Consider the following 188,992-nt stretch of genomic DNA (forward strand, 5'->3'; position numbering starts at 1 on the left):
CTTGACCATATTCCGCAGCAGATCCGGCTCACACGCCCCGATCTGCTCGGCGAACCAGCCCGCGGGGTCCACACTGTCACTGACGGCCATCGCGTCGGTCTCCTTCGATCTTGACTTCGCATCTCGAAGGATCACGCGATGGCCGTCTCAGTTCACGACGCCACGCCTCTGATCAGCGGAAACTCGTACACCACGTCCCTGGACGCAACCCCACGGCGGGGTACCGGGGCGCAGCGTCGGTGTATGACTCGTTTCCAGGAACAGACGCCGGAAGTGGCCGGCGTCACGTCCGCTGGGCCGCTGCGGTTGGCCGCTGCGGCCTACCTGGCCCGCTACAAGGGCACCTCACGGATGCACACTGAGTCCGACCTTCGGATCTACCTGAGCTGGTGTGCCGACCACGACCTGAACCCGTTGGAGGCCCGAAGGGCCCACGTCGAGTTGTACGTGCGCTGGTCTCAGGAGATGCGCCGGTTCCGTCCGTCCACTGTCTCGCGTCGGCTGTCCGTGGTCGCCGGGTTTTACCACACGTGCGTGATCGACGGGCTGTTGGAGCACTCGCCCGCCGACCACGTCCGCCGTCCGCATGTACCGGCGGACTCGCCGACGCTGGGCCTGTCGCATCTGCAGTTCGAAGCGCTGCTGACCGCCGCGCGACAGTCACCGAACATCTACGACTTCGCGCTGGTCGCCATGCTCGGCCTACTGGGGTTGCGGGTTTTCGAGGCGACCGGCAGTGACATCGCCGACCTCGGCGAAGAACACGGCCACCGCGTTCTGCGCGTGCTGGGCAAAGGGGACCGGGTCACCCTCGTGCCGCTGCCGCCGGCGGTCGGGCGTGCGATCGACCGTGCCATCGCGGACCGGATGAGCGGGCCGATCCTGCTCAACGGCCGCGGAGCGCGGATGGACCGGCATGCGGCGACCCGCCGGCTTTGCCGGCTCGCCGAGGCCGCGGTCATAAAAATGCCGAGACTGCATCCACACATGCTGCGTCACACGTTCGTCACCACGATGCTGGACGCCGGTGTCGATCTCCGAGATGTACAGATCGCCGCCCGGCATGCCGACCCGCGCACGACGATGCGTTATGACCGAGCACGCAACAACCTCGACCGCCATCCCAACTACATCCTCGCCGCCTATATGGCCTCCGGGACCTGACCCGGCGAACACGCTCGTCTGCCGAATTGAGGATGCCCACGCCCAAGACCGCAGGGTAGGTCCCACGCATGTCCTCCCGTCTCAGCCATGGCACATCGGGGGCGATTCGTCGCTTTGCTGGATGGGTCGCCCGTGGCTCAGTCGGTCATCCGATCCTGGAAGGGATCAGCTACTGGGACGAGCTGAAGGACTCGCCTTCCCAGATGGAGACGTGCTTCGCCATCTTCGCTAACGTCTTGGAGCTTGACGACGAGGGGAACCCCCATCAACGAGAAGTACGCTGAGCGCCGCGCCGCCATGTGGCTTACCGATACTGCATGGGAGAACTCCCTCCTGGAGAAGCAGACCTTGAGCCCTGGGAGTGCGCGGTGTACTGACCCGCGCGCCCGACTACAGCCAAGGCGCCGTCAGGCACAACGCAGCTGCCGCCGCTCCACCCGGGACGGGCAGACTTACCTACGCGCAGTCGTGTGTGACCGGGTATGAGCTACGGGTAGCGGAAGCCGCCTCCCCAGTTGAAGCGCGCCCACCAGCCCAAGATCGACACGGGGCGTGGAGGTGCGCGCGGACTTGGGAGAACAGAAAAGTTCCACGTCACGAGGAATTTGCGCGAGGCGGTCGAGACGTGCGTTGCGGCGCCCCACGCCTGCCTCGCCGATCCTGAGCTGTGGCGGACGTCGGGCCAGACGGCGAGCACTAGCCCTCGGCGTCAGTGGCGCTGTTCGATGTCGCCGGATACGGGCCCGTCCCGCAGCAGGTGCGGGCCTGAGTGCCACTACTTGTAAGCGTCGGGAACGCGACGCCTGTGCACGCGCTGTGTGACAAAGGGCGTGGGAATCTCGGCCATCGCCGAGCCACGCAGGGGTTGGTCCGCAAGTCGTGCTCCAGGGCTCCCGGAGGGAGGGCGAGCTCTTTTTGTCACTGCCTCCTGGCATGCTTCCGACATCCATCCTCGTTAACGCCGGAGCGAAGGAGTCGGAATACGTGCGACGGCACCATCCCCCGCTGCAATCGGTATTGACGGATCGGTCGATTCGGCCTATCGCCAATCTCACCCGACCTGAACGAGGTATGCAGGTCAGCGCCGGCGTAGCCGATCGGTTTAGATGGCAATGCCTATCCTGTTTCGGAGCCTGGACGGCCAGCGCGTACCGTGTCGCCGTGTGTGGAAGTGGCTGCCCACATTGTGTAGGGCGCCAGCAGCCTAAGCTGGCCGAGATCATCGACGACCTCGGCCTGCGGATGATCGCGAACCAATCCCATCCCTATCGCACAGTAGCGACCACAAGCTACCGCTCGCGAGACGTGTGCGAGTGGGAGTGCATCACATGTCAGCGCCGATGGCGCACTCGGGTCTCGCGGGCGGTCGATAACGGTTGCCGCCAGTGCACGCGCAATGCAAGAGTGCCTACTGCTAGCGTCGCCTCTTCCCACCCTGACCTCGTGGAGGAATTTCGCGCGAACATCACAACCGGGCGCGACCTTTGGCACGTGACCTTCGGAAGCAATGATCGTTGCCGCTGGGAATGCAGGGCTTGTGCTCACCGGTGGGAGGCTTCGATCGCCAACCGGGCCCGTCTTGGCTCTGGTTGTCCCCAATGCGCTAATCGTCAGGTTGGCCGGAAACTGATGACCCCGTTGAGCGTTGCATTGCCTTCCTTGACGCGCGAGTTTCGCCGAAATCTAACCGACCCTGCACGGACGGCGGAGACCACGCCTTCCTGCAGCACTGATCGAGTTGAGTGGCAATGCATGCTCGGACATCGATGGGAATGCAGCGTCGGGCAGCGCTATAAGCAGGGAAGCGGCTGTCCGCAGTGTAGCGCTGCGCAGCGGCGCAGCCGATTCGAACTCGAGGTGGGCTACTTGCTTTCTGCGGCCACCGGCCTTTTGGTTGTCTACGACCACCCAGTGCAATGTCCGGGTGCTAGAGGCGGTACTGTTCGGGTGGATCTCTACCTGCCAGAGTGCGATCTATTGGTTGATCTGGATCCAATCCGCTGGCACGGGACCCAACGCGACCTGCGTAGGGACACAGTGAAGGCCAAGAGACTGGCGAATCGAAACTTCGTTCGGATGCGTCCTCGACGCCTGCCAGCGCTGCCGGCGGAGACTATACAAGTCGACGATGACGGCACTGACCCGCGACGATGGTTCGCTGCGCTCGGCAAGTACCTCGCCGAAGACGGTGTGGCCGTGCGGTCGCTAACCGACGCCGACGCGAAATCCGCTCTCGCCGCAGCAGCCCTAGCCTGGCTGGCTGTCGTCGGTTCGCTGCCATCGCCGTCGTTGGCCTCGGCGCACCCAGCCATTGCACTTGAGTTCACTACGAATCTAGACCGCCCGGGATTGACTCCTGCACTGATGGTGCCGGGCAGTAACGACCGATGCAACTGGCGCTGCGCCCAATGTGGGAACGAATGGGTCACCCGGCCGGCAGCCCGGACAAGTGGCGGCACAGGGTGCCCACGCTGCGCGGTACGGAAACGAGGCCGTAAGAAAGCGACCCCCGATGAAGCCGAGTGTTTGGCGACGATGTACCCCGACGTGGCTCGCCTGTTCGTCGCCAACCTCACTAATCCGGGTGTCGGACCTCAGCAACTCTACGCCACCAGCGGAGACAGATGCCGGTGGACCTGCCCGAACTGCTGTGAGGAACGCATTGCACGAGTGGCCGACGCGGTAAGGAGGTCCACTTGTCGCACGTGTGGACGGCAGCGGATGGGGGCTGCCCGCGTCGAGACGGCCGTTCGCAAGGGCAGGGTTCTCGCAGTTACTCACCCCGAACTGGCTCAGCAAGTAGACGTCGACCGGACAGGGCGCTCACCTGACCGAATCCCCTCCGGGGGTCGAAGACCTGTGTGGTGGCGGTGCACTGTAATAGCTGATCACCTTTGGAGTGCCCCGCCATACAGCCGCACAAGCCCTTCTTCCCCTACTGGCTGTCCAATCTGTGCTGGAAAACGACCATCACAATGAACTTTCACCGTCGACGATGAGTAAGGACTGGCTTTGGACCACACTTGAACACCGACACCGGTTAGCGATCTCGGTAGGAAGTCGGCGTTGTGCAGTCCCCTTCCCATGCCCCGGAAGAACCACCGGGATCCAAGAGCCAGCGGACTGTATCTCAATATGATGTCGACAAAACGATCAAATGCGAGAAATTCCCACTGCCTGTTCGGATGGACACCTAAAATAGAAATAGGGAAGCATTCCAAACATAGCGAGCGCTGGGGCGGGCTGATCAACCAGACCGGAGAATCGGCCGCCCTCAAGAGGTGCCATCCGCCCCGCGACCACCTGTGTCATCCACACGCGGACACGCGCGATCCACGCGAGTGCAGTGGCCAGCGGCCGATCGCTTCCCACCGGTATCCCACTGGCAGGCGATATTGCCGCACGCCCGCTCATGCCGCTGGCCGGAAGTCGGCGATCCGTGTGTGACCGTGGGACCCGTCGCAGTAACTAGACCAACTCTAGGAGGACGCCGTCTTCGGACCCGTTACCACCTGGGCCGTGGTCGCGGATGATTTCGACGATCTCGTCGAACAGGGTCGGACCCTCGCTGCGCCGCGCGCTGCTGATCCTGGCCTCGATCTTCGAACGGTTCGACGGATGGCAGGTGAGGAGAAGCCGCTCCAGCCGTCGAGTTGTCGCCTCGTAGCCGAGCGCGGCCCGCGACGATTCAGAGTTGAGCCACCTCAGCACCCATCCGTTCTCGGGCGTCCCGAACCCGCCTCGGAGCAGGTCGTTGAAGGCATCCAGATTTCCACGCCACCTGTAGTTGCAGAGCAGCCGCGAGAACTCGTGGGCAAAGCCGTCGAAGTCGGAGAAGTCTGCTCCGTCGATGACCAGCACGGGAAGGTCATCGCTCTTGTTGGTCATTACCTAAGTATGGGCGCCACTCCGGCCATCCGCTTCTGCCGCGGGTAGCGTGGCCGGGCTGAGCACTGCCGAACCGAGGAGCGACGCTGTCAGGTCTGCTCGCCGGTAGCCATCTCGGTAACCCGAATCTGGTTGTCGGCCGAGCGTGAGCCAAATACTTGTGCTCGTATCAATCATCGAACTCGAAGCCGCCGGCCTCGGCTGAGGCGATGAGCTTCCGCATGCGATCACCATCTGCGGCGACGGCGCTCATCAGCGCGGCCAGCTCTTGGAGTGCGGTTCGGTCCTCACCGTACGCGCAGAACATACCCCCTTCCGGGTCATACGAGAATCGCCCTGCGAGCGTCGGGGCCTCCGTGTCCACGAGGAATTGCGCGACGCCTTCCCAGAAGTACCCGTTCGGCTCGTGACCGAGCTGCTCAACGAGTCCATCTACTTGCGTCGTCCCAGCGTCCAGCAACAATGTGAACTCACCGGGCGTGGTTTCGATCAACCTCATCGGACTCATCGGCGAAGCGTGGCACTCCCGCAGTAAGACGGCAACCTTCTGGGCGAGTGAAACAGCAGCATGTGGCGGTACGCGGCTCAGCTTGCCGCGACGTGTCGCTGCCGGGTGATGTGACTGTCGACACGGAAGATCGTGACCAGCGCGGATACCGAACAGGACCCAGACACCCGCTCATGCCGCGATGAGTCGGCGACATCCGACGTACACGCTCGTTGCCGAGAGGAGTGCGTTGTGCGTACGTAGCCGTTGCACGAGCGACATGGTGCGTGGATGCTTTGGGCATCCTGCAATGGAGGCGCCTGTCTGGAGGCTGCGTGACGACGATGTCAGGCAAGACTTGCCTGGTGACCGGCGCGACCAGTGGCATCGGCAAGGAGACCGCGGTCCGGTTGGTGATACGTGCCGACGCCGCACACCGGCGGCCCGGACATCGTGCAGCCTGCCGGTAGATACTGAGGCAACGACTCTTCTAACAGCGTCCTTGATATCTAGCTGTCCGACTCGTTTCTGTTCGACTAGCACATGGACCACAGACTCCAAGTTCACCCAGCGACGCATCCCACTACCACGCAGTACCGCGCCTACGCCTTCATGGGCTCGAGGTTAGAAGTAGATCACCCGGACAGACCACTTTCGTAATTGTCCATGGGTTTCGCGCGGAATGTCTCTAACGTCCCGCTCGGAGCGTCGGTCGGCGCCCCCTTGACAATGTCTTGCGCATACACGAGCATCATTTAGGCCCCCCTGTTATGGGAAATGCACATCGGGAGATGGGGGGGTTGCGGTGACGAAACCAGCCGGGGGCGCCGAGGGTTCGGTCGAGCCTGGGGGTTATCGACAGCAGGTGAACGGGACTCCCGGTCCCTCGCGGGAAGGCTGTTCCTCCTGGCCGGCTTGTGTTCAACCGCGAGGCGCACGAGCCCCAGCCCTGAGGCGCAAGCGTCGTCACGCATTGACGAGCGGTAGCCGTCTGACTGCGGTGACAGGAACGTGCCGCTCATGACCACGGGCAAGAGCCTGCCGGCTCAGCTCACCGGCCGGGTCATCCACCCCGACAGCCCTGCCTACACCAAGGCTCGCACCGACTGGGACGGGCTCTACCGTTCCTATCCGTTGGTGATCGTCTTCGCCAACACGACGGAGGACGTCGTCAACGCGATCACCTGGGCACGCCAGAACGACGTCGCGCTGCGGGCGCGCAGCGGCCGCCACAGCCTCGCGGGCTGGTCGAATGTGTCCGATGGGATCGTCATCGACGTCAGTGAGATGAAGTCCGCTCGGCTCGACCCGGCGTCTCGTACTGTGACCGTCGGGGCAGGCCTCACCCAGGGTGAGGCCGTGACGGCGCTCGGCGAGGAGGGCTTTGCCGTGGCGACCGGAGGGGAGGCGACCGTCGGGCTCGCTGGTGCGACGCTCGGCGGCGGCTTGGGCTTCCTCACCCGCAACTTTGGCATGGCCTGCGACAACTTGATGGCGGCCGAGGTTGTCGTCCCCTCGGGCGACGACGGCGCCAAGGCGATCATGGCCGACGAGCACAACAACTCGGACCTGCTGTGGGCCCTGCGGGGCGCCGGCAACGGCAACTTCGGAATCGTGACCTCCTTCACCTACAGGATGCACCCGCTCAAGCAGGTCAGCTTGCTCGAGGCGCGGTGGAATGGCTTCGAGGACCTGCGGGGTGTCTTCGACGCGTGGCAGCGGCAGGCCCCGGCGACCGACTCGCGCCTCAGCAGCGTGCTCGACATCGGTCCGGACGGAATCGACCTCTTGGCGGTGCTGCAATCGGGGTCGCCGGCCGAGGTCAAGGAGTTGCTAGCGCCGGTGCTGTCGGTGGGCAAGCCCGACGTCTCCATCCAGGCCGGGAGCTGGGCCGACACCTTTGCCCGGCTCCAACCGCCGTCGAAGAGTGCGGTTGAGAAAGCAAAGAACTGGAAGTTCTTCTCGCAGTTCGTCACCGAACCGTACCCGGCGGAGGCGATCGATATCGTCGGCAAGTTCATGAAGAACGCGCCCTCGGAGGTGAGCGATTACTTCTGCTCGAGCCTCGGCGGCGCGGTTAAGAAGGCGCCGCCGGGGGGCTCCGCGTTCGCGCACCGCGACGCGCTCTTCTACGCCGAGCCGGGCGCGGGCTGGAGTGGCGACGCGATCACGCCCAGGGCACAGGCCTGGGTCGCCGAGTTCAGCCAGGCGCTGCGACCATACGTCAACGGCGCGTACGTCAACGTGCCGAACCCGGGCATGGTCGGTTGGGAGACCGCCTACTGGGGTGACCATTACCCCCGTTTGCGCGAGATCAAGGCCAAGTACGACCCTGACAACGTCTTCCAGTACGAGCAGAGCATCCCGCCGGCCTGACCATGCTCACCATCCTGATATACGTCCTCATTCTTTGGGGCTTCATCGCGCTCGGATGGCTTGTGGCGTGGTGGCTCAAGCGGCGCGGGGCGGCCATGTCCGGGCAGTTCACCAACGTCGTCCTGTTCGTCGGGTTCTTGTTCGGGTTCCTGCTCACCACGCTCCAGGTATTCGCGACCAACCACTACTCTGACGCCCGTTCTCAGGCCCAGTCCGAGCCGGCGAGCCTGGTGGCGGTGTACGACGACCTAGGCGTATTTCCGCCGCAGGTGCGCACAGCGGCGCGTCGCGAGGTCATCTGTTATATGTGGTCGGTCGCCGAGCGTGACTGGAAGGCGCAAGAGCGGGGGAGCACTCAGGAGGCGCCCGACACGGTCGTGCGGGGTGACCGCCTGCGTAACCTCAGGACCACGCTTCCGAAGGACTCACCTGCAACCCAGGCCGCATCTCAACAGGTCAGCACGGACCTGAGCGACGCGGGCAAGGCGCGCCAGCAGCTCCTGTTCCTGGCCCAACCCCGAATACCGGCAATCCTGTGGGCTGTCGTGCTCCTCAGTAGCGGCCTGCTGATTTTCTTGCTGGTCGGCGACTCTCAATCGCAACCAAAGATCATCAGGCGCATAGTGTTCGCTGCAGTGGCCGTGCTGGTGACCGTCGAAGTCGCTTCCCTCGCTGTCCTCGACCGCCCGTTCTCTCCCATCGCTCAGGTTCAGCCCAACGCGATGACAGACGCCATCGCACTGCTGGAGGCCGGCCGCACCGGGCAACCTACCCCGCACGACTGTGGTCTGTAGCCGACGCTCAACTCGGACCGTCTCAGGACCCACGCCGGTTCGCCGTCGGGGACGGCCGACTGCAGCAATCCGCAGGGGAGCAGAACCAGCAGGGGCAGGGCTCGCCCGCCGGTCACCGGCATCACGCCTCTGCATGAGCGCCCGCCGCAGGGCCGTCCGGGGGCGGGTGCGCGATGATGGTCGATCCGATCGTTGGAGTGAGCTCCGCCGCCGTAGTGAAAGCTTTCATCTGTCGCCGCAGGTCACCGACTGGGAGTGGGCTCGTCGTTGACGGCATCGGATCGAAAATCGAACAATGACGCCGCTCCTGCCCACGGTGGTGAGAGTTCGGGCTGCGAAGGGATTCCCCATGGACGTCGCACGTCGCTCCCGTTGGCGGCTTCCCAGCAGGGACGGGCGGGGTCGATCGCACAGTAGGCGTGGTCGGGGCGCGCTCGCCGCGGCCGCCTCGGTCTTGACGGCCGCAGCCGCCGCGCTCGTGGCCCTCACCGTCTCCGCGACCCCGGCCGCGGCGGCGGGTACCGGCACCGGCTATCTGCACACCAGCGGCAACAAGATCGTCGACAGTGCCGGCGCGACCGTACGGCTGACCGGCCTGAACTGGTTCGGCATGGAGACCGACAACCACACCTTCCACGGGCTGTGGGCCGGCCGGAACGCCACCTGGCGTATGCAGATCGACCACATGGCACAACTCGGCTTCAACACGATCCGGGTGCCGTTCACCGGCGACTCGCTGCGCTCTGGGGCGCAGGCGACCAGCATCAACACCGACAGCAATCCGGACCTGATCGGGTTGAGCCCGCTGCAGATCCTCGACAAGGTCGTCGCCTACGCCGGGCAGAAGGGGATGCGCATCATCCTTGACCGGCACCGCCCGTCGGCGGCCGGCCAGACCGCCCTGTGGTACACCTCGAGCGTCTCCGAGGCCAGCGAGATCTCCGACTGGCAGATGCTGGCCCAGCACTACGCGAACAACCCGACCGTCATCGGCGCCGATCTGTTCAACGAGCCACACGCCGAGGGCACCGAACCGAACGGCACCGGCGCCTGTTGGGGCTGCGGCGACACCGCCCGCGACTGGCGGCTGGCCGCGCAGCGCATCGGCAACGCGGTGCTCCAGGCCAACTCGAACTGGCTGATCTTTGTCGAGGGAGTCAGCTGCCCATCAGGCGGTACGCCGAACCAGTGGGACAACGTCCCCGATGACCCGATGGAATGCGACTGGTGGGGCGGCAACCTCGCAGCCGCGGCCCAGTTCCCGGTACAGCTGAGCGTGGCCAACCGGCTCGTGTACTCGGCGCACGACTATGGCATCTCGGTCTACGATCGGCAGCCGTGGTTCAAAGACGCGAACTTCCCGAACAACCTGCCGGACGTCTGGGACCACTTCTGGGGCTACCTGTTCAAGAACAACACCGCGCCGATCCTGGTCGGCGAGTTCGGCAGCACGCTGGCCAATCCGCTGGACACGCAGTGGATGGCCAAGCTGATGACCTATATGGGCTCGGGTACGAACGGCATGTCGTTCACGTACTGGTCCTGGAACCCCGACTCCGGCGACACCGGCGGAATCGTCCAGGACGACTGGGTCACGGCGAACCAGAACAAGATGAACATCATCGGGCCGTCCCTGATCCCGCCGGTGGACAGTACACCGACCGCCACACCGCCCACGTCGCCCGGCACGTCGAGCCCGCCGACGGGAGTCTCGTGCGCAACGACCTACGCCCTGACCAACGTCTGGCAGGGCGGCTTCCAGGCGGCGCTGACGGTCACCAACTCGGGCACGTCGGCCTGGAACAATTGGACCGTCACCTGGACCATGCCGTCCGGCGTGACTCTCGGCAGTGGGTGGAACGCGACCGTCACCGCGAACGCCACCACGTGGACGGCCAAGGCACCGAGTCAATCGCCCACCCTCGCACCCAACGCGTCAATGACGATCGGCTTCACGGCCAACGGCCCGTCCAGCCCGGGAGCGACGAACATCCGATGCTCTTAAGCCGACGAGCCACCCGGACAGGTCAGGACCAGAAGACCGAACGCACTCATCTGCCGCGTACAGTGCTTCGGTCATCTCCCTGTCCACGTCGGACGCGTGAGCAGCGCGTAGACGATGCAAAGAGCCGGCGTGAGTGTCGGCCTGTCGGGGCAGACGAGCCAGGGGACGCGCGGTCCAAGCGCGACGCTGTTTGCTCGTCGTTTGCTCGGATGTCGCGGCACGGTCCGGCAGCACCCGGTACGGCCTCGGCTGATCCGCCGGAGGTGGGAGGGCGAACGCGGACCAACCGGCACGTACCGGCAGTGCGGAACACGGCCCGGTATCGCCATTTTGGCAGAGCTGTGGACTTTTAATCCATAGGTTCTGGGTTCGAGTCCCAGGCGCCCTACCACTCATCTGGCCGTTGACCTGCGGTTTCTTGCCGCGTTCGGCCATCAAGGTGATCGTTTCGGGCCGATGTCGGCTCCATGTTTGCTCGTTTGTCGCGATCTTGTCGGGATCGCTTCTCCACGGTGTGGATGCCAAGGGGCTACGGGAGCGATTCCGCCGCGAGCGTGTTGTCGCTGGCCTGTAGCTGTAGTGCCCGCTGTCCTTGTAGAGCGACTCCCGTCGTCGGTGATGCCAGAACCATCCCCGCAGGCACGGGACCCGACGATGTTGGTCATGGCGCGCCGTGGTGACGTGGAGAAGCATCCCCGCGGGCGCGGGGCCGAGTGCGCACACTGTCCGGACTGGCCGGGGCGGGCGGAACCATCCCCGCGGGCGGGGCCGACACACTGCGGATCGATCAGACGTCTGATCGCCTATCGGACCATCCACCGCGGGTGCGGGGCCGACTCCCGGATCCGGTCGACCACGGTGTAGGCGTAGGGACCATCCCCGCAAGCGCGGGGCCGACTCGCGGGCCGAGCCGGGCAAGGGGCAGGCTCAAGAACCATCCCCGCGGGCGCGGGGCTGACCGCTCCATAATCCACTGATAGACGGTGCGCATGGAATCATCCCCGCAGGCGTAGGGCCGCCTGGGACGACGGCTGGGATTGCCAGTAGGCGGGTGAACTATCCCCGCAGGCGCGGGGCCGACGGGAACAGGCGCGGACCGGACATCACGACGAGGGAACCATCCCCGGGGGCGCGGGGCCGACTACCCCGACTGCCGGCTGGGCCCATTCCCGCAGGCGCGGGGCCGACCAGATGAAGCCCGTGCCCGGGGACGAGGCGCGGGGACCATCCCCGCGGGCGCGGGGCCGACGCGTACGGCGGGTACCGCGTCATCAAAGCCGTGGAACCATCCCCCAGGCACAGGGCCGACCTGTCGAAATCCATCCCGAGATCGCGTCAAAGGGAACCATCCCCGTAGGCGCGGGGCCGACGCACGGCGTTCGACCAGGTCGGTCTGACTTACTCCGCCAAATTTCGTTCGGAATTATTCTGCAGGCCTTCTCGATATCTCGGCGGGTGGGAAGGCGTCCAGTTCCGGCCGGTTCAGGCAGCCGGGCGTGTCAGTGGCAGCGGGCATCCTGAGCGTATGAGTGGGCGGCGCGCACGGGCGGAACGCAAAGCGGGCAAGTCGACCGCGACGGGCACCAACAAGACGCCGGGCAGGGAGTGGACGCTGACCGGCGGCGCCCTGGAAGCCCGCAAGGCGAGAATCGCAACCGTAGAGCATCTGAGAACCGCTCCGATCGCACGGCTGCTCCAGCTCGACAGGCTGCAGCATGCATGCGAGCTACACGCCGCCCACGCCGGTGACCGGCGCGCCGCAACAGCACTCGTGTTCGGCGGGATCGGGTACCGGCCACCGTTCCCAACAGATCTGGGGCGGGCGGCCGACATGGTGGTCAGAGACGAAGCCCGTTACCTGGCCAGTGCCGACCTGTACGTCCTGACCCCACAGATGTGCGATGTCGTGGTCGCAGCCGCCCAGACGCTCGACAGGCAGGACCTGGAACTGCTGGAGGAGGACGATCTGCCGAGCATGTCCGGTCTGGTCATGCTCCCGCACCCGATCATCGTGAAGACCGTCGGCGGCGCCTTGGGCGACACGCGGGCCATCACCTGGCACACTCCCTCACAAATCCAGCAGCCCTCCAAGGACATGACCCGACTGGAAGACCGGCCGGCAGCGCGGGTATCGGTCTACAACGACACCCACGGCCCGGTCCGCCCCGATTCCTTCCTCCAACTCGCCGCCCAGGCCCGCGCCGTGGGAACACCGCTGCCGCCGCTGCTGCTGGACGCCATCCGATGTGTCCCGTTCCGCCACCACGCCACTACCGAGCAACTCGAAGCGCTCCATAGCTTCAGCGAATTGGTACGCGAAACTGGGGAAGCTGAACACGAAGCCACCGCCACGCACGGCCTGAACGAGGACCGGGTGATCGGCGAATACACCCCTGGCGGCCAGATCGACGACGTCGACGACAGCTTCGCCCTGCGCTTCTTGTACGCGTTCTGGCGACTGTGCGAGCAGCGCATTGCCGCCGTCGACCAGGTCCAGACCGGCCCGACCGCGCAGAGGCAGGCTGAACGGGTCGGCGTGCCCCCCGAGGTGCGGGTCGTGCAACTGCGGCGCACCGACAAACGCGGTAACCAGGAGTCGCCTGGGAGGGACTGGCAGCACCGCTGGGTGGTACGGATGCATAAAGTCCGCCAGTGGTACCCGAGCCTGAAACGTCACAAGGTGATCTACCGCGGCCCCTACATCAAGGGTCCCGACGACAAGCCGCTGCTGGGCGGAGAAACCATCCGCGGGCTCGTCCGGTAACGACGCACAGCATCTGCGCCGTCTGAGACCTCGGAGCCATCCCCGGATGCGGCGACGACCATCTGACTGGCTCAGTGCGCCCATGAACCATCCCCGCAGGCGCGGGTCGACGCGCCGGCGCCGACCCCCGGCAGAGCCACAGAGGAACCATTCCCGTGGGCGCGTGGCCGACGCTGCCTGACCGTGCGCGGTCTTGAGGAATTGGGAGCCGCAGGGCCGACCATGACAACCCCCCTCAACGTCCTAGAACCATCCGCGCAGGCGCGGGACCGACGATCATCCTCGGCGCCATGAAGGGAATAGACCATAATTATCCCCGCAGGCGGGCGTGGGCTGACCAATGGAACAACAACCTGAGCCAGCCGTACACGGAGCCATCTCCGCGGATGCGGGGCCGACCGGTGTAGACCGTGCTGGCGGCCGTCCATCCGGGGACCATTCCCGCTGACGCGGGGCCGACGTCAGGGTCGGGTACAGCGCGGTGCCGTTCAGGGAACCATCTCCGCGGGCGCGGGGCCGACGCCTCGACGTTCCGGTACGAGCCGACCAGCCCGGAACCATCCCCGCGGGCGCGGGCCAACACCATGCTCGGGTCGGCGACCGCGTACCAGTCGGAAGCATCCCCGCAGGGGCGGGGCCGACACGGCGTGTCGCAGGAAAACTACACCGGTGAAGGAAGCATCCCCGCAGGCGCGGGGCCGACGGCGGCGGTCACGTCCAGCGGAGTCGGCGCGTCAATCAGCCCGGACAGCACACGTCCCCGCAGAAACCGGGTCGACAAGCTTCGCCACTACAGGGTAAGTGGTACCAGGAAGCACCCCGCAGGCGCGAGGCCGACCCACTGCCGGTACGGCCGCCTCGCAGCCCGGCTGAACCATCCCTGCGGGCGCGGAGCCAACTGGAGCTCACCGCGAATCTCGCCCTCGCGGAGGGAACCATCCCCAGCGGGCGCGGGGCCGACGACGTACGAGACCGCGTCATCGAAGTCGGTAAGGAACCGTCCCCGCGGGCGCGGGGCCGACAGGTCACACGCCAGGTACAGGCCCGTGGTGAGGGAACCATCCCCGCGGGCGCGGGGCCGGCGACAACGGGTCCGGCCGTGTCCACCTGTCCACGGAACCATCCCCGCGGGCGCGGGACCGACATCCTGCGGCGCGACCCGTACGCGTACTGGCCAGAACCATCCCCGCGAGCGCGGGGCCGACGGTGCGTGGTGAGCTACATGCCGGGCTCCTCGCGAACGATCCCCGCGAGCGCGGGGCCGACCGGCTCCTGGGCGAGGACGGCGACGCCACGGTGGAACCATCCCCGCGAGCGCGGGACCGATCACACGGCGGCCAGGTCGAGCGTCGGCGACGGGGAACCATCCCCGCGGGCGCGGGGCCGACTGGGCGCTCCCTCCAGGGACCTCCCACGCCACGGAACCATCCCCGCGGGCGCAGGGCCGACCGGCTGTACTACGACGTGACCCGGGCGGACGAGGAACCATCCCCGCGGGCGCGGGGCCGACGAGCCGTTGGAGTCGACCAGCTTGAAGATGATGGAACCATCCCCGCGAGCGCGGGGCCGACCAGTGGACGCCCAGGCTCGGCCTGCTCGTGCCAGAACCATCCCCGCGAGCGCGGGGCCGACCTGATCGCGCTGGCCACCGAGGCCGCGCTGTGGGAACCATCCCCGCGAGCGCGGGGCCGACCTCTACTTGCTCAACAAGTGGGGCGGCTACGCGGAACCATCCCCGCGAGCGCGGGGCCGACGTTGACCAGCGGCTGGCCGGCGTTCTGCTTCTGCGAACCATCCCCGCGAGCGCGGGGCCGACCTGCCGTTCGCTTGGCCGGACTCTTCGAACGACGAACCATCCCCGCGAGCGCGGGGGCCGACACGTGGGCGGAGGTCGTCGACTGTACGGACGCGGAACCATCCCCGCGAGCGCGGGGCCGACGGGATCGCCCGGGACGGCCGGACGCTGATCGCAGAACCATCCCCGCGAGCGCGGGGCCGACGATTACGCGATCGTTCCCTACGATCACGAGCCAGAACCATCCCCGCGAGCGCGGGGCCGACTAGGGTCTGTCCGGTGGATCACGTGGTGATCCACAGCAGGGCGGAGACCAGGGTGATCGCCGCCCGGTAGTGACGGGCGAGCTTGTCGTATCGGGTGGCGGTGCCACGCCATTGCTTGAGGCGGTTGAAGCAGCGTTCGACGACGTTACGCAGCCGGTAGAGGCTCGGGTCGAAGCCGCAGCGGCGGTGCCCGCGCCGGGTGCGGGCGGCGAGTTGGTCAGATCGTTCGGGGATGGTGTGAGTGATCCGGCGCTTGCGCAGGTAGGTGCGGATCTTGCCGGTTGAATAGCCCTTGTCGGCGATCAGGTGTGCAGGGCGTGTGCGGGGCCGGCCTCGGCCGGGCCCGGGACGAGCGATGCGGATGGATTCGAGGACCTGGACCAGACGGGTGCAGTCGTTGACGTTGCCCGGCGTGATCACGAACGACAGCGGCAGGCCACGCCCGTCCACCGCCAGGTGGACCTTGGTGGTCAGCCCGCCTCGGGACCGCCCGAGCGCCTGACATGACCGGTTCGTCCCCGCATCGTCCCCTTTTTGCGGGCGCCGGTGGCATGCTGATGGGCCCGCACGATGGTGGAGTCGATGCTGACGGTCCAATTCAGCCGGCCCACCGCATCATCGTGAACCTGCAGATGAGCCAGTATCCGATCGAACGTGCCGTCGGCGGCCCACCGCCGGTACCGCTCATAGACGGTCTTCCAGTTCCCATACCGCTCAGGCAGATCCCGCCAGGGCGCTCCAGTGGCCAGCTTCCACAACATCCCGTTCAACACGGTCCGATGATCCAGCCACTGCCCACCCCGCACCGGCTGAGCAGGCAGCAACGGCTCGATCCGCTGCCAGGCCACATCGGTTAACTCATGTCGCCGCACCATGACCACCATCAAAGCCCGCCACAAGATCGACCTCAGCCAAACACCAAGATCTACCGGACACGCCCTAGCCCTGGTCGGACCACATGACGATGAACAAGGAACCATCCCCGCGAGCGCGGGGCCGACAAGAAGCCGGCGCTGTCGGCGGCGGGTGCCGCGGAACCATCCCCGCGAGCGCGGGGCCGACGAGAGCCGCGACCAGGACATGCACCGCCGCGGCGAACCATCCCCGCGAGCGCGGGGCCGACTTCACCTTGAAGTCCTTAGAGAACCCGAGCCACGAACCATCCCCGCGAGCGCGGGGCCGACTCCGGCGCCGAGGACGTGTACCAGAGTTGCGGCGAACCATCCCCGCGAGCGCGGGGCCGACGTGACGTGGCCCGTCTCGGCGCAGCGCGGGCAGGAACCATCCCCGCGAGCGCGGGGCCGACCAGGCCTCGACCACGGCACCCGCCCCACCCCCGGAACCATCCCCGCGAGCGCGGGGCCGACGAAACTGACCTGCCCGAACGCCGCCCGAACCAGGAACCATCCCCGCGAGCGCGGGGCCGACGGACACGTCGGCGTTCCGCTGCGGGTACGCGAGGAACCATCCCCGCGAGCGCGGGGCCGACTCCTGCGGCCCGGCCGTACGGATGCCGGCCGAAGAACCATCCCCGCGAGCGCGGGGCCGACGAGCTGCTGCGGGCGACGTTCGGGAACGTCTCGGAACCATCCCCGCGAGCGCGGGGCCGACCGCAACAAGCAGGAGTTCACCGACAACGCCAAGGAACCATCCCCGCGAGCGCGGGGCCGACTCGTCGCTAAGAGCCCACGCGCTGGCGCAGCGAGAACCATCCCCGCGAGCGCGGGGCCGACGAGGACCTCGCGAACAGCGTGATCGATGCTGGGGAACCATCCCCGCGAGCGCGGGGCCGACGCGTACGGCGGCTACAAGGTGATCCGCGCGCTGGAACCATCCCCGCGAGCGCGGGGCCGACTCGGATCCGCCGATGACGCGGACGCGGATGACGGAACCATCCCCGCGAGCGCGGGGCCGACTCCACAACCTCCTTCAGCTGCTGCATCTGGAAGGAACCATCCCCGCGAGCGCGGGCCGACCCGAGGGCCCGCCGAATGGACTCGGCGAAATGGGAACCATCCCCGCGAGCGCGGGGCCGACCCCGCTGAGATAGGGCGGACGGTGGCCAGGCCGGAACCATCCCCGCGAGCGCGGGGCCGACGCGCTGCCAGACGTCGAACGCGCCGGTGAGCTGGAACCATCCCCGCGAGCGCGGGGCCGACACAGCAATAGCCTTGCGGAGTAGGTTCGCGCGGGAACCATCCCCGCGAGCGCGGGGCCGACCGGCCCGTCCAAGTCCACGGGTCCGAGGAGCGGGAACCATCCCCGCGAGCGCGGGGCCGACCGTTTGTGCGTGTTCCCCACTCACTCCTCCATAGAACCATCCCCGCGAGCGCGGGGCCGACACTTTCTCACCTGGTGGTTTGGCGGAAAGGGGAGTTGTTCTTGTTCGGTTGATGAGTCGCGGATCGGTCTGCTGGCGGACGGTTCTTCATCCTCGGCCTGGAGGCGAGTGGGTCGGTGGTGGAGGTGTTTTGTCGGTGGGGGTGTCTAGGGTGCGTGCTGTTGGTGATCGAGGCTAGCCGGATGGTAGCGGGGGTGTGTGGTGTACGGGCTGGGGCCGGATACGGAGCGGCAGTTAGGTGTGTTGTGGGGGAAGTCGGCGCGGCGGGCCGGGGGAACGAAGAATCTGCTGTTGGCGCATCTGCTGGATACGGCGGCGGTCGCGGAGCTGATCTGGGATCGGTATCTGGCGGTGTCGGTGAAGCGGATGCTAGACGAGGTCGCCGGTGGTCCGGGGTTGGGCCGGCGGTTCTTCGCGTGGTTGTGCGGGGTGCATGACTGCGGGAAAGCGACGCCGGCGTTTCAGCATGTGGATGAGGATGCGGCCGATGCGGTCTGGCGGGCCGGACTGACCTGGGATCGGTATGTCGTTGGGAAGGCTCGCCGGCGGCATGACAAGGCGGGTGGTGAGCTGATCCGCTGGGCGCTCGCCCAGGCGGGTTGGGATGAGGATCAGATCGGGTGGGTGTGGCCGCTGGTGGCGGGCCACCATGGTGCTTTCCCGTCGCTGGGACAGCTCCGGGATCGGACGCGGGGGCACCTTCAGGGCAAGGGTCAGGCATGGACGCAGGCGCAGTCCGCGTTGGTGACGGTGTTCACCAAGGAACTCGGTTTCGCTGATCTGGCGCGGGTGCGGCCGAAGATCATCCCGAGTCGCGCGGCTCAGCTGCAGCTGAGTGGGTTCGTGGTGATGGCGGATTGGATCGCCAGCGATGAGCGGTTCTTCGTCGGCGTGGATGAGCTGGAGAAGGTGAGCATGCCGGCCGCGCGGGAGCGTGCGGTCGCGGCGTGGGAGCAGTTGGGCCTGCGCGGGGGCTGGGGGACGCTCGCGTCTCCGGGCGCAGGGTTGTTCGGTAAGCGTTTCGGGTGTGAGCCGCGCCCGTCGCAGGTGCAGGCGTTGGAGGTGGCCCGGCGGATGGGCGCGCCGGGGCTGGTGGTCCTGGAGGCGCCGATGGGGGAGGGGAAGACGAACACGGCGCTGGCGGTGGTGGAGGTGCTGGCGGCCAGGTTCGGTGCGGACGGATTGTTCGTCGGGATGCCGACCCAGGCGACGAGCGATCCGATGTTCACCAAGGTTCGTGACTGGGTGGCGAAGGTTAGTCCAGGGCTGGGGAGCCAGGTGGCGCTGCTGCATGGCAAGCGCCGGTTCAACAGTGAGTGGCGTGAGCTGCTTGCGGCGGCGGGTGAGGATCCGGCTGGTCACCACGGCGGGGTTCAAGAAGACGAGTACGGCCTGGAGGCCGAGGACTGGTGGGGTGAGCCGGGCTGTTGTGAGGAACGGAAGGTCCCGGCGGAATGGTTCTTGGGCCGGATGCGGGGGTTGTTGAGCCCGTTCGTGGTCGGCACCATCGATCAGTTGCTGTTCGCCGCCACCCGGACTCGGCATGTGATGCTTCGGATGGCCGGCCTGGCCGGCAAGGTCGTGGTGCTCGATGAGGTGCATGCGGCCGATGTCTACATGTCGCAGTTCCTGATGGAAGGGCTGCGATGGCTCGGTCAGGCCGGGGTCCCGGTCGTGCTGTTGTCGGCCACCCTTTCACCGGCGCAGCGGCGTGATTTTGTGGCCGCCTACCTGGCTGGTGCGGCATCGCTCGAGGAGGCCGATGTCTCGGGTCTGCCGGAGCCGACCGGGTATCCGAATGTGACCGCGGCCTGGATGGGCGCGGACGGCCCGCAGTTCCTGGTGGAACACACCACCTCCTGGCGCAAAGACCTGGACGTGCGCATCCAGGTCCTTCCTGAACCATCGGCTGGCAGGCCGGTCACCGGGAGGGACGGGGTTTCAGCGGTGTCGGCGGGCGATCGGGCGGTGACCGGTTTGCTGGAGGACCGGCTGCGGGACGGCGGGTGTGTCTTGGTGATCCGTAACACCGTGCAGCGAGCCCAGGACACCTACACCGCTCTGCGCGCACGGTTCGGGGATGACGTGCGGTTGCTGCATGGCCGGCTTCATGCCGAGCATCGGGCTGAGCGCACCGAGGAATGTTTGAGGTTGCTCGGTCCGCCGGGACGGGACCGTCCGCCGCGCCCAGGCCGGTTGATCGTGGTGGCGACGCAACTGGCTGAGCAGTCCTTCGACGTGGATGCAGATTTGCTGGTCACCGACTTGGCGCCGATCGATCTGCTGCTGCAGCGCATCGGTCGTCTGCACCGCCACCGCGACACCGTACGGCCGGCTCTTCTGAAGAGCCCTCAGGTCATCGTCACCGGATTCAACCCGCGCCGAAGCGATCCTCCGGAGATCCTGCCGGCCAGTAAGGGAATTTACGGCTCCTACCTTCTGCTGCGGACGGCCGCTTTGGTGCTGACCGCAGCCGCCGAGGAATGGTCGGTTCCCGGCCAGGTACCGGACCTGGTCCGGCGGGTGTACGCCGACGAGCAGCCGGTGGTGCCGGCCCGGTGGGCCGACATCGAGCACACCGCCTACCAGGAGTGGGCCGACACTCGACGACTGCGTGCGGAACGCGCGGCGCCATTCTTGCTCACCCGCATCGGTGAGCATGCGAACACGACGCTGGATGGCCTGCATTACGGCGGTTCACCGGCGAGCCTGCAGGAAGAGCAGTTCCAGGCTCTGGTCCGTGACGGGGAGCCCAGCATCGAGGTCATTCTGGTACGCCGGAATGCCTCCGGCTTTTCGACGTTGAAAGGCCGGTCGCTCGGCGTTAACGGGGATGCGTCGGCGGACCTGGTCGAGGAGGTCTTGGCCGCCACCGTGCGGTTGCCATCGAAACTGACCGCTGCAGCGGAGGCTGATCTGAGGCCGCTGGAGGGCTGGCGCGACGATCCGTGGCTCCGCTACAGCCGTGCGCTGGTTCTCGATGAGTCCGGCGGTGCGGTGATCGGCGGTCACACGGTGCGTTACGACAATGAACTCGGGTTGGTCGTCGACGCCTCACCGTAAACGGGCGGGCCCGCGTGGCGGTGACCACGCGGGCCCTGTCCTCCCCGCTGGTGCGGGGCCGATCACTGCTCGCCAAAACGCAACCGATAGCCGCCGAAGAACAGCTACGGGCCATCCCCGGCAGAAGTGGCCGTCACCGGCCACATGCGGGGCCGAAGGAATCAGAGCATTTCCCGGGCGAACACGGCGCTGGTTTGAGACTCTACTCACCGAACCTCCAGCTAAGTCGTCGCCTAAGAAGAGCTACTTGAGGTGTTGTATGCCCAGCTTCAGTCTCATCCACGAGCCCTGGCTCTGGGTGCGCCTTCACGGAGGAGAACGCGAACTCCTCAGCCTCATCGAGGTGCTCTGGCGCTCTGATGAGATCGACGACCTCATCGTGGAGTTGCCGACGCATAAGCCCGCGATTTTGCGGCAGGTGCTGCTACCGGTCTTGGCGGGCGCCCTCGGGCTCCCCGCCGACCACAAACAGTGGGACCGACGGTTCACCGCCGGCCGGTTCACCGACGCCGAACGCGACCAGGTCCACCGCTACCTCGACGAACGCCAGGAACGCTTCGACCTGTTCCATTCGCAGACGCCCTTCGCTCAAGTCGCCGACCTGCGTTCGGCCAAGGGGGAGACCAAAGGCACTGCGCTGATCGTGGCCACCGCAGCACAGGGCAACAACGTGCCGTTGTTCGCCTCGCGCACCGAAGGCGACCCGCTCCCGCTCACCCCCGCCCAAGCCGCGCGCTGGCTGGTTCACACCCACTGCTGGGATACCGCCGCGATCAAGACCGGGGTAGTTGGTGACCCGCAGGTCAAGTCCGGCAAGACCGTCGGAAACCCGACCGGCCCGTTGGGGCAGCTCGGTGTGGTTACCCCGGTCGGGCGCACCCTGTACGAGACGCTCCTGCTGAACACCCCGATCGGGGCAGCGGCCATCGCAGGGAGCGCGCACTGGGAACGCCCCCCGACCGGCCCGACCTGGCAGATGCGCGCCCCGGACGGTCTGCTGGACCTGTGGACCTGGCAGGCCCGCCGCATCCGGCTCTTCCCGGAAGAAACGCCGGAGGGAATGCGCGTCAGTCGTGTCCTGGTCGCCGCAGGGGATCGTCTCGCCGGATTTGAGGACCTGGAGTGGCACACCGCCTGGACCTACCCCAAGGCACGCCGCACCGGCACGGTCCGCCGCCCCCGCCGCCACGTCCCGGGCAAAGCGATCTGGCGGGGCTTGGACGCCCTGCTCACCCTCGAACCACCACCGCAGGATGAGGACGCCTACCAGACAAGCCGCCTGCTCATCCAGATCGCCGACCTTCAAGAACACGGGGCGATCACCGGGGACTACCCGCTGCAGCTCGAAACGTTCGGGATCGCGTACGGGACCCAGTCCGCGGTCATCGAAGACGTCCTGCACGACGCGATCCCGCTCCCGGTCGCCGCACTCCACACCGACAGTGACGCCTACCTCCTTCTGCTAGAGGCGAGCCAGCAAGCCGAGAACCTGGCGCGTGCCGTCAACGGCCTGTCCGCTGACCTGCGTCGGGCTAACGGAGCGGATCCGATTCCGTGGGACAAGGGGCAGCGGCCCGGCGAACTGGTCCTGCATGCCCTGGACCCGCTGATCCGCCGCCTGCTGGCCGGCGTACGCCGCGCGGGAGATGACGTCGTGGTACTCCAGCGTGGGCAACTTGCCTGGGAGAAGGCGGCCTACCGCGAAACGCGACAGGTCGCCGAGCGACTGTTCTCCGCCGTGCCGGCGAGCGCCTTCATCGGCCGCGAGGTCAAACAAGGCGGCAAGACCGTCACCTACAGCCTCGGCTCGGCCGAGCGTGACTTCCGCCGCCGGCTCAACCAGATCCTGCCCAGAGCCGCCGAAAACCGCACCGAAGTCAACCGACCTCAGGCGGCCGACCTGACATCCGGAGGATGAGGACCCCGCTATGCCCGAACAGACCAAGCCCCGCTACTGGAACCAGTACGTCGACCACGGCGGCCGATGGCGCAAAGACCCCCGGACCGGAAGGGCGATGCGCCCGCCGGGTGAAGACCTGGCCGCGCTGCGCGCCGGGCTCGGCCGAGATGCCGTGACCGTCCCGCAACTGTGGCCGTTCTACACCTGCCCGGTCGATGACCGGCTCGCCCGCAAGGGTCAGGTCAGCGAGGAACAGGAGGCCGAGCACGCGGCCCTGGCCCTATACGGGCTGCACCAACAAGGCCAGGACAATCCGATGCACCGCCGGGACGTCGGCCTCGGCAAGGCCCTGCGGGCGCTGCGCCACAGCGGCAAGTTCAGCGAAGAAGCCGTGGACGCCCGCGTCGCCGCCGCCGTGGCCGCCACCAGCGTCCCCGCCTTGCTGATGCGCCTACGCGGGCTGGTCACCCAGCTGCGCGTCGTCAACCAGCCGCTGGACTACGACGCCCTGATGGCCGACATTCACCGTTGGCACCGTGCCCCCTCCCGCCAGATCGTCCGCCGCGGCTGGGGCCTGGGCTACCACGCCTGGGCCCAACCACAACCCGACCCCGACACCCCCTCCGTCTGACCCACGCCCCCCGTGCACCGATCGAAGGAGACGACCATGAGCCCACGCACCTACATCGACGTTCATATCCTGCAGACCGTCCCACCCGCGAACCTCAACCGCGACGACCAGGGCAACCCCAAAGAGGCCTACTTCGGCGGCGTCCGCCGCGCCCGGGTCTCCTCCCAAGCCTGGAAACGCGCCACCCGCAAGGCATTCACCGAACACCTGCCGGAAGAAGACCTCGCCACCCGCACCAAACGCATCGCCGCCGAACTCACCAAACGCCTGGCCGCCCGCACCGGCCTGACCATCGAGCAGGCCGCCCGGATCGCCGGCGCACTTCTGGGACGGCTGGAGATCAAGGCCGGGAAGAAGGCAGGCGACACCGCCTACCTGCTGTTCTTCGGTCGACGCCAACTGGAGGCCATTGTCGACCTGGTCGAGGACCAGGCGGCCGAGCTCGCCGAACTGAGCGATGACGCCCTGACCACGGCGGTCAAAGACCTGCCCGTCAAGGAAACGTTCCAGACCGGACACCCCATCGACGTCGCGCTCTTCGGCCGGATGGTCGCCGATATCCCCGCCCTCAACGTCGACGCCGCCACCCAGGTCGCCCATGCCCTGTCCACCCACGCCGTGGAGCTGGAGTTCGACTACTACACCGCCGTCGACGATGAAAACGAAAAAGACGAAACCGGCGCCGGCATGATCGGCACCGTCGGGTTCAACTCCGCCACCCTCTACAGGTACGCCACCGTCGGCCTCCACCAGCTCACCGACAACCTCGGCGAAGCCGACGCCGCGATCGACGCCGTCACCACCTTCATCGACTCCTTCGCCCGCTCAGTCCCCACCGGCCACGCCAACTCCTTCGCCCACCGCACCCGCCCCAGCCTGGTCGCCGTCGTCGTCCGCCACGACCAGCCCGTCAACCTCATCTCCGCCTTCGAAAACCCCGTCCCACCCCACGAAGGCATCGCCGCGGCCTCCGCTTCCCGCCTCGCCCGCGAATACACCCGCGCCACCCGCCAATGGGGCGACACCCCCGCACACATCGCCGCCTGTCACACCTTCGAACCCGACACCACCAGCGGCAAAGAACTCACCGACGCATTCGGGCCCACCAAGACGTTCCCCGAACTGCTGACCGGACTACACGCCCACCTCACCCAGACCACCACGCAGGACTGACATGAACGCCAAGACCACCATCAGCGACAGGCAGCCGGTCCTGGTGCTGCGGCTGGCCGGGGCACTGCAGTCCTGGGGCGACCGCAGCAGCTTCAACCGCCGCGACACCCGACCCGAACCCACCAAATCCGGCGTCATCGGCCTGCTCGCCGCAGCCGCCGGCCGCCCCCGCGAACAACCACTGGATGACCTCCTGGACCTGCAGCTCGGCGTCCGCGTCGACCAACCCGGAACCCTGCTGCGGGACTACCACACCGTCAGCGACTACCGCGGCCGCCCACTCCCACAGGCCGGTGTATCAGCCAAAGGCATCCAAAAACCGACCTCCCCGGCCAAGCGCACCCACGTCACCCAGCGCTTCTACCTCCAAGACGCGATCTTCCTCGCCGCCATCGCCGGGCCACACGACCTCATCGGCACACTCGCCACCGCCGTCACCCGGCCGGCATTCCCCCTCGCTCTCGGGCGCCGCTCCTGCGTACCGACCCAGCCGATCTTCCTCGCCATACGCAACGGAACTCTGGAAGACGTCCTCCGCAACGAGCCATGGCAGGCCAGCGAACGGACCCGCGAAGCCTACGCACGGCGCGTCAAACACCGCCCCGAACACATCGACCTGTCCGCCACCCTCGATGACCCCGACGGCGAGGAAATCCTCAACGATGCCCCCCTGTCCTTCGACCCGCGCGACCGCCGCTTCACCACCCGCCGGATCCGCCACACCTGGGTCTCAGCGCCCACCGGCCTGACCCGCCCCGACCCACCCGACGTAACCCCCACCAGTGATGACCACGACCCGTTCGCACTGCTGGGCTGGTGACCCCCATGACCTACCTATCGCGAATCCGCATCAACCCGCTCCGCGCCGAATCCCGCAAACTCCTCGCCAACCCCAGAGCCATGCGCGGCGCCATCCTCGGCGGCATCCCCGACCAACCCACCCAAGAACGCCTGCTGTGGCGGCTGGACGCCGACAACCCCCGACGCCCGATGCTGTACGTCCTCACCGAATCCAAACCCGACTGGACCCACATCATCGAAAACGCCGGCTGGCCTGAAGCCGACGGCGACCACGCGTCCATCGCCGACTACACCCCCCTCCTCACCCGGATCGCCCTCGGACGCCAATTCGCCTTCCGACTCACCGCCAACCCCATTCAGAACACCACCACACCGACCAAACCCACCCCGATCCAAACCGAACGGACCGCACGCGGCGAACGACGCGGCCACCGCATCGGCCACCGCACCGCCGCCCACCAACTCGCCTGGTTCCTCGACCGCACCCAACGCTGGGGCTTCCAGATCCCCCCAGCCCGCACCGACCCACCCGCACCCGGCCTCCCCGAACCCACCACACCCCCTGAACCCGCACGCGACGTGCGCATCACCGCACGAGACCGGCGATCCTTCAACAAGAACGGCCGGGGCAAACCCGTCGTCATCCACACGGCCACCTTCGAAGGCCGCCTCCAGATCACCGACCCCGACCTGTTCACCGAACGCCTCCTGCGCGGAATCGGACCCGCCAAGGCGTATGGATGCGGGCTGCTGACCCTCGCACCCCTGCCCGGTAACGGGTGATGGCCGACATCTGGTGGAAAGCCCACCCCCACGACCTGCACCGCCTCAGCGACCGCGTCTCCAGCGTCTACGTCGAACGCAGCCACATCGACCGCGACGAAAACGCCGTCGTCATCATCAACAAACGCGACACCGTACGCGTACCCGCCGCCATGGTCGCCGTCATCCTCCTGGGCCCAGGCACCCGCATCACCCACGGAGCGGCCTGCCTGCTCGCCGACTCCGGCACCGCAATGTGCTGGGTCGGCCAGCAAGGCGTCCGCATGTACGCCGCCGGTCTAGGACCCAGCCGCGGCGCCGGCCTGCTCCACCGCCAGGCATGGCTGGTCACCCGCACCAAAGAACGCTTGGCCGTCGCACGCGCCATGTACGGCATGCGCTTCCCCGGCGAAGACGTCTCGACCATGACCATGCAACAACTCCGCGGCCGCGAAGGAGCCCGCGTCCGCAAGATCTATCAAGCACACGCGAAAAGAACCGGCATCACCTGGAGCGGCCGCGAATACCGAGCCGGCGACCCGTTCGCCGCTGGCGACGACCTTAACCGCCTGCTGTCGGCGGCCAACGCCGCGCTGTACGGCATCTGCCACGCCGTGATCGTCGGCCTCGGAGCCAGCCCCGGCCTCGGCTTCGTACACACCGGCGCCGCGACATCATTCGTCCTCGACATCGCCGACCTCTACAAAGCCGACTACACCATCCCCCTCGCATTCGACCTGACCGCCAAGGGACTCACCAGCGAACGCGACGCACGCCTTGGCATGCGCGACCGTATCGCCGAAGACAAACTCCTCGGCCGCATCGTCAGGGACATCAAAACCCTGCTCACACCAGAAGACGCCGATATCCCTGACGAAGAGACCAACGAACTCTGGGACGACAAGGTCGGTACCGTCCCCGGCGGTGTCAACTGGGCAGATGCCACGGACCTTTTCCGGCCGACGCTCGGAGACAGTCACGTCGCCATCATCGGTCCCGAATTCGATGACCCCGGACCCGAGCCGCAATGACCGTCATCGTGCTCATCGCAGCCCCCGAAGGACTACGCGGTCATCTCACCAGATGGATGGTCGAAGTCAACGCCGGTGTCTTCGTGGGCAACCCCAGCCGCCGCATCCGAGACCGTCTCTGGACGCTCCTCGCCGACCGCATCGGAGACGGCCAAGCCCTCCTCGTAGAACCCGCTAACAACGAACAAGGCTGGGCCATCCGCACCGCAGGCCGAGACCGCTGGCGCCCCGTCGACTACGACGGACTGATCCTGTCCGCCCGCTCTCGCCGATAACATCCCAGCTCAGCAAGTGTCGGCCCCGCGCACGCGGGGATGGCCCCATCGTCGGCGACTCCCCGACGCCGGCGTTCGTGTCGGCCCCGCGCACGCGGGGATGGCCCCGCCTGTTCCAGCGCGGCCACCTGTGCCGCGTGGTCGGCCCCGCGCACGCGGGGATGGCCCCACCATCGGGACGGATTTCACCGACCAGAACACGTCGGCCCCGCGCACGCGGGGATGGCCCCGGGAAAGGCCCGGGCTTGCGCACCCGGGCCCCGTCGGCCCCGCGCACGCGGGGATGGCCCCGGGGCCCACTTGCGGGAGATCTCCCAATACCCGTCGGCCCCGCGCACGCGGGGATGGCCCCCTACACCACCACCCGTGATGCGCCAGCGGTGCGTCGGCCCCGCGCACGCGGGGATGGCCCGTGCGAGGCGCGCCCGTAGGTCGTCCATCTGGGGTCGGCCCCGCGCACGCGGGGATGGCCCCGTCCGCGACCAGGCGTTCGTCTCGGACGCGGAGTCGGCCCCGCGCACGCGGGGATGGCCCCCACTCCTGCACGGGGTGGCGGCACCGGGAGTAGTCGGCCCCGCGCACGCGGGGATGGCCCCGTCCGCGACCAGGCGTTCGTCTCGGACGCGGAGTCGGCCCCGCGCACGCGGGGATGGCCCCCGCCTCAAGGGCTGGGCAACCGCGACCAGCACGTCGGCCCCGCGCACGCGGGGATGGCCCCTGAGCAAGATCGAGTTCGACGGCGCCCGGTCGGTCGGCCCCGCGCACGCGGGGATGGCCCCGCGAAGGGCGCGCATCCGCTGGTCACCGTGGAGTCGGCCACGCGCACGCGGGGATGGCCCCGCCGTGTCGCCCGTGCCGGCCAGCGAGGTGGTGGTCGGCCCCGAGCACGCGGGGATGGCCCCTGAGCAAGATCGAGTTCGACGGCGCCCGGTCGGTCGGCCCCGCGCACGCGGGGATGGCCCCCCGACTCAGACCCTCATGATCGGCGGATCGCTGTCGGCGCCGCGGACGCGGGGGTAATCCCACGCCTCCGACATCGACCGGCTGCGCGGCGAAGTCGGCCCCGTGCATGGGGGGATGGTCCCGGATTCATCGTGTGGATGGACGGTGGTGACGTGTCGGCCCCGCGCATGCGGGAATGGTCCCCGATCACCGGGCCCCTCACAACGCTACGGAGGGTCGGCTCCGCGCCTGCGGAGATGGCCCTGTCTCCTATGCGCCAACCGGGTACAACGGGCGGTCGGCCCTGCGTCGCGGGGACGGCTCCCGGCAGGCGGTCGACGACCGTCTGCACCAGGCGAGAGAGCCTTCCGGTTGGGAGCACTAGTGAGCGGCTTGGCAGGGTAGGCGATGTCCGGCTACGCCTGCGGGCGGGACCGGTCGGTTGGTTACCTCCCGACCTCAGGCAGCGTTGTCTGTGATCCGGCTGCCGGTTCGCTGATGGGGCCGCTGGCCGCAGTGGCGCGTCCCGTTTCGGCGGTGCCCGCAAGGCGGATAGACCACAATCCGGCATGCGAGCAACCACGGAGCAACCACGGTCGCCAAACCGCCCCAAAACAGACACTGGGCGCTCCCGGTGGAACCGAGAACGCCCAGGTCAGGACGGGTGCGCCGCCAGGGACTTGAACCCCGAACCCGCGGATTAAGAGTCCGCTAGCTCGGCGTGACTGCTTGAGGCGCGAGCGTGCTCATCAGCCTGTCGCTCACCTTGCCCAAGGGCGTGCCTACGCGTCAGGTGGCGTGCCCAACCCTGTGCCTGGGTGCGTGCCTAAGATCATTGTCCTTGGCGCGAGGTCTGCCCAAGGCCGTGCCTAAGCGTGTGCCTAAGAAGTGCCTACGGGGACGGGTTGGCTTGGTTGGGTGCCGTTCGGGACGGATGGATGCGCAGAAGCCGTCGTCATGTCGAACACCCACGATCGCTCCCAGCAAAACCACCGAGGCGAGGCGCCTCGGGCTGTCTCCGATCGTCGGTCAGCCGACGAGCGAGGGCCGTTGGGCACGCCCTCGCAACACCGGCAGGCTCCTGGAGGAGTGCGCCACTCCACGGCGTCCGCCGACGCCCGCCCCGGGAGACCGGAGCCTGCGATCGCATCGTCTGGTCTTCGGGACGAGCCGCTGGTGTACACGCCGGAAGAGGCTGCGCGGTTGCTCGGTGTGAAGCCGTCGTGGCTGCGCCGCAAAGCTGCCGCCCGGGCGATTCCGTGCACGTTCTTGGGCAAGCACCTGCGGTTCTCCCGTGCCGACTTGGAGGCGATCGTCGCCGCCGGCCGGCAGGCCCCGCGCTCCCGCCGCCGATAGCCGGATTCGCCTGGGGGAGCGGGGCGTGACTTGAGCGCCCGCCCCGAGTCGAGCGGTGATGACCCCGACCCGCGCCGCCCCCGCCAGCGGCGCGATCCCGATCCACGCATGCGTGAAAGGAGCTCATGATGGCCTGGGCAGAAAAACGCGGACCCTGGTTCCGGGTCCGCTACCGCGACGCCGACGGCGTCGTCCGCACCACACCGGACAAGTACCGGACCAAGACCGAAGCCCTCGAGGCGGCCGAGGATCTGGATAGCGACCAGCGTCGCGGAACGTTCATCGACCCCAACGATTCGCGCACCAGCCTGGCCGAGTGGGCGAGCCAATGGCGGAAAACCCACCTGGTCGCCGCCAGCACTCAAGCCAAGTACGACCACTATCTCGACCAGCACATCGTGCCCGCCTTCGGGCACCTGTCCCTTGATCAGATCCGCCGTAGCGCGGTCAAGCAATGGGCGATCGGCCTGCGCGCCCGCTACAGCCTGGCCAGCGTCCGCGGCATCGTCACCCTCATGTCGCTGCTGCTGACCGCGGCGGTCGAGGAACGCATGATCGCCATCAACCCGATCCAGGGCCTGCGCATGGCCGAACCCCGCACCCACCACCAACCCGACGTCGACCTGCGGCAGACCACCAAACGACCCATCCCCACCAGCGACCAGGTCCTGGCCATCACCGACCGTATCCGCCTCCTAGGCGGACGCCCCGCGCAGGTGATGGTGATCACAGCCGCGTTCACCGGGATGCGGTGGGGTGAGATCACCGGTTTGGCCAAGACCAACTGCCATCTCGACCAGGGTTATCTGCGAGTCGACCCGGACAACGGCTCGCTGCATGAGGTCGGAGCGCGCCTATGGCTCGGCCCGCCCAAGACCGACGCCGCCACCCGCCGCATCGACCTGCCACCCTTCCTGACCGACCTCCTCCAAGAGGTCATCGATAGCCATGACCATCCGCAGGTGTTCATCACCCCGGACGGGCACTGGCACCGACGATCCAACTTCGCCCGCCGCCTATGGCGCCCCGCCTGCGACGGCGACACCGCCCGCAAATGGCCGCCCATCCTGCCCGGGGCGGTCTTCCACGGCCTGCGCCATCACCACAAGACCGTCCTGGACGAACTCGGCATCGAAGACGCCCTCAAGTACGAGCGGATGGGACACCGGATGCCCGGCATCGCCGGCGTCTACAGCCACGTCACCGACCCCATGCGGGAAAACCTGGTTAACCGGCTCCAACAACGCTGGACCAACCTCACCGCTCGCCAGGCGCAATCATCGTGACCTCGACCCATCTCATGCCGAGAGGGAGCACGGCCGGGAGCATTACCGGGAGCACTGCTCCCGATGACCCCGACCCACGCAAAGTACCGACCCCGACCTACCGAATGGGTAGTCCCGATCACCCGTGGAGCACCCTGCTCCCGATCTGCTCCCGATTCCGGCCGGTCGTTAGCATCAGAAACCAAAATGCAGGTCAGGCGCATGGCCTGACCTGCATTAATGTGGTGGGCGATACTGGGATTGAACCAGTGACCTCTACCGTGTCAAGGTAGCGCTCTCCCACTGAGCTAATCGCCCTCGCGAAGCAGAGTGTGCTTCAGAGGTGGAGACGGGATTTGAACCCGTGTACACGGCTTTGCAGGCCGTTGCCTCGCCTCTCGGCCACTCCACCGTGAGGCCTTGGGAAGACCTCTCCGAGCGGACGACGGGATTCGAACCCGCGACCCTCACCTTGGCAAGGTGATGCTCTACCAGTCTGAGCCACGTCCGCGTGTCTCGGGGGCGTCCCCCCTCGGCAACGGGGTAAACACTAGCGGATACTCGGCCCCACCCCCAACTCGATTGATCTGGCCCGCGTCGCGGGCCGATCTTTCGACGCTCGTCTAAGCGTGCGCGGCGTACGGTCGAACCATGCGAGCACCGTATGACTCGGACATCGCGCCGGTGGCGGCGCTGCTGGCGGACCGTACGCGCGCGTCGATGCTGACGGCCCTCCTCGACGGGCGTCCGCTCGCCGCGGGAGAACTGGCCAGGACGGCCGGGGTCAGTGCGGCGACGGCCAGCTCTCATCTGGCCAAGTTGCTGGACGGGGATCTCGTGACCGTCGTGCGGCAGGGGCGGCACCGCTACTACCGCCTGAAGGGCGCGGAGGTGGCCGCCGTGATCGAGGCGATCAGCCGGATCAGCCCGGACGTCGAGGTCCGCAGCCTCCGCCAGTCCCGGCAGGCGCACGCGCTGCAGGAGGCGCGCACCTGTTACGACCACCTGGCGGGCCGCGCCGGCGCCGCGCTGTTCGAGGCGATGCTCAGCCGGGATCTGCTCGAGACCCTCGATTCGTCGTTCGACGATCCCGCGGCGTCCGCGTACGAGGTGACGGACAAGGGGGAGCGGCAGTTGTCCTCGGTCGGCGTCGACGTCGCCGGGCTGCGCCGGGGACGCCGGAGGTTCGCCGGGCACTGTCTGGACTGGACGGAGCGCCGCCCGCATCTCAACGGAGCGCTCGGCGCGGCGCTCACGGCCCGGATGATCGAGGACGGCTGGTTCGAGCGCGGGTCGGCGCGGCGGGCGCTGCTCGTGACCGAGAAGGGCCGGGGCCGGCTGGCCGACGTCTTCGGCTGCGTCCTCGCCTGAGCGGCCGATTCCGTGGCCGTCCGGCCTTTTCCGCTTCCCATCGAACCGTCAGCCACGCCGCTGTGTCCGATATGCGGCAGGTTGCCGCGTCCAATATCTCTCACTCAGGAGGTTTGAGAGGCTTGGACACATTAAGGTGTCGCGTGCGTCGCAGCGACGTTCCGGCGCGGAGAGGTGACGAGATCGGTGAGCGGGGAGCGTAGGTTCTTCCGTCGTGATCGGCTGACCGGGCTGATCGCGATCGGAGCGGTCGGGGTGTTGTGCGTGGCCGCCGTCGTCTTCGGCGTCGGAATGGCGAGCGCGAAGTACCACCTCGCCGATGTCGGCGGCTGGCTGACGTCATCCAAGAAGGGCGAACTCGTCCACGTCAACGGCCTGTCGGGCAAGGTCGACGGCAAGGTGACCCTGTCCGGTACCGCCGGCCACAAGATGCGGGTGATCCAGCAGAACGGTGTCGTCCTCATCGTGGACGAGACGACCGGCGTGGTCAGCCGCGTCGACCCGGCCCACCTCAACGTCGTCCAGGGCGTCTCCTACCGCGGCGCGGCCGGCATGCAGGTCGTGTCCGGCTCCGGCGCCGCGTACGCGCTCGACCAGGTCAAGGGCAGCGTGCAGCGCCTGGACCCGATGACCCTGGCCACGCAGGGCGACCCGATCAGCCTCACCGGGCCGCTCGGTTCGGCCGCCATCGACGGCAACGCGACGCTCTGGGTGCCGGTGCCCGCCAACGGGCAGGCGGCGTCCGTGCAGAACGGCCGTACGGGACAGCCGATCGGGGTCGGACGGGCCGGCGACGACCTCTCCCTGACGATCGCGGCCGGGTCCGCGGTCGTCACCGACTTCACCACGGCGGAGAGCCTCGTCCTCGGCGACGGCGGCGTACGGGTGAAGATCAAGCTGCCGTCCATCGTCGCTCAGCTCGGCAAGGGCAAGGTGACCGCGCCGCCCACGACCACGGAAGGGCAGCTCGTTCCCCTGCTGGCCGGCAAGTCGCTGATCGTGGTGAACTCGGGCAGCGGCTCGGTGAGCAGCGTTTCGCTCCAGCTGCCGCAGCACCAGCTCACGACCCCGCAGGTGCTCGGACAGCGGGTCTACATCCCGGACCAGACCTCGGGCAGCCTCCTGGTGTACGACTCGGCGACGAACCGGATGGCCCCGCAGGTCCCGGTCACCGGAAAGCCCGGCCCGCTGGAGGCGTTCGTCAAGGACGGCCTGCTCTGGGTGAACAACCCCGACAGCCCCAAGGGCGTCGTGGTCGACGGGTCCGGCGCGCACAAGCCGGTGCAGAAGTACACCGGGAAGGTGCCCGGCGGAGCCGAGAACCCGATCCCGAAGGGGACCGACGACGGTCAGGACAACACCGGGCAGGACAACGGGAACAACGGGGACAACGGCAACGCGGGACAGGACAACGGCGGGAACGACAACGGGGGGAAGGACAAGGGAGGCCACGGCAGGCTGCCGACGCCCCGGCTCCCGATCCACCCGACGCTCCCGAGGCCGACGATCAAGCTGCCGAGCAAGTCGCCGAGGCCGTCGATCACGCCGCCGAAGACGCCGACCGCGCACCCGACGGACACGCCGAAGGTCACGCCGCCGAACAAGCCGACCAACCTGCGGGCGGCGGCGCAGCCGGACGGGAGCATCAAGGTCGACTTCCAGCCCGGTGGCGGCGGGAAGGCGACCGGCTACAAGCTCATCACGCCGAGCGGCCTGACCGCCACGCCCGCCAAGATCGCCGCGGACGGTCCGGACTACACGTTCACCGCGAAGGGCGGAACCTGCGGCACCGAGTACGTGTTCGCGGTCGCGGCGACGTACCAGAACGGAAACCACGAGTCGGACGTCGAGTCGGACCAGTCCGACCCGACCCTGTCCTGCACGCAGCCGGACGCGCCGAGCGGCGTCACGGGCACCGGGACCACGCAGGGCGCGAAGATCAGCTGGCAGGCCCCGCCGAACGCCAAGGGCGTGACCTACAGGCTCCAGGTGAGCGGCCCGAAGAGCTACACCCAGAGCAACTTCTCCGGCACGTCGGTGACGATCCCGAGCATCTGGAAGAACGGCTCGTACAGCATCCGGGTGACCGCCTCCAACGGCGCCGGCGGCAAGACCGCCAGCGTGACCAGGACGCTGACCGGCCCCTCGCACACCTACGGCATCCACAACGGCGGCAACCCGAACGACATCAGCTACATGTGGGCGCAGGCGAGCTCCGGGAGCGCCCTCGTCGAAAAGATCAAGAACGCCAACAGCCAGACGGTCGTGGTGGACTGCCAGAAGATCGGGACTCAGTACAACCACCCGAACGGCAAGGCGGCGTTCAGCGGCAAGCTCTACGACCACCTCAACCACAACGGTCACATCGGATACATGATCGGCTACCTGCCGAACACGCCGCACTCTCCGTGGCAGGAGCTCGCCGGGCCGACCATCTGGGAGTGTGCCGGCTGATGACGGCCGAGATGCACCGGGCGTCCGACACGGACGCCCTCGCAGGACGCTTCGCGCAGTTGTTCGGCGCGCTGGCGGGCAACATCGAGCGGGTCATCCGCGGGAAGCGGGAGAACGTCGAGCTGGCGCTGTTGTGCCTGCTCAGTGAGGGGCATCTGCTGCTGGAGGACGTGCCGGGGGTCGGCAAGACCACCCTGGCCCGTACGATCGCGGCGAGCGTCGACGCGCGCTGGACGCGGATCCAGTTCACGCCCGACCTGCTGCCGTCCGACGTCACCGGCGTGTCGATCTTCAACCAGTCGAACAACCAGTTCGAGTTCCACCCCGGCCCGATCTTCGCCAACATCGTCGTCGCCGATGAGATCAACCGCGGTTCGCCCAAGACCCAGTCGGCGTTGCTGGAGGTCATGGAGGAGCGGCGCGTCACCGTGGACGGGCAGCCGAATCCGGTGCCCCGCCCGTTCATGGTGATCGCGACGCAGAACCCCGTCGACATGGACGGCACGTACCCGCTGCCGGAGGCGCAGCTCGACCGGTTCCTCATGAAGATCTCGATGGGGTACCCCGACCATGCCTCGGAGGTCGCCGTGCTGGCCGGCACGCCGACGGGGCCGCTGATCGACCAGCTCTCGAAGGTGGCCGGCCGGGACGACATCAAGAACATGATCGACTTCGCGAGCCGGATCCATGTCGCGCCGCCGTTGTACGACTACCTCGTGCAGGTCGTCGCGACGACGCGTCAGCACTCCGACATCCGCCTGGGCGCGAGTCCCCGCGCGAGTCTCGCGCTGCTGCGCGCCGTACGCGTGCGGGCCGCGGCCGCCGGCCGGTCGTTCGTCGTCCCCGAGGACGTGAAGTCCCTCGCGGGGCACGTCATCGCGCACCGGCTCATGCTGACGCCGGAGGCGGAGCTGCGCGGCCGTACCGCCCCGGAGCTCGTCGCCGAGGCCCTGTCCCGGGTGCCGGTGCCGCAGTCGACCGGGGCCTGAGGTGCTCACGCCCGTCGGCTGGGGGGTCGCCGTGGCCTCCGCGGTGCTGTACGCCGTCGGCGCCGTCCTCGGCTACCCCGAACCGGTGGCCCTCGCGGTCGGCGGATTCCTCGCCGTCGTGACGGCGGTGCTGTGGACGCTGCCGCAGCCCAGCCTCACCGTCGTACGGGAGGTCACGCCGGACCGGGTGGCGCGCGGCGAGCCGGCCACCGGCGTGCTGCACGTCACCAACACCGGCCGGGTGCGCCGGGCGGGGATGCGGGCGTACGACGCGTGCGGCGGCGGGCGGATCGACGTCCGGGTGCCCGTGCTGCGCCCGGGAAGGGCCGAGACGATCCGCTACGCGCTGCCGACCGACCGGCGCGGGGAGATCCCGGTGGGACCGCTGCGGCTGGTCCGCGCCGACCCGTTCGGGCTGGCCCGGCGGGTCCGGGAGTACGGCGAGCCCCGCACCCTCCTGGTCCGCCCGCACACGGTGGCCCTGCCGCTCCTGCCCTCCGGGCGCAACCACCACCTGGAGGGGCCGACGTCGGACACCGCGCCGGCGGGCACGGTCACGTTCCACGCGCTGCGCGAGTACGTCATGGGCGACGACCTGCGCCACATCCACTGGCGGTCGAGCGCGCGCACCGGCACGCTCATGGTCCGCCAGCTCGTCGACGCGAGCATGCCGCAGACGACGGTCGTCGTGGACACCGACGCCGGCGTCTACGCCGACGCGGACGACTTCGAGCTGGCGGTGGACGCGGCGGCGTCCATCGCGGCCGGCGCGGCGCGCATGAACTTCCCGGTCCGCGTCCTCACCGCGGACGGGCCGCTCGTGGAGACCCGCGGCGGTGCCCACGACGTCGAGGAGCTCCTCGACCGGCTGGCCGGCCTGTCCCGTACGGACGGCGCGCACGGCGCGGTCGAGGTCGCCCGGCGCGTACGGGCGGGCGGGGCGCTGGTCCTCCTCACCGGCGGGCGCGGGGAGGTCTCCCGGACCGGGGCGCTGCGCCGGCGGTTCGACCGCGTGGTGTGCGTACGCGTCCGGCCCGAAGCGCCCGGACCGAGCATGCCCGGCGTCACGCTGATCGAGATCTCCGACCTGGCGGAGCTGCGCGCGGCGTGGAAGGGCGCCACGCGATGACGACGACGGCGGCCCCCACGGAGCGGGGCACCGACGCGCCGCCCGCGCCCCGCCGGATCCTGCGGGTACGGCTGATCACCGCGCTCGTCATCGTCACCGCGCTGGCCGGCGCCGGCGGCGCGGCGTTCCACCGGGTGTTCACGCTCGGCGACCTGGTGCCCGTGGTGACGGTCGCGGCGGTCAGCCCGGTGCTGCTCGTGGCGCTGCTGTCCTGGCCACGGCGCCGGACCTGGCCGCTGTGGATCTCCGTCCTGGTCACCGTGGTGGCCTGGACGCTCGTCGCCGCGCTGACGCTGTTCCACGGCGACTTCACGGTGGTGGGCGGGGCGCTGCGCGACTCCTTGAAGGGCACACTGACCTCGCTGCTGCCCGCCCCCGGCCGGCCCGAACTGCTCGTCCTGCCGCACGCGCTCGTCTGGCTCGCGGCGTTCGCGGGCGCCGAGCTGAGCCTGCGCACCAGGATGAAGGCGACACCGGCGCTGCCCGCGGTGGCCGTCTTCTGCGTCGCCCTGCTGCTCGGCGTGCACGGCCCCGGTTCGAATCTCCCCGTCGCCGCCGGGCTCGTCGGACTCGTCGGCGCCCTCATGATCGTACGGAGCGGCGGGCGGCCGCTGTGGCTGCTCGCCGGCGTCCCGGCCGCGGCCGCCATCGGGCTGCTGGCCGCGGCCGTCGGGCCGTACCTGCCGATCAAGAACGATGCGTACGACCCGCGTACGACGGTCAAGGCCCCGCCGCCGCAGCAGCGGGACAGCATCAGCCCGCTCGACCGGGTGTCGGCCTGGCTGCAGACCCCCGACCAGCAGATGTTCATCGTTCACGCCGACGCGCCCGAGGACTGGCGGATCGCCGTCCTGGACCGTTTCGACGGCGTCACGTGGACCTCCGCCGCGCGGTTCGTCCCGGCCGGCAACCGCATCCCCGACGGCGTCACCGTCGGCCGTACGAGGGTCGTCCAGCGCTTCACCATCCAGGACCTGCCCGGCGTGTGGGTGCCGGCCGCCGACCGGCCCCGGACCATCGAGGGCCTGGCGGTGGCGGCCGACCCCGGCAGCGGCGTACTCGCCACGGCGGAGCCGCTGCACTCCGGCCAGGCGTACACGGTCACCTCGATGGTGCCCGACTACGATCCCGGCCGGCTCGCGGCCGCCCAACCCGCGCGGGACGCCGAGGCCCAGGCCGCCACCGCCCTCCCGGAGACCCCGGGTACCACCGCGAAGACCGCCGAGGTCCCCCCGTTCCGCCGGCTCGCCCAGCAGATCACCAAGGACCAGGACACGGCGTTCGGGCGCGCCGCGAAGCTCGCGGACTACCTCCGTCGCGCGGCCAAGTACGACGTGTCCGGCCTGCCCGGCCACACGTACGCGCAGTTGCGCTACTTCCTCGGCAGTTCCAAGCGCGGCACCTCGGAGCAGTTCGCCACGGCCTACGCCGTCATGGCGCGCTCGCTGGGACTGCCGACACGGATCGTCGTCGGCTTCCGGCCGGGCGTCGGAGGGAACGGCGCCTGGCAGGTCCGCTCCGGCGACGTGCTGGTCTGGCCCGAGGTCGACTTCGCCGGGCTCGGGTGGGTGCCGTTCTTCCCCACCCCCGAACAGGCCGGCGCCTCGGGCAAGTCGGACTCGGTACCGGCGGGGGAGACGCAGCAGAAGCTGGAGGCGGCGCAGAAGAGCGCGGCTGCGGCCCGCACGAAGGACACCGGATCCGGCCAGAAGGGCACGCCGCCGCCCAAGACCCCGATCCGGCGGCCGCACAAGACGTCATCGACGCCGCCGTGGCTGTACGGCCTGGCCGCGGTCCCGGCCCTGCCGGCGGTCTACCTCCTCGGCGTACTGATCGTTCCCGTCCTGCGGCGACGGCGCAGGCGCGGCGGCGCCACACCGGCCGAACGCATCACCGGGGCCTGGGCACAGACCCGCGAGGCGCTGGGCGCGGTCGGCCTGCCCGCCGAGACCGCCCTGACCGCCCATGAGGTGGCCGGTTTCGGCGCCCAGCGGATCTCCGGGGCCGAGTCGCACCTGCGCCCCCTCGCCGACCTCGTCAACCGGTCGCAGTACGCCGCGACACCGCCCGGACCGGACACGGCCGAGGCCGCGTGGCGGCACACCGACGAGATCGACCGGCTCGTCCGGCGGACCGTCGGCCCGCTGCGACGCCTGATCCGCCGCCTGCACCCCGGTTCCCTGCGCCTGCGCTGATCACCGGGGCGGCCGGGCGGTCACTGGGCCGTGGCGCCCCGGATGCACTTCGGCTTGGACCACGCGACCGCCGCGGACTGCCCGTCGCTCTGCCCGATGGCGACCAGCGCGCCGACCGCGAAGCAGTACCCTCGCCGGGCGTCCAGACCGGAGAGGTTCACGGTCGTCGAACGCGGCGCCAGCGGCTGCGGGGGCGTCTGCTCTCCCGATCCGTCGGACTGCTGCACCCAGATCGGGTAGTTGTTGTTCTTGGCGATCTTCCAGCGCAGGACCACGATCTGCCCCTTGTCGACCGCGCGCAGGTCCCAGGGGGTCGCGGCGATCATCACCTGTGACGGGACCGCCACCGGAGTGGGCGAAGCGGAGGTCCGTGACGCGGTCGGCGTCGGCTTCGTCGTCGGCGAGTCCTTCGTGCCGCCGCCGACCTTCCCGAGCACCAGGAAGCCGCCGATGCCGAGGGCCGCTCCGCCCACCAGGACGGCGAGCACGGTGGCCATGATGGCGCCCGGACCGCCCTTCCGGTCGTTCGCCGGCGTGCCGGCCGCATCGGCGCGCCCGGCGGTCGTCGGCTGCGTCTGCGGCGCGGTCTCAGGGGGACGCTGCGCGGACACCGGCTCCGCACCGAACGGGCGGGACATCGGGTCGTGATCGGGCCAGGCGCTCGGCGTCTGCGGGAGCCCGGGCATCGGCGCGTGCGCGAGCCCGGCGTTCGGCACACCGGGCGGAGCGGCGATCGGGGGGGCCGCGGGCGGGGGGACCGCGGGCGGCGGGACCGGCCGCGGTCCGGACACGTCCGGATGCTCCGCCGGCAGGTGCGGTGGGGCGTACTGCTGGGCCAGCAGGTCGAAACCGGGGCCGGTGAGCCCCGAGTGGTCCGGCTCCGCGACCTTCGGGGTCGACGTGGGCGCCGGTGTGATCGAGTCGCTGCCCGCCAGCTCCGTCATCGGAAGCCCGAGCTCGATCTGCAGCTCCTGCAGCCGGTGGGCGAACTCCACCGCGCTGGGGTACCGCTCGGCAGGCGTCTTCGCCATCGCCTTGGCGATGACCTCATGGACCTGGGGCGGGACGTCATGGCGCGGGATCGGCGGCGGCGGATCGTTGAGGATGCGCATCATCAGCGCGCTGATCCCGCTGTTCCCCGCCTTGAACGCCGGGCTGCCCGCCAGCAGCTGGTACAGGCTCGAGGCCAGCGAGTAGACGTCCGCGGTCACCCCCGGCGGCTCGCCGTTCACGACCTCCGGCGCCGCGTGGTGCGGCGTGAACGCGGTGGTGTGCGTGGCCTCCGACGAGCCGGTGAGCCGGGCGATGCCGAAGTCCGCGAGGGCCGGTTCGCCGTACTTGGAGACCAGGATGTTCTGCGGCTTGACGTCGCGGTGCAGCACCCCCGCCTCATGCGTGGCGGCCAGGGCGCCGGCGATCTTCACACCGGCCCGCAGGACGTCCTGCAACGGGAGCGGCCCCTCGCGCGACAGCCGGTCCCGCAGCGACCCCCGCTGGAAGTAGTCCATCGCGATGAACGGCCGCCCGTCGTTGGTCACGCCGGTGTCCAGCACGGTGACGACGTTCGGATGGCCGGTGAGCCGACCGGTGATCTGGCACTCCCGCTCGAACCGGCGCATCGTGTCGTCGTCGACGGCGTCGACGGACAGCACCTTCAGCGCGACGATGCGGTCCAGGCGCTGCTGCTCGGCGCGGTAGACGACACTGAACCCGCCCTCGCCCACCCGCTCCAGGATGCGGTAGCCGGGCACCTGGTCGATCATTCGGTCTCTTCTTCGTCGGAACGGCTGAGGCTGACGGGATGGATCGTGTCGATGGTAATGCCTGTTTCACGCTGTTCGCTGGGTTCGGAAAGGTTGATCCACAACGTCGTTCGACGCCGGAACGGCCCCCGGCGTTCCCGGTCGGCCAGGACCGTTGATCGGCGGCGGTCCGCCGCGCGTAATCGGCTCGAACCAGGTGCGTGCGGGTCGTAGTGTGGGGTTCGGCCGGGAGTCCAGCCCGGCGGAGCAGGGGAGGACCGGGCCAAAAGCGTCCGGAGTGGAGAGGTGGCTTTCGCAGTGGCCGAGCTCAGCTCCCAGACCGGGAACGTTCCGGTGTGGATCAATGGAGAACTGTACGCCCCGGAGAACGCCCGGGTGTCGGTGTTCGATCACGGCATCCTCGTCGGTGACGGCGTGTTCGAAACGGTGAAGGCCGTACGCGGGGAGGCCTTCGCCCTGACCCGCCATCTGCGGCGGCTCGCCGTCTCCGCGGCCGGCCTGGGACTGCCCGAGCCGGACCTGGACGCCATCCGCCGGGGCACGCTGGCCGTCCTCGCCGCCGCGCCGTCATGGGACCTCGCCCGGATCCGGATCACCTTTACCAGCGGTGTGGGCCCGCTCGGCTCCGACCGCGGCGCCGAGGGCGCCACGGCGATCGTCGCCGTCGCCGAGCAGACGCCGTTCCCGCCCACCGCCGACGTCTCCGTCGTGCCGTGGCCGCGCAACGAGCGCGGCGCCCTCTCCGGCCTCAAGACCACGTCGTACGGCGACAACGCCAAGGCCCTCGCCTACGCCCACGAGCGCGGCGGGGCAGAGGCGATCTTCGGGAACCTCGCCGGCAACCTCTGCGAGGGCACCGGCTCCAACGTCTTCATCGTCCGCGACGGGCGCCTGACCACGCCTCCGCTGTCCTCCGGCTGCCTCGCGGGCATCACCCGGGCGCTCGTGCTCGAGTGGGCCGGCGGCGAGGAGGAGGACCTGCCGCTGGAGGAGTTCGCCACCGCCGACGAGGCGTTCCTCACGTCCACGACCCGCGATATCCAGCCGATCCGCGCCGTCGACGGCAAGGTCTTCCCCACGGCACCCGGCCCGGTCACCCGCAAGGCGATCGAGGTCTTCGCCGAGCGCGGCGCCGCCGACCTCGACCCGTGACAGGCGTACGGCCCCGCACCATGGGTGTGGGCCAGCGCTGGGAGGCGCCTGGTGCGGGGCCGTACGGTCAGTGCGGGGGGTTCAGATGTGCCAGAGGAGGTCGTCGAGTTCCGCTTCGATGTCGATGAAGTCAGCTTCCCGGCCGGCAGGAACGATCGCATAGGTCCGGTCAAGGAAGTCCGTGAGAGGGGTCAGCGGTACCTCGAAGTGCGCCCGGCCGAACGGCGACGACAGCGTCAGGTTCAAGATCCGCTCGCCGCTCTTCTCCGCCGGCCACACCTGCACGTCACCCCTGCCGACCTTGCGCACAATGCCGACGGTCAGCAACTCACGAGCAAAGATCCACTCCACCGGTGCCTCGTTCCCGACATGGAACGCGACACGGATCGCATAAGGGTCATCAGCGGAGTAGTCCAACGTCGCAAGCAGCGGGATGATCGTACGATCCGGGACGATGAGCCGAAGGCCGACCTCGGCGGAGGCAGTGGTGCTGCTGCTGTTCATCGGTCATCCTTCAGGCGTCAGTCCCGCATCGCGGGTTTCTCGGTGAGGACTTCGCTCCCTCCAACGGGTGTCCCCCTGGCTCTGTGACGCGTAACTGTCAAAAGTCCTAAGAACATTCCGCCCCCCGTACGTCATGTGACCTACCTCACCGGGCTTGATACCCGCTCTGACCTGCGTGGAAGCGAAGTGACCTAGGGTCGATCGCATGAGGGAGACGTTGACCGACTGGCGCGAACGCATCCGCACCCGCCCCCTGCTGAACAACGTCTGGCGGCTTGCCGTGTTCAGCGTGGGCGTGACGGTACTCGCCGCCGGTGTCGCCATGCTCGTGCTGCCGGGCCCGGGATGGGCAGCGATCTTCGTAGGCTTTGCCATCCTGGCGACCGAGTTCGCCTGGGCCCAACGCGCCCTCACCTCCGCGAAGCAAACGGCGAGCAAAGCGAAGGAGAAGGCCCTCGACCCGCGCGTGCGACGCCGGAACCAGCTCCTGGCCATCTGCGCCGGCGTCATCGTCGCCGCCGCGATCGTGGCCTACCTCCAGGCCTTCGGGCTAAACCTTCCGTGGAGAGCCTGATCGCCGATGCGCGAAGAGGGCGGGGGATGCGCTAGTCTTTCTGGCGTCGGTTGATCCGCCTGGGGCGATTAGCTCAGTGGGAGAGCGCTTCGTTCACACCGAAGAGGTCACTGGTTCGAACCCAGTATCGCCCACCCAGTGTGAGAGCAGGTCAGAGAGGGTTCCGGAGTTCACTCCGGGGCCCTTTTTCGATCTTCAGGTCTGGTCGGGGAGCCAAACGGGGAGCCACCGTCACGCGGACTTGTGCTGACTGAAGATGGTGTTCATCGTTTCGGCACCCTTGGTGATGACGGGCCGGAGCTGGTGCCGGTACACCTTCTCGGTCACCGCGGTGCCTGCGTGCCCGACGAGATCGGCGATCGTCTCGATGGGCACACCGTTGTCACTCATGATCGAAACGAACGAGTGACGGAGTTCGCGGGGAGTCCACTTCTCCCCGATGCCTGCCTTCCTGGTGATCCCGCGGAACGCCCGCCGGACGTTGCCGGCGTCGAGCGGTGCTCCCGTGCGCGTGCAGAAGACGAGGCCGTGATCCTGCCAGTCCTTTCCTGCTTTGAGCCGCTGTGCCGCCTGGCGCTTGTGGTGCAGGCGCAGCGCTCGGGCGACCTCTTCGGGCAGTTCCAGCGTTCGGCGAGACTTCTCCGTCTTGGTGTCGCCGTGCGCCCGTACGGACCGCCACACGTAGATGGCGAACCGTTTGTGATCGAATCCGGCCTCGGTCACCGAACGCCAGCCGGTTCGGTCGTCGACCCACGCCACGACGTGATCCCAGCGGAGCGCCCGAGCCTCTTCGGTTCGGACGCCGGTCATGAGGCTGAGCACGACGTAGGCGTGGAGGGGAGAGGCTTCGGCCTTCTCCAGTACGGCCGTCGCCTGAGCGAGCGTCAGGGCCTTGCTCGGACGTCCGGCCCTGCCCTTGGGGGTGGTGACCAGTTCGGCGACGTTCCTCAGCACCTTGTCGCGAGCCTGAGCCTGCCGGATGGCCCGCTTGAGGATCGAGTGAACGCCCTGGAGGCTGCGTGTGGACAGCGTGTCCGTGAGGCCGTCGAGCCACTCGTCGACGTCGTCTGCGCGCAGGTCCTTGAGCTTGGCCTTGCCGATCAGCGGTATGACGTGCTTGTCGGCGAGGATGCGGTTGGTCGTGACCGTATTCGCGTCACGGCCCTTGAGTCCCTTGGACAGCCAGTCCTCGACAGCGTCTCGGACCGTGTAGTTGTCGGGGCTCTCGATACCGGACTCCAGATCACGGACCGCCTTGATGAGCTTGTCCTTGACTTCGGTCTTGGTCTTGCCCTTTCTCTTGAGGCGCTTGCGCCTGCCGTCGGGGGCGAAGCCGAGAGAGATGGCTCCGGTGTAGCCGCCTTCCTCGGGATAGATCGTCCCCTCGTACTTACCGATCAGGATCTTTGCCAAGGGATCCCTCCTCGTACTTGTCGAGGTACTCCTTGATCGCCTTCCTGATGACCCACGACACGTCGCGCTCCTGCGATGCGGCGTAGCGCGCGAGGCGTTCCTTGAACGCCGCATCGACCCGTACGGGCGGAAGCGTGGTCTTGTCGCTTGTCATGTAGAGCGTCCTCTCGTGTCGATCTCTGTTGGTGCGTAAGACCGGAGAGCGCGCTTGCGTCGATGTGGTTATCAAGAGGCGTGGCCTCGGGGCCTTCCCTGCCGGGGCGCACCCCGAGGTCTGTAGAGCAACGTAGCACGGTGTTCTACGCACGCGTCAGTCCTTTCGTCTCGGTCCGCTCGATGAACTCGGCAAGGTGCTGGTCGGTGATCCGGCGTAGCTTGCCAATCTTGATGCTGCGGAGTTGGCCGGTACGGAGCAGGAAATAGACCTTGTCGCGGCCGATGTGCAGCATCTCCGCCACTTGCTCGACTGTGTACGCCTGCAGGTGCCTCACCTCCTCTCCGCCTGGTCGCATCCATCGCTGTGTCGGTGCGTTGGATGGCCCGCTCCGGCTTGTCTCACGTCTCATCTCGTGCGCTTACGTGCAGGCGCGCGCGAGGGTGAGACGTTGAGACGAGTCATCCGCCGTCGTCGGATTCGGGACTCGCCGCGCGGTACCGCCCTCGGCGGACCTGGACGACTCGGCCGGCGTCGACATGTTCGGCGAGTCGCCGGTAGAGGGTGGGACGGCTCATCCCAGTGATCTTGATTAGCCTGGCGACGGAGATACCGCCCTCCGGAGCGTCGTGTAGGGCCTCCCACAGGCGCCCTTTAGACGTCGCCGGCTGCTCTGGCGTGGGTTCCGCCGGAGCGGTGCCGTTCGGCTTGTCCGGCGTCTGGTCGGGGTTGGGGTCGGGCGCCGGGTGGGGTGGATTCAGGACCGGGCGATGTACGGCGTAACGGTCCGCGGTGGCCGTGACGCCCTGGTCGGTGATGAGGTAGGCGCGCGCTCGCTTGGCGGTCGGGTGTTCGGGTGCGGAGATGAGGAACTTGCCGGGCGCGTCGAGTGTGTGGGCGTGCCAGCCCGCGTTGAACGCCCCTTGCCCGAGGATGAGATCGACGTCGCGGCGTTCCCGCACGCGCAGGCAGATTCGGACGTCCATCTGAGAGCGGGTCGCGCCATGTCCCATGGCCTTCTGTGTGGGGCGTTGGGTGGCGGCGAGCAGCGTGACGGCGACCGCACGCCCTCGGCGGGCGATCGAATCGGCGTAGGCGGTGGCGGCCTCGGGGAGTTCGGCGTACTCGTCGACCACGATCACCAGGGCGGGACGTCTGCGCGTCGGCTCCCACACGCGTGCGCCGTGATGGCCGGACTCCGTGGCACGCCGGTCCAACTCGGCAACCGCGTCGCGGAAGAGCCGTGTCGCCTGTTCTGGCGTGGTCGCCAGGCGATCGAGAGCGCGAACCCAGGGGCGGAGCTCCATGCCGCCCTTGAGATCGATGCCCCAGATCACCACGTCCTCGCAGGCGGTGAGGGCCGCGAGGATGACGTTGAGTACGCCGGACTTGCCAGAGCCGACGACTCCGCCGATCAGGGCGTGACGGCGCAGCAAGAGCACGGTTGCCGGGGAGGCGTCCTCGAACACTCCCAGCGGGATCGGCTGCGCGATGGAATGGATGTCGGGTGCTCGCCAGGGGACCGGGCGTGCGTGCGGGTCGGTGTGCAGCACGCGCATGAGGAAGTGGTCGGCCCGCGCGGCGTCGGGTTCGATGCGAACCGCTCCAGGACGGGTGCCCAGGGCCGATTCGATGGCGGAGAGCTTGCCGATTACGTCGGCGACCGTGTGCCCGCGGCGGAGCGCCATGCGGGCGGTCCAGCCCCAGGCGTCCACCACGGCGGACATCACGCGAGAGCCGTTGAGACCAACCGACTCAGCGATCTCGGGCCAGGCGGTGAGGGTGCGCTCAACGCGGACGCGTGCGCGCCTGCGCCTGTGCGCCCACCACGGGACCGACAGCAGTACGCCACCGACGAGCAGCGACTGGGGGAGTGGTCGGCTCGTGGGGCCGGCGCTGGTCGCGGTGGCCAGCCATCCGCCTGCGAAGACGGCGACGAGAGCCGCATACAGCCGTTCGGAACGTCTGACCAGACCCGCGCGGTGGCCGAAGCGCAGCAGCATGGCTGCAGTTACGACAGCGACGCCGACGAGTTCGGGCCACCAGCCCGGATGAGTCGTGTGGAGGAGCCATGCAGCGAGGCTGGTGAGGCAGGCCAGGTTGAGGGGCGCGAGTTCGGAGCGGTAGCGCCATACCCAGCGGGCGATCAGTACGCCGATCATGTCGGGTACCTGGCTGTCGGAGTTGATGACCATCATCGGCTGGATGCCGTGGCGGCTCATCTTGCGGGCCTGGCGTCGGAGCTGGCGTGTACTCATCGCGCGGCCCGCCTCTCCGCCTGGGCGTGCAGCTCGTCGCGGAGATAGGCCAGGTGATCGGCCTCGCCATCGGCATAGGCGGCGAGCGTGGCACGGGCGGCGGCAGTCAGGTTGGCGTGATCCAGACGGACCGCGGAGACGATCGCGGCGAGGGCCGCAATGTCGGAGAGAGACGTGTCGATGATGCGCCAGTGGACGGTGAGGGTGGGCAGGGCATCGGCGAATGCGGCGATGATGTGGCGAGCGGTGTCGTTGCGGGTGGTGGCCTCCTGCAGATCAAGCCTGGCGGTACGTGGATTGTTGGGCACTTAGGCATCGCCTCCTCAGGTTGGAGATGGGTGGTTCAGGCGCCGGTGAGCCATCGCACGATGGCGGTCACCAGACGCCGGATCTCGGGGGCGGCGTTGGTCGCGGCGAGGAAGAAGCCGAACAGCAGGCACAGCACGGCGTGCCAGACGCGCAGTCCCATGTAGCGCCAGGCGAGCCAGGCGGCTACGCCGAGGAGCACGACGAGCGGCACGGAGACGGTCATGGACGTCACCTCCTCTCAGAGCCAGTCGTTGCGGGCCTTGCGGCGCTGCCAGCGAGCGCGGCATCGGCACTTGCGGCAGGTGCGGTTGCCGATTTCGATGAGCGCGCCACAGGTGCAGCGGCGTCCGGTGAAGCCGTCGGGGAGTCGGCGCATGTGCATCACTTCCGTCCCTTGATCAGCTCGGCGATCTGGGTGTTCTCGGTGGCCCGGTCGTGGGTGTTCTTGCGGACGTAGACCCCCAGCACGGCGCGAGCGAAGCCGGCCAGCGGGGTGGGCGGCTGGTCTTCCAGCGCGGTCCAGGGCGCTTCGCGGCGCGCACCGACGAGGACGAGAAGGAGCAGGACGAGGGCCAGTGCGGTGACGGCCAGGGCGAGGAACGTTACGGCGATCATTCGGTCACCTCCCCGAGCAAGCCCGCGATCTCGTCGCTCCGCAGCACTTAGACAGGACTAGACGTGTATAGATGCGAGTAGCCAGTCGTTAGCGCTTTTCGGAGGGTGGGAAATCGAGGCTTCGGCTCGTAGTTATTCGGGGCTATTTCCTTACGCCCCCAACGATGCGCCGATCAGCCCGGACGAGCACCAGCATGACTGGACGTGTTCATGACGTCTTACTAGAGTCAATGAGTCCTGAGACGTCCCTCGATCTGGCTGGATAGATGACAAACGAAAGACTCCGAGCGGCGCTGCTGGAACGCGGCATGACCGTCGCATCTCTCGCCGAGGCCATCGGAGTCGACGAGAAGACCATCGAGCGCTGGATCAGCCAGGGCCGCACTCCGTACCGGCGCCACCGCTACGCTGCGGCAACGCATCTCGGCGTCGATGAGACCTACCTTTGGCCGGATGCGATCTCCCGCGAGCAGGTGGCCACAGCCTCAGAGAGCGAGATCGTCAACGTCTACCCTCACCGCTGGGCCATGCCCCGCGACATCTGGGGACGACTGTTCTCCCAAGCCGAACGAGAGATCGACATTCTCGTATACGTCGGGCTTTTCCTCGCCGAAGACACCGGCGTGCAACGCCTCTTCGCCGAGAAGGCAAGAGCCGGCGTACGCTTCCGGGTCCTCCTTGGACAACCTGACTGCCCCGCGGTCGCCCTGCGCGGCGAAGAGGAAGGCATCGGGGACGCCATCTCGGCCAAGGTCCGCAACGCCATCGTGCTGTACAAGCCACTCCGCCAGCTCGACGGCGTGGAGTTCCGCCTGCACGACACCGTCTTGTACAACTCGATCTATCGGGCTGACGACGACCTCCTCGTCAACACCCACGTCTACGGCAACGTGGCGTCCAACGCGCCCGTGCTCCACCTGCGTAGCGTCGCTGGCGGGGACATGGTGACCACCTACCGCGAGAGCTTCGAACGCATCTGGGACGACGCCAAGCCCTTGGCTGCGGAAGACTGACCGCATGGCCCGCCGGATCGACTACCACGACGACCCGAACGCTCCCAAGCCCAACAGCATGGTCCCCTCGGTCAACGTCGTGGTCACCAACGACGACGGCGACATCCTCATGATCTGCCGGACCGACAACGGCAACTGGGCGCTGCCTGGGGGAGCGATCGACCTCGGTGAGTCAGTGGCCCAGGCCGCGATACGTGAAACGCAGGAAGAGACCGGCGTCACTGTCGAGATCACCGGCCTGGTCGGTATCTATACCGACCCGCGGCACGTGATCCACTACACCAGCAACGACGAGGTACGGCAGGAGTTCTCCATCGTCCTGACCGGCTACCCGGTGAGCGGACAGCCGACCCCGAGCAGCGAATCGAGCGAGGTTCGCTGGGTGCCGGCTGCCGACATCGGCGGGTACGAGATGGATCGGGCGATGCGTAAGCGGATCGAGCGGTTCCTATCAGCGGACGATGCTCCGGAGATCACCTGACGCGCGCTTGAGCGTGTTGGATCGTTCGCACCGCTCCGATGAGATGGGAAGACGATCGCTGGATGAACCGGGTAACGAGGTGCCCATCACCGTAGCGAGTCTGGATCTCGCTGAGGCGATCCTCAACGGCTACCGGATGCCCGTCTGGCGTAGTCGTCATGTCGCAGTAGGTCAACGCATCCGTCAGGAGAGGACTCGCCGGCTGAAACTCTTCCGTGAGCTGAGCGGCAAGGCCGCGGCCTTCGGCTTCGTGCAGGGCACATGAGTGGTAAGCGACCAGACCGCAGAGGACAGCGTCGGCGTGCTCGACGTCGCGCAGGTATCGAGCGCCGTCGAGTGGGTGGAAGCCGGTCACGGCCAGGGTCGGCGAGTACCCGATGTCATGCAACCATGCGGCGCTCTCGACAAGACCGGCTTCGTCACCGAGCAGCGGAGCCAACGACCGTGCCTGCCGGGCAACACCTTGAACATGAGCCCAGCGGCGGGGCAACGGTCCTTCGAGCAGGGTACGGGCGACGTCGCGCGCCCAGTCAGGATGTGCCATGCCCCGAGGCTAGATCTTGAGACAGGGACGTCTACGGACGCGGGAGCGGTGTCTAAGGACGTCTCCGAACGAAACGTCCCTTGCCATGTTGGACCTCGATGAGACCGGCCGCTTCGAGATGGGCGAGCGCCTGCCGAGCAGTGCCACGCGCAACTCCGTACTGCGACATAAGCGCAGCCTCACTGGGCAGGGCATCCCCACAACTGAGCTCGCCGTTCTCGATCTGCTGGCGCAGCTCGGCGGCGATTCGGAGATAGGTGTACGGCGTCGTCACGTAGCCACAAACGACGCGGCCCTTGCCGGGGAAGGTCTGGATCAGCCCTTCCGCCTCAAGCAATCCGAGGGCGCGCCGAACCGTGTTGCGCGCGACAGAGAACTCCTGACACAAGGCGGCCTCGGATGGCAGCAGGGCTCCGGCGACGAGTTCACCCGTGACGATGCAGCCGCGTAGCGCATCGGCAATCTGCGCATACGCTCCCCAGGGAGTCGATCCGGAACTCACCGTCTACCTCGTGTCCCGCCCTCTTGATGCTCAGGTTGCCGCTACTGCCCGCAGCTTCCAGCGTCAGCACCGTCTTGGTCCAAGCCCGCCACGAAGTACCAAGCCTGCTCCGGGTACTTCGAGACCAACACCTTAAGGTGCTGAACCTCCACCACCTGTGACGCACCTGTGAAGCGCATCGAATCTAGCAGGGCGTAGAACTCCGCCAGTGATTGCTGAAGCTTCTCTTCTCGCGTGCTCATTCAGCCGCCTTCCCCCAGTGCTCCGGCGGGCGGGTGTAGCTGCCCTTGTGGGGGAGCGTCCACAGGTAGCCTCGCTCTCGAAGATTGGCGACCGCGCGATGTACGGTCCCTGGCGAAGCGTTAAGTTCCGCCGCAAGGCGCCGCTGCGAGGGAATCTGACGTCGGGGTTTCCATTCGCCAGACTCGATCCGCTCCTGAAGTAGCCTTGCGATTGCGTCTTCTCGTCTCGTCATGCTCCTACCCCGATGAGGTACTTGCACCATACGATCTTTCCACCGGACTGCAGTACGTTGCAGCCCCATTCCTTGGAGAGCGTTTCCACGAGCAACAGCCCGCGTCCGTCTTCGTCCTTGTCCAAGGAGGCTCTCTTCCTGGGAGTCTCTTCACTTACGTCCCAGACCTCGATATGTAGGGCGTCCGCCACTATGGAGAGGCAGAGATAGATCGGATTCACCTTGCCGGCCGGATTGCTTTGATCGGTCATGTCGCAGGGAACCCCGGTAGCGTTCACCGCATTGGTAACCAGCTCACTAACCAGCAGCTCGACCGTGTCCCTCTCGCCGTCGAGCCCCCACGCGCCGAGAACCCACCGCGTGTATGCACGCGCGCGGCCGACGGCAGATGGCAAGGCAACCGTGAGCATGCAGTTCGATCGTGGTTTCATGGTGCGCCTCGCAGCTTGTAGCCTCTCGTTCCCCGGAGCGCGGGCCCGCGCCCAAGAGCAGCCTTCAAGCAGGTAGCTCGACGCCGCTACCGGAACTCACGGACGTCTTGGGATTTCTCGGCGAGGCATGTAGACGTCCCAGGACGGCTGCATGACGTCCGGAGACGTCCCCAATCTATGTCCTAGCCTCGTTACGACCGCCCTACGCCGAAGCGGTTCAGACACTCGTGCCCAAATACAGGCGGAGAAGGAGTCGTGAACGCAAAACTATCCGCAGCTATTACTGCGTCTGGAATGGACGAGTCGGAGATAGCAAGACGCCTCGGTGTCGATCCTAAGACGGTCAAGCGTTGGATACGTGGCCGTCTGCCATATCCGCGCCACCGTCGCATCCTCGCCGAGACGCTCGGCGCCGAGGAAGAGGTGATCTGGCCGCATGCTGAACGAATGTCTGCGGCAGCGGCGGTGAAATCGGTGGACATCAAGTCTGCCTATGCGCACAGGTGGGCCGTGCCTCGCGAAGTATGGCTCACCTTATTCGCCTCTGCCGAGCATGAAATCGGGGTACTGGCATACGCTGCGCTCTTCCTCGCCGAAGACAACGGAATTATGCGCGTCTTGGCGGATAGGGCGCGCGCAGGCGTTCACGTTCGGATACTACTCGGCCGCCCAGAAGGTTCCCAAGTGTCAGCGCGCGGGAGTTGTGAAGGGATCAACAACACTATTGCGGCGAAGATACGCAACGCCATTACACTATACGGGCCCCTAGCCGAAATTGATGGCGTACAGCTTCGACTCCACGATACGGCACTTTATGCGTCTATCTATCGAGCCGATGACCACGCCCTGGTAAACACTCATATTTACGGAGCGCCTGCGTCGCATGCCCCAGTGTTTGAGATCCGACATACGGCTCCGAATGACATCGCAGAGACTTACTTCGAAAGCTTCAACCGTGTCTGGGCAGGCGCGATGGAATACGAATGAGATCCGTTTAGGAACGAGCAACCGTCCGGCCGGTCGCACGCAGCGCACTCGGGCCGTCGAACCGTGCTGCGTGGTCCTCGGTGCTGGGGGAAAACTTGCTTCACCAGCACTCGGCAAAGCGTCGCGGACTTCCTGAGCACGATTGTCACGCAGGTCATGAGACCTGACAACCCCAACGACGTCGCTCGATGAGAACTTTTCTTCACGTCTTCAAGGGCGCCCCGCTACGCGGGCCGCCGGCGGGCCGCCCGGCCCTCGGGCCGGGCCTGCGGCCCCTGCGGGCCGATCCCGGCCCGAACCGGCCGGCCGCCTTCACGCGCGGCCTTGGAGTCGTATGAGTCTTATCATCGCCGTGCGACCGGAAACACTTAGGGCGCTTACTGGGAGGACCAGCGACACCATGGCTGTCAATCGCCAGAGGCTTCGCGTGAAGCGCCTTCCGCTGATGAACCTTCGACTATGCCCAGATCTTCCCGCATTGCAGCCCGCATCGCGAAGATCGCAGAGATCACAACGTTTTCAATGTAGTCGCTAGCTTCATCAAGGTCGGATTCTTCTGCTGCTCTCGCTAGCATTCGGTAACCCCATCCGAGCTTACGGCTTACTTCTGCTGACAGTTCGAGAATTTCATCTGGGACGATCATTTGAGCTTGCGAGAAACATTCTGCAAAGGCGTTGCGTGCTCCATCTAGTTCAAGTCGTGTCCTGTCTGCCGTTCCCCTCACGCCAAGGAGCGCAGCTAGGTGTTCTAGTGCGGCACTACGGTAGTGGCGTGCACGTGCGTTCAGATCTGCATAGGTCTGCCGCCGCTGAGATATCAGCTCGCGGCGCCTCTCCTCGTTGAGGTCTTCAGCGCGGTCGGCCCGCTGGATCGCTGCTTCGACCTGTCTTGCCTTCAGCGCCGCTCGCTGGGCGAGAAGGGGCGACACCAGTGTTCCCGCAACGCCTAGAGCAGCGACGACTACCGCAGTCAAATCAGCACTCATCTTCTCTCCCGCAGGGTCGTACGCGGTCCCAGGTCACGTCGGCGCGCGGAGAGACCATCGGACCGCGTATCAGCAGAGTTACAGATATATCACTATAGACGTGCAGAATCTTGCACTACACTACTCTTTCTGGGTTGCCTAGATGAAAACCCTGGGGACCGCTGAACCTTGCCGTGAAGGGATATCGTGTCGGACTCTAAGCGATATCAAGTTTTCGTAAGCTCGACCTACCTTGATCTACAGGAAGAGAGGCAAGCCGTAACTTCCGCCTTGTTGCAACTGGATGCTTTTCCGGCAGGGATGGAGCTGTTCCCTGTGGCGGATGATGACGCGTGGACTCTCATTGAGCGCGTGATCGAAGATTGCGACTATTACCTGCTGGTCATAGGAGGTAAGTACGGCTCGACGGATTCTGACGAAGAGATTAGCTATACCGAAAGAGAGTATGATTTCGCAGTACTTAAGAAAAAGCCGGTGATGGCATTTTTGCATGCCGATCCTGATTCCATACCGGCTGGAAAAGTTGATAAAGATGCTAGGGCTCAAGCAAAGTTGGAAGCCTTCAGGAGAAAGGTTATGCGCAGTAAGCATGTAAAGTTCTGGACGTCGCCGAGCGATCTGGCTGGCAAGGTCGCTCTAAGTTTTGCTCAATTCACAAAGCAATACCCGGCAGTAGGTTGGGTGCGTGCAGATTTGCAAGCGAATACTGAAACGCTGCTAGAACTAAACGCGCTCAGAAAGCGAGTGCTTGAGCTCGAATATCAACTTGACTCAGCGCAGTCTTCGCCGCCGCCCGGCACGGAGTCGCTCGCTCAGGGGAGCGATGAAATAAGCGTAACAGCTAAGCTAAAAGGGACCTTTCGTCGCGCCAATCCGTATGGCATAAAAAAAGTATCCGGATGGTTCAAGCTTGACCCAACTTGGGATGGGCTGTTCGGTGCGGTCAGTGGAGTACTTCTGGATGAGTGTGAACAGTCGCAAATGCAAGAACGACTGGAAGAATGGTTGTTTACTGAATTCTGGGATACTCTCGACCCTGAGGCTACGTATGATCGGCTGCTGTCGGAAGCGGACCTAAATCCGGATGACTATGTGAACACGGAAGCCTCTATCGAGATGGGCAAAGAAGAATTCGAAACGATCCTTGTTCAATTCATGGCGCTAGGACTTATTGTTCGAGGAACGAAGCGGAGAAGTGTAAGTGATACTGGGATCTACTGGAAGTTGACGCCGTACGGCGAAAAGCGAACCATACAGCTTCGAGCTAGAGTGCGGCAGAATGGTGACTAGGTAGTGATATGGGATGCACCGTATCGGTGAACTCCGCTTCGTTGTTGAGAGACGTCGAGTAGCCGACAAAATGATTAAGCGAGCCCGAAGTGGGGGTCTCGCGACCCCCAACCCTTCGCGAGCCGGAGCACTCACCCGCGCGAAACCGTCTGTCACGCCACCTCGCCGTTCGCGCGGGCAAGCACTCCGGTCCGGCGCCACGATAGAGGTGAGCTGTCCGGTGCAGCCTATGTCGACTACGTACGACGGTCTTTTGTGTAGCTGAAGGATAAACAGCATCGGCTGCTAGATGTGACTAAGCTTGTGTGAGCGTGCCAACGGAAGCGGTGGCTGTCATAGGTGAAGGAAAGCGGAGCCCGCTGCGTCGCGTCCTAGGTGCTGGCTTCTAGCAGCCGGTGCCGGATCAGTAGGTCGGTGAAGAACGTGCGGAGCATGGCGTGAACGGCGGCTTGGTTGCCGGCTAGTTCCAGCCCGCCGAACCTGAAGACCTCGTATCCGTCGAGCCGCAGTCGGCGGTCCTCGGCAACCATGTCCGCGTAACGTTTGGTGGATGCTCTGCCGTCGTCGTCGGCGTAGTGATGTCTACCATCTACTTCGATCACAATTCGGATTCCGCGCGGGAGCAGCATCAGGAAGTCTATGCGTTCGCGCTCCAGCACGTCGCCTTTGTTGAGTTTGCGCCGGTGCCTCCGAGTCATCGGGTCATAGTGGAGCCACACCTGCGGGATCAATGCTGGTCGGGTCCCGCCCGCTTCCCCCACGAGAAAGTACTTGGTGTAAACGAACAACACGATCTTTTCGGCATCACTATCAAGTGATGCTGTTAGACGCTCGTAGAGGTCGCGGCCGACATTGGCATCATCGATGTTGTTGGGAAGCGATTTAATCTTCCGCCACCATCCCAACATGTCGTCCCATGTGATACCGGCCTTGCCGAACGGTTGGTCATAGAACAGAACCTTGTCTTCGTTTTCGACGATGTCGATCCGGTTGTTGATTGCGTCGCGCAGCACGATGCGAGGCTTTGGTCCACCGAAGATGATGTTCTTCATCTCGCCGTCTACCCCCCAGATCGCCCCGTCAGGCTCCTCCTCGCGCGCCTCCAACTGCGTCAGCAGGGGTCCGAACATTTTTTCGAGGTATGCATTCCGAGCCCTGATGTGCTGCGTAGTATTGCGGCTTCCGATTCCGGACCTGTCCCAATGATCCGCAAAGCCCTCGAAGTCGCGATAGGGCGGCTGGAAGCTGATCCCAATCCGCAGCATCACTGCCCGCAGCGCCCTTAGCGTCAGGGCAAACTCGTCGTGGGTCAGCCGTACCGTCCCGCCGTATCCGTATGACCGAAGTTCCTCCACCACCAGCCGCGTCAACGCATATGCGGCGTCTAGGTCGTCGACTTCATCAACACCAGACTTGCGGAGCCTGTCCACGAGCGCGGACCGGAAGACGGTCTCAAAACCAGAACTGGTGAAGAAGTCATTGGGGGTCACAACCCCGATTATCGCTGACGACGCCGACAGATGGCCCTAGGCGGCGTAGTCGCCGCGGGCCGACGTTGAAAGTTCCTCTGGACTGTTCCTACTCCGACACCAGCCGATACGACGATCCGTGGGCTGCTGACCTCGGCCGATGCGTCCGCTACCGAGGGAACGCCATCCCAAGCCGTCCTTGTCCTCGGTCGAGGCTGGCGCCAGCTCATGCACGTCTGCTTCCGCAACGGCACGCCCTATGACCCCGCCGGGATGCCACACCAGGCACGCCGCCACGACCGCTTGAGTGCTGCCGCGGCGCTTCCGGTCCTCGCTTCGCTGCGGTCCGGGTCACCTTGCCACCGAACTAGCTCGGCTTGGGAAGTCGGAAGACAAAGGGACGAACTTTTACCCCAGCCACCGCCTCACCGAACGAACGCCCGAATCATCCCGAAGCCGCAGCAACCCTGCTAAAGGGCATCGAACCACCCCAACTGCAACGGTCACATCGCTGGAAGCCTCGCAGATGGGGAAGTATCTGACGATTCGGCGGCCCGAGGGTTTTGGGTCATTCGCGGTAGCCGATCGGGTCCCCAGCCGGTCTGGCGCAGAGCTGCAGCGACGGCGCCAGTGCCTGCACCGATCACCTCAGGTGGCTGGAGCCGATAGGCCACGGGACGTCAGCCAACGGCCGCCGCGGGATATTCGCGGGATGGCTCACACCCAAATGTTCCGCTGCTCTCCCATCCATCGAGGTCAGCCGCGGCGCCGGGCCGGAAACGCCGACCCTCTGTAAATCCGTCGGCGTGTACCAGGATCAACTTCAGTCTCCTCAAGGATTGGCTACCACTGGGGCGGGCGGTCATCGTGGTAGCCGCAGCCGTAGTCACGAACGATCCAGCCACGGGCCTGGGCCGCAGCTACGACGTAGTCCATGAACTCCTGAATCTGTGGAAGAGTCTGATCATCTTCTAGGTCATCAGGGTTGGTGAAGATTTCGTCGACCCCTGGCAGGACAACATTGATCCAGTACGTAACCGGTGCCATAGCCATCGACCGTAGCCCCAGTCGGGCGGTAGGGCGCCGAGCTGGCGCACCGCGCGCTCTGGTCGCCAGGTGCATAGGCGTAAGGACCGAAGGCCATGATGTGGTCGTGACGTCGGGGAGTGCCGGCTACGGCGAGGACGCGGAAGCGCTGGTGCGGCAGTACGAGGCGCTGTCGTTCGAAGAAGTTCACGCAGAGGTCCTGCATCTCATTCCCCGCAGCCGTGGGCGTGTGCTGGATATAGGAGCAGGCAGTGGGCGGGACGCGGCAGCCTTGTCTCGTCTCGGCCATACCGTCTTTGCAGTCGAGCCGACGCCAGAGCTCCGGGAGCAGGCTCAGCGTCTCCACCCCGGTCCCTCCATCAGCTGGCTCGATGACGCCCTTCCTGATCTACTGACCTTGCAGGGGCAAGAGGCGTCGTTCGACTTCATTTTGTTGTCCGCGGTGTGGATGCATCTGGACGTCACCGAGCGGCCCCGTGCGATGCGACGCGTCGCCTCGTTGCTAGCACCATGGGGTCGGGCCGTCATCACGTTGCGCCATGGCCCCATCCCGCCGAACCGCAGGATGTTCGATGTCCCGTTGAACGAGACCATCACACTGGCGGAAGCCGCTGGTCTGTGCGTCGTCCACTGCAGCACAGGCGATGACCGGTTGAGGCGGCGGGACGTGCAGTGGGACTGCTTGGGCTTGGCTGTCGGACCCGAGGTCTAGCCTGCAGGACAGCGGTGGCGGCGGAACAACATGGCGGTGTATGTGAGCAAGGACTTTTACCAGGAAGACCCAACACCCCGAGCCTCCTGGCGACTGGCCGTGCTGATGGGGGCAAACTCCCGCACCTACAAATTCGCCCTTGGGGAGGCACTCCTTGAGCTGGCGGGCACCGGCCGCAGCGACGCTCCGCTTACCGAGTTGGCTCGCCCTTACGCGATGAGTTTGGTCCGCCACCTTGAGGAGGCGCCGCAGGCGCCGGCCGCACAAGAGCTGCGTGACACCGATTTCCTGGCCATCGCCCGGCGCGAAGCCACCGAGTCGCTCCGACTGGGGCAGCCGACCGAACCTCTCATCCGCGCTGCCGTGCAATCGATGCCTGCGATGGTCATGCAGAAGTTCACCAACCTCCCCGGTAGCACGACGCTGCCGCACCAGTTCTACGAACTGACCGGCACCCGTCGCGAACGCATCGTCCGGTTTACCCCTGAGATGCAACGCCTCGCGGTATCCGAACACGCGGAGGTCCTCCGCGGTGAACTCGGCGCACGGTGGGCCATCGTGGAGTCCTCCTTCAGTACCGGAGTCGGGGCTAGCCTTATGCGCGAGGGCGTGGCCGCTGACCTCCAGACCTTGACCCTCACTGACAAGCGCCGGCGCCGCGCCATCACGGGCGTCAAAGAGGCGACCATCGGTTTTCAGCACGGCCGCTGTTTGATCTGTAATGACCCGCTCGCTGCCGGAGATCCCTACGCTATCGATCACGTGTTCGCCTTTTCATTCATGGAGCGTATGGGCGGGCTGAGGGGGTGGCAGGGCCCTGATCTGGATGCTGTCTGGAACCTCGCCCCTGTCCACGAAGCTTGCAACGCCGCGAAGAGCAATCGACTCCCCACGCGAGACGAACAACACCGACTCGCTCAACGCAACGAAGCCATTCAGCAATCACCCCACCCGCTGAAGAGGACTCTCCAGCTCACCCTCAGTGCCTGGAAGTACGACAGCAGCCGCCCGGCAAACTGGTCTGCCTTCGTCGGTAACGTTTACCGGCTACTCACCACCTAACCTAAATACGGGCAGCCACACGATCCGGATACCTATGGCGGTGCGGGGCGAACGCTGCTAACAACAGCGCCGGATGGCTATGGATGACGATGGATGAGTCAACCGCGAACGAGTCAGATCCACGATCAGATCCAGACAACACTGGACAACCGTCGCCTGATTCGTGGCGAATGGGTCGATGTGGCAAGCCTGATAGATGGCGAAGGTGAAAAGGCCTTTCGATCAAGTTCTTTGTCATACTTATTAGCCCCGATACCCCCAGGAGACCCCTGATGGACGCTCAGATCCCCGACTCCGCGTTGGAACCTCGTCGCAGCGAGTGTGGTCAACCAACCCGGAATGGCATGCCCTGTCGTAATGCTCCACTGATTTGGTCCCCTCATTGGCCCGCGCAAGACGAACCCGGCCGTTGTGGACTCCATCTTACGAAAGCTGATAAGAGCACCGCAGCTCGCTGCAAAGCTCGCGACGAGGAGGCTGCTTCTGAGCTCTGGAACTCTGCCCAGCCAGCCTGCTGGATCTGGCCTGCGCCCGATTCCCTTTCTGTCTCGACGAGCGCTTGGGAAGCACTTCACCGCTGGCAAGACCAGCGGTGTGCTATCTGCGGTCGCTGGGGAGAGTTGGTTGTCGACCATGACCATGACAGTGGCCTCGTGCGCGGCCTGCTCTGTAGCTCATGTAATTCTCGGGAGCATGGAACCGGGCCATGGGCTCGGTATCGAGAAAGAACACCCACCCAGATCCTCGGCGTAAAGATACGATACCCAGATAAGAGGCTAGGAGGAGGTGCCCCTGACCTGAAAGAATTTCGCTCCAAGCTTGCCGGCCTGGCGGACGAACCGTGCCGCCGGTGCGCGAGCTCTAAAGGCGATCCGTGTGGGTGTCCTCCCTATTATCGGCTGAGTGCTTGGAGGATAGCTTCCCGTATCGGGAACGCTGTCCTAATCACTGCCCAGCTCGACGTAAACGACATCTCGCACGCGATCAGGACCTACTTCCGGGGCGAAGCTGACCTTGAAGGAGAATTCGTCAAAGATCTAATTCTCCTGCCCAGGCTCGACTACATCGCAGGTAAGTGGTTCGGTGGGGTTCTCGAAGCAAAACAGACTCCCATCGAATCTCGGACGCTGGGACCGAGCGATCCGTTCCCGCAACCTAGAGAAGACGCTTCGGAGACGAAGATTTCACTTGCCTTCGCTGGACGGCTCATAAGCGGGCTCGGGCTGGCCGGCCTGACTGGCCTCCACAACAGCGATCTACCCGTCCAAACGAGGTGCAACGGACTGGTTACGGCATTGGGTCTCCGACTCGCCAACGACGTGTCCGACACGCAAGTAGCCGTTGGGTTGGATGAATTGGAAGCGATCGAACACATCCTAAGCTGGGTCTCCCTACATCTGGCCAGCCACGGATGGGAAGCCGAGTCACCTGAGGAAGGTCCGATGCTAGTCGAGGCCTTTACCAGGGACGCAGAGGAAATCCGCGAAATTCGGAAGTCGACCCACCTGGGCTGACATTGTCAGTCATTGCCACCGCCTGCGTTCCTTCGAATCGCCTACGGTGTCGTCCGCCGTCGCATGCAGCCAAGCTCAGGCGCTCCTGCCATGACGGCAAGGCCCCTCTGGGGCCCTGCTCCATGATCCCCCTAGCTAGCGCCGCCGGATGCGGTAGGCGACGACTAAGTCTCGTCTCCGCGTCGAGGAGGATCTAGATCCCCAAAGGTGTCGCCAATGGTGAACTCGTCGGCATGAGGCTGCTTGAGTACCCCCAGATGGTTAGTTGACGCACCGTTTCCGGTTCTGAGGGAGTAGCGAGCCCGCCATGTGGTTCGGCGAGCGCCGGCCCGGCCGACGGCAACGCTGACGGCAACGACGGCAACCGCGGGCGACCAGCGGCATACGTCCAACCCCATTGACCTCGGTGGATGCTGTGTGAGCAGGGGCGTCCGTATTCCTTGTAAGCGGAAGGTCGACAGGAGCGAACCGTGCCCCGTCGTCGACTGCTGTACAGCACGGAAGTACAGCAACACCGCCGTACAGCACCTGTCGTGGTCGCGTGGCAACACACATCCGAGCAGGGCGAGCCAGCGCCGACCAGGAGACCACCGGTAGTTCGCATCGAGAGGATCGTGTCGGCGGGGGCGCTGCCCACGGTGCGTAGAGAGACGAGCCCTGCACCATGCCATGGTGCAGGGCATGTCCTCATGCCGTCTGATCGACGATCCGTTTGACCTTGCGACGATCGATCTTTAGCTCACGGGCTATAGCTCGTTGGCTGTCGCCGGCCTCATAGCGCGTCCGTACCACCTGCTCCAGCGTTGGCGCGCCCGATGGTGCAGGTGGTACGTCGAGTCCGATAGGTGACGGGGCCTGGCTCGCGGCTTGGTCCGTCGCCCTTTCGGTAGAGGGGCGGTGCTCGCTTCTGATGAGCATCATGAGCAGTTCATAGGAGCCGACGAGAGCCAGGGCGGGCCAGGCGCTGACCAGGGCACCTATTGGCCCGTGTCCCACGCCATGCGCCAGGTTGGCGCCAATCGTCGCAACGATGCCGGCTCCGAGGCTCCACAGTGCTAGTGGTGGTACAGCCTTGGCCCGCCGGTTGGCGTCGAATACCACCATGGAGGCTGCCCAGATGAGGCCATCCACGGTGAGCGGTACGAGCCGTGCGGTTGTGCCCGACTCGCCGTGGGAGCGAACCAGTTCGTAGGCGTGCCGGTAGGAGATGACGGCGGCGACGGCGGCCACGCCAATGACGGCGAGGGAGGTGGTGGCCCGGATGACGCGGTCAAGCACGGGCCAACTCCTCGCGCCAGGAGGCGACGAATGGATCGCCCTCGCCGTATCCGTAGGCGAGTCCTTCGGCCAAGGTCAGGGCCGTGATCGCCTGGTTGTAGGTGAGGGGGACCGGCCAGGTGGTGACGGTCCACTGATCTCCGGTCCGATTCGCCGTGGCGACCTCGCGGCCGTCGACCGTGAGGGACATGTGGTCTTCGTTGATCTCGATTGCCATAGGGGCTCCTCTCCCGTCCGGGAGGGGAGCCGCGGGAGCCAATTTCGGGAGCCAACGCCTTCAGGCACCCTCAGACTCGCCGCGACTCCACCGGACGTAGTCGCAGGTGAGAGGCGCCCCGCTTGGCTCCCTGCCGACCAGGGAGAAGACCGGCTGACCGAATCTGGTTCACACCGAAGAGGTCACTGGTTCGAACCCAGTATCGCCCACCAGATCAGAGGCCCTGTACCGCGACGGTACAGGGCCTCTGTCTACGCTCGGCCGCCTAACAGGCCGCCTATCGCCTCTGGCTAGGCCGACTTCGCTCCGAACGCCTTGCCGATGATCGCGGCTCCCTCCGTGATGACCGGACGTAGCTCGTGGCGGTACACCGCCTCTGTCACCGCCGTGGTCCTGTGGCCGACCAAGCGCGAGATCAGCTCGATCGACGCACCGTTGGCCGACATGAGCGAGACGAAGCTGTGCCGCAGCTCCCGAGGCGTCCACTCGACCGGCAGGCCCGCCATCCGGAGGGCGATGGCCAGCGTCCGCCGCACGGTCTGGGCGGTCAGAGGGCCGCCGTAGCGGTTACAGAACACGAGGTTGTTCTCTGTCCATCGGTTCTTCGCTAGCGCGCGGGCTCGGACCACCTGCTGCCTCTCTCGGTGGGCGATGAGCACCCGCACGACCTCCTCCGGGAGAGCTAGCGTCCGTCTGCTCTTCTTCGTCTTCGTATCTCCGCCTTTGCGCACGGACCGCCATACCTCGACGTGCGGCGGCAGGTCGCCCTCCTTCTCCAGGTGGACTCGATCCCACGTGAGAGCGCGTGCTTCCTCGGTCCGGACTCCGGTCAGGAGTGAGAGCACGAAGTAGGCGTGTAGCCGCGTTTTCTTGCTCGCCTCCATCACCGCTTGCGCCTGTTCCAGCCGCATTGCCTTGCTCGGCCGGCCGATTCTCCCCTCCGGGATGTCGACCAGTTCGGCGACGTTGCGGAGCACCTTGTTGCGCCTCTGGGCGTGCTGGATCGCTCGGCGGAGAACCGCATGCGTGTCCTTGAGGCTGCGCGTGGCGAGCACGTTCTTACGATCCGCCAACCAGTCGTCTACGTGGTCGGCGGTCAGTTCGCGCAGCTTGACCGCGCCCAGCAGCGGGATCACGTGCTTCTCAGCGAGAATGCGGTTCTTCTCGATGGTTCCGGCGTCCCTACCGACCAACCCCCGCACAAGCCAGTCACGGACGGCGTCCCCGACCGTGTACTTGGCCGACGCCTCCACACCGTTCTCCAGCTCGGCGCGGAGCCTCTTGAACTTGTCCTGCACGTCGGCGACGGTCGGCCCGTAGACGGTCTTTCGCCGTCGCTTGCCCGAGGGCGCGTATCCGAGCGAGATGTCCCCTCGGTAGCACTTCTTCTCCTCGTGCCAGAAGATGGTGCCTTCTCCTCGACGCCCGCGCTTCGCCTTGTCGGAAGGCTTGCGGCTCGCCATCAGGCCACCTCCTGAGCTTCCTCGATCAGCAGAGCGACGAATGCGGTGAGGCTCTGGGCTGGAACACGGCGGGCGCGGCCCACCTTCACGGACTGGATCCGACCTCGGCGGATCTCCTCAAAGATCTGCGTCTTGCTGAGACGTAGCAGGGTCATTACCTCCGGAATCGTGTGGAGGAGCGCGGCGGGAACGGCCGGGATCGTCGGCACCGACGAGAGGTGACGGCTGGTCACTTGCTCTGTCCTCCGTGGGCAGCGGTCCAGGGATACATTCGGCGGCCGGTGTATCCCGCGTTCTCCCTGATCAGCGAGCTAGGGATACAGGGGATACACGGGATACACCGGGTACTCATCAGGTGCCGTCCGGCAGGTCGTAGCGGCCTTTCCCGTCGGCGGTCAGTTGCCCGTCGGCGAGCATCCGGCGGCAGGTGGCCTTGACGTTCGGTTCACCGAGGCCGGTGGCTTGGGCGATGGCGCGCGGGCCGCTGCCGGGGTTGGCCCGCAGGCAGCGCAGGATCGCCGCGCGGGTGTCGGTGGTCTGGTGTTCCTCGGCCGGGCCGTCGAGCAGGGTCCAGACGCCGGACGCGGGGTTGAACGAGAGGGCGTATTCGTTCTCGTCCACGTCGCGGCCGGTGACGTGCAGCACGCCGTCGGCTTGGCCTCGGGCGCGTTTGAGGACGAGGGTGGCGTCTGCGGCTCCGGCGATGCCGTTGGTGCCGGATACCTCGGCGAGGAAGTCTTCGGAGCCTGCCTTGCGGACGTGGTGGACGAGTACGAACGGGACGGCGTAGGCGTCGGCGAGGCGCTTGATGGCGCCGACGGCGGCGTAGTCGGCTTCGTAGGCCGATGCGCCCATGGGGGCTGCGCCTCGGATCTTGGCGAACACGTCGATGACGACCATGCGCGCGTCGGGGTTGCGGTCGAGCCATCCGGCGATCGCCTCGTCTCCGCCCTGGCCGATCTGCGGGCACGCGGTGGCGAGTGTGAGCGCCGCGGGCGCGGGTTGGCCGCCGAGGATCTTGCCCATGCGGGACTGCAACCGGCGCGGGGTGTCTTCCAGCGCCAGGTAGAGGACCGGGCCGCCGTCGACGGGGATGGCGTCGAACGCCTGGGCGCCGGCCGCGACGGCCAGGCCGAGGCCGAGGGACGCCCACGACTTGCCGACCTTCGGCGGGCCACACAGCAGGTTGACGCCTTCGCAGATGATGCCGGGCACGGCCCATACGGGCGGCGTGAACTCCATCGCCATAAGTTCATCGGCGGTCCAGTGCGTCCGCAGATGCGCGGGCGGCGCGGCCTGGTCGGCCTCGTCGCGGACGGGCCGCAGGAACGGCGCGTCGGTCGGGTTGGTCGCGGGCATAGGCGTCTCCTGGTTGGCGTGGTGGCGGGTGGTCATGCGGCGAGCGTCCGAGGGCGCTTGGCTCCGGCGCGTAGGCCGGAAGCGATGGTGTTGCGGGCCTCGGCGGGCGTGTACGCGCGGGCGGAGAGGTGCCCTGCGGCTGCCTGTTCCAGCAGGTCTTGAACCTCGGCGGCGGTGAGCGCTCCTCCGGCGACGAGTTGGCCGAGGGCGACGGCGGCGGTGTAGAGAGCGGCGTTGCGGCTGCCCTCGGTCGCGCTGGTGACGCGTTCGACTTCGCGGGCCAGTGCGGCGCGTAGGTAGGCGGAGCGGCGGCCGGTGCCGGTGGTGATGGACACGGGTCCCTGTGGCGGTGGCGCGGGCCGGGAAAGGCGCTGGAACAGCCAGGCGGGCAGCGGCGCGGGCGGCCGGTCGCACTCGACCGCGTACGGCCGACCGGCAACGACCGATCCGGCGGCCAGGACGTAGCCGCCGTGGGCGCGGGTGTCGATCAGCCATCCGAGCTGTCCGGCGGTGTTGCCGAGCCGTACGCCCTCGGGGGTGGTGAAGTACAGGTGTCGGCCGCCCCTGCCCGTGATGACGCTGTAGGTGTCGAACAGCGGCCCGATCGGCTCACCGGCCCGCGCGGCCAGGACGGCCAGCACCTCGGCGCCGGTGCGCACGCCCTCGGCCCGCCATTCGGCCGGCGGCGTCTCCTCGCCCGGCTTGGGGACGTCGAGGTCAACCACGACGAGCCCGGCAGGGCCGCACGCTAGGCCGACGTTGTAGGGCGTGGTGGCCCAGCCGCGCCGGATACGGCCGGTGTCGGTGGTGGCGCGCGGCTCCCATCCCTGGTGACCGTTGCGGCAGCGCGGGTCACGGCCGACGCAGCGCGCGGCGGTGTGGTCCGGGAACGCCGGACGCTTCTCGCCGGGACGCACAGGGAAGACCGGCCAACCGCGCTCGGCGGCCTCCAGCGCGGCCGACAGCAGGGCGGCCGGGGTGGCGACCGGTTCGGGGGCGGGTATGTGCGGCTGGGCGCTCTGCGGGTCTGTGGTGGCCTTGCCGTCGCGGCGGGCGTAGGTGGCTTGGTTCCACTCGTGGATGAACGCGAGGGCTTGGGCGTCGGACATGGCGGGTGTGCTCTCGTCGGCGCGGTTCACTTGCTGGCCCGGTGGTGGATGGAGCGCAGGTGGTTGAGGACGTGGCGGCCGGGGCGGAGTTGGTGGCCGGTGCCGTCGCAGCGGGGGCAGTGGCGGAAGCCTCGGCCGACCAGGGCGCGGCTTTTGCCGGAGCCGGTGCAGCGGCGGCAGTTGACGAACGGCCAGATCCAGCACAGCGCCAGGTAGCCGACGGCCCACAGAACGGCGAGCAGCAGGAGGACGCCGAGGCCCGGCAGGTGGTGACTGTGGGTGGTGGCGGTGCGGGTTGCGGTCGCGGCAAGGTGAAGCACTGGGAAGCCTCCAGAGGGGGTTTTTGGGCGTGCGAGACCAGGGCCGCGACCCGCGACCAGCGGAAATACGGCCTGATCAGGTGTCTTAGGGAAGGTCGCGGGATGAGTCGCGTAGCCGCGACCAGTCGCGGGGCGGGCGCGACCTCACCCGCCCCGCACTCTGGTTACGCTCCGTTTATCTCGCGGCGAGCGATCGCCTTGTCAACCGCAGCGGCCTTCGCGCCCTTGAGGGCCTTGCCGTCCCGCCTGATGTCCACGCTCGGCACGCCGAGGGCGCGGCATTGGGCGGAGATGGCATCGGCGGTGATGTCGGCGTAGTGCTCGGGCATCCGCTCGGCGAGGCGGGCGGCGATGGTCGGCCACTGCATGCCGGTCTCGGCGTCCATGACCGCGCGCACGTCGGTCAGCACGTCGCGGGTGGCGCGCTTCATCTCTTCGCCTGCCGCCATGCCGGTCAGCGTGCCGAGGCGCTGGCGGTGCTCCCGTGCGGCGGTGAGGATGTTCTCGGCGTCGGTGTGGTCGGCGAGGAACGTGCGGACGGTGGGCGTCTCGTCCGTCATGCCGTACAGGTAGCCGACGCCTCGGTACTCGTCTCCGACGGGCAGGGAGGAGGCGTCGAACCCTTCGGCGTAGGCGTCGCCGCCGAGGACGGCTTCGGAGACGGTGCGGTTGCCGCACTTGAGGGCGAAGCGGACGGCGTGGTTGTCGCGGTAGCGGTTGAACAGCCGCCCCACGTCACCGGCGCCGACGCCGGACGGTTTCTGGGAGCTGGACAGGATGATGACGCCGGCGGACGGGCCGACGGCCTGAATCCGGGACAGCTTGGCGGCGATCTCCTTGTTGAGGTTCTGGTCTTCGGTCTCGAAGTAGACCTGGAACTCCTCCATGACCAGCATCACCACCCGCAGATCGGGGTAGCGCGGGTCACGCGCCAACTCCTCGGTCAGCTTGCCCTCGGGGCACACGGTGGCGGGCAGCTTGGCGAGCGCCTGGTTGACGCGCTCGATGTGCTCCAGGATCTCGTCGAGCGCTTCGAGCAGGTGCGCGATGGGGTCGGAGTCGTTCGGGCTGGGGTGCGTGCCGAACACCGTGCGGTGCGCCACGAGCCGGAACTTGGCCCAGTCGGGGGAGTTCTTCCCGTCGACCACGATGAGCTTCACGTAGGGGGCCAGCGCGGCGTACAGGGCCAGCAACCTTGCGGCGAACGTCTTGCCCTTGCGCGGCTGTGCGCCGATCAGGACCGAGATCCACATGAGTGCGATCTCGACCGATCGGCCGCGCTCGTCTTTGCCGAACCGCGCGGGCCGCCAGACGTTGCGCGGCTTGCAGTCCAGCATGTCCGTACGACCCACCGGCACGGCGAGCGGGTCACGGTCGGCTACGAACAGCGTGTGCCGACGGGTCGAGGACTTGTCCGGGGTGAGGAACACCTGATTGACGTGCACGTCCAGACCGGACGCGATCGCTTCCTTAGCCTTCAAGACGTCGGACCAACCCTTGCCGTACGGGAGGTCGATCACGACCTGAGAGCCGATGTTGCGGGCGTCGCGGGACATGGACGAGCCGAAGTGGATCTCATGGTCGGTCTTGTCGGCGCGGCCGAGACCGGCGGCGTAGTAGGCGCGCAGCACGATGTCGCTGTTGAGCTTGCGGAACCGAGGGGCGACCACGGCGGTGCCGATGATGGTGCGGCCCATCGGACGGCCGTGATGCGCCAGCGCCAGCACGCCGGCCGGGAGCGCCAGCAGGCACCAGCCCGGCGCGGTCGACCAGGCCACCGGCGCGCCGATGCCGACGGCCAGGACCTCACCGGCCAGGACGATCCCGCGCCAGGTGCGCGTGTTCTTGATCTCCCGGTGCAGCCGCGCCCACTCACGCGTGTCCTTGCTGTCGGCCGCGTGCTGCAACAGCGCGAACTGATTGCGGACCCACCACCAGCCGATCTGCTGACCGATCAGCCGGAACAGGCCACGGGCGGCGAACACGCCCACCTTGAACCCGTAGACCGGCAGCCGGACGGCGTGGAACCGGCCGTGGTAGAACCACACGCCGCAGGTGCGTCGGATCGTCGCGGGCAGGTTCTCCGGCAGCAGGTGGACAGGGATGATCGGCTGCCGCTCCCCCTCCGGGGCGGGCGGAGTGTCGACCGGGACGGGCACGCCCTCCAGCACGGGCGCCTCGTCCAGCTCGATCTCGTACGCGACATCGGACGTGGCGGGCCGGTCCGGGGTCGACACGTGCGAGGGCGACTCGGCCGGGGCGGGCGACGGGTTCTCGGCGGGGGCGCGCAGGGCGCGGCGGGCGTTCAGGTCGATCGGTTCGGGGATCGTGTGCTCGGTCATCGTCACGCCTCCGGGTGCGTGTCGTGGATGAGGTGAGCCAGGGCCGCGCCCATGCCGAGCACCGCGACCGGCAGACACGCCACGACGGTCGTGATCTGCCACGGCGCATGCGTGACATGAGCTGCGGAGAGCAGGTGGTAAGCGACCTGTCCGAGGGCGCCCAGGGTGAGTGATCCGATCGCGGACCACTTGGCGAACCGGCGCGCCCGGACCGGCAGGCCACCGGCCAGCCACGCGCGCAGGGCGTAGGCGGCGTAGGTCTCCACACCGACCGGGAGCGTGATCGCCGAGTTGATCGAGAAGTGGTCCGCGATGCCGGGCAGCGGGTGGACCACGCCGAACCCGGTGAGTTCACCGAGACCGACCCAGCCGGACCACACCGCGACGAACGCCGGGACGGCCAGCAGGATCAGCGGCCAGCGGGCCAGCGTCCGAGACGGCGTCTCGACCGGCGCGGCGGCCGGTGCCGTGTCCGGGTCTACGGCCGTGGTGTCCTGCGATGACACCTCGGCCGGCGCGGCGTCCGCAGCGGCGGGCGACTCCTCGGCAGGCTCGGTGGTCTGCTCGTCGGGGGCGGGGTCCGGGACGGCCCGCAAGACCGGCTCGACCGGCTCCGGCGCGGACTCGGCGGTCAGCTCCGCGAGGACCGCGCGGGCCTTGGCCGCACCGATCCGGAACTCACTCATGAGCCGGTTCCGTGACGGGACCGCCCCGAGCTCGCCCGCAAGCTTGCGGGCCTTGGGTACCAAATCGGCGACAGTGACGGGGTAAGCACTCCGGGCCGGGGAAGTCATCACGCCACCGCCTCGCCGGGCGTGATCGAGACACCCTCGGCGGCCAGCTCGCGACTGACCTCCAGTACGCGCCGTTCGGCCCGCCGTACCCGACGACGGTCAAGCTTGCTCGCGTGGCCCTCGGCGGACAGTGCCGTGATCTCCGCATCGAGCAGGTCAAGCTCGGCCGCGATCAGCGACCACTCGCATTCGATCTCCGCCAGCTCAGCGGCGGACGGTTCTGCGTCGTGCTCGTCCGTGATCCCCGGACCGAATCCGAGCGCACGAGTACGCTGGTCGTGCATCGAGACTCCTCAGCTCTGGATGCTCGGCCTCGGCGGCTGCCACCGCCGGGGCCTTCCTTGTGCACGGACACGAGTGGCCTGCCAACCACCCTTGTCCTCAAGTCCTCATTAGGACCTGATGACCGAAGGCAACCACAGCAGCGAAGAGCCCGTCAAGTCCTCATGAGGATAGGTACTCTTGAGTCCTGATAGGCGAGACGAGAAGGTGCAGGATGGCGGAGCCGAAGTATCACCGCGTAGCGAACGCTCTACGACGCGAGATCCAAGACGGGACCCTCGCACCAGGCGACCGGGTTCAGGCCGAGACCGATCTCGCGGAGCGCTTCCATGTCAGTCTTCCGACGATCCGTCAGGCGATGGGCGTGTTGCGCGCCGAGGGCCTTGTGGAGTCTCGCCAGGGCATCGGCACGTTCGTCAAGGAGCAACGGCGGCGGCAGCGCCGATCGAGAGATCGCTACGGCCGCGCCCGCAAAGATCAGAAGCTGCTTACCACCGATCTACGCCACGAGATCACCTTCGCAGGGTGTTCTCCGGCACCGGACCACATAGCCGAGCTGATGATGATTCCCCGAGGATCCGAAGTCGTAATTCGGCAAAGGGTCCTGTTCGACAAAAAGACCGGTCGGCCGGAGGAGATCGGCGCGAGCTATCTTCCCGCTACGTTCGCAAGGGACACCTTCCTCGGGGAACCAACGGTAGTACCCAAAGCCCTATTCCTCTGCGTTGAGGATCTCTCGGGTAAGCAATACGCGCATGCTAGAGATCAGTGGATCGTGCGTCCCGCATCGCTCCAGGAAAGCGAGACGTTGGAAATCCCGGCGAACAGCCCGGTACTCAACGTGGTTCACGTCGCTAGCGCCGGAGACGGACAGGTCCTAGAAGTCTCAGAATCGACCTGGCCCGCCGACCGGATCATGTTCGTCGATGAATACGACGTAGAGCAGGACGCCAAACAGCCGGAAGCACGATCCGATGTATGAGGTGACCCGTGTCCTTTGCTGACCTTCCTCCCGGCACGCACGCGGACCGAGTCCATGACCACTGGTGGTGGCGGCCCGGCTGGCGCGCCGGCCGCCAGTTCTTCGCGTGGCATCTCACGTTCGATGGCGCGAGCGAGCTGCATCGCCTGGTCGCCGAATACCAGCGGGCACTAGCTGAGATCGGCGGGGTACGCTTCATCCCGCCGCAATGGCTCCATCTCACGATGCAAGGCATCGGATTCGTAGACGAGGTTTCCTCCGAAGACCTCGATCAGATCCTGGATTCAGCGCGCCACCGCCTCGCCGAGGTCGAGCCGTTGAAATTGACGTTCCAAAAAGTCTTTGTCGCGGACGAAGCGATCGTGCTTCCACCCGCAGAAGAGGCGAGCGTCATTGAGATTCGGAGGGCCATCCGCCAGGCAATCGGATCGGTGCGGGGGTCCGCCAATATCCCGGAAGCGGCGGATAAGTTTCGTCCGCACGTGAGCCTCGGCTACTTCGAGAAAGATCGGACGGCGGCATCATATGTGGCGGCGGTCGAGTCGGTTAACCTCGAGCCTGTGCAGGTGACAGTACAAGAAGCATCATTGATCGCGCTCAATCGCGATCATCGCATGTACGAGTGGAGCACGCGCGCCGTAGCGCCGCTATCTCGCTCTTAGCCTAGCCGCCGAGCCACCAAGTATCTCCCGGTCTCGCCGGGGCTATCGATCGTCCAGGTCGGCGAGGAACCCTCGCGCCTCGTCGACGTACTTGCTGATCAGCCGCCGCAACTCGGCAAACTCCTGTTCCCGGCGCGGATCGCCAACGATCGGCAGCTCCAGCACCTCGCGCAGCTCGACCAGGGCGCGTTCGTACTCTGGCCCGCGTTCATGCTGACGCGGACCAGGGGTGTCCGGGCTCACCACTGGTCGGCCCACTTCGCGTGGATCTCGCAGGGCCGCCGCCCCGCCTGTGCGGCCTCGGCCTGGGCGCCGAGAAGGACGTCCAGGCGGGCCAGAGAGGCGTTCACCACGGTCTGATCGACCCCGGCGTCCGCCTCCATCCGAGACGCGACGTATTCCCCGCTACGCTCCTCGCCGACGTCTCCGGCTCGCCGGGCGCGCCAGATGCGCCAGCCTCCGGACCACTTCTCCCGCATGTTGATCAGCTCTGCGTCATCGACCATGTGACGATGGTAGCCAACTCGTATCGCTACGTATAGATACGTAGGACGTCATGCCTGCTCAGATAGCTTCGAGTCGTGGAGATCGAACCGGGAGAGCAACTCGACCCGACCGGGCCGACAGCGCCTTACATGCAGATCGCGGCTGTGCTGCGCCGCCGCATCGAGCGCGGCGACTTCCCGGCGAACACCCGCATCCCGACGGAGTCCGACCTGGTGGCCGTGTTCGAAGTGGCGCGTACGACCGCACGGCGCGCCATCGCGCTGCTGCGAGAGGAAGGCCTGGTCTACACCGTGCCGCAGCGCGGAACCTTCGTCGCCGAGCGCAAGCCTGGTGACGGCACCGACAAGTAGCGCTCTCAGTCCATACAGGGACGATCGACCGAAGCGTCTCCGGCGTCTCTCGCGTATCGGGTGTATCCTCGGCTCTCTGACGTGCTCAAACGCGGGATACATCGGGATAGACAGAGAATGCCTCCGGCGAGACGCCCAGGCTCTGGGGATGGCGTTGGTACCGCTCACCGGCCACCAGCGAGCGGTAGAGCTGACACCACATACGGGGTCGAGTTACCCGTGACCAGCAAAATCCGCCGTTGACCTCAGGAACGCCTCCGGCACTGTCCTTCATGAAGGGCGATCAGTCCTTTTGGCGTAGGACTCAAAGGAGATGGCAATGGACCAGCAAGCAGATGCCGCGCGTGCCCAACGTGGGCGGGAAGCAGATGCCGCGCGTGCCCAGCGTGGGCGGGAAGCAGATGCCGCGCGTGCCCAGCGTGGGCGGGAAGCAGATGCCGCGCGTGCCCAGCGGCGGCAGACGCTCTGAACTACCGAGGTCATGAGCAAGTGACCTCGATGCACCGGGCGGCCCCCTTCACGGGGGGCCGCTTTTCGTGCGCGCCAGTACTTGCGACACGGTCAACTGTTCCGAGAAGGTTGGGCGCCGCACGAGGCAGCATGACAACGCTCGGACGGTCAGTTCGGGCTCGGGCAAAGACGTACATCGGGTCACGGTCGGGCCTGCAGCTAAGCTGCAGCAGCCGATCGCGCCTTGACCCGACAAGAGGTGTCCCTGGTGTCCGCCTGTCGCGAGGTAGATGAGGACTGCCGCTCGCCAGATGTATCCCATGTATCTTATGTATCCGTAGTGCCGTGACCAGCGCAGACTTGGGATACACCCGGGATACAGTCACCCCCTATGTTCCAGCAATGGGACGCCAAGTGCGCTGGAACATAGGGGGCGACTGGGCCGTCTGTGGGCCGTCGAAGGGTGGCCGGGGGTGACCGGCAATGACCAATGACAACCGCTCGTGTGCAGGTCAGCGGCCGGTAGGCGCGCAGCGTCGCAGGTGGCGATCTCGGTTGATCAGTTCCTGCGCAACAAGCGCCAGGAGTACGGGCAGCCTAAAAGGCCGCCTAAGCCTGCGGTCCACTACGAACGTCCGCGATCTTCGGTGGGATGCTCAGCGCCGGTCACAGGAGGCGCACGCAGGTCGCGGGAGGCTCGGGATTCCTTCACACCGAAGAGGTCACTGGTTCGAACCCAGTATCGCCCACCCAGTGTGACAGCAGGTCAGAGAGGGTTCCGGAGATCACTCCGGGGCCCTTCTTCGATTCCCGAAGGCTTCATCGCCGTGCGCAGGGAGCTTCATCGCCGTGCGCAGGGACTCGAGGCCCGCGACGGCAGCTGCTTCTGCGGCCCAGGCGCCCCAGGGACTGTGCACAGCATCCGTGGCCGAATGGTGGAAGACGATCCGGTGCCGGTCGCCGGGGGCACGTACCGCGGCGACCGGCACCCGTGTCAGGACAAGCGCCAGGTCTGGCTTGCGGCACCGGTGCCTGTGAGCTGCTGGATGGCCGCGCCCTGGGAGGTCGACGAGTCGGCCACGCCGATCGTCAGGCCGTTGCCGATGTTCACCAGTGCGTAGTTGCTGCCGTTGTAGCTGCCGACCAGGTCGGCGGCCCACTGCTGGTTCGCGCCACCGTTACACGTCCACTGCTGCAGTTGCTGGCCGCTGGCGGTGGACTGGTTCGGCACGTCTAGGCAGAGGCCGCTGTTCACGCTGACGAGCGTGTAGACATTGTCGGCGAGCCGGGTCAGCCGCCACTGCTGGTTGGCTCCGCCGTTGGCCGGCCACTGGATGACGCTGCCGCCGTTCGCGGTGGAGGCACTGGAGACGTCCATCAGCATTCCGCTGTTCCCGTTGGCGAGGGTGTGCGTCGCGCTGGTGGGGAGCCCGGAGCCCGCCGACCAGGTGCCCGCGCTCGCGTCCAGGCTCCATGTCGGGTACTGGCCCAGGTTGACCGTCGTGTCGCGGATGGTGAGGGGGAGCCAGATCAACGGCGAGTCGGCCATGTCGCCGGTGTTCCACCGGTCGCCTGCGTAGATGTAAGTCGTCGCGGCGCTGCCCTGGACGGTGATGATGTTCGCGGTCTGGCTGTTGTACGTGTTCGTGCCCGGTGCCGCGAAATTTCGCCAGGAGGACCACGGTCCGCCGAGAGACGTCGCGGTGGCGTACACGTTGTCGTTCGTGCCCCAGCCGGTCAGGTGGGAGGCGAGCAGGTAGTAGGTCCCAGCGATCTTCACAATCGCGGGCGCCTCGAGGTCCGGCAGCACGGTCACCGTGGAGACCACCGACAGGTAGTCCTGTGACAGCCGGTAGACGCGCAGTCCGTGCCCGCCGTTCTCGCTCATCAGGTAGGCACTGCCGTCGGTGTCCTGGAACAGGCCGATGTCCCGGCTCTGGTTGCCGAGCGGCTGGAAGCTACCCCGGTAGGTGTACGGGCCGCAGGGCGTCGGGCTGGTCGCCACGCCGACCTTCATCTCCGAGTAGCTCATGTTGTCGATGTGTAGGTACATCACGTACATCTGGGTGGACGCGTTGTAGATGACCTTGGGCCGTTCGACGATGCGGTTTGGTCCGAGGTCGCCGCTGCCCTGCCGGGCCAGAGCGACGCCCTGATGGGTCCAGGTCGCCAGGTCGGTGGACGAGTAACAGGGGATGTCCTGGAACGAGGTGTTACTGCTCGTCTCGCCGGTCTTGTCCTCTCCGAAGCCGTACCAGGTGGAGCCCACCTTGACGATGCCCAGCCCGTGCAACTGCAGGGCACGACCGCTGGTGTCGGTGCGGGTGGTGCCGAGGGTGAAACTGACGGTCGCCGCTTGGGCGCGCCCGAGCGGGACGAGGAAGGCAGCGACAGCGGCGATGAGGACGACGAGTGGGGCGAGCGCTCTGCTCACGCGCCCAGCCGGGGGCTGATGGGATGTGCTGGACATGCGATCCCTTCTCCGTCGGGGCCGCGTACCGGCGGCGACTCGACGCGGCCCGGGCACCGGGCCTGTGCTGATCGGCGGACATCGGCGAGGCGGAGCCGGGACCGCGTCAGAGAGGCGCGCTGGCGGCGGTCGGCCGCCAACTCCCGCGGCCCGGCGCGGCAGCCGGTCGAATCGGTTCGCTCGATGAGGCCGAGAGTATGGTCATCCGGATCTCCGGGCAATGCTCTACTCGGACCCGGTCTCGGCGTCCAGGGGCATCACGGCGATCGCGCAGGTGGGCGCACGTGGGGGAAGGACGACAGACCTGCGAGAATGAAATTTTCATGGAACCGGCGCCCAGCGGGCAGTCCGATGCCCCCTCTGCCCTCCCATGAGGGGGGCGGGACCGTGCAGGCACGTCAGTCCAGACGCGACACCTGGCGTCAGCCCCTCGCGTCTCCTTCGTAAGGCCCACCGCAGCGAACCGATTCGACGCGGTAAACCCCAGGGAGTCAGCACCCCCCGGTCGAAGCCGAGCGCCCATGGGACTGCGCTGCGCGGTGGCGTCTCCACGTCGCGGCCGTACGGTGCGCCGTAGCGGACCACCAGGGGCTTCGCCGACGGGCAGGCCCCGCACTTCGCATCCCGAAGCCGTGTTCGAGAAGTGAGTGGTACGGCAGGTCTCATGAGGTCGCGTCGGCTCCTCGGGCCATGGCGTCTTCGAGTGGCAGTAGCCAGGCGTACTGTTCGGCGACCATGCGGGCGCACTCGACGAAGGCTCTGACCTGAGGCGTGTTCTCGGCGGCAGGTGCGGTCATCATGGCCCAGGTGAACACCGGCACAGGCTCGACGAGCGGGCGGAACACCAGATCGGCAGGTGGTTCGTTCCAGCGCGTCGTCGGTGTGACGCAGAGCCTCTCGCGCAGCACGTCCGCCGCGCCATGTGAGCCGTAAGTGACGCCCGGCCACCTGCGCACTCGGACGCCCGCCTGCCGGCAGAACTGCGCGACGAACTCGACCCACTCGACGGCCACCTCTTCGGTGGGCAGCAACAACTCGAAGTCGGCCAGCCGCGCCACCGGAACGACCTCCAGATCCGCGAGCGGATGGTCGGCGGCCATGCCCAGCACGATCGTCTCCCGCCGGATCACCTCGGCCGGGATCTCGATCGGACAGTGGGTGGCCAGCCCGAGCAGCACGTCGAGGCGACCCTCCTGCAGGGCGACCAGGCCCTGAGTGACGCCCTCCTCGATCTGCAGCACCGGAATCCGCGGGTGCAGCCGCCGGAAGTGGCGCAGCAGAACCGCCCCGGTCTGAAGGCCGCTGGAGGAGATGTCGACCCGCAGCGAGGGCTGATACCCGCCGTTGCCGGCCTGCTGGGCGGCCTTGAGCGCGTCCTCGGCGGCGGCGATCGACTGCCGCGCGGGGCCGAGCATCGCCTGACCCGCGGAGGTCAGCCGCACACTGCGGGTCGTGCGCTCGAACAGCTTGACGCCGAGCTGGTGTTCGAGCTGCTGGATGATGCGGCTCAGCGCCTGCTGCGAGACATAAAGCCGCAGGGCGGCCCTGGAGAAACTCAGGTCCTCCGCCACTGCGACGAAATACCGGAGATGTTTGAGTTCCGGTCCCATGTCAACTGGCGACTTTACCCATGAGGAGTCATCGGTGCCACCAACTTCCCCGACGGCCACGGCCACGACCGCAGTCGCGTCGGCCCGGAAGTCGGCGGCATGGTCCCTTCCAAGGGCCTACGCCGTTGCCTCCTGCTCCTGTTCTTCGGCGACCGGCTCGGGGGCGTCCATTCGGCCGAGGAGGGTGCCGATCGCACCGAGCAGTGTGATGACGGTGCCGACGATCGCGCCGACGTGCAGGGCGCGGATGTAGTCGTTCGGGTCGGTTCTGCCGTCGAGCGAGGCGCTGACACCGGTAGCCACCAGGGCGAGGCCGAGCCCACCGCCGACCTGGAGTGCGGTCTGTTGGATGCCCGCCGCCAGACCCTGCTGTGCGACGCCGACCCCGGTCACACCGCCGATGGCGTAGGTCGGGTAGGCGTTGCCCACGCCGAGACCCAGGCAGATGATCGATGAGGGCAGCAGCACGGTGGCATAGCCGGTGTCGACGCCGACGAGGCTCAGCATGGAGAATCCGACCGCGACCAGGAACAGACCGCCGAGGCTGCCGGTGATGCGCATGCCATGGCGGCGGATGAGGGCCGGCGCCATGTAGCGGGATACGAGGGCGGACACCACCGCCGCCGGCAGCAGCGCCAGACCGGTCTTCAGCGGCGAGTAGTGCAGAACCTCCTGTGTGTAGAGGGTGACCACGTAGGAGTAGCCGAACGGGGCGGCGAGCACGGCCAGCGACGAGATGTCGGCGTTGCGGAGGGTCGGCATCCGGAAGATCCCCAGAGGCAGGAGAGGGTCAGGGTGCTTGGCCTCGTTGACGACGAACGCGATCAGCAGGACCACGGCGACGACCGCCGAGGCGATGACCAGCGGCACCGGGACGGTGTGGTCGGCGATCTGCGTGACGGCGAACGCGATGAGCAGGAGACCGGCGGTGCCGAGCACACCGCCGAGCAGGTCGTAGCCGCGTGAGCGGTCATGGGTCTCGACACTGCGGGGGATGACGCGGACCGCGATGATCAGTGTGGCCGCCACGATCGGGACCTTCACGAAGAAGATCCAGCGCCAGTTGAGCAGGTCGGTGAGGACACCGCCGAGGATCAGGCCGGCGGAGAAGCCGGAGGCGGCGGCCGCGGAGAAGACGCCGAAGGCGCGGTTGCGCTCGTGGCCCTCGGCGAAGGTACCGGCGATGATCGCGACGCTGGAGGGCACGGTGAAAGCGGCGCCGATGCCCTGGATGGCGCGGGCGAGGATGACCACAGCCGCGTTCGGCGAGAGCCCGGCGACCAGCGACATGACGCCGAAGACGGCCAGGCCGAAGAGGAAGACGCGGCGGGCGCCCAACAGGTCGGCGGCGCGGCCGCCGAAGAGGAGGAAACCGGCGTAGGTGAGGACGTAGGCGTTGACGGTCCACTGCACGCCGGACGTGGACAAGCCGAGGCTCGCGCGGATGTCGGGGAGCGCGACCTGAGTGATGGACAGGTCCAGAGCGTCGAGCAGGATCGCCGTGGAAACGACGAGCAGGACCAACGAGGAGTGCCGGCCGGCTCCTTCCTCGGGAGGGACGCCGCTGACACCGCCGCCGGCCGAGGTCGTGCCCTGGCTCATGACAGCTCCTTGTTCACGATATTCCTTGGTTCCAATCGTCATCACTTTTGAGAAATCGTGCAGGCAAAAGTGAATGGTGGAGGGCGATGCCCGTGTGGCGAAAATGAATTGGGAGCTTCCACGCTAGTGGCATGCCCGACCGTGTGCACCGCCCACGTGACACGGTTCCGGAGTGAATGAACAGAAGATCGTTGTTAGTCGCGGACACGGCGACCGGAGCATGACCGGCCGGCGGGTGCGGGGTGTCACGTTCGGCGGGTGTCGATCGTCATAGTCATGAGGACAGATGGTCGAGTTCGCGGAAGAGGGTGGCGGGCGCGGTGGCGGATGAGGACAAGAAGCGGGCGGCACACCGAGCCCTGGTGGGTCGCGTGCTGAACGGGAAGGGCCGGGCGTCCGCGGAGCGGCGAGCGCGTGCCTTCGACAATGAGGGGCTTTCTCCGCCGCTGGACGCGCTGATCGATAAGGTCGCCGATTTCGACGAGCGCGCCACAGGTGCAGCGGCGTCCGGCGAATCCGTCGAGGAGTCGGCGCATGTGCATCACTTCCGTCCCTTGATCAGTTCGGCGATCTGAGTGTTCTCGGTGGCCTGGTCGTGGGTGTTCTTGCGGACGTAGACCCCCAGCGCGGCGCGAGCGAAGCCGGCCAACGGGGTGGGTGGCTGGCCTTCCAGCGCGGTCCAGGGCGCTTCGCGGCGCGCACCGACGAGGACGAGCAGGAGCAGGACGAGGGCCAGCGCGGTGACGGCCAGGGCGAGGAACGTTACGGCGATCATTCGGCCACCTCCCAGAGCAAGCCCGCGATCCCGTCGCTCCGCAGCACTTAGACAGAAACGCGAAAAGCCGGGCACACCGATCTCTCGGAGTACCCGGCTTCGCCGGAAGGTTCGCGTAACCGGGGTTTTGGGTTGCCGGAGGGCGGTCGCGGCGTTCTTGGCGATCAGTTCCTCAGCGACGGCCGCGGAAAGAGCGCTGCGCAGGACCCCGAGGACGTCCTGAACGCTGCGCTCCGAGAGCGTCTGCCGGCAGCACTCGCCCTTGGCACAACAACGCCGCTTGTTCTCCGGTCGGCTGCGCGAGGACACCATCGTGCTCTTGTGCGGCCAGGGGCGGGTGGCCGCTTCCGGCCGAGAAGCCGGCCCGTGGGTGGTTCCTTCCGCCGTTGCCGGCCCTGGCGGTCATATTGATGCGGTGGATGACACGGGGACGGCGGGCGAGCAGAACCGGCGGATGCGGGCAGGGGCGCGTGTTCGGGTTGCGGAGGCCACCCGCCGGGCTGGGCAGGGTTTCCGGCGGATCTCGCCCGCGGGCCTGACGGCTCTGCTGTGCGCGGGTGCCTTCGGGCCGGTGGTCGTCGCGTTGCCGGGAAACGGCGCGCAGATCGCGGCGAGCGTGGGGGTGCTCGGCTCGGTCGGCGCGAACGTCCTCACGAACCTGATCGAAGAGGCGGTCGACCGCCTGCGCGCCGACGGAGGGTCGCCGGCGCAGGCGGAGATCGAGAAGGTCCTGGCCCAGCGGATCGAGGAGGTACTGCAGAGCGGGGGAACGCCGGCCGCGTCTCTGCGCAGCGAGGTCGCCGCGGTTCTGCGGGAGATCGGGGCGGTCCGGGCCGTGCTGGAGGAGGTCGTCGAGACGGGTGACGTCGAGCTGCAGTACGAGGTGGCTCTGGCGTTCACGACGCTGAGTGAGAAGTTCGACGATTTCGGGTTCTTGCTCACCGACGTCCGAGACGCGGTCGCCTCGATCCTTGGCGGGCTGGTGGAGTCGGAGGCCGAGCGGCGGGCCGACAGTGAGCGGCTGCGCTGGCAGTCGACGCAGTTGCGGCTGCTCCGCGAGGACATAGCCCGCCTCGACCGGCATGCCGGGACAGAGTCGGGCGGCGGCGGGCACATGGCCGAGGTGCCGCGCTGGACCGGGTGTCCGTACCAGGGCCTGTGGCCGTTCGAGACGGAACACTCTGAGGTCTTCTACGGCCGTGAGCAGCTGGCCACCGAGCTGGTCGGCAAGATCGCCGAGTGTCTGAGCGGCCGGGGCATCGTGGTCGTGACCGGTGCGTCCGGGGCGGGCAAGTCGTCTCTGCTGCGCGCGGGCCTGATGCCGATGCTGGCGCGTGGCGCGCTGGGCCTCGGATCGCAGGAGTGGCCCCGCGTCCTCCTCACCTTGACGCGTGCTCCGCTGGAGGAGCTGGCGATCCAGCTGGCCGTATTAGGCGGAACGGACGTGGGGGCCGTCCGGCGTGATCTGACAGCGGATCCCGGCCAGGCACACCTGCTCGTCCGGCGGGCGTTGGTGGCGCACCGGCGAGCCTCGCCCGACGCCGGTACCGGCGCTGGGCGTGAGCGGCTGGTTCTGGTCGTTGACCAGTTCGAGAAGATCTTCACGTCCGGGGACGACGAGACCGGCCGTGGCGAGGCCGAGCGGCAGGCGTTCATCACCGCGCTGGGCGCGGCGGCGGGCACTGCGTGCGGGCCGGCGGACACTCCACCGGCGCTGGTCGTGCTCAGCGTGCGCGGGGACTTCTGGGAGCGCTGCGCCGTCTACCCGCAGCTGATCGATGCCCTGCGGGACGGGCAGTTCGTGGTCGGGCCGATGAGCGAGCCCGAGTTGAGACGAGCGATCACCGGGCCCGCCGCGGCGGCCCGTTTGGAGATCGAGGCGGGCCTGGTCGATGACATCCTCGCCGAGTTGCGTGCCGCCGGGACGACCGGCGGCTATGAGGCCGGCGCGCTGCCGTTGCTGTCGCAGGCCATGTTGCTCACGTGGGAGAACCGCACCGGCGAGCGGCTCACCAGGCGCGGTTACGGTCTGTCGGGTGGTGTGGCGTACGCCGTGCGAACCAGTGCCGACGGCGTCTATGAGGGCCTTGAGGCACCGCGGCGGGCTATCGCGGCGGAGGTGTTCCGGCGGCTGGTCCTCATCTCCGCGGATGGTCGGCTCGCCCGCCGTACGGTGCGGCGCGAAGACCTGTACGCCGGGCGGGCTGCGGGAGAGATCACCGACGTCGACGCCGTGCTGGGCGCGTTCACGGACAGACGTCTGGTCATCCTCGACGAGGCGGCCGCCGAGATCGCCCATGATGTCCTGCTGACCGCCTGGCCGCGGCTGAGTGAGTGGGTCGAGGAGGATCGCCGGTCCCTGCTCGTACGCCAGCGTCTGGCCGACGCCGCGCGGTACTGGTCGGAGTCAGGGCAGGACGATAGCGTCCTGTACCGGGGAGCGCGGCTCGCGGAGGCGCGGGAGTGGGCCGCGGACCGTACCGACCTCACCACGCCTGAGGACCGGTTCCTGCGCGCGAGCGCGGCCGCGGCCGAGGCCACGCTGATGGCCGAGCGCAGGCGCGTTCGGCGGCTGCGCCGGCTGGTGGCGGGTCAAGCCGCCCTCCTGGTCGTCGCCCTGGCCGCCGGCACGGTCGCCTTCCAGCAGCGCGGTACCGCCCGGGAGCGTCAGGCCGAGGCGGTCTCCCGCGCGCGGGCCGCCGAGTCGGTCCTGGCGGGGCGCGCGGACCCACGGCGCGCCATGATGCTGGCGGCCCTGGCCTGGCGCACGTCCCCGACCGCCGAGGCCCGGGGCGCGGTGCTGTCGGCGCAGATGCTGGCCCACGCCGGCCAACTCGGCGACACCGAGGGATCGAACAGCGTGGCGATCAGTCCCGTCGGCGACCTGGTCGCCACCGGCGGCGCCGACGGCACGATACGGCTCTGGGACGCTCACACGCACCGGCAACGCGCGCGGTTGCGTGGCCTGCCGACCGCGGCAACGGTGATGAGGTTCTCTCCCGACGGCACCATGCTGGCGGCCGGTGCCCTGGACGGCCACGTCGCGGTGTGGACGACCTCGGACGGCCGGGCACTGGCGACCCCGCGCTGGCCGACGTTGCACCCGGTGGCCTGGCGGCCGGACGGGCAGGCGCTGGCCTTGGCGTGCGCGGCCCCGGGCGGCGTCGTCGTGCTCCGTCAGTGGGACCCACGCTCGGGCCGGCTCCTCACGCAGTTCCCCGCACCGGGGACGGGCACTCCCGGCACCCGCGCCGGCCTGCTGTCAGGCCTCGCGTCCAGCCTCGCCTACAGCCCGGATGGCGATGAGATCGCCATCGGCCACAGCGACGGCACGGCGGCGCTGTACCGGCTCAAAGACGGCCGAAAGATCGCCACCCTGAGTGGACACGCTCACGAGTCGGAGGTGAGCGTGGCGTTCTCTCCCGATGGGACGCTGGCGACCGGCGGCGTACGAGACGGCCGGGTCCTCTTCTGGGACGCCTCAGGCCGGAGGCGGGGAGCGGCGGGCCGGCAGGTGTCCGACCCGGTCGGGGCGCTGGCCTTCGCCGGAACCGATCGGCTCATCGTCGTCGGGGGAGATCGCACAGTACGGACCTGGCATCTTCGGCAGCATTCTTGGGACACCGATTCGTTCGCCCGGCCCGCGGGCGGAACCCTCCTCGACGTGGGGGTGTCGGCCGACGGGAGGCTGATCGCGGCGGCGGGCCCCGCGGGTTCCACGATCCTGTGGCGACGCGCGAACACCTGGCTGAGCGGTGTCGATGACGACGCCGCCATGACGGGTGTCGCCTTCGACCGCTCTGGTGAGCGACTGGCGGCGGTGGACGGCCGGGGTGCCGTATCCACCTGGGACGTCACAGGCCTCCCCCCGAAACCGCTCCTGTCGGTACGATCCGGTGAGGCCCTGGGAAAGACGGGTGTCTCCTACGACCCGGACGGCACCCTCGCAGCCACGTCCGTCAAGGGGACGGTCCGCCTGTTCGACACCGCCGGGCGCGAACGCGCCGACCTCTCCGTCGGCCGTGGTCTGTCCGCCGACGCCGTGACCTTCTCTCCTGACGGCACGCTGCTCGCCGCCACGGCCGTACCCACCGGCACTCTGATCGGTGGCGGCAACGCCGTCTATGTATGGGACGCCCGTACGTTGCGCCGCCGCGGGGTCATCGACCTGGGCATCTACCGCTCGGACCGGCTCGTCTTCACCCCGGACGGCTCCCGGCTGCTGGCCGCGGCCACCGCCACCGCCACCGCGCCTGCGGCGCGGAATCTCGGCCTCGCCGACAGCCTGGTGCGAATCTGGCGAACTACGGACCCGTCGGCCGAACGGTCGCTGCGAACCGGTCCGGATCAGGTGGTCGGGATTTCGGTGAGCCACGACGGCCGTACGCTCGCCACCGCCGGATCCGGCCGCGTCATCAAGCTGTGGGACCTGGACACCGGCCGGCTCCGCCGAACCTTCGCCGCCCACCCTTCCAGCATCAGGGACGTCGCGTTCTCCCCCGACGACCGCACTCTGGCGACCGGGACCCAAGGAGACACCGTCATCCGGCTGTGGAGCGTCTCGACCGGCCGCCGCGTCGCCGACCTCACCGGTCACCTGGGCGTACTGAACAGACTCGCCTTCAGTCCTCACGGCGACCTGCTGGCCAGCGCCGGTGTCGACGGCAGCGTCGGAGTGTGGAACACCGACCCCTCGATCGCCACTCGCCGGATCTGCGCCGTCCTCACCGGCCCGACCCTCCCCGGAGAATGGCGGGCGCTCGGCGTCGACCCGGGCACCGCCCCATGCCGATGAGACGACCGTGCGATGGACACGGGTCAGCTGCGATGCTCCCGCGTTTCGATGTCGGCGATGACCGGGCGTGGCTCGTGGCGGTACAAAAGCGGGGCCGCGTACCTGAGTACGCGAGCCCCGCTCCGTGTTACGAGCACACCCGGCCCTCAGGCCAGGCGGCTACTTCATCTTCTTCATGACGGTGGAGACCAGGGCGGTGAAGATCGCCATGATCACCAGGAAGGCGGTGATGGCTCCGGGGGACGAGAAGACGGCGGCGCCGGCCTCCCAAACGCGGTCGAAGCCGATCCTTCCGAGTACGGACGCCACGAAGCCGATCGCACTCACCACGAGGAAGATGATGAGGTGCCTCATGAGGAAGGTGTTCAGGTGCTTCCGCATGGAGCAGTTCCTCCGATCTGTTTTGCTTGAGGCGCGTTCTTTAGGCGCGCCCCGGAGCGTTCGTGCTTGAGACGCTCCTACTTCACGAGTGTCCGAGCGGATCACAAGGTCGCAAGACCGAGGGGAATCTCATGTGGAGGCTGGCAGGGGGCGATGTGCTCGGCGCTGTGCCGAGACTTTCCGTCGTCCCAGCGACCGAAACTTGGGGCGTCAGTGTCGCGTCCCGCGGCACAGCCGGACATGGAGGTGGTCGCGGAGGCGGCGGACGGGCGCAGCGCGCTCGAGCAGGTTCGCGCGCACCGGCCCGATGTTCTGCTGGCGGACATCCGGATGCCGGTGATGGACGGGCTCGAGCTGACGCGCCGGTTGTCCGAGGAGGACCGGCTGGTAGCACGACCTCCTCCGGAAGGGTCAGCGTTCGGGATCACTAACCGGGAGTTCCGGGTCGGTCCGCGGGCGGCATGAGGCGGAGTTGGAGCATCGCCTCGAACCGGGCCTCCGGATCGGTGAGGTCGAGCTCGGCGACCTCCATCAGCCGCTTGAGGCGGTAGCGGAAGGTGTTCGGGTGGACGTGCATGGTGGCCGAGGCCGCGATCACGTCGCCGAAGGTGGCCAGCCATGCGGCGAGGGTCTCGGTGAGTGGAGTGTTGTGCTCGGCGTCGTACGCGCGGAGCCTGACGACGGGGCCGTCGGGCAGCTCGTCCTCGGCTGCCACCCTGTCGGCCAGGTCCATCAGGAGGTATGACAAATAGACGTCCGACAGGCGCGCGAACCTGGCCCCTGAGCGTCCGCCGCGCAGGACCCGGAGCGCGCGGTCGGCGTCGTTCCGTGACCGCGGCAGGTCTACCGGGCGCGCCGCCACCCGGCCGATGCCGATGACCACGGGGACACGGGTGCCGATCCGGGCGAGGAACTCTTCGGCCACCCGCAGCGCAGACTCGTCGGAAGCGGTCGGCAGGATCGCGTAGGTGACGCCGCCGAGCGAGGCCGTGGCGGTCCGCGGATGCACCGCGGCCAAGTGCAGGGCGAGGGCTCCCGAGACTCGGTTCCCGGCGGCCATCCGGTCCGGCGCCGAGGAATCCCCGGACACCGCCATCGCCAGGACACAGGCGGGTTGAGTCGAAAGCCCGAGGCGTACGGCCGCCTCGGGCGCGCCTGCGCCGCCTTCCAGGACCGTGGCGAGCAGATCGGTACGGAGCCGGCGTTCTACGTCCTCGCCCGCCCTCCGGCGGAGCAGGTGCAGCGCGACGACCTTCGCGGCCTCGACGAGGGACTGTTCGTGGTCGGCGGTGAGCGGCTCGCCGACCACGACCCAGATGGAGCCGAGGATCTCTCCGCCCGCCCGGACGGCGATCGCCACGCGGGGCTTGTCCGCGACGCCCTCCACGTAGAGGGGCCGTTCGCTGCGGTAGAGGGCGTGGAAGGCTCCGCGTTCCTCCAGCGCGCGCAGCTTGTCGGCGGGCACCTGACGGTCGAGGATCGTCGCGATCCTGGCCTCGTCGCCTTCGTCCTGCCGGCTGGAGAAGGCCAGCACCCGACCGTTGCGATCCTCCACGGTCACCGGGCCGTCGAGCAGCGCCGCGACCGCGTTGGCCACAGCGAACAGGTCCCCGGCGACCGGTGGTTCTTCTCGATCCTCGGCCGTGCCGACCTCGTCCACGGCGAGCAGGGACCGCAGCAACGCGGCGACCTGGGCCCAGGACGCTCCCGGCGTGAGACCCAGCACGGTGATACCGGTACGCGTGGCGGCGTCCCGCACTGATTCGTCCACCGCGACCGGGGACCGTACGATCACCGCCGTGGCGCCGAGCCCGGCCGCCCGCTGAACGAGCGCGACGACCTGGTCGGCGCCGTAGACCCCGACACCCAGCACCACGGCACCCGGCAGCCGAGCCGGTTCGTCCCGGGCGTCGTGAATCAGCACACCGCCGACGGGCCGCGCGGGATCGGGCTCGCCCGCCACGACCTCGACCAGGGTGGAGCCCAGGTCGGTGAGGATACGGCCGAGCACGACCGCCGACGGCACGATCACCGTCACACCATAGGTGAACCGGAGGATCGGCCGGCATGCACGCCGGAGGCTCGGCGCGGCCGTCGATCAGGCGGGTGCGCGTCCCGCGCCGACGGCCGTCCGCGGCCGGGACTCGGTCCCGCTCATCGGGCGATCCACTCGGTGGAGACGGTGACCTCGGCCAGCCGTTCCGGGATGGGCCGGACGCCGAGGCCCGGGCCGCGGGGTACCTCCAGGTGCCCGTCCCGCAGTACGAACGGTTCGGTGATGTCGGTCCGGTAGTACCTCCCCGAGGCGGACGTGTCGCCGGGCAGGGTGAAGCCGGGCAGGGCGGCCAGCGCGACGTTGGCGGCCCGGCCGAGCCCGCTCTCCAGCATTCCTCCGCACCAGACGGGCACGCCGTGCGCGGCGCACACGTCGTGGATCCGCCTCGCCTCCAGGTATCCGCCGACCCGGCCCGGTTTGATGTTGATGATCGAGCAGGCCCCGAGGGCGATGGCGTCGGCGGCCGCACGTGCCGAGACGATCGACTCGTCCAGGCAGATCGGCGTGCGTACGGCCTGTGCCAGTTGCGCGTGGCCCCGTACGTCCTCCTCGTCCAGCGGCTGCTCGATGAGCAGCAGCCCGAACTCGTCCAGGCGCGCCAGGTGCCGGGCGTCCGCGAGGGTGTAGGCGGTGTTGGCGTCGACCTGGAGCGGCACGTCGTCTCCGAAGCGCTCGCGGACCGCGCGGACCGGTGCCACGTCCCAGCCGGGCTCGATCTTCAGTTTGATCCGCGTATACCCCTCGGTGAGGTAGCCCTCGACGGCGTCGAGCAGTTCGGGGATCGAGTCCATGATTCCCACTGAGACGCCGGCGGCGACCCGGTCGGTGGTGGCCCCCAGCCACTCGCCGAGCGACAGCGACCTGGTACGCAGCCAGGCGTCCAGGACGGCGGTCTCCAGGGCGGCCTTCGCCATCCGGTGCCCCTTGAACGCGGCGAGCGCGGGGGCCACCGCCCACGGATCGAGTTCGGGCCGCCGGAACAGCGCCGGGATCAGGTGCCCGCGCAGCACGTCGATCGCCCCATCGGTGTACTCCGCGGAGTACACCGGGTCGGCCATCGTGACGCACTCGCCGTAACCCTCGCCATCGCCGGTCTCGACCCTGACCAGCAGGATGTCCCTGGTCGTCTGCGTCCCGAACGACGTGCGGAACGGAGACACCAGCGGCATCGCGATCCGGCGCAGTTCCACTCCGACGGGTTTCATGACCGCCCCTTCCGACCTCGTTCGATCACGTACCAACCGGCCCTCGTGAAGCCGGTGACGGCCCGACCCTCGGCCATCAGCCCGCCGAGCGTGTCGCGGACCGCCCGCTGCCATTCGAGCGCCAGATCAGGGTCGGCGCTTCGCATCGCCTCCATGTCGGCCGGTATCCGGACCAGGACGACCTCACCGTCCCGCCGCCCGGCGGCCGGGCCGCCGTCGGGCTTGGCGTCGAGCCCGACCACCGGCTCGGGCCCGGGATCCGCGACGTGCGGCCGTCCGCCGCAGGCGGCCGACACACGCTGATCGGCCAGATTCCAGTGGACCAGGATCCGATCGCTCTCGATGCCCGCGTTGACCTCGTCCTGCATCGCCCCGTAGAAGTCGGGGAGGTACTCGGCGGGGACCGCGCCGAGCTTCGCCATGTTGAAGTACGCGTTGCGGCTGATCAGCGGGTCGTACGTCCAGGTCACCGTGGTGATGCCACGCTCCAGCGACCAGGCGCGCTGGTGGACCTTCATCGCGTATCCGACACCGCGTCCCCGGGAACCGCTCCCGACCCCGGCGATGTGCGAGTGCAGCCCGGCGGTGGCCAGCAGTCCGACGCACGCCCCGACCATCCGGCCGTCCGCATAGGCGCCCGCGACATAGCCGCCTGCGTGCCCGATCGACTGCATCAGCTCCGGCATGATCAGGCTGCTGCCCGCCGGAGGCCGCCACACGCGGTCCAGGAGCGCGCACGCCTCGCGCAGGTCGAGGGGGTCCTCCAGTTCCCGGATCTTCAGCCCCGCCCCGTGGGCGGCCAGGCCGGCCGCTTCTCTCGCCTCGGCGACGAGCTCGCCGGTCACACCGGCTCCTTGGTCAGCTCGCGGACCAGCGCCGCCACCAGCGCGGTCCGGCGTGGCAGCTCCGCCACGATCACGTGTTCGTGGTCCGCGTGCGCCCCACCGCCGACGGCACCGAGCCCGTCCAGCGTGGGGGCGCCGACGCCGGCGGTGAGGTTCCCGTCGGAGCCGCCTCCGACGGCCACTCCCGACAGCGACCCGAACCCGAGCTCGCCGTACAGCCGGTGGGCACGGGCGAACAGCCGCGCCGATGAACTCTCCTGCAGCGGCGGCCGATCGGGGCCGCCGGACAGTTCGAGCCGCGCGCCGTTCAGCGCGGGCGGCAGGGCGCGGATCGCGGTGTCGACCCGGTCCTGTTCGGCGGTGGTGGCCGCCCGTACGTCCACGAGGAGTTCCGCCGAGGCGGGCACCGTGTTCCGGGTGGTTCCGGCCGAGGCGACCGTCGGGGTCACCGAGGTCCCCGCCTCCGGGTCACCGAGCGCGGAGATCGCCAGGATCTGGTGGGCCAGTTCGTTGGTCGCGTTCACCCCGCGGTGTGGTTCGAGACCGGCGTGCGCGGCCCGGCCGGTGATGCGCAGATCGTAGGTGGACACCCCCTTGCGCGCGGTCTTCAGGGCTCCCTCCTCGCTGGCCTCCAGGATCAGGGCGGCGGACGTACGGCGGGCCTCGTCCTCGATGAGGCTCCGCGACGTGCGTGACCCGGTCTCCTCGTCGCTGGTGACCAGCACGGTCACCCCGTCGAGATCGTCCAGTACGGACAGGGCGTGAAAGAGCTGGGCGAGGCCGGCCTTCATGTCGAAGCACCCCGGCCCGGTCAGCCGCCCGTCCTCGATGGCGAACGGATGGGTGCGCAGCGAGCCGACCGGCCAGACGGTGTCGAAGTGGCCGAGGAGGAGCACCCGGTCGCCGGAGCCGAACCGCCAACGCAGATGCGGCCGTCCGCCGGCGTCCAGCCGTTCGGGGGACCGCCCGGTCAGCCGGGTCCCGAGTCCGGCCACCGCCTCGGCGCACTCGCGTACGGCCGCCAGGTCCGCGGTGGGCGACTCCACGAACACCAGCTCTTCGATGTCGGAGAGGAGCCCGGCCGACCGGGCCTCGACGGCCGCGCGAAGATCTCGCACGTCAGCCCACCTTCGGTGTCGCGCGGCCACCGTGGTGGAGATACCGCGAGCCGTCCGGGAGCGCGTAGAAGGTCGCGGACAGCCAGCCCTTGATCCCCGGTCTGCGGGTCACGAACACGCCCGGCTCCAGCGGGCGCAGCTCCTGCTCGATCTCGCGCTGGGACTCGGGGATCAGGTCGGCGAGCACCCCGGTCACCGTGGTGCGCATGACGAGGTCGTCGCCACGGTCGAACACCTCGATGCGCGTCGAGGCGCGCTCGTACGTCCCGATGTAGCGGGACACGTCGTCCGCGACGGGATCGGCGGCCGGTTCGGGCGGTTCCGGCATGGCCACCCCGGCCAGTTCGGCGAAGATCTCCGAGTAGAGGTCCTGGTAGAGGCCGCGCGTGTCGCCGCCGTTGGTCAGCAGGCACACGGCCAGCCCGGCCTCCGGGAGCACGCGCAGGAAGGCGGACTGGCCGATGGTGTCGCCGTCATGGCCGTACAGGCGATGTCCCGACCAGTCCATCAGGATCCAGCCGAGCCCCCACGCGTCGCCGAACGTGCGGGTATCGGGCAGGGCGACCTGGGGCGTGTGCATGGCTTCGGTGCTCGCGGCCGACAGCAGGCGCATGCCGTTCCCGGCCAGGCCGCCGTCCAGGTGCAGCCGGGCGAAGGTGAGGACGTCGCGGGGGGTCGAGCAGATGAGCCCGGCCGGACCCGCCGATCGCATCAGCGTCCACTGCGGCGCGACCACCGGCGGCTCACCCACGTGGCCCGCGGCGGCGCGGAACCGGAGCACGTCCTCCGGCAGCGTCGCGGTGTGGGTGAGGCCGAGGGGCTGGTACAGCCGCTCGCGCATCAGCCGGTCCCACTGGACGCCGCTGACCCGCTCCAGCACCCTGCCGACGAGGGTGAGACCCGCGTTGCAGTACGACATGGTCGCGCCCAGCGGGTGGTTCGCGGCGGCCTCCACGAGCTTTTCGACGTAGAGCTCCAGGCAGTCGTCGCCGCGGCCGGTGTCGAGGAAGAAGTCGCCGTCGATCCCGCTGGTGTGCGTGAGCAGGTGGCGCAGCGTCACCTTCTCGGTCAGTTCGTCGGTGCTCAGTTTCAGCTCGGGCAGCACCGAGACGATCGGCGCGTCCAGCGCCAGTGCCCCCTCGTCGACGAGCATCATGGCGACGGTGGTGGTCCAGACCTTCGAGATCGAGCCGATCTGCCACAGCGTCTCGGTGGTCGCCTCGATCCCGGCGTCGGCGTTGGCCAGGCCGGTGGCGGTCTCGATCAGGTCGCCGCCGGACAGGATGCCCAGGCTCGCGCCCGGGACGCCGTGCCGCTCGGTCAGCGCGGCCAGGCGATCCGTCCAGTGGGTGCTTTCAGACATTCTCGGCTCCTAGATGTCGCTCGACCCAGCCGATGAGCCGGCGGGAGTAGTCGGCCCGGTGGGAGGGCCGCCCGTGCAGGATGAACAGGTGGTCACCGCCCGGATAGCGGACGAGACGGACGGGCACGCCGCGCGTACGGAGCGCGTGGAACCACTGCTCCGCCTGGCCGATCGGACAGCAGTCGTCGGCTCCCCCGTGCAGGATCAACGTGGGCGCGCGCACGCCGTCGACATGGCTGAGCGGAGAGAGTTCCACCAGCCGGTCGCGGGGGCCGACCTCCATGGCGGTCAGTTCCTCGCCCTGGTCGGAGGTGCCCGCCATGGAGAGCAGGTCGATGACGACCCCGCCGGGGACGGCGACCTTGAAGACGTCGCTGCGCGCCGACAGCCAGCAGGTGAGGTAGCCGCCGTAGCTGTAGCCGGTCAACGCGATCCGCGCGGGGTCGACCAGGCCCTCGTCGATCAGGGCCTGGACGGGCTCCAGGACGTCTCGCTCGTCGGCCTCGCCCCAGGCGCCGATGGCGGCCGTGTAGAAATCCTCGCCGTAGCCGTCGCTGCCCCGAACGTTGAGCGCGAGGATCGTCCAGCCGCGAGCGGCCAGCTCGTGGTGGTAGAGGTGCACGGGGTCGGCGTGCGGGGCCCAGGCGTTGTGCGGTCCGCCGTGCACGTCCACGAGCAGCGGCCCCACGGAGGGGGCGCCGGGATCCCTGATGAGCAGCCCGTGCACCCGCGTGCCGTCGGAGACCGTGAAGTCCCGTTCGGCGATCGAGGGGAAGGCGACGTCCGGGAGGGACCCGGCGGTGTGCTCGGTGAGACGTACGGCCTCGCCCGTGCCGAGGTCGAGCAGCGCGATCTCGGCGAAGCTCGATCCGTCGGCCACCGCCAGGGCGGCCCGCCCGGCCTTGGCGGCGACGGAGCACCCGCTCACCCCGGTCGCGGCCGCCAGCGGGATCTCGGCGATCCCGTCGGCGCCGAGCCGGTAGAGCCGGGTGACCCCACGGTCGCGCGCGCAGAAGACGATCTCACTTCCCTCGGCGTCCGTGAACTGCGGCAACGCTCCCGGATAACCGGGCATGCCGGGCATCACGTTCCGGTCGAGCGGAGCGCTCAGCGCGACAGGAGGCGAGCCGTCGAGCGGCTGGCGCAGCAACTCCAGGTGCCCGGCGGTGACGGTGCTCCTGCCGACGAGCAGGAGCGCGTCGCCGCCGGGGAACCAGGCGACCGTCGCGGTCAGACCTCCGGCGTTGCCGGCGACCCGCCGCCCGGTCCCGTCCGCCTCGATCAGGTAGACGGCGCGGGCACCGGTCACGTCGGCCCGGTCACCGAACGACGCGGAGAAGGCGATCCGGGTTCCGTCGGGGGACCACGCCGGTGGCCCCATGAGGAAGTCGCCGTCGGTGAGCCGCCTCGTCCGGCCCGTCGCTACCTCGACGACGAACAGCTGCGTACGGACGTTGCCGATCAACCCGAGGCCATCGACCTTGTAACCGAGCCGGTCGATCTCGACGGGTGCCACCGGGTCGAGGACGGACGCAGGGGCGGCGAAGGCGATCCGGGTTCCGTCCGGACTCCAGACGGGGACGCCGGCGGCCGGTTCCCCGGACGTCAGCGGCGTCGCCTCCCCGCCATCTGCGGGCAGCAGGTGGATCCGGCCTGCGCGCAGGAACGCCACGGTCGAACCGTCGGGGGACCAGCGCGGCGCGGTGTCGGCGGCACCGTGGGTGAGGCGCCGAGGCGCCCCGCCGTCGGCGGTGACCTCCCACAGGGAACTGTCCGCCCGGTCCAGCTCGGCGTTCTGGGTGGTCAGGGTGTAGACCACCCGGTCCCCGTCGGGGGAGAGGGCAGGATCGCCCGGGATCGCGAACCTATACAGATCGTCGATGACGAGTGGCCGGGTCACCGGGCCTCCTCAAGAGTGGGCACACAGACAGCACCGCCGACTGGGTGAACAGTAGACATCGGGCCCGGGGCCGCGGTTCGTACCGCCGTCCGAAAAAACGGCCCGGCCCATGTGCGCCCCGATGACACCCCACGGCCGCGTCGGCCAGGGTGAGGATGGGGTGGCCGGGGCGCTGTGCCGAGGCTTTCCGTCGTTCCAGCGACCAAGAGCTGGGGCGCTGAGAAAAGGTCCGGCCCTGGACTCCCGTGGTGGGAGGCCAGGGCCGGTGGTTCATGGCGTCGGCTTACTTGGCGCGGCGCGCGTAGTGCGCGCCCAGGCGGGTGCTCGGGACCGGCGGGCCGGGCTCAGGAGGGGCGGGAGAAGCGGCGGGCGGCCAGGAGGAGGCCTAGGAGGGCGGCGAGGGTGATGAGGGTCCATTCGGCCAGGACCGGGGGGTGCCAGTGGCCCCAGCTGAGCTGCTGGAACAGTGGGCCCTGCGGGCCCGGTAGGTAGGCCGCCACGGTGCGGCGCATGCCGTCGACCGCGTAGCTGAGTGGATTGATCAGCGCCAGTGTCGCCATCCAGGTGGGCATGGCGGCGAGCGGGAACATCGCGCCCGACAGGAACGTCAGCGGGGCCATGAGCACGGTCAACGCGGTTCCGAAGGTCTGCGGCCGGCCGATCAGGGTGGCCGCCAGCACGCCGAAGGCCGTCATGGCGAGCGCGGTCAGGACGAGTTCGACCAGGAGCAGCGCGTACAGGCCGGGGTCGAAGGGGACGCCGATCGGGGTGGCGGCGGTGAGGAGCAGCGCCGCCTGGCAGGTGGCCGCGGTGGTGCCGCCCAGGCACTTGCCGATCAGCAGTGTGCCGCGCCGGACCGGGCTGACGAGCATCTCGCGGAGGAAGCCGTTCTGGCGGTCCCACAGCACTGAGGAGCCGACGGAGACGGCCGGCCCCTGGGCCGCCATGAGCAGGATCCCGGAGAACAGGAAGAGCTGATAGGCGGGCCCGCCGCCGGCCGTGGGAAGGAGACCGGCGACGCCGGCGCCGAAGACGAACAGGAACAGCAGCGGCTGCAACAGCGAGATGGCGGTTCCGGTGCGGTCGCGGGCGAAGTGCAGGATCTCGCGCCGCCACACCATGCGCAGCGCGCGCAGTTCGGCGCGCAGGCCCCGGGGGACGGGCCGGGCCGGTGCCGGGCCGGTGTGCGGACCGGTCACGGGTTCGGGGGCGGGGGCGTCGGGTTCCGCCGGGACGCCGTCGCGGATCCGGTGCCCGGTGTGGTGGAGGAAAACGTCGTCGAGGCTGGGCGGGACGACCTTCGCCTCATGGACGAAGACGTCGAGTTCGGTGAAGATCCGTCGTAGGACCCGCGTGCTGTCGGTGACCCTTACCGACAGCCCGTACGGGCCGGTGGTCACGTCCAGGCCGAGGCGTTCGCGCAGCAGGCGGGCGGCCGCCGCGTCGTCGGCGGTGCGCAGGTCGATCCGGTCGGCTCCGAGGACCGACTTCAGCTCGTCGGGAACCCCCTCGGCGACGATGCGTCCGTCGTCGATGATCGCGATGCGGTCGCACTGGTCGGCCTCGTCCAGGTAGTGGGTGGTCAGGAACAGCGTGACCCGCTCGCTCCGGCAGACCTGCCGGAGGTGCCGCCAGACCCGGGCGCGCGCCTGCGGGTCCAGGCCGATGGTGGGCTCGTCCAGGAAGAGGACCTGGGGACGGTGCAGCAGCGCCCGGGCGATCTCCAGACGCCGCCGCATGCCGCCGGAGTAGGTGCGCACCAGCCGGTCGCGGTGGCCGGTCAGTCCGACGAGGGCCAGGGTCTCGTCGATGCGCGCGGGCACCTCGGCGACGGGAACGTCGTACAGGTCGGCGTGGAAGCGCAGGTTCTCCGCGGCGGTGAGGTCGCCGTCCAGTGTGGTCTCCTGGAAGACCATGCCGAGGCTGCGCCGCGCCCCGGCGGGATCGGTGCGCGTGTCGTGGCCGGCGATCTCTACCCGGCCGGACGTGGGCGCGGCCAAGGTGCAGAGCATCGCGATCGTCGTCGTCTTGCCCGCGCCGTTGGGGCCGAGGAAGCCGAAGCTCTCGCCCGGAGCCACGGTCAGCTCGATTCCGTCGACCGCGGTGACGTCGGCGTACCGCTTGCGCAGGTCGGTCGCCCTGATCGAGGGGACGACGGGCGCGGTTCCGGCGGACGCCGGCGCCGGACTCGGTCGCAGGCTCACGAGGGCTCCGGGAGGCACTCGGCCCAGTGGTCCGGCACGACGAACCCGAAGCTCCATCGGTGGCGCTCGGTCGGGTTGACGATGCAATGCCACAGCAGCCGGTCCGGGTCCTGCTCGATCTTGAAGAACCGCACCATCCGGGGGCGTTCGCGAAGGGTGACCAGCTCGCCGGTGGCGGGGTTCTGGTAGCGGAAGAAGGAGGTGCGCTCCGGGTCGGCGAAGTCGCCGTCGAAGTCGACGATGTACATGCGCCAGCCCGGTTGGTCCGCGTTGGTGTGCCAGAGCCGGTAGGCGGACGGCGGGTACCACATGCTGCCCGAGAAGCGAACCTCGGCGTGGAACACGTCCTCCAGCGCGGCGATCGCGCGCGTCTTGGCGGCCAGGTAGGCGTCGTATCCCTGGTGCGCGACGTGCTCGTCGAGGTTGATCAAGTGGAAGTCGCGCCTGACATCACCGGGGGGCGCGGCGGCGACTCGGTCACGCCAGGCCTGGTACTCGGGGCCGGACGGCGCCAACGCGGTCGAGTGCAGGTCCTCCTCACGAAACGCGTCGTGGAAACGGGCCAGGTCGACCGTGGACGGTTGAACCTTGAGCCGCGGAAGCTCGTCGATGATCGCGCCGAACCCGGGCAGGTCGTTCATGTCGTACTCGTAGTGATAGACCGCGCCTGCCGGTGGCTTCGGGAGGTCCCCGGCCTGCGGGGCGTCCAGCGGCTCCGGCACGCCCCTGGCAGCGGCCCCGGCGGATGCCGTCATGAGGTCGCGGACGGTGAAGTCGTAGCCGCCGGTACGGGCGAGCCGGATCACCTCCTCGACCCCGGTCAGGGCCTTCATCTGCTGCCGGACCTGCGGGTCCTCCTCGGCCAGGCGCAGGAACCGGGTGCAGGACTCAACGGTCATCGGGTCTCACTCCTTCGATGGGCGGGGCGGGGCCGGCGGGTCGAGGAGCAGGACCGACGGGGTGCTCTCGGGCCGGGCCAGACGCAGGAAGTGCATGCCGAAGCCCGCCAGGCCCAGCATCAGGCCCGGAAAGAATCCCGATTCCGGTCCCGGCCGGGCGTCCTCCAGGTTCCGCCACTGGGCCTGGGCCTGGACGTTGGCCTCCATCCGGAAGGCGGGCTCTTCGGCGAGCTCGGCGAACCGCAGGAACAACTCGGCGTTGCCCGAACGGCCATGGCAGAGCGAGTCGTTCTGCAGGCGCGGGAAGCCGCGCATCGTGGCCGTGAGCGCTTGGCGCGCCTCGTGGAGCATGGCGTCGTCGCGCTTGCCGAGCAGGGCCCAGCTGTGGATCCGGGTCATGCCGATGCCGGCGGCGCCGTTGCACCAGGCGTTGGCGTAGTGGCGCCCGTTGCGGAGCCGGCCGCCCGGGATGCGCCGCAGGTCGTACCAGTCCTGCTCGTCATGGTCGAAATGGCGGGCCTCGTAGGCGAAGGCGCGCCGACCGGCGTCGACGTATCCGGAACGGTCGTCGCGGCACCCCAGCATGATCAGCGCCCAGCCGATGCCGCCGGCCCCATGTGAGAGGCCGGTCAGGTCGGCCGCCACGGTGTGCGGGTCCGGGCTGGGCCACGAGAGGGTGTCGCCGTCGGCCCGCGCATGGCGCAGCAGGTGCGCGGCGCATCGGTGCGCCTGCTCCAGACCGTGGCCGCCGGTGGCGTCCGCGAGCCCGAGGAACACGGGGATGAGCCCGGCCACGCCGTGGAAGACGTCGAGGTGGCGGTCCTGCTCGATCAGGTCGGCGGTCTCGTCGGCGAGGTGGACGGCACGGTCGAGCAACGCGCGGTCGCCCCACAGGCGGTGCAGATGGGTGAGGAGGTAGACCAGTCCGCCGAGCCCGGCGAAGGCCCCGATGCGGCCGCGGCCGCGGGTGTCGAGCGCGTGGGCGAGGGCGCGTTCGGCGGCGCGGCGGAACTCCGGCCGCGGATCCGCCTCGTGGAGGTGGGCGAGGAAGAACGCGACACCCGCCGACCCGAGGTACAGGTCGCCCTCGATGTCGACCTCGGCCTTGCCGTCGCCGGTGATGACGTACGACGTCCATGGCGCACCGTCCGGCCCGCGCAGCATCCGACACAGCCGCAGCCCGACGGCGCTCGCCTGCTCGACGCAGGTGGCCGCGAAGTCCGGGCTCGTGACGTCGCCGCCGGACAGGCCCGCGGCGATGTACTGGTCCTGCTGAGCGCGGTTTCGCACGGAGAGCCGCCGGATCCGCGCGGCGGCGTGGTCCAGCGGCGTCGCCTCGACCGTGGCCGCGACCTCGTCGCGGTGGTCGTGGACGAGCCGGTCGCCGTCCGCGTCGACCGTGAACATGGGCACGTCCAGCCGCCACATCGACGCCAGCTCCCAGGGCGGCAGCACGCCCTCGCCGTCCCAGTTGCGGGGGAACGTGCGCACCGTGTTGACGAGCAGGTCCACCTCCAGCGGTTCGATCAGGCACTTGGGGTGGCGCGCGGACGCGAGCAGTTGCGCGTAGACCTGCGTGCTCCAGTTGATGAAGCGCACCCGGGTGTCGGCGAAAAGGCCGGTCACGTACTCGACCGCCGGCTCGGGCCGCTCCTGGAACCACCGGTAGACGCGGTGGAACCCGGTCCTGATCGCGTCGATGAAGTCCTCGGCCCGGGTGAGCTCGTCTCCGACGAAGACGCGGTTGGGCGCTCCCGGCTCGACCAGCACGCCCGCGCGGTGTGTCACGGCCGCTCCGAAGGACATCCGGTGCTCGTTGACCCGGGGGACCGGCATCGGCATCCGGTAGGCGTCGCCCCCCGAGTAGCCGCTGAGCCTCATGCCCGTGTCGGCCGCGGTCGCGGGTGCGGGCGCGGGCCATTCGATCAGGCCGGTCCTGAACACCGAGTCCATGAGCGTGCCGGACGGCCGCGGTTGCCCCCTGGGCGGCGCGCCGAGCACGGTCTCGCAGTCACAGATGAACGCGTGGCCGTCGGCGACCAGGACGTTCTCGAAGTGCAGGTCGCCCCCGCCGAGGATGTAGAAGATGGCGAGGTAGCCGCCGAGTTCGGCGTACACGTGCTCGGCCTGCTCGCGCGTCTCGACCCGGTTGCGTCCGGACGGGATCAGCGCCTCGTAGCCGTAACCGTCCCTGGGCAGCACCGACCGCGGGGCGAAGTCGAGGACATCGTCGTCGCGCAGCCGGACCAGCAGCTCCTGCAGCGCGGCCTCGCCACGGACACAGCGTGGCTTGTATACGAACGACTCGTCGGTGCCGTCCGCCAGCGTGACATCGACGATCGCCACGCTGCGGGCACCGGCGTGCATGTCGGATCGGCCCAGGCGCACGGAGCGCACCCCGGCGATCGGCGCACCGAAGAACGCCGCGGCGACGGCGTCGGCGTCGGCGCGCAGCCGGGCGATCATCTCGCGGCCGTGGCCGGCGAGCAGCTCGGTGACGTGCGCCAGCCATCGTCCCAGGACCGGGAAGTCCAGGTAGAAGCGGTGGTAGGACGCGGCGTCGGAGAACGTCTTGTCGAGGTAGGCCAGGTAGTCCTCACGGGTCGTCCGTGCCGGGTCGATGCCGTGCAGCGCGCAGTGCGCCTTGGAATCGGCCTCCACCGCCCAGGCCAGTGCCAGCTCGAAGCGGCCGAGCAGGTGAGCCTGGAAGTCGTCGATCACTCGGGCGTCGATGCGGAGGGCCGTTCGGTCGGCGTCCGCCGCGAGGGCTTCGCCCAGCCGCCGGCCCAGCTCGGTCAGGAACGGCTCGCAGGCGATGGCGAGCCCGCCGTAGTAGGCGTCGGGTTCGCGCCAGTTCGCCTCGGCGGTCCGGTCGCCGGACCGGTCCAGCCCTTCCAGGGCGGCCTGGTACGTCGGCAGCCATTCGGCCTGCAGGTCCGTGAGGATCCGGCCGAGGGCGTCGTCGGCCCTGGTGAGCGTCAGCTCGTGCCGCCGGTACTCGGTCAGGAGGTCGGTCAGCGAGCGCCGGGTGTGCCGCGCCGGCCCCGGCCGCCGCGCGCGCTCCTCATGGAACCGCCCGGCCAGCCGGTCCGCCAGCCGGCCGATCCGCCACCGGTCGAACTCCGTCAGCGGTGGCGCGTCCTCGGCCGGCCGCAGCGCGGCGACGACCTGAGCCTGTTCGGAGAGGTTCGCGGCACGGGCCGCGAGGTCCAAGGGGAAGAGTGGGGTCACGGCGGGGTTCCTCGCTCCGGCGGTCTGCGCGGGCCGGTGGGCCGGTGGGCCGACCGCGTCGGCCCACCGGTTGGTTCTCGTTCGGCGGTCGACTACTTGGTGCCGCCGTCGCAGATGATCGTGAACGGACCCGCGCTGCAGCTGCTCGCGCAGGCGTACACCTCGGTGGCGGCCACGCCCTCGGTCCAGAAGTCGAGGGTCTCCTCGTCCAGCGGCTCGACGGAGGCGGGAACGGTGCCCGCGGAGACCCCGAACGCCTCGGGAGCCGCCAGCATCTCGGCGCGGACCTCCGCGTCCGCCGCCGCGTGACGCAGTACGCTGCTCGGTGACATCGCCTTTCTCCTTTTCTGTCGTGAACCCTGCCGTGCTATTCGACCAGTTCGGTCGCCAGTCGAATGCCGAGCTGCCGTTCGGCATTCTTGATCTCGGCTATCGCGGCGTCCATGTTCGGTTTGTCGTTCTGCCAGGCGATCATCTCCTCTTCCTCGGCGGATATTCCATCTCGAATCCAGAGGGATTCGAGCCATTCCTTGGTGGTCTGGGGGTGCAGGTCCGTCACCGGGGTCATCCGCGCCAGCAGCGGCTCCTCGTGGAGTGAGAGCGCGAGCCGGAGCACCTCCTGCAGCCGGCCGTCGGGCGGTAGCAGCGCGCACAGCAGCATGAGGTGCTGGATCTGACGGACCGTCTCGATCGCCCGATGCTTGGTCAGATCGCTCGGCGGCTTCGGCCCGGTGCCCTTGAGTCCCACGCGCATGTCCTCCTCGGGCGATCGATGTGATCGCTTTGTGTAATTACGTGGTCACACAGAGTTAAACAAGATGGATGCTATTGGTGTGCCAGTGGGAAGTCAAGACCCCGTGGAATGTCCCATAGAGGGTGATTTGAGAGGAGTGAAGGTCGAGGGCTTGCCAGTCGAATTCATCAATGCTGGAATCTGCTCACGCGCGGAAGTTCGGAGGGCGCGAACGGTCCGCGAAGTCTTATTTTTCGGTATTCATCGTGGAGGAGGTGGAATGGCGACTCCCGCGACTCCTGTCACCGTCGATCTTTTGGATCCCGAACTGCTACGGGACCCGTTTCACGGCTATTCGCGGCTGCGCGAGCGGTCGCCGATGGCGCAGGTCGTGCACGGCGACCGGGGCTCGGCCCTCTGGATCGTCACGCGGCACGCGGACGTCCGGCTGGTGCTGAGCGACCGCAGGTTCGTCAACAACCCGCGCAACGTGCCCGGCATGGAGCTCGAGGACGCCCGCACGGAGATCTTCCGGACCATGGGGATCGACGAGGAGTACGCGCCGTACCTGCTCCGGAGCGTGCTGGACGTCGACGGCGACGACCATCTCAGGCTCCGCAGGCTCGTCTCCCGCACGTTCACGGCGCGCCGGGTCGCGACGCTGCTGCCCCGGGTCAGGGAGATCACCGGCAGGCTGCTCGACCGTCTTCCCGACCGGGCGTCCCCGCAGGACGGCGTGGTGGACCTCCTCGAGCACTTCGCCTATCCGCTGCCGATCACGGTCATCTGCGAGCTGGTCGGCATCCCCGAGGAGGACCGCGAGCAGTGGCTGCGGTGGAGCAGCGCCCTGATGCGATCGCATGAGACCGGGAACTTCACCGCGGCGATCCGCGGCATCGTGGAGCACATCGAGGAGCTCGTCGCACGCCGCCGGGCCGAGCCCGCCGACGATCTGCTGACCGCGCTGATCGGCGTCCACGACGAGGACGGCTCCGTGCTCAGCGAGTTCGAGCTGGTCACCATGGTGCTGACCATCGTGCTGGCCGGGCACGAGACCACCGCGCACCTGATCGGCAACGGCATGGTGGCGCTGCTGACCCACCGCGACCAGCTCGAACTGCTGCGCGCCGGCACGACCGTGCTGCTGCCACGCGCCGTGCACGAGCTGATGCGCTGGTGCGGGCCGGTGCAGGCCGCCCGGTTCAGGTACGCCGCCGAGGACGTCGAGATCGGCGGCAGGAGGCTGCGGAAGGGGTCACCGGTGATGGCCAGCCTCGTCTCCGCCAACTTCGACCCGCGCCGCTTCGCCGACCCCCACCGGCTCGACATCACCCGGCAGCCGGACGGCCGTCAGGAGACCCACCTCGGATTCGGCCACGGCCTGCACTACTGCCTCGGCGCCGCCCTGGCCCGCCAGGAGGCCGAGGTCGCCTTCACCGGCCTCCTCGGCCGCTACCCCGACCTGTCCCTCGCCGTCCCCCCGGAGAACCTGGACCGCATCCCCATGCCCGGCGCCTGGCGGCTGGCCGCCCTCCCCGTACGGCTCACCCCCACCGCCTGACCTGTGCCCACCCCGCCGTTCGCGGGACTCAGCGCGTGTTCGGCGCGGCGAGGCGGTAGAGGATCTCGCCGGCGTCCGGGACGACCAGGAGGTCCGGGTCCGGGTCCGCGATCCACCGGTCGACGTCGACGGTGGCGGGGTCGCGGTAGCCGAGGCCGTGGGCGGCGCAGACCTCCTCGGGGATGCCGGTGGCGAGCGTCACGTTGATCCGCGGCCGCTCCACCCCCGCCTCGAAGGTGCCCTGACCGCGCAGGTGCGTGCTGTGCGCCAGGACGCCGAGCGGCCGGTCGCGGAACCGGTCCCACTGGGCGAGGAAGTAGTCGCGCGTGTGGTAACCGATCTCGGCGAGGACCGCGCCGTGGGTGACGCTGAACCGGTCGATGTGCGGGGCGTAGACGATCACTTCACCGCCGTCGGCGATCACGGGCTCGACCTTGTACATCCCCTTGGCGGCCGTCCACATGTCGGCGTACCGGCGCGGCATGACCGACAGCACCGTCTTGTACGGCCGGTCGACGTACCGGACGTGCACGCGGGCGGACAGGTCGGCGGCCGCGGCCCAGGCGTCCTCGGGCGTCCCCGAGTAGAGGCCGGCCAGGTCGGTCCCGCCCGGCCGTACGACCATGGCCAGGCACAGCTTCGGCGTCGGGATCATCGCGGCGGCGTGGTCGATGATCGCCCGTACGGCGGTGATGCCGCGGGTGCCGATGATGTCGTGGCTGGTGATCAGGGCGCCGAGCCAGTGCGAGAGATCGATCACCTCCGGGCCGGCGACGCCCGGGAAGAAGTACTTGTTGCCCCCGGAGAACCCGACGACCTCGTGCGGGAACACCGGGCCGCAGACGATCACGAGGTCCGCGTCGACGACGAGACGGTTGATCCGTACGTCGACGCCACTGTCGAGCCGTCCGCCACTCAGCTCGCGGACCTGCTCGGCCGTGATCGTGCCGAGGGCCGCGTACGTCGCCGGATCGGACCAGGCGTGGTTGAGGACGGTCATCGCCGGGAGCAGACGGTCCCGGCCGATCCCGGTGGCGCCGACGAGGGCGTCGAGGGCGGCGTCGTCCATGGGCTGGTGGGTGCCGAGCGCGACCAGGACGTCGATGCGGGCCGCGCGGCCGGCGAGCGCGTCGTGCAGCAGGCGGAGCATCAGGGGCATCGGCGCCGAACGGGTGCCGTCCGGGATGATGACGGCGACGTGCCGGCCGTCCAGATCCCGGCCGGCCAGCATGTCCTGAACGGTCCGGCGGATCTCCTCCTCGGTGAGCGTGCGCTCCGGCCCGCCCGTTCCCTGTACCACGATCGGATCTTCCTTCCCTCGGTCGCCACCGCCTCCCCGGAAGACCATCTCACCATCGAATCCCTGATGAGAGAACGGGATCGCGCCCCACGGAACGCGCGGTTCCCGCGACGGGTTCTTCTGAGAATCCTCTGAGGAGCGCCGGTCTAGCCTCCTGCGGTCGGACGAGTCGACCGCAGCGAGGCGACGATGCAGGACAGGCCAGACGACGGGCTCTTCCCACGGGCTCTGCTGGACGCGCTGGCGAGCGCGCCGGAGGCGCCGGCGTTCGAGCACGGGGACCGTACGGTCTCGCGGGGCGCGCTGCTGGAGACGATCCGGCGGGTGGCGGGCGCGTTGCGGGCCGCGGGCCTCGGCCCCGGCCAGGGCGTCGCGCTGGTGACGTCGGTCTCGCCGGAGGCGTTCGCCGCGCGGGTCGCCGCGTACACGCTGGGCTGCCGGGTCGTCGGCGTACGGCCGGGGTACACGGCCGGGCAGCTCGCCGCGATGCTGGACGCCGACCTCGCGGCGATCGTGGTCGACGGACCGTCCGTGACGCCGGAGCTGATCGCGGAGGCCGGGGCGGCACCGCTGCTGTCGCTGGGGGAGAGCCCGGCAGGGGAGGATCTGCTCGCGGGAGCGGCCGACGGGCCGATGAGCGTCCAGGGGCGACCCGGCGACGTCGCCCGGCTGACCTACACGAGCGGCAGCACCGGGCGGCCCAAGGGGTGCGCGCAGACCTACCAGGCCCTCACCGCGCACTGGGCGCACCGGCCCGCCGCCTGGACGCCGGAGCTCGTCCGGATGGCGCACGGGTTCGAGCGCTGCCTGGTGTTCGGCACGCTGGCCAGCCCGGTGGTCATGGACTGGGCCACGTTGTCCCTGATGGGCGGGGGGACTTGCGTGATCCCGGATCCGGGCGACACGCGCCCGCTGTTCCCGTACGCCCTCGAGCGTCATCGGATCACCGGGACGATCATGACCGTGCCCCGGCTCTACCAGCTGCTCGACGTCCTGCGCGAGGAGGCCGCCGACCTGGGGAGCCTGCGAGCGGTCATGGTGTCCGGATCGCCGGTGAACCCGCGGCGGCTCACGGAGGCCGTCGAGCGTCTCGGCCCGGTGGTGTACCAGGGGTACGGACAGAGCGAGGCGGGTCTGATCTCGGTGCTGACGCCCGAGATGATCGCCGCGGGTCCGGCCGCCGTCCTGGCCTCGGTGGGCCGGCCGCTGCCGTTCGTGGACATCGAGGTACGGGACGAGGGCGGGCGCCCGGTCGGGATGGGGGAGACCGGTGAGATCTGGCTGCGCAGCCCGTACATGATGAGCGGGTACTGGGGCGATCCGGCACAGACCGCCGAAACGCTGCGGGACGGCCTGCTGCGCACCCGCGATCTCGGCCGGCTGGACGAGCGGGGCCTGCTGCACCTCGTCGGGCGTAGCCGCGACGTGATCATCGTCAACGCCGAGGTCTGCTACGCCGGTCCGATCGAGTCGGTCCTGGCGGACCACCCGGACGTCGACCAGGCGTACGTCGTCGGCATCCCGGACGAGCGGACCGGCGAGGCGATCCACGCGTTCGTGGTGCCGGCCGAAGGCCGGACCCCGGACCTCGGCGCGCTGGCCCGGGCCGTGCGGGAGCGGCTCGGCGCCGCGAGCGCGCCCGAGACGATCACGGTGATCTCCGAGGCACCGGTCGCTGCCAGCGGCAAGTTCGACAAGCGGGCGCTGCGATCCGGACTCGCGGACCGCGAGAAGCGGTGACCACGGATCGGCGTGGCGGTGGTCACCGTACGGACCGGGACCTCGTGACGAGGACGGTAACGGACCGTGATGATTGCCTGTCGAATCGTGCATATCCCCGCATCCGGCGCAGGTAGAAGCAGGTACCCGAAGGGGGAGTTCCCCCGTATCGCCGTCGGCCGGGCAGAGGGACGATCGGTCGTGGTTCCTCCGAACGAGTACACCGAGGCGCAGAAATGACAAAAATCCCCCTCTGCGGCCGGGCTGAGGAGTCGGGCCGTTCGATACCCGTCGGTGGTGTCGTGTGACCTCCTACGACGACCTCCCCGCCGGATTCGCAGACATCGTCGCCCCCAGTCGACAGGCCAGGGCCCTCGCGCGCGCCCTGAGCTTCGGATGGCGGCCCATGGTCGACCGCCTGAGCGGACGCTTCGTATCCCTCACGGTGCTCCGCATGGCCATCGAACACGGCACCCGCCTGCTACGACCGGATCCCGGAGTACGGGTCGAGGCCCTGGCCCGAGCGGCGGGCGCGCCGGTCTCCGGCGAGTGGGTCCGGCCGCCCGAGCCCGCCAAGGGCGCGATCCTGTACCTGCACGGCGGTGGGTACGCGTTCTGCTCGCCGCGCACCCACCGCACGCTCACGAGCCGGCTCGCCGCCGACACCGGGCTGCCGGTCCTCGCGCCGAGCTACCGCCTGGCCCCCGAACATCCGTTCCCCGCCGCGCTCGAGGACGCCCTGGCGGCCTACCGGTGGCTGCTCACCGACCTGCCGCCGTCCCGGATCGTGATCGCGGGCGACTCCTCCGGAGGTCACCTCGCCGCCGCCACGGTCGGTGAGGCGATCCGTTCCGGACTGCCGGCGCCGGGCGGCGTCGTGCTGTTCTCGCCCTGGGTCGACCTGAGCTGCGAACTGTCGGTGCTCAGCGACCGGGAGTACCGCGATCCGTTCATCAGCCCCGCGCTGGCGCGGCACTTCGGCCGGCTGTACGTCGGCGATCACAACGACTGGTCCGACCCGCGTCTGTCACTGCTGGACTGTGACGGCCTCGAGCTGCCGCCCTTCCTCATCCAGGTGGCGAAGCAGGAGGTCCTGCGCGGGGAGGCCGAACGGCTCGCCGAGGCCCTCACCAGCTCCGGAAACAGGTGTGAGCTGCAGATCTGGCCAGGGCAGATCCACGTGTTCCAGCTGTTCAACCGGCTGTTCCCCGAGGCACGGGCGGCCGTACGGGAGGCGGCCGACTTCATCCACACCGCCGTCGGCATCGATGCCGCAGACAAGGCGGCCTGATCGCCGAGCACGTCCGACACCCGTCGGCCGGTCCGACCGACCGATCCCGGTCAGGAGGAGCCGAGGGCCTCCCCCGGGTGGGACGCCCGGCCGACGGCGTGCTCGGCCGCGCCGAAGCGGGCCACCGCGACGGCGCCGGCGACGGCGAGCACGAAGCCCACCAGGGCGGCCCAGGTGTAGCCGGGGCGTGAGGCGTCGCCGAGCCAGACCACACCGAGCAGGCCGGGGACGACCGTTTCGCCCACGACGAGGGCCGCGGTCGCCCCGTTGACAGAGCCGATCTGCAGCGCGACCGTGTGCAGGTACATGCCTCCGACGCCGCCGACCGTCAGGGCGTACAGGGCGGGGTCGGCCAGCAGCGCGTCCGGGTCGAGCGGACGCACGCCGTTCAGCACGCGCACGCCCACGCCCACTGCGCCGAAACCCAGTCCGGACAGCAGCCCGGCCAGGATCGCGGCCTTGGCGCCCACCAGCCGTACGACGAGGAATCCGGCGCCGATGAGCAGCACGGAGATCGCCAGGAGCCACCAGTGGGTCGAGATCGAGGTGTCGCCGGTGCCCTCGTGCCCGGCCGCCCCGGCCAGCAGGACGAGAGCACTGCACACGACCGCGATGGACAGCCACTCGAGCCGGTTCAGCCGGACGCCCAGCAGCTTGATCCCCAACAGGGCGGTGATCACCAGGTTCGCACTGATCACGGTTTGCGACAGGAACAGGGGGAGTAGCCGGGCGGCCAGCGCGCCGAGCCCGAAACCGGCCGCGTCCAGGACCGACCCCAGGAGGAACTCCCACGTGACGGCGGCCTTCGCGGTGGAGGAGAGGCTGGGGCCGCCGTGCGCGGTCGTGGCCGTCGTGGCCCCCGCCGCGATCTCCCGGCGGGCGGACCTGCGCGCCCCCACCGCCTGCAGAACCGATCCGGTGCCGTAACAGGCGGATGCGGCGATGGCGGTCAGGAGGCCGATGACCATGCACTGCTCCGATCGTGCACCGCCGGGTCGGGGATCCCGGCGCCGTGGGCGGGGGTGCGGGGCGACGGAAGTGAGATCACCACCCTCGATAGTCCTGACGCCCGACGAGGGGTGCGAAGTTCCGGGCACGGGCCGGCGGTCAGGTTTGATCCCGAGCGGAGAGGGCATCTCGCGGCCGATCCAGGAGGTGGCTCATGACCGCGCACAGCGCGCACCTACGGGCGGCCGGACGCCGCGCGTCCAACAGCACGCCGTTTCAGCTTCTCGCCCGGAGCGGCCTCGCCGCCCGCGGCCTCAACTACCTTCTGGTTGGCTACCTCGCGATCAAGATCGCTTTCGGCAAGGGCGGCCACGCGGACCGGCAGGGCGCGTTGGAGACGGTCGCCAAGACCACCGGCGGCAGCGTGATCCTGTGGCTGCTGGCGCTCGGTTTCGCGGGCCTGGCCCTGTGGCGGTACAGCGAGGCCCTCCTCGGCCAGTCCGGGCCGGACGGGCACAAGGCCACCAAGCGCCTGGCCTCCCTGGCGCGCGGGGTGTTCTACACAGGCATCTGCGCCACCACGGTGGCCTTCATCATCGGCGCCGGCGGGCGGAGCTCCAGCGACAAGAAGTCCAAGGACTACACGGCGAAGGCGATGCACGAGATCCCGGCGGGGCGCTGGCTCGTCCTGCTCGTCGGGATCGGGTTCATCGCGGGCGGCATCGGCATCGCGGTCGGCGCCCTGCGGCGCAACTTCGAGAAGCAGCTCAAGACCGAGCAGATGAGCGCACGGGTCCGTAAGGTCGTCGAGGCACTGGGGATGGTCGGCCGCTCCACCCGGGCGCTCGTGTTCGCGGCGGCCGGGGTGTTTCTCGCCTACGCCGCGATCACCTTCGATCCCGGCAAGGCCAAGGGCGTCGACGGGACACTGCGCGAGTTCGCCTCCACCTCGGTGGGGCCGTGGCTGCTGGTCCTGGTCGCGTTCGGCCTCGTTGTCTTCGGCCTCTACTCCTTCTGCGAGGCCCGCTGGCGCCGGGTGTAGGGCCTCGCGGGGGGCGCCGTCGCCGGTACGGCCAGATCGTTCGGCGGCGTCGCCCGTACGGGCCTCTCGTCCGGTGCCCTCGCCGGTACGGCTGCGTCGTCCGGTGCCGTGGTCCGTACGGCCGCCTCGTCCGGATCCGGGTCGCCGGTCACCTCACGGGCGAGTGCCTGGACGGCGTGGGTGAGCAGGGCGACGCTGACTTCCAACCGGTGGATGCGCTCCTCCAGAAGGGCGATCGACGGCTCCGACAGCCCGGAGACGATCTGCCGCGGCATCGGCTCTCCTCTCCCGTCCCGTGCGTCCACGCCCGATACCGCCGCTCAGCTCGGCGGTATCGTGCTGCCCTCCGGGTGCCGTCCGGGCAGTACCGGTTCGATGCGGTAGAGCGCAGGGGTGGTGACGTGCCCGGCTCGGGCGGGCCGGCGCGCCCCGGCGGCCAGCGCGATCAGGTCCCGCGCCGTGAACAGGCCCGACAGCCGCCCGTCGTCGTCGAGGACCGGGACCACATCGGTCTCGGCGGCCAGCATCGCCCGTGCGGCCGTGGCGACGGAGTCCTGCGGGCGGACGTGCGTCGGCGAACGGTGACCGAGGAGGGCCCCCACCGGCTTGCGCATCCGGTCCGGGCCGCCGCTGTCCCAGGCGGCGGCCAGCGTCTCGGCGTCCAGGACTCCGACGAAGCCTCCCTCATCGCTCAGGACGGGTACGTGGTGGTAGCCGCCCTGCCGCATCAGCTCCCAGGTCAGCAGGGCGGACTCCGTCTCGGTGACGGCGAGCACGTCCGTCGACATGGCCTCGCCCACCGGCTGTTCTTCCAGTGTCCCGGTCACGGGACCTCCTTCGTCGGAGGAGTGACCAGGGGGCTGTGCTTGTCGATTCCCTCGCTTCGCTCGGTCATGGTCTCGCCTCCACCATCATCGGATGAAACCGTCGTCCGCTGACGACGTCACTCCGGATACGGATGAAGTGGTCGTGCCGTCCGGGGATCCACGGATCAAGCGGCAACCGGGACAACCCGGAGCGCTCCCCGGAGTCGTACACCGCCCGCGCCTGCCCGACGACGGTGACGGACCAGCCCGCCCGGTCGCCGGCGTCGAAGGCGTCCACCTCGAACGCGACGATCGCACCGCACGTCGCCGCGGCCAGCTTCGAACCGGACGCGGTCGCGATGATCACGTCCTCGCCGTGCAGGACGAAGTTCACCGGCTGGATCGCGGGCAGGGCCCGGTCGGTGAAGACGATCCGGCCGACCTGGACGGATCCCATGAGGGCGAGGCATTCCTCCCGGCCGAGGACCTCCAGCCCGTTGACGTCGAGGTGCATATCTCGATGCTGTTCCGTCGGAGGTGTGCAGGGCAGAGGCGAACGTCCCATGTCCGATGGCCCTTCTCCGGCGGTGCGTCCGGTTCGGGACCTTCGTACTCGGCAGGCGGCTCCGTTCCGCGGCACGCGTCCGCGCGTCCGGGGACCTTCGTCCCTGCTGGCGTCCCGGCGGCCCGTGATCAGATGGAGATCTCGGGCCGCCGACCGGCCGCGCGACGCTTCGTGCGAGGCGCGCCGGGTGACTGGAGCGGCTCGACCCGTGCCCCTCTCGCTCGAGGAGATCGCGCCATGACCTTGGCGGACGACGAACTGCGCCGGATCGACGCGTATTGGCGGGCCGCGAACTACCTGTCGGTCGGACAGATCTACCTGCGCGCCAACCCGCTGCTGCGGGAGCCGCTGGCCCGGGACCACATCAAGCCGCGGCTGCTGGGTCACTGGGGGACCTCGCCCGGGCTGAACCTCTGCTACGTCCACCTCAACCGCGTCATCAAGGAACGCGACCTGAACATGATGTACGTCATGGGCCCCGGGCACGGCGGCCCGGCGGCGGTCGCGAACGCCTGGCTCGAGGGCACCTACAGCGAGGTGTATCCGCCGGTGTCGCGCGACGCCGCGGGGATGGCCCGGCTGTTCCGGCAGTTCTCCTTCCCCGGTGGCGTGCCCAGCCACGTCGCGCCCGAGACGCCCGGTTCGATCCACGAGGGCGGTGAGCTGGGGTACTCCCTCGCCCACGCCTACGGCGCGGCGTTCGACAACCCGGACCTGATCGTGGCCTGCATCGTCGGCGACGGCGAGGCGGAGACCGGGCCGCTGGCGGCGAGCTGGCACTCCACCAAGTTCCTCGACCCGGTGACCGACGGCGCGGTGCTGCCGATCCTGCACCTGAACGGCTACAAGATCGCCAATCCGACCGTCCTCGCCCGCATCCCGGAGCCCGAGCTGGTCTCCCTGCTGGAGGGGTACGGCCACCGGCCGATCATCGTCAGCGGCGACGAGCCCGCGGACGTGCACCGGCGGCTCGCGGACGCCCTGGACGACGCTCTGACGGACATCGCCCGCATCCAGGCGGCCGCGCGCGGCGGCGAATCGACGGAGCGCCCGCGCTGGCCCATGATCGTGCTGCGGACGCCGAAGGGCTGGACCGGCCCGCGCGAGGTCGACGGGGTGCCCGTCGAGGGCACGTGGCGGTCCCACCAGGTGCCGCTCGGCCGGGTGCGGGAGGACCCGGAGCACCTGGCCGCGCTGGAGGCGTGGCTGCGCTCCTACCGTCCGGAGGAGCTGTTCGACGAGGACGGCCGGCCGGTTCCCGAGCTGCGGGCGCTGCCGCCCGAAGGTGATCGGCGGATGAGCGCGAACCCGAACGCCAACGGCGGCCTGCTGCTGCGCGACCTGAACCTGCGCGACTTCCGCGACTACGCCGTGCCGGTCGACAAGCCCGGGACGACCTTCAGCGAGGCGACCCGCGTGCTGGGCGGCTTCCTGCGCGACGTGATCGCCGACAACCCGCACGATTTCCGGATCATGGGGCCGGACGAGACCGCCTCGAACCGCCTGTCGGCCGTCTTCGACGAGACGGACCGGGTCTGGCAGGCCGAGCGGCTGCCGACCGACGAGCACCTGGGCCCGCACGGCCGGGTGATGGAGGTGCTCAGCGAGCACCTGTGCCAGGGCTGGCTGGAGGGCTACCTGCTCACCGGGCGCCACGGGCTGTTCAACAGCTACGAGGCCTTCATCCACATCGTCGACTCGATGTTCAACCAGCACGCCAAGTGGCTGTACGTCACCCGCCGCCTGCCGTGGCGACGGCCGATCGCGTCGCTGAACTACCTGCTCAGCTCGCACGTCTGGCGGCAGGATCACAACGGCTTCACCCACCAGGACCCGGGATTCCTCGACGTCGTGGTGAACAAGAAGTCGGAGATCGTCCGGGTCTACCTGCCGCCGGACGCGAACACGCTGCTGTCCGTGGCCGATCACTGCCTCCGCTCCCGCGACTACGTCAACGTCGTCGTCGCCGGCAAACAGCCCGCCCTCACGTGGCTGCCGATGGAGGAGGCGGTCCTGCACTGCGCGCGCGGCATCGGCATCTGGGACTGGGCCGGGACCGACACCGGCGGCGACCCGGACGTCGTCCTGGCCTGCGCCGGCGACATCCCCACCCTCGAGACGCTCGCCGCGGCGGATCTGCTCCGCCAGTATTTCCCCGAACTCCGAGTCCGCGTGGTGAACGTCGTCGACCTGATGCGGCTGCAGCCCGACACCGAGCACCCCCACGGGCTGTCCGACGCGGAGTACGACGCGCTCTTCACCACCGACAAGCCGGTGATCTTCGCGTTCCACGGCTACCCCTACCTGATCCACCGCCTCGCCTACCGGCGGCACGGCCACCATCACCTGCACGTCCGCGGGTACAAGGAGGAGGGCACCACGACCACGCCGTTCGACATGGTGATGATGAACGACCTCGATCGCTTCCACCTCGTGATGGACGTCATCGACCGGCTCCCGCAGTTGGGCGGGCGGGCCGCGTACGTCCGTCAGCAGATGGTCGACCGCCGTCTCCAGGCCCGCGCGTACACGCGCGAGCACGGCGAGGACCACCCCGACGTGGCGAACTGGGTGTGGCCGCACGGCGGCGGGCTCTCATGACGAAGGTGCTCGTGGTCAACGCCGGGTCGAGCAGCCTCAAGCTGAGCCTGCTCGACTCCGACGACACGGTCCTGGCCCGGCCGCGGAGCCTGGAGGAGATCCCGGACCTGCCCGCCCCCGACGCGATCGGGCACCGGATCGTGCACGGGGGCCGGGAGTTCATCGAGCCGGTGCTGATCGACGACGACGTCGAGCGGCGGCTGCGGGCGCTCGTCGACCTGGCCCCGCTGCACCAGCCGAAGTCGATCGACGGCATCGACGCCGTACGGGCGGTGCTGCCCGGCGTTCCGGAGGTGGCCTGCTTCGACACCGCCTTCCACGCCGGGCTGCCGCCCGCCGCCGCGACCTACGCCCTGCCCGCGGCGTGGCGGGAGAAGTACGGCCTGCGCCGTTACGGGTTCCACGGCCTGTCCCACGCGTACGCCGGGCGGCGGGCGGCGGAACTGGTCGGCGCCGACGCGGCGGGGCTGCGCGTCGTCGTCTGCCACCTGGGCGCCGGGGCGTCGCTGTGCGCGGTGGCCGGGGGCCGGTCGGTGGACACCACGATGGGGTTCACGCCGCTCGAAGGGCTGGTCATGGCCACCCGGTCCGGCAGCGTCGACCCGGGGTTGCTGCTGTGGCTGCAGCAGCGCGCCGGCCTGACCGCCGACGACCTGGCCCAGTCGCTGGAGCACGAGTCCGGCCTGCTGGCCCTGGCCGGGACCGCCGACATGCGGCAGATCCTCGCCCGCGACGACCCCGACGCGACGCTCGCGCTGGAGATCTACCTGCACCGGCTGCGCGACCGGATCGCCGGGATGGCGGCTGCCATGGGCGGTCTCGACGTCCTGGCGTTCACCGGGGGCGTCGGCGAGCACGCGCCCGAGGTCAGGCAGGGCGCGGCGGACGGGCTGGCCTTCCTGGGCGTGCGGATCGACCCGGAGCGCAACGCCGCCGCCCGCGCCGACGCGGACATCGGAGCCCCGGGGGCGGCGGTCCGCTCGCTGGTCGTGACGGCGCGGGAGGACGTCGAGGTCGCGGCGGGGACCCGGGCGGTGCTGCGGACGGCGTCCGGCTGACGTGCTCTCCGGCGGTTCGGTCCGATGCGCCCTGCACCCCGGTGACCTGGTGTTCCATACTGTGAGCAGCGGGTCCAGGCAGCAGCCTGACGGGGGAGGTCTCCGCTGCCATGCCTTCAGACAGCCGGTCGGGCCAGGACTGGTCCGGCCTTCTGCCGCAGCTGAGGCTCGACGAACTGCTCGCCGAGCTGCAGACGCGGCTGGCCGACGTGCTCACCACGCGCGACCGCGTGCACGCGCTGGTGGAGGCGGTCGTGACGATCGAGAGCGACCTCGACCTCGACGGTGTGCTGCGGCGGATCGTCCAGGCGGCGGCCGCCCTCGTGGGTGCCCGCCGGTGCGCGCTGAGAGTGATCGGGGAGGACGACCGTCTCGGGCGGCTCGTGACCGTCGGAGGCTCCGACGGCCCCGGCACCGACTCGTGGTCGGACCGGTCGTTCAGCGTGCCGGTCCAGGTCCGGGACGCGGTGTTCGGCACGCTCTGCCTCGCCGACAAAGAGGACGGCGGCGAGTTCGACGAGAATGACGAGAACGTGCTCACGGCGCTCGCCGTCGCGGCCGGGGTGGCGATCGAGAACGCCCGGCTGTACGAGGAGGCCCGGCGGCGGGAGCGCTGGCTCGAGGCGTCGGCCGAGGTCTCGGCGTCGTTGCTGTCCGGCACCGAGCCGGAGGAGGTGCTCGTGCTGGTCGCCGAGCGCGCCCGGCAGGTCTGCTCCGCCGCCACGGCCTGCGTGCTCCTCGCCACGGGCGATGAATTCGTCATCGAGGCCACCGCCGGCCGGCACGCCGACGCGCTCCGCGGAGTACGGCTCCGCATCGCCGACGTCGTCGCGGGCCGGGTCTACCGGAGCGGCCGGTCCGTCGTGCTGGCCGACGCGGAGGAGTATCTGCGCCCCGCCGGGAGCCGCCTGCCGGACCCGATCGGGCCGGTGCTGATCGTCCCGCTGGGCTCGGGCATTGCCGCGCGCGGCGTGCTGTCGGTGGCCAACCCGCCGGGCGGGCCGATGTTCGGGCGGTCCGCCCGCCGGTTGCTGGAGGCGTTCGCCGCACAGGCGGCGGTGGCGCTGGAGCTCGCGGACCGGCGCCGCGACGCCGGGCGGCTCGTGCTGCTGGAAGAGCGGGGCCGGATCGCCAAGGACCTGCACGACACCGTCATCCAGCGCCTGTTCGCGACGGCCATGACGCTGGCGAGCGCGGCCCAGGCCATCGTACGGAACGACGTCGCCGTGCGCGTCCAGCGGGCGGTCGACGACCTGGACGACACGATCCGGCAGATCCGCTCGACGATCTTCGCGCTGCAGGTGACGCCTGCCGACCACGGACTGCGCTCGCGGATCCAGCGGGAGATCGACCGGGCGGAGGCGACCCTCGGCTTCGCTCCGGAGGTCCGTCTGAACGGCCCCTTGGACCTGGCGGTGGACGAAGGGGTGGCCGGGCAGGTGCCCGCCGTCCTGGCGGAGGCGCTGTCCAACGCCGCACGGCACGCCCGTGCCCATCGGGTGAGCGTGACCGTGACCGCGGCCGACCAGGTGGTCGTACGGGTCGCCGACGACGGGATCGGCATCAGGCCGGGCGGACGCCGGAGCGGCCTGCGCAACCTCGCCGAACGGGCCGAGCGGCTCGGCGGCTCGTTCGACATCGGCCCGGGGGAGGGCGGCGGCAGCGTCCTGGAGTGGCGCGTGCCCGCCGGCGGATCTGGTGGGGCGGAGCCCCCCCGATAAGGCGGAGACCTGGTGCCCGGCGGGCCGTGTACGGGCCGCGGGTGCTGCGAATCAGCGATTCCGCTGGTGACATGGGCCGAGCGGCCACCACCACGGGGACCTTGGTCCCTTCAACCGCGCCGCACCGGAGATGACGCTGAAGGTGTGAAGGAACCCCACAAAGATCATATGGCGTACGCGGCCGGTGGCGGCGAGCCGGCCGGGCAGCGACGATCTCCGCCGCCGATCGTCGTCGGGACGGACGGCTCACCCCGCGCCGGCCTCGCCGTCGAATGGGCCGCCGAGGAGGCGGGCCGGACGGGACACCCACTGCACGTACTCCACGCGATCGAACGCTGGCCGTGCGACATGCCGTTCCACCCGGCCCCCGGTATGGCCGAATCCCGCACCGAGAGCGGTGCTCGCGTCCTCGCCGAAGCCGCCGAGCTGGCCCTGAAGGCCAGGCCGGACATCGAGGTCACCACCGGGCTCGTCGAAGAGACTCCCGCCGAGGCGCTTCGGCAGGCGGCCTTCGGCGCGTACGAGACCGTGATCGGCAACCGCGGCCTCGGGGGCCTCGCGGCCCTGCTGCTCGGGTCGACCGGGTTGAAGGTCGCGGGGCACGTTCCCGGACCGGTGATCATCGTTCGGGGAGAGCTGGAGGAGACCCGTGGCGAGGTCGTCGTCGGAGTCGACCGTTCCGGGGAGTCCGCCCTCGCGCTCCGGTACGCCTTCGAGGCGGCGCGGGCCCGCGGCGCGTGGGTGCGGGCCGTGCACGTCTGGGAGACCTCGTTGACCGAGATCGACGGCGGTTACCCGGCCGCGATCCGCGAAGCGGCCGCGTCCGCCGCGAACCTCCTGGTCGGCGCCGTGACACCCTGGCGGGACCGGTATCCCGAGGTCAGGGTCATCGAACAGGCGGTCTCGGGGCATCCGGTCGGGGAGCTCGTCGAGCGCTCCGCCCACGCGGACCTGCTCGTCGTCGGCGTGCGTTCGAACTGCGGCGGACGCCGCGGCCTGCACCTCGGCTCGGTGAGCCATGGCGTGATCCATCACGCGCCCTGCCCGGTCGCGGTCGTCCGCGCCCGCTCCTGACAAGCGCTCGTAGGCCACCCCCTCCGAGCAACGCGCTTGTACGACCGCGACCACCCGCTTGTACGCCCGCGACCACGCGCTCGTACGCGCCGCCCGGACTACGCGGTCGCCACGCACGCCCTGGCCTCATGATCGGTTCGCCCCCCCGGCCGGGCGGGCGGCCTCAGGCCGGGGGCTCCTTGTCAGGCGACCCGACCGGCAGCCGGATCCGCACGCAGGTTCGTCCCGGCTCGCTGCTGAGCGTGCTGGATCCGCCGTGGGCCTGGACGACGGCGGACACGATCGCCAGCCCCAGCCCGCTGCCGCCGGCCTTGCGCGATCGTGAACCGTCGCCCCGTACGAAGCGTTCGAAGACGTCGTCGCGCAGCTCGGCGGGCACGCCGGGGCCGTCGTCGACCACCTCCAGGAGGACCGTCCCGTCGCGGTCGGGCGCGGCGACGCGCACGGTGACGTTCGTGTCCGGCGGGGTGTGGGTGTGGGCGTTGGTGAGGAGGTTGCCGAGGACCTGATGCAGCCGGAACTCGTCCCCGTACACCGTGACCGGGTCCTCCGGCAGGTCGAGAGCCCAGTGGTGGCCGGGGCCGGCGGCCCGCGCGTCGCTGGTCGTGTCGATGGCGAGGCGGGTCAGGTCGACCGGTTCGTGCGCGAGCGGGCGCCCGGCGTCGAGCCGCGCCAGCAGGAGCAGGTCGTCCACCAGGTGCCCCATCCGCACCGACTCCGCCTCGATCCGGCGCAGGGCGTGATCGACCCGCGGACCGGTCTGGCCGGGGTCCCGGCGGGCCAGTTCGGCGTGGCTGCGGACGCTCGCCAGGGGGGTGCGCAGCTCGTGGCTGGCATCGGCGATGAACCGTCGCAGCCTGTCCTCGCTGGCCTGCCGCTGGGCGAGCGCCGACTCGACGTGTTCCAGCATGTGGTTGAAGGCCGTGCTGACCTGCCCGACCTCGGTGTCGGGCTCGGTGTCCGGCACCCGGGCGGGCAGCGCGACCTCCCCGCTCGCCAGCGGCAGCTCGGAGACGTGGATGGCGGTCGCGGCGACGCGGCGCAGCGGGCGCAGGGCGAGCCGGACGAACGTGGCGCCGGCCACCCCGCCGACGGCGAGGACCACGATGAACACCGTGATCTCGACCATGACGAGCCGGCCCACCGTCTCGTCGACGCCGTGCATCGGCAGCCCGGTGACCAGGACGTCGCGGTCCTCGCCGCGGCTGGCCATGAGCCGGTACTTGCCGAGGGACTCCAGCTCGACCGTCCGGGGCCGGCCGTCGGGAGACAGCGCCTCCAGCCGCGCCTGGTCCGGCGCGGGCAGGTCGAGCTCGCCGCCGTGGTCCCGTACGACGCCGCACTGGGTGACCTGGCCGTCTGCCAGGCGGGCGCCGAACGTGCCGACCGCCTGGCCCTTCACCCGGTCGAAGCGGTCGCCCTCCACGGCGTGCTCGAGGCTGATGGCGTACCGGCCCCTGGCGTCCTGGAGCTGGCTGTCCAGCCGCTCGATGAGGAAGCGCTGCAGGGAGAGGGTCGTGACGATGCCGACGATCGTGCAGGCGAGCGTGAACAGCAGGAGCGACCCGACGATCAGCCTGCCGCGCAGGGTACGGACCCGGAGGCGGCCCAGCGGGGGGCGGAGCCGGCGCCGGGGAACGCGGTGGCGGGTCAGGGGCCCTCCTTCGTCGGAGGAGCGACCCATGTGGCTGTGCTTTCGGTTCCCTCGCTCCGCTCGGTCACGGGTCATGAGGCGGGCGGCCGCAGGACGTAGCCGACGCCGCGCACGGTGTGGATCATCGGCTCGCGCCCGGCGTCGATCTTCTTCCGCAGGTAGCTGACGTACAGCTCGACGACGTGCGCCTGCCCGCCGAAGTCGTAGTTCCACACGCGGTCGAGGATCTGCGGCTTGGACAGCACCCGGCGCGGGTTGCGCATGAAGTAGCGCAGCAGCTCGAACTCGGTGGCCGTCAGCTCGATCAGGTCGCCGCCCCGGCGCACCTCACGGGAGCCCTCGTCGAGGGTGATGTCCCCGACCGCGAGGGTCTCGCCGCTCTGCGCCCGCGCCAGTCCGGAGCGCCGGAGCAGGCCGCGCAGCCGGGCCAGCACCTCCTCGAGGCTGAACGGCTTGGTGACGTAGTCGTCACCGCCGGCGGTGATGCCCGCGACCCGGTCCTCCACGGCGTCCCGCGCGGTCAGGAACAGCACGCACACGTCCGGATTGTCCGCCCGTAGCCGGCGCATGACCTCCAGGCCGTCGAAGTCGGGGAGCATCACGTCGAGCAGGACGGCGTCGGGCCGGAACTCCCGGCCCGCCTTCACCGCCTCGGCGCCGGCCCCGGCGGTCATGACCTCCCAGCCCTCGAAGCGCAAGACGCTGGCGAGGACCTCCGCGAGGCTCGTCTCGTCGTCCACCACCAGCGCGCGCACGGGTGAACCGTCGGGGCGGGTCATCAACGGGTGCCTGGTCGACGGGGATTCGGGGGGCCGGAGGTCGTTCATCGTCACCTACGCTGCTCGCCGCACTTCTGCTCACCCTAAACGTTCGCTGAGAATCCCCTCTGAACGTCCCTCATCCGCGCAGGCCGCCGCGGTCTCAGCGGGCGCGCACAAGTGGTTCAGAAGGAACGTTCAGGTTCGAGCCCGAGAGTAGGCGTCCGAACGACCCAAAGCATACGGGGGACAAATCGTGACCACTCTCAACGAACGGGCGACGGTGCGCCGGCCACCCGCGCGCCGGCAGCCGGTGCGCGCCCGGCCCGAGCACGTGCTGGTCCCGATCGGCCTGGGAGCGGCCGCGGTGATCGCGTTGTGGTGGCATGACACTCCGGCCATCACCGGGTTCGGCGACTGGCTCACCAACGCCGGGCGCATCACCGGGCTGCTGGCGGGCTTCGCCGCCGTCGTCCTCGTCGCCCTCATGGCCCGGATCCCGGCGCTCGAGCGCGGGGTCGGCACGGACCGGCTCGCCCGGTGGCACGCGATGGGCGGCCGGTACATGGTGTGGCTCGTCGTGGCGCACGCACTCCTGATCATCTGGGGGTACGCCGTCACCGCGCACACGGACCCGATCCACCAGACCAAGACGCTGCTGCTGAGCTATCCGGACGTGCTGATGGGCACCGTCGCGGCGTTGCTCTTCGTCGGCGTCGGCATCGTGTCCGCCCGCGCGGCACGCCGCCGGATGCGCTACGAGACGTGGTACTACCTGCACTTCTACACCTACCTGGCGATCGCGCTGGCGTTCAGCCACCAGTTCGCGACGGGTGCCGACTTCATGGCGAGCCTGCCCGCCCGCGTCCTGTGGTCCGCGCTGTACATCACCGTCGGCGCGCTGCTCGTCTGGTTCCGGATCACGGTGCCGCTGTGGCGGGCGTTCCGGCACGGGATGCGGGTCGAAGGCGTGTACCGCGAGGGCCCCGGTGTCGTCTCGGTATGGGTCCGCGGCCGGCACCTGGACGAGCTCCGGGCGGAGCCGGGCCAGTTCTTCCGCTGGCGGTTCCTCACCCGTGACCTGTGGTGGGCCGCGAACCCGTACTCGCTGTCGGCTCCCGCCCGGCCGGACATGCTCCGCGTCACGGTGAAGAACTTCGGGGAGCACAGCGCCGGGCTGTCCCGGCTGCGGCCCGGAACCCGCGTGTTCGCCGAGGGCCCGTACGGGGCGTTCACCGCGGGACGGCGCCGGCAGCGGAAGGTGCTGCTGCTGGCCGGCGGGGTCGGCATCACCCCCATCCGCACGCTGTTCGAGACGCTCCCGGCCGAGCCCGGTGACCTGACGCTCGTCTACCGGGCCACCGACTGGTCCGACGTGGTCTTCCAGGAGGAGCTCCGCCGGATCGCGGAGGCCCGCGGCGCCGCGCTGCACTACCTGGTGGGCTCGCGCCGGGACCTCGGCGGCGACCCGCTGTCCCCGCAGGTCCTCACGCGGATCCTGCCCGACCTGAGCGCCCACGACGTCTACGTCTGCGGCCCGGACGGCATGGCGAACGCCGCGAAGGCGGCCCTCCACCAGGCGGGTGTGCCGCGCCGCCGCATCCACCACGAGTCTTTCGAGTTCTGAGGAGACGAGAACCAATGAAGAGGGCGATCCTCGCCATCGTCGGGACCGTCGCCGGGCTGGTCCTGCTGCTGAGTTTCAAGACGCATCAGGCCTCGAGCAGCGGCGGCGCCGGGGCCGCGGCGGGCACGGGTTCGGGCACGGACGGCGGCGCGGCGGCGCCGGCGCCGAGCGCCGGTAGCAGCGAGAGCGCCGGCACCGGGACCGGAAGCGGGACCGGCAAGACGACCAGGTCCACGACACGGACCGTCACGGGGAAGACCATCGACACGCGCTGGGGTCCCGTCCAGGTGCAGGTCACCCTCAAGGACGGGAAGATCACCAAGGTCCAGGCGATCCAGTTGCCGAGCGAGAACCCGCGCGACCGGGAGATCAACAACTTCGCCGTGCCGCAGCTCGACCAGGAGACCCTGTCGGCGCAGAACGCGCAGATCGACGCGGTCTCCGGCGCCACCTACACCAGCGAGGGCTACATCCAGTCGCTGCAGAGCGCGCTCGACAAGGCCGGCAAGTGACGGCGCTGCGGCACGTCGAGCCCTGCATGGGGACGGTCTTCTCCTTCGACCTGCGTGAGCCGTACCCCAGTGACGGCGCGCTCGAAGAGGTCATCGCCTGGCTGCACTGGGTCGACGCGACCTTCTCGACGTACCGGCCGGAGAGCGACATCGGCCGGCTGGCGCGCGGTGAGGTGGAGGTGGGCGACTGCGCGCCCGAGGTCGGGGAGATCCTGGCTCTGTGCGACCGGCTCACCGAGGCCACCGACGGCTGCTTCAGCGCTTACGCCGGCGGCGCGCTCGACCCGTCCGGTGTGGTCAAGGGCTGGGCGATCGAACGCGCCGGGAGCATGCTGCGCGCGGCCGGCTCGCCGAACCACCACGTCAACGGGGGCGGCGACCTCCAGCTGTCCGGGGGCCCCGAGCCGGGCCGGCCGTGGCGGGTGGGCATCGCCGATCCGCTGCGCCCCGGCACGGTGGCCACGGTCGTCGCCGGGCGCGACCTGGCCGTGGCGACCTCCGGGACCGCCGAACGCGGCGCGCACATCCTCGACCCGCGCACCGGACGGCCCGCGGCCGCCCTCGCCGCGGTGACCGTCGTCGGGCCGAGCGTCACCTTCGCCGACGCCTACGCGACCGCGGCCTTCGTGATGGGGGAGGCCGCCCGCGACTGGATCGAGGGCCTGATCGGATACGAGGCGTACGGCTTCGGGATCGACGGGCGCACCTGGGCCACCACCGGGCTGCGCGCCGACGCCCCCGGTCAGCCCTCGACCAGGTCCGGCAGGTCGACCATGTCCACGAGGTCGGCGATCGAGTCCGCGACCCGCTGCGGACGGAAGGGGTAACGCTCGATCTCGCCTCGGGCGGTCACCCCGGTCAGCACCAGGATCGTGTACAGACCGGCCTCCATGCCGGACACCACGTCGGTGTCCATGCGGTCACCGATCATCGCGGTGCTCTCGCTGTGCCCGCCGACGGTGTTGAGGGCGTTCCGCATCATCAGGGGGTTCGGCTTGCCGACGAAGTAGGGCTCCACCCCGGTGGCCTTGGTGATCAGCGCGGCGACCGCGCCGGTGGCCGGCAGCGCGCCCTCGGTGGAGGGGCCGATGGGGTCGGGGTTCGTGGCGATGAACCGCGCGCCCTTGTTGACCAGGCGGATCGCGGTCGTGATCGCGGTGAAGCTGTACGTCCGGGTCTCGCCGAGCACGACGTAGTCGGGGTCGAGGTCGGTCAGGACGTACCCGATCTCGTGCAGGGCGGTCGTCAGGCCCGCCTCGCCCAGGACGTACGCCGAGCCGCCCGGGCGCTGGTCGTCGAGGAACTGGGCGGTGGCCAGCGCGGATGTGTAGATCGACTCGATCGGCACGTCGAGCCCGGCGTTCCGCAGCCGGACGTGCAGGTCCCTCGGCGTGTAGATCGAGTTGTTGGTCAGCACGAGGAAGGGCTTGCCGGCCTCCCTGAGCCGGGAGAGGAACTCCTTGGCCCCCGGCACCGGCTGGCCCTCGTGCACCAGCACGCCGTCCATGTCCGTCAACCAGGTGTTGATCGGCTTGCGCTCAGTCATGCGACCAAATATCCCGCATCGCCGTGGCCGTTATCCAGCCGGGACCACCCCGGCGGGTGACCCCCCGGAGTCGTGGGGGTGTCCGGCCGCAGACCTGGTGTTCCTTCAGCGGCGGAGGCGGTTGATCACGCGGTCGAGGCCGCTGGGCGGCGGCCGCCGGAACGGCGCGGCCAGACGCGTCCGGCTGGTGCGGCCGCGCAGCGTCACGGCGCTCCCGAGCCGCCAGTGCGCGGCCTCGGACTGGTCGGCGGCCGCGACGACCGCGGCCGACGCGAGCAGCCGGTCGGGCGCCGCCGTCTTGGCGAGGTCGCTGAGCCGCGCGGCCTCGTTGACCGGATCCCCGATCACGGTGTACTCCAGGCGCTGCTCCGCGCCGATGTGCCCGGCGACGACCTGCCCGGCCGACACGCCGATCCCGGCGACCAGTTGGGGGAGCTCCTCCCGCAGTCGCCACGAGAGCTCACGGGCGGCGGCCAGGGCCTGGCCTGCCGGGTCCTCGAGCCGCTCGGGCGCGCCGAAGACGGCCAGGGCCGCGTCCCCCTGGAACTTGTTGATCAGACCGCCGTGCCCGGCCACGACCTCGACGACGACGCCGAAGTAGGCGTTCAGCAGGGCGACGACCTCACCGGGCGGCCGCGTCGCGGCCAGGTGCGTCGAGCCCTGGAGATCGACGAAGAAGACGGCGGCGTCGCAGGTCTCGCCGCCCAGGACCACGCCGTGTTCCAGCGCGTGCCGGGCGACGTCCTCCCCGACGTGCCGGCCGAACAGGTCCCGCAGCCGCTCGTTCTCCCGCAGCCCCGCCGCCATGTGGTTGAACCCGGCCTGCAGCCGGCCCAGCTCGCTCGCGTCATAGACCGGGACCGACGCCCGCAGGTCACCGCGCTCGATCCGCGCCAGCCCCTCCCGTACGGAGCGGACCGGGTCGGCGATCGCCCGGGCGGCGAAGTAGGTCACCTGGAACCCCACCAGCAGGGCGACGCCGCCGAGCACCAGGATTGTGACGGCCAACTGGGTGAGGGACATGCCGTCGACGACCAGCGCCGCCACCGCGGCGGCGACGAGGCCCAGGACGGGCACCCCGCTGCCGAGCGCCCACGCGAGCATGGTGCGCGGCGTGATGCCGAACCATGCGTCGTACTGCGCCGGGCCCGCCGCCATCACCACCGCGGCGATGGGCCGCAGCAGGCGCTCGGTGAGCAGGTACACGATCGCGCAGGTGGTGACCCCGCCGAGTGCGGTGATCATGCCGACCTTCAGGGCGAGCAGATCGGAGTAGGGCGCGTCGATCACGGCCCAGCCGACCGCGCCCAGGCCCCACAACGTGCCCTGCATCGCCATCAGCCGCAGGGGGCCGCGCAGCACGCCGCGCCGCTCCTCCGCGGTGGGATCGCGCTCGTGGCGGGCGAAGGTGCGCACCGGGCGGAACAGCCACATTCCCCAGGTGACGCCGATCGGCGCGCCGAACAGGAGGTAGGCGCAGAAGACCAGGAGGTTGACGAGCCGGACGTGCGCGGGGTCGGCGATCCCCGGCGGGTCCGGCATGACGAACGTCGAGAAGAGCAGGACGAACAGCGCGCCGGCGAGGTTCGCGCCGCCGACCGCCACCATGAGCAGCCACCGCGCACGGCGTTCGAGCATCGCGCGCGAGGCGCCCGGCGGCCCGTCCAGCCGACCGTGCAGCCCCTTCTTCGTCAACACCCTGGCGGCCACCGCCCGACTGCCTCCTCCGCGCATCTGTGGAAGACCAGTGTGACTGATCGTCCGGAGAACTCGCGCGGGGGAGGCCGGGGAACCCCCTGCGGACGGCCTCGTGGCACGGTAGGCGCATGACCGTGATCGGGAGGATGGGGCTCGGGCTGGCCGCCCTCGGGCGACCGGCGTACATCAACCTCGGCCGCGACGGCGCGTTGCCCGCCGAACGTACGGTGGAGGCGATGCGGGACGCCGCCTGGCAGGTGCTGGACGCCGCGTACGACGAGGGGATCCGCTGGGCGGACGCCGCCCGCTCGTACGGGCTGGCCGAGGAGTTCCTGGCCGGCTGGCTGGACGAGCGGGGGCACCGGGACGTCACCGTCTCCAGCAAGTGGGGATACGCCTACGTCGGGGAGTGGCGTTTGGACGCGGACGTCCACGAGGTCAAGGAGCACTCCCTGCCGAGGTTCCGGGACCAGTCGGCGCGGACGCGGGAGCTGCTCGGCGACCGCCTGGCGGTCTACCAGATCCACTCCCTCATGGCGGACGGCCCGGTGTTCGCCGACGCCGCCCTGCAGCGGGCGCTGGCCGATCTCGCGGCCGAGGGCGTACGGGTCGGCTTCTCCACGTCCGGGCCGGCCCAGGCCGAGACGGTACGGCGCGCGCTCGACCTCGAGGTCGACGGGCGGCCCCTGTTCACGGCCGTGCAGTCGACCTGGAACGTCCTGGAGCCCTCGGTGGGCGACGCGCTCGCCGAGGCCCACGCCCGTGGTCTCCACGTCCTCGTCAAGGAGGGGCTGGCCAACGGCCGGCTCGCGGTCGAGCCGCCCGCGGCGCTGCGGGAGATCGCCGCGGCGCACGGGGTCGGGACGGACGCGGTCGCGCTCGCCGCCGTGCTCGCCCGGCCCTGGGCGGACACCGTGCTGACCGGCGCGGTGAGCGTCCCGCAGCTGACGTCGAACCTCGCGGCCGCGCGCGTCTCGCTGAGCCCCGACGCCCGCGCCGCGCTGGACGCGCTCGCCACCCCGCCCGAGGAGTACTGGAACCACCGCGCCGCCCTCGCCTGGACATGACGCGGTATTGATCCAAACTGAGTACGAGATCCACCTATATCGGCGAACATGGCTATTGACGCCATGATCGCTATCCGCGACAGTCGTGACACTTGGAGCGAGGAACAGGTGTCGCGAAGCGGGACGAAAGGCTCGGTGTATGGGTGGATCCGACGTCAGGGGCGCAGTCCTGGCGCTGATGGCGACCCTCATCTACTACCTGGGCTTCATCGTCTTCCGAGTGGCGGCGGGCCGCATGCCCGAACTCCGCGGTACCCGTCCGCTCCGTCTCCTGCGGTACACCTACACCGACTGGCTGTGGCTGTCCGGCCTGGTGATCGTGCTGGCCGGCGTGGCCACGCAGGTCAAGGCGCTGACGATGCTCCCGCTGAGCCTCGCCCAGCCGATCTTCGCCGCCAGTCTCCTGTTCATCCTCTTCTACGCCGGTGTCTTCTTCGGTGAGCGGCTGACCGGTCGCGAGTGGGCCAGCGTGGGCCTGTTCGGCCTCGCGACCGCGCTGGTCGGAGCGTCGAACGGCCGGCACGAGGTGCTGACCAGCGCGGTCGCCGGGCCGCTCACCCTGGCCGCCGTCGTCGTCCCCGGCGTCCTGGTGGGGGTGGCGGTCCTCGTCGGCGGTGACATCCGGACGTTCGGCCGGCACGCGCGGCCGCTGGCCGGCATCGCGTACGGCCTCGGCTCCGGCGTCAGCCTCGGCGTCTCCGAGCTCGCGCTCAAGGGGGTGGCCGCCATCTACAACACGCACGGGCTCGCGGCCGCCGCCTACGGCTCGCCGTACCCGTACGTCGCGGTCGGGATGGCGGCGCTCGGTCTGGCCCAGCTGCAGATCGGCCTCCAGCGCTGCCGGATGTCGATCGTCGTGTCCGTGCTCACCGTGATCGCCAAGACCCAGCTCGTCATCCTCGGCGCGCTGCTGTACAAGGAGCCGTGGCCGTCCGACAGCCTGCTGGCGGCGCTCCGGATCGCGGCGTTCGTCCTGGCGGGTGCGGCGCTGGTGCTGTTCCCCCGGCACGAGGCCGTGGAGGAGCGTCCCGGCGCCGCGCTGGTGGCCTCCGCGCGCGAGCGTGCATAGCGGAGATTAACCGGACAGCCCCTAGCCTGACTTAATGGGTCAAAAGCCGCGTTTGTCATCTGATGTACTTCGGCGTGCGTCTAACGGGGCAGGGACTCGCGCGGCGCGCCGCGCGACAGAACGATGAGGTGGAATGGCCGACAACGACGCTGAGGACGTGACGCCGGAGAAGGCGTCGCCGAAGGCGCCGGACTCCAAGGGCCCGGCGGACGACGCGCCGACCGCGGAGACGCGACGGGGTGAGAAGGGCGAGCCGGGCGGTGAGCCGGCCGAGAAGGAGCCGGTGCCGTCGGAGGCCGCCGAGAAGGGACCCGAAGAGGGGCCCGCCGGGGGAGAGCCCGAAGAGGGGTCCGCCGGGAAGAGGTCCGAAGAGGGACCGGCCGGCGGGGAGTCCGGAGAGGGACCCGCCGAGGAGGCGTCCTCGGCCGGCGCGCCCGCCGAGGGGGCGCCGGCGGGCGACGGGCCCGACGAGACGCCCGCGGGCGCCGCGCCCGCCGAGGAGGCACCGGCGGCTGCGGTCAAGCCCGCGGGCCGCCGGGGGCGGCGGGCTCTGCGCTGGGTCGCGGTCGGGGTCGTGGTGGCGCTCCTCGCGGCGGGCGGCACGGCGTTCGGCCTGTACGAGAAGCTGCAGGGCAACATCCACAAGGAGCACGTCGACCAGCAGCAGCTGGGCACGAACCGCCCGCCGAAGCTGAACAAGTCGATGAACATCCTGCTGCTGGGATCGGACTCCCGGGACGGGGACAACCACGAGTACTGGTCGCCGGACATCAGCGGGGAGCGCTCGGACACGACGATCCTGCTCCACCTGTCGCCGAACCGGGACCGCGCGGTCGCGATCAGCTTCCCCCGGGACTCCATGGTGCACGTCCCGGAGTGCAAGAAGAAGAAAGGCGGCTCGGTGCCCGCCTTCTTCGGCATGCTCAACGCCGCGTTCGCCTACGCCGGGGCGACCTGCACCTGGAAGATGATCGAGGCGGACACCGACATCCACATCGACCACTACGTCAAGATCGACTTCGCCGGGTTCAAGCGGGTGGTCGACGCGCTGGGCGGGGTGGAGATCTGCGTGCCGCAGGCGGTCAACGACCCGCGCGCCAACCTGTCCCTGAAGGCCGGCCGTCAGGTCGTGAAGGGCAACGACGCGCTGGGGTACGTCCGTACGCGCTACGGTCTCGGCGACGGGTCGGACCTGGAGCGCATCCAGCGGCAGCAGAAGTTCATGGCCTCGGTGGTCAAGAAGGCCACGAGCCAGGACATGCTGACCGACCCGACGCGGGCGTACCGGTTCCTGAACGCCGCCACCAAGTCGATCGCCACCGACGACGAGTTCAGCGTCTCCGCGATGAAGAAGCTGGCCACGAGCCTCAAGGGGATCAGCGCGGGCACCGTGCGGTTCGTCACCGTGCCGACCCAGACCTATCCCAAGGACCCGAACCGGGTGCAGTGGGACATGTCGCAGGCGGGTCCGCTGTTCGAGGCCATCCGCAAGGACGACGACCTGCCCGCGCCGAAGCCGGAGCCGTCCAAGCCGGCGATGCCCACGCCCGACCAGGTCAAGGTCACCGCGGTGAACGCGCCGAAGAAGGTCGTGCGGGACCTGAAGGCCCAGGGCTTCCACGTCAAGGCGGCGAAGGGCCCGGCGCAGCCGCAGACCAGGATCCTCTACGGGCCGGGGGCCGAACGCTTCGCCGACGCCCTGGCGGTCGCCGTTCCCGGCGTGGTCATCGCCGCCGACAACGCGGTCGAGCCGGGCACCGTCTCGCTGGTCGTCGGCCCGGAGGGCGTGCCGGTGAAGGCGCCGGACATCCCGAAGGTCAACGGGGAGATCAACGCGGCGCAGACTCCGTGTCAGTGAGGACGGCCTCGTTGGGTCGGGGACCGGAGCGGAGGCCCGCCCACAGTCCCCGGCCCAGGTCCCGTACGAGCGCCGACCGGTCGGCGGAGCCCGCGAGCGTACGGGCCCAGCGGCGGGCCGTCGCGCCGGCGTAGAGCAGGCGTTCCCCCGGGCCGAGGCAGCGGCTGCGGGTGAAGAGCCAGACCTTGTTGCGGACCTCGTGGAAGAACCGCCGCCCCGGGTCGAAGGCGGGGGAGGCGGTCTTGTGCACGGCCACGCTGTCCCGGCACAGCAGGCCGGTGCGCCCGCGCAGCAGCCGCAGCGTGAACTCGAAGTCGTCGTTCCACAGGAAGTAGTCGGCGATCGGCAGCCCGCGCTCCCGTACGGCCTCGGCGTCGACGAGCACCGACACGAACGACGCCGAGCGGATCCGGGCGCAGCCGGGGACGGGCGACGGCCGCGACCGGGGGGTGTTCATCGGATGGTCGCGGCCGTCGGTCCAGACGACGCGGCCGGCGACGAGCGCGGGCGGCCGCCCGTCGCCGTCCCGTCCCCGGTCGCGCGCCGCCAAAAGGGCGGCCAGCGCCTCCGGTTCGGGCACCGTGTCGTCGTCGAGCAGCCAGAGCGCGTCCGCCCCGAGGCTGAGGGCGTGGGCGATGCCCGTGGCGAAGCCGCCAGCCCCGCCGGTGTTGCGGGAGAGCGTGAGCAGGCGGGCGGCCGGGAACCGCTCGCGGACCAGTCGCGGAGTGCCGTCCGCGGAGGCGTTGTCGACGACCACGATCGTGTCCGGCGGGCGCGTCTGCCGCTCGAGGGCGGTCAACGCCTCGGTCAGGAGATCTCGTCGGTCGTGTGTGACAACCACGGCGGCGATTTGGGCGTCTTTCAGCTGACACCTCACGAATCGCCGGGTCAGTAGGAGTAAAGCCGCGCGCATGAAGCTCGCAAAAGTAGCATAGGATGCATCCCGCCCCACTGGCCTCATCGCCTCCCCTTCCGGAGCGAGACGGACGCATGGCCGAACCCTTCGCGCTTCTCCTCACCGTCTACGGCGGGGACCGGGCGGACCACGTGCGGGAGGCGTTCCACAGCTCGGTGGACGCCCAGACGCGCCGACCCGACCAGGTGATCCTCGTGCAGGACGGACCGGTCTCGGCCGTACTCGCCGACTGCCTGGCCCGGCTGACCGAGGAGAGCCCCGTTCCGGTGACGTTCCTCCCGCTGGAGCACAACGGTGGCCTGGGCCTCGCCCTCGACGCCGGGCTGGCGGCCAGCCGGTACGACGTCGTGGCCCGCATGGACGCCGACGACATCGCCATGCCGCACCGCTTCGCGGTGCAGCTGCCGGTGATCGAACGGGGCGCCGACCTGGTCGGCGCGGGAATGCTGGAATTCGGGACGGGCCGGGAGGACATCGTGGGGAGCCGCACGCCGGTCTCCGACCCGGAGCACATCGCCCGGTACGCCCGGCTGCACGATCCGTTCAACCACCCGACGATCGTGTACCGGCGCACCGCCGTCCTGGCCGCCGGCGGCTACGGCGACATGCCGCTGATGGAGGACTACTGGCTGTTCGCGCGCATGATCGCGAGCGGTGCGAAGGTCGTCAACCTGCCCGAGCCGCTCGTGTACTACCGCGTGGGCGAGGGCGCGTACGAGCGTCGTGGCGGGCTGACGCTGCTGCGGGCCGAGCTGCGCCTGCAGGGCGAGCTGCGGCGCAGCGGCTTCACGACTCTCGCCCAGTACCTGCGCAACGTGAGCGTCCGCGGCGCGTACCGGCTCACGCCGTCGTGGATCCGCCGGCCGATGTACCGGCGGTACGTCGCGCCCCGCGGCGCGGGTGCACGGACCCCGGTGGAGGAGACGAGTGAACGCTGACCTGGTGGTCGCCGGCGCCGGCCTGTTCGGGCTGACCGTCGCCGAGCGCTGCGCCCGCGAGCTCGGTCTCCGGGTGCTGGTCGTCGAGCGCCGCGACCACATCGGCGGCAACGCCTACAGCGAGACCGAGCCGTCCACCGGCATCGAGGTCCACCGGTACGGCGCGCACCTGTTCCACACCTCGAACGAGCGGGTCTGGGAGTACGTCAACCGGTTCACCGCCTTCACCGACTACCGGCACCGGGTCTTCACGGTCTTCAAGAACCGCGTGTACCCGATGCCGATCAACCTGGGCACCATCTGCGAGTTCTTCGGCCGGGTGATGTCACCCGACGAGGCCCGCGCGCTGATCGCCGGGCAGGCCGCCGAGATCACCGACCCCGCCAACCTGGAGGAGAAGGCGATCTCGCTGATCGGGCGGCCGCTGTACGAGGCGTTCATCCGCGGCTACACCGCGAAGCAGTGGCAGACCGACCCCCGGGAGCTGCCGGCGGGGATCATCACGCGGCTGCCGGTGCGCTACACCTTCGACAACCGCTACTTCGCCGACCGCTACGAGGGCCTGCCAGTGGACGGCTACACCGCCTGGCTGGAGCGCATGGCCGACCACCCGAGGATCGAGGTCCGGCTCGACACGGACTTCTTCGACCTGGACGCCGCCGGCAACGTCCCGGTCGTCTACACCGGCCCGCTCGACCGCTACTTCGGCCACCGCGAGGGCGCGCTCGGCTGGCGCACCCTGGACTTCGAGCTGGAGGTCCTGCCGACCGGGGACTTCCAGGGCACGCCGGTGATGAACTACGCCGACGAGGACGTCCCGTACACGCGCGTTCACGAGTTCCGGCACTTCCACCCGGAGCGGAAGTACCCGGGAGACCGAACCGTGATCATGCATGAGTACTCTCGGTTCGCCGGGCCCGCCGACGAGCCGTACTACCCGATCGACACGCCCGCCGACCGCGCGATGCTGGACCGCTACCGCGAACTGGCCCGCGCCGAGAAGGACGTGCTGTTCGGCGGCCGCCTCGGCACCTACAAGTACCTGGACATGCACATGGCCATCGCGTCCGCGCTGACCATGTTCGAGAACCGGCTGCGGCCGCGTTTCACCGGAGGCACGGAATGAGGGTGCTGCAGCGCGTCGTGCTGCCCATCCAACGCGACCCGGACGTCGTCGGCCTGTACGTCGACGGCCGTGTCGTCTGGGGCCGGGAGAAGACCGGCGAGGACGGCGCCACGACGCGGCGGTCCACGGCACGGGCCGGCTCCGAGGCCAGGATCACCGGCCGGCGCGGCCTCGTCGTGGCCGCCGGCCGGCGCGTGTCGTTCTGCACCTACTTCAACGCCTTCCCGGCGAGCTACTGGCGGCGGTGGAGCGTGGTCGACACCATCACGCTGCGGCTCCGGCTGCGCGGCGACGCCGTCGTCAACGTCCACCGTTCCACGGGCAAGGGCCTCACCCAGCGGGTCACACGGCTGGACGTCGACGCGAGCACGACCGTCACCCGCGAGGTCGAGCTGTCGCTGAAACCGTTCATCGACGGCGGCTGGTACTGGTTCGACATCGTCGCCGGCGACCGCGAGGCCGTCCTGGACGGCGCGGAGTGGTGCGCCGACACCGACCGGCCGCGGGGCAGCGCGAGCATCGGCATCACGACGTTCAACCGGCCGGACTTCTGCGTCGAGCAGCTCGTCGCGATGGGAGAGGCGAGCGACGTGCTCGAGGTCGTCGACGAGATCTTCGTCGTCGACCAGGGCACCGATCGCGTCGAGGACCACCCGGACTTCGCGGCCGCCGCCGAGTCGCTGGGCGACCGGCTGCGCCTCATCGACCAGGGCAACATCGGCGGATCCGGCGGGTTCGCCCGGGCGATGAACGAGACCCTCGACGCCGGGCGGAGCGACTACGTGCTGCTCCTCGACGACGACGTGACCGTCGAGCCGGAGGGCATCCTGCGCGCGGTGACCTTCGCCGACCTGGCCCGGACCCCGACGATCGTCGGCGGCCACATGCTGGACATCTTCCACCGGTCCGTGCTCCACGTCTTCGGCGAGACCATCGCGCGCTACCGCTGGTGGATGACGCCGGCCGCGCACACCCACCTGGGGCACGACCTGGCCGCGCACCCGCTGCGCCACACCCCCTGGCTGCACCGGCGGGTCGACGTGGACTACAACGCCTGGTGGATGTGCCTCATCCCGGTCGACGTGGTGCGCAAGGTCGGGCTGTCGCTGCCGTTCTTCATCAAGTGGGACGACATCGAGTACGGCATCCGAGCCGAGAAGGCGGGATACCCAACCGTGTCGCTGCCGGGCGCGGCGGTCTGGCACGTGCCATGGCATTCCAAGGACGACACGCTCGACTGGCAGGCCTACTTCACCGAGCGGAACCGCATCATCACCGCGCTCATGTACTCGCCGTACAAGCGGGGCGGCAACATGCTCAAGGAGAGCCTGTTCATCACCACCAAGCATGCCCTGGCGATGCAGTACTCCACGGCCGAGCTGATGCTGCTCGCCATCGAGGACGCGCTGCGCGGTCCTGAGCACCTGCACGAGTCGATGACCACGAAGCTCGCCGAGCTGCGGGCGCTGCGCGCCGCGTTCCCCGACGCGCTGGCCAAGCCGGACGTCGACGAGTTCCCCAAGGTCCAGCGGCGCAGGCCGCCCCGGCGCGGCCGCGAGCCGGAGCCGCCCGAAGGGCGCAAGGCGATGGTCCGGGCGGCGCTCGGCGGAATGCTCCGGCACTCCCGGCCGGTCGACTCCTTCCCCAAGTCGCACCCCGAGGTGGCCGTGCCGCACGTCGACCAGGCGTGGTGGCTGCTGTCGCGGTACGACAGCGCACTGGTCACCTCGGCCGACGGCACGAAGGCCGCCTGGTACCAGCGGGACCCGGCGCGGTTCCGCTCGCTGCTGCAGCGCGCCATGGCGCTGCACGCGCGGCTGGCGTACGAGTGGCCGGAGCTGAGCCGCCGCTACCGCGCGGCCATCCCCGAGCTCACCTCGCCCGAACGCTGGCGCGAGACGTTCGAGGCGGCCCGGCCGGAGGAGCGATGACGGCTCCGCCGCTGACCGCCCCGGGCAGCGGCGGCGGGCTGCTCGAGGTCGCCCGCCGCAGGTACCTGCTGCGGCTGCTGGTGCGCCGGGAGCTGCGCAGCCGCTACCAGGGCTCCCTGCTCGGGCTCGGCTGGTCCTACGTCCGTCCCGCCGTCAACTTCGCGGTCTACTTCTTCGTCGTCGGCATCTTCCTGAAGATGAGCAAGTCCATCCCCGGGTACCCGGTGTTCCTGTTCTCCGGGATGGTGCTGGTCAGCTTCTTCACCGAGACGCTGATCACCAGCACGTGGTCCGTCATCGGGAACGCGCCGCTCGTCCAGAAGATCTACCTGCCGCGCGAGATGTTCCCGGCCTCGTCCACGCTGGTCTCGGCCGTGCACATGCTGCCCGGCATGGCGATCCTGTGGGGCGGCGCGCTGCTCGGCGGCTGGCGGCCCTCCACGCTCGCGGTCGGGTCGATGGCGCTCGGGCTCGCGATCGTGGCCGTGCTCGGCTTGGCGTTCGGCCTGCTGTTCGCCGGGATCAACGTGTTCTTCCGCGACTTCGGGCAGGTCGTCGACATCCTCAACATCGTCATCCCGTGGACCACTCCGATGATCTATCCGTGGACGGCCGTGCAGGACTCGGCGGGGAACGGCCTCGGGCTGCAGATCTACCTCGCCAACCCGCTCGGGACGGCGACATTGCTGTTCCAGCGGGCGTTCTGGTGGCCCGCCAACCCACGCCAGGCGCACCTGCCCGATGGCACCCCGACCTTCCCGGACGGCAGGCACGCGTTCCCCGACCACCTGACCGTACGAGGGCTGGCGAGCCTCCTCGCCGCCGTCGTGCTGCTGGGGCTGGCCCAGATGGTCTTCCACCGCCTGCAGCGGCGGTTCGCCCAGGAGCTCTAGTTGGAATCGATCGTCGTCGACGGCGTGACGAAGCGCTTCACGCTGCGCCACGCGCACTCGATCAAGGAGATGACCGTACGCGCCGCGCGGCGCCAGAGCCTGTCGCAGCGGTTCACCGCCCTCGACGAGGTGTCGGTGTCCGTCGAGCAGGGCGAGTCGCTCGCCCTGATGGGGCTCAACGGATCGGGCAAGAGCACGCTGCTCAAGCTGATCTCCGGCGTCATGCAGCCCGACCGCGGCTCGGTCGGGGTACGCGGCCGGGTCGCGGGCCTGATCGAGGTCGGCGCCGGCCTGCACCCCGACCTGACCGGCAAGGAGAACATCTTCCTCAACGCCGCGATCCTCGGCATGACCAAGGCGGAGACCCAGGCCAAGTACGACGAGATCGTCGCGTTCTCCGAGATCGAGAAGTTCCTGGACACACAGGTGAAGTTCTACTCCTCCGGCATGTTCATGCGGCTGGGCTTCTCCGTCGCCGTCCACACCGACCCCGACATCTTCCTCGTCGACGAGGTGCTGGCCGTCGGCGACCCGCCGTTCCAGAAGAAGTGCCTCGAGCGCATCGAGGAGCTGGCCGACGAGGGGCGCACGCTCGTCATCGTCTCCCACGACATGGGCACGCTCGAGAAGGTCTGCGCGCGGGGCGTCGTGCTGCGTGAGGGCCGGGTCGCGTTCGAGGGCGAGATCACCGAGGCCGTCGACCTCCTCAACCCGCCGGACGGCCCCCTCGACGCCGCCCGCCGCCAGCGCGGCCGCCAAGAGGCCAGGCTCGCCGCCGCCACGCTCAAGGCGGAGAAGGCCGCGGCCGCCGAGACGGCCGAGGTGATCGACGAGATCATGCCCGAGGCCACGGCCCTGCCCGACCCGCAGGCGACGCTCGAGCACGCCCTGTCCCTCGCCGAGGGACGGGAGGGCATGGCGCTGGAGTTCGGCGTCTTCTCCGGCCGTACGCTGCGGACCATCACCGCCGCCCGCGACGGCAAGAACGTCTTCGGCTTCGACTCCTTCGAGGGGCTCCCGGAGGACTGGCGGGACGGCTTCCCGGCCGGCACGTTCGCCGTCGAGGAGCCTCCGGAGGTGCTCGGCGCCGAACTGGTCGTCGGATTGTTCGAGGACACCCTCCCCGGATTCCTCGACGAGCACCCCGAGCCGGTCGCCTTCCTCCACGTCGACGCCGACCTGTACTCCTCGACCCGGACCGTCCTGCGCCACGTCGGACCGCGCCTGCGGCCCGGCAGCGTCATCGTCTTCGACGAGTTCTTCGGCTATCCGGGCTGGCGCGAGCACGAGTTCCGCGCGTGGACGGAGCACGTCGAACGGACCGGCCTGCGGTTCCGCTACGAGGCCTACACACGCGGCAACGAGCAGGTCGTCGTACGGATAACGGAGCGATGACCCCGATGGACGGGTCCACCAGGGACGAGGCCAAGGGCGCCGAGGACGCCGCTAACGGCGCCGCGCCCAAGAGTGGCGCGGTTCAGGACGGCGGGGTTGAGGGCGGCGCGGCCGTCCGTCGGCGGAGCCGGTCGGGAGGGCGGCTCCGCGAGCTCGACCTGCTGCGCTTCGTGGCCGCCGCCGCCGTCATGCTGCACCACTTCACCGGGGTGCCCGCGCCGGAGTGGCCCGGCGGGAGCGCCCGGAAGATCTTCCCCGGCCTCGGCGAGGTGACGCGGTGGGGCTTCCTCGGGGTCGAACTGTTCTTCCTGATCAGCGGGTTCGTCATCCTGATGAGCGCCTGGGACCGCCGCGTCGGCGACTTCGCCGTGTCCCGGTTCACCCGGCTGTTCCCGGCCTACTGGGTGAGCGTCTGCCTCTCCCTCGCCGCCTACCTCGCCTTCCGTTCCTACGTTTCCTTCGGGCCGAACACCGACGGGCCCATCATGCGGTTCCTGCCGAACCTGACGATGCTCCAGGAAGGCGTCGGGTCGCAGCGCATGGAGGTCGTCTACTGGACCCTCTACGTCGAGCTGCACTTCTACGCGCTCATCGCGCTGCTCGTCTGGCGGGGCATCACGTACAGCCGGGTCGTCGCGTTCATGACCGGCTGGCTCCTGCTCAGCGTGTTCGCCGTGGAGGCCGACTTCGGCTTCGTCAAGGTGCTGCTGCTCTGGAGGTACGCGCCCTTCTTCGTCGCCGGCATGGGCTTCTTCCTCGTCTACCGGTACGGCGGCAACCTCATCGTCTGGCTGCTCATCGCGGCGAGCTGGGCGCTCGGCTGTTACTACGACCTCAAGTACCAGTTCCCCGACTTCATCGTGCCGGGCGTCTCGGAGTACGTCATCCCGGCCGGTGTCACGTTCGTCTTCGCCGTCATGGCGCTCGTCGCCACGCACCGGCTGGCGTGGCTGCGCTGGCGCGGCCTCACGCTGCTGGGGATGCTCACCTATCCGCTGTACCTGGTGCACCAGACGATCGCACGGACGCTCGTCCCGCGCCTCTACCCGCACATGAGCAGATGGGCCGTGCTCGGCGTCCTGATCGCCGTGGCGCTGACCTCGGCCTACCTGATCTACCGGGTCGTCGAGGCCCCCGCACAGCACCGGCTCCGCGTCCGGCTGAAGCTCGCGCTGGCGCAGATCCGGCGGAACGGCCTCCCCGCGCCGGCCGCAGACGGCACCGGCGGCGCCGCGACGGAGCGACCGGCACGGGACGGCACCGGCGACGCCGACCGGGACGCGACGACGCGACCGGTGCCCGACGGCACGGCGGGCGACGCCGAGCGTGACGCGCCCGCGCGACCGGGCGGAGACGGCGCCGACAGTGACGGGGCGGCGCGACCGGCGCGGGCCGCCACCGACCGCGACGCGGCGGCGCGGCAGGCGGGGGACGGCGCCGAGGCGGCGTCGTCCTGAGCGCGGGTCAGCGGGCGGGCGCCAGGTCGATCGCGTCGATCTCCGCGCTGCAGGTCTGCGGGGTGAACCGGATCGTGTTCCGGCCGGCGTTCAGCCACACGTCGACCGCGCTGATGGTCCACTGGTCCCAGCCGTACGGGCGGTAGAGCAGCCGTCCCTGCGGCCGGCCGTTGACCGAGAGCGTCTGGCTGCACGGGGCGTCCATGCCGTCGGCGGCGCGTACGTACATCCGGTAGCGGCCGCCGCTCGGCAGCGGCAGCGCGAACTCCAGATAGCTCTCCGGGGCGGCCAGGTACCCGGCCTTGCCGTCGCCCGACGCCCGTGCCGTGGTCAGCCGCTCCCCGCCGTTGATCGTGGTGTACGCCGGCGCCTCCGCCTCCCAGCGTGTCATCGGGACGCCGGTCAGCGCCGCGTACCACCGCGCCGCCATCTTGGAGTAGCCCCCGTCGGTCGGATGGATCCCGTCGGCGGACAGGTCGGCCTTGGTGAGCGCCGCGTGCATGTCGACGAGGTGGACGTGCCGGCCCCGCGCGGCCCGCGCGGAGACGATCCCCGGGATCGCCGCGTTGTACCGGCGGGCGAGCCGGTCGCCGGCCGGGGCGGCCAGCGGGACGATCGTGGCGACGTACACCTGGGCGTTCGGCAGCGTCGCGGTGATGAGGTCCACCAGGGCCGCGAGCCGCGCCGGAGCCTGCGGCAGCGCACTGCGCTGGATGACGTCGTTCGTGCCGATGTGCAGGAGGACGGCGTCGGGGCGGTACACGCGCAGCCACTCCCGTACGCGCACGGTGAGCTGGTGGATCCGCCACCCCGGATGGCCCTCCTCGTTACGGTCGCCGAGCTGCGGGGGACCGGTCGCCCGCGACCCCACGAAGTCGGCCGACCTGCCGTCGGCCGTCAGGTACTGCCACAGGTCGGTGCGGTAACCGCCGAGCGTCTGCAGCCCGTCGGTGATCGAGTCGCCGAGCGGCATGATCCGCAGTGGCGGCCGGGGCGTCGCGACCGGAGCGGGACGGCGGGGCTCCGTCGTGGCACGGGATCTCGCCTCCACGCACGCCGTCGCCGTGACGAGCAGACATGCGCTCGCCACGGCCGCCACGGCGGTCCGGAGGCGGCCGGTCACGACCGCGCGGCCCGCATCGGCGTCGCGAACCTCACGGCAACGGCCTCCGCCACAGTGTCGGCTGCTCGCCCTTGTGATCGGCGCTGACCCCGACGGCGAGCAGGTCGCCGCCCAGCGGTGTCATCCCGGTGAGCCACTGGTCACCCCGCTCGGACAGGCCGGTGCCCTGGGGCGTCTGCGCGGTCCACGAGCGCCCGTCGCGGGAGGTCCACAGCACGACGTCCGAGCGTCCCAGCCGCCCTCCGGCGCCGGTCACGACGAAGCCCCGGGGGGTCGCGGTCGCGGCGGTGACGATCGAGTTACGGTCGCTGGAGTCCGGACCGTCCAGGCCGGCGGCCGGCAGCCGGACCTCCTGCCAGGAGGCGCCGCCGTCGGGTGAGACGAACGCGAACGCCCTCCGGCCGGAGGTCGTCGCGGCGGATCCGGTGGCGACGACCACGTTGCCCACGGCGGCGACCTTGTCGAACCACGCCTCCAGCGCGCCGGACGGCAGCGGCACCTGGTGCAGCGTCCACTTCTTCCCGTCCGTCGACGTCCAGGCGGCCGGCCTGCCCCTCGGGCCGTCCTTGACCGCCGGGTCGTTCAGCCCGCCGACCGCGACGTAGCCGAACGAGCCGCCGACCACTCCGCGCATCCAGCGATTGGCCTGCTGGTCGCCGGTGAGATCCGGACCCGCGCCCCGATCCCAGGTCTTGAGATCGGCCGAATGCCAGGTTCCCGCAGAGGAGCCGTACTCACCGACGATCACGTAGCCGGCCGGCCCGACCGTCGCCGCGTACGTGGCGACGTGGTCGGCATCCCCGGGTTCGAACGCCTTTCCGCCGTCGACCGCCCGCCACGTCGTGCCGTCCTCGGAGGCGACGATCAGCGGGCGCGTCGTGTCGAACCCGACGGAGAGCCAGCCCGCGTTGCCCGACACCACGCTGATGAGACGCTGTTTGCCCGGCCGGGCGAGCGCCTGGCCGGTCGCCTGTCCCCGGCTCCAGCGCCGGCCGTCGGCCGACGTCCAGACCGCGGCGTCACCGTTCGTGCTGCCCACCGCGACGCTGAGCCGGGAACCCGTCGCGACCGCCGTCAACGCCTGGTCCGGCTGGACCGCTCCGGCGATCCGGGTGGGATCGACGGCGATCTCCTGCCCCTGGGCGTCGCGGACCGAGAGGACCGCGTCGGCGTCCTGGGCGTCGGCCTCGCGACCGGCGACGATGGTCGCGCCCGCGGTGACCGCCATGCCCTGGATCGAGACGCTCGACGGCGTCGGCACCTCCCCGGCGTTCTGCCAGGCCCGTCCGTCCGGGCTGCGCGCCAGCAGGACCTTCCGGTCGCCGCCGATGAGGGCGGCCACGCCGTTGTCGAATCCGGCGAACCGCTGCAGACCGCCGTAGCCGGGCAAGTGGATCTCCCCGGCGGTCTGCCACTGCTTACCGTCGGCGGACGTCATGATCACGCCGTACCGCTCCGACTTGGAACTGCCGTTCCGGCCGGCGACGAAGCCCCTCGACGTCGCGCCGATGGCGATGCCCGGCCCGGCGGTGCCCTTCGGGTGCGGAACGTCGACCGACTCCCAGTTCCGGCCGCCGTCGGCGGACCGCCACACGGCGTCCTTGACGACCCGGCCCTTGCCGTCGGTCGTCCACCCGTAGACGATCGCGGTGTTCCCCACGGTGGCCACGTCGACGAGGGACAGCGGGCCGCCGGACAGTGACATCTTGAGCTGGTCGTTGCCCAGCCGCTCCCAGTTCCGGCCGTCCGTGGAGAGCCAGACGACCGGCACCGCGTCGCTGTAGTCGCCCTTCTGCGAGGTCTCGCCGATGGCGACGAAGCCGCTCGCGGTCCGCGCGACCCGGGCGATCCGGTCCCGGCCGAAGGACGCGCCAGCCGTGTCCGGCTGCCGGATCCAGGTGCTGCCGTCCTTGCTCGTCCACACGGCCGTCCCCGTGTGCGAGCCGCCGAGGGCGACCCAGCCGCCGCCCGATCCGGCGATCACCCGTGGGACGTCGCCGTACGCGGGCTCGGCGCCGTCGGTCGTGCGCAGCCCGGCGAGGCGGAAGGAGCGCCCGCCGTCGGTCGAGTAGAGGAACTCGGCCCGATAGTCGGCGGTGTCGGCCTCGCCGCCGATGGCCACCACCGTCGAACCCGACGACGCGACCCCGAGCAGCTCCTGATCCCGCCCGTCCGTGCCGGCCGCCGGGTCGGCGGCGAAGATCCGGCCCGCGAGTTGGGCCGCCGGTGTCTTCGGCGCGGAGCCCTTGTCCGTGCCGGTGAGGACGTACACGCCGCCGGCGACCAGCCCGGCGACCACCACGCCTCCGACGCCGATGAGGATCGGCCGCAGCGGTACCCGGCGGCCTCTCGTCCGGCCGGGCGTCTCCGTACGCCACGGCTCGTCGAACGTGACGGACCGGTGCTCGCCGGACGTCCGTGGATCGCGCTCGGGGGCACCGGGCGGCCGTGGGGTCGACCGGGGGACCGTCGCGGACGGCGGCAGGTCCAGCGCGGTCGACTCGCCCGGGGCATAGGCGGGGAAGCGCGGCTCGGGCGGTTCCTGCCCGCCCGGCCCGTACGGAGCCGGGGGAGGCGCGGGTGCGGCGGGGGAGGGCGCGACGGCCGGGTCCCACACCGGCTGCGGCGGGATCCGCCACGGATCGCCCGCCGGCTCCCACTCCTGCGTCTCCGGCGGCCGCTGCGGTACGTCGTCCTGCGGCTCCTCCGGCTCAGAGCCCGGGGGAGGCGGGCCGAAGTCCAAGAGTTCTTCCGCCGGTGTCTCCGGCGTGGCGCCCTGGGGAGGCCGGCTGAAGTACAAGGGCTCTTCCTGCGGCGGCGCGTACGGCTCCGGTGGTGGCGCGTACGGCGGTGAACCGGGCAGGCCCGGCGGTGGAGCGCCGTACGGGGGCGCGGGAGGCACGGCCCAGGGCGGCAGCGGCGGCTGGGCCGGATCCGGTCCCCAGGCCGGAGGCGGCGGGGGAGGAGGCGACCACTGATCGTCGGACGAAGGCTCTTCGTTCGGATCGTCGTCCGGCGGCTTCTGCCCGGCCACGCGCACCCTTTCCGTCCATCGCCGCGAGGGCGACCCCCACCCGACCTCCACGCAGAGTGTCGTGGCCAGATCTTATCGGGGCAAAGTGGTCATGGCGGTCCCGTTTGTCTCCGGTGTCCTGCTCCAACGACCGGTCGAGTCGTGGGAATCGCGTACGCCGGTCGAATCGAACGGCCGGTTCCCCTCGAGTTCGGTCGCTGTTCGTGTTCCGTAAAGAGCGGTACGTATCGCCTGCGGCGGTCCGCGTCTGGCCACACTCGGCCGCGCCATTTTTCCCCCACCGGATCGCTGCAGATGAACGGCCATACCAGTTGCGCACTACATCAGCGCAGGTGATTTACATCACACCTTACCGTCTGTTCTGTTGATCTTGTCGATGTTACGGTCCGTCCGGACCTTTACCTTGCCTTTACGTTTAGGGGAAGCGTGACCATCAGACGAAAGTTCGGCGGCCGACGTAGACGCCTCGCCAGCGCACTGGCGATGATTTTGACGGTCGCTTTGGTCAATTCCCCATCCCTGGAGTCGTCGCCCGCTCGGGCGGCCGACGGAAATGGCGCCGGCGCGGTTAGGGCTGGTACGGCGGAGGCCATCCGGCAGGCGCGCGACTCCGGAAAGCAGGTGGCGGTCGGGTCCCTTCTTGGGGAGAACCGCGAGGTGTACGCGCAGCCTGATGGCTCGTTCGAGGCCGTCGAGCACCTGCGTCCGGTACGCACCAGACGGAACGGCGCGTGGGTCGATCTCGACACCACTCTCACCAAGCGGGCGGACGGCCTCATCGCGCCGACGGCGTCAACGGTGGACTTGACATTCTCCGGTGGCGGAAGCGGGCCGATGGCGACGATGATGCGGGCCGGCCGGAAATTGTCACTATCGTGGCCGACTCCTCTTCCCACTCCCGTGTTGAGCGGTTCTACGGCCACCTATAAGGACGTCATCGCCGGAGTCGACCTCCAATTGCATGCAGATGTCGATGCTTTCTCACACGTTCTTGTGGTCAAGACGCGAGACGCCGCGCAGGATCCCCAACTCGCGAAGCTCAAGTTCGCCACGGCGACGACAGGGGTCGCGCTTCAAGAGGACACCGAGGGCGGCCTGCGAGCGGTCGACGCGGGGGGCGGCGGCACGGTCTTCGAGGCGCAGCAGCCGCTCATGTGGGACTCGGCCAAAGACCCGGCCACGGCGAACACTGCCGCGAAGGCGCGGTCGGCCACCGGAGATCCCGGCGATGGTCCCGGCGGTGCGACGCACCGGGCACCGGTCGACATCGACGTCACCAGGGACGCGGTGACGCTGACCCCGGACCAGAAGCTGCTGAGCGACCCGGCGACGACCTTCCCGGTCTACATCGACCCGGTTTACCGGAACACGACCGCTACGCACTGGTTGATGGTCAGCAGCGGAGGCTGGAAGGACTACGACTTCAAGAACGACGAGGGGATGGGCTACTGCCCGTACAGCTACACCTACGACTGTGGGTCCCCGCACGTCAAACGTCTGTTCTACCGGATGCCGACCAGCGGGTTCGGCGGCAAGACCATCCTCTCGGCCGAGTTCCAGATCAAGGAGACCTTCGCCCCGAGCTGCGATGGCCGGTCGGTCGAACTGTGGAAGACGAAGGCGTTCACGACCTCCTCGACCTGGAGCTCGACCAAGGACAACTGGCTGAAGGAACTCGACTCGAAGGACGTGGCCAAGGGCTATCCGGGCTGTCCGTCGGGTGACGTCATCTTCGACGCCACGTCGGCGATGAAGGAGGCGGCCCAGGGCGGCTGGTCGACCCTGACGCTGGGGCTGCGGGCGACGCACGAGGACGACCAGCTCGGCTGGAAACGGTTCGCCGACGACGCCGACCTGCGCGTGCGCTACAACACGCCGCCGCCGCAGCCGAAGATGAGCAATCTCTCGATGAACCCGGGCGGGATCTGCACGTCCAGTGGCCGCCCGACGGTGAACAGGCCTCCGGTGGCGAAGGCGATCCTGACCGATCCGGACGACGAGGACGCCAACAAGGTCTCCGCGCAGTTCCAGGCCTCGTGGGACGACGGATCGGGCTGGGGCGCGCGCTGGACCTCCAGCCTCATCGGTCCGAAGAAGAGCGGAACCACCTTCCAGGTGACGTTGCCGTCGACGATTCCGCAGAACAAGCCGATCGATTGGCACGTCCGGGCGTACGACGGAACGAGCTACAGCCCGTGGAGCTACGCCGGAAACGCCACCGGCTGCTACTTCGTCTATGACCCGACGGCGCCGGAGGCCCCGACCGTCTCATCGACCGACTATCCGGAGTCGGATCCCGAGAACGCGGATGACCCGTGGATCGACGGCGTCGGGAAGTACGGGACCTTCACCGTCGCGTCGTCTTCGAAGGACGTGACAAAGTACTGGTACGGCCTGAACGCCGCTCCATCCGCGGCCAATGAGGTCAAGCCCGCGGTCACCGGTGGGCCGGTCTCCATCAACCTCATGCCGACCCATGCGGGGATGAACCGCCTGTACGTCCAGGCGTGGGACGCGGCCGGCAGCAACAGCGTCATCGCCGACTACGAGTTCAAGGTCAAAGCGGGTTCCAACCCGAAGGCCACCTGGAACCTGGACGAGCCCATCGACTCCGCGCAGGTCATGGCCGGCGTCCGCAAGGAGCCGGACGCCACCACGGATCCGGATCCCATTCCGGCCGACGTCCACGGCGGTGCGACGCTCGGCGTGGACGGCGTCACGAAGACCGCCATGCAGCTGAACGGCACGGACGCGTACGCCGCGACGTCCGGGCCGCTGATCGATACGAGTAAGAGCTTCGCCGTCTCGGCCTGGGCGCGTGCGGTGGACGGTAGCCATCACGCCACCGTCGCGACTCAGCTGGGCGACCGGAAGGCCGGCTTCTACCTGCAATTCCGCGCCGCGTCGGGATCGACCCCGATGCACTGGACCTTCGGTCGCGCGGGGAGCGACAGCGACAGCGACCCGAACTGGTACGCGGCGTCTTCTGCCACCGCGCAGTTGAACCAGTGGACACACCTGGTCGGGGTCTACGACGCCGCCGCGAAGACGCTGTCGCTGTACGTCAACGGACGGTTCGCGCAGACCGTGGCCTGCCCGACTGCCTGGAACGCTCAGGGAGCCTTCCAGATCGGCCAGACCCTCTGGGCGGGCAACCGCCTTGACTACTGGCCCGGGGACCTCGACGACATCCGTGTCTTCGACCGGGTCGTCACCGGCGACGAGGCGAAGGATCTCTTCACCCAGCGGCCCGTGGTCGCGGCTCGCTGGAAGTTCAACGATTCCACCTCCGCGCTGCGTACGGCCAAGGCCTACTGGAAGCTGGACGAGGCGGCGGGGGCGACGCGCGCCGAGGACGCGCAGGGCGCCTTCCCCGCAGGTGCGCACGGAGGCGTGACCTTCGGCGGGACCGGCAAGGTCGGCAAGGCACTCCACCTCAACGGCTCCACGGGCTATTTGGCGACGTCCGGCCAGGTCGTCGACACGACCAAGAGCTTCTCGATCTCCGCTTGGACGAAGCTCGCGAGCAAGACCGGCACGCCCGTCATCGCGGGCCAGGAGGGCAGTCGCAACAGCGCGTTCGTCCTGTACTACTCCAGCTTCTACGACCGGTGGATCTTCAACATGCAGACGCCGGACGTGGACGCGCCGACGGTGGTCCGGGCCCAGTCCACGCAGGCGCCGACGCTGAACAGTTGGACGCACCTCGTCGGCGTGTACGACGCGGACGCCAAGAAGATCCGCCTCTACGTCGACGGAAAGCTCCAGCAGACGACGGATCAGCCGAACAGCTGGGCCTCGACCGGACCGGTCAACATCGGCCGGCATCGGTCGAAGGCGGCCTACTCCGCCTCCAATTACTGGAACGGCGATGTGGACGACGTCCGGATCTTCGACCAGGCCGTCACCGACTCCGAGGCCGTGCTGCTCGCCGGCGGCACGCCGGCCACCACGGTCGCCGCCGCCGACGACACCGCCTATGGGAGGCACGCGATCCTGTCCGGCAACGCCTACGTCGACCAGGGCGCCGGCTGGGTGGGCAACCCGCCCGGCGGCCTGGTCCTCGACGGTGACGGTGACTATGCCGCCACCTCGGTGCCGGTGCTGCACACCGACCAGAGCTTCACCGTCGCCGGATGGGTGCAGACCGCCGGACGTCCGACGCGCAAGGCTGCGATCTTCAGCCAGGAGGGCAACGTCAACAGCGGATTCACGCTCCGCTACGCACCCGACCCACAGGACCCCGAAGAAGCCGGTGGCTATGAGGTCGACCTGCCCGACAAAGACGCGGCAGGCGCCGTCCACCAGACGGCCTCCCATTCCAGTTTCCAATCCGACAGCTCATGGGACCACGTCGCGATCGTGTACGACGCCTTCGCCGACGAGGTGCGGCTGTACGTCAACGGCGTTCCCATGGAGGTCGGCGACAACGTCTCCCACCGCGACAACACCCTCGCGTTCGACGCACTGAAGGCCTTTCAGATAGGCCGCACCAAGACGGACGGCACCTACGGCGAGTACTGGCCCGGCGTGATCGACGATGTCTGGGCGTTCAACGGCGTTCTCGACGAGGAGCGCATCCAACAACTGGCCAACGGCACCGAACTGCCCACGGACACCTCCTGATGAGGCACGCCCGGCATCTCCCCACCCTCTGACTCCTCATCCCTACCTGAGCCCACCCTGTCGGCCGCCGCGTCGGGCGCGGCACGGCCTTTCGGAGGACAACGTGCGCAAGCGAGTGGCGATCTCGCGACTCGGATCGGGCCGGTTCCGGCGTCGGATCGCGCTGGTGATGGCGGTGCCGGTCATAGCGGCTCTCGCGCCGGCCGTTCCCGCTCACGCCGATGACGGCACGGGTCGGCCGGGCGTCCAGCACACCGACCGGAAGGTCAAGGGACACAGCGTAAAGTCGCGTCCCCGTACGCCTGATCCCGCGACCCGGCGGCAGGAGCCGCCGAAGGCCGCCTGGCCCGAGTCCGGCACGGCGGAGGTCACGGTCCCCGACGCGCCGCGGCCCGCGGCCGGACGGGAGCAGGCAGCCTCTCCGGTGAAGGCCGGCAGGCTCCCGGTCTGGGTGAGCGCGCCGACGCGGCCATCGGCCACGCCGGTGGCGGCCCAGAGCGGGGCCGCCAAGGTCAAGGTACGAGTACTCGACCGGAAGACGGCACAGAAGACGGGCCTCACCGGTCCCGTGCTCACGGTCGCCCGGACCGACTCCGCGACGGTCACGGGCCGCGTCGGTGTCCAGTTGGACTACTCCGGCTTCGTGAACGCCTTCGGTGGTTCGTACGGAGCGCGGTTGCGCTTCGTCCAGGTTCCCGCCTGCGCCCTCACGACGCCCGAGCGCGCGGACTGCCGCCGGGGAAAGCCACTGGCGACGCGGAATGACACCGAGGCAAAGCGGCTGACGGCCGACGTCGACGCGGCACCGGCCGGCACCGGCGCGACCGTGCTGGCCGCGGCCGCCGGAGCGTCCAGCGACAAGGGTGACTACAAGGCGACCTCGCTCGCCGCCTCGGCCACCTGGCAGGTCGGCATGCAGACCGGGGACTTCACCTGGTCGTACCCCCTCCGGGTTCCGACCGTCCCCGGCAACCTGGAGCCGAAGCTCGCCATCGGCTACTCCTCGGGCAGCGTCGACGGCCGGACGTCGAACACCAACAACCAGCCGTCGTGGGTCGGCGAGGGCTTCGACCTCTGGTCGGGCTACATCGAACGGCGCTACAAGTCGTGCGGCGACGACGGCGCGCCCAAGACGGACAGCAACGAGCCCGCCGACGAGTGCTGGGCGTACGACAACGCCACGATCAGCCTCAACGGAAAAGCCGGAGAGCTCATCCCGGCGGGTAACGGCAAGTGGCGGCTGCGCGGCGACCCCGGCTGGCGCGTGGAGAAGCTGACCAGCACCGCGACCGGCAACGGAGACGACGACGGCGAGTACTGGAAGGTCACCACGACCGACGGCACCCAGTACTTCTTCGGGCAGAACCGTCTCCCGGGCTGGACCAGCGGCAAACCGGAGACCAAGTCGACCTGGACGGTGCCGGTCTTCGGCAACGACTCCGGGGAGCCCTGCCACAAGGACACCTTCGCCGACTCGTGGTGCCGGCAGGCGTGGCGATGGAACCTCGACTATGTCGTCGATCCGCATCACGACGCTGTGGCCTACTACTACACGCCCGAGACGAACCGGTACGCGCGGAACCTCAAGCCCGAGGACGGCACCTCCTACGAGCGAGGCGGCTACCTCGACCACATCGAGTACGGCCTGCGATCGGACGGCAACCTGTTCGCCCAGCCGCCCGCCCGGGTCAACTTCGGCACCTCCGAGCGCTGCATTCCCGACGCCGACTTCAACTGCGACCCGGCCAAGATCGGCGACAAGCCGGACTACTGGTGGGACGTCCCCTGGGACCAGAACTGCGACGAGGGGGCCAAGTGCGAGAACAAGGACCTCAACGTCATCAGGGCGGCGCCGACCTTCTGGACGCGCAAGCGCCTCACGAAGGTGACGACCCAGATCCTGAAGTCGGACGGCTACCACGACGTCGACTCCTGGGAGCTGACCCATGGCTGGGGCATGGCAGACGTCGACCGCGACCTGCTGCTCCAGTCCATCACCCACAAGGGTCTCGCGGGCGCGGAGAACGGGGTGGCCTCCGTGACACTGCCGGCCGTCACCTTCAACCACGTACAGATGCCCAACCGGGTCGACAAGCTCGGCGACGATGTCGGCCCGTACGTCAAGTACCGGCTCGGCACGATCTTCGACGAATCCGGTGGCCAGCTCGACGTCAACTACTCCCACCAGCAGTGCATGGCGGACGCGTTGCCGACGCCGGAGACCAACACGTCGCGCTGTTTCCCGACCTACTGGGTGCCCCCGGACGGCACGAAGGATCCGAAACTCGACTGGTTCCACAAGTACGTCGTCGAACAGGTCGTGCAGTCGGACCGTACCGCCCACGCGCCGGACATGGTGACGAACTACGACTACCAGGGCGGGGCCGCCTGGCACTTCGACGACGATGACGGCATCACCAAGGAGAAGTACAAGACCTGGTCGCAGTGGCGCGGCTACGCCCTGGTGCGCGAACAGTCCGGCGGCTGGAACGACATGCGCACGCAGACCGACCACGAGTACTTCCGCGGCATGAACGGGGACCGCCTGAACAAGAGCGGCGGCAAGAAGGACGTCACGGTCTCCGATCACGAGGGCGGCACCTATCCGGACGATGACGCCCGTCAGGGCTTCGAGTTCAAGACGACCGCCTACCTGAAACCGGGCGGCGACGTGGCGTCCAAGACGATCAACACGATCTGGACGCACCAGACCGCCGAACGCGTCCGTAGTTGGGGCACCACGACCGCCGACCTCACCGGTACCGCGAGCACCCGGACGCTCACCACCCTCGACGGAGGAAGGGCTCCGCGCGAAACGCTGGTCAAGAACACCTATGAGGACACGACCGGCCTCCCGACCCAGGTGGACGACCAGGGCGACACGGCGACCGGCAAGGACGACCGCTGCATCACGACCGACTACGCGATGAACAACGACGCGTGGATGCGCGACTTCCCCAGCCGAGTGGAGACCGTCGCCGTCAAGTGCGGCAGCGCCGTGGACCGGCCCGGGCAGGTACTCGGGGACGTCCGCACGTACTACGACAACGGGGCGTTCGGCGCCGCGCCGTCCCTGGGCGACGTGACGAAGACCGAGAAGGTCGCCGACTACGACGGCTCGACGCCGAAGTACGTGACCGGCGAGACCATGGCGTACGACGGCTACGGCCGGCCCATGACCAGCACGGACGTCGCGGGCCACACGACCACCACGACCTACACGCCCGCGACCGGCCTGCCCACTGGATCCACGGTGACCGGACCGCCCGTCAAGCCGGGTGACGTGTCGACCGCGATGAAGACCAGCACCGTGCTGGACCCCGCCTGGAACCTGCCGACCTCCACGACCGACGAGGGCGGCAAGGTCACCGATCTGGAGTACGACGCGCTCGGCCGCCTCACGAAGGTCTGGCTGCCGAACCGCTCCAAGGCGAACAAGCAGACCCCGAACCTCCAGTACGGCTACCTGGTCACCAAGGACGCCCCCGCCACCATCGAGACCCGGACCCTGAACAACGACGGCAGCCAGAAGAGCAGCTACCAGATCTACGACGGTCAACTGCGCATCCGGCAGACCCAGTCGCCCGGTCCCGACGGTGGCCGCCTGGTCGCCGACACCTTCTACGACGCGCAGGGGCAGATCACGCGGACGTACGCGCCGTACTACGGCGAGGGCGCACCGACGGCGACGCTGTACGGCGTCGACAAGGTCGGGGACGTCGAGTCGCAGACCGCCTACGAGTACGACGGGCTCGGCCGCGTCACCACGGAGCGGCTCCTGGCCGGCAACGGCGACCTTCAGGAGAAGTGGCGCACCACGACGACCTACTCGGGCGACCGGGTCTCGGTCGACCCACCGCACGGCGGCACCCCGACGACCACCATCACCGACGCCCGGGGCCAGACGGTCGAGGCCCGCCAGTACAAGGGCGAGGGCCCGACGGGTGACTACGACGCCACGAAGTACACCTACTTCCCGTCCGGCAAGCCGGACACGCTGACGGACGCCGCCGGCAACGAGTGGCACCACAAGTACGACCTGCGCGGCCGGGAGATCCAGAGCGACGACCCGGACAAGGGCACGACGAAGACCACCTACGACGACCTGGACCAGGTGACATCGACCGAGGACGCCCGCGGCAAGAAGCTCTTCTACGGCTACGACCCGATCGGCCGAAAGACCGAGGACCGCGAAGGCTCGACGACCGGCCCGGTGCTCACGTCATGGCTGTACGACACGCTGCGCAAGGGCCAGCTGACCAGCACGACCCGCACGGTCGGCGGCCAGAACTACGTCACCAGGATCAACGAGTACGACAACCTCAACCGGCCCCTCCGAACGACCTTCACGATCCCCTCGGTGCCGGGGGAGGAGAAGCTCGCGGGTAGTTACCAGTACGACACCCGCTACAACCTCGACAACACCCCGCAGTCCCTCGGCCTTCCGGCGGCCGGCGACCTTCCCAACGAGGCCGTCGTCTACTCCTACGACGACCTCGGCCGGCCGACGACGACGACCGGGACGACGAAGTACGTCACCAAGTCCGATTACTCGCCGACCGGCAGACCCCAGCAGTACGAACTGTCCACCGGCGGCAAGAAGACCTGGCTGACCTACGGGTACGAGTACGGGACGCAGCGTCTCAACGAGTCACGCGTGAACCGGGAGGACGTCGCGGGGACCGACCGGGACGCCGCGTATGGGTACGACGACGCCGGAAACGTCACCTCGATCACCGACCGGTCCCGGGCCGGCACCGACAGCCAGTGCTTCCGGTACGACTACCAGAGACGTCTCACCGAGGCGTGGACGCCCACCGGTGGGTGCGACACCGATCCCGCGGGCAACGCCCTGGGCGGCCCGGCCCCGTACTGGAGCAGTTACCGCTACGACCTCACGGGTAACCGGACCAGCGAGGTCCAGCACGGCGTCGGCGTCGGCACCGACACGACCCGCACCTACCACTACCCCGACCCGGGCCACGGCCAGCACCAACTCGCCTCGATCGACCAGACCGGCGCCGCGGGGAACCGCACCGACAGTTTCTCCTACGACGCGGCCGGCGACATCACCCACCGCGGCATCGGCGCCGCCGCCCAGGATCTGACCTGGGACGGCGAAGGACACCTGGCGACCAGCACGGACACCAGCGGCACCACCACGTACGGCTACGACGCCGACGGCGGCCGCTTCCTGCGCCGCGAGCCCGGTGCCACCACCCTGTACCTGCCCAGCATGGAGCTCCGGCTGGACAAGACGACGAACCAGGTGGCGGCCACGCGCTACTACACCCACGGTGGCGCCACCGTGGCGATGCGCACGAGCGCGGGCGTGCAGTTCTTGTCCGCCGACCCGCACGGCAGCGCCGACCTGGCCGTCAGCGCCGGCGACCAGACGATGGCCCAACGCCGCTTCGACCCGTTCGGCCGATTCCGCGGCGACCCGAGCGGCGTCTGGCCCAACGACAAGGGCTTCGTGGGCGGAACCGTCGAGTCTGACGGCCTTACACACCTGGGTGCCCGCGACTACGACCCCGCCACCGGCCGGTTCATCTCCGTGGACCCGGTGTTCGACGCCGGAAATCCGCAGTCGTGGAACGGCTACGCGTACGCCGGCAACAACCCCGCGACCAACTCCGACCCAAGCGGCCTGATGTACCCGAGCGACATGCCCGAACCACATGGCAAAACTCGGGGCCTCGGCAGCGGCTGCAAATACAGCTGTCCGAGCGGAACCTTCCCTGGTGACAGAAGCGGCGGTGGAGGTGGCGGCACTTCCGTCGCGCACCATTCGTGCAACTGGTTCTGTCATGCCAAGAACATCTTCAACGCCACGATCGACGAAGGCGTCGACGTATGGGTGAGCTCGTCCCGCGTGATAGAGCAGATGCCCTCGCTGCTGGTGGGCGGCGCGGCCTCTCTCGGCTGCGCCGAGGGCGTCCAGACCCAGTGCGGTGTGGCGAACGACAACACCTACCACCCGCCGCCCGAGACCCACATCCCCCTCGGCGGTGACACGTCCGCGCCCGAGTACAAGGTCACCCGCCTGGTGGTCAGGTACGCCCCGATCGTCCTCGGCGGCGCGGGCGCGGCGCGAGCCGCCATGCGCGCCGGCCTGCGAGCCGGCCTACGCACCGGCGTGCGCGCCGCCCTGCGGGCGGAGGAGGAGGGCGTGGTATCCAGCCCTTCGGTGAGGCCTTCAGGCGGGTGCGTCGGCGTCAACAGCTTCGTGTCAGGCACGAAGGTCCTCCTAGCGAACGGCAAGTACAAGAACATCGAGGACGTCCAGGTCGGGGAAGAGGTCCTCGCCACGGACCCGAAGACCGGCAAGACCACTTCCGAGCCTGTCATCGCCGCATTCGGGGGCACCAACTACACCAGCCTGGTCCGGATCACCGTCGACACCGACGGGCGACACGGCCACCGCACGGGTGTAATCGTCGCTACCGAGCACCACACGTTCTGGAATGAGACCGAGCACACCTGGACGAGGGCAGACCAACTCACCGCCAAGGTCAAGCTCCGCACGCCACAAGGCAAGACGCTACGTGTGATCAGTATCGCTCGACGATCTGATCACCCCACGGTGCGGGATCTGACAATCGCCGAGCTTCACACCTACTATGTAGAAGCAGGCACCACGCCTGTCTTGGTGCATAACTGCGGGACGGCACGTTTCTCGGTCGACAGCCAAGGCACTGTTACGGATCATGTCGAGGGCGATCCGAACATTCTCGATCGGAATCCTCTTGACGGAACGAACTACACCTCCAAGGTAAAGGCTCAGATTGAAAGCGGCGATAATCACGGTTTTCCTGCGATGATTGACAGTTTGCCAACCATGGCGGATACGTCCATCGTAAGAGGCGGTGACGGAATCCCGAGAATGCATGTGAAGCTGCCCGGAGAGATTAATGGAACGCGAGGGACGTTCCACTGGATCATCGAACAGGATGGCTCGATTAACCACCGATTCTTTGACGCGCGGATGAGGTAGTGGCTTCAGAGAGACAAGAGAGGCTGCTGGCGACGTTGCCTCGCTGGCTGCACGAACGTGCTGCAGACTTGAGTAGCGAAGGATCTGCTGAGTATGCGTTCCCGGCCTCCGCTGCGCAGGACGTGTTCGATGCACTGATCGTTGCGGGCATCGCCATCCTCGGCGGCGATCTATGGAAAGTGGATAGCGCAGGTTTCGCCCCGTGCTATGAAAGCTGGTTCAGCGAGTCGAGAAATAGTGTAGACGTAAGCGAACGGTGGCGCGAATTCCTTGCGCGAATTCCAGACGACGATATGTATTACGTAACGTTTATCGCTTAGGGTGGGTGAAGGATGCTCCGCAAGAATCTTGCTCCCTCATATAGGCGCTTCCTGGGCAATATGCTATCGGCTCTGTGAGTGCCTTCGCATTGAGAGGGCCAGTCGCTTGGTGGGGTCGTTGTGGCGCTGAGGACGCTGCCGTGGTCGCTGTTGTGCGCTCCGGTTGCCGTCAGCGTTGCCGTCAGAGCCTGGTCGGCCGTGTGAGGAGTCGTAGGGTTTCTACAATCACCGCGTTTCTCAGGGGGCATCCGGGAAGTTCGGTGGCAACCCCGACCCGTACCGCAGGGCCGTTCACGGCCCGACGAACGGAAGCGGGGGCGGCAGTCGATCGCCTAAGGCCGTGCGGTACGCAACCGCCCACGGCGCGACTGTCGTATTCTCCTGGGTTCTTCTCGTGGTGTCGTGACCGGTGCGGCGTGGGGACGGCTGGACCGCCGAGGGCTCTCTTCCTCCTGTTTCATCGGCGTTCCGTGCTGGTTGGGCGGTCGTCCGGGTCGGGCCGGGATCGGCCCGCAGAGGCCGCAGGCCCGGCCCGAGGGCCGGTCGGCCGCCGGCGGCCCGCGTAGCGGGGCGCCTTTAAAGACGTAGAGAAAGTCCTCATCCGGCAGGTCTGGCCGTTTTTGGCCCTAGGTGCTGGCCGGGATCGCTGCGGCGGGCTCGTTCACCCACATCCGCGACACCGCCCGCCAGCACGGACAGCACGGCTGGATGGCCTGGGCCATCGCCGTCTGCATCGACCTCACCTGCGTCATGGCCGCCCGCGAACGCCAACGCGACCGGCGCACCGGCCGCCGGCCCGGGCCGATCTCCTGGCCATCGCTCGTGTTGGCCGGCGGGCTTCCGCTTTTTGACCTTCCGTGATGCTATGACGGTCACTATCGGTAGAAGTTTGAGGTTGAATTGTGTCGGAGCATGCAGTAATCGTGACATATCAACTAAGTGGCGACGGTTTCGGGAATGAGCAGGAGCGTCAGGCGATACGGCACATGAAGGCGCGTCTGGGTACTGTGATCGAACAGGCCGGCGTCGGGGAGTTTGATGGTGACGAGTTTGGGGGTGGCGCGGTGACGATGTATAGCTACGGCCCCGACGCTGATGCACTTTTTGCGGCCGCAGAGGAGACGCTTAGAAGTCTCGCCTTCCGTCCAGCCGTCGCTGTTCTCCGATACGGCGATGCTGCAGATATGGAAGCTAGAGAGGTTCGTATTACTCTTTAGGTATGTAAGCGGAAAGTGTGGGATGGTTGATTTTTCCGGCTCCGACGATATGAGCTGGCCCGAAGACCGAGCGGCCGATCCCTCGGAAGCAATGGATTCATTTCGAATGATGTACGATCGTGGGGCGAAGCGCCTTGAGCCTGCGCTGCGGGCCACCCAGATCGTCGTGACCGACTGGGTTCTGGGTGAAGCAGGGGCAGGTACGGATGACCCATGGAATCTCCCTAGAGATCTTCCCTGCCGTCTCCAGCAGAGTTGAGAGCTGGAGGTTCTTCGTTGAGGGCGAAGATCATTTCGTCTACCGTGATCGCTGATGGAGAGCTGAACAGCGTCAAACGGAAAGTGTCGCGCCACTCTGGACACTGCCAAGCGGATCGCTCTCCCGAATGAGAGGTGCCGAGACATGCCGAGGCGGTCGGTGATCGTCGCTGCGGTTCTCGTGTCGGCTGGGACGGGATGCTCGCTTGTTGGCGCCGGCCAAGGAAATCCGGTCGCGGCCGCGCAGCCGACTTCGGCACCGTCAGCGGTCGTGCGGACGACGGGCGACGCTCACGCGCCGTGCACCGTCCCTCGTGGATCCGGCAATGAGCGGGTGCATGGCTTGGTCGCGGTCGACCCTCACCCTGTCGGCATTGTCGTCGTGTGGCTGCCTGGCATGAACCAGCATGCCGTGCCGAGTTAACACGGGGGAACGCCGATCTGGCGCGGCGCATTGCCAAGGATGTCGAAGCGGCACCGAAATGGCCGTCCGGGGTCTTCCACTGCCCGATGGACGATGCCCTGGATGCAGAGTTGTACTTCGAACAGCCCAGGCACGCGAAGGCGGAACTGGTCGACGCCGGCCTTGCCGGCTGCAGAGGGATTGCCGCTCCGGGTAGGTCGGCGCGCCAGTTCACCGACCGATTCTCCCGCGACCTCGCGTCGATCGCGCCGTCTCCTTGGCGAACCCGGCTCTGACGAGTTGATAGCTGAGAGTGATCGTCAGGAACCCGGACGCCGAGAGTCGCCTGGCTGGCCGGGGCGTTGCTCGAACGCCTGACCAGCGGCCTGCGGCTGACGCCGGATCGGATCGATGTCATGGCCGACCGGTGCGGCGCCTCCCCCGAAGCGAGCGGCGAGGTGGCAACGTGCAAGAACTCCTGCGTCCCAGCCACGATCGGATGGTGGGCAACGTCCGCGCCTGGCTCATCGACGACCTCTAGGGCAGGCATCAGGTGCTACGCGAGATCGCTGGCACGTACTGCCGGACGGCGGTCGTATCCGGCAGGTCTACGGCACGGGGTCGCCGAGGGCGCCCTGAATGCGCGCGGAAGGCTCACTCATGACCCTGGACCTGTCCGGTATCGGGCTGCCCAGGGCACGAGGGCCTACCTCCACCCCAGGCGACAACCGGAGGCCGGTGTGACAAGCCTGGCCTTTCCGAGGTAGTTCCCCGAGCCTTCTGCGCCCGGCAGGTCAGGCGTGCTGGTCCTCGTCGGCGACCGCGACGCAGCCGCCGAGGGATAAGCCACGCGTCGAGAGGCAGGAGAAGCCTCGGCCGTCGGCGCTTTGCCGTCGCCGTTGACCGATTGCCGTCGGTGTAGACCGTCCGGCGTCCGGATAGCCGGATTTCCCCGGTCAATGGCGGCGGCAATGTCCAATGCCGGCCGCCTTGGTGGGCGGGGCTCCCCGTGGGCGTGCGGAACGCTCGGGCAACGCGGCACGTTCGGGCGCGCAGATGCCGGTAAAGAGCGATAAGTCGGGCCGCCAGCAGGGGCGTTTCCCGAGGCTTGTGTATGCGGCTCACCCGCGTTACACCGCCGAATCATCCAGAGCGCCGAGAGCGGAAGGCGTCCGGGGTGGCGGTGGCGCGCTCACGCGCCGACCGGCCTGTTCGTAAAGCTTCGTGGTCGATCTGCCTTCGAGCTACCGATCGGTGGTTGGGGCATACCGTCACGAGTGCATCGGCATCGCAGGTCGCCGGTCGGTCGATTCCGCAGAGGGGCACCCGGATCGATCTCGTCCGACGTCACCACGGAGATGCTCGGCCTTTCCAGGGCTTCCGGAATTGTGGCGAGGGTCGGTGTGCCGGATCAGTCTTTCGGCAGTCGATCCGAAGGACGTGACGAGCGTGGACATCGCCCGACTGTACGAGATTCCCCGCAGGTTCGATCTTAAGCTGTTCGCCTATGCGGAGAACGTTTATCTCGTCCGTAATCTGGTAGATCAAGCCGTTGACTCCTGGGGCCTGTCGGAGAACGTCAGATTCGCCGGACAGCTCATCCTCACGGAGCTGGCCACCAACGCGGTGCGGCTCTACGAGGGCAAGGAAGTACACGTGTGGGTCTCCAGCCAGGCCGGCCGGGATCTTCTGGAGCTGGCCGTCTGGGATCCCGACCCCGACAACCTCCCCAAGATCCTTCCGCTGACCGAGTGCGGCGAGTCCGGTCGCGGACTCGCGCTGGCCTACGAGCTGTCCGACCAGCGGCTCGGCTGGTACCGGTCGACGACGGCCCGCGGAAAGGTCGTCTGGGCGCGCGTCGGACCGTAGTCCCGATATGTGGAGCCGTCTGGAGCAGTGCTGGTATGGGGCCGCAGTGCCCGTCTGGGCGAGTTTTCGGGAATCGGCTGCGTTGAGACAACGAAGTATCTACTCTCCGTAAGTAGTCGCTCACGCTGGATATCCAAGGAGAGTCGATGTCGGTCGTCCGGGCTCCGCTCAACCCGAAGGTCTCGCTCTGGCACATGCTCGCCTACCTGCTCAGGTGGGAGCGCGAGAAGAACGGCCTCTCGCTGGCGCAGTGGGGGAAGATCGCCACCGCCGCGCCGTCGACGGTCTCCAACGTCGAGGCGGGACGGAGAAAGATCGACGAGAGGCAGGCAAAGATCATCGATCGCCACTTCCGGACCGGCGGCCTCTTCGAGCTGCTGCTCTGGTACGCCCAGAACGGCCACAACCCCGACTGGGCCCAGTCCGTCACCGCGTACGAGGCCATCGCCCAGCTGATCAGGATCTACCAGGGTCAGTACATTCCAGGACCCTTTCAGACCGAGGACTACGCGCGAGCCCTGCTGCTGGCCAGCAGTGACGGCAAGGATCTCGACGAGACACTCAAGGCCAGGATGGAGCGGCAGACCGCCATCTTGGACAGGCCGGATCCGCCGTACGTCTGGGCGCTACTGGACGAGGAGGTCCTGGACGACTGCATCGGCGGCTTCGAGGTCATGCAGGCACAGCTCCGGTACCTGCTCGAACTGATGCAGCGGCCGAACGTCTCCATTCGCGTCATCCCGCGCTCGACAGGCGCCCATATCGGGAAGGACGGCTCGTTCCGCGTCATCACTGTCGATTCCCGCGATATTGCCTACGCTGGAGCGGCGAGAGGCGGTCGGCTGATCGAGATGTGCGGCGAGGTCGAGCAGTTTCGTATGGACTTCGACCGGATCGGGCAGAAGGCAGCCTCCGAGGACGCCTCACGCGTGCTGATCGAACGGCGATTGGAGGCCACCGAGTGGCGATGCAGTGGCGCAAAAGCTCAGTTAGCACCGGGGTCAACGACGAGGCGTGCGTCGAGGTGGCGTCGCTGACCTCACAGGAGACCGCCGGACTCACGACCGGCGAAGTCGGTCGCTGAGCGATACGGCGCGGCCGGTACGGGCACCGCGGACACCGGGACCGTACGGCCGCGCCTCGGCTTATGACGGCCTACTTGAGCCATTCGGCGGTGGGCCAGGTCTCGCGGCGCCAGGCGCTGTCCCAGAACATCCACTCGTACTCGGTGGCGCGGAAGAAGGCGCGGGTCATCGCCTCGCGGGTCGCCGGGTCGGTGGTCGCGGCCAGGCGGTCGGTGATGTCCTTGGCGCGTTCGGTGGACTCGGCGAAGGCCGGGTCGGAGTAGGTCGCGATCCAGGCGCGGTACGGGTGGTCCTCGACGTCGGCGGTGTTCTCGAGCAGGGCGGTCCCGACGTCCTGGTACACCCAGAAGCACGGCAGTACCGCCGCCGCCAGCACCGGGTACGGGTCGGCGAGGGCCGTCGCCTGGAGGAAGGACGCGTAGCCGAGGCAGGTGGGGGAGGTGTCGATGCCCGCCAGGTCGTCGGCGGTCAGGCCGAACTCCTCGATGTACCCGGCGTGCAGCGTACGCTCCGCCGCCAGCGCGGCGTGCGCGCTCTCGGCGAAGAAGACGGCGTCGTCGGTGTCGGTGGCCCGGGTCGAGGCGACCGCGAGTGCCCGGGAGAACGCCTCCAGGTAGCGGGCGTCCTGCACGATGTAGAAGGCGAACCGTTCGCGGTCCAGCGTGCCCGCGCTGAGGGCGGTGTTGAACGGGTGCTCGTGGATCGCGCGGAGCAGTCGCGCCGAGCGCTTCCACACGTCGTCGCAGAACATCGGGATCTCCTCAGCGGTCGGTGGACGGCACGGCACGGACGCTCGACAGCACCAGGAGAGAACCGGTCATGGCGACGTCCCTTCGCTAGTCCTAGCTAGATCAGGTTCGACGGGTGTGTTCTCAGCCCGGGCCATGCCGGGCACCCCGCGTCACCGCCGACCGTAACAAGGATCGCCCGGGACCTGCCACTCACGGCGGCGCCCGGGGCGGGCCTCCAGCGGGTGCGAGGCCGTCTCCGCCGGCTGCCGCGTCGGCGTGTAAGGAGGCTTGAGCATCACCTTCTGATTCGCGGGTCGTTCGACGCGTATCGTCCAGGCATGGACACCGCTGCTTCACCCCGCGTCCTCGTCATCGGGTTTGACCCGTATCGGGTGCCCGGGCCGTGGGATCCCGAGCCGGTGGCCAAGGCGATCGAGGCGGGACTGACCAAGTTCGCCGAACATGGCGTGGGCGTCGAGACCTGCCTGATCGGCCTTGATGGAAGTGACGACGTGGAAGCGGTCGTCGGGAATGCGCTGCGAGCCCACCGGTGGGAGTGCGTCACCGTCGGCGGTGGCCTGCGGCACTCAGACGATCACGTTGAACTTCTCGAGCAGGTGATCAACCTGGTGCGGCGGCACGCGCCCGATGCGGCCATCGCGTTCAACAGCACCCCGGCCACCACCTACGAGGCCGCTGCCCGTTGGATCGAGTGACGACGGCGAACGACGCGGCTTGAGCGTCAGCTTCTGGCTCGTCGTCGGGATGCTCGACGAGAGCCACTTACGGCCTGACGCGTTCGGGGAACCCGGTCCAGCGCAGGTCGGCCGGGAGGTGGCTCATGTCGTTGAACATCACGATCGTGGGCGGCAGGCCGTCGCGGTACTCGATGACCGTCAGTGCGGTGTTGGCGCTGTTCAGCCCGAGCCACCGTGACGGCGGCGCCTCCAGCGCGTGCCGCACCAGCCACGCGATCGGGTAGGCGTGCGTCACCAGGACCTCGTGCGTGTCGGGCCGGCTCCTTTTCGTGGTCGTGTCGGGGACCTTCGCGAATCGGGCGACCAGGGCCTCGGCGAGCCTCTGGCCCGACGCCGCCTCGGTGTCGTCGTAGCCGTCGAAGAAGCCGGCCCAGGACGGCGGTGTTTCGGCGGCACTGGGGACGTAGGGCACGTGGTCGACGAGTTCGGCGGCCTCGGTCACGGGCACGTTCGGTAGATGCCGGGCGAGTTCGTGCGCGCTTGCCACGGCGCGTGGCAGCGGAGAGTGCCACACGGCGTCGACCGGTACGTCGGCGAGCCGTTCGCCCAGCAGGCCCGCCTGCCGGCGCCCGACGTCGGTGAGCTCCCCGAACGCGTCGGCCGCGCCGTGGCGTGCCAGGTAGAGGTGTCGCGTTGTCATCCGTGGTCAGGGACGCGGTGCCCGTGCGGGCCCGTTCCCATCTCCTCTCGATCTGCAGGGGTGGGTTCGGCGGCTACGTAGGCGAGGTGCGACGCCTGGCGATGGCTCCCGGCCGGGGGCGGAAGCGATCGGTCACGCGTTCGTCCCGGTGACGGTGCCGGCGGTGCCGTCGATGGTGATGACGGCGTCGTCGCGGAGCCTGGCCGTTGCGTTCGGGACGCCGAGGACGGCGGGGATGGCGTGCTCGCGAGCGACGATCGCGGCGTGGGAGAGCGCGCCTCCGGTCTCGGTGACGACGCCGGCGGCGATGCGCAGCAGCGGCGTCCACGCGGGGTCGGTGAAGGGGCAGACAAGGATGTCGCCCGGCCGCACGCGCGCGAAGTCGCCGGGACCGCGGATGATCCTCGCGGTGCCGGTCACGGTCCCGTGGCTGCCCGGTATTCCGTTGAGGGCGGCAGGTGGGGTGTCCGAGGTGCCGGCTGGTGGTGGGGGCGCGGCGGTGACCGGCCGCGCTTGCAGAATCCAGGCGCGGCCGTCGACGATCGCCCACTCGATGTCCTGCGGTCCGCCGAGTACGGCGGCGATCTCCTTGCCCAACGCGGCGAGGTGCGTGGCGGACGCGTCGTCGAGTGCGGGTCGGTGCCGGACACGGGTGGGCACGTCGCGAACGACGAGCCGCGTACCGCGCCGGTCGAGGCGGGTCCGTTTGTCCGTGACGGTGCGTGTGATCGACCCGTCCTCGGCGACGCGATAGGCGTCAGGGGTGACGGTTCCGCCGACGACGCTGGGGCCGAGGCCCCAGGACGCCTCGATCTCGGTCGCGTCGTTCGGGCCCGCGGGCGTGAACATGACCCCGGACACCTCGGCGTCCAGATGGCGCTGGAGGATGACGGCCATCACAAGGTCGTCGGACGGCCGGCCGTCGCGGCCGGAGGCGCCCCGGTAACCCATGGCACGTGGAGACCACAGCGAGGCCCAGCAGGCACGTACGGCATGGGCGACCTCGCCGACCCCGCGCACGGCGAGGAAGCTCTCGTACTGACCGGCCGCCGACGCCTGACCGGTGTCTTCGTTCGCCGCCGACGATCTCACCGCCACGGGCGGATCGCCGAGCTCGTCGAGTGCGCGTCCCAGCGCGTCGACCAGGGGCGCGGGGAGTGGGCGGGCCTGGATCGCCTGCCGCGCCGCGTCAAGGTCGTCCGGCTCGCCGGTGAACCGCCCGAGGCCCAGGTCACCGACAGCGGCCAGGTAAGCGGCGAACGGGACGACGAAGCCGTCAGGAACCGGCAGACCCGCGCGGAGCAGCGCGCCGAGTGCCCCGGCCTTACCTCCGCAGGTATCGGCGGCGGCCTCCATGAGGGGTACGAGCACCGATCCCGCCTTTCAACAGATTGTTGACAACATTCTGTTGAGTCTGCATCATCGGTCGCATGTCACGCAAGCAGGAGATCGCTCACAGCACGCATGTCGACCACCTTCAGGCCCAGCGTGAACAGGACGCGCGTGAGCGTCTACTGGACCTGGGCGCCGACGCGCTCGACGCCCGTCCATGGCGACCATCGCCCGCCCCGCCGTCGGCGGTCGACCTCGTGCAGTTCGCCGTCTGGCGCTGCGCCGACCTGGACCCGGAGGACATCCTGAGCGCGCTCGCCCTCCTGCCCGCCGCACACGCGGAGGTCGAAGGACTCGAATCCGCCCTGCTGTTCATGGCCCGGAGTGCCGGATTGACCTGGGCGCAAATGGCGGACGCGATGGGGTTCAACTCTCCGCAGGCGTGCCAGCAGCGGTACACCCGCCTGGCGGCACGACAGGACGCCGGCTCGTGACGCGGGACTCTTCACTCGGCCTCTTGGTGCTGCACGCGGTGCGCATCACCGGGTTCGCGGACACCCCCGTCGTCGCTCGTCGGTACGGGCTCGACGCGGCCGAGACGAAAGAGACGCTGCTCGACGGCCAGGCACGTGGCTGGGTCGAGCACACCGCCTTCGCCGGCGCCGGAGGTTGGTCGTTGACCGAAGCGGGCCGAGCCGAGAACGAGCGCCTGCTCGCGGCCGAGCTCGCACGCGTCGGCGGCGCCGAGGAGGTCCGTGGCGTCTACCGCGCGTTCCTCCCGCTGAACGCCCTCCTGCTACAGGCCTGCACCGACTGGCAACTCCGGCCCGCCGCCGGCGATCGGCTCGCCGTCAACGACCACTCCGATCCCGCCTGGGACGCCGGAGTCCTCTCCGAGCTCGCGGGCATCGACCGCGCGTTCGTGCCACTCGCAGGCCGGCTCGAGGGCGTCCTCACCCGGTTCCGCGGATACGACGAACGATTCACCGCGGCCCTGGCGCGCGCCCAGGCCGGGGAGGGCGACTGGGTCGACCGCACCGACGTCGACTCCTGCCATCGGGTCTGGTTCGAGCTCCACGAAGACCTCATCGCCACGCTCGGCCTCGACCGGCACGCGGAACCCTGACCCCGGACTCCACGATTCGGCTGTGCACCGGGACCTGCCCCTCGAGGCTCTGAGGCGTGCCGAACGCTCGGCAACCGCGTTCCACGGAAAGGGCAAAGTGTCCATACCGGCACCACGGGCGGACGTTCTCCGAGCATCCGGTACGCCCCCGCACGACGAACCCCAGCGGTGAAACGGAACGGCCCAGGCCAGGTGCCGCTCCGGGGGCCCCGAGCCGAAACTGGCCGCCGAAACCTCGCTCCGGACGATCTTCGTCAGAACGGTTCATTCGCGACCAGTACAACGCAGAGGAGCTGCAGTGCGAGGAGACAGCAGGGGAAACCGCGACCAGAACGGGGTCCCCATCCACGGCAAGGTCCAGCATCGTCAGCTCGGCCGGGCCGTCCAGCGCCGGCTCGAAAACGCCCACCCGGACATGGAGTTCACGAGGTACGGCGTGTTGCGCCCGGCTTCGGGTTCTCCGTCCCAGGGTGAGCAGGGCTAGGACCCCTCCGGCCAACGGCCCGCGCTAGCGGGCAGCGAATCGGTGTCCCGGTGGGGGCGCGTGGCCGACGGCCACGCAGCCCTCCCCGGGACATTCTCGACCGCGGCGCGAGCGCACGGACCCCGGTGCCGGATTCCGGGTGAGCGGCATACCGGGCGATGACTTCTCATGCCGAGCCCTGTCCATACGGGTGGTGTTTCACCGATGGAAGGGACTGTCATGCCTGAACTGCGAACCCTGCTCACCGGCCTGGGGCTGGTCGAGTCGCCTCGATGGCACGAGGACCGCCTCTACGTGTCCGACTGGACTGCCGGCGAGGTCATCGCGGCCGACCTGGACGGCGGCCACGAGGTCGTCGCGAGGGTCGCGTCACTGCCGCTCTGCACGGCCTGGTCGCCCGACGGCCGGCTGTTCATCCTCGATTCGGCCGAGGCCCGGCTGTTGCGCCTGGACGCCGACGGAACGCTCGCGGTCCACGCGGACCTCAGCACGTTCGGCCACGGCTGGAACGACATCGTCATCGACGGTCGCGGCAATGCCTACGTCAACCGGATCGGGTTCGACATGTCCACGGGCGAGGACCCCAGGCCCGGTGACATCACGCTCGTCGGACCGGACGGATCCGCCCGGAAGGTGGCCGACGGCATCGAGTTCCCCAACGGCATGGCCGTCACCGAGGACGACTCGACCCTGATCGTGGCCGACTCGTACGGCACGTCGCTCGTCGGCTTCGACATCCGGCCGGACGGGAGTCTCTCGGAGGGACGGCTGTGGGCGGACCTCCGCGGCGAGGCGCCCGACGGCATCTGCGTCGACGCCGAAGGCGCCGTCTGGTACGCGACGGTCCCGGGCAGGCGCTGCGTTCGGATCCGGCAGGGCGGCGAGATCCTCCGGACGGTCGACCTCGACCGCGGTGCGTTCGCGTGCGCGCTCGGGGGCCCGGACCGGCGCACGCTGTTCATCGCCGCCGCCGAGTGGCCGGGCTGGCCGACGCCGGTACCCCCTGGCAGCGGGCAGGTGCTCGCGACCGAGGTGACGGTCCCGGGCGCGGGCCGGCCCTGACCCGGCGGCGGGTCCCGCCCGCTTCCGACCCCGTTCGCACGCCGAACGTCAACCGGACCGGCGCGTCAGGTCGATCTGGTAGCGGACGAAGCCGCGGTTCTCGGCCATCGCGTCGTACAGCCGCCGGGCGGTGGCGTTCGACTCCTGGGTGTGCCAGTACACCCGGGCACAGCCGTGGGCCTTCGCCCAGTCGGTGACCGCCGTGATCAGTGCGCGGCCGACGCCCTTGCCACGTACGTCCGGAGCGGTGAACAGATCCTGCAGGTAGCAGACGTCGGCGTCCGGCATCGAGGTGCTGGCGTGCGTGAGGAAGTGCACGATCCCGACGAGCCGGCCGTCGAGCTCCGCGCCGAGGGCGTGCATGCGCGTGTCCGCCTGGAACTCGTGCCAGGCCCGCTCGTACATCTCGTCGGGCTCGACCCGCTCGTAGAAGGCGACGTAGCCGCGGAACAGTTCCTCCCAGGAGGCTCTGTCGGACGGAACGAGCCTGCGGACGCTGATCATCGGTCTCCTGCGCGATCTGGTGCGGGCCGGCCACGGCCGAGTTCGGCTCCCGAGCGTACGGACGATCGGCCGGCGCGAACACGGCCACTCGCGCGCGAAAGGGCGAGACCAGTCCCGTCGTCGCAGTGGTGGGGCTGGCCGTACGCGCGAAGCGGGGGATGGCGGCAGTGCGCGGTCGACCGAGGTGTCCGTAATTCGAACGTCCCATGCGCATCTCGACGCACCCCCTCGGACTCATCCGCGCGGCGAACGCGGCGGCGTACCTTCGCGGGTTCGCCTGCTCCGGCATCGCCACCATCCTCATCACGCGGGCGCTGCTGGCGCAGGCCGGCTATCCCAAGGTAGGCAGCGGGAAACTGCACATCGCGCACGCGCTGTGGGGCGGCCTGCTGATGGCGGCGGGCGTGGGCGTCGCCGTCGTGTTCCTCGGCCGGTCGGCGCGGCTGTGGGCCGCGATCACGGGCGGGGTGGGCTTCGGCCTGTTCATCGACGAGATCGGCAAGCTGGTCGACCAGACCGGCTACTTCTACCGGCCGGCCGCCGGACTCATCTACCTGACCTTCGTCGGCCTGGTCCTCATCTCCCAGTGGGTCGGCGCCCGCGCACCGCTCAGCCCGCGCGAGCGTACGGCCAACGCCGCGTCGGCGGCGCTCGCCGGAGTGACCTCGGGACTGACACCGCAGGAGCGCCGGGCGGCCGTCCGACTGGTCGCGGACTTGGACGGCGAGGTGCCGGAGGCACTCCGGCGTCTCCTCGACGCGGTGCCGGAGCGGCGGCCGTACGCGTCAAAACCGGTGCGTACGGCCGCCGCCCGTGTCCGTGTCCTCGCCGGTCGGCTGGCGAGCCGCCGCATCGTCCTCGACGTCGCCGTCCTCTACCTGGTCGCGCAGGGAGCCCTGACGCTCGCCGGAGTGCTCGCCGACGACGTCCTCAGCACCCATCCCGCCGAACGGGAGACGGGCGCGGTCGTGGCCGTGGCCTGCTGTGCCGTCGTCTCGACGGCGCTGAGCGGGTACGGAGTACTGCGGCTCGCGCGCGACCGCCCGACGGCGTTCCGGATGTGCAACGTGGCCGTGCTGCTCGACATCCTCGTCGGACAGGTCTTCAAGTTCACGATCAACCAGTTCGCGGCCTTGTCCGGCCTCGCCATGGATCTCCTCGTCGCCTGGATCATCGCGATCGAATCGCGCAGGCTCAGAACTCCGTGAGCGTCTGCCGACGGTCAGAGGGATGCTTCCGCGGTCGGCTTTCGGGCGAGGAGGAGCCGGTAGCGCGGGCTGCCGTCGTCGCGCCGGCCCAGGGGCGTCAAGGGAACCGTCGTCACGGTGAATCCGGCCGCCGTCAGGTCGTCGCGGACCGCGTGCAGCGGGCAGGTGCGGTAGTACATGACGAACGGGGGACGCCACACGGCGTTCCGGACCCGCATGGCCAGGTCGAATCCGAGCAGCGCCCAGTACCAGCCCGACGTGATGGGCGGCGGCGCGCCGAGGGGGAAGGCGAACAGCCCACCGGGCCGTAGCGCGCGGTAGACCCCGGTGAACAGCGCGGGCCGGTCGGCGGGCAGGAAGTGCCCGAGCGCTCCGAAGCTGACCGCCAGGTCGAAGGCCTCGGCGAAGGGCAGGGCCCGGACGTCGGCCCGTACCCACTCGGCGGCCGGGTGCGCACTGCGCGCCTGCTCGAGCATGCCGGTGCTGAAGTCGACGCCCGTGATCCGTCCCTGGCAGACGGCTTCGAGGGTCCGCATGCCCGCGCCGGTGCCGCAGCACACGTCCAGCCCCTGGCCGAACGGCCCGAGCGGGCGCAGAGCGTCGGCGGTCGCGTCGAGAACGCCGTCGGGGGTGCGGAAGGGCGTGTGGTCGAACCGCGGAGCCAGCAGGTCGTAGCCGCGTTCGACCGAGGACAACGCCTGGATCGCCAGTTCACGCAGAGATGGGCCTTGAGGCGAGAACACGGGCCAAGGGTAAGCCGGACCGATCGCTCGGGAAAGCACCGCCCGCGTTGGTGGTCTGTAGGCGAATGCTCGACGGGACGCACATCGACAAGTACGGCACCGGCTCCGACACGCGCCTGCTGACCGGCTCCGGGGTGGCGTCGAACAACGGCACGAAGTCCACGCCGGCGCTGTCGGGCGACATCCTCGGCGACTGGCGCGAGGAGGTGATCTGGCGGACCTCGGACAGCACCGCACTGCGGATCTACACGACGACGGCCGTGACCGACCGCCGGATCGTCACGCTGATGCACGACACGCAGTACCGGACGGCCATCGCCTGGCAGAACACCGCGTACAACCAGCCGCCGCATCCGAGTTCCTTCATCGGGAACGGCATGGCCGAGCCCGCCCCGCCGAACGTCTACACCCCCTGACCCCGAACACGCCGGAACGGCCGTGGCGGGGGCTCCCGCCACGGCCGTTCCCACGGCGTACGCGTCAGATCTTGCCGACGCCCGCGCCGGCGGTGACGGTGGCCTTCACCGTCGAGGCGGACTCGGCCGAGTAGGAGTAGGGGATGCTCGCGACGCTGGAGGAGTTGCGGGTGGTGACGCTGCCCGAGTTCACGAGGTAGTTGTCGCTCGCCTTGAGGTTCCCGTCGGGGGAGTCACCGGTCTGGATGACCGTGGGGGTCTTGACGCCGTCGAAGTAGTTCTTCTCGACGAAGACCCCGGCGTTGCAGGTGGAGGCGACACCGTAGCTGGTGACGGCGCCGTAGTAGTTGTTGAAGACGTGCACGGGGTTGCCGAAGCGGACCCGCGGGTGCCGCTGGGTCGTGCCGTCGAACCAGTTGTGCACGTAGGTCACGCGCAGGTGGCCGATGTCCTCGGACCCGTTGTCGTCGGAGTGGCCGAGCAGCGCGGTCTTGTCGTGGTTGTGGAAGCGGTTCCACGACACGGTCGCGTAGTCGGACGCGCGCTTGATGTCGACGAGTCCGTCGTAGGCGTTGGACAGGTCGTTGTGGTCGATCCACACGTTCGTGGAGTACTGCACGTTGATGGCGTCGTCGGCCGAGCCCGTGAACGTGAGGTTCCGGATGATCACGTTCTTGGCGTTGGTGACGTTGAGCCCGTAGCCGGTGATCTTCCCCGCGGTGCCGACGCCGATGATCGTCTTGTTGGACGTCACCTTCGTCATCGACGACAGGGAGATCGAGGCGTTGACCTTGATGACGTACGAGCCGCTGCGCGAGGCGTAGTCGGTGAGCTGCGACGCGGTGGTCACGGTGACGGTCGTGCCGCCCGCGCCGCCGGTCGTCCCGCCGTTCAGGCTCGCGAAGCCGACGGGGCTGGACTCGTACGCGGCGACGGCCGCCGGGGCGGCCGTCTTGGCGGTCGCGCCGGTGCCGGTCAGCGCGCCGGCTCCGACGGCGAGACCGAGGACCGCGACCGCGCTCAGGGGGCGCAGCGGGAGCCGCCGGGTCCGGGCCGTGCCGTGCGTGTCGTTCCCCATGGGGAACCTCCTCCAGGGGTGGGTGGTGCGGTGGGAGCGTGGCGGAAAAGGTTTTCCTCTCGCAGGGTCGCGCCGTCCGGTGAGAGGCGTCAACGCGCCCCCGCAACCTCGCGCGGCCCTTGTGCCGTCCGCCCTCGTCCCACCAGCGCGAACCCCTGACGGCCCCTTGACGGGACTCTGACATAAGCCGTGAAAGTTTCATTCCGGGTGTCATCCCGCTTCAGCGGAATGGTTCGGGGTCTGGGATGGTTGTTGGCGCTAAGGGCCGGTCGTCCCCTCGGGGAAGGCCGGTCTCGTGCTGCCGGGCGAAGGGACATGGATGTGACGACCACGAATCCCCGCAGAACGGTCCAGGGGGTGGGCCTTCGATCGGAGCGGGGACCCGTGCTGGTCGCGCTCATGCTCAGCACCGGACTCGTCGCGCTGGACAGCACGATGATCGCCACGGCGGTGCCGTCCGTGGTCCACGACCTCGGCGGCTTCACCCAGTTCCCGTGGCTGTTCTCGATCTACCTGCTGACCCAGGCGGTCAGCGTGCCGCTGTACGGGAAGCTGGCCGACGTGTTCGGCCGTAAGCCGATCATGTTCTTCGGCATCGGAGCGTTCCTGCTCGGCTCGGTGCTGTGCGGGGCCGCCTGGAGCATGCTCAGCCTCATCATCTTCCGCGCCGTCCAGGGCATCGGCGCCGGCGCCGTCCAGCCGATGAGCATGACCATGGTCGGCGACATGTACACCGTCGAGGAACGCGCCCGGGTCCAGGGATACCTCGCCAGTGTCTGGGGGATGTCCGCCGTCGTCGGGCCGACCCTCGGCGGCGTGTTCTCCGACTACCTGTCCTGGCGGTGGATCTTCTTCATCAACCTGCCGCTGGGCGCCTTCGCCGCGTTCATGCTCGCCCGGCGCTTCACCGAGTCGGTCGTACGGCGCTCGCACCGTCTGGACTACACCGGTGCCGTCCTGCTCACCATCGGCTGCTCCCTGGTCATCCTCGGCCTGCTGGAAGGCGGGGTCGCCTGGGGCTGGGCCTCGGCGCCCAGCATCCTGATCTTCGCGGTCGGCCTGGCCGCCCTGGTGGCCTTCTGCCTGGTCGAACGGCGGGTGGCCGAGCCGATCCTGCCGCTGTGGGTCTTCCGGCACCGCGTCCTGGTCGGCGCGACCCTGACGTCCGTGGTGGTGGGCGCGGTGACGATCGGGCTGAGCTCGTACGTGCCGACGTACGCCGAGGGCGTGCTGGGCACCAGCGCCCTGGTGGCGGGATTCGCGCTCGCGGCGCTCACGGTCGGCTGGCCGATCGCCGCCTCCCAGGCCGGGCGCATCTACCTGCGCATCGGGTTCCGCGACACCGCGCTGATCGGCAGCGGCGTCGCGGTGGCCGGAACGCTGCTGTGCCTCCCGCTCGGCGTCTCCGCGAAGGTCTGGGAGGTCGCGGCCACGTGCTTCGTGATCGGCGTGGGCCTCGGTTTCACGGCGAGCCCGACGCTGGTCGCCGTGCAGTCGGTCGTGGGGTGGGAGCACCGTGGCGTCGTCACGGGGAACAACATGTTCGGCCGGTCGCTGGGCAGCGCGGTCGGCGCCGCGGTGTTCGGCGCGATCGCCAACGGCACGCTCGCGCACCGGTTCGCCCACCCGCCGACCGCGCTCGCCGGCCGGCTCGGCCGGAACGTCGACGCCACCAGCGTCGTCTCGGCGGGCCGGGGCAAGGATCCGGCGGTCGCGGCGTTCGTCCGGAACTCACTGAACCACGCGAGCCACAACGTGTTCCTCACGCTGGCCGCGCTGGCGATCCTCGGCGTGGTGGCCGTCGCCCTGATGCCGCGCCGGGCCGAGACGCTCGACCTCGGCTGACGCATCGTCGGCGGGCCGAAGGCCCGGGGCGCCACCGGGACCCTCGGCGAGGGCGGTACTCCGTCAGGCCGCCTTCGGCGGGATGCGCCGGGTGACCTCGGCGCGGAGGAGAGCCAGGTCGACCCCGGCGTCGGTGAGGAGGCGGACGGCCAGGCCGTGGTCCTCGCGGAGCAGGCCGAGCAGCATGTGCCCGCTGCCGATGTAGTTGTGTCCGAGGGCGAGGGCCTCTCGCAGCGCGAGCTCCAGGATCTTCTTGGCCCTCTTGGTCAGGGGGATGTGGCCCTTCCTTACCTCGCGGTGGTGGCATCCTCTCGGGTCGAGCGCGCCGGGGCCGAAGCTGGCCTCGGTCGCCTCGCGGACCTGGTCCAGGTCGATGCCGATCGTCGCCAGTGCCTCCGGGTCGAGCCCGTTGTCCGGCGGCCCCGTGAGCAGGGTCATCCGCCGGTCGATGTCGGATCCGGTGACGCCCTGGGCCGTCAGGGCCTGCGCCGCCGGGCCGTGGCCTTCCTCCAGGAAGGCCAGCAGCAGGTGCTCGGAACCGATGAACGGGTGGCGCCGGCGCCGGGCCTCCTCCTGGGCCAGCCTCACCACCTGGCGGGCCTCGTCGGTGAACCGTTCGAACATCCTTACCGCTCCTTTCCGAGGATCCGCCGGCCGCCGCCGTACTTCTTGTGGACCGCCTGCCGGCTGACGCCGAGGCAGACGGCGATCTCCTGCCAGGACCATCCCTGGTCGCGCGCGTTCTCGACCTGCAGCCCCTCGAGGCGCTCGGCGAGTTCGCGCAGTGCGCGCACCGCCCGCAACCCGATCGCCGGGTCACGGCTGCCCGCCGCCTGGGCGAGCTGGACTCCGTCATTCATGCTGTCAACATAGGTTGACAGGGGCGGGACTGTCAACCCAAGTTGACGCGCTCTCGGAAAGTCGCCGCCGTACCGGAGCCGGCGGGTCGGGTGAGTCCCTATCGCGGGCCGGTGGCGTCGAAGGAGGCCTGGGCGGCGAGGATGTCCTGGGCGTGGTCGCGGATCCAGCCGGACAGGCCTTCCAGGGGCTCGGTGATGCCCTTGCCCAGCGTCGTCAGGCCGTAGGTCACCTTCGGTGGGGTGGACGGTTCCACCGTGCGGGACACCAGGCCGTCCCTCAGCAGCATGCGCAGCGTCTGGGACAGCATCTTCTCGCTGATCCCCTCGATCTTGTCGCGCAGCTCGGAGAAGCGCAGGTCCCGCTCGCGTTAGCGAGGTCCTCTAGCGTCGCCGTGACCTGGCAGGAGACTCGAGGAGGAGAAGTGTCAAAGGTCGCCCTCATCACCGGCGCCGGTCGCGGGATCGGCGCCGCGACGGCCGGGGAGCTGGGACGGCGCGGCTTCCACGTCGTCGTCAACTACCGCGGCGACGCGGTCAGCGCGGAGAAGGTCGTGGCCGAGATAGAGCGCGAAGGCGGCACGGCGGAGTCCGCCCGGGCCGACGTCCGCGATCCGGAGCAGGTCGCCGCCCTCATCCGAGGCCGCGACACCCTCGACGCGCTCGTCTGCAACGCCAACATCACTCCGCCGTTCGCGCCGCTGGACGCCATGACCTGGGAGGACTTCATCGGCAAGGTGGACGGCGAGTTGGCCGCCGTCTTCCACTTGACCAAGCGGGTCCTGGAGGTGATGCGCGGCCGGCGAAGCGGGCGGATCGTCTACGTCTCCAGCCTCAGCGCCGAGCTCACGCGCCCCGGCGCGATAGCGCACGCCACCGCCAAGGCGGCGCTCGACACCTTCGCGCGGCACGTCGCCGCGGAGGCCGGGCCGTATGGGATCGGGGTGAACGTCGTCGCGCCCGGTGCGGTGCGTACGGACGCCACGGCCCAGATGATGACGCCGGAGGTGGAGAAGGCGCGCGCCGAGCGTTCGGTGCTGCACCGGATGCTCGAGCCGGAGGACGTGGCGAAGGTGATCGCCGCGGCCGTGGGAGGAGACCTCCAGGCGACGACCGGCATCCGCATCCCCGTCGACGGCGGCTCCCGCGTGCTCTCCGCTCCCTGAGCCCGTTCTTCGCGCACGCCACGAGCACGGGCGACCGAATGAGATTCGACTCACGCGTCCCGTGATCTTCCGTTGCGCCACCGTCGTTGGACATACTCGACGCACGGCTCACGGTGACGGAGGGACGGGATGACGGTTCTCACCAGCGCGCTGGACACCGCCGGGCCGGACTATGCCGCCCGGCGGGCGGCGATGCTGGCCAGACTGGCGGAGCTGGACGCCGAGCACGCCAAGGCGGTCGCGGGCGGCGGGCCCAAGTACGTCGAGCGGCACCGCAAGCGCGGCAAGCTGCTGGCCCGCGAGCGGATCGAGCTGCTCCTCGACCCGGACTCACCGTTCCTGGAGCTGTCGCCGCTGGCCGCCTGGGGCACGGACTTCACGGTGGGGGCCAGCGTGGTCACCGGCATCGGCGTCGTCGAGGGCGTCGAGTGCCTGATCTCCGCCAGTGACCCGACCGTACGGGGCGGCTCCAGCAACCCGTGGACGATGCGCAAGTCGTTCCGCGCCGCGGAGATCGCGCTGCGGAACCGCCTGCCGGTGATCAACCTGGTCGAGTCCGGCGGCGCGGACCTGCCGACCCAGAAAGAGATCTTCATCCCCGGCGGCCGTACGTTCCGGGACCTGACCCGGCTGTCCGCCGCCGGGATCCCGACGATCGCTCTGGTCTTCGGCAACTCCACGGCGGGCGGCGCGTATCTGCCCGGCATGAGCGACTACGTGGTCATGGTCAAGGACCGGGCCAAGGTCTTCCTCGGCGGGCCACCGCTGGTCAAGATGGCCACCGGCGAGGAGTCCGACGACGAGAGCCTCGGCGGCGCCGAGATGCACGCCCGCACCAGCGGCCTGGCCGACTACATGGCCGCCGACGAGTACGACGCGCTGCGCATCGGCCGCCGCATCGTCGCCCGGCTGAACTGGCGCAAGCAGGGCCGCGAGCCGCTGTCCGTACGCCCGCCGGCGTACGACGAGGATGAGCTGCTCGGCATCGTCCCCGAGGACCTCAAGATCCCGTTCGACCCGCGTGAGGTGATCGCCCGGATCGTCGACGGCTCCGACTTCGACGAGTTCAAGCCGCTGTACGGCGACAGCCTGATCACCGGCTGGGCGGTGCTGCACGGCTATCCGATCGGGATCCTCGCCAACGCGCGCGGCGTGCTGTTCAGCGCGGAGGCGCAGAAGGCCGCGCAGTTCATCCAGCTGGCGAACCAGAGCGGCACGCCGCTGCTGTTCCTGCAGAACACCACCGGCTACATGGTCGGCGCCGAGTACGAGCAGGGCGGCATCATCAAACACGGCGCCATGATGATCAACGCGGTGTCCAACAGCCGGGTCCCGCACCTGACCGTGGTGATGGGCGCGTCGTACGGCGCGGGCAACTACGGCATGTGCGGCCGGGCGTACGACCCGCGCTTCCTGTTCACCTGGCCGAGCGCCAAGTCGGCGGTGATGGGCCCGGCGCAGCTCGCCGGCGTGCTGTCCATCGTCGGCCGCCAGGCCGCCCAGGCCCGCGGCCAGGCGTACGACGAGGAGGCGGACGCCCAGATGCGCGCGATGGTCGAGCAGCAGATCGAGGCCGAGTCGCTACCGTTCTTCCTGTCCGGGCGGCTGTACGACGACGGCGTCATCGACCCGCGCGACACCCGTACCGTCCTAGGCCTCTGCCTGTCCGCGATCAACAGTGCCCCCGTCGCCGAGGCCCCGGAGGGCTTCGGTGTCTTCAGGATGTAGGCGATGATCTCTCGACTGCTCGTCGCGAACCGTGGCGAGATCGCCCGCCGGGTCTTCCGCACCTGCCGCGATCTCGGCATCAGCACGGTCGCCGTGTTCTCCGACCCCGACGCGTCCCTGCCGCACGCCGGCGAGGCCGACCTGGCCGTACGCCTGCCGGGCGCCGCTCCCGCCGAGACGTACCTCGACCAGGAGGCGATCGTCGCGGCGGCCAAGGCCTCCGGGGCGGACGCGGTGCACCCCGGCTACGGCTTCCTGTCGGAGAACGCCGCGTTCGCCGAGGCGGTCATCGCCGCCGGGCTCACCTGGGTCGGGCCGCCGCCGGCCGCGATCGCCGCGATGGGCTCCAAGATCGCGGCCAAGCGGCTGATGCGGGACGCGGGCGTGCCCGTCCTCCCAGAGCCGGACCCCGCGACGGTGACCGAGTTCCCCGTGCTGGTCAAGGCGTCGGCGGGCGGCGGCGGCCGGGGCATGCGGATCGTCCGTACCGCCGAGGAGCTGCCCGGCGCGGTCGAGTCCGCGCGGCGGGAGGCGGCGTCGGCGTTCGGCGACCCGACGGTCTTCTGCGAGCCGCTGCTGACCGGCGCCCGGCACATCGAGGTGCAGGTGCTCGCGGACTCCCACGGCACGGTCTGGACGCTGGGGGAGCGGGAGTGCTCCATCCAGCGGCGGCACCAGAAGGTGATCGAGGAGGCCCCGTCCCCTGCGGTGGACGCCGCGCTGCGGGAGCGCCTGTCGGAGGCGGCGGCCGCGGCCGCCCGCGCGATCGGATACACCGGCGCGGGCACCGTGGAGTGCATGCTCGCCCCCGACGGCGGGTTCTTCTTCCTCGAGGTCAACACCCGGCTGCAGGTCGAGCACCCGGTCACCGAGTGCGTGTACGGCGTGGACCTGGTCGCGCTGCAGCTCGAGGTCGCCGAGGGCGGCGCGCTGGGCGACCCGCCGCGGCCGCGCGGCCACGCGATCGAGGCGCGGCTGTACGCCGAGGACCCCTCCGAGGGCTACCGGCCGCACAGCGGCCCGCTGCCCGCCTTCGAGATCCCGGGCGTGGACGCGGAGTTCGCCGTCCCTGCCGCGCACGGGCTGCGGCTGGACGCCGGTGTCGTCTCCGGCAGCGTCGTCTCGACGCACTACGACCCGATGCTCGCCAAGGTCATCGCCTACGGCCCCACCCGCGCCGCGGCGATCCGCCGCCTCACCGCCGCCCTGGCCGGGGCCCGGATCCACGGGCTCGTCACCAACCGCGACCAGCTCGTCGCCACGCTGCGCCACGACGCCTTCCGCGCGGGCGACACGGACACCGGCTTCCTCGACCGGTACCCGGCGACCGCGCCGCTCGCCGACGAGGAGGCCGTACGCCTGTCGGCGCTCGCCGCCGCCCTCGCCCGCGCCGCCGCCGGCCGCCGGGCCGCGCCCGTCCTGCGCGACCTGCCCGCCGGCTGGCGCAACGTCCCCTCCCAGCCGCAGCGCACCGTCTTCGAGGAGGCGGAGGTCGCCTACCGGCTCACCCGCGACGGCCTGGCCGCCGAGGGCCACCCGGACGTCGCGCTGGTGTCCGCCGGGCCCGACGCGGTGGTCCTCGACCGCGACGGCGTGCGGCTCCGGTTCGCCGTCGCCTGGTACGACCGGGCCGCGCACGTCGAGTCCGTCCTCGGGCCCGTGACGCTCACGCCCGTGGAGCGGCTGCCCGATCCCGCCGAGCAGGTCGCCCCCGGCACGCTCCTCGCCCCCATGCCCGGCTCGGTCGTACGCGTCGCGGTGCGCGAGGGCGACACCGTCGAGCGCGGCCAGCCGGTGCTGTGGCTGGAGGCGATGAAGATGGAGCACCAGATCCTCGCCCCGGCCGCCGGGGTGGTCACGGCCCTGCACGCCGAGGTCGGCCGCCAGGTCGAGACCGGCGCCGTCCTCGCCGTGGTCACGACGGAGGGCTAGGACTCGATCGGACCTCACCCGTCGGACCGCAGGGTCCGCACCCGGCCGCCGGCGCCGACCCGGAGCAGGTACCGCCGGTAGTCCTTCGGGAACACTGCCCGCATGCCCGGCAAGATAGCCGGTTGCCGATCACCCACCGCGCCGGACCCGTACCCCCTTGTTGAAACGTTTCAATGACCATGGGCCGTCGTCAGGCGAGGTGGACCGCGGCGACCGCCTCCGCGGCGAGGGTGAGGGAGAAGCTCGCGGTGCCGGTGGCGCGATCGAACGTGAGCTGGAGGGGGCGCTCGTCGAGTTCGCTGGCGTCGTGCAGGGCGCGCAACTGCCGCCGGTCGGGGTATTCCGGGGAGCCCATCCGGACCCACTCGCGGTAAGGATTGGCGTGGTCCTCGTCGATGAGCTGCAGCCGAGCGCGCGCCCCGGCCGGCAGGCCATGGACCGTGACGGTGAGCGTGGCCGGTTGCGCGGGAGCGGGGGCGCTGCCGTCGCCGGTGGCGAGGGCGTGGTTGTACAGCAGGACGTCGACTCCGCCGCCTTTGCCGCCGGTGACCGCGATTCCGCCGACGGTGCTCGGTGCGCCGGACAGGGTGAGCGGGACCCGGCGTTGCCCCACCTTGTGCAGGATCTGCAGGAGCCGGTAGGACGGCTTCTTGACACCGTGGATCGTCTGCAGGCCGAATCCGCCGTGGAACGGTTTGTCGGCCTGCCCCGCCTCCTCGAAGATGTCGGTGAACGCCCAGTAGGACAACGCGTCCACGACGCCCGCCGTCTCGGCGATGGTCCGCAGGAAGCTCGCGGCGGCGTCGGACCGGTCGAGCGCGGCGTCGCCGAGATCCGCCGAGACGTTCGTCTCGGAGATGTAGAGAGGAACACCGCGGGGAGTGTCGGCGCGGTTCTGCTTGAAGAACGTCGCCGCTCCCTCCGGGCCCGCGCCGGTGTCGGTCTCGTAGCCGTGCGCGGAGCCGAAGTCGACGGGGACGCGGTTCGCCGTGGCCCACTGCATGAACTCGCGGTAGTACTGCACGCCCGGGGCTCGCGGCGTGCCGAAGCTGATCTGGCCGGCCGAGGTCGCCGGGCCGCCGACCTGCAGGGCGGCGTCGACGTTCTTGATCGCCTCCGCGGCGTATCGGTACAGCTTGAAGTAGGCCTGCTGGTCACCGTTGAAGAACACGAACAGATTCGGCTCGTTCCAGACCTCGAACGGCCACTTGCGGACCTCTTTGATGCCGTAGCGGTCCACCATGTGGCGGGCGAAGTCGCCGACGACCTTCCCCCAGAGCGCGTAGTCCTTCGGCTCCATCTGGTTGAAGTCATAGAGGAAGAGGCCGAAGGGCTGCGGGCCGGCCTGCAGGGCCGCCGGCATGCTGCTGAGCTCGACGTAGGGGTGCATGCCGCGGTCGACGAGTGCGTCGTAGATCTGGTCGACGTTGAAGAACGAGTAGTCGTCGTTCGACAACGCCGGGTTGCGCGGCCGGCCGTTGACCGTCGGGAAGTACGTGCTCATCGAGGTGTTGAGCACTCCGTGGAAGCGCAACGACTGGATGCCGAGCTCGTCATGGCAGGCGAACAGCTGGTCCTGGTAGTCCCGGCGCAGGGCCTGTTTCGCCCAGTCCCCGCCGACGACCCGCTCCCACACGTGGGGGAACGGCGAGCTCGGCTCGGTCAGGTCGACGACGGCCCGTGCGCCGGTGGAACGGGTCCCGGCCGCCTTGGCGGTGCCGGCGCCCAGCAGTTCAGCGCCCAGGACGGAACCGGCCGCGGCGGCACCGCCGGCGAGCATCTGACGGCGGGTGAGGCCCTGGCGGGCGTGGCTGTCTGCCATGTCTCTCCTCGGAGGCACGCGTCGGGGGGTACGGCGGCTGCGCCGAGCAAGGCGGCGGCGCGCGGCCGTACGCCGGAACGTAATGCTCGGATGTGCGCCAATACAACGAGTTGAACCATTGCGATCTGGCCAATTAATCGCCGAATCAGTCGTAATTAGGTAAGCTGCGGGCCGTGACGGACGGACGCGAGCCAGCGAGTCCTCGCGGCGCGGAGCGAAGCGTCGTCGAACTCCTCGGCCGCTACGAAGCGCTCACCCGCGCCGAACTCGCCCGGCTCGCCGCGCTCCCGGTCAGCACGGTGACCGGAGCGACGGCCCGGCTGCTCGCACGCGGTGTGATCGAGGAGGTTCCTGGATCCGGGCACGAACCGGCGCGCGGGCGGGGCCGGCCGGCCACGCCGCTTCGGCTCGTACGCAGGGCGTCCCTGGTCGGCGCGGTCGTCGTCACGCACCGGGTCGTCCGTGCCGCGCTCGTCTCCACCGACGGGCGGATCCTCGGCCGGGTCGAATCGTCCTACGACTGGCTGCGGTGCCCGGACATCGTCGCCGAGACCGTCCGGCTGCTGGCCACCGCCCGCGAGAAGGCCGCCGGCTCGGCGCCGATCGGCCACGTGGTCCTCGGCCTGCCCGTCCCCTACCGGCAGGGCGCCGGCTTCTCGCCGCTGGAGGTGGCGTCGTCCGTCACGCGGCCCGCGGATGACCTGCCCATCTCGGCGTGGCTGTTCAAGGACGTCGCCCCGGACCTGACCGCCGCCTTCGCCGTCCCCGCGACCGTCGACAACGAGTGCAATCTCGCCGCACTCGGCGAGGTGGCGTTCGGCGCCGCCCGTGGCCGCCGGCACGTCATCTACCTGAAGCTGGTCACCGGGATGGGCGCCGGGCTCGTCGTGAACGGCGAACTCGTGCACGGCGGGAACGGCCTCGCCGGTGAGCTCTCCCACCTCCATGTCGACCCCGCCGGGCCCATGTGCCGCTGCGGGGCGCGCGGATGTCTGGGCACGGTCGCCACCGCGGACCACATCCTCGACGCCGCGCGCCCGCTGCTCGGTGCCGACGTGAGCATTTACGACGTTCTCGGGCTCGCGGCCCAGGGCGACCCCGGTGTCCGGCGCGTGCTCGACGACCTCGGCCGCATGGTCGGGCGGCACCTGGCGCCCGCCTGCGTCATGCTCAACCCGCAAATGATCGTCGTGGACGGGACGCTCGGCCCCGCGGCCGCTCCTGTCATCGACGGTCTCCACGACGGACTGCGCCGGCACATGCCCGCCGGGGCGTACCAGGCCCTGACGCTCACCGTCGGGAGGCTCGGCGGCGACGCGGAGCTGCTCGGAGCCGCGCAGATCGCCCGTCTCCTGGCATGAGCGAAGGCCGCGCCTCCCGTCGTCACGACGTGCCCGGGTGAACTACTCCGCTCGGTCGGCGGTGCCCTTGAGCAGCGCGAGGACGGCTTCGCGGAACAGCTCGAAGGTCTCGGCCATGTCGACCCGATCGCGGTCGAGGAGCCACTGGAGTTGAAGCCCGTCCATGGCCGCGACGATCAGAGCGGCCAGCCCCTCGGCCCTCCTGCCCGGGAACGCGCCGGAGTCGGTGGCCGCGATGAACTCGACGAAGCGGTCCCGGACCTCGCGGTACCGCTCGCGCATCACGTCCTGAGCCGGGTGGCCTTCGGTGAGACTGTCGGCGGACAGGACCGTGTGAAGCTGAGTCAGCCGCGGTTCCCCGGTGTTGCGCTGGAGTACCTGGGTCAGCCAGCGCAGCAGGGAGTCGACGTCGGGCCTGACCTCCGGGCTCGCCGCCGCAAGGACCTCCTCCCGGCGGGCGCGCTCGGCGAGGACGGCGACGAGCAGGTCGTCCTTGGTGGGGAAGTAGTGCAACAGCCCCTGCGCGGTGATGCCCACACGGGCGGCCACCTGGGCGAGCGAGGCGCGGCGGTAGCCGCGCTCGGCGATCAACTCCAGCGCCGCGTCGACGATCTCCTCACGCCGGTTCCCGTGAGCCCCGCCGACCCGGGGATCGTCCCCGGTCGCGGTCACCGCTCGGTCCTCCACACCGGCAAGTCTAGGGGGTTCCGCTACGGCGCGATCTCTTTTACGATCGCGTCCACTTCTACCTGACGAGCATTCGGTAGGGCTGAGGGCATCGGCACCTGACGATCGTTCGGTAGGGGCAGGTGATCCGGGCCTCCTTCATCGGCCACCGGGAACAGCAGGAGACTGAATGAGCAAGCAGTGGCGACGAGGGCGCGTCTCGCGCACCCGTGCATCGAAGGCGGCATGCGCCGGAGCCTTGGCCCTCGGGCTGGCAGGCGGACTCCTCTGCCCGCCGGCAGAGGCGGCACCGGCCACGGCCGCGGAGCGTGCCACCATCACGCCGAGCCCGCGGGTGGCGAAGCTGATCAGCGAGATGACGCTTGATGAGAAGCTCTCGTTCGTCAGCGCTCAAGTGGACCCGAAGGGGCTCGGCGAGGCAGGTTACATCCCGGGCGTGCCCCGGCTGGGCATCCCCGAGCTGCGGCTCACCGACGGCCCCGCCGGGGTCCGCGTCAACCACCACGCGACGGCTCTGCCGGCCCCGGTGACCCTGGCCTCGACCTGGGACCCCCGCCTGGCTCGCGATTACGGCCAGGTCATCGGCCGTGACGGACGCGCCCTCGATCAGGACGTGCAGCTCGCGCCGATGACGAACATCATCCGCGTCCCGCAGGGCGGCCGGAACTTCGAGACCTTCAGCGAGGACCCGCTGGTCAGCTCGCACATGGTGGCGAATGAGATCACCGGCATCCAGAGCCAGGGACTCATCGCGACCGTCAAGCACTACGCGGAGAACAACCAGGAGGACGACCGTATGGGCGTCGACGTCAACGTTGACGCCCAGACCATGCACGAGATCGAGCTCCCGGCGTTCCAGGCCGCCGTCCAGGCCGGCGTCGGCGCCCTGATGTGCTCCTACAACTCCGTGAACGGGAAGCACGGGTGCGGCAACGACGATCTTCTCAACGGCATCCTCAAGACCCAGTGGGCCTTCCGCGGCTGGGTCATGTCCGACTGGGGCGCCACTCACGCCACCACCGACCTGGTTGCCGGGCTCGACCAGGACATGTTCACCGCGGGACTGCAACCCGACCCTTACTTCCAGGGCGCCCTCAAGCAGGCCATCACCGACGGCTCGATTCCCGTCGCCGCGCTCGACGACGCCGTCGCGCGCATCCTCGGCCAGATGGAGCGCTTCGGGCTGCTCGACGGCGCCGCGGAACACCGTCCGGCCCGCGATCCGAAGGGCGGCGCCAAGGTCGCCCAGCGGGTCGCCGAATCCGGCGCCGTCCTGCTCAAGAACGCCGGCGGCGCGCTTCCCCTCACCGCCTCCGACAATCGCATCGCGATCATCGGGCCGAGCGCCAAGACCCCGAAGGTCGGCGGCGGAGGCAGCTCGAGCGTGACTCCCGACGCCGCGACCTCCCCGCTCGACGCGATCACGCGGCGAGCCGGCGCGCGTGCCTCGATCACCTACGCCGCCGGCGGCGACACCACCGGCGTCGCGCTTCCCCTGGCCGACTCCCCGCTCGGGTCCGACGGCACCCTCACGCTGCCGGCGGGCGCCTACAAGACCGCGCGGAGCACCATCACCGTCCCCGCCACCGGCGACTACATCTTCACCGTCAACGCGCCCGGCTCCTACGGGTCGGTCACCGTCGATGGCGCCAAGGTCGCCGACACCGCGTACGGCACCGTCAGCGCGAGCGCCCACCTGACCGCGGGCACCCACACCATCGACCTGTTCGCCACCGTCCTGCAAGGCGCCCCGGCCACACTGCGCTTCACCTGGGTGACCCCCGACATGGTCACGGCCGCGCGCAACCAGGCGGTCGCCGTGGCCAAGAAGGTGCGGACCCCGATCGTCTTCGCCTACGACGACCTCACCGAGGGCACCGACCGGACCGGCCTGTCCCTGCCGTTCTCCCAGGACGAGCTGATCTCGGCGGTCGCGGACGCCAACCCGAACACCATCGTCGTGCTGAACACCGGCTCATCGATCACGATGCCGTGGCTGTCCAAGGTCAAGGCCGTGCTGGACACCTACTACCCGGGGGAGAACGGCGCGGAGGCCACCGCCCGGCTGCTCTACGGCGACGTGAACCCGAGCGGCAAGCTGACCCAGACCTTCCCGACCTCCGCGTCGGCCACCCCGGTCGCCGGGGACCCGAAGGCGTACCCCGGTGTGGATCACCAGGAGACCTACAAGGAGGGGATCTTCGTGGGGTACCGGTGGTACGACAAGACCGGGACCACGCCGTTGTTCCCGTTCGGCTACGGCCTGTCCTACACCTCCTTCGCCTACGGCGACCTGAGGGTCAGAGCCTCGCACGGCGGTCTCACGGTGTCGTTCACGCTCAAGAACACCGGTCATCGTGACGGCCAGGAGGTCGCTCAGGTCTACGTGGGGGCCGGCCCGAACGTCACCGAACCACAGGCCGTGCGGAAGCTGGCCGGCTACGAGAAGGTGTTCCTGCACGCCGGGCAGACCCGCACCGTCAGCGTCAGGGTCGACGCCCAGCAGCTGAGGTACTGGGACACCAGGACCGGGTCCTGGCGGATGGCCACCGGCACCCGCGGTGTCTGGGTCGGGGGGTCCTCTCGCGACCTCCCGCTGCACGCCGCCACCGCCGTCTCCGCCCGCTGAGCGACGATCCCGGCGCGGCCCTACCGGCCGCCCACTCGCGGGTGGGCGGCCGGCATTCGTCTCACCGGCCTTGAGAGCGGGTGAGATGGGCGCGGATGGCGGCGGCGCCGGACTCGGCGAGCCAGCCGGTGAGGGTGCGCAGGCCGGGGTGAATGACGCGCAGCGCCTCGATGTCGGCGTGCCACCGGTCCCCGGCCTCCCAGCGCTTCTTGGTGTCGGCGATCCACGGGCCGAATGCGGCGATCTCGTCGTCGGTGAGTTGCTCGTACCGGATCGGGATGCCGGTGGCCTCGCTGATCGCGGCGGCGGCCTCGACCGGGGTCGGGTCGTCGCCGGCCAGTTCCAGGGTCCGCCCGGCGAACCGGGCGGGGTCCGCGAACGCGAGCGCGGCGAACTCGGCGATGTCCTCGAGCGCGATGACCTGCATGGGCTCGTGCGGAGTGAACAGGTGCCGGTGCACGCCGTCGGAGATGCCCTCGAAGCCGAGACCTCCGACGCTGAGATAGTTGGTCATGAAGCGGACGGGGCGCAGCACGGTGGGCAGCGCGATGTGGTCGCGCAGGTACTCCTCGATCAGCGCCTTCCCCTCCGGAACCCGCGATCCGGCCGATGTCGAGGCGACGGTGCTGAACACGACCTGCTCGATCCCCGCCGCGGCCGCGGCGTCGATCAGCGCCCGGCCGTGGGCCGCTTCGAGCTGCGTCTCGGGTCCGGCCGGTCCGAAGGCCACGGGCGGGATGCCGAACACGGCCGCGGCGCCGTCGAGCGCGGGCCGCAGGCTCGCCGGATCGTCGAAGTCGCCGCGCACGAGCCGGGCGCCCGCGGCGGCCAACTCGACGGCGGCGGGTGCGGTCAGGTCGCGGACCAGGGCCCGCACCGGCCACCCTCCGGCGAGCAGCCGCCGGGCGGTGGCGCCGCCCTGCTTGCCGGTGGCGCCGGTGACGAGGATGGGGGAGTCGGGGTCGGCCGGGTTCGCGGTGGTCATGGGTGCCCTTTCCGGAGATGGTGCGGGATACTCAAGTGATCCGGAATACTCCACCCGCTTCAACCTCGCGGACAAGGATTTCGTGACATGACAGCAGGACCGGCGCCGGCACCCGCCGGGCGCGCCGACGCCCGCCGCAACCGAGAGCTCGTGCTGCGCACGGCGATGCGCGTGTTCGCCGAGGAGGGGCTGGAGATCTCACTCGGCCGGATCGCGCAGCGCGCCGGGGTCGGCGCCGGGACCGTCTACCGGCACTTCCCGAGCAAGGAGATCCTCATCGAGGCGGTGCTCGCCGAGCACATCGAGGGCCTGGTGGCCGCCGCCGACCGGTGGGCCGCCCGAGCCGCGCCCGGTGACGCGCTGTTCGGGTTCCTGCTCGAAGTGATCGAGAAGTCGGCGGGCCGACAGCACATCTGCGACGCGCTCACCGCCGACCGGGGCTGGCCGCGCGTCGTGATGGCCGCCGCGGGCCGGCGGTTCCGTGAGGCGCTGGAGCGCCTGCTGCGCGACGCGAAAGAGGCCGGTGCGATCCGCGCCGACGTACGGGCCGACGACCTGTCCGCGCTGGCCGTCGGGGGCGCCGCGCTGCGGTCGGCGCACCGGGACCCGGTTCGGGGCGCCCTGCTGGTACGGCTGCTGCTGGACGGACTGCGTCCCGGGGCGGTCACGAAAGCCGCGGCATTCCGTGACGCCTCTTCCCTTCCGCGTCACGGAACCACCGCCGAGAGGCACTGCGTCGAATGCGGCGCGCGGCTGCGCGTCCGTGCCACCGGACGGCCGCCCCGCTACTGCGGCCCGGCCTGCCGCCAGCGCGCCCACCGGCGCCGCCTCGCAGTCCAGCCGCCGTCGCAGTCCTAGAGGGCGCTCCAGGTCGCGCGGGCGTCCAGGAGCGCCGGCGCCCTCCAGACATCGGATGATTCTGGCGGGCCGAAACACCCCCGGATCCTCGCCGCGGTGGCCGCCTGATCGCGGGGCAGTGGGCCCCGCTGCCGGAGGACGGTGGCTGCGTAAGATGTGACCGCGCCGATCACGCGGACGCGTGCGGCGCCTTGAAACCGTCACTGTCAGGGCCGGGACGGGTCCTTCTCAGGCCGTGGCCCGGCCATCGGCAGGGGACGCCTCCCGGATGCGTCCGGGGAGGGCCATGGAACCGCTCGTCCGTCTCACCGCCGAGGGCGGCGTCGCGACCGTCACCCTGGACTCGCCGCGGAACCGCAACGCGCTGTCGAGCCGGCTCGTCGCCGAGCTGCGCGAGACGCTCACCGCGGTTACCGCGGACGACTCCGTGCGCGTCGTCGTCCTGACGGGCACCGGCCCGGTGTTCTGCGCGGGCGCGGACCTGAAGGAGCAGCGGGCGGGCGGGGCGCCGCCGGACGTCCCGGGTCTGCTGACGCTGATCTGGGAGAGCCCCAAGCCGGTCGTCGCGCGGCTCAACGGACCCGCGCGGGCGGGCGGGCTCGGCCTCGTCACCGCCTGCGACATCGCGGTCGGGCCGGACACCGCGACGTTCGCGTTCAGCGAGGTGCGGCTCGGCGTGGTGCCGGCCATGATCGCGGTGACCTGCCTGCGCCGGATGGAGCCGCGCGCCACCGCCGAGTACTTCCTGACCGGGGAGGTCTTCGACGCCCGGCGCGCGCAGGAGATCGGGCTGCTGAACCGCGCCGTGCCCCCAGAGGAACTGGACGCGGCCGTCGCCCACTACACCGGGATGCTGCTGCGGGGCGCGCCGGAGGCCCTCGCCGTCGCCAAGCGGCTGCCGCGCATGGTCCCGGGCGCGTCGGTGGCGGAGGACTTCGCGCGGATGGCCGAGCTGTCCGCCGAACGGTTCGCGTCTCAGGAGGCCCAGGAGGGGATCGCGGCCTTCCTGGAGAAGCGCGATCCGCGGTGGATTCCGTGACCGTGGCCGACGTGCGCGCCGAGCCGGCGAGCCGGCGACTGCTCACCGCGGAGATCTGGGTCGTCTTCGCGGTCTCGCTGGGCGCCAGCGGGGTCCAGGCGTTGCTGCAGCTCATCGCCTCGCTCACCGCGCCGAAGGCGCTGTCGCACCAGAAGGCGCTGATCGTCGGCTCGTACGCGCCGGGACGGCCCTGGATCGACCTGCTGTTCCAGCTGTTCGCCATCGCGAACGCGCTCGCGCCGGTGGCGCTCGTGGCCTACCTGCTGGCCCGCTCGGGCGAGTCCCTGGCGACGATCGGCGTGGACCGGCGGGAGCCGCTGCGGGACACCCTGCGCGGCGCGGTGCTGGCCGCCGTCATCGGCGGGGCCGGGCTGGGGTTCTATCTCGCCGCGTACTACTCCGGCGCCAACCTCGCCGTCGTGCCGGCCCGGCTGCCGGACGTCTGGTGGCGCATCCCGGTGCTGCTGCTGTCGGCCGCGCAGAACGGCGTCCTCGAAGAGGTCATCGTCGCGGGGTATCTGCTGCGCCGGCTCTCCCAGCTGGAGTGGTCGCCGGGGCGCGCCCTGGCGCTCAGCGCGGTGCTGCGCGGGTCGTACCACCTCTACCAGGGGTTCGGCGGGTTCGCCGGCAACGTGATCATGGGTCTGATCTTCGGCCGGCTGTACCAGCGGTGGGGCCGGGCGGCGCCGCTGATCGTGGCGCACACGCTGATCGACGCCGTGACGTTCGTGGGGTACACGCTCCTGCACGGGCACGTGGCCTGGCTGCCCTGAGCGCCACCCCTTTCTTTCCCTTTCATCGATTTTCACGGCCCCTCGCGAGGGCCGCCCGGCGGCGGGGCGGGAAAGCGACCTGCTCGCGAGCGGGGACGAACCCGTGGCGATCATCGCGGTGAAACTCCCCGTTTACACGCTTGATACATTCCCCTTGACAACCCTTTCGCGCGCCTTGGATTGTGGGAGCGCTCCCACACCCCCGCCACTCGAGCCACAGCGCCCGAAGGGAGTCATTTCCGTGAACGGAAGGGAACTCTCCGCACCCTCCTGCACCATGGAGACGCCGATGCTCGCGCACGTCGAGACCCCCACTCTCGCGCACGTCGCCGCTCTCGCCGGAGTCTCACCCGCCACCGCGTCACGCGTGATCAACGGGACCGCGCGGGTCAGCCCGCGCGCCCGTTCCCGCGTCGAAGAGGCCGTGCAACGCCTCGGCTACGTGCGACACCGCGCCGCCCCCGCGGACCGTCGCAGCGGATCGATCGCCGCGGTGGTCTGCGAGGACGACGCACGCGTCTTCACCGATCATTTCTTCGCCCGTCTGTTCTCCGGCGTCCGGCGCGAGCTGGGCGACGACCGTGAGCTCGTGGTCCTGATCGTCGGCAGAGCCGGCCGCTGGGGCACGGTCGCGGAGTACCTGCGCGGTGGCCGCGCCGACGGCGTGCTGCTGATCAGCGCGCACGGCGCCCCCGCGATGGCACTCCGGCAGACGGGCGTTCCCGTCCTGCTGGCCGGGCGGCCGCTGTGGACGACCCCGCTGCCGTACGTCGACGCCGACAACCGCGGCGGCGCCCGTACGGCCGTGGACTACCTGCTCAAGTGCGGACGCCAGACGATCGGGACGATCGCCGGGCCGCCCGACCGGGCCGTGGGCGTCGACCGGCTGGCCGGCTACCGCGCCGCCGTCGGCGACGCCGGCCTGCCGACCTCCGGGTTGATCACCTACGGTGACCTGCACCAGGCGTCGGGCGAGCACGCGATGAACCGCCTGCTGGACCGCAGGCCCGACATCGACGCCGTGCTGTGCGCCTCCGACCAGATGGCCGTCGGAGCGCTGCGCGCGCTGCGCCGCACCGGGCGCCGGGTCCCCGACGACGTCGCCGTCGTCGGCTTCGACGACTCCCCGATCGCCGGCCGGGTCCGCCCCCGGCTGACGACCGTACGCCGGCCCATCGAGGACATGGGCGTCCGCATGGCCCGCGAGCTGCTCGGCCGCATCGCCGGGGAGGCGTCCTCCGGCCAGGGCGTCGTGCTGAACACGAAACTCATCATCCGCGACTCCGCGTGATTCTCCGGCCGCGCAGGCCGACCCCCTCAGCAGCCGGCCCCGGCGGGCCGGTGGTGCTCCCCGTCAGGAGGAATCCGCCCATGAAGAGACGGCAAAAGTGGCGACCGTTCCTGGTCGTCCTGTCGCTCCTGGCCGGCATGTTCGCCGCCGGCACAGGCGCGCACGCCGCCGACGTGCAGTGCAAGGTCGACTACTCGGTCAACGACTGGGGCTCGGGCTTCACCGCCAACATCACGCTGACCAACCTCGGACCCGCGATCAACGGCTGGACCCTGAAGTACTCCTACACCGGCAACCAGAAGCTCAGCCAGGGCTGGAGCGGCAACTGGACGCAGTCCGGCCAGGACATCACCGTCACCAACCTGAGCTACAACGGCACGATCGCCACCAACGGCACGACCAGCTTCGGCGCCAACTTCACCTACAGCGGCACGAACGCCAAGCCGACGTCCTTCTCCGTCAACGGGACGGCCTGCAACGGGGCGCACCAGGCGCCGACCGTGGCACTGACCAGCCCGGCCGCCGGCGCGACGTACAGCTCGGGCGCGACGATCCCGCTCGCCGCGACCGCGAGCGCCAATGACGGCGCGACGATCAGCAAGGTCGAGTTCTACAACGACACGACGCTGCTCGGCACCGACACCTCCTCGCCGTACTCCTTCAGCTGGGCGAACGTGCCGGCCGGGGACTACTCGCTGTACGCCAAGGCGTACGACAGCCAGGGCGCCACCGCCGAGTCCACGCCGGTCGGCGTGCACGTCGCCAGCGGCCCCGCCGTCGTCGCGAGCCCGACCGCGCTGACCGTCCAGCAGGGCAAGACGGGCACGTTCGGCGTGAAGCTGTCGAGCCAGCCGTCCGGCAACGTGACCGTCACGGTCGCGCGGGACAGCGGGAACACCGGCCTGTCCGTCTCCGCGGGCGGCACGCTGACCTTCACCTCATCCAACTGGTCGACCGCGCAGAACGTCACGATCAGCGCGGACTCCTCCGGAACGGGCGCGGCGACCTTCACCGCCAAGGCGACCGGGTACGACACCGCGAGCGTCACCGTCACCGAGATGAAGTCGAACGGCACTTACGAGGACCGGTTCCTCACCCTCTACAACAAGATCACCGACCCGGCCAACGGCTACTTCAGCAAGGAGGGCATCCCGTACCACTCGGTGGAGACGCTGATGGTCGAGGCGCCCGACCAGGGCCACGAGACCACCTCCGAGGCGTACAGCTACCTGATCTGGATGCAGGCGGTGTACGGCAAGGTCACCGGCGACTGGAGCAAGTTCAACAACGCCTGGGCGATCATGGAGAAGTACATGATCCCGTCCCACGCGGACCAGCCGACCAACAGTTACTACAACGCGAGCAAGCCGGCGACGTACGCGGCCGAGCACGACCTGCCCGACCAGTACCCCTCGCAGATCGACTCGAGCGTCACCTCCGGTCAGGACCCGATCGCCGCCGAGCTGAAGTCGGCCTACGGCACCGACGACGTCTACGGCATGCACTGGCTGCAGGACGTCGACAACGTCTACGGCTACGGCGACACCCCCGGCGGCGGCTGCGAGGCGGGCCCGAACACCAACGCGCCGTCCTTCATCAACACCTACCAGCGCGGCCCGCAGGAGTCGGTGTGGGAGACGATCCCGCAGCCGACCTGCGACAAGATGGCCTACGGCGGCAAGAACGGCTACCTGGACCTGTTCATCAAGGACTCCAGCTACGCCAAGCAGTGGAAGTACACCGACGCCCCGGACGCCGACGCGCGCGCCATCCAGGCCGCGTACTGGGCCGACACCTGGGCCAAGCAGCAGGGCAAGGGCTCGGACGTGTCCGCCACGGTCGCCAAGGCGGGCAAGATGGGCGACTACCTGCGGTACTCCTTCTTCGACAAGTACTTCAAGAAGATCGGTAACTGCACCAGCCCGAGCTGCCCGGCCGGGACCGGCAAGGACAGCGAGCACTACCTGCTCTCCTGGTACTACGCCTGGGGCGGCGCGACCGACACCAGCGCCGGCTGGGCCTGGCGGATCGGCGACAGCGCCTCGCACTCCGGCTACCAGAACCCGATGGCGGCGTACGCCCTGACCAACGACTCGGCCATGGCGCCGAAGTCCGCGACCGGCGTCGATGACTGGAAGAAGAGCCTGCAGCGGCAGCTCGAGTTCTACCGCTGGCTGCAGTCCTCCGAAGGCGCCATCGCCGGTGGTGCGACCAACAGCTGGGGCGGCGCGTACGGCACGCCGCCGTCCGGCGACTCCACCTTCTACGGCATGGCCTACGACTGGGAGCCGGTCTACCACGACCCGCCGAGCAACCAGTGGTTCGGCTTCCAGGCGTGGTCGATGGAGCGGGTCGCCGAGTACTACTACGTCACCGGTGACACCGCCGCCAAGACCGTGCTGGACAAGTGGGTCGCCTGGGCCACGGCCAACACCAAGCTGAACCCCGACGGGACCTACCAGATCCCCTCGACCCTGCACTGGAGCGGCCAGCCCGACACCTGGAACCCGTCCAGCCCCGGTACCAACGCGAACCTGCACGTCACGATCGCCGACTACACCAATGACGTCGGCGTGGCCGGGGCGTACGCCAAGACCCTGGCCTACTACGCGGCCAAGTCCGGCAGCACCACGGCCAAGTCGACCGCGCAGACGCTGCTCGACGACATGTGGGCCAATGACCAGGACGGGATCGGCATCTCGGTGCCGGAGACCCGTACGGACTACAACCGGTTCACGCAGGCGTACAGCACCTCCAACACCAACCACGACGGCGTTTACGTGCCCTCCGGCTGGACCGGCACGATGCCGAACGGCGACAAGATCGACAGCAACGCGACGTTCCTGTCGATCCGCTCCTGGTACAAGCAGGACCCCTCCTGGTCGAAGGTCCAGTCGTACCTGAACGGCGGAGCGGCGCCGGTCTTCAACTACCACCGGTTCTGGGCGCAGGCGGACATCGCGACGGCGATGGCGACCTACGGCCAGCTCTTCAACCAGTGATCGACCGCTCCGGGGGCGCCGGGGCGCGCCCCCCCCGCCCCCGAGGGCACGGCCACCCCGGAACACCCCACACCCCGACCCACAAAAGGAGAGTCGCG

The 188,992-nt window shown here is 69.3% G+C and carries 151 protein-coding genes, 5 tRNA genes, 3 pseudogenes, 3 CRISPR repeat arrays and 1 riboswitch; of the genes and pseudogenes, 83 read left to right on the top strand and 76 right to left on the bottom strand.

The annotated features are described in order from the left end of the window. The first annotated feature begins 243 nt into the window (after positions 1-243). Complete coding sequence (locus tag AB0L00_RS27825) at positions 244-1,164, top strand: tyrosine-type recombinase/integrase (RefSeq protein ID WP_364440044.1); 921 nt, start codon at positions 244-246, stop codon at positions 1,162-1,164. A 1,242-nt stretch (positions 1,165-2,406) separates the two neighbouring features. Continuing rightward, entirely contained in the window at positions 2,407-4,143 is a 1,737-nt protein-coding gene (locus AB0L00_RS27830; protein ID WP_364440204.1) for a zinc-ribbon domain-containing protein, read from the top strand. Between the two features lie 489 nt (positions 4,144-4,632). Here the strand turns inward: AB0L00_RS27830 and AB0L00_RS27835 are convergent, their stop codons facing one another. After that, positions 4,633-5,052, bottom strand: coding sequence for a hypothetical protein (locus AB0L00_RS27835; protein WP_364440045.1), 420 nt, complete (start codon positions 5,050-5,052; stop codon positions 4,633-4,635). A 169-nt stretch (positions 5,053-5,221) separates the two neighbouring features. After that, entirely contained in the window at positions 5,222-5,551 is a 330-nt protein-coding gene (locus AB0L00_RS27840) for an immunity 51 family protein (protein WP_364440046.1), read from the bottom strand. A 1,008-nt stretch (positions 5,552-6,559) separates the two neighbouring features. Between AB0L00_RS27840 and AB0L00_RS27845 the strand changes: the two genes are divergently transcribed. From AB0L00_RS27845 to AB0L00_RS27860, 4 genes are all read left to right on the top strand, one after another. Next, entirely contained in the window at positions 6,560-7,915 is a 1,356-nt protein-coding gene (locus AB0L00_RS27845) for an FAD-binding oxidoreductase (RefSeq protein ID WP_364440047.1), read from the top strand. Between the two features lie 2 nt (positions 7,916-7,917). Beyond that, positions 7,918-8,709 carry a hypothetical protein gene (locus AB0L00_RS27850; RefSeq protein WP_364440048.1) on the top strand — a complete coding sequence of 264 codons (792 nt, stop codon included), beginning with the start codon at positions 7,918-7,920 and terminating at the stop codon, positions 8,707-8,709. 454 nt (positions 8,710-9,163) lie between these two features. After that, entirely contained in the window at positions 9,164-10,714 is a 1,551-nt protein-coding gene (locus tag AB0L00_RS27855; protein WP_364440049.1) for a cellulase family glycosylhydrolase, read from the top strand. 1,525 nt (positions 10,715-12,239) lie between these two features. Further along, entirely contained in the window at positions 12,240-13,478 is a 1,239-nt protein-coding gene (locus AB0L00_RS27860) for a hypothetical protein (protein WP_364440050.1), read from the top strand. An 816-nt stretch (positions 13,479-14,294) separates the two neighbouring features. Then, positions 14,295-15,539: a CRISPR direct-repeat array (repeat unit 27 nt; unit sequence GAACCATCCCCGCGAGCGCGGGGCCGA). 18 nt (positions 15,540-15,557) lie between these two features. Here the strand turns inward: AB0L00_RS27860 and AB0L00_RS27865 are convergent. Continuing rightward, positions 15,558-16,411, bottom strand: a protein-coding gene (locus AB0L00_RS27865) for an IS5 family transposase (protein ID WP_364440205.1) whose coding sequence is annotated in 2 segments (ribosomal slippage) — positions 15,558-16,055 and positions 16,058-16,411 — 852 coding nt in all. Because the reading frame shifts where the segments join, the coding sequence is not laid out codon by codon here. A 101-nt stretch (positions 16,412-16,512) separates the two neighbouring features. Further along, a CRISPR array of direct repeats spans positions 16,513-17,881; the repeat unit is 28 nt; unit sequence GAACCATCCCCGCGAGCGCGGGGCCGAC. A 197-nt stretch (positions 17,882-18,078) separates the two neighbouring features. Here AB0L00_RS27865 and cas3 point away from each other — a divergent pair. From cas3 to cas2e, 8 genes are all read left to right on the top strand, one after another. Then, the gene (cas3, locus tag AB0L00_RS27870) at positions 18,079-20,943 is read left to right on the top strand and encodes a CRISPR-associated helicase Cas3' (protein ID WP_364440051.1); all 2,865 of its coding nucleotides are present in this window, start codon (positions 18,079-18,081) and stop codon (positions 20,941-20,943) included. A 259-nt stretch (positions 20,944-21,202) separates the two neighbouring features. Beyond that, complete coding sequence (gene casA, locus AB0L00_RS27875) at positions 21,203-22,861, top strand: type I-E CRISPR-associated protein Cse1/CasA (protein WP_364440052.1); 1,659 nt, start codon at positions 21,203-21,205, stop codon at positions 22,859-22,861. Positions 22,862-22,871: 10 nt separating this feature from the next. Then, positions 22,872-23,474: a type I-E CRISPR-associated protein Cse2/CasB gene (casB, locus tag AB0L00_RS27880; protein WP_364440053.1), complete on the top strand. Its 603-nt coding sequence runs from the start codon at positions 22,872-22,874 to the stop codon at positions 23,472-23,474. 36 nt (positions 23,475-23,510) lie between these two features. Further along, the gene (gene cas7e / locus AB0L00_RS27885; RefSeq protein ID WP_364440054.1) at positions 23,511-24,647 is read left to right on the top strand and encodes a type I-E CRISPR-associated protein Cas7/Cse4/CasC; all 1,137 of its coding nucleotides are present in this window, start codon (positions 23,511-23,513) and stop codon (positions 24,645-24,647) included. A 1-nt stretch (position 24,648) separates the two neighbouring features. After that, complete coding sequence (gene cas5e / locus AB0L00_RS27890; protein WP_364440055.1) at positions 24,649-25,467, top strand: type I-E CRISPR-associated protein Cas5/CasD; 819 nt, start codon at positions 24,649-24,651, stop codon at positions 25,465-25,467. A gap of 5 nt (positions 25,468-25,472) precedes the next feature. Continuing rightward, positions 25,473-26,231, top strand: coding sequence for a type I-E CRISPR-associated protein Cas6/Cse3/CasE (gene cas6e, locus AB0L00_RS27895; protein ID WP_364440056.1), 759 nt, complete (start codon positions 25,473-25,475; stop codon positions 26,229-26,231). After that, positions 26,231-27,241 (top strand): type I-E CRISPR-associated endonuclease Cas1e, encoded by a 1,011-nt coding sequence (gene cas1e, locus AB0L00_RS27900; RefSeq protein WP_364440057.1) that lies wholly within the window; start codon positions 26,231-26,233, stop codon positions 27,239-27,241. Before cas6e ends, cas1e begins: the two co-directional genes overlap by 1 nt. After that, entirely contained in the window at positions 27,238-27,516 is a 279-nt protein-coding gene (gene cas2e / locus AB0L00_RS27905; RefSeq protein ID WP_364440058.1) for a type I-E CRISPR-associated endoribonuclease Cas2e, read from the top strand. Before cas1e ends, cas2e begins: the two co-directional genes overlap by 4 nt. A gap of 18 nt (positions 27,517-27,534) precedes the next feature. Beyond that, positions 27,535-28,723: a CRISPR direct-repeat array (repeat unit 29 nt; unit sequence GTCGGCCCCGCGCACGCGGGGATGGCCCC). Positions 28,724-29,123: 400 nt separating this feature from the next. On the opposite strand, the gene AB0L00_RS27910 is transcribed toward cas2e, so the two are convergent. After that, positions 29,124-29,196: transfer RNA gene (locus tag AB0L00_RS27910), tRNA-Lys, on the bottom strand. Between the two features lie 219 nt (positions 29,197-29,415). Here AB0L00_RS27910 and AB0L00_RS27915 point away from each other — a divergent pair. Together AB0L00_RS27915 and AB0L00_RS27920 are read left to right on the top strand one after the other, a co-directional pair. Further along, a complete protein-coding gene (locus AB0L00_RS27915; RefSeq protein WP_364440059.1) occupies positions 29,416-29,814 on the top strand; it encodes a helix-turn-helix domain-containing protein in 399 nt (132 codons plus the stop codon). 128 nt (positions 29,815-29,942) lie between these two features. Next, the gene (locus tag AB0L00_RS27920) at positions 29,943-31,100 is read left to right on the top strand and encodes a tyrosine-type recombinase/integrase (protein WP_364440060.1); all 1,158 of its coding nucleotides are present in this window, start codon (positions 29,943-29,945) and stop codon (positions 31,098-31,100) included. Positions 31,101-31,322: 222 nt separating this feature from the next. On the opposite strand, the gene AB0L00_RS27925 is transcribed toward AB0L00_RS27920, so the two are convergent. The 3 genes from AB0L00_RS27925 to AB0L00_RS27935 form a co-directional block, all read right to left on the bottom strand. Beyond that, positions 31,323-31,397 (bottom strand) — tRNA-Val (locus tag AB0L00_RS27925). 23 nt (positions 31,398-31,420) lie between these two features. After that, positions 31,421-31,491: transfer RNA gene (locus tag AB0L00_RS27930), tRNA-Cys, on the bottom strand. Between the two features lie 25 nt (positions 31,492-31,516). Then, positions 31,517-31,590 (bottom strand) — tRNA-Gly (locus tag AB0L00_RS27935). Between the two features lie 140 nt (positions 31,591-31,730). On the opposite strand from AB0L00_RS27935, the gene AB0L00_RS27940 reads away from it, so the two are divergent. The 5 genes from AB0L00_RS27940 to AB0L00_RS27960 all read left to right on the top strand — a co-directional run bounded on the left by AB0L00_RS27940 (position 31,731) and on the right by AB0L00_RS27960 (position 39,217). Continuing rightward, positions 31,731-32,450 carry a winged helix-turn-helix domain-containing protein gene (locus AB0L00_RS27940; RefSeq protein WP_364440061.1) on the top strand — a complete coding sequence of 240 codons (720 nt, stop codon included), beginning with the start codon at positions 31,731-31,733 and terminating at the stop codon, positions 32,448-32,450. A 186-nt stretch (positions 32,451-32,636) separates the two neighbouring features. Further along, entirely contained in the window at positions 32,637-34,904 is a 2,268-nt protein-coding gene (locus AB0L00_RS27945) for a hypothetical protein (RefSeq protein ID WP_364440062.1), read from the top strand. After that, positions 34,904-35,893: a MoxR family ATPase gene (locus tag AB0L00_RS27950; protein WP_364440063.1), complete on the top strand. Its 990-nt coding sequence runs from the start codon at positions 34,904-34,906 to the stop codon at positions 35,891-35,893. Before AB0L00_RS27945 ends, AB0L00_RS27950 begins: the two co-directional genes overlap by 1 nt. 1 nt (position 35,894) lies before the next feature. Then, positions 35,895-37,022 (top strand): DUF58 domain-containing protein, encoded by a 1,128-nt coding sequence (locus AB0L00_RS27955; RefSeq protein WP_364440064.1) that lies wholly within the window; start codon positions 35,895-35,897, stop codon positions 37,020-37,022. Continuing rightward, entirely contained in the window at positions 37,019-39,217 is a 2,199-nt protein-coding gene (locus AB0L00_RS27960; RefSeq protein WP_364440065.1) for a DUF3488 and transglutaminase-like domain-containing protein, read from the top strand. The genes AB0L00_RS27955 and AB0L00_RS27960 overlap by 4 nt, the downstream gene beginning before the upstream one ends. A gap of 20 nt (positions 39,218-39,237) precedes the next feature. On the opposite strand, the gene AB0L00_RS27965 is transcribed toward AB0L00_RS27960, so the two are convergent. Then, positions 39,238-40,980: a protein kinase gene (locus tag AB0L00_RS27965; RefSeq protein WP_364440066.1), complete on the bottom strand. Its 1,743-nt coding sequence runs from the start codon at positions 40,978-40,980 to the stop codon at positions 39,238-39,240. A gap of 333 nt (positions 40,981-41,313) precedes the next feature. Between AB0L00_RS27965 and AB0L00_RS27970 the strand changes: the two genes are divergently transcribed. Next, a complete protein-coding gene (locus AB0L00_RS27970; RefSeq protein ID WP_364440206.1) occupies positions 41,314-42,132 on the top strand; it encodes an aminotransferase class IV in 819 nt (272 codons plus the stop codon). Between the two features lie 81 nt (positions 42,133-42,213). Here AB0L00_RS27970 and AB0L00_RS27975 read toward each other — a convergent pair whose 3' ends face one another. Further along, a complete protein-coding gene (locus AB0L00_RS27975) occupies positions 42,214-42,636 on the bottom strand; it encodes an SsgA family sporulation/cell division regulator (RefSeq protein ID WP_345364330.1) in 423 nt (140 codons plus the stop codon). Positions 42,637-42,841: 205 nt separating this feature from the next. Here AB0L00_RS27975 and AB0L00_RS27980 point away from each other — a divergent pair, with 205 nt between their 5' ends. Then, complete coding sequence (locus AB0L00_RS27980) at positions 42,842-43,210, top strand: TIGR02611 family protein (protein WP_364440067.1); 369 nt, start codon at positions 42,842-42,844, stop codon at positions 43,208-43,210. Positions 43,211-43,272: 62 nt separating this feature from the next. Next, positions 43,273-43,344: transfer RNA gene (locus AB0L00_RS27985), tRNA-Val, on the top strand. 97 nt (positions 43,345-43,441) lie between these two features. On the opposite strand, the gene AB0L00_RS27990 is transcribed toward AB0L00_RS27985, so the two are convergent. The 8 genes from AB0L00_RS27990 to AB0L00_RS28025 form a co-directional block, all read right to left on the bottom strand. Further along, entirely contained in the window at positions 43,442-44,623 is a 1,182-nt protein-coding gene (locus AB0L00_RS27990) for a tyrosine-type recombinase/integrase (RefSeq protein WP_364440068.1), read from the bottom strand. Next, positions 44,601-44,777 (bottom strand): ribbon-helix-helix domain-containing protein, encoded by a 177-nt coding sequence (locus AB0L00_RS27995; RefSeq protein WP_364440069.1) that lies wholly within the window; start codon positions 44,775-44,777, stop codon positions 44,601-44,603. Before AB0L00_RS27995 ends, AB0L00_RS27990 begins: the two co-directional genes overlap by 23 nt. A 145-nt stretch (positions 44,778-44,922) precedes the next feature. After that, positions 44,923-45,189, bottom strand: coding sequence for a helix-turn-helix domain-containing protein (locus tag AB0L00_RS28000; protein ID WP_364440070.1), 267 nt, complete (start codon positions 45,187-45,189; stop codon positions 44,923-44,925). Between the two features lie 49 nt (positions 45,190-45,238). After that, complete coding sequence (locus AB0L00_RS28005) at positions 45,239-47,035, bottom strand: FtsK/SpoIIIE domain-containing protein (RefSeq protein WP_364440071.1); 1,797 nt, start codon at positions 47,033-47,035, stop codon at positions 45,239-45,241. Continuing rightward, positions 47,032-47,343 carry a hypothetical protein gene (locus tag AB0L00_RS28010; RefSeq protein WP_364440072.1) on the bottom strand — a complete coding sequence of 104 codons (312 nt, stop codon included), beginning with the start codon at positions 47,341-47,343 and terminating at the stop codon, positions 47,032-47,034. Before AB0L00_RS28010 ends, AB0L00_RS28005 begins: the two co-directional genes overlap by 4 nt. 35 nt (positions 47,344-47,378) lie before the next feature. Further along, positions 47,379-47,567: a hypothetical protein gene (locus tag AB0L00_RS28015; protein WP_364440073.1), complete on the bottom strand. Its 189-nt coding sequence runs from the start codon at positions 47,565-47,567 to the stop codon at positions 47,379-47,381. A gap of 15 nt (positions 47,568-47,582) precedes the next feature. Beyond that, on the bottom strand, positions 47,583-47,726 hold the full coding sequence (locus tag AB0L00_RS28020) for a hypothetical protein (RefSeq protein ID WP_364440074.1): 144 nt from the start codon (positions 47,724-47,726) through the stop codon (positions 47,583-47,585). After that, positions 47,726-47,959: a hypothetical protein gene (locus AB0L00_RS28025; protein WP_364440075.1), complete on the bottom strand. Its 234-nt coding sequence runs from the start codon at positions 47,957-47,959 to the stop codon at positions 47,726-47,728. The genes AB0L00_RS28020 and AB0L00_RS28025 overlap by 1 nt, the downstream gene beginning before the upstream one ends. Before the next feature lie 266 nt (positions 47,960-48,225). Between AB0L00_RS28025 and AB0L00_RS28030 the strand changes: the two genes are divergently transcribed. Both AB0L00_RS28030 and AB0L00_RS28035 read left to right on the top strand, forming a co-directional pair. Next, on the top strand, positions 48,226-48,972 hold the full coding sequence (locus tag AB0L00_RS28030; RefSeq protein WP_364440076.1) for an XRE family transcriptional regulator: 747 nt from the start codon (positions 48,226-48,228) through the stop codon (positions 48,970-48,972). Positions 48,973-48,976: 4 nt separating this feature from the next. After that, the gene (locus AB0L00_RS28035; RefSeq protein WP_364440077.1) at positions 48,977-49,453 is read left to right on the top strand and encodes an NUDIX domain-containing protein; all 477 of its coding nucleotides are present in this window, start codon (positions 48,977-48,979) and stop codon (positions 49,451-49,453) included. On the opposite strand, the gene AB0L00_RS28040 is transcribed toward AB0L00_RS28035, so the two are convergent. The 5 genes from AB0L00_RS28040 to AB0L00_RS28060 are packed head-to-tail and all read right to left on the bottom strand — an operon-like array spanning position 49,446 to position 51,384. Beyond that, a complete protein-coding gene (locus tag AB0L00_RS28040) occupies positions 49,446-49,997 on the bottom strand; it encodes an HD domain-containing protein (RefSeq protein ID WP_364440078.1) in 552 nt (183 codons plus the stop codon). The two genes, AB0L00_RS28035 and AB0L00_RS28040, sit on opposite strands and share 8 nt — an antisense overlap. A 52-nt stretch (positions 49,998-50,049) precedes the next feature. Next, positions 50,050-50,499 carry a GntR family transcriptional regulator gene (locus tag AB0L00_RS28045; protein WP_364440079.1) on the bottom strand — a complete coding sequence of 150 codons (450 nt, stop codon included), beginning with the start codon at positions 50,497-50,499 and terminating at the stop codon, positions 50,050-50,052. A gap of 41 nt (positions 50,500-50,540) precedes the next feature. Then, positions 50,541-50,741 (bottom strand): hypothetical protein, encoded by a 201-nt coding sequence (locus AB0L00_RS28050; protein WP_364440080.1) that lies wholly within the window; start codon positions 50,739-50,741, stop codon positions 50,541-50,543. Next, positions 50,738-51,043 carry a winged helix-turn-helix domain-containing protein gene (locus AB0L00_RS28055; protein WP_364440081.1) on the bottom strand — a complete coding sequence of 102 codons (306 nt, stop codon included), beginning with the start codon at positions 51,041-51,043 and terminating at the stop codon, positions 50,738-50,740. Before AB0L00_RS28055 ends, AB0L00_RS28050 begins: the two co-directional genes overlap by 4 nt. Next, positions 50,971-51,384, bottom strand: coding sequence for an ATP-binding protein (locus AB0L00_RS28060; protein WP_364440082.1), 414 nt, complete (start codon positions 51,382-51,384; stop codon positions 50,971-50,973). Before AB0L00_RS28060 ends, AB0L00_RS28055 begins: the two co-directional genes overlap by 73 nt. A 276-nt stretch (positions 51,385-51,660) precedes the next feature. Here AB0L00_RS28060 and AB0L00_RS28065 point away from each other — a divergent pair, with 276 nt between their 5' ends. Further along, on the top strand, positions 51,661-52,392 hold the full coding sequence (locus tag AB0L00_RS28065) for an XRE family transcriptional regulator (protein ID WP_364440083.1): 732 nt from the start codon (positions 51,661-51,663) through the stop codon (positions 52,390-52,392). A 407-nt stretch (positions 52,393-52,799) separates the two neighbouring features. Here AB0L00_RS28065 and AB0L00_RS28070 read toward each other — a convergent pair whose 3' ends face one another. Continuing rightward, positions 52,800-53,378, bottom strand: coding sequence for a hypothetical protein (locus AB0L00_RS28070; protein ID WP_364440084.1), 579 nt, complete (start codon positions 53,376-53,378; stop codon positions 52,800-52,802). A gap of 186 nt (positions 53,379-53,564) precedes the next feature. On the opposite strand from AB0L00_RS28070, the gene AB0L00_RS28075 reads away from it, so the two are divergent. Then, the gene (locus AB0L00_RS28075; RefSeq protein ID WP_364440085.1) at positions 53,565-54,668 is read left to right on the top strand and encodes a DUF4062 domain-containing protein; all 1,104 of its coding nucleotides are present in this window, start codon (positions 53,565-53,567) and stop codon (positions 54,666-54,668) included. 371 nt (positions 54,669-55,039) lie between these two features. Here AB0L00_RS28075 and AB0L00_RS28080 read toward each other — a convergent pair whose 3' ends face one another. After that, positions 55,040-56,158: a hypothetical protein gene (locus tag AB0L00_RS28080; RefSeq protein WP_364440086.1), complete on the bottom strand. Its 1,119-nt coding sequence runs from the start codon at positions 56,156-56,158 to the stop codon at positions 55,040-55,042. A gap of 1,132 nt (positions 56,159-57,290) precedes the next feature. Between AB0L00_RS28080 and AB0L00_RS28085 the strand changes: the two genes are divergently transcribed. From AB0L00_RS28085 to AB0L00_RS28095, 3 genes are all read left to right on the top strand, one after another. Continuing rightward, the gene (locus tag AB0L00_RS28085; RefSeq protein WP_364440087.1) at positions 57,291-57,896 is read left to right on the top strand and encodes a class I SAM-dependent methyltransferase; all 606 of its coding nucleotides are present in this window, start codon (positions 57,291-57,293) and stop codon (positions 57,894-57,896) included. 30 nt (positions 57,897-57,926) lie between these two features. Beyond that, positions 57,927-58,958: a hypothetical protein gene (locus AB0L00_RS28090; RefSeq protein ID WP_364440088.1), complete on the top strand. Its 1,032-nt coding sequence runs from the start codon at positions 57,927-57,929 to the stop codon at positions 58,956-58,958. 344 nt (positions 58,959-59,302) lie between these two features. Beyond that, positions 59,303-60,472 (top strand): endonuclease domain-containing protein, encoded by a 1,170-nt coding sequence (locus AB0L00_RS28095; protein WP_364440207.1) that lies wholly within the window; start codon positions 59,303-59,305, stop codon positions 60,470-60,472. Positions 60,473-61,159: 687 nt separating this feature from the next. On the opposite strand, the gene AB0L00_RS28100 is transcribed toward AB0L00_RS28095, so the two are convergent. The 10 genes from AB0L00_RS28100 to AB0L00_RS28145 all read right to left on the bottom strand — a co-directional run bounded on the left by AB0L00_RS28100 (position 61,160) and on the right by AB0L00_RS28145 (position 69,638). Further along, positions 61,160-61,750: a DUF2637 domain-containing protein gene (locus AB0L00_RS28100; protein ID WP_364440089.1), complete on the bottom strand. Its 591-nt coding sequence runs from the start codon at positions 61,748-61,750 to the stop codon at positions 61,160-61,162. Next, the gene (locus AB0L00_RS28105; RefSeq protein WP_364440090.1) at positions 61,743-61,967 is read right to left on the bottom strand and encodes a hypothetical protein; all 225 of its coding nucleotides are present in this window, start codon (positions 61,965-61,967) and stop codon (positions 61,743-61,745) included. The genes AB0L00_RS28100 and AB0L00_RS28105 overlap by 8 nt, the downstream gene beginning before the upstream one ends. A 290-nt stretch (positions 61,968-62,257) precedes the next feature. Next, complete coding sequence (locus tag AB0L00_RS28110; RefSeq protein WP_364440091.1) at positions 62,258-63,430, bottom strand: site-specific integrase; 1,173 nt, start codon at positions 63,428-63,430, stop codon at positions 62,258-62,260. Then, positions 63,430-63,663, bottom strand: a complete 234-nt coding sequence (locus AB0L00_RS28115) for a helix-turn-helix domain-containing protein (RefSeq protein ID WP_364440092.1) — start codon at positions 63,661-63,663, stop codon at positions 63,430-63,432. The genes AB0L00_RS28110 and AB0L00_RS28115 overlap by 1 nt, the downstream gene beginning before the upstream one ends. 118 nt (positions 63,664-63,781) lie before the next feature. Further along, on the bottom strand, positions 63,782-64,825 hold the full coding sequence (locus AB0L00_RS28120) for an AAA family ATPase (protein WP_364440093.1): 1,044 nt from the start codon (positions 64,823-64,825) through the stop codon (positions 63,782-63,784). Beyond that, positions 64,822-65,898, bottom strand: a complete 1,077-nt coding sequence (locus AB0L00_RS28125) for a bifunctional DNA primase/polymerase (protein WP_364440094.1) — start codon at positions 65,896-65,898, stop codon at positions 64,822-64,824. Before AB0L00_RS28125 ends, AB0L00_RS28120 begins: the two co-directional genes overlap by 4 nt. Positions 65,899-65,924: 26 nt before the next feature. Further along, positions 65,925-66,218, bottom strand: coding sequence for a hypothetical protein (locus AB0L00_RS28130; protein ID WP_364440095.1), 294 nt, complete (start codon positions 66,216-66,218; stop codon positions 65,925-65,927). Positions 66,219-66,382: 164 nt separating this feature from the next. Further along, positions 66,383-68,560, bottom strand: coding sequence for a hypothetical protein (locus AB0L00_RS28135; protein ID WP_364440096.1), 2,178 nt, complete (start codon positions 68,558-68,560; stop codon positions 66,383-66,385). Between the two features lie 2 nt (positions 68,561-68,562). Next, positions 68,563-69,246 carry a hypothetical protein gene (locus tag AB0L00_RS28140; RefSeq protein ID WP_364440097.1) on the bottom strand — a complete coding sequence of 228 codons (684 nt, stop codon included), beginning with the start codon at positions 69,244-69,246 and terminating at the stop codon, positions 68,563-68,565. 107 nt (positions 69,247-69,353) lie between these two features. Then, positions 69,354-69,638 (bottom strand): DUF6284 family protein, encoded by a 285-nt coding sequence (locus AB0L00_RS28145; RefSeq protein ID WP_364440098.1) that lies wholly within the window; start codon positions 69,636-69,638, stop codon positions 69,354-69,356. A 212-nt stretch (positions 69,639-69,850) separates the two neighbouring features. Here AB0L00_RS28145 and AB0L00_RS28150 point away from each other — a divergent pair, with 212 nt between their 5' ends. Both AB0L00_RS28150 and AB0L00_RS28155 read left to right on the top strand, forming a co-directional pair. Next, a complete protein-coding gene (locus AB0L00_RS28150) occupies positions 69,851-70,618 on the top strand; it encodes a GntR family transcriptional regulator (RefSeq protein ID WP_364440099.1) in 768 nt (255 codons plus the stop codon). Between the two features lie 8 nt (positions 70,619-70,626). Then, positions 70,627-71,280, top strand: coding sequence for a 2'-5' RNA ligase family protein (locus AB0L00_RS28155; protein WP_364440100.1), 654 nt, complete (start codon positions 70,627-70,629; stop codon positions 71,278-71,280). Between the two features lie 42 nt (positions 71,281-71,322). Here AB0L00_RS28155 and AB0L00_RS28160 read toward each other — a convergent pair whose 3' ends face one another. Both AB0L00_RS28160 and AB0L00_RS28165 read right to left on the bottom strand, forming a co-directional pair. Beyond that, positions 71,323-71,523 (bottom strand): hypothetical protein, encoded by a 201-nt coding sequence (locus AB0L00_RS28160; RefSeq protein WP_364440101.1) that lies wholly within the window; start codon positions 71,521-71,523, stop codon positions 71,323-71,325. Continuing rightward, positions 71,520-71,786: a hypothetical protein gene (locus AB0L00_RS28165; protein ID WP_364440102.1), complete on the bottom strand. Its 267-nt coding sequence runs from the start codon at positions 71,784-71,786 to the stop codon at positions 71,520-71,522. Before AB0L00_RS28165 ends, AB0L00_RS28160 begins: the two co-directional genes overlap by 4 nt. Positions 71,787-71,861: 75 nt before the next feature. Between AB0L00_RS28165 and AB0L00_RS28170 the strand changes: the two genes are divergently transcribed. Then, complete coding sequence (locus AB0L00_RS28170; RefSeq protein WP_364440103.1) at positions 71,862-72,137, top strand: GntR family transcriptional regulator; 276 nt, start codon at positions 71,862-71,864, stop codon at positions 72,135-72,137. Positions 72,138-73,581: 1,444 nt separating this feature from the next. On the opposite strand, the gene AB0L00_RS28175 is transcribed toward AB0L00_RS28170, so the two are convergent. The 3 genes from AB0L00_RS28175 to AB0L00_RS28185 all read right to left on the bottom strand — a co-directional run bounded on the left by AB0L00_RS28175 (position 73,582) and on the right by AB0L00_RS28185 (position 78,269). After that, positions 73,582-75,021, bottom strand: coding sequence for an RICIN domain-containing protein (locus AB0L00_RS28175; protein ID WP_364440104.1), 1,440 nt, complete (start codon positions 75,019-75,021; stop codon positions 73,582-73,584). 698 nt (positions 75,022-75,719) lie between these two features. Continuing rightward, a complete protein-coding gene (locus tag AB0L00_RS28180) occupies positions 75,720-76,667 on the bottom strand; it encodes a LysR family transcriptional regulator (RefSeq protein ID WP_364440208.1) in 948 nt (315 codons plus the stop codon). A 117-nt stretch (positions 76,668-76,784) separates the two neighbouring features. After that, complete coding sequence (locus AB0L00_RS28185; RefSeq protein WP_364440105.1) at positions 76,785-78,269, bottom strand: MFS transporter; 1,485 nt, start codon at positions 78,267-78,269, stop codon at positions 76,785-76,787. Between the two features lie 320 nt (positions 78,270-78,589). Here AB0L00_RS28185 and AB0L00_RS28190 point away from each other — a divergent pair, with 320 nt between their 5' ends. Beyond that, positions 78,590-78,844: a hypothetical protein gene (locus tag AB0L00_RS28190; protein WP_364440106.1), complete on the top strand. Its 255-nt coding sequence runs from the start codon at positions 78,590-78,592 to the stop codon at positions 78,842-78,844. On the opposite strand, the gene AB0L00_RS28195 is transcribed toward AB0L00_RS28190, so the two are convergent. Beyond that, positions 78,811-79,044, bottom strand: a complete 234-nt coding sequence (locus AB0L00_RS28195; RefSeq protein WP_364440107.1) for a hypothetical protein — start codon at positions 79,042-79,044, stop codon at positions 78,811-78,813. The two genes, AB0L00_RS28190 and AB0L00_RS28195, sit on opposite strands and share 34 nt — an antisense overlap. Positions 79,045-79,459: 415 nt before the next feature. On the opposite strand from AB0L00_RS28195, the gene AB0L00_RS28200 reads away from it, so the two are divergent. Beyond that, positions 79,460-83,839, top strand: coding sequence for a hypothetical protein (locus tag AB0L00_RS28200; RefSeq protein ID WP_364440108.1), 4,380 nt, complete (start codon positions 79,460-79,462; stop codon positions 83,837-83,839). Between the two features lie 159 nt (positions 83,840-83,998). On the opposite strand, the gene AB0L00_RS28205 is transcribed toward AB0L00_RS28200, so the two are convergent. Next, the gene (locus tag AB0L00_RS28205; RefSeq protein WP_364440109.1) at positions 83,999-84,220 is read right to left on the bottom strand and encodes a hypothetical protein; all 222 of its coding nucleotides are present in this window, start codon (positions 84,218-84,220) and stop codon (positions 83,999-84,001) included. 240 nt (positions 84,221-84,460) lie between these two features. Here AB0L00_RS28205 and AB0L00_RS28210 point away from each other — a divergent pair. After that, a pseudogene (locus tag AB0L00_RS28210) lies at positions 84,461-84,592 on the top strand (response regulator); the annotation flags it as partial. A 55-nt stretch (positions 84,593-84,647) separates the two neighbouring features. Here the strand turns inward: AB0L00_RS28210 and AB0L00_RS28215 are convergent. The 11 genes from AB0L00_RS28215 to AB0L00_RS28265 form a co-directional block, all read right to left on the bottom strand. Beyond that, positions 84,648-86,252 (bottom strand): helix-turn-helix domain-containing protein, encoded by a 1,605-nt coding sequence (locus AB0L00_RS28215; protein WP_364440110.1) that lies wholly within the window; start codon positions 86,250-86,252, stop codon positions 84,648-84,650. Positions 86,253-86,374: 122 nt separating this feature from the next. Beyond that, complete coding sequence (gene menC, locus AB0L00_RS28220) at positions 86,375-87,481, bottom strand: o-succinylbenzoate synthase (protein WP_364440111.1); 1,107 nt, start codon at positions 87,479-87,481, stop codon at positions 86,375-86,377. Beyond that, the gene (locus AB0L00_RS28225) at positions 87,478-88,326 is read right to left on the bottom strand and encodes a GNAT family N-acetyltransferase (protein WP_364440112.1); all 849 of its coding nucleotides are present in this window, start codon (positions 88,324-88,326) and stop codon (positions 87,478-87,480) included. Before AB0L00_RS28225 ends, menC begins: the two co-directional genes overlap by 4 nt. Continuing rightward, on the bottom strand, positions 88,323-89,444 hold the full coding sequence (locus tag AB0L00_RS28230) for a M20 family metallopeptidase (RefSeq protein WP_364440113.1): 1,122 nt from the start codon (positions 89,442-89,444) through the stop codon (positions 88,323-88,325). The genes AB0L00_RS28225 and AB0L00_RS28230 overlap by 4 nt, the downstream gene beginning before the upstream one ends. 1 nt (position 89,445) lies before the next feature. Beyond that, a complete protein-coding gene (locus tag AB0L00_RS28235) occupies positions 89,446-90,807 on the bottom strand; it encodes a serine hydrolase domain-containing protein (protein ID WP_364440114.1) in 1,362 nt (453 codons plus the stop codon). Continuing rightward, the gene (locus AB0L00_RS28240; protein WP_364440115.1) at positions 90,800-92,707 is read right to left on the bottom strand and encodes a S9 family peptidase; all 1,908 of its coding nucleotides are present in this window, start codon (positions 92,705-92,707) and stop codon (positions 90,800-90,802) included. Before AB0L00_RS28240 ends, AB0L00_RS28235 begins: the two co-directional genes overlap by 8 nt. Before the next feature lie 344 nt (positions 92,708-93,051). Continuing rightward, on the bottom strand, positions 93,052-94,911 hold the full coding sequence (locus tag AB0L00_RS28245; protein ID WP_364440116.1) for an ATP-binding cassette domain-containing protein: 1,860 nt from the start codon (positions 94,909-94,911) through the stop codon (positions 93,052-93,054). Next, positions 94,908-95,810 (bottom strand): Nif11-like leader peptide family RiPP precursor, encoded by a 903-nt coding sequence (locus AB0L00_RS28250; RefSeq protein ID WP_364440117.1) that lies wholly within the window; start codon positions 95,808-95,810, stop codon positions 94,908-94,910. Before AB0L00_RS28250 ends, AB0L00_RS28245 begins: the two co-directional genes overlap by 4 nt. 6 nt (positions 95,811-95,816) lie before the next feature. Continuing rightward, positions 95,817-99,041 carry a type 2 lanthipeptide synthetase LanM family protein gene (locus AB0L00_RS28255; RefSeq protein WP_364440118.1) on the bottom strand — a complete coding sequence of 1,075 codons (3,225 nt, stop codon included), beginning with the start codon at positions 99,039-99,041 and terminating at the stop codon, positions 95,817-95,819. 92 nt (positions 99,042-99,133) lie between these two features. Further along, positions 99,134-99,373, bottom strand: a complete 240-nt coding sequence (locus AB0L00_RS28260) for a cinnamycin family lantibiotic (RefSeq protein ID WP_364440119.1) — start codon at positions 99,371-99,373, stop codon at positions 99,134-99,136. Between the two features lie 35 nt (positions 99,374-99,408). Next, positions 99,409-99,795 carry a DurN family substrate-assisted peptide maturase gene (locus AB0L00_RS28265; RefSeq protein ID WP_364440120.1) on the bottom strand — a complete coding sequence of 129 codons (387 nt, stop codon included), beginning with the start codon at positions 99,793-99,795 and terminating at the stop codon, positions 99,409-99,411. Positions 99,796-100,054: 259 nt separating this feature from the next. Between AB0L00_RS28265 and AB0L00_RS28270 the strand changes: the two genes are divergently transcribed. After that, the gene (locus tag AB0L00_RS28270; protein WP_364440121.1) at positions 100,055-101,335 is read left to right on the top strand and encodes a cytochrome P450; all 1,281 of its coding nucleotides are present in this window, start codon (positions 100,055-100,057) and stop codon (positions 101,333-101,335) included. Between the two features lie 28 nt (positions 101,336-101,363). On the opposite strand, the gene AB0L00_RS28275 is transcribed toward AB0L00_RS28270, so the two are convergent. Then, complete coding sequence (locus AB0L00_RS28275; RefSeq protein WP_364440122.1) at positions 101,364-102,635, bottom strand: lactate racemase domain-containing protein; 1,272 nt, start codon at positions 102,633-102,635, stop codon at positions 101,364-101,366. Positions 102,636-102,824: 189 nt separating this feature from the next. On the opposite strand from AB0L00_RS28275, the gene AB0L00_RS28280 reads away from it, so the two are divergent. Both AB0L00_RS28280 and AB0L00_RS28285 read left to right on the top strand, forming a co-directional pair. After that, a complete protein-coding gene (locus tag AB0L00_RS28280; RefSeq protein ID WP_364440123.1) occupies positions 102,825-104,375 on the top strand; it encodes an AMP-binding protein in 1,551 nt (516 codons plus the stop codon). Positions 104,376-104,808: 433 nt separating this feature from the next. Then, on the top strand, positions 104,809-105,645 hold the full coding sequence (locus AB0L00_RS28285; RefSeq protein ID WP_364440124.1) for an alpha/beta hydrolase: 837 nt from the start codon (positions 104,809-104,811) through the stop codon (positions 105,643-105,645). Between the two features lie 50 nt (positions 105,646-105,695). Here AB0L00_RS28285 and AB0L00_RS28290 read toward each other — a convergent pair whose 3' ends face one another. Continuing rightward, positions 105,696-106,613: a hypothetical protein gene (locus AB0L00_RS28290; RefSeq protein WP_364440125.1), complete on the bottom strand. Its 918-nt coding sequence runs from the start codon at positions 106,611-106,613 to the stop codon at positions 105,696-105,698. A gap of 194 nt (positions 106,614-106,807) precedes the next feature. Here AB0L00_RS28290 and AB0L00_RS28295 point away from each other — a divergent pair, with 194 nt between their 5' ends. Beyond that, the gene (locus tag AB0L00_RS28295) at positions 106,808-107,635 is read left to right on the top strand and encodes a DUF1206 domain-containing protein (RefSeq protein ID WP_364440126.1); all 828 of its coding nucleotides are present in this window, start codon (positions 106,808-106,810) and stop codon (positions 107,633-107,635) included. Here AB0L00_RS28295 and AB0L00_RS28300 read toward each other — a convergent pair. From AB0L00_RS28300 to AB0L00_RS28310, 3 genes are all read right to left on the bottom strand, one after another. After that, complete coding sequence (locus tag AB0L00_RS28300; protein WP_364440127.1) at positions 107,599-107,910, bottom strand: hypothetical protein; 312 nt, start codon at positions 107,908-107,910, stop codon at positions 107,599-107,601. The two genes, AB0L00_RS28295 and AB0L00_RS28300, sit on opposite strands and share 37 nt — an antisense overlap. Before the next feature lie 45 nt (positions 107,911-107,955). Continuing rightward, positions 107,956-108,462 carry a CBS domain-containing protein gene (locus AB0L00_RS28305; RefSeq protein WP_364440128.1) on the bottom strand — a complete coding sequence of 169 codons (507 nt, stop codon included), beginning with the start codon at positions 108,460-108,462 and terminating at the stop codon, positions 107,956-107,958. Between the two features lie 64 nt (positions 108,463-108,526). Beyond that, positions 108,527-108,955 (bottom strand): pyridoxamine 5'-phosphate oxidase family protein, encoded by a 429-nt coding sequence (locus AB0L00_RS28310; protein ID WP_364440129.1) that lies wholly within the window; start codon positions 108,953-108,955, stop codon positions 108,527-108,529. 288 nt (positions 108,956-109,243) lie between these two features. Between AB0L00_RS28310 and AB0L00_RS28315 the strand changes: the two genes are divergently transcribed. The 4 genes from AB0L00_RS28315 (at position 109,244) to AB0L00_RS28330 (ending at position 115,460) form a co-directional block, all read left to right on the top strand. Further along, positions 109,244-111,607, top strand: coding sequence for a phosphoketolase family protein (locus tag AB0L00_RS28315; RefSeq protein ID WP_364440130.1), 2,364 nt, complete (start codon positions 109,244-109,246; stop codon positions 111,605-111,607). Then, positions 111,604-112,665, top strand: a complete 1,062-nt coding sequence (locus AB0L00_RS28320; protein WP_364440131.1) for an acetate/propionate family kinase — start codon at positions 111,604-111,606, stop codon at positions 112,663-112,665. The genes AB0L00_RS28315 and AB0L00_RS28320 overlap by 4 nt, the downstream gene beginning before the upstream one ends. Positions 112,666-112,775: 110 nt before the next feature. Then, a complete protein-coding gene (locus AB0L00_RS28325; protein ID WP_364440132.1) occupies positions 112,776-114,386 on the top strand; it encodes a GAF domain-containing protein in 1,611 nt (536 codons plus the stop codon). A gap of 144 nt (positions 114,387-114,530) precedes the next feature. Then, the gene (locus AB0L00_RS28330; RefSeq protein ID WP_364440133.1) at positions 114,531-115,460 is read left to right on the top strand and encodes a universal stress protein; all 930 of its coding nucleotides are present in this window, start codon (positions 114,531-114,533) and stop codon (positions 115,458-115,460) included. A 163-nt stretch (positions 115,461-115,623) separates the two neighbouring features. Here AB0L00_RS28330 and AB0L00_RS28335 read toward each other — a convergent pair whose 3' ends face one another. Further along, entirely contained in the window at positions 115,624-117,144 is a 1,521-nt protein-coding gene (locus AB0L00_RS28335) for a HAMP domain-containing sensor histidine kinase (RefSeq protein WP_364440134.1), read from the bottom strand. A 41-nt stretch (positions 117,145-117,185) separates the two neighbouring features. Then, positions 117,186-117,893, bottom strand: coding sequence for a response regulator transcription factor (locus AB0L00_RS28340; protein WP_364440135.1), 708 nt, complete (start codon positions 117,891-117,893; stop codon positions 117,186-117,188). Between the two features lie 235 nt (positions 117,894-118,128). On the opposite strand from AB0L00_RS28340, the gene AB0L00_RS28345 reads away from it, so the two are divergent. The 3 genes from AB0L00_RS28345 to AB0L00_RS28355 are packed head-to-tail and all read left to right on the top strand — an operon-like array spanning position 118,129 to position 120,838. Then, entirely contained in the window at positions 118,129-119,499 is a 1,371-nt protein-coding gene (locus AB0L00_RS28345) for a ferredoxin reductase family protein (protein WP_364440136.1), read from the top strand. A gap of 14 nt (positions 119,500-119,513) precedes the next feature. After that, the gene (locus tag AB0L00_RS28350) at positions 119,514-120,011 is read left to right on the top strand and encodes an FMN-binding protein (protein WP_364440137.1); all 498 of its coding nucleotides are present in this window, start codon (positions 119,514-119,516) and stop codon (positions 120,009-120,011) included. Beyond that, a complete protein-coding gene (locus AB0L00_RS28355) occupies positions 120,008-120,838 on the top strand; it encodes an FAD:protein FMN transferase (protein ID WP_364440138.1) in 831 nt (276 codons plus the stop codon). The genes AB0L00_RS28350 and AB0L00_RS28355 overlap by 4 nt, the downstream gene beginning before the upstream one ends. Here AB0L00_RS28355 and AB0L00_RS28360 read toward each other — a convergent pair. Continuing rightward, positions 120,754-121,557, bottom strand: a complete 804-nt coding sequence (locus tag AB0L00_RS28360; RefSeq protein ID WP_364440139.1) for an HAD-IIA family hydrolase — start codon at positions 121,555-121,557, stop codon at positions 120,754-120,756. The two genes, AB0L00_RS28355 and AB0L00_RS28360, sit on opposite strands and share 85 nt — an antisense overlap. Positions 121,558-121,662: 105 nt before the next feature. After that, on the bottom strand, positions 121,663-123,267 hold the full coding sequence (locus AB0L00_RS28365) for an adenylate/guanylate cyclase domain-containing protein (RefSeq protein ID WP_364440140.1): 1,605 nt from the start codon (positions 123,265-123,267) through the stop codon (positions 121,663-121,665). A 116-nt stretch (positions 123,268-123,383) separates the two neighbouring features. Here AB0L00_RS28365 and AB0L00_RS28370 point away from each other — a divergent pair, with 116 nt between their 5' ends. The 3 genes from AB0L00_RS28370 to AB0L00_RS28380 all read left to right on the top strand — a co-directional run bounded on the left by AB0L00_RS28370 (position 123,384) and on the right by AB0L00_RS28380 (position 127,249). Next, on the top strand, positions 123,384-124,322 hold the full coding sequence (locus AB0L00_RS28370; protein WP_364440141.1) for an aldo/keto reductase: 939 nt from the start codon (positions 123,384-123,386) through the stop codon (positions 124,320-124,322). A gap of 139 nt (positions 124,323-124,461) precedes the next feature. Beyond that, on the top strand, positions 124,462-125,391 hold the full coding sequence (locus AB0L00_RS28375) for a hypothetical protein (RefSeq protein ID WP_364440142.1): 930 nt from the start codon (positions 124,462-124,464) through the stop codon (positions 125,389-125,391). Between the two features lie 133 nt (positions 125,392-125,524). Continuing rightward, complete coding sequence (locus tag AB0L00_RS28380) at positions 125,525-127,249, top strand: LCP family protein (RefSeq protein WP_364440143.1); 1,725 nt, start codon at positions 125,525-125,527, stop codon at positions 127,247-127,249. On the opposite strand, the gene AB0L00_RS28385 is transcribed toward AB0L00_RS28380, so the two are convergent. Next, entirely contained in the window at positions 127,221-128,090 is an 870-nt protein-coding gene (locus tag AB0L00_RS28385) for a glycosyltransferase (protein WP_364440144.1), read from the bottom strand. The genes AB0L00_RS28380 and AB0L00_RS28385 overlap by 29 nt on opposite strands. 149 nt (positions 128,091-128,239) lie before the next feature. On the opposite strand from AB0L00_RS28385, the gene AB0L00_RS28390 reads away from it, so the two are divergent. Genes AB0L00_RS28390 through AB0L00_RS28415 form a run of 6 tightly spaced genes read left to right on the top strand, consistent with a single transcriptional unit; the run spans position 128,240 to position 135,905 of the window. Beyond that, a complete protein-coding gene (locus AB0L00_RS28390; RefSeq protein ID WP_364440145.1) occupies positions 128,240-129,103 on the top strand; it encodes a glycosyltransferase in 864 nt (287 codons plus the stop codon). Next, complete coding sequence (gene glf / locus AB0L00_RS28395) at positions 129,093-130,229, top strand: UDP-galactopyranose mutase (RefSeq protein ID WP_364440146.1); 1,137 nt, start codon at positions 129,093-129,095, stop codon at positions 130,227-130,229. Before AB0L00_RS28390 ends, glf begins: the two co-directional genes overlap by 11 nt. Next, entirely contained in the window at positions 130,226-132,160 is a 1,935-nt protein-coding gene (locus AB0L00_RS28400; RefSeq protein ID WP_364440147.1) for a glycosyltransferase, read from the top strand. The genes glf and AB0L00_RS28400 overlap by 4 nt, the downstream gene beginning before the upstream one ends. Then, on the top strand, positions 132,157-133,053 hold the full coding sequence (locus AB0L00_RS28405; protein WP_345364221.1) for an ABC transporter permease: 897 nt from the start codon (positions 132,157-132,159) through the stop codon (positions 133,051-133,053). The genes AB0L00_RS28400 and AB0L00_RS28405 overlap by 4 nt, the downstream gene beginning before the upstream one ends. Next, entirely contained in the window at positions 133,054-134,448 is a 1,395-nt protein-coding gene (locus AB0L00_RS28410) for an ATP-binding cassette domain-containing protein (RefSeq protein WP_364440148.1), read from the top strand. After that, positions 134,445-135,905, top strand: a complete 1,461-nt coding sequence (locus AB0L00_RS28415; RefSeq protein WP_364440149.1) for an acyltransferase family protein — start codon at positions 134,445-134,447, stop codon at positions 135,903-135,905. Before AB0L00_RS28410 ends, AB0L00_RS28415 begins: the two co-directional genes overlap by 4 nt. A 7-nt stretch (positions 135,906-135,912) precedes the next feature. Here the strand turns inward: AB0L00_RS28415 and AB0L00_RS28420 are convergent, their stop codons facing one another. After that, positions 135,913-136,995: a GDSL-type esterase/lipase family protein gene (locus tag AB0L00_RS28420; protein ID WP_364440150.1), complete on the bottom strand. Its 1,083-nt coding sequence runs from the start codon at positions 136,993-136,995 to the stop codon at positions 135,913-135,915. A gap of 64 nt (positions 136,996-137,059) precedes the next feature. After that, positions 137,060-140,062 carry a hypothetical protein gene (locus AB0L00_RS28425; protein WP_364440151.1) on the bottom strand — a complete coding sequence of 1,001 codons (3,003 nt, stop codon included), beginning with the start codon at positions 140,060-140,062 and terminating at the stop codon, positions 137,060-137,062. A gap of 993 nt (positions 140,063-141,055) precedes the next feature. Between AB0L00_RS28425 and AB0L00_RS28430 the strand changes: the two genes are divergently transcribed. The 8 genes and pseudogenes from AB0L00_RS28430 to AB0L00_RS28465 all read left to right on the top strand — a co-directional run bounded on the left by AB0L00_RS28430 (position 141,056) and on the right by AB0L00_RS28465 (position 156,789). Beyond that, positions 141,056-144,688, top strand: a complete 3,633-nt coding sequence (locus AB0L00_RS28430) for a LamG domain-containing protein (RefSeq protein WP_364440152.1) — start codon at positions 141,056-141,058, stop codon at positions 144,686-144,688. 103 nt (positions 144,689-144,791) lie between these two features. Further along, positions 144,792-151,685, top strand: coding sequence for a polymorphic toxin-type HINT domain-containing protein (locus AB0L00_RS28435; RefSeq protein ID WP_364440153.1), 6,894 nt, complete (start codon positions 144,792-144,794; stop codon positions 151,683-151,685). Then, complete coding sequence (gene imm40 / locus AB0L00_RS28440) at positions 151,685-152,005, top strand: Imm40 family immunity protein (protein ID WP_364440154.1); 321 nt, start codon at positions 151,685-151,687, stop codon at positions 152,003-152,005. The genes AB0L00_RS28435 and imm40 overlap by 1 nt, the downstream gene beginning before the upstream one ends. 630 nt (positions 152,006-152,635) lie before the next feature. Then, positions 152,636-152,851 (top strand): annotated as a pseudogene (locus AB0L00_RS28445) (DUF2637 domain-containing protein); the annotation flags it as partial. 140 nt (positions 152,852-152,991) lie between these two features. Next, positions 152,992-153,222 carry a hypothetical protein gene (locus AB0L00_RS28450; protein ID WP_364395845.1) on the top strand — a complete coding sequence of 77 codons (231 nt, stop codon included), beginning with the start codon at positions 152,992-152,994 and terminating at the stop codon, positions 153,220-153,222. A 642-nt stretch (positions 153,223-153,864) separates the two neighbouring features. Further along, complete coding sequence (locus tag AB0L00_RS28455) at positions 153,865-154,179, top strand: hypothetical protein (RefSeq protein ID WP_364395843.1); 315 nt, start codon at positions 153,865-153,867, stop codon at positions 154,177-154,179. Positions 154,180-155,332: 1,153 nt separating this feature from the next. Then, complete coding sequence (locus tag AB0L00_RS28460; RefSeq protein ID WP_364440155.1) at positions 155,333-155,752, top strand: ATP-binding protein; 420 nt, start codon at positions 155,333-155,335, stop codon at positions 155,750-155,752. Between the two features lie 146 nt (positions 155,753-155,898). Beyond that, complete coding sequence (locus tag AB0L00_RS28465; protein ID WP_364395839.1) at positions 155,899-156,789, top strand: helix-turn-helix transcriptional regulator; 891 nt, start codon at positions 155,899-155,901, stop codon at positions 156,787-156,789. A 118-nt stretch (positions 156,790-156,907) separates the two neighbouring features. Here AB0L00_RS28465 and tenA read toward each other — a convergent pair whose 3' ends face one another. Beyond that, positions 156,908-157,588 carry a thiaminase II gene (tenA, locus tag AB0L00_RS28470; protein ID WP_364440156.1) on the bottom strand — a complete coding sequence of 227 codons (681 nt, stop codon included), beginning with the start codon at positions 157,586-157,588 and terminating at the stop codon, positions 156,908-156,910. Positions 157,589-157,648: 60 nt separating this feature from the next. After that, positions 157,649-157,746: riboswitch (TPP riboswitch) on the bottom strand. Between the two features lie 160 nt (positions 157,747-157,906). On the opposite strand from tenA, the gene AB0L00_RS28475 reads away from it, so the two are divergent. Then, positions 157,907-158,284 (top strand): hypothetical protein, encoded by a 378-nt coding sequence (locus tag AB0L00_RS28475; RefSeq protein ID WP_364440157.1) that lies wholly within the window; start codon positions 157,907-157,909, stop codon positions 158,282-158,284. A gap of 67 nt (positions 158,285-158,351) precedes the next feature. On the opposite strand, the gene AB0L00_RS28480 is transcribed toward AB0L00_RS28475, so the two are convergent. Beyond that, complete coding sequence (locus AB0L00_RS28480; protein WP_364440158.1) at positions 158,352-158,966, bottom strand: histidine phosphatase family protein; 615 nt, start codon at positions 158,964-158,966, stop codon at positions 158,352-158,354. Between the two features lie 132 nt (positions 158,967-159,098). Then, positions 159,099-160,337, bottom strand: coding sequence for a PEP/pyruvate-binding domain-containing protein (locus AB0L00_RS28485; protein WP_364440159.1), 1,239 nt, complete (start codon positions 160,335-160,337; stop codon positions 159,099-159,101). Positions 160,338-160,396: 59 nt separating this feature from the next. On the opposite strand from AB0L00_RS28485, the gene AB0L00_RS28490 reads away from it, so the two are divergent. The 4 genes from AB0L00_RS28490 (at position 160,397) to AB0L00_RS28505 (ending at position 162,970) form a co-directional block, all read left to right on the top strand. Then, on the top strand, positions 160,397-160,792 hold the full coding sequence (locus AB0L00_RS28490; protein WP_364440160.1) for a DNA-binding protein: 396 nt from the start codon (positions 160,397-160,399) through the stop codon (positions 160,790-160,792). Next, entirely contained in the window at positions 160,789-161,424 is a 636-nt protein-coding gene (locus AB0L00_RS28495; protein WP_364440161.1) for a transcriptional regulator, read from the top strand. The genes AB0L00_RS28490 and AB0L00_RS28495 overlap by 4 nt, the downstream gene beginning before the upstream one ends. Before the next feature lie 298 nt (positions 161,425-161,722). Then, positions 161,723-161,908, top strand: coding sequence for a hypothetical protein (locus AB0L00_RS28500; protein ID WP_364440162.1), 186 nt, complete (start codon positions 161,723-161,725; stop codon positions 161,906-161,908). A 219-nt stretch (positions 161,909-162,127) separates the two neighbouring features. Beyond that, positions 162,128-162,970, top strand: coding sequence for an SMP-30/gluconolactonase/LRE family protein (locus AB0L00_RS28505; protein WP_364440163.1), 843 nt, complete (start codon positions 162,128-162,130; stop codon positions 162,968-162,970). Positions 162,971-163,018: 48 nt separating this feature from the next. Here the strand turns inward: AB0L00_RS28505 and AB0L00_RS28510 are convergent, their stop codons facing one another. Continuing rightward, a complete protein-coding gene (locus AB0L00_RS28510; RefSeq protein WP_364440164.1) occupies positions 163,019-163,474 on the bottom strand; it encodes a GNAT family N-acetyltransferase in 456 nt (151 codons plus the stop codon). 206 nt (positions 163,475-163,680) lie between these two features. Between AB0L00_RS28510 and AB0L00_RS28515 the strand changes: the two genes are divergently transcribed. After that, the gene (locus AB0L00_RS28515; protein WP_364440165.1) at positions 163,681-164,682 is read left to right on the top strand and encodes a hypothetical protein; all 1,002 of its coding nucleotides are present in this window, start codon (positions 163,681-163,683) and stop codon (positions 164,680-164,682) included. Between the two features lie 14 nt (positions 164,683-164,696). Here AB0L00_RS28515 and AB0L00_RS28520 read toward each other — a convergent pair whose 3' ends face one another. Further along, positions 164,697-165,425 carry a methyltransferase domain-containing protein gene (locus AB0L00_RS28520; RefSeq protein ID WP_364440166.1) on the bottom strand — a complete coding sequence of 243 codons (729 nt, stop codon included), beginning with the start codon at positions 165,423-165,425 and terminating at the stop codon, positions 164,697-164,699. Positions 165,426-165,490: 65 nt separating this feature from the next. On the opposite strand from AB0L00_RS28520, the pseudogene AB0L00_RS28525 reads away from it, so the two are divergent. Then, positions 165,491-165,841: pseudogene (locus tag AB0L00_RS28525) on the top strand (rhamnogalacturonan lyase); the annotation flags it as partial. Between the two features lie 64 nt (positions 165,842-165,905). Here AB0L00_RS28525 and AB0L00_RS28530 read toward each other — a convergent pair. Beyond that, positions 165,906-166,919: a right-handed parallel beta-helix repeat-containing protein gene (locus tag AB0L00_RS28530; protein WP_364440167.1), complete on the bottom strand. Its 1,014-nt coding sequence runs from the start codon at positions 166,917-166,919 to the stop codon at positions 165,906-165,908. A 357-nt stretch (positions 166,920-167,276) separates the two neighbouring features. Here AB0L00_RS28530 and AB0L00_RS28535 point away from each other — a divergent pair, with 357 nt between their 5' ends. Beyond that, on the top strand, positions 167,277-168,764 hold the full coding sequence (locus AB0L00_RS28535; RefSeq protein ID WP_364440168.1) for an MDR family MFS transporter: 1,488 nt from the start codon (positions 167,277-167,279) through the stop codon (positions 168,762-168,764). Between the two features lie 63 nt (positions 168,765-168,827). Here AB0L00_RS28535 and AB0L00_RS28540 read toward each other — a convergent pair whose 3' ends face one another. The 3 genes from AB0L00_RS28540 to AB0L00_RS28550 form a co-directional block, all read right to left on the bottom strand. Further along, positions 168,828-169,388 (bottom strand): Clp protease N-terminal domain-containing protein, encoded by a 561-nt coding sequence (locus AB0L00_RS28540; RefSeq protein ID WP_364440169.1) that lies wholly within the window; start codon positions 169,386-169,388, stop codon positions 168,828-168,830. 2 nt (positions 169,389-169,390) lie between these two features. Further along, on the bottom strand, positions 169,391-169,624 hold the full coding sequence (locus AB0L00_RS28545; RefSeq protein WP_252783236.1) for an RNA polymerase subunit sigma-70: 234 nt from the start codon (positions 169,622-169,624) through the stop codon (positions 169,391-169,393). Positions 169,625-169,722: 98 nt separating this feature from the next. Beyond that, positions 169,723-169,980: a helix-turn-helix domain-containing protein gene (locus AB0L00_RS28550; RefSeq protein ID WP_364440209.1), complete on the bottom strand. Its 258-nt coding sequence runs from the start codon at positions 169,978-169,980 to the stop codon at positions 169,723-169,725. Positions 169,981-170,046: 66 nt separating this feature from the next. Here AB0L00_RS28550 and AB0L00_RS28555 point away from each other — a divergent pair, with 66 nt between their 5' ends. The 3 genes from AB0L00_RS28555 to AB0L00_RS28565 all read left to right on the top strand — a co-directional run bounded on the left by AB0L00_RS28555 (position 170,047) and on the right by AB0L00_RS28565 (position 174,447). Continuing rightward, the gene (locus AB0L00_RS28555) at positions 170,047-170,787 is read left to right on the top strand and encodes an SDR family oxidoreductase (protein ID WP_364440170.1); all 741 of its coding nucleotides are present in this window, start codon (positions 170,047-170,049) and stop codon (positions 170,785-170,787) included. Between the two features lie 129 nt (positions 170,788-170,916). After that, complete coding sequence (locus AB0L00_RS28560) at positions 170,917-172,515, top strand: carboxyl transferase domain-containing protein (protein WP_364440171.1); 1,599 nt, start codon at positions 170,917-170,919, stop codon at positions 172,513-172,515. Positions 172,516-172,518: 3 nt separating this feature from the next. Beyond that, on the top strand, positions 172,519-174,447 hold the full coding sequence (locus AB0L00_RS28565) for a biotin carboxylase N-terminal domain-containing protein (protein WP_364440172.1): 1,929 nt from the start codon (positions 172,519-172,521) through the stop codon (positions 174,445-174,447). A gap of 190 nt (positions 174,448-174,637) precedes the next feature. On the opposite strand, the gene AB0L00_RS28570 is transcribed toward AB0L00_RS28565, so the two are convergent. Then, positions 174,638-176,269: a hypothetical protein gene (locus tag AB0L00_RS28570; RefSeq protein ID WP_364440173.1), complete on the bottom strand. Its 1,632-nt coding sequence runs from the start codon at positions 176,267-176,269 to the stop codon at positions 174,638-174,640. Between the two features lie 173 nt (positions 176,270-176,442). Here AB0L00_RS28570 and AB0L00_RS28575 point away from each other — a divergent pair, with 173 nt between their 5' ends. Next, entirely contained in the window at positions 176,443-177,630 is a 1,188-nt protein-coding gene (locus AB0L00_RS28575) for an ROK family transcriptional regulator (protein ID WP_364440174.1), read from the top strand. A gap of 42 nt (positions 177,631-177,672) precedes the next feature. Here AB0L00_RS28575 and AB0L00_RS28580 read toward each other — a convergent pair whose 3' ends face one another. Further along, positions 177,673-178,317 (bottom strand): TetR/AcrR family transcriptional regulator, encoded by a 645-nt coding sequence (locus tag AB0L00_RS28580; protein ID WP_364440175.1) that lies wholly within the window; start codon positions 178,315-178,317, stop codon positions 177,673-177,675. Between the two features lie 355 nt (positions 178,318-178,672). Here AB0L00_RS28580 and AB0L00_RS28585 point away from each other — a divergent pair, with 355 nt between their 5' ends. After that, positions 178,673-180,946, top strand: a complete 2,274-nt coding sequence (locus tag AB0L00_RS28585) for a glycoside hydrolase family 3 C-terminal domain-containing protein (protein ID WP_364440176.1) — start codon at positions 178,673-178,675, stop codon at positions 180,944-180,946. A gap of 61 nt (positions 180,947-181,007) precedes the next feature. Here AB0L00_RS28585 and AB0L00_RS28590 read toward each other — a convergent pair whose 3' ends face one another. Next, positions 181,008-181,931: an NmrA/HSCARG family protein gene (locus tag AB0L00_RS28590; RefSeq protein WP_364440177.1), complete on the bottom strand. Its 924-nt coding sequence runs from the start codon at positions 181,929-181,931 to the stop codon at positions 181,008-181,010. An 87-nt stretch (positions 181,932-182,018) separates the two neighbouring features. On the opposite strand from AB0L00_RS28590, the gene AB0L00_RS28595 reads away from it, so the two are divergent. The 5 genes from AB0L00_RS28595 to AB0L00_RS28615 all read left to right on the top strand — a co-directional run bounded on the left by AB0L00_RS28595 (position 182,019) and on the right by AB0L00_RS28615 (position 188,894). Continuing rightward, positions 182,019-182,789 carry a helix-turn-helix domain-containing protein gene (locus AB0L00_RS28595; RefSeq protein WP_364440178.1) on the top strand — a complete coding sequence of 257 codons (771 nt, stop codon included), beginning with the start codon at positions 182,019-182,021 and terminating at the stop codon, positions 182,787-182,789. A 286-nt stretch (positions 182,790-183,075) separates the two neighbouring features. Continuing rightward, the gene (locus AB0L00_RS28600) at positions 183,076-183,828 is read left to right on the top strand and encodes an enoyl-CoA hydratase-related protein (RefSeq protein ID WP_364440179.1); all 753 of its coding nucleotides are present in this window, start codon (positions 183,076-183,078) and stop codon (positions 183,826-183,828) included. Next, complete coding sequence (locus AB0L00_RS28605; RefSeq protein ID WP_364440180.1) at positions 183,825-184,601, top strand: CPBP family intramembrane glutamic endopeptidase; 777 nt, start codon at positions 183,825-183,827, stop codon at positions 184,599-184,601. Before AB0L00_RS28600 ends, AB0L00_RS28605 begins: the two co-directional genes overlap by 4 nt. 241 nt (positions 184,602-184,842) lie before the next feature. After that, on the top strand, positions 184,843-185,892 hold the full coding sequence (locus AB0L00_RS28610; protein ID WP_364440181.1) for a LacI family DNA-binding transcriptional regulator: 1,050 nt from the start codon (positions 184,843-184,845) through the stop codon (positions 185,890-185,892). Between the two features lie 80 nt (positions 185,893-185,972). Beyond that, positions 185,973-188,894, top strand: coding sequence for a glycoside hydrolase family 48 protein (locus tag AB0L00_RS28615; protein WP_364440182.1), 2,922 nt, complete (start codon positions 185,973-185,975; stop codon positions 188,892-188,894). The last annotated feature ends 98 nt before the right edge of the window (positions 188,895-188,992 follow it).

Origin of the sequence: Actinoallomurus sp. NPDC052308, assembly GCF_040679195.1 — a bacterium.
Classification (GTDB): Bacteria; Actinomycetota; Actinomycetes; order Streptosporangiales; family Streptosporangiaceae; genus Actinoallomurus; species Actinoallomurus liliacearum.

What these genes read in the sequence shown, in the direction of transcription:
- AB0L00_RS27825 (WP_364440044.1), top strand. Translation starts at nt 244, where the DNA reads ATGACTCGTTTCCAGGAACAGACGCCGGAAGTGGCCGGCGTCACGTCC.
- AB0L00_RS27830 (WP_364440204.1), top strand. Translation starts at nt 2,407, where the DNA reads ATGATCGCGAACCAATCCCATCCCTATCGCACAGTAGCGACCACAAGC.
- AB0L00_RS27835 (WP_364440045.1), bottom strand. Translation starts at nt 5,052, where the DNA reads ATGACCAACAAGAGCGATGACCTTCCCGTGCTGGTCATCGACGGAGCA.
- AB0L00_RS27840 (WP_364440046.1), bottom strand. Translation starts at nt 5,551, where the DNA reads ATGAGGTTGATCGAAACCACGCCCGGTGAGTTCACATTGTTGCTGGAC.
- AB0L00_RS27845 (WP_364440047.1), top strand. Translation starts at nt 6,560, where the DNA reads ATGACCACGGGCAAGAGCCTGCCGGCTCAGCTCACCGGCCGGGTCATC.
- AB0L00_RS27850 (WP_364440048.1), top strand. Translation starts at nt 7,918, where the DNA reads ATGCTCACCATCCTGATATACGTCCTCATTCTTTGGGGCTTCATCGCG.
- AB0L00_RS27860 (WP_364440050.1), top strand. Translation starts at nt 12,240, where the DNA reads ATGAGTGGGCGGCGCGCACGGGCGGAACGCAAAGCGGGCAAGTCGACC.
- casA (WP_364440052.1), top strand. Translation starts at nt 21,203, where the DNA reads ATGCCCAGCTTCAGTCTCATCCACGAGCCCTGGCTCTGGGTGCGCCTT.
- casB (WP_364440053.1), top strand. Translation starts at nt 22,872, where the DNA reads ATGCCCGAACAGACCAAGCCCCGCTACTGGAACCAGTACGTCGACCAC.
- cas7e (WP_364440054.1), top strand. Translation starts at nt 23,511, where the DNA reads ATGAGCCCACGCACCTACATCGACGTTCATATCCTGCAGACCGTCCCA.
- cas5e (WP_364440055.1), top strand. Translation starts at nt 24,649, where the DNA reads ATGAACGCCAAGACCACCATCAGCGACAGGCAGCCGGTCCTGGTGCTG.
- cas6e (WP_364440056.1), top strand. Translation starts at nt 25,473, where the DNA reads ATGACCTACCTATCGCGAATCCGCATCAACCCGCTCCGCGCCGAATCC.
- cas1e (WP_364440057.1), top strand. Translation starts at nt 26,231, where the DNA reads ATGGCCGACATCTGGTGGAAAGCCCACCCCCACGACCTGCACCGCCTC.
- cas2e (WP_364440058.1), top strand. Translation starts at nt 27,238, where the DNA reads ATGACCGTCATCGTGCTCATCGCAGCCCCCGAAGGACTACGCGGTCAT.
- AB0L00_RS27915 (WP_364440059.1), top strand. Translation starts at nt 29,416, where the DNA reads ATGTCGAACACCCACGATCGCTCCCAGCAAAACCACCGAGGCGAGGCG.
- AB0L00_RS27920 (WP_364440060.1), top strand. Translation starts at nt 29,943, where the DNA reads ATGGCCTGGGCAGAAAAACGCGGACCCTGGTTCCGGGTCCGCTACCGC.
- AB0L00_RS27940 (WP_364440061.1), top strand. Translation starts at nt 31,731, where the DNA reads ATGCGAGCACCGTATGACTCGGACATCGCGCCGGTGGCGGCGCTGCTG.
- AB0L00_RS27950 (WP_364440063.1), top strand. Translation starts at nt 34,904, where the DNA reads ATGACGGCCGAGATGCACCGGGCGTCCGACACGGACGCCCTCGCAGGA.
- AB0L00_RS27960 (WP_364440065.1), top strand. Translation starts at nt 37,019, where the DNA reads ATGACGACGACGGCGGCCCCCACGGAGCGGGGCACCGACGCGCCGCCC.
- AB0L00_RS27965 (WP_364440066.1), bottom strand. Translation starts at nt 40,980, where the DNA reads ATGATCGACCAGGTGCCCGGCTACCGCATCCTGGAGCGGGTGGGCGAG.
- AB0L00_RS27975 (WP_345364330.1), bottom strand. Translation starts at nt 42,636, where the DNA reads ATGAACAGCAGCAGCACCACTGCCTCCGCCGAGGTCGGCCTTCGGCTC.
- AB0L00_RS27980 (WP_364440067.1), top strand. Translation starts at nt 42,842, where the DNA reads ATGAGGGAGACGTTGACCGACTGGCGCGAACGCATCCGCACCCGCCCC.
- AB0L00_RS27995 (WP_364440069.1), bottom strand. Translation starts at nt 44,777, where the DNA reads ATGACAAGCGACAAGACCACGCTTCCGCCCGTACGGGTCGATGCGGCG.
- AB0L00_RS28000 (WP_364440070.1), bottom strand. Translation starts at nt 45,189, where the DNA reads ATGAGACGTGAGACAAGCCGGAGCGGGCCATCCAACGCACCGACACAG.
- AB0L00_RS28005 (WP_364440071.1), bottom strand. Translation starts at nt 47,035, where the DNA reads ATGAGTACACGCCAGCTCCGACGCCAGGCCCGCAAGATGAGCCGCCAC.
- AB0L00_RS28015 (WP_364440073.1), bottom strand. Translation starts at nt 47,567, where the DNA reads ATGACCGTCTCCGTGCCGCTCGTCGTGCTCCTCGGCGTAGCCGCCTGG.
- AB0L00_RS28020 (WP_364440074.1), bottom strand. Translation starts at nt 47,726, where the DNA reads ATGCACATGCGCCGACTCCCCGACGGCTTCACCGGACGCCGCTGCACC.
- AB0L00_RS28025 (WP_364440075.1), bottom strand. Translation starts at nt 47,959, where the DNA reads ATGATCGCCGTAACGTTCCTCGCCCTGGCCGTCACCGCACTGGCCCTC.
- AB0L00_RS28030 (WP_364440076.1), top strand. Translation starts at nt 48,226, where the DNA reads ATGACAAACGAAAGACTCCGAGCGGCGCTGCTGGAACGCGGCATGACC.
- AB0L00_RS28035 (WP_364440077.1), top strand. Translation starts at nt 48,977, where the DNA reads ATGGCCCGCCGGATCGACTACCACGACGACCCGAACGCTCCCAAGCCC.
- AB0L00_RS28040 (WP_364440078.1), bottom strand. Translation starts at nt 49,997, where the DNA reads ATGGCACATCCTGACTGGGCGCGCGACGTCGCCCGTACCCTGCTCGAA.
- AB0L00_RS28050 (WP_364440080.1), bottom strand. Translation starts at nt 50,741, where the DNA reads ATGAGCACGCGAGAAGAGAAGCTTCAGCAATCACTGGCGGAGTTCTAC.
- AB0L00_RS28055 (WP_364440081.1), bottom strand. Translation starts at nt 51,043, where the DNA reads ATGGGGCTGCAACGTACTGCAGTCCGGTGGAAAGATCGTATGGTGCAA.
- AB0L00_RS28060 (WP_364440082.1), bottom strand. Translation starts at nt 51,384, where the DNA reads ATGCTCACGGTTGCCTTGCCATCTGCCGTCGGCCGCGCGCGTGCATAC.
- AB0L00_RS28070 (WP_364440084.1), bottom strand. Translation starts at nt 53,378, where the DNA reads ATGAGTGCTGATTTGACTGCGGTAGTCGTCGCTGCTCTAGGCGTTGCG.
- AB0L00_RS28090 (WP_364440088.1), top strand. Translation starts at nt 57,927, where the DNA reads ATGGCGGTGTATGTGAGCAAGGACTTTTACCAGGAAGACCCAACACCC.
- AB0L00_RS28095 (WP_364440207.1), top strand. Translation starts at nt 59,303, where the DNA reads ATGCCCTGTCGTAATGCTCCACTGATTTGGTCCCCTCATTGGCCCGCG.
- AB0L00_RS28105 (WP_364440090.1), bottom strand. Translation starts at nt 61,967, where the DNA reads ATGGCAATCGAGATCAACGAAGACCACATGTCCCTCACGGTCGACGGC.
- AB0L00_RS28110 (WP_364440091.1), bottom strand. Translation starts at nt 63,430, where the DNA reads ATGGCGAGCCGCAAGCCTTCCGACAAGGCGAAGCGCGGGCGTCGAGGA.
- AB0L00_RS28120 (WP_364440093.1), bottom strand. Translation starts at nt 64,825, where the DNA reads ATGACCACCCGCCACCACGCCAACCAGGAGACGCCTATGCCCGCGACC.
- AB0L00_RS28125 (WP_364440094.1), bottom strand. Translation starts at nt 65,898, where the DNA reads ATGTCCGACGCCCAAGCCCTCGCGTTCATCCACGAGTGGAACCAAGCC.
- AB0L00_RS28135 (WP_364440096.1), bottom strand. Translation starts at nt 68,560, where the DNA reads ATGACCGAGCACACGATCCCCGAACCGATCGACCTGAACGCCCGCCGC.
- AB0L00_RS28140 (WP_364440097.1), bottom strand. Translation starts at nt 69,246, where the DNA reads ATGAGTGAGTTCCGGATCGGTGCGGCCAAGGCCCGCGCGGTCCTCGCG.
- AB0L00_RS28145 (WP_364440098.1), bottom strand. Translation starts at nt 69,638, where the DNA reads ATGCACGACCAGCGTACTCGTGCGCTCGGATTCGGTCCGGGGATCACG.
- AB0L00_RS28150 (WP_364440099.1), top strand. Translation starts at nt 69,851, where the DNA reads ATGGCGGAGCCGAAGTATCACCGCGTAGCGAACGCTCTACGACGCGAG.
- AB0L00_RS28165 (WP_364440102.1), bottom strand. Translation starts at nt 71,786, where the DNA reads ATGGTCGATGACGCAGAGCTGATCAACATGCGGGAGAAGTGGTCCGGA.
- AB0L00_RS28180 (WP_364440208.1), bottom strand. Translation starts at nt 76,667, where the DNA reads ATGGGACCGGAACTCAAACATCTCCGGTATTTCGTCGCAGTGGCGGAG.
- AB0L00_RS28185 (WP_364440105.1), bottom strand. Translation starts at nt 78,269, where the DNA reads ATGAGCCAGGGCACGACCTCGGCCGGCGGCGGTGTCAGCGGCGTCCCT.
- AB0L00_RS28195 (WP_364440107.1), bottom strand. Translation starts at nt 79,044, where the DNA reads ATGATCGCCGTAACGTTCCTCGCCCTGGCCGTCACCGCGCTGGCCCTC.
- AB0L00_RS28205 (WP_364440109.1), bottom strand. Translation starts at nt 84,220, where the DNA reads ATGCGGAAGCACCTGAACACCTTCCTCATGAGGCACCTCATCATCTTC.
- menC (WP_364440111.1), bottom strand. Translation starts at nt 87,481, where the DNA reads ATGAAACCCGTCGGAGTGGAACTGCGCCGGATCGCGATGCCGCTGGTG.
- AB0L00_RS28235 (WP_364440114.1), bottom strand. Translation starts at nt 90,807, where the DNA reads ATGTCTGAAAGCACCCACTGGACGGATCGCCTGGCCGCGCTGACCGAG.
- AB0L00_RS28250 (WP_364440117.1), bottom strand. Translation starts at nt 95,810, where the DNA reads ATGACCGTTGAGTCCTGCACCCGGTTCCTGCGCCTGGCCGAGGAGGAC.
- AB0L00_RS28260 (WP_364440119.1), bottom strand. Translation starts at nt 99,373, where the DNA reads ATGTCACCGAGCAGCGTACTGCGTCACGCGGCGGCGGACGCGGAGGTC.
- AB0L00_RS28265 (WP_364440120.1), bottom strand. Translation starts at nt 99,795, where the DNA reads ATGCGCGTGGGACTCAAGGGCACCGGGCCGAAGCCGCCGAGCGATCTG.
- AB0L00_RS28270 (WP_364440121.1), top strand. Translation starts at nt 100,055, where the DNA reads ATGGCGACTCCCGCGACTCCTGTCACCGTCGATCTTTTGGATCCCGAA.
- AB0L00_RS28280 (WP_364440123.1), top strand. Translation starts at nt 102,825, where the DNA reads ATGCAGGACAGGCCAGACGACGGGCTCTTCCCACGGGCTCTGCTGGAC.
- AB0L00_RS28285 (WP_364440124.1), top strand. Translation starts at nt 104,809, where the DNA reads ATGGCCATCGAACACGGCACCCGCCTGCTACGACCGGATCCCGGAGTA.
- AB0L00_RS28290 (WP_364440125.1), bottom strand. Translation starts at nt 106,613, where the DNA reads ATGGTCATCGGCCTCCTGACCGCCATCGCCGCATCCGCCTGTTACGGC.
- AB0L00_RS28295 (WP_364440126.1), top strand. Translation starts at nt 106,808, where the DNA reads ATGACCGCGCACAGCGCGCACCTACGGGCGGCCGGACGCCGCGCGTCC.
- AB0L00_RS28300 (WP_364440127.1), bottom strand. Translation starts at nt 107,910, where the DNA reads ATGCCGCGGCAGATCGTCTCCGGGCTGTCGGAGCCGTCGATCGCCCTT.
- AB0L00_RS28310 (WP_364440129.1), bottom strand. Translation starts at nt 108,955, where the DNA reads ATGCACCTCGACGTCAACGGGCTGGAGGTCCTCGGCCGGGAGGAATGC.
- AB0L00_RS28315 (WP_364440130.1), top strand. Translation starts at nt 109,244, where the DNA reads ATGACCTTGGCGGACGACGAACTGCGCCGGATCGACGCGTATTGGCGG.
- AB0L00_RS28320 (WP_364440131.1), top strand. Translation starts at nt 111,604, where the DNA reads ATGACGAAGGTGCTCGTGGTCAACGCCGGGTCGAGCAGCCTCAAGCTG.
- AB0L00_RS28325 (WP_364440132.1), top strand. Translation starts at nt 112,776, where the DNA reads ATGCCTTCAGACAGCCGGTCGGGCCAGGACTGGTCCGGCCTTCTGCCG.
- AB0L00_RS28335 (WP_364440134.1), bottom strand. Translation starts at nt 117,144, where the DNA reads ATGGGTCGCTCCTCCGACGAAGGAGGGCCCCTGACCCGCCACCGCGTT.
- AB0L00_RS28340 (WP_364440135.1), bottom strand. Translation starts at nt 117,893, where the DNA reads ATGACCCGCCCCGACGGTTCACCCGTGCGCGCGCTGGTGGTGGACGAC.
- AB0L00_RS28350 (WP_364440137.1), top strand. Translation starts at nt 119,514, where the DNA reads ATGAAGAGGGCGATCCTCGCCATCGTCGGGACCGTCGCCGGGCTGGTC.
- AB0L00_RS28360 (WP_364440139.1), bottom strand. Translation starts at nt 121,557, where the DNA reads ATGACTGAGCGCAAGCCGATCAACACCTGGTTGACGGACATGGACGGC.
- AB0L00_RS28370 (WP_364440141.1), top strand. Translation starts at nt 123,384, where the DNA reads ATGACCGTGATCGGGAGGATGGGGCTCGGGCTGGCCGCCCTCGGGCGA.
- AB0L00_RS28375 (WP_364440142.1), top strand. Translation starts at nt 124,462, where the DNA reads ATGGGTGGATCCGACGTCAGGGGCGCAGTCCTGGCGCTGATGGCGACC.
- AB0L00_RS28380 (WP_364440143.1), top strand. Translation starts at nt 125,525, where the DNA reads ATGGCCGACAACGACGCTGAGGACGTGACGCCGGAGAAGGCGTCGCCG.
- AB0L00_RS28390 (WP_364440145.1), top strand. Translation starts at nt 128,240, where the DNA reads ATGGCCGAACCCTTCGCGCTTCTCCTCACCGTCTACGGCGGGGACCGG.
- AB0L00_RS28400 (WP_364440147.1), top strand. Translation starts at nt 130,226, where the DNA reads ATGAGGGTGCTGCAGCGCGTCGTGCTGCCCATCCAACGCGACCCGGAC.
- AB0L00_RS28405 (WP_345364221.1), top strand. Translation starts at nt 132,157, where the DNA reads ATGACGGCTCCGCCGCTGACCGCCCCGGGCAGCGGCGGCGGGCTGCTC.
- AB0L00_RS28415 (WP_364440149.1), top strand. Translation starts at nt 134,445, where the DNA reads ATGACCCCGATGGACGGGTCCACCAGGGACGAGGCCAAGGGCGCCGAG.
- AB0L00_RS28450 (WP_364395845.1), top strand. Translation starts at nt 152,992, where the DNA reads ATGAAGGCGCGTCTGGGTACTGTGATCGAACAGGCCGGCGTCGGGGAG.
- AB0L00_RS28465 (WP_364395839.1), top strand. Translation starts at nt 155,899, where the DNA reads ATGTCGGTCGTCCGGGCTCCGCTCAACCCGAAGGTCTCGCTCTGGCAC.
- tenA (WP_364440156.1), bottom strand. Translation starts at nt 157,588, where the DNA reads ATGTTCTGCGACGACGTGTGGAAGCGCTCGGCGCGACTGCTCCGCGCG.
- AB0L00_RS28475 (WP_364440157.1), top strand. Translation starts at nt 157,907, where the DNA reads ATGGACACCGCTGCTTCACCCCGCGTCCTCGTCATCGGGTTTGACCCG.
- AB0L00_RS28480 (WP_364440158.1), bottom strand. Translation starts at nt 158,966, where the DNA reads ATGACAACGCGACACCTCTACCTGGCACGCCACGGCGCGGCCGACGCG.
- AB0L00_RS28490 (WP_364440160.1), top strand. Translation starts at nt 160,397, where the DNA reads ATGTCACGCAAGCAGGAGATCGCTCACAGCACGCATGTCGACCACCTT.
- AB0L00_RS28505 (WP_364440163.1), top strand. Translation starts at nt 162,128, where the DNA reads ATGCCTGAACTGCGAACCCTGCTCACCGGCCTGGGGCTGGTCGAGTCG.
- AB0L00_RS28510 (WP_364440164.1), bottom strand. Translation starts at nt 163,474, where the DNA reads ATGATCAGCGTCCGCAGGCTCGTTCCGTCCGACAGAGCCTCCTGGGAG.
- AB0L00_RS28515 (WP_364440165.1), top strand. Translation starts at nt 163,681, where the DNA reads ATGCGCATCTCGACGCACCCCCTCGGACTCATCCGCGCGGCGAACGCG.
- AB0L00_RS28530 (WP_364440167.1), bottom strand. Translation starts at nt 166,919, where the DNA reads ATGGGGAACGACACGCACGGCACGGCCCGGACCCGGCGGCTCCCGCTG.
- AB0L00_RS28540 (WP_364440169.1), bottom strand. Translation starts at nt 169,388, where the DNA reads ATGTTCGAACGGTTCACCGACGAGGCCCGCCAGGTGGTGAGGCTGGCC.
- AB0L00_RS28545 (WP_252783236.1), bottom strand. Translation starts at nt 169,624, where the DNA reads ATGAATGACGGAGTCCAGCTCGCCCAGGCGGCGGGCAGCCGTGACCCG.
- AB0L00_RS28560 (WP_364440171.1), top strand. Translation starts at nt 170,917, where the DNA reads ATGACGGTTCTCACCAGCGCGCTGGACACCGCCGGGCCGGACTATGCC.
- AB0L00_RS28565 (WP_364440172.1), top strand. Translation starts at nt 172,519, where the DNA reads ATGATCTCTCGACTGCTCGTCGCGAACCGTGGCGAGATCGCCCGCCGG.
- AB0L00_RS28570 (WP_364440173.1), bottom strand. Translation starts at nt 176,269, where the DNA reads ATGGCAGACAGCCACGCCCGCCAGGGCCTCACCCGCCGTCAGATGCTC.
- AB0L00_RS28585 (WP_364440176.1), top strand. Translation starts at nt 178,673, where the DNA reads ATGACGCTTGATGAGAAGCTCTCGTTCGTCAGCGCTCAAGTGGACCCG.
- AB0L00_RS28590 (WP_364440177.1), bottom strand. Translation starts at nt 181,931, where the DNA reads ATGACCACCGCGAACCCGGCCGACCCCGACTCCCCCATCCTCGTCACC.
- AB0L00_RS28595 (WP_364440178.1), top strand. Translation starts at nt 182,019, where the DNA reads ATGACAGCAGGACCGGCGCCGGCACCCGCCGGGCGCGCCGACGCCCGC.
- AB0L00_RS28600 (WP_364440179.1), top strand. Translation starts at nt 183,076, where the DNA reads ATGGAACCGCTCGTCCGTCTCACCGCCGAGGGCGGCGTCGCGACCGTC.
- AB0L00_RS28615 (WP_364440182.1), top strand. Translation starts at nt 185,973, where the DNA reads ATGAAGAGACGGCAAAAGTGGCGACCGTTCCTGGTCGTCCTGTCGCTC.